Origin of the sequence: Sphingopyxis terrae subsp. terrae NBRC 15098, assembly GCF_001610975.1 — a bacterium.
In the GTDB taxonomy this organism is placed as follows: domain Bacteria; phylum Pseudomonadota; class Alphaproteobacteria; order Sphingomonadales; family Sphingomonadaceae; genus Sphingopyxis; species Sphingopyxis terrae_A.
In genome coordinates, this window is the sequence record NZ_CP013342.1 from 3,716,779 (window position 1) to 3,947,464 (window position 230,686).

The window sequence follows — 230,686 nt, forward strand, 5'->3', positions numbered from 1 at the left end:
CGCGCGGCGAGGATATCTGCTATGCCACGTCGAACCGGCAGGAAGCAGTGAAAGCAATCGCCGGCCAGTGCGACCGCGTCATCGTCATCGGCGCGCCCAACAGCTCGAACAGCCTGCGTCTCGTCGAAGTCGCGGAACGGCTTGGCACCCCTGCCCATCTCGTCCAGCGCGGCACCGACGTCGAACCCGCATGGCTGGCCGGGATCGCGACGCTTGGCATTACCGCCGGAGCCAGTGCGCCAGAAACGCTGGTGCGCGAGGTAATCGACGCGGTCGCGGCGCATCGCGCGATCGTCGAGGACGTTGTCGTCACGGCCGAGGAGCATATGACCTTCAAGCTCCCCCGCGGGCTCGAGCCGGCGGCCGCCTGATGGCCGTCTATACCGCGGTCGACCCCGACGATCTCGCCGCGCTGGTCGGCCGTTACGACATCGGCACGGTGCTGTCGTGCAAGGGCATTGCCGAGGGCGTCGAAAACAGCAACTTCCTGCTCGAAACGACCGGCGGGCGCTTCATCCTGACGCTGTACGAAAAGCGGGTGCAGGAGGGCGACCTGCCCTTCTTTGTCGATCTGCTCGGCCATCTCGCACGGCGAGGCTGCCCGGTGCCGGCGATGATCCGCGACCGCGACGGCCGCGCGATCCAGCAGATTTCGGGGCGCCCCGCCTGCATCATCCAGTTTCTCGCGGGCATTTCGCTGACGCATCCGACCCCCGCGCAATGCGCCGCTGCGGGTGCCGCGCTCGGCGCGATGCACAAGGCGGTCGAAGATTTTTCCGGCGCCCGTGAAAACAGCATGGGCCGCGCGCATTGGCGCGGCGTCGCCGCCGCTGCGGGCGATCTGGACACCGTGCTTGCCGGGCTGCAGGCAATCGTCGATGGCGAGCTTGCCTTCCTCGACGATCGCTGGCCGGCGGACCTGCCGCGCCACGTCATCCACGCCGACCTGTTCCCCGACAATGTGCTGATGCTCGGCGATCGCGTGACCGGCCTCATCGACTTTTATTTCGCGGCGACCGACTTTCGCGCCTTTGACCTCGCGGTCACCCATGCCTCTTGGACCTTTTCCGACGACGGCCGGACCTGCGACGGTGCCCGCGCGTCGGCGCTGATGCGCGGCTATGCCTCGGAAATCGATCTCAGCGCGGACGAAGTCGCCGTGCTGCCGCTGCTGGCACGCGGCGCTGCGCTGCGCTTTCTGCTCACCCGCGCGCACGATTGGATCCACACCCCCGCTGACGCGCTGGTCATACGCAAGGATCCCGCGCCCTTCCTCGAACGCCTGCGCCGCTACCAGGCCGCCGACGCCGCCGACCTGTTCCGCGCGGGATGAGCGCTGCAATGGGCAAAGGCCATACCGTAATTGTCGCGACCGACGGCGCCTGCAAGGGCAATCCCGGCCCCGGCGGCTGGGGCGCGGTGCTGCGCTGGGGCGATGTCGTCAAGACGCTGTCGGGCGGCGAGGCGGATACCACCAACAACCGCATGGAGTTGCTCGCCGCGATCGAGGCGCTCGCCGCGCTCAAGCGCCCGTGCAAGGTCGAACTGTCGACCGACAGTGTCTATGTCCGCGACGGCATCACCAAATGGGTCCATGGGTGGCAGCGCAACGGCTGGAAGACCGCCGCGAAAAAGCCTGTCGCCAACGCCGACCTGTGGCAACGCCTGGTGCGCGAGGCCGCACGGCACGAGATCGAATGGCTGTGGGTCAAGGGCCACGCCGGCCACGGTGACAACGAACTCGCCGACAAGCTCGCGAGCGACGCCGCGTTGGCGATCAAACGCTAGGCGGCACGGGCCGACGCGATGCGGCTAACCCTGTGCGGCAGTGGGGAGCAGCAGACGTTGCCGAAATCTCTTTTGCGTACCCCGGCCTTCGCCGGGGTAAACAATATCGATGCTGCCCCTCTATTCGTTCGCAAAGCGTTCTCAGGCCGGCTTCCAGCTCTTGCGGTCTTCGGCCTGCTTCAGCACCTCGAACGCCGCCTGCCCGGCCGCGAAGCGTTTGGCAGCGTCGGCGTCGCCGGGCTTGACGTCGGGGTGGCATTCCTTGGCATAGGCGCGCCAGGCCTTTTTGGCCGCGTCGAAGTCGGCGTCGCTGTCGAGCCCGAACACCTCCAGCGCGCGCATCTCGTCCGCGCTGCGACTGCCGTCGCCCGGGCCGCCCCAGCCATAATGCTGTGCGCGGGCGTAACTGCGTGCGCCCTGCGCCTCTTCGGCGGCGCGCGCCGCGGCGTCTTCGGCGCTCAGGCCTGCGAAATAGTCCCAGCCGCGATTATATTCAGCGGCATGGGCTTCGCAGAAATACCAGCGTTCAGGACTGTTGGGCGATTTGGGTGCGGGGCATCGTCCGGGGGCGTCGCAACCATGGCGGTCGCACAGACGAACCTTTTGCGCCTCGCGGCCCTGCCCATAGGCGCGCCAGCGGGGGAAACCCCAATCGTCGGATCTCTTGGCGCGGCTCATCGGGACCATGTAGCGGCTCACGGCAGCGATTGCTACCCGAGCCGGCCAAAATCCTAAGTCTTTGGTTTATATCCGAACGCCTTTTGCGCCAGCTTCACGACAGCGGGATCGCGGTCGGGCGGGGTCATCGGAACCGCCGCCTCCAGCGTGGCCGCAACATGCGACAGCGCCGCGATCCGCGCCGCCTTCTTGTTGTTGCCGTCGATAACCTTCCACGGCGCCCAGCGCGTATCGGTGTGCGCGAACATGTCGTGCATCGCGTCCAGATAGGCGCCCCGGTGCGCGCGGTTGCGATAATCCTCGGGCCCGGTTTTCCAACGCTTCCACGGATCGTCGAGGCGGTCGGCAAGGCGCTTGTCCTGCTCGGCCTGAGTCACATGGACGAACAGCTTGACCAGATTGGTGCGGCTGCCGGTCAGCTGCGCCTCGAACTCGTTGATCTCGTCAAAGCCCTTGCGCCATTCGGCCTCGGTCGCGAACCCCTCGACCCGCTCGACAAGGACGCGGCCGTACCAGCTCCTGTCAAAGATCGAGATGTCGCAATTGCCAGGCAGGCGGGTCCAGAAACGCCACAGGAAATGACGCGCCTTTTCCTCGTCGGTGGGGGCGCCGATCGGCCAGACCTCGAAATAGCGGGGATCGAGCTGCGCGGTCAGGCGCTGGATGATCCCGCCTTTCCCCGCCGCGTCCCAGCCTTCGAGCATGATGATGCTGCGCTGCCCATGGGTGATGTGCGCCGCCTGGACATTTTCGAGCCGCGCCTGCAGCGCCGCCAGATCCTTGGCGTAATCGCCGTCATATTTGGCGCCGGCTTCATAGTCGGCGAGGTCGATCGTCATCCATCCATCCCCTTGGTCCGCGACCGCTGCTAACACAGCAGCGCGGTCGATGCGACGGGGTTAACCCTGAATGGCGGCAAGATCGGCGAGCAGCGCGGCGACGCGCGCGGGGTCTTCCATCGGGATGAAATGACTATGCTCGTCCCAGCGCTCGTCGCGCACCGCGCCGATATGCGCGCCGAGCCCCGGCGAGGTGGGACTTTGGGAAAAGTCCATCGAATCGCCGCGTTCGCCGCTCGGCGCGCGGATCAGCGTCACCGCCGCCGCCAGCCCCGATAGCCAGCGATAGGGGTCGATGCGCAGCGCATTCTGATAGACCGACGCCTCGAGGCGCGGCGGACAGGCCAACTCCAGCCCCGTCCCTCCGGACGCGGGCAGCAGGCCATAGCGGCAATAATCATCCAGCACCGCCGGTTGCCAATGTGCATAGGGCGGACGATCGGCGAAGCGCGCGCGCATCTGTTCTGCGCTGTCCCAATTATCGCGCCGACGCGCCACGGGATGCTCGGCGGGATCGGGGATCGGTAGCGCATCCTGACCCGCATAAAGGTCGGGCGCCATGATGACCGGATCGATCAGGACAAGGTGACGAAAGGCATCGGGCCGCTGCGCCGACAGACGGGTCAGCGCATGCCCGCCCATGCTGTGCCCGCACCCGATCAGCGGCGTTCCGGCCAAGCGATCGATGAGCGGCAACAGCGCGTCGCCGGTCGCGCCCCAATCGGCGAGCGTCGCGGGGCGATAGCTGCGCCCATGCCCGCGATGATCGGGCGCGATGACATGCGTGCCTTGCGGCAAGGCGGCGACGACCTGGTCCCACAGCCGCGCATGAAATCCCGTCGCATGAAGCAGCAGCAGCGACGGCCCCGCCCCCGCGGTCCCCCATTCGAACCAGCAGATGTCGCCTTCCGGCGTAGCGAGCCGGTGTTCGCGCGGCCCGTTCATCGGGTCAGCTCTTCGGCCCGTCCACCAGACGGATATGCAATTCCTTGAGCTGCTTCTCGGAGACCGGTGCCGGTGCGCCCATCATCAGATCTTCGGCCTTTTGCGTCATCGGGAAGACAATCACCTCGCGAATGTTCGGCTCGTCGGCGAGCAGCATCACGATGCGGTCGACGCCCGGCGCCGAACCGCCATGCGGCGGCGCACCGAACTTGAAGGCGTTGATCATGCCCGCGAAATTGGTGTCGACATCCTGCTGGCTGTAGCCCGCAATCTCGAACGCCTTGTACATGATATCGGGGCGGTGGTTCCGGATCGCCCCCGACGACAGTTCGACGCCGTTGCAGACGATGTCATATTGATAGGCGAGGATGTCGAGCGGGTCCTTGGTTTCCAGCGCCTCCATCTCGCCCTGCGGCATCGAGAAGGGATTGTGGCTGAAATCGATCTTGCCGGTTTCCTCGTCGGCCTCGAACATCGGGAAATCGACGATCCAGCAGAATTCGAAGCGGCTCTTGTCGATAAGATCAAGCTGTTCGGCGACGCGGGTGCGTGCAAGACCGGCGAGCTTCGCCGCCTTGGCTTCCGGGCCCGCGGCGAAGAAGATGCCGTCGTTCGGGCCGAGACCCATCGCATCTGCGATTGCCTTCATGCCTTCCTGGCCGTGGTTGTTGGCGATCGGGCCGCCGAACACGCCGTCTTTCTGCGTCGCATAGCCCAGCCCCGGAAAACCCTCGGACTGCGCCCAGCTGTTCATTTCGTCGAAGAATTTGCGGCTCTTCTCGTGCGTTTCGGGCGCGGCAACGGCGCGGACGACCTGCCCTTCCTCGACCATCGAGGCGAAGCGGCCGAAGCCCGAGCCCTTGAAGAAATCGCCCACGTCATGGACGAGCAGCGGGTTGCGCAGGTCGGGCTTGTCGCTGCCATATTTCAGCATCGATTCGCGGTAGGGAATGCGCTGGAACGGCAGCGGCGACACGGTGCGGCCCTTGCCGTCGAAATCGGCGAACTCCTCGAACACGCCGTGCAAGACGGGTTCGATGGCGTTGAAGACGTCGTCCTGCGTGACGAAGCTCATCTCGAAATCGAGCTGGTAGAATTCGCCCGGCGAACGGTCGGCGCGTGCATCCTCGTCGCGGAAACAGGGTGCGATCTGGAAATAGCGATCGAAGCCCGCAACCATCAGCAGCTGCTTGAACATCTGCGGCGCCTGCGGCAGCGCATAGAATTTACCGGGGTGGACGCGGCTGGGCACCAGATAGTCGCGCGCGCCCTCGGGGCTGCTCGCGGTCAGGATCGGGGTCTGGAACTCGGTGAAGCCCTGGTCGATCATACGGCGGCGCAGCGACGAAATGACGTTCGAGCGCAGCACGATATTCTTGTGCAGCCGTTCGCGGCGGAGATCGAGGAAGCGGTTGGTGAGGCGGATTTCTTCGGGATATTCGGCCTCGCCGAACACCGGCAGCGGCAGGCGGTCGGCCGCCGACTGCACTGTCACCGCGCTCGGATAGATTTCGATCTCGCCGGTCGCAAGCTTGGGGTTCAGCGTCTCGGGCGACCGCGCGGCGACCTTGCCGGTGAAGGTCAGGACGGACTCGGGGCCGACGCCATTGACCGTCGGATACAGGTCCGAATCCGTCTCCACCACGATCTGGGTGATGCCATAATGGTCGCGAAGATCGACGAAGAGCACATTCGCATGCTCGCGCGTCCGGTGCACCCAGCCCGAAAGACGGACTTCCTCGCCGACGTTGGCGGCGCGAAGGTCGGCGCATGTGTGGGTGCGATAGGCGTGCATTATGTTCGTCTTTCAAATGTCCGGGGAGGCGCGCCGGAAAACGTGCCAATATGGCCGCGCCTAAGGCAGGTCGCGGGGCCTTTTGTCAAGGGTGGACCCGCGATTCGCCCCGAACGGCGCCGCCCATGTCCCTGCGATGAACAGCGGTAAATTTTCCTGACGATTATGCTGCGGGCGCTGTATAGGCTCCCCATGCAAATTCATCCGTTAATCGAGTCCAGCGAAGCGCTTCACCAGTTTGTCGACCTGATCAAGGGCAGCGACTTCATCGCCGTCGACACCGAATTCATGCGCGAAAACACCTTCTGGCCCGAACTCTGCCTGATCCAGGTGGCCGATGCACACCACGCCGCCGCCGTCGATCCGATGGCGCCGGGCATCGACCTCGCCCCGCTGCTCGACCTGCTCGTCGACAATGAAGATGTGCTCAAGGTCTTCCACGCGGGCGGGCAGGATGTCGAAATCATCTTCAACCTGACCGGCAAGACGCCGCACCCGATCTTCGACACCCAGATCGGCCAGATGGCGCTCGGTCAGGCCGAACAGGTCGGCTATTCGAATCTCGTCGAGGCCTGGCTCGGCCTGCAGCTCGACAAGGGCGCGCGCTTTACCGACTGGAGCCGCCGGCCGCTCGACAAGCGGCAGATCGACTACGCGATCGGCGACGTCACCCATCTGGCCAAAATTTTCCCGATGATGCTCAAAAAGCTCATCAAGACGGGCCGCGGCCACTGGCTCGACGAGGAAATGGAAAAGCTCGCCGATCCGTCCAACTATGCGATCGACCCCGAAAAGGCGTGGCAGCGGATCAAGGTGCCGTCGCGCAAGCTGGACGCGCTCGGCCGGCTCAAGGCTCTCGCCGCATGGCGCGAGCGCGAGGCGCGCAACAAGAATCTGCCGCGCGGACGCATCGTCAAGGACGAGACGCTCGCCGACCTTGCCGCGCATCCGCCGAAAAATCAGGACGGCCTCGGCAGCGTGCGCGGCCTGTCGGCGACATGGCGGTCGAACGACATCGGCGGGCGGCTGATGGACGCGCTCGCGAGCGCCAAGCCGTTGCCCAAGGACGACATGCCCGACCGCGCCCCGCGCGGTCCGGGGCTGGGCAAGGAAGGCGCGCTCGTCGCCGATCTGCTCAAGCTGCTGCTCAAGATCCGCTCGCGCGAACTCAATGCCGCGGCGCGGCTCATCGCGCGCAGCGACGATCTCGAAGCGCTCGCGGCCGGGCGCCGCGACGATATCCCGATGATGAAGGGCTGGCGCTACGACGTGTTCGGCCACGCCGCGCTCGACCTTGTCGAAGGCCGCGTCGGCTTTGCGGTCAAGAACGGCAAGCTGGTGATGAGCGAGATCGAAGCCCCCGCCCCGGCCGAAACCGACGCCTGAGGGCGCGCCTGCGCGCCCTCCCATTCTGCTCAGAGCAGCACTAGCTCCGGCTTGACCCCGAACGCCTGCGCCAGCGCGCGCAGGCGCCGGTCGACCGATTCGCCCGCCAGATGATGCCAGCCGGGATCGAGGCTGAGCCGTAGCTTGCCGTCGTCGAGCGCGATGGCGCTCGCCTTGAGCGGCGCCTCCACCCCGCCGGTGAGCCGCTGCGCCAGCCGGATGGCAAGCCCCCACTGCCGCGCCCGGTCGATGCGGTCCGCCGGAACGAGGCTGGTCATCGCGGGAAAATCGATGTCGGCGCCGCCGAACCCGGCGTGCAGGGCGCGCGCGAGCAGGATGCGGCCGGGAATGTCGATGCTGCGCCAGTTGCCGTGCAGCCCGATCTCGGTCCCGCGTTCGGCACGGAAATCGGGGTTTGCCGACCAGGCGACATCGCTGAGCAGGCTGGCGGCGAGCCGGATGCGGCTGTCGCTCGCCTCCTCATTGGCGAACAGCGGCGCGATCCACTCGGCGATCGCGCGGCCGTGCGGGGCGAAGCGAGCAAGTCGTCGTCCCTCGAACTCCGCCGCGACGATCAGCGGATCCTGCGCCCGGGTCGCGGGGTCGAGCGCCTGATAGAGCAACCCTTCGCGCAGCCCCGATGAGGAGACGGTCATCTCGGGCACGTCGATGATATTGACCAGCGCCGCGAGCAGCGCCGCGGCATCGGGGAGCGTTGCAGCGCGGTTCGACGCCATCCCCGGAATCGCGCGCAACTCCTCGAAACTCATCCGTTTTGTCGCGCGCAGCAGCCGGCGCAGCGCGGCGCGCGGCATCACATGATGGTCGAGCACCGGCAGCGGGTCCTGCGTCAGTTCGATGTCGAGACGCGACAGCGCGCGCCACGATCCGCCGACAAGATAGAGCGGCAGCCCGGTCATATTGTCCGGCCAGCCCGCGCCCTTGAGCATCTTGCGCACGGATCGCTCGAAAACCTGCTGCCCCTGCTTGCGCAGCGCGGGCAGGCGCAGCACGCCGAGCGGGAAGGACACGCGCCGCCCGACGGTGCCGCCCGACACTTCGGCCAGCTCAAGGCTACCGCCGCCTAGGTCGACCGCGATACCGTGCGCGTCGGGGATTGCCGAGATGACGCCGCAGCCCGCCGCTTCGGCTTCTTCTTCGCCCGACAGCAGGCGGATCTTCAATCCCGCCTCGGCAGCACCGGCGATGAAATCGGGGCCGTTCTCTGCATCGCGCACCGCCGCGGTCGCGACGCATTGCAGGTCCTTCACCTCCATGTGCCGCGCGAGCAGCGCATAGCGGCGCAGCGCGATCAGCCCGCGTTCGGCATCTTCGGGCGCGATGCGATTGTCGATCGCGAGCCCGCGGCCCAACCCGGCCGGCACCTTTTCGTTGAAGATCACCGCGGGCGCGCGCGGCGGCCCTTCATAGACGACGAGGCGGACCGAGTTGGACCCGATATCGATGACGGCGGAACGATGGGCGGTCAGTCTGGTGGATCGGGCGATCGGCAAGTGTCAGTCTTCGCGCATGTTGAAATCGAGGGTCGGAACATCCTGCCGCTTGTGCAGCGCGGTCCCGCGCCCCGAAAGCGAGGGGTTGTTCATGAAATAATGGTGCAGGTTAAACGGCTTGTCGCCCGGATCGACGCGCACATAGGTGCCGTCGGCCTGCAGCACCCAGCTTTGTTCATTGTCGATCAGATTGGCAACGAGCACCTGATCCAATATCTGGTCGTGGACGGTCGGGTTTTCGATCGGGATCATATATTCGACGCGGCGATCGAAGTTGCGCGGCATCCAGTCAGCGCTCGAGATATAAAGCTTGGCGCGCTGGTGCGGCAGGCGCGATCCGTTGGCGAAGGCCCAGATGCGGCTATGTTCGAGGAAACGGCCGACGACCGATTTGACGCGGATCGTCTCCGACAGGCCGGGAACGCCGGGACGCAGGCAACAGATGCCGCGCACGATCAACTCGATCGGCACCCCCGCCGCGCTCGCTTCGTAAAGCTTGTCGATGATGCCGGGATCGACAAGGCTGTTCATCTTCGCCCACAGCCCCGACGGCAATCCCGCCCGCGCCGCCGCAATCTCGGCATCGACAAGCTCGCAAAGATGCGCGCGCATGTTGAGCGGCGACATCGTCACCAGCTCGAGCCGCTCGGGCTCGACATAGCCGGTGATATAATTGAACAGTTGCGCCGCATCGCGCCCTGCGCGCGGATCGGCCGTGAAGAAGCTGAGGTCGGTATAGATGCGCGCGGTGATCGGGTGGTAATTGCCCGTACCGAAGTGGCAATAGGTCCGGTACCCCTGCCCCTCGCGGCGCACGACCATCGAGATTTTGGCGTGCGTCTTCCACTCGATGAAACCGTAGACGACCTGCACCCCGGCGCGTTCGAGCTGGTTCGCCCAGAGTAGATTCTGCTCCTCGTCGAAGCGCGCCTTGAGTTCGACAACCGCCGTCACCGACTTGCCCGCCTCGGCTGCCTCGATTAGCGCGCGGATGACGGGCGACTGGTTGCCGGCACGATAGAGCGTCTGCTTGATCGCGACGACATCTGGATCGGCGGCTGCCTGCCGGAGAAAGGACACGACGACGTCGAAGCTTTCATAGGGGTGATGGACGACGATGTCCTTGGACCGGATCGCCGCGAAACAATCGCCGCCATGTTCGCGGATGCGTTCCGGAAAACGCGGCGAATAGGCCGGGAATTTCAGGTCGGGGCGATCGACATCGACCAGCGCAGACAGCGCCGCGAGCCCTACGAAACCGCCGATCTTCGCCACGATCGCTTCATGCCCCTGAATATCGGCGTTGAGCACTGCGGCCAGTTCGGCCGGCATGTCGGCCTCGAGTTCGAGCAGGATCACCCGCCCGCGCCGGCGGCGGCGAATCGCGGTGCGGAACAGGCGCACCAGATCCTCGGCCTCTTCCTCGATTTCGATGTCGCTGTCGCGGATGATGCGGAACACGCCGATCGAGCGGCTCGTATAGCCGGGGAAAATCAGGTCGGCGAACAGTTCGACCAGATATTCGATCGGCACGAAGCTCGTCGCCTCGCCCGGTACCGGTACCAGTCGCGGCAGCGAAGCGGGGATCATCACCAGTTCGCGCACCGTGTCGCCCGTCGCCTGGCGCTGGAGATCGAAGATCACGCCAAGGCCGCGGTTGGGGATGAAGGGAAAGGGGTGCGCAGGATCGAGCACCTGCGGCGTCAGGATCGGGAATATCTGTTCGCTGAAATATTGGCGGAGCGAAGCGCGCAGTCGCTCGCGCTCCGACCCGGCGCCATGAACGATGACCCCTTGTTCGGCGAGCAGACCGTGCAGCTTCTGCCACTCGCTCTGCTGTTCGTCGACGAGCCGGTTCACCTCGGCCTCGATCTCGGCGAGCTGCTGCCCCGGCGAGCGGCCGTCGGCCGACGGATCGTCGATCCCCTGAAGCTGCTGCCCCTTCAGGCCGGCGACGCGGACCATGAAGAATTCGTCGAGATTGCTCCCCGAAATCGACAGGAAGCGCAGCCGCTCGAGCAAGGGATGCGCCGGATTGCGCGCCTCCTCCATCACCCGCCGGTTGAAGGCGAGCCACGACAGTTCGCGGTTGAAAAAGCGGTCGGGGTTCTTCTTGTCGAAGTCCGGAACCACCGGATCATTATCGGCGCGAAGGGGCTGACCGGTTATCGACATGTGCCTGTTTCCTGCCTTTCGAGCAAATCGGGATCGATGAGCCCCTGTGACAGTAATGTTTCACGCGTAAGACGAATGCTAATGGCGCGCCCTTTTTCGAGCGATGCCGCGTCGAGCGCCGCAACGACGCGGTGGATCATCGCATAGCTGCGCTCCATCCGCGGCACGACATAGGCGGCGACGTCGGGCGAAATCGCCATCCCGCGCTGGGCAAAAAGTGCGTCGATCAGGTCGCGTGCCAGGCAATCGTCGGGCTCGCCGATCGTCAGCACCGGCACTGCGCGCAACCGCGAAGCAAGGTCGGGAAGCGCGATCGCCCATTCGGACGGCGGCGCATCGGCAATGATGAGCAGAGGCGTTCCCGACGCCTGCGCCGCGTTCCAGGCGTGGAAAATCTCCTCTTCGGACACGCTGGCATGACCATCGATCACGCGCCCGCCCGATTCGCGTGCGAACAGCCGCCCCATCAGGCTGCGCCCCGATCCGCGCGGCCCGGTCAGCACCGCAGTGCGCACCGGCCAGGTCGCGACATGGCGCAGATAGCGCACCGCGTCGGCGTTGCTCGTCCCGACGATCAGCGGACCGTCATTGGCGCCGCCCGCGCTCCAGTCGAGCGGCAGCGCGATCTGTCCCGAACCACGAGGCATCAGCGACTGATCCTGAGCTGGCCGCCGCCTTCCTGCACCTTGAAACCGCGCGCCGCGAGCGCCGCCTTCAGTGCGCCGACGTCGCCGCGGAAGGTGACGCGCATCACCGACATGCCGCCGAGCGCGAGACTGCTCGTCGCGGCCGACTGGACTCCCGAAATGCCGCCCACGGCGCGTTCGGTCGCCGAAACCGATTCGACGTCGGGTGATGCATATTGGACCGTGAAGGTCTGCAGCCCCGCAGGCGCCGTCGTCGGCAGGCTGGTGTCGGTCTCGCCGGCCACCACAGTCTCGTCAGTCGCCACCTCTTCGGGCAGATCCTCCTTCTCGACCGGCTTTTCGAGCACGAGATAGGCGTCGGTGCGCAGCTGTCCGGCGGCGAGCGCCTGCGTGTAGAGCGCATCCATCCGTGCCACCGCCTTTTCCATCATGTCGGGAATCGCGGCGGCGTTGGGCGCGGTCATCGTGAAGGCGCCGATCAGGCGGTTGTCAGGACTGTAGCGCGCGGCGAAATGGCCCGTCACCGGTCCGCCGGGATAGCTGTATTCGACCCGCGCGATCGGAATCAGCACGTCGGCTGCGCCATATTGGTCGAGGATGACGCGCCACCAGACGCGGCCGCGCCGTCCGGTCTGCCCCGGATTGAGCAGCAGCGTGTCGGCGCCGGTGCCCGCGGTGCGGACATAGTCGATCGCGCTCTGCCCGGTATTATATTCGGCCCAGGCGCGCTGCCACGCGCTGCGCTGTTCGAATACCTGCTGAATGCCGTCGATCGAATAGACGGGAATCACCAGCAGCGGCGGCGAACGCAGGGTGCGGCCGCTGACGCCGAGGATCTGCCCGGCACGGACGCGGTCGAACTGGACGCCCAGCGTCGCGACATAGCGGCGCGGCCCGACCTGTTCCTTTTCCACCACGATCGCGGTGACGATGCCGTCGAGTACCGAATCGGACAGCGCCGGACCGTCGCTGCCGTTGGTCTTGCGATAGAGTTGCTGCCACCCCTTGCGCTGCGCCTCGCGCCATCCCTTTTCGCGCGCATCCTCCGGATTGTCGCCGGTGACGTCGATCGCGATGCCGCTCGCCAGAAAATCGCCGCTGCTGTTGATCGGCGTGATCCCGCGGTCGCCATGCGCGATCTGCCCCTGGACGACGCCGACGACAAGAATCAGCGTGAGGAAGCCGAGCAGGACGGCAAGCCGCCGGTCGCGGCCAAGAATTCCGCCAAGGTCGATGCGCGGAAGCGGGCGAAGGGATAGGGCGGAAATCATCTCTTCTCTGTTCTTTGCCCCGAAGTGCGGAGCCGGACAAGGAAATCATGGCATTTGTCGGCCGGAAGCGTTAGTCGCGCGGGCCATGGATTCCAAGCACAACCCGCCCGACGGCCAACCCGCCTCCTACACCTATGCGCAGGCCGGCGTCTCGATAGAGACCGGCAATGCGCTGGTCCGGGCCATCGCCCCGCTTGCCCGCGCAACACGCCGCCCCGGCGCCGATGCCGACCTCGGCGGCTTTGGCGGCTTTTTCGACCTGAAAGCGGCGGGGTTCAACGATCCGCTGCTCGTCGCCGCGAACGACGGCGTCGGCACCAAGCTCAAACTCGCGATCGACGCGGGCAAGCATAACGGCGTCGGCATCGACCTCGTTGCCATGTGCGCCAACGACCTGATCGTGCAGGGCGCCGAGCCGCTGTTCTTCCTCGACTATTATGCCACCGGCAAGCTCGACAATGCGATCGCGACCGAAGTGGTCGCCAGCATCGCGGAGGGCTGCAAGCAGGCGGGCTGCGCGCTGATCGGCGGCGAAACTGCCGAGATGCCGGGGATGTATTCGGACGGCGACTACGATCTTGCGGGCTTTTGCGTCGGCGCGGTCGAGCGCGACCAGGTACTCACCGCCGACAAGGTCGCGGCGGGCGACGTGATCCTCGGCCTCGCTTCGTCGGGGGTGCATTCGAACGGCTTTTCGCTCGTGCGCCGCCTCGCCGCCGACAAGGGCTGGAAGCTCGACCGCCCGGCGCTGTTCGATCAGACCGTCCTGCTGATCGACGCGCTGATGGCGCCGACGCGCATCTATGTGAAAAGCCTCCTGCCGCTCGTGAAGACCGGCAAGGTCCATGCGCTCGCGCACATCACCGGCGGCGGCCTGCTCGAAAATATCCCCCGCGTGCTGCCCAAAACGCTCCACGCGCATATCGATGCCGACGCCTGGGACCAGCCGCGGCTGATGGCGTTCCTGCAGGCGCAGGGCAATATCGAGCCCGAAGAAATGGCGCGCACTTTCAACTGCGGGATCGGCATGGCAGTCGTCGTCGCCGAACGCGACGTCGCGGCCGCGACCGAAACGCTCGAAGCAGCCGGCGAAACCGTCCACCGCATCGGCCACATCGCGGCGGGCGAAAAGGGCTGCACCGTGTCGGGCGGCGCGGAAACGTGGAGCGCGATGGGTGCGTGGAGCGCCACGCACCACGGCTGACGCACATTTCCGTTCGCCCTGAGCTTGTCGAAGGGCCGTCCTTCCCTTTGGACCTTGAAAGAGAAGAACAGTGCTTCGACAAGCTCAGCACGAACGGATTGAAAGGGTGGCGCCGTGATGAAAGCGAAAGTCGCGGTCCTCATCTCGGGCGCCGGGACAAATATGGCGGCGCTGCTCTATGCCGCAAAGGCCGCCGGCTGCCCTTATGAACTGGTGCTGGTCGCGAGCAACAACCCGGAAGCGCCGGGCCTCGCGCTCGCCGCTGCCGAAGGCATTGCGATCTGGGCGCAATCGCACAAGGAAATGTCGCGCGCCGCCTTCGACGCGCTGGTCGACGAACGGCTACGTGCCGCCGGCGCCGACTATGTCGCGCTTGCGGGCTATATGCGCATTCTCAGCGACGATTTCGTCGCCGGCTGGACCGACCGGATGCTCAACATCCATCCCAGTCTGTTGCCGCTCTACAAGGGGCTCGACACCCATCAGCGCGCGATCGACGCTGGCGACCGTTTCGGGGGGTGCAGCGTCCACATTGTCACGCCCGCACTCGACGATGGGCCGGTGCTGGCCCAGACCCCGGTCGCGATCGTGCCCGGCGACACCGCTGAAACATTGGCGGAACGCGTCCGTTTTGCCGAGCATCAGCTCTATCCCGCCGCGCTCGCCGCCTTCGTGACGCGCGAACGCGCACCCGACTGGCTGCTCGGCCGTGTCCGCACGCTGGCGATGGCGCTGCCCGAAGCCGACGAAGTGACGTCGCACGGCATGCCCTGTTTTGGCATCGTCAAGGGCAAGAAATTCGCCTATTTCACGCACGACCACCATGGCGACGGCAAGACCGCGCTGCTGGTCAAGATCAGCGGCGCCGACGAGCAGGCGCAGCTCATCGAACTCGACGAAGCGCGCTATTACCGCCCCGCCTATTTCGGCGACGGCTGGATCGGCATCCGCCTCGACCTCGGCGATACCGACTGGGATGCGATCGGCGACTGGCTCCGCAAGAGCTGGCTGGCGATCGCGCCTAAAAAGCTCGCGGGGCTGATGGGGGTGGCGGAGGAATTTTAGGCTCGGGCCGCAGTCAGCCAATTCGTCATCGCGAGCGGAGGGAAGCAACCCAGAGCAGATTACGCCCGCCCGGGATTGCCGCGTCGCTTCGCTCCTCGCAATGACGCCAAGGATTCCCCACCTTTCCCCTTCCCCAAAATTCGCACTGGCATTTTGCGCCAAAGCACGATGAACTGGCGGCGATGGAGTATGATTTCGCCCTGATCCTGTGGGCCGCGTACATCGCGGTCTTCATCGTCATCCTGGGCCGGATCATCCTGCGGCCGCAGCGCGAGCCCGCCTCACGGCTCGCGTGGTTGATCGCGACGATCGCGGTGCCGGTCGTCGGCATCCTCGCCTATCTGCTGCTCGGCGAGGCTCGGATCAGTGCTAAGCGCCGCGCGCGCTATGCCGCGATCGAGGCGCATCTGCCGCACCCCAGCGAGAAGGACGCCGTCCGCCGCGCGCTCGCCCGCAGCGCCTGGGCGGCGCCCTTCGTGCTCGCCGAAACGGTGAACGCGCTGCCGCCGACCGCGGGCAATCGCGCCCGTCTCGCCGCCGACAGCAACGCCGCGATCCGCGAGATGGTCGACGACATCGACAATGCGAAGTCGACCGTCCACCTCTGTTTCTATATCTGGCTCGCCGACAGTAACGGCTTCCGGATCAAGGACGCGCTGGTCCGCGCGGCCCGGCGCGGCGTGAAGGTCCGCGTCCTCGCCGACGCGCTGGGCTCGCGCGGTTTCATCCGGTCGGCCTATTGGATCGAGCTCGAAAATGCCGGGGTCGATGCGCGCATCGCGCTGCCGATCGGCGGGCTCATCTGGACGCTGATCCGCGGGCGCTTCGACCTGCGCAATCACCGCAAGCAACTCATCATCGACAATCGCATCGCCTGGTGCGGCAGCCAGAATCTCGCGGACCCCGAATTTCGCATCAAGTCGAAATATGCGCCATGGGTCGACATCATGACGCGCTGGGAAGGCCCGGTAGTGCGAGACTGCCAGTTTGTCTTTGCCGCCGACTGGGAAAGCGAGCGCGGCGACGACATCGGCGACCTTTTGCAGGACGATGCCGAGCCGCCTGCCGCCGCCGACCCGGGCATCGCGGCGCAGGTGATCGCGACCGGCCCCAATGTTCGTTATGCCGCGATGACCGCCTGTTTCACCGCGCTCATCCATTCGGCGCGGCACGAGCTGGTCGTCACCACCCCCTATTTCGTCCCCGACGAACAATTGCTCTTCGCGCTGCTCGACTGCGCGCGGCGCGGCGTCGCGACGGTGATGATCGTGCCGCACCGCAACGATAGCCGCGTCGTCGCGGGCGCGAGCCGCAGCTATTATGCCGACCTCGTCGACGCGGGGGTAAAGCTCTACGAATATCGTCCCGGCCTGCTCCACGCCAAGACGATGGTGGTCGACGGCGAAGTCGCACTGATCGGCTCCGCCAACCTCGATCGCCGCAGCTTCGAACTCAATTTCGAGAATAATATCCTGTTACGTGACAAGGCTTTCGCTACCGAACTTCGTACGCGGCAGGAAGTCTACCGCGCCGATTCGATACCCGTCGGCGCCGCCGATGTCGCATCCTTCGGCATCGTCCGGCGGCTGTGGCAAAACCTCGTCGCGACGGTCAGTCCGCTGCTCTAGCGCCAGCCGCTCCGCCACCGCCCGTTCCACCTGATTGCGGGCATGTTGACAGCGCTCCGCCCCTTCCCGAGAAGTGCGCTGCTAGATCTGGGGGATTTGACGATGGGCAAGGAATTCAATGCATTTTCGATCGTGGGCGTGGCGCTGCTGGCGACATCTGTGCCAGCCCATGCAGCGAGCGACCCTTTTATCGGCGAAGTAATGATGACAGCCGCGACCTTCTGTCCGCGCGGTTGGACCGAAGCCAATGGCCAACTCGTATCAATCAGCGAGAATATGGCGCTTTTTTCGTTGCTGGGAACGACTTATGGCGGGGATGGGAGCAAGACCTTTGCGCTCCCCGATCTGCGGGGACGCGCGCCGGTTCATGTAGGTAACGGCCGTGACGTACCGCCGCTGGTGCTCGGCCAAAAGGGCGGCAACAGCAGCGTCGCCCGCGACCCCGCGGCGTCGGGCGCAGTCAAAACGCAGCCGACACTAGCCATTCGCTACTGCGTCGCGATCCAAGGCATCTACCCGTCGCGCAACTGAAAAAGGCCGCCGGATCACTCCGGCGGCCTCTTTGGCCTTGCGGCTCGGCTGGTTCAGCCGACGATTTCTTCGGGCTTGAAGAAATAGGCGATTTCGATCGCCGCATTTTCGTCGCTGTCGCTGCCGTGCACCGTGTTCGCTTCGATGCTTTCGGCCAGCTCCTTGCGGATCGTGCCGGGGGCCGCATCCTTGGGGTTGGTAGCGCCCATCACGTCGCGGTTACGCTGCATCGCATTCTCGCCTTCGAGAACCTGGACGACGACCGGACCCGAGGTCATGAATTCGACGAGTTCGCCGAAGAAGGGGCGTTCCTTGTGGACCGCGTAAAAGCCCTCGGCCTGTTCCTTGGTCATGTGGATGCGCTTCGACGCGACGACGCGCAGGCCGGCGTCTTCCAGCATCTTGGTGACGGCGCCGGTGATGTTGCGGCGGGTCGCGTCGGGCTTGATGATCGAAAAGGTGCGGGTGACCGCCATTGGGAAAGCTCCTGCTTTATATCTTGTCGGAATGGGCGCGCCTCTAGCCGCGCTTTCGCCGCTCCGCAAGCAAAGAGCGCGGGGGCCTTTCCCGGCGCCGGATCAGCCGCCGTGGCCGTAGGTGATCGACCCGTTGACCATGTCGCCCGCCTGCGTCGCCGTGACCTGCACGCCCGACTTGCTGTCGCCAGGCCGTTCGGCGCCGAACATAGCGGTTTCGCCGGCCTTGACCTCGGTCGTGATCTTCATGCCCGCGGCCTCGGCCTGCTTGCGGAAATGCGCGATCACGTCAGCGGCCTGGCCCTTGACCTCAAAGCTCGCCATGCCGCCAGCGCCATCCTTGTTCGTCGCGGTGAAGCCGCCCGTAACCTTTGCACCCGGATAGGGCGAGAAACCGGCGGGGAATTTCGCATTGCCCGCGCCGCCGCCGAACTGCATCTTGCCATCCTCGGTCTTGATGCTGATCGTGCCATTTTCGCCGCTGGTGTCGGACGTCACCTTATAGTCGGCGGTCTTTCCGGTTTCGGGGTCGGTGTAAGTGCCGCTGGCGACTTCCTTTTCAGATTTCGACCCGCACGCCGAAAGCGTTATCGCCAGCGCGATCGCGGTGCCAAGCGTCAATGTCCTGAGTGTCGCCATAATCTACCTCCTGCTGCCCCGAATCTCTCGGCTGCTGTCCCTAGGGTGCGACCCGATTGCCGTCGGTGATCCCCCTCACAGAAGACGATCTGCCCCGGCTCGGCCAGCCTATCGCGTCACGGCCCTTCGGACCAGCGTCCGCGTTCATCCTGTTTCCAGAAGTGAATTTCTACGCCCTCGGCCGTGGTCAGCGCGCGCCAGGTCGCGCGCGCATCGTCGATGCGGCTGTTGTCGAACAACAGGAATGCGCGCTGGAACGCCAGCGCCTCTTCGCGCCATTCGCCATCGGCGAGCGCGACATGGGTGGCGCCGTTGATCGCCGGGGCGCTGAGCGTGCCCGCGAGCAGGATCGGCTCGATCGCCTCGTCCGGCGATCCCGCCGCGCCGTGCGGCAGGAAACTTGCCGGTTGCAGCGTCCACAGCGCCTCGTCAATCGCCTGCCGCTGCAACGCCGCGGCGGCGACGACGAGCAACCGGTTGCCGCCTTGCAATATGCGCGTGGCGATCGCGGGGAGCACCCGTTCGACCGGGTCGCGGGTCAGCCGATAGAAGTCGACGCGCGCCATGCTCCCCGAACCGGATCAGCCTTCGTGATTGTCGGCGATATAGCGGTCGAGCAGGCGGACGCCATAGCCCGTCGCGCCCTTCGCCCACACCGGGCCGTCCTTGTCACTCCAGGCCGTGCCGGCGATGTCGAGGTGCGCCCAGGCGACTCCGTCCTCGACGAAGCGCTTGAGGAACTGCGCCGCGGTGATCGAACCGCCTTCGCGCGGGCCGATATTCTTCATGTCGGCGATGGGACTATCGATCAGCTTGTCATAGGCCGGCGACAGCGGAAAGCGCCACAGCTTGTTGTTCGTCGCCTCACCCGCTGCGATCAGTTTTTCAGAAAGCCCGTCGTCATTGGCGAAAATGCCCGCATATTCGTGGCCGAGCGAGATCACCATCGCGCCGGTCAGCGTCGCCAGATCGACGATGACCTTGGGCTCATAGACCTTCTGCGCCCAGGTGATCGCGTCGCACAGCACCAGCCGCCCTTCGGCGTCGGTATTGAGCACCTCGACCGTCTGGCCCGACATGGTGGTGACGATGTCGCCGGGGCGCTGCGCATTGCCGTCGGGCATATTTTCGACAAGGCCGACGATGCCGACGACATTCGCCTTGGCCTTGCGGCCCGCGATCGCTTTCATCGCGCCCGCGACGGCGCCCGCGCCGCCCATGTCCCACTTCATCATGTCCATGCCCGGGCCGGGCTTCAGGCTGATCCCGCCGGTATCGAAGGTCACGCCCTTGCCGATGAATACGACCGGCTTGTCGTCGGCATTGCCGCCGTTCCAGCGCATCGCGAGCAGCCGCGGCGGCCGCACCGACCCTTGCGCGACGCCAAGCAGCGCGCCCATGCCGAGCGCCTTCATCTGCCGTTCGTCGAGCACCTCGATCTCGACGCCAAGGTCGGCCAGATGCTGGCAGCGCTCGACGAAGCTTTCGGGATAGAGGATGTTCGGCGGCTCGGCGACCAGCGTCTGGGTCAGCGCCACGCCGTCGGCAACCGCCGAATAGCTGCCCCAGCGCGCCGAAATATCGCCCGCGGGCGACGCGATCACGATGGTTTTCAGGCTGGGCTTGGCGGTGTCGGAAAGGCGGGTGCGATAGGTGTCGATGCGCCAATCGCGCAGCTTCGCACCCATCGCGAAGGCGAGCACATCATCCTCGTCGATCTGGCCCGCGCTCGCAAAATCGACGTGCAGCACCGCCACGCCGCTCGTCTGCAGCCGCGCGGTCAGCGCGCCGCCGCCGCGCTCGAGATCATGGACCGTCCCTTCGCCGATGCCCACCAGCAGCAGCCGCGTGGCCCGGTCGCCATCGAAAGCGGCGGTTTCGGCCACCGAACCCGCGGCGCCGTCGAACCGCGCCTGCTTCGCCAGCGCGCCGAGCAACGCGCCGAGGGCGCCAGCCTCGCCCTTGCGGACCGGAAAAGCGACAACGTCGGCAGACGCATCGATTTGCGCGACAAACTGAATGTCCATCTTTTAACTCTCTTATGCGATGATTGATTGGAACGTGCCGGACCGATAGGGGTTTCGCTCGCGAGTTGCAAAACTAAAGCAGCCAGCCCGCAAAGGGTGGACGCAAGATAAGGTGTGGGACAAAGAAATTAAATGAGTCGGACTTTGTTCCCCCACGCGGCGCGCGCGCGGCCCCTTTGGGTCGCCACCGCAAGCGGCATGCTGCTTGTCGCCGTGCCCGCCGCGGCACAGACCGACACGCCCGCGTCGGCTCCGGCCGCGCAGCCCGACCTCCAGAATCGCGACGTTTCGGCCGTCACGGTCGATGCACCGAAGCCCGGTGACGAAGAACAGATCGGCTTTGCCGCCGACAATCTGAATTACGACAGCGATGCCGACATCGTCGTTGCCGACGGCAATGTCGAAATGAACCGCGACACCATCTCGATGCGCGCCGACAAGGTGACGTGGAACCGCAAGACCGGCGAAGTGGTCGCCGAGGGCGATGTCGCGATCAAGAATCCCGAAGGCGACACCGCCTATGGCGACCGCATCGTGCTGACCGACACGCTGCGCGACGGCATCGTCCAAAATATGCTCGTCGTGTTCGATAATGGCGCGCGGCTCGCCGCGGTGAAGGGTAGGCGCTTCGACAACGGCAATATCGAGCTGGAAAACGCCGCCTACACCCCCTGCCCAGTCGAAGATGACGCGGGCTGCCCCAAGAACCCGAGCTGGCAGATCCGCGCCGTCCGCGTCGTTTACGACCAGGCGAAGAACAAGATCCGCTACAAGGGCGCGCGCGTCGAAGTCTTCGGCCTGCCGCTCATCCCGCTGCCGGGGCTCAGCCACCCCGCCAACAATGATGCGGGCAGCGGTATCCTCGTCCCCGACGTCCGCCTCGGCCGCACCAACGGGTTCGAAATTGCCCTTCCCTATTATCTGCGCCTCGCCCCCGACCGCGACCTGACGATCACACCGCACGTCTACACCAATACAGCGCCGATGATCGAAGGCGAGTTCCGCGCTCTCACCGATATCGGCGCTTTCCGAATCAACGGCTACGCGACCTACAGCTCGGTGGTGCCGCTGACCGGAACCGGCACCGCCGCCGATCAGCGCAACGATTTTCGCGGCTATCTGGAAAGCGCAGGCAAGTTCCAGTTCGATCCCAAGTGGAGCCTGACCTATTCGGGCCGGATCACCACCGACCGCACCTTCATGCGCCGCTACGATATCAGCCGCGACGACAGGTTGCGATCGATGTTCGAGCTCGAGCGGATCGGTGGGCAGAGCTATTTGTCGATCGCCGGCTGGGCGACGCAGACCCTGCGCGCGGGCGACAGCCAGGGACAGCAACCGATCGCGCTTCCGATCATCGACTATCGCCAACGCCTGCCCGATCCGTGGCTGGGCGGACAGTTTGAGCTTCAGCTCAACACGCTGTCGATCGCCCGCACCGCGGGACAGGATACGCAGCGCGCCTTCGCCGGCGCGCGCTGGGATCTGCGCGGGCTGACCGGGCTCGGCCAGGAAGTGACGCTGACCGCACTGGTGCGCGGCGATGTCTATCACAGTGACGAAAATCTGCTGACGCCGATCGCCGACTATCGCGGCAAGTCGGGCTGGCAGGCCCGCGGCATCGCCGCCATCGCCGCCGACATGCGCTGGCCCTTCATCGGCGAATTCCTCGGCGGCACCCAGACGCTGACCCCGCGGGTGCAGATCGTCGCGACGCCGCCGCTCAAGAATGTCGATATTCCGAACGAGGATTCGCGCGCCTTCGATCTTGAGGACGGCAATCTTTTCGCGATCAATCGCTTCAACGGCTACGACCGGTTCGAGGACGGCGCGCGCATCACCTATGGCGTCGAATGGAATTTCAGCCGCCCCGGCTTCAATATCAGCAGCGTCATCGGGCAAAGCTATCGCCTGTCGGACAAGCCGACGCTGTTCCCCGACGGGACGGGGCTCACCGACCGGCTCTCCGACATCGTCGGGCGGACGACCGTCGCCTACAAGGATTTCCTGCGCCTCACCCACCGCTTCCGGCTCGACAAGGATAATCTGGCGATCCGCCGCAACGAATTCGACGCGACGATCGGCAGCCGCTCGACCTATGCCGTGCTCGGCTATTCGCGCCTCAACCGCGACATCACCCTGCTCGGCGAAGATTTGCAGGATCGCGAAGAAGCGCGCGTCGGCGGCCGTGTGGCGGTCGCGAAAAACTGGTCGATCTTCGGCTCGGCGATCGTCGATCTGACCAGCAAGGCCGACGATCCGCTCAGCACATCGGACGGCTTCGACCCGATTCGCCACCGGCTCGGCGTCGCCTATGACGACGACTGCCTGTCGATCGCCTTCACCTGGCGCCGCGATTACATCGACACCGGCGACGCGCGGCGCGGCAACAGCTTCTCTTTCCGCGTCGCGTTCCGCAACCTCGGTTTCTGATCGCTCAGCCTGCGTTCAGCGTTTTCCTGCTATCTCCCGGCTTCAAAGGTCCGGATGGCGGATTGCGCTGGACCATCGGGCGCCTCGGCTGATACGGAGCGTCGCATTCTTACTCGAATAGGATGGCAATGACCAAAATTTCGACCATGTTCGGACTGATTGCCGCTGCGGCCGTGGGGTCCGTCCCGGTGTCGGCCCAGACCGTAGCCGACAGCGAAACCCCTGCGACCAACCTCGCCATTCCCGGCAATGTCCAGCTTTACGGCGACGGCAAGCCCAACGTCTATCGCCCCTCGGCGATCGTCAACGGCGAAGTCATCACCGCGACCGACATCGAGCAGCGCATGGCGCTGATCCGCATTGCTAACAACAATATGGAATTGCCCGCCGAGGAAATTCAGCGGCTGCGCCAGCAGGTGTTCAGCAACCTGATCGACGAAAAGCTCCAGATTCAGGAAGCCCGCGCGGCAAAGATCGACATCGACGAAAATGTCATCAACGAACAATTTGCCCGGCTGGCGGCGCGTTTCAAGCAGACGCCCGACGAATTCAGCAAATATCTCGCGTCCAAGGGGTCTTCGGCCGCCGCGGTAAAGCAGCAAATCCGCGGCGAATTCGCTTGGGACCGCCTTCTGTCGCGCAATATCCAGTCGACGACCAATGTGTCGACCGACGAGGTGGAAGCGGTGGTCAAGCGGCTGCAGGAGGCCAAGGGGCAGGACGAACTGCACCTCGGCGAAATCTATCTCGCGACGACGCCCGAAAATGCCGCCGCCGTGATGGCGAATGCGCAAAAGATCATTCAGGCGCTTCAGGCCGGCGGCAGCTTCGCTGCCTATGCACGCCAATTCTCCGAAGCCTCGACCGCGGTCGTTGGCGGCGATCTCGGCTGGGTCCGCCCCGCGACCCTTCCGCCGTCGATGGCGCAGGCGGCGCTCAGCATGCAGCCCGGCCAGCTCGTCGGCCCGGTCGAAGTCCCGGGCGGGATATCGATCCTGCTGATGATCGACCGGCGCCAGGTTCTGACGGCCGACCCGCGCGACGCGGTGCTCAGCCTCAAGCAGGTGTCGCTCGATTTCGCCCCCGGCACGACCGAAGCAAAGGCGAGCGAGCTCGCCAGCCAGTTCGCCGACGCGACGCGCAGCATCGCCGGTTGCGGCGCGGCCGACGATATCGCCGCCAAGCTCGGCGCGAATGTCGTGTCGCGCGACAATATCTCGATGCGCGCACTGCCACCGCAGCTGCAGAACACGCTGACCAACATGCAGATCGGCCAAGTCACTCAGCCGTTCGGCGCCGCCAATGAAGGGGTCAGCGTCTTGGTCCTTTGCGGCCGCGACCTGCCTGAATCGGCGACCGCTCCCGACGTTCAGGCGATCGAGCAGAAGCTGCTCGAGGACAAGGTCAACAAGCGCGCGCAACGCTATCTGCGCGACCTGCGCCGGGATGCGGTGATCGAATATAATTGATGACGGCTATGATTAAACGACGCCCGATCGCGGTCACCATGGGCGACCCGGCGGGCGTCGGTCCCGAAGTTGCGGCCCGCGCCTGGGCCGAACGCCACAAGCATGACCTTCCCCCCTTCGTCACCGTCGGCGACGCTGCGGTGATCGAAGCCGTCTGGGACGGCCCGATCGTTCGCGTCAACGACATGGAGGAGGCCGGACGGCTGTTCGACACGGCGCTGCCCGTCTGGCATCTCGAGGACAGCGGCCCCCTCACCCCCGGCGAACCGACTGCGGCCGGCGCGACTTGCGCCCTGCATGCGCTGGAAACCGGCATCGGCCTCACCCGCAACGGCGCCGCCGCGGCGCTGGTGACGGGTCCGGTGTCGAAACATGCGCTGCAAAGCATCGGCTATACCCATCCGGGGCAGACCGAATTCATCGCCGAACGCTGCGGCGTTACCGCGACCAATGCGGTGATGATGCTCGCCGGCCCCGGCCTGCGCGTCGTACCGCTGACCGTCCATATCCCGCTCGCCGAGGTGCCCGAACGCCTGACCGCCGAGCTTATCGTTGCCAAGGCGCGCATCGTCGTTCGCGGCCTGATCCGCGACTTCGGTATCGCCCAGCCGCGCCTCGCGATGGCCGGGCTCAACCCCCATGCCGGCGAAAGCGGCCGACTCGGCGACGAGGAAATCCGCATCATCGCCCCCGCGATCGAGCAGCTTGCCGCCGAGGGGATCGTCGTCGACGGCCCGCTCGCCGCCGATGCGCTGTTCGCGCCCGGCATCCGCGACCGCTATGACGCTCTGCTCTGCGGCTATCACGATCAGGCGCTGGCGCCGTTCAAGGCGCTGCATTTCCACGACGGCGTCAACCTGACGCTCGGGCTGCCGATCATCCGTACCTCGCCCGATCATGGCACCGCCTTCAACATCGCGGGTTCGGGAACCGCCGATCCCGGACCGACGATCGCCGCGATCGCAATGGCCGCGCGGATGGCCGGGGCGCGGGCGCGCGGCTGCGCCGCCGCCGCGTGACGACGCAGCCCAATCGTCCGCTGCCGCCGCTGCGCGATGTCGTGCGCGCGCACGGCCTCTCGGCCAGCAAGGCGCTTGGGCAGAATTTCCTTTTCGACGAACAATTGCTCGATCGCGTCGCGGCGATCCCCGGCAATCTCGACGGCGCGACGGTGTTCGAGGTCGGTCCCGGACCGGGCGGGCTGACGCGCGCGCTGCTGCGCGCCGGGGCGCGGGTGATCGCGGTCGAACGCGACGAACGCTGCCTGCCGCTGCTCGCCGACCTTGCCGATGCCTTCGACGGCCGGTTGACCGTCGTGTCAGACGACGCGATGGCGGTCGATGCGAACGCGCTGGCGGGCGGCCCCTATCATATCGTCGCCAACCTTCCCTATAATGTCGGTACCGCACTGTTCACGCGCTGGCTCGAACCCGCTGCCTGGCCGCCGCAATGGCTGTCGCTGACGCTGATGTTCCAGCTCGAGGTCGCCGAACGCATCGTCGCCCCCGTCGGCAACTCGGCTTACGGGCGGCTCGCGGTGCTGGCGCAGTGGCGCGCCCAGGCGAAGCTCGCGATGAGGGTCCACCGCTCGGCGTTCACCCCGCCGCCCAAGGTGATGTCGGCGATCGTCCATGTCACCCCGGGAGACGAACCGCCAGGCGTGTCGCCTGCGGTGCTGTCGAAGCTCACCGAAAAGGGGTTCGGACAGCGCCGCAAGATGCTGCGCCAGAGCCTCAAGGGGGTTCCCGGCGCGATCGAGGCGCTGGACGCGCTCGGTATCGATCCGACCCGGCGCGCTGAGACGGTCAGCGTCGCCGAATGGGTGGCGCTTGCACGGTCGCTGACGCCCGCCGCCTGACGCTGGTGGATTGAGGCCCGCGGACCCGGCGCGACGCGACGCCCCTTGGCACCGCCGCCCATCTGCGCTAGCCTCTAGTTAACGTTTACGTAAATGGGAGGGTGCCGTGGCAGAGGCCCGCGAATTCGACATCATCGTCTATGGTGCGACCGGCTTTACCGGCCGCCTCGTCGCCGAATATTTCGTGCAGCATTATGGCGGCCGCAAGGACGCGCCCAAATGGGCGATGGCGGGACGCAGTCTCGACAAGCTTGCCGAGGTGCGCGACCTGATCGGCGCGCCGGCCGACACGCCGCTCGTCGTCGCCGACGCCAGCGAGCCCGCCAGCCTCGACATGATGGCGCATCGCACGCGCGTCGTGCTGACCACCGTCGGCCCCTATCAGCTTTATGGCAGCGACCTCGTCAACGCCTGCGCCAAGGCCGGAACCGCCTATGCCGATCTGTGCGGCGAGCCCGGCTGGATGCGCGAGATGATCGACGCGCATCAGGATCAGGCGCAGGCATCGGGCGCGCGCATAACCTTTTCGTGCGGTTTCGATTCGATCCCCTTCGACCTCGGCGTGCTGTTTCTCCAGGCCGAGGCGGTGAAGCGCCACGGCAAACCCGCGCCGCGCGTCAAGGGCCGCGTACGCAAGATGCAGGGCGGCGCCTCGGGCGGCACCATCGCCAGCCTGACCGAAACACTGAAAGCCGTCGCCAAGAAGCCGTCGCTCGCGCTGTTGCTCAAATCCTCCTTCGCGCTGACCCCGGGGTTCGAAGGTCCGCACCAGCCGTCGGGACTGATCCCCGAATATGATCATGCGACCGGCACCTGGACCGCGCCCTTCGTGATGGCGCCGATCAACACCAAAAATGTCCACCGCACCAATTTCCTGCTCGGCCACCCATGGGGGTCCGACCTTGTCTATGACGAGATGGTGATGACGACGATCGGCGAGGCCGGAAAGGCGATGGCCGAAGCGATGGCGAAGGCGAACCCCTTCGGCGAATCCAAGCTCAAACCCGGCGAGGGACCGAGCAAGGAAGAGCGCGAAAACGGCTTCTACGACATCCTCTTCGTTGGCGAATATCCCGACGGCACCGCGATCCGCGCCAGCGTCCAGGGCGACCGCGACCCCGGCTATGGATCGACGTCGAAGATGCTCGCCGAAACCGGCATGACGCTGCTCGAAACCGATGGCGCGGGCGGCGTGTGGACCCCCGGCGCGCTGCTTGGTCAGGCGCTGATCGACCGGCTGACCGCCCATGCCGGACTGACCTTCCAGATCGAGGATTGAGTTTACCGATGACAAGCTCCCCCAGCGCGCTCGACGCGCTGCTATCCACCCTGCGCGTCGACGGCAATGTCGCGACGGCGCATATCGACGACGGCTGGATGCAGGGCCGCACGGCCTATGGCGGGATCAGCTCGGCGGTCGCGCTCGCCGGCACGATGGCGCTCCACCCGACCGAGGCGCCGCTTCGCTATGCGCAGATCAGCTTCGTCGGGCCGGTCAGCGGCGATTGCACCGTGCATACGCGCGTGCTGCGCCAATCGAAATCGAGCCTGTTCATCGACGCTGGCGTCACCAGCGATGCAGGCTTCGGCACCGCCGCGGTCTTCGCCTTCTCGCCCGACCGGCAAAGCCATCTCGATCACGACCGGCTCGCCATACCCGACGCGCCCGCCCCCGAAACGCTTCAGCCGGTGCCCGAGCACAAGGCGCGGCCCAGCTTCACCCGCCATTTCGACATGCGCCCGACGACCGGCCCGCGCTTCAACTGGAAAAGCGATGTCGGCGAATATCTGACCTGGGTGCGCTTTGTCGAAGAGCCCGCCTGTCATCCGGCGGTCGCGCTGCTCGCGATGGGCGATGCGCTGCCCCCCGCGGCGATGGCGCTGTTCACCGAATTCGGTCCGATCAGCTCGATGAACTGGACGGTCAACATGCTCACCGCAAAGCCCGAGACCGACGACGGCTGGTGGCTGCTCTCAGCCAAGACCGGCTTCGCCCGCAACGGGCTGTCGGTGCAGGACATGATGCTGTGGAACCGCGCCGGCGAACCGGTGCTGCACGGCAGCCAGGCGATTGCGATTTACGCCTGATAACGACCCCATCGCGGACTTAGGTGACCGAAGCCAAAAAAACAGATGGCTGGCCTGACTCAACTGGAACGCACTGCATTGCAGGCAATTTTTGCAGAAGCTGGTAATCTCGCAAGAGGTCTTGATCGTCTGCTCGATGCTGAGGTGTTGTCACGCGAAAACACCGGCGGAGGTTTCTTCACAACCCTAGCTGCACCGATTGCCCCTCGCCGGGAAAGTCTTCATTTAGGAGAGCATGTTTGGGTCGCGGTTGAAGGGCTGGATTTTGGGCTTGGCATCATCCTTCACCTTCACGAACAGCGGCTACCGTTCATTGAGGGTTACGCGGTTGCGCTGGAAGACACATTGCAGGTGAACTTCGCTGAGGTCCGATTTGCGATGGTCAGCGAACCCGGCGCGATGCCGGCGGACTTCGGCTAACCACCCGTCTTACGTCAGAACCGGTAGCACAATCGCCGCCTCGAGCCCGCCGCCCGGACGGTTCGCCAGTACCAGCTCGCCGCCCTCGCCCGCCGCAATCTCGCGCGCGATCGACAGGCCGAGGCCGGCGCCGCCCGTCGCGCGGTTCCGCGACTGCTCGCCGCGCGCAAAGGGTTCGACCAGCGTGAGGATTTGCTCGTCGGTCAGCCCCGGGCCGTCATCGGACACGATGATGCGCGCATGGTCGCCCTCGCGCACCACCGACAGCCGCGCGCGAACGCCATAGGCCAGCGCATTGTCGATCAGGTTGCGCAGCGCCCGGCGCAGCAGCATCGGGCGCGCCCGCGCCGCCGCCTCGGCGAGCGCGCCCGCCGCGACATCCTTGCCCTGCTCGCCATAGTCTTCCGTCAGTTCGCGCAGCAGCAGCGGCAGCGCGATCGCCTCGGGCGCCTCGGTTCCCGCCCCCGACCGCGCGAGCGCCAATATGTCGGCCAGCATCGCGGTCATTTCCTCGATCGAGGCGATCATCTTTTCGCGCAGCCGGTCGTCGTCGACCTGCTCGACGCGGACGCGCAGACTTGCGAGCGGGGTGCGCAGATCGTGGCCGACCGCACCCAGCATCCGATCCTTGTCGGCGAGCATCGTGCCGATGCGCGCGCGATAGGCGTTGAACGCCGCAATCAGGTCGCGCACGTCGGACGGCCCCGCCTCGTCGATCGGCGGCAGATCGCGCGCCGCCGGATTGGCCCGCACCGCGCGGGTCAACTCGCGCAGCGGCGCCGCGACGCGCCACGCGATCAGGATGATCGGCACGAGGAGCAGCAGATAGAGCGACAGCGTCTGCCATAGCAAAAAGCCTTGCAGCCGCCCGCCGGTCGCCGGAATGCGGCTCCGCACGGTGAAATAGCGCCCGTCGACGCGCGCGCTCACCACGACGACGCGGCCGGGATAGCTGGTCTTCTGCGCACGCGGCCGCAGCGGCATCGCCCACGCGGACACCTCGCTCGCCTTGACCCCGCCCTCGCTCAGCAGGTCGGCGACATAGGCTGACAGGTCGGCAAGCGGCACCGACCCCGGAATCAGCGGCGGCGGCCCGTCGGTAATCAGTAGTTTCTGGACCCGGTCGTGCCGGCCTCTCGCGGCGCCGTCGTCGATCCGGCCGCGTCGGTCGCGATCAATCGCATCGATGATCCGTGCGACCGCCATGCCGCCGCCATGCGCAAGCGTCTGCTGCTTCTGGCCGCGTGCGAGCATCACGAAATTGATCCCCTGCGCGACGAACAGCATCGCTGCGACGGCCAGCACCAACTGCCCGATCAGGCTGCGCGGCCACAGACGAATGCTCATGCGGCCGGCCCCAGCCGCTTGACCTCGCAGGCCAGCGTATAGCCGCCGCCCCACACCGTCTTGACGATCTGCGGGTGCGCGGGGTCTTCCTCGATCTTCTTGCGCAGGCGGCTGACCAGATTGTCGATCGCGCGGTCGAAGATGTCGGCCTCGCGCCCGCGCACCAGATCGAGCAGCCGGTCGCGGCTCATCACCTGTCGCGGATGGCGCACCAGCGCGTGAAGCAAGTGATATTCGCCCGACGACAGCGCGACTTCGGTGCCCGCCTCGTCGACCAGCACGCGTTCGACCTCGCGCAGCACCCACGGCCCGAAGGCATAGCTCGTCCCGCCCGGATCGACCGCGCGGCCGTTCGCCTGCGTCCGGCGCAGCACGGTGCGGATGCGCGCGACCAGTTCGCGCGGGTTGAAGGGTTTGACGACATAGTCATCGGCGCCGATCTCCAGCCCGATGATGCGCTCGGTATCTTCGGCGCGCGCGGTGAGCAGGATCACGGGGATGCTGCTCGTCTCGCGCAGATGGCGGGTCAGCGACAGGCCGTCTTCGCCGGGCATCATGATGTCGCTTACTACCAGGTCGACCGATTGCGCGCGCAGCACCGACCGCGCTTCGGCGGCATTGGCCGCGTCGGTCACGGCAAATCCCTGCGCCTCCAGATATTCGGAAAGCGGCTCGCGGATCGACGGTTCGTCGTCGATCAGCAGAATGCGGGGGGTGTCGCTATCGGTCATGGCTATCCGCTACAAATAACTAGTTCGCCCACCGGCCCGCAGGGGGCCGATGGGCGATAGCTGGCAGGACGCGGCGGCAAAGGCAATGCCAGCGTGGGGGGCCAGGGAGGGAGGATAGGCCCGCCCACGCCGCCCGCGTCGCTGCCAATCAGTTGGTGGCGGGCGGCGCCGGCGGCGCACCGCGCTTGTCGCGCATCCCTTGGCGCATGGCCTGCCGCTCTTCCGCTGTCACCTTGCCGTCCTTGTTGGTATCCATCCGGTCGAAGCGCGCCAGCGCGCCGGCGACAAATTCGGCCTGGCTGATTGCCTTGTCGCCATTGGCATCGGCCTTCATCCAGCCGCCCGGACCGCCATGTCCGCCGCGCTTGCCGCCGTGATGGCCGCGCATCGCGTGCCGCTCGCCGCCTTCGCCCGGCGCACCGGCGCGTTCGCCGCGCTTGGCTTTCCATTCGGCGCGCTTCGCCTGGCGCGCGGCATCGGCCTGGTCCCATTCGGCCTTGCTGATGCTGCCATCCTTGTTGGCGTCAAGGCGGTCGAACATCTGGGCGCGCTTTTCGGCATGGCGTGCGGCGCGATCGGCCTGGTCGAGCTTGCCGTCCTTGTTGATGTCAAGCTTGACGAACATCGCCTTGGCGTGCGCTTCGGCCTCAGCGCGGGTCAGCACGCCGTCCTTGTTGGCGTCGCCCATGTTGCGGTCGCCGCCGGGGGCAGCCAGCACCGGCACCGCGATCAGCGCGGCGCCCAGCGTCAAAAGGGTCATCTTTTTCTTCACGTCACGAACTCCTGTCCAAGGGACCAGATGAAAGGGGGAAGAGCCTTCGGTCCCGATGACACCCTTCTAGGCTCCGTTTGTCCCACAGCATTGCCGCATGGTCGGAATAGTGTCGCAAAATGTCGCAAAACGCCCCCCGCGTTCATCCCACTGCAAGTTCCGGCTGCGCCGCCAGGCGATGGCAATCCGGACGCAAAGGCGCTAAGCAGCGGCACGGGTCGGTGGCGATCGCAAGAGGGGCAAGGGATGGGCGGCAAGTCGAGCGAAGAGGTCGAGCTCAAGCTCGAACTCCCGCCGGACGCGCGCAGCACGGTCGATTGGCCGGCGCTGTTCGGCGCGCCGCCGACGATGATCGCCCAGCATGCGGTCTATTTCGACACTCCCGACCGCGCGCTCGCCGCCGCGGGCTTTTCGCTGCGTATCCGCACGAGCGGCACCAAGCGCCTCCAGACGGTGAAGGCGCGTGCCGCGGCCGCAGGCCTCTTCGCACGCGCCGAATGGGAATTTGCGGTGGAGGGCGACATCCCCGTGCTCGACGATCGCACCCCAGTCGCGGCGACGCTGGGCGCGCGCACGGCGAAGCTTGGCCCCGTCTTTACGATCGAAAACGAACGGATGCTCTGGGATTTGGGCGGGATCGAGGTCGCACTCGATCACGCCCGCGTCGCCACCCCCGACGCCGAAACCCCGATCGACGAGATCGAGCTCGAGGCAAAGGGCAGCGCAATCCCCGCGCTATTCGCCCTCGCCCGCCGGATCGATGCGGCAACCCCGGTTCAGATCGCTATACTCAGCAAGGCCGACCGCGGCTACCGGCTGCTCGCGCCGCCGGCTCCCGGCGAAAAAGCCCGGCCGGTGGCGCTGGCGGCCGGGATCACGGCGGCGGAGGCGTTTTGCGCCATCGCCCGCGCCTGCCTGCGCCAGTTCCGCCTCAACGCCGCAACGGTGATCGAGCGCTGCGATCCCGGCGCGCTGCATCAGGCGCGCGTCGCGCTGCGACGGCTGCGTTCGGCGCTCGCGGTTCACGCGCCGCTGTTTCCGCCCTCCGCTTCCGCGCGCTGGGACGGCGAGCTACGCTGGCTTGCCGGCGAATTGGGCGCGGCGCGCGATCTCGACGTTCTCGCCGCGCGCGCCGGACCGGGCGCCCTCGCCGACCGGCTGCGTCCCGCGCGCGAAGCCGCCTATGCGCGCGCCACCGCAGCGCTGCTTGCCCCGCGCGCGCGGCACCTGATGCTCGATTTCGTCGAGTGGCTCACCATCGGCGACTGGCGCACGGGTGATGAAGCCGCGGCGCCGTGCGCACGTCCGGTACGCGGCTTCGCGGCCGAGGCGCTGGACCGGCTGCACCGGAAGGTCCGCAAGCGCGGGCGCCACTTCGCGCGCCTCGACGATGCAGCCCGGCACCGCCTCCGCAAGACGGTCAAGAAGCTGCGCTACACCGCCGATTTCTTCGCACCGCTGTTTTCCGACGACGGGCGGTCTGCGGCCCTGCGCGATCATGCCAAGCTCACCGAGGCGCTGCAGGACCATCTCGGCGCGCTCAACGACATCGCCACCGCACCCCAGTTGCTGCGCAGCCTGTCGCTCGATGCGGTTCCCGAAGTGGTAGCACTTTTCGCCACTGGCGATCGCGAGCGCCTGCTCGGCGAAGCGCGCACCGCCTTTCGCGCGCTCCGCGATGCCGCCCCCTTCTGGCGCTGAGCCTATAGCGGCAGTTCGGTCGTCGACTTGATCTCGGACAGCGCGACCGTCGAATTGATTTCCTGGACGCCGGGCAGCTTGCTCAGCTGATCGAAGAAGAAGCGTTCATAGGCGTCGATGTCGCGCGCGACGATACGCAGCATGAAATCGGTCGTCCCCATCAGCACATAGGCATCGAGCACTTCGGGAAAGCCGCGGATCGTCGCGCTGAATTCATCAAGATTGGCGCGGCCGTGCGCGTTGAGCTTCACTTGCGCAAAGACATGCGCGTTCAGTCCGACCTTGCGCCGGTCGACGATCGCGACGCGTTTCCGAATAAATCCCTCGCGCTCCAGCCGGTCGATACGCCGCCAGCAGGGCGACACCGACAGCCCGACGCGATCGGCGATCTCGGCGGTCGTCTGGCTCGCGTCGCGCTGCAATTCGCGAAGGATTTTTATCTCGAACGGATCAAGGTCGGTCATTCATTTCCCATATCAGCAGATTTCCGGTTTCAAAATCCCCAAAATCACCAATGCGGACGAAAATGCGAACAAGTATGTCCGGCGACATGATGCGATAAGGCTGAGCGAATTTACACCGGCCATTCCGCCAATCATTTCAAGGAGAACCATGATGGTCAGCCGCCCCGCCCGTATGACCCCGCCGGTCGAATGCGTCCGCCTGTTCGATGCCGCCGCCGGCCTCGACGGCGTGATCGCAATTCACTCGACCGCGCTCGGGCCGGGCGCTGGCGGTTGCCGCCTGTGGCACTATGACGATGTCGATGGCGCGCTCGCCGATGCGCTGCGGCTGGCCGAGGGGATGAGCTACAAGAATGCGCTCGCGGGTCTGCCCTTCGGCGGCGCCAAGGCGGTGCTGCGCCGCCCCGCCGGCTCGTTCGACCGCACAGCGCTGTTCCGCGCTTTCGGCCGCGCGGTCGAGGCGCTCGGCGGGCTCTACGTAACCGCCGAGGACGTCGGCACCACCGTCGCCGACATGCAGGATATCGCGGGCGTCACGCGTCACGTCGCCGGCCTGCCCCCTGCGGGCGGCCGCGCGGGCGGCGACCCCTCGCCCTGGACCGCGCGCGGCGTCTTCGACGCGATGCAGGCAGCGGCGGCGCACACGCTGGGCCGCGACCTTACCGGCCTGACCGTCGCGGTGCAGGGCACGGGCAATGTCGGCGCCGACCTCTGCCGCCGCCTCGCCGACGCCGGAGCGCGGCTCGTCATCGCCGATCCGAACCCCGCGCGGCGCGACCGGCTCGCGGCGATCCACGGGGCAGAGGTCGTGCATGTCGACGACATCCTTCGCGTCGAAGCCGACATCCTCGCCCCCTGCGCCCTCGGCGGCGCCCTCAATGCCGAAAGCGTCGGCGGGCTGAAGGCGCGGCTGGTGTGCGGCGCCGCGAACAACCAGCTCGCCGAACCGGCGGTCGCCGACCTGCTGATGGCGCGCGGCATCGCCTATGTTCCCGATTATGTCGCCAACGCGGGCGGGATCATCAGCGTGTCGGCCGAATATCTGGGCGAAGACGAAGCCGAGGTTGCGGCGCGCGTGGCGAAGATCGCTCCGCGCGTGACCGCACTCCTCGACCGCGCCGCACAGGAAGGACGCTCGCCTGCCGTCGTCGCCGACGAAATGGCCGAGGAGGTCATCGCGGCCGGGGCACAGCGCGCGGCGGCCTGAATGCACCGCTTTCACATCGCCGCGCTCGCCGATCCGCAGTCGCTTCCCCGCATCACCGGCTTCTTCGGGCAGCGCGGCCTCGTCCCCGCGGCGGTTGCCATGCAGACCGGCGACGGCGCGATGCGACTGCGGATCGACGTACCTGGCCTCGACGATGGCGCGGCGGCCGTCATCGCATCGAAACTCGGCGCGCTCTTCGCCGTGACTGATGTCGCAATGATCGAAGCCGCCCTCGCCGAATAGGCTATTTCCCCTGCGCCGCGACGACGCGCAGGATGTTGCCGCTCCACATTTTTTCGATGTCAGCGTCCGAATAGCCTGCGGCCTTCAGCCGTTCAGTGACTTTCGGCAAGGCCGAAATATCCTCGATGCCCTTCAGGCCGCCGCCGCCGTCCCAGTCGGCGCCGAAGCAGATATGATCGACGCCGCCGACCTCGATCGCGCGTAGCACCATCTTCATATAATCCTCAAAATCCGCGGCCCACATCGCCTCGCTCTTGTCGAGTTCGCGCCACTGACGCGTCAGGTCCGCCTGCGCTTCGGGCGTAATCTCGCCGATATGCTCATATTCTCCGAACAGCTTGGCGCGCGCCGGCGACATGTTCATCTCGGACATGAAGATCGTCGAAATGCACATCGCCCCGCCCTTTTCGGCCAGCTTGCGCAAGCGTCCTTCGTCTAGGTTTCGTGGATGGTCATGCGCCGACCGCAGGCTCGAATGCGAGAGCAGGATCGGATATTTCGACAATTGCAGGATCTGGTCTAAGGTCGCGTCCGACGAATGGCTCGCGTCGATCACGATGCCCAGCCGGTTCATTTCGGCCACCCATTGCTTGCCGAGCGGGCTCAGCCCGTTCCAGCGCGGCTTGTCGGTCGCGCTGTCGGCAAATTCATTGTTCGCCGAATGGACCGGCCCCGCCAGCCGCACGCCCTTGTCATAGAACTCCTGCAACAGCGAGAGATCCTCGCCGAGCGGATAGCTGTTCTCCATCGACTTGAAGGCGACGAGCTTGCCTTCCTTGTTCAGCCGCCGCGCATCCTCGGCGGTGCGCGCCGCGCCGATGACACCGCTGTTGTCGGCGATCATCTTGTCGATCAGGTCGGACCGTTTGCGCGCATGGGCAAGCGCCGCGGCGTAGCCCGCCGGGGTCAACGGCCCCTGTTCGGTGTAGATGGCAAAGAAGCCGCCATCGAGATTGCCGTCGCGCATCCGCGGGATATCGAGCTGCGACAGGTCGGTCGCCAGATCGTGCCGGTCGGCAAAGTTCCATCCCTGCCTCTCGAAATGAAGCGGCGTGTCGAGATGGGTGTCGAGCACCAGCATCCGGCTGTGCAGCGGCGGCGGCGCCGCCTGCGGCTTGTCGCCCGCCGCCGAACAGGCGGACAGCGCGGCGGCGGCGAGCAGAATGGCAATGCGCTTCACTTCTTGTCCTCCACGGGCTTGAGGTCGAGATCCTGATAATCCCAGCTGAAATCGGCGATCATGCTGACGGGCTTCATCGTCACGCCGGTCACCTTGCCGTCGGCGTCGAGCGCGAAGGTCACATAGGCGGGCTCGATCGCGGGATCGTCGAATTCGGTGACGAAGCTGTCATACTGCCAATGCTTGAGCCGCCCCGCCATGCGCGGGGTCGAGGTGAAGTCGATCGTCAGCCCCTTCGCCCCGTCGGCGATCACGACATCGCCGTACCACGGATCGCGATAGCGCCCCGCATAGCCCGCGGGCTTCAGCGACGGGCCGACCTTCGCCGGCGATGCCTTCGCCTGTTTCAGATAATCGACGCCGCCCGCCAGCCGAGCCTCGAACCAGTCCTGCCATTTGGTCGTCCAGCCATAATCGGGTGCCCCGAGATAATGGTCGAGCAGCTCGTAGGTCAGCCCCAGGATCATCCCGCTGTCCTCGCTGTTCATCATGATCGCAAAGCCGACATTCTTGTCGGGAATCATCACGACGCGCGTGATCGAACCGAACACGCCGCCGCTGTGCTGGATGATGCGGTGGCCGCGATAATCCTGCACCTGCCAGCCGAGCGCATAGGCCTGCTGCATCGGCTGCGCGGGTTTCAGGCTGTCGGGCAGTTCGGTGATCGGCATCGGCGTTACCGGGGTCCACATCTGCTTCGCTTGTTCCTCGCTGAACAGCCGTCCGCCGCCCGGCAGCGCGCCATGCGCAAGCTGGATCTTCAGCCACGCCGCCATATCGTCGGCGCTCAGCGCCAGTCCGCCCGCGGGCGCCCCGTTGCGGCCGAGCTCGTCGCGTTCGTCGAGCGCCTGCTGCGGCCCCAGCCCGCGCAGCGCCCCCGACAGGCGCGCATGCGGCCACGAGCGGTTGGGGATACGGAAGCGGTCTTCGCTATCGCTCGTCGCATTCTTCATGCCGCCGGCGCGCAGCACATGCTCGCGGATGAAATCCTCCCAGCGCTGGCCGGTCACCTCCTCGATCAACTGCCCGGCAACGGCATAGAGGATATTGTCATAGGCATAGGCCGAGCGGAAACTCGTCTTGGGCTTGAGAAAGGCGACGCGCTCGACCGTCTGCTTGCGCGTCAGATAGGTGCGCGGCACGAACATCAGGTCGCCCTGCCCCAGCCCCAGCCCGCTCCGGTGGACGAGCAGATCGCGGATCGTGATCTCGCGCGTGACCCACGGGTCGTTCATGCGGAACCACGGCATATGCTTGATGACCGGATCGTCCCACGCGATCTTGCCCTGATCGACGAGCACCGCCAGCGCGGCGGCGGTCATCGCCTTGCCGGTCGATCCCGTCTGAAAGATGGTTTCGGCGTCGACCGGCGCGCTCTCGCCCAGCTTGCGCACGCCCCAGCCGCGCGCCAGCGTCGTCCGGCCGTCCTCGACGATCGCGATCGACACGCCGACCGCGCCGATCTTCTGGCGCAGCGCCTCGACGCTGTCGCCGATGTCGGCGGGCGGCTCGGCCCAGGCGGGCACCGAAAGGGCGAGCATCAGCGATGCCGCCAGCAGACGCGCGGATTTCATGGTCGAACCTCCTGCATGGACGAGGGGCCCCGCTTGACGAGGCGATAGGTGCCGATCCCAAGCAGCGGGACGACGTAAACGGCCAGGAACAGCCAGGCGAGGATGCGGTATCCGCTCGCGATCAGGTCGACGAGCCCGACGCGCGCCGCGACGAACATGCAACCCGCCAGGATGGCCGCGCCGATCAGCGCGCGTCCCGCGGTGCCGGGCGCCGCGCGACCGCGCGCCTCGAACGCACCCGCGATCCGTTCGTTGATCGCATGGATCGCCCCCACCCCGCTTTCGAGCAGCGCGGTGAAGATCATCAGCTGGAACAGCAGGTGAAAGCCCGGCACCGCCATCTGCCGCAAAAGAAAGTCGGAGGGCAGCGTCTCGTCGCCGATGCCGGGATAAAAGGCCATCATCGCCACGAAGAACAGGATCGCGGGCAGCATGGTCAGCGGCCCGGCGATCGCGCCCGCGATCAACGCGTCGCGGCGGCTCGTCAGGTGGCGCAGCACCGGCAGCACGACGACCGCCCCGACGATGTTATAGCTCGCATAGGTGATGCCGCCCGCCATCCACCCGTCCGCCGGCGGTCCGGCCGCGGCGAAACCCGCGCCGATGCGGTCGCCAAAGCGGGTCAGCGCAAAGAAGAGGAACAGCGCATAGACCGCATAGATCAGCATCGAGGCATATTTGAACAGGCGCTCGACCCCCGCTTCGCCGAACGCGGTCGCGAACAGGATCGCGGCGGCCAGCACGACCGCTCCCATCAGTTCGGGCCAGCCGAAGGTCGCCGCGCCGATCGCGCCGGCGGCGGCGCCGAACACCGCGAGGATCAGCACGACGAAGATCAGATAGGCCGCCTCGAACAGCACCCAGCCGGGGCCGAGCAATTGCTGAAAGAAGCTGCGATAGTCATAGGCGTGCAATTGCCGCGCGAGCGCGAAGGTCAGCGCCGCGACGACGCTCCAGATCAGCGTCGCGAGCAGCATCCCGGCAAGCCCGCCCCACGGTCCGGCCGGCACGAAATATTCGGCCAGTTCGCGGCCCGTCGCATAGCCGCCGCCGATGATGACCGCCTTCAGCGCGAAACCAGGCAGCAGAAAGCGCTGAAACCAGCTCCCTCCGCTGCCCGCCTCGCCCACCATCACGCGAGACAGTTTTCGACGAGCGCCGCGAACGCCGCGCCGCCGCGGATCGGATCGGCGACCGGCAGGCCCAGCCGTGCCGCCTCCGCCGCCATCAGCGCCGCGGCCGCATCGGCATCATAGCCCGAGGTGTTGAGGCTGACGCCGCCGCAGCGGATCGCGGGATTGGTCCGGCCGCCGAGCCGGATCGTCAGGTCGATCACCTCCTCGATGCTCGGCAGGGCGAAGCTTTCCATTCCCAGAATGACCGTGCGCGTCGGATCGTGGCAGACGACGAATACGTCTGGCTGGCTGCCGTGGAGCAGGCCGAGCGATACCGCGGCATAGGCGGGGTTGAAGATCGACCCCTGCCCCTCGATCAGATCCCAGTGATCGGCAGGCGCGTCGGGGCTCAGCATTTCGGCGGCGCCCGCTTCGAAATCCGACACCACCGCATCCATCGGCATCCCGCCGCCCGCGATCATGATCCCCGTCTGCCCGGTGGCACGGAAATCGGCGTCGATCCCGCGCTCGGCAAAGGCGCGGTGCAGCGCCAGCGCGGTATATTTCTTGCCCAAGGCACAATCGGTGCCGACGGTCAGCAGCCGCTTGCCGCTGCGCTTGCGGCCGTTGCCGATCGGAATCGAAGGCGGCGGGGTGCGAACGTCGATCAGCCGCTGGCCGGTGCGCCGCGCCGCATCGGCGAGCGCGGGGATGCTCGTCAGCCGGACGTGAAGCCCGCTCACGATGTCGAGCCCCGCCTCCATCGCCTCGACGAGCACCGCGACCCAGCTGTCGCCGATAATGCCCCCCTGATTGGCGACGCCGATGACCAGCGAACGCGCTCCCGCCGCCCGCGCCTCTGCCGGCGACAGGTGCGGCAGGCCGGTGGTGACGGTGCAGCCGCCGATCCCCCATTCGCCGACGCAGCGGTCGGCGGCCCAGTCGGCAAGGCCAAAGGCGGTCTTGGCATAGCCCGCCTCAGTCGTGTCGCCCAGAAAGAGCAGATAGGGCTGCGGGAGGGTGAGCTGGCTGTCCAGCCGGCCCGTCGGCGCGTTCATCGCTGTCACTCCGCTTTCGTTCAAAAGGCCATGTCGATCGCGACGCCGATCGTGCGCGGCTGCAACGGCGAGATCGACAGGAAGCTCGGCTGGTTCAGCCCGTCCGCCATCGTCGAGCGCGCCATCTCGCCCTTGTTGTCGAACAGGTTACGCGCGTAGGCGCGCAGCGTCCAATGGCCGTCCCACGTCACCGACGCATTGAGGTCGACCGAGGTATACGGCTCGGCGCGCGCGGTCAGAGGATCGCTTTCGACCAGCGACAAGCGGCTGCTCGCGTGGCGGATGCCGGCGCCGAGGCTGCCCTTGGCGCTGCCGCCCAGCTCAAAGTCGTAGTCGGCGCGGAGCGCGCCGCTGAACTTCGGCACCGCTGGCAAACGGTCGCCCTTCGCTCCGCTGATTTCGGGAACATCCTCGCTCAGCGAGGCGTCGGTGTAGCTGCCGGTCGCGCTGATCGTCAGGCCCGGCGCCGGGCGAAAGGCGATGCTGCCCTCGAAACCCTTGCTCGTCGCCTTGCCGCCGTTGGCCCCGCCATTGACCCCGCCGAACGAGCGGACGACCTGAATGTCGGTCCAGTCCATCCAGAAGGCGGCGACATCGACCGTCACCATCCGGTCGGCCAGATCGGCCTTCAGTCCGACCTCATAGTTGGTCATGCGGTCGGCGGATACCGTCGGGGGCACATTGGGAACGATGACGTTCGGGCCGCCCGGACGGTAGCCGGTGGCGACGCGGCCGTAGAGCATTGCGTCCTTGTTTATGTGAAATTGCGGGCTGACCGAAAAGGTCCAGACGCTCTCTGCAGAGCTTCCCGGATCGTCGGCCTGGGGCACGATCGCGCCCGAGCTAATCTGGCGGAACGTCTGCTTGTTGCGCGCCCAGCGTAGCCCGCCGGTCACGTCGAACTGCTCGGCGAGCTTCAGCGTCGCATTGCCGAAGATCGCATATTCCTTGTAGGTCGCGGGCAGCCCGACGATCGCCAGCGGATCGAGCCCGGCGATCGGATCGCCGTTCATGTCATAGGACCGCACAAGCTGCGCGTTGCTCGTCTTCTCGTCGGTGAAAAAGCCGCCGATCATCCATTCGAACCGCCCGCCGCTTGGCGAGGTCAGCCGGACTTCCTGCGTCCACTTCTTGAGCCCGAGGTCGAGGTAAAACGGCGTGATGCCCGGATCGACCGCGCCATCCGTAAGCAGCGGAAAGAGTACGCCGAAAGCATAGCTCGCATCCTGCACCTGACGGCTCTTCGTCTTGCTGTAGGTGGTCGCAGAGGTCAGCGTTGCCGCGCCGAAATCATAATCGACCGTCGCCGAATAATAATCGAGCGAAATATCATAGGATTCGGGGACATAATTGTTGAACGAATGGCCGTTGCCGAGCCGGTTGCCCGCAAGATCCGCGGCATAGAGGCCGTTGCCGTCCGAATTGAGCGACTGCCAAATGCCCGCCAGCTTGACGCTCAATTGCGGCGTTGGTTGCCAGAGCAACGCCGCGCGGCCGCCGCGCTGTTCGAAATCATTCTGATCGGTCAGCCCGGAATTATTGACGCTGTCGACCCAGCCCGGGCTCCTGCGCCAGGCGAAACTGCCGCTGATCGCCAGCGTGTCCTGCGCGATCGGGACGTTGACATAGGCTTGCGCGCCCCAGCCGAGACCACCTGCATCCTTGATCGAAAAGCCCTCGAGCCCGGCGCGCACGCGGAATTCATGCGTGTCGGGTTGCACCGTGACATATTTGACAAGGCCGCCGATCGAGCTCGCACCATACAGAGTGCCCTGCGGACCCTTCAGCACTTCGACGCGATCGAGGTCATAGGGCATCAGGTCGATCGTGAAGGCTCCCGCGCGATTGTAGATCGCGCTCGATCCGACCGGCGCATCGTCGAGATAGATGCCGACCGTCTGCGCGGCGCTCAGCGGTGCGACGCCGCGCAGCGTGATCGTCGTCTGCCCCGGCGTGCCGCCGTTGCTCACGTTCATGCCGGGAACATAGCCGGCATAATCGACGAGCGAGGCCGAACCCTGCTGCTGGATATCCTCACCGCCGACCACGCTGATCGAAATCGGCACGTCCTGCACGTTCTGCACGCGCTTCTGGGCGGTGACGACGATCTCGCCGCTATATTCCGCGCCGCCCGCTTCCTGCGCCTGCACCGGCATCGCCACCGCGAGCGCCGCGATGCTGCTTGCAATCCAAAGACCCTGTTTCATCGCCTTACCCCCACACTTGCGCGAGCAGGCGGCGGAAATTGCCCCCCAGCACCGCGCGGATGTTATCGTCCGAATAGCCGCGACGGATCAGTTCCTCGGTCAGGTCGAAGACCTTGAGCGGGTGGTCGAAACCGTCGATGTCGATCTTGTCGCGAAAGGCATAGCTGTCCTTGTAGCTTGCCTTCAGCGCCGCATATTCCGCCGGCGCCATGTCGTCATAGCCGTTGAGGTCGGCGTCGGACCCGATGCCGACATGCTCGATCCCGACCAGCTTGGCGACATGGTCGATATGATCGGCCATATGGCCGACATTGGTGGGGTCGCTCGCGCGGACGAACATCCGCACTCCGGTGATCCCCATAACCCCACCCTTGGCGGCGAGCGCCTTGATTGCCTCGTCGGTCTTGACCCGCGGATGGTCGACCAGCGCGCGCGCATTGCTGTGGGTGATCGCGATCGGCCCCTTGGCGAGCGCGATCGCGTCGAGCGTGGTGCGGTCGCCGCAATGAGACACGTCGATCAGCATCTTCGCCCGCTCCATCGCGTCGATGATCGCCGCGCCATAGTCGCTGATCCCGCCATCAACTCGGTCGGTGCTGCCCGACCCGATGCGGTTCTGGCTGTTATAGGTGAGTTGCGCGCAGCGCAGGCCCAGCCGGCGAAAGACCGCGACATCCTCGACGCCGTCGAACTGGTCGGCATTCTGGATGCCCATGATGACGGCGCATTTGCGCATCGCCTTTGCCCTGTCGAGGTCGTCCACCGTGTCGACGAGCGAAAAAACATGGCCGTTGCGCCCGACGAAGCCCTGCCACCCCGCCATATATTCCATCGCCTGCGCCCGCGCATCGGGGCCGCCCAGACCGAAGCTGTTGTGGAAGCCCGTGATCCCGCTCGCGCGAAACTCCCCCGCCTCGGCATCGGTGAGGCGGTGCGCGATATAATCGGCTGCCATCGTGATCTTGAGCGGCGCGAGCATGTCGATCACCAGCGAGGCGGCGACCAGATCGACGGCGCGCGTCGAATAGCTGCGCGCCGGCGTCGCCGCGAAGGCATAGGCACCGCGCCCGATCATCGGCGCTGCGATCGTCGCAGACAAGGCTGTCCCGACCGCGCCCGCCACAAAGGCGCGGCGCGTCGCCGGGAATGACGCGGTCATTCCACCCTCCACCTCAAGAAAATTTCACTTTCAAGACTATTGTCCTAATCAGAAAATTGTCAACCCATTTAGGACAGGATAATTCATATCAGCCGCCACCCCACAGGCTCGGCGGACAATGGATCTTGCCGTCGCGATAGGTGACGCCGGGCTCGCGGTCGCGCGCGAGGAACGTCGGCCCGTCGAGGTCGACGATGTCGCAGAGCTGCCCCACGAGGTAGGATGGCGCCATCGACAGGCTGGTGCCCATCATATTGCCCACCATCACGTCGAGCCCCAACCGCCGCGCCTGCCGCGCGATCGCCAGCCCCTCGGTCAGCCCGCCGCACTTGTCGAGCTTGATATTGACGACATCGAAGCGCCCGACGAGCGAGGCGGTGTCGGCGAGCGACAGCGCGCTTTCGTCGGCAACGAAGGGCAAGGGCCGCTTGATCCCGTCGAGGTCGGCCTCGCGCCCGCGCCGCAGCGGCTGTTCGAGCTGCGCGATGCGATGCGCGACGAGCAGCGGCAACAGATCGCCCAGCGTAGCGCGGTCATAACCCTGATTGGCATCGACGCCGATCCACGCATGCGGCCGCGCCGCGCGGATCGCGGCGATGCGCGCCGCGTCAAGGTCGACCTCGCCCGTCAGCTTTACCTTCACCGGCGCGTGCGGGTCGATCGCCAGCGCGGCGGCGGCCATCGCTTCGGGGCTGTCGGCGCCGAGCGTCAGCGTCGAGCGCAGCGCGCGCGGCGGGTCGAGCCCGGCCAATTCCCAGACGGGCTTGCCCGCACGCCGGGCCTCGAGATCCCAGAAGGCGCAGTCGATCGCGTTGCGCGCGCCGCCGGGGGGCAGCAGATGCTGCAGATCCTCGCGCGTCGCGCCCCCTTCGATCGCGGGCCGCACCCGCGTCGCTTCGGCGAGCATATGGTCGATATCGTCGCCGAGGTAATAAACCCCCGCCCCCTCGCCGCGGCCCTCATGGCGGCCGTCGGACAGGGTGGCGACGAGCAGCGCAGTCTCGGTGAACACATGGCCCGCGATGCGGAACGGCTGGTGATAGGGAAAACGCTCGACGCGAAGGTCGAGCGTCAGTCCGGTCATGACATCGGCCGTCATCAGTAGACCATGCCGAAGCCATAGAGGTGGAAGTGCAGCGTCAGCCAGACGAGCACCAGCGCCGACAGCAGCAACAGCACCGCCCCCAGCTTCATCGTCCAGCGGCGCTTGTCCTTGATGCACAGCCACAGGTGCCACGCGCTCGTCGCCAACAGGCCAAGGCTGGCGATCGGCGTCAGCACGCGCAGCAGGATGATCAGCCAGTCGAGCGGGCCGCCGACGCTCCCGATATCGCCCGAGAAGGTGACGATGAACATCGCCCATCCGGCGACCGCCGCGATGACGAGCCACGCGAACAGCCGCGACAGCCGCCACGCGCGCCGCGCCTGGCCTTCGAGCGCAAAGGTCGCGCCATAGCTGCGGCGGACCAGCGCGCGCACCGGCCACGCGAGCGCCGCAAGCAGCACGAGCAGCAGCGCTGCGATCAGCGCCGGGTTCAGCCAGGCGACATTTTCGCCCGCCGGGGCCGGCCAGAAGACCATGAAGGGCGACGCGGCATCCAGGCTGATGCGCACGACGCGTCCGTCCTTGACCTCGGCAGCGAGCCGTTCGCCGGTGCCGGTGTCGCGCCACACAAAGGGCTCGACTTCGACCCAGTCGCGCGGTCCGGCGCTCAGCCCGTCGAGCGCGGGCATCGCGATCTTGCCGTCGGTTCCGACCACGATCTGCGCCTGGCCGAGCAGGCCGAACAGGCTCATGAAATTGGTGAAGGACCCGCGGCTCGACACATAATGGCCGGCCAGCATCGCGGCATGGTCGCGCGCAGTCTTTTCATCGACCTGTCCGGGCTTGGGCGTGCCGGGCAGATAGCGGTCGGCGAACTGGTGGAACAGCGCGCTGCGGATCGCGCCCGCTGCGCCTTCCTTGCCGGGGCTGTTCATCGACACGAACAAGCCGATGTCCGAATCGGGGAACAGCCACAGATAGCTGTGGAACCATTCGGTATCGCCGCCGTGCGCGATCGCGCGATGCCCGTTGACCCATTGTTCGTAGAAGCCGAGCGCCATGCTGTTGAGCGGGCCGACGCCGGGCGCCTTGTAATCGTGCATCAGCTTCGCCGTCTCGGGCTTCAGCAGCACGCCGCCGTTGTTCAGATGCGCCATCATGAACTTGCCCATGTCGCCGCCCGACGCCGACAGGCTGCCCGCGGGGGCCGGCACGACGATTTCGAAGGGCTTGGCCTTGTCGGTCATCACGCGGTAGCCGCTCGACATGAAGGGCGCGAGCGCGGCCGGCAGCGGCTGGCGGAAGCTCGCATATTTCATGCCCAGCGGCGCAAAAATGTGCCGATCGATATAATCATCGAAGGATTCGCCGCTGGTGCGCTGAACGATGTATCCGGCCAGCGCGGTCGCATAGTTGGAATAGGCGGGCGTGCTTCCCGGCGCAAAAACCCGCGCGGGCAGCGCTTCGCGCGCATAATCCTTCAGCGGCATCACCGCCTTGGGATCGCTGCTGATCAGATAGCGGATCGATTCTTCAAAGCCCGCGGTGTGCGTCATGATATTGCGCAGCGTCACCGGCTTGCCCTCGAAGGGCGGAATCTTGAAATCGAGATAGGTGTTCACATCCTTATCGAGGTCGAGCTTACCGGCTTCGACAAGCTGCATCACCGCGGTCCAGGTAAACAGCTTCGACACCGAACCGGGGCGAAACAGCGTCGTCGCGGGATCGACGGGCTTGCGCGACGCGACATCGGCAAAGCCATAGCCCTTCTGCAGCACCGTGCCGCCGCCGCGCACCACGACGACGACCGCACCGGCAACCTCGCCGCGCGCGAGCGCATAGGGCATGAAACCGTCGAGCCACGCCTCGACATCGGCGGCGTCGAGCTTGGCCGCGCCCGCGGGCGGCGGCGGCACGGCCGGCGTCTGCTCCGCCGGCTTGGCGGCAATCTGCTGCACCGGCCCCTGCGCGGCCAGCGGGACGGCCGCCAGCACTCCCAATCCTATCATAAGCTTGCGAAGGAAACGCATCGCTTTATCCCCCTTATCCGGCGCGCCGCGCGACATGCTTGCAGCGAGCCGCGAGACGCCTTACCAAGGGTCAGCAATAAGTGACCCAATGCGGACATAATGATCCTGATTGGAAAATTGTCAAATGAGGAATGGACCGACCCGATGACATCCCGATCGAATCCCCCGACGCTCGGCGAGGTCATGCGGGGAATTCGCACCCGAAATGGCTGGACGCTCAAGGAAATGAGCGCGCGCTCGGGCATCCCGGTATCGACGCTGTCGAAGGTCGAACATGACCGGCTGACGCTCAGCTACGACAAGCTGCAACAGCTCAGCCAGCGGCTCAACATCCGCATGTCCGACCTGTTCGCCGAAGATGCGGGGGACAGCGCGCCGCGCGTCACCGGCCGGCGCAGCGTCGGCACCATCGACACCGCGGTTCGCGTCACCACCGACAATTACGACTATCATTATCTCTGCACCGACCTGCGGCAAAAGCGCATGATCCCTATCATCACGCGCATCCGCGCGCGCAGTGCGAGCGAATTCGGCGAGCTCGTCCACCACCAGGGCGAGGAGTTCATCTATGTCATCGAAGGACGGATCGAAGTGCACAGCGAATTTTACGATCCCGTGGTCCTCGACGCGGGTCAGGGCATCTATATCGATTCGTCGATGGGTCACGCTTATGTCGTCGCCGACGGCTGCGACGAGGCGCTGGTCCTCGGCGTCTGCTCGAGCGCCGACGAAGGGTTGATGGATTCGCTGATGAGCCTCCATGCATAGCCGCTCGCCCTTCGTCGCGGCGCTGCTCGCCAGCTCGCTGCTCCTTTCGGCCTCGGCCGGCGCGCGCGGCGCGGCCCCTGCCTATGACGTCGTCATCCGCGGCGGGACGCTCTACGACGGTTCGGGCGCCGCCCCCGTCGTTGGCGATATCGCGCTGAAGGGCGACCGCATCGTCGCGGTCGGCACGGTCGCGGGCCGCGGCCGGACCGAGATCGACGCAAAGGGCATGGCTGTCGCGCCCGGCTTCATCAACATGCTGAGCTGGGCAACCGAATCGCTGATCGCCGACCCGCGCAGCCTCAGCGACATCCGCCAGGGCGTGACGCTCGAAGTGATGGGCGAAGGCTGGTCGATGGGCCCGTTCAACGCGACGATGAAGGCGCAGGAGACCGAGCGTCAGGGCGATATCAAATATGACATCAGCTGGACGACGCTGGGCGATTATTTCGCCTATCTCGAAAAGCGCGGCATTGCGCCCAATGTCGCGAGCTTCGTCGGTGCGGCGACAGTGCGCGTGCACGAACTGGGCGAAGGCGATGTCGATCCCACCCCCGAACAGCTCGCGCGGATGCGCGCGCTCGTCCGTCAGGCGATGGACGAAGGCGCGCTGGGGGTCGGCAGTTCGCTGATCTATGCCCCCGGCTCCTATGCCGAGACCGACGAACTCGTCGCGCTGACCAGCGAGGCGGCGCGCTGCGGCGGCATGTATATCAGTCATATGCGCTCGGAAGGCGACCGGCTTGAGGAAGCGGTCGACGAACTGATCGCCATCGCGCGCCGGTCGGGCGCGCCGGCCGAAATCTATCACCTCAAGATGGCCGGCCGCGCGAACTGGGACAAATTCGCGCCCGTCGTAGCGAAGATCGAGGCGGCGCGCGCCGCGGGAACGCGGATCACCGCCGACATGTACACCTATACCGCGGGCGCCACCGGGCTCGACGCCGCCATGCCGACCTGGGTTCAGGCGGGCGGACTGGAAGCGTGGATCGAGCGGCTGAAGGATCCGGCGATCCGCGCCCGCGTCGCGGCCGAAATGAAAAGTCCGGGCAGCGACTGGGAGAATCTCTACATCGGCGCGGGTGCCGACAAGATGATCCTGACAGGCTTCAAGAATGACGCGCTCAAGCCGCTCACCGGCAAGACGCTGGCCGAAGTGGCGGCGATGCGCGGAAAATCGCCCGAGGAAACCGCGATGGACCTTGTCGTCGAGGATGGCTCGCGCGTCGGGACCGTCTATTTCCTGATGTCGGAAGACAATGTCCGGCGCCAAATCCAGCTTCCCTGGATGAGCTTCGGCTCGGACGCCGCATCGCAGGCGGCCGAGGGCGTGTTCCTGAAGTCGGGCGCCCACCCACGCACCTATGGCAATTTCGCGCGCCTGCTCGGCCGCTATGTTCGCGACGAAAAGCTGATCCCGCTCGAAGAGGCGGTGCGGCGGCTGACCTCGCTCCCCGCGGGTAACCTCAACCTTCAGGATCGCGGCGCGCTGCGCCCCGGCTATTTCGGCGATGTCGTGATCTTCGATCCGGCGACCGTCGGCGACCGCGCGACCTTCGAAAAGCCGCACCAATATGCGACCGGCGTGCGCGATGTGTTCGTCAACGGTACCGCGGTGCTGCGCGGCGGCGACCCGACCGGCGCGACGCCGGGCAAGGCGGTACGCGGATCGGGCTGGAAGCGCTGCTCCTGATCGCGCGCGCATTGATCGGCGGTGATTGACCGGCGGCGGCCGAAACCGCCGCCGGCCCCGTTCAATTCAGTCTTTTCAGTTGGATTCGCTCTGATCGGCGCCGTCGGCGGGCGCTTCGGCCGGCGGGGCGGCCGCGCGCGCCTTGCGCATCGCTTCCATTTCGGCCTTGTCGACGAAGCCGTCGCCATTGGTGTCGAGCCGCTTCATCAGCGCATCGACCCGCTCGGGCGTCGCCATCGATGGCTCGCCCATGCGCTCGGCGCGCATTTGCATCATCTTCGCGATCTCGTCCTTGTCGAGCTTGCCGTCGCCATTGGCGTCCATCATCGCGAACATGCGTTCGCCATTATGCGCCGGCGGCTGCGCGTGCGCGGCCGGTATTGCAAGCATCAGCGGCGCGGCAATCGTCAGAAATTTTCTCACATGTCGTCCTTCACTATGGGCGGCAAAGCGCCGGGCACCCCGCGGCTCAATGACCCATGGTTTGTCGCAAAACTATGCCAGTTGCGCCGTGGTGCCGCAGTCGCGGGCCAAAGCGCCGCCGCGCCCGCTCGTCAAGGCGTCAGCACGACCTTCCCCACCACCTCGCGCCGCTCGAGCATGGCAAACCCCGCGCGCCAATCGGCAAGATCGAGCACGGCGTGGACATGCGGGCGGATCGCCCCGCTCTCCGCCATTGCGTCGATTGCGACGATATTCTCGGCCCCGCGCTCGGGAAAGCGGCGGCCATATTCGCCCGCGCGCACCCCAACGACCGAAAAGCCTTTGATCAGCGGCATATTGACCGAAATATCGGGAATCCGCCCCGATGCAAAGCCGACGACAAGCAAGCGGCCGCCGAAGGCGATGCAGCGCGTCGATTCGTCGAACACATCGCCGCCGACCGGGTCGAAGATGACATCGGCGCCCCTCCCTTCCGTCAACGCCTTAACCGTCTCGCGAAAACCGGGCGCCGCCTCGATCACCGCGTCGGGTGTGTAAAGCGCGGCAATGGCATCGCGCTTCGCGGCGCTGCTTGCCGCCGCAATCACCCGCGCGCCCAGTCCGCGCGCCAGATCGACCGTCGCCAGGCCCACACCGCCCGCCGCGCCGTGGACCAGCACCCAGTCGCCGGGCGCGACCCGCGCGCAGCGGACGAGCGCGACATAGGCGGTCAGATAGGCGACCGGACACGCCGCCGCCGCCGCCCAGTCGAGCGCGGCGGGCTTGCGCCGCAGCGTCGCCGCCGGAACGATGCAATATTCGGCCATCGCACCGAAACGATTGCCGCCGATCACCGCATCGCCGGGCGCCCAGCCTTCGACGCCCGCGCCCACCGCATCGACCTCACCCGAAAACTCCAGCCCCGGCACGAAGGGCAGCTCGGGTTTGAGCTGGTAGGCGCCGCGCGTCATCAGCAGGTCGGGAAAATTCACTGCTGCTGCCCGCACCCGCACCCGCACCTCGCCCGGCCCGGGTTCGGGTCGCGGCAGGTCGGCGATCGCGCAACCCGCGTGATCGGGCGCCAATTGGCTCACTTGCAGCGCGCGCATGAAAATCCTTTCCTACAATATTCCAATATGGTTCGTTTCAATATCTCAGTGAACTAAAGAAGCGAATCATGTCACTTGCCGACCTGCCCCGCCTTGCGATTGACGCATTGATCGATGCCCTCATCGACCGCGAAGGCGGATATGTAAACCACCCCGCCGATTGCGGCGGCCCGACCCGCCGGGGGATCACCGATGCCGTAGCGCGGGCGCAGGGCTATACGGGGCCAATGCGCGATCTGCCCCGCGCCGAGGCGGCCACCATCTATTGCCGCATCTGTTGGCTGCGCCCCGCCTTCGATCGCATCGCCGCGCGCGCCGCGCATTGCGGCCGAACCGTTAGATACCGGCGTCATATGGGTACCGCGATCGCCTCTGGCGTTCTCCAGCGCGCACTCAACGCGCTCAACCGCACGGCGCGCGACTATCCCGATATCATGGTCGACCGCGCCATCGGCCCGCGCACGCTGTCAGCGCTCGACGGTTCTTCTGAAAGCGCGCGGCAAGGGCGGCGTAACCGTGCTGCTGCGAGCGATGGAGGCGCTGCAGGGCGAACGCTACATCGCGCTCGCCGAACGCCGCCCGAGCCAGGAGGCATTTCTCTACGGCTGGCTCGCAAACCGCATCGGCGGCGGCTGATGAGTATCATCATACCGGGACGTACCGTGAACTTTGACAACTTCCAGCAAAAGGATCCGCAAATATGAGCATCATCGAAGGCCTGATCGGCCCCGTCGCCAAGCTGATCGACAAGATCATCCCCGACCCCGAAGCGCGCGACCACGCCAAGCTCGAACTGCTGAAGCTCGAGGACAGCCAGGAAATGGAGGCGATCAAAACGCGGATGACCGCGATCGTCGCCGAAGCGAACAGCACCGACCCCTGGACCAGCCGCGCGCGGCCCAGCTTCCTCTACGTCATGTATACGCTGCTTCTGTGGGCGATCCCGATGGGCCTGATCGCCGCCACGCGCCCCGACATGGCAAAGGGCATCGCAGAGGGCATGAACGCCTATCTCGCCGGCATCCCCGAACCGCTCTACGCGCTCTTCGGCACCGGCTACCTCGGCTACACCGCCGCCCGCGCATGGGGGAAAGCGAAAGGGGGGGAGGACTGAACCTTTCCAAGCCCTACTCTCAATTGTGTGTCCCCGCGAAGGCGGGGACCCATCTCCCGCCGGCTCGTAATTGCACTGCCGGATGATGGATCCCCGCCTTCGCGGGGATACAGGTCGCTATTAACTGGCCGCTCTTTCTCCCACCACCGCCGCCAGCTTCGCCAGCGACGACGTCAGCCCCGCCTCATGATCCTTCGCCGAAATCCCCGGCGGCACATGATGCGCATCGACCGTGACCAGCGTCCCGCCGCCCTTGCGCGACAGATACCAGTGCATCGCCATCGTGCCCGAAAAGCGGGGATCATCCGACACGAATTCGACCTCCCACACGATCAGCCGCCCGTCATCGAGCACCGGGATGTGCACCGCGACCAGATCGCTGTCATCGTCGCTCTTGGTCTCGACATCGGAGTCGTCGAAGGTCAGGCGCAGGCGGAACCCGCCGCCCTCGCGCAGATCGCTATGCTCGAATGCGCCCGTCGCGCCCTCGGGCGGTAGCCAGCGCGCCAGTTTTTCGGCGCTGGTAAAGGCCGCGAACACATCGACCAGCGGCGCGGCGATCAGCCTCTCGGCATGATCGGTGCGCCGCGTCTTCTTTGTCGGTTTCACGTCCCACCGTTTCAGGCGAGCGCGGCCTTGACCGCCGCGACGGCGTCGTCCGCCGCGCCGCCGTTCGGGCCGCCGCCCTGCGCCATGTCGGGACGGCCGCCGCCGCCCTGCCCGCCGAGCGCCGCAACCGCGACCTTGACCAGATCGACCGCGCTATGGCTGCCCGTCTTGTCGTCGGTCACGCCAACCGCGACCGACGCGCGGCCATCATTGACCGCGACGAGCATCGCGACGCCGCTGCCGACCTGCTTCTTGAGGCCATCGACCGTGCCGCGAAGTTCCTTGGGATCGAGCCCCTCGACGACCTGCGCCAGAAAGGCGACATCGCCGACCTGTTCGATCGCCGGACCCGCCGCCGCTCCGCCGCCCGCACCGCCGCCACCAAGCGCCAGCGCCTTCTTCGCGTCGGCCAGCTCGCGTTCGGCTTTCTTCAGCGCCTCGGCCATCGCGGCAACGCGCGCCGGCACCTCGTCGGGCGAGGTCTTGAGCGCCGCCGCCGCCGACTTCAGCGCCTCGTCGCGGCCCAGCAGCCACTGGCGCGCCGCCTCGCCGGTCAGCGCCTCGATACGCCGGACGCCCGACGAAACCGCGCTTTCGCTGATGATCTTGAACAAGGCGATGTCGCCCAGCGCCCGCACGTGCGTACCGCCGCACAGTTCGACCGAATAGCTATGCTCGTCGCCCTTGCCCATGCTGAGCACGCGCACCTCGTCGCCATATTTCTCGCCGAACAGCGCCATCGCCCCCGCTGCGATCGCGTCCTCGGGGGTCATGAGCCGCGTCGAGACGGGTTCGTTCGCCCGGATCTGCGCGTTCACATCGGCTTCGATCTGGGCGATTTCCTCCGGCGTCAGCGCCTTGGGGTGCGAAAAGTCGAACCGGAAACGATCCTCGGCAACCAGGCTGCCCTTCTGCGTGACATGCGCACCCAGACGGTTGCGCAGCGCGGCGTGGACAAGGTGCGTCGCGCTGTGGTTGGCGCGGATGCGATCGCGGCGCGCGGCATCGACCGACAGATGCACAGTGTCGCCGACCTTCAGCTTGCCCGCCTCCAGCTTCGCCTGATGCGTGTGCAGCCGGCCGAGCGGCTTGCCGGTGTCCTCGACATTGGCCTTGGCGCCTTCCAGCGTTGTGATCGTTCCCGCGTCGCCCATCTGGCCGCCGCTTTCGCCATAAAAGGGCGTCTGATTGGTCAGCACGACCACCGTGTCGCCGGCTTCGGCGGTCTCGACCGGCTGGCCGTCCTTGACGATCGCGATCACCTCGCCCTCGCCCTCTGTCGAGGTGTAGCCGGTGAACTCGCTGCTGCCATTGGCTTCGGCAAGGTCGAACCAGATTTCATCCGACGCCTTTTCGCCGCTGCCCTTCCATGCCGCGCGCGCCGCTGCCTTCTGCTGCGCCATCGCCGCATCGAAGCCCGCGCGATCGACCGCGATACCCTGCGCCCGCAGCGCATCTTCGGTCAGGTCATAGGGAAAGCCGAAGGTGTCATAGAGCTTGAAGGCGACATCGCCGGGCAGCGTCGCGCCCTTGCCCATGCCCACGGTCGCCTCGTCGAGGAGCCGCAACCCCTTGTCGAGCGTCTGGCGGAACTTGACCTCCTCGCGCTCCAGCGTCTCGGCGATCAGCGCCTGCGCGCGGATCAGCTCGGGATAGGCCGCGCCCATCTCGGTCGTCAGCGCCGGGAGCAGTCGGTACATCAGCGGATCCTTGGCGCCGAGTAGATGCGCGTGCCGCATCGCGCGCCGCATGATCCGGCGCAGCACATAACCGCGCCCTTCGTTCGACGGCAGCACGCCGTCGGCGATCAGGAAGCTCGATGCGCGCAGATGGTCGGCGATGACACGGTGGCTCGCCTGGCTTCCGCCCTCGGCGGCAACGCCCGTCAGATCGACCGACGCTGCGATCAGCGCCTTGAACGTGTCGATGTCGTAATTGTCGTGGACGCCCTGCATCACCGCCGCGATGCGTTCCAGCCCCATGCCGGTATCGATGCTCGGGCGCGGCAGGTCGACCCGCTGCCCATCCGGCATCTGCTCATATTGCATGAACACCAGATTCCAGATCTCGATGAAGCGGTCGCCATCCTCTTCGGGCGATCCCGGCGGGCCGCCCCAGATATGGTCGCCATGGTCGTAAAAGATTTCGCTGCACGGCCCGCACGGACCGGTGTCGCCCATCGACCAGAAATTGTCGCTCGTCGGGATACGGATGATCCGCTCTTCGGGAAGACCCGCAATCTTGCGCCACAGGTCGAACGCCTCGTCGTCGGTGTGATAGACGGTCGCGGTCAGCTTGTCGGCGGGCAGGCCCCAGGTCTTGTGAACCAGCGTCCAGGCATGGTCGATCGCCTGTTCCTTGAAATAGTCGCCGAAGGAGAAATTCCCCAGCATTTCAAAGAATGTATGATGCCGCGCCGTATAGCCGACATTGTCGAGATCGTTGTGCTTGCCGCCGGCGCGAACGCATTTCTGCGACGACGCGGCCGTGCTGTACGGACGCTTCTCCAGCCCGGTGAAGACATTCTTGAACGGCACCATGCCCGCGTTGACGAACATCAGCGTCGGGTCATTGAACGGCACCAGCGGTGCCGACGGTTCGATATGGTGGCCGGCCCCGGCAAAATAGTCGAGGAACGAGCGGCGGATGTCGTTGGTCGATGTCATGCGCGCGATCTAGTGCCGGATCGTCCGTTACTCAAGCACAGACGCGCAGCATCAGCGCTGGCAGAGCCGGTCGAGCTGCTGCCCGGTCAACCCCTGCTGGTTCACCAGCGCCTGCGAGATGAACTGCACATCATATTGGGCGATGCGATATTCGCCTTCGCGAACGCGCTGCACCAATATCCCGCCGCACGTTCCGGCAATCCCCGGATGATCGTCGAGCACCGAAAACAGGACATAGGCGCCGGGATATGCGGCGCCATCTGGATTGTTGCTCCACGCGACGAATTGCGGCGTCATCGATCCGTCGCCGGTCTGGAACTGCGTGGCGCCGGCATGCAGGTTTGCCCAGTCCTTCGGCGTGATTTCCGCCAGCGGGTCCATCATCGCGATCCCGGCCTGATCGCCGCGATCGACCCGGTCGAGGAAGCGCGTCACAAAGCTGGTCGCCGCCGCCGTATCGGCGTCGCTCGCCTTCCAGTCCGCCGGAACGGGCTTGTAGGGATCGGTCGCGGGATCGTAGCAGAAGAATTTCTGCCGCAGATTTTCGATCATCATGACATTGCGGGTCGTATCGACGCGGCTGTCGAAATTATACCGGCCGAAACGCACCTTCATCTTGCCGCAGCGCTGCGCCGCAATCCGCTGGACCTCTTCCATCGTCGTCGTCAGCCGCGCCGCCTCGATATCGGCGACATCGGCGCTGAAACCACCCGCGGCCAGCTTCTCGACGCGAATTGCGGGCTCGCCCGCCGCCGCAAGCAACAGCGCCAATACCAGACCTGCCATAACCCCGAACTCCCCCCGCCTTCCGTCGATCGGATGACCGCAGGCCGATATTGCGGACAACGGGCGCGCGCCGCAAGTCCGATGAGGGCTGGCTCAGCGCCACTGCGCTCAAAAAGCGGTCGCGATGCCCTTGCCCAGATAGCAGGGAAGCTGATGCAGCACGTCGGCCTTGGGCACCCCGTCCTCGATCAGGGCAGGCGGCACTTCCGACGTATCGACGCGCACGACGGTGAAGGCGGCACGGGGCGCGCTGCGATGGACGACGACATAGCCGCAATCCATCGTGCCATCCTTGCGATCGCCGCGAAAATCGAACGCGGCATAAAGGCCGGGCGGCTGTCCCGCCGGGTCGGCATACCAGGTCAGGCGCAGGATGCGCAGCGTGCCATCGGCCCACAGCGCAGCCCGCTTGCGCAGGTTCATCTCCCATTCCAGCCGCGGGTTCGACGCCTGAAACGACAGGCGCAGCATCGCATAGGCCGCCTCATAGTCGCGCTTCGCCAACGCCATCGTGAACCCGGTGAAGCGGTCGATCGCGCCCTCCTCGTCGGCTGGGGCGGGCTCGAAGCTCTTACCCGCGGGTACCACGACGTCGCGCTCGACCCCGGGCCCCAGAACGGGCGGCGCGGCCGCCAACGGGGTCGCCGCTGTGAATAGTGCGGTCAGGAGCAGCACGCCAAACCGGCGATCAAAAGACAAAATAATCGCCCCCGCGTTCGCGCGCGCGCTGCCAGGCGGGGCGCGCGTGGCACGCCGCGACGAAGGCGGCGAGGCGCGGATAGCGATCGGCACCGTTCATCGCCGCAACCTCGGCCGGGAAGCTCAGCATGATGTCGGCAGCCGACAGGCGATCGCCGATGAAATGCCCGGCGTCGCCGATCTCGCTTTCGAGATAGGCGAAATGCGCGCCGAGCTGTTCGTCGATCCGCGGTCGCAGCGGCGCCGCAGCATCGCCGAGGCGGGCAACATAGAGATTGAGGAGAACAGGAGTCATGGCCGAACCTTCGGCAAAGTGCAGCAGCTCAAGGTGCCGGACATGATTGTCGGTGCCGCGCGGCGGGATCAGGGCGTCACCGCCATGGCGCTCGCACAAATATTCGACGATCGCGCCCGATTCCTGGATCACCCGCCCGTCGTCCTCGAGCAGCGGCGATTTGCCGAGCGGATGGACGGCTTTCAGCTCGGGCGGCGCGAGGTTGGTAACGGCGTCGCGCTGATAGTGGCGAATTTCGAATGGAGCGCCGATTTCCTCGAGCAGCCACAATATGCGCTGCGACCGGCTGTTGTTCAGATGGTGGACGATCAGGCTCACCGCATTCTCCTCTTATCCGCGCCAATATCCGTTGCGATCGATTAACGCCGCCAGCTCGCGCACCAGCTTGGCGCCGACAATAGCGGTCACGCCGCCGATGTCGCGGCCCGGATGATGTTCGACGATGTCCGCGCCGACGATCGGCGCGCACTGCCGGTGCAGCACCGCGAGCAGTTCGCGCACTGTCAGCCCGCCGGGCTCGGGATGCGCGACGCCGGGCGCCGCCGACGGATCGAGCCCGTCGAGGTCGATCGAGATATAGAGCGGGCCGCTCAGCACCGGCACCGCTTCGGGAACCAAGTCCGCCATCGGGACGATCTCGACGCCGAAGCGATCGGCTTGTGTGGCGCAATGGCGATTCAACGTGCGGATACCGACCTGGACCAACCGCGCGGCAAGGCCCGCTTCGCATATCCGGGCAAAGGGCGACGCATGGCTGCGCGGATTGCCGCCGAAGTCGTCGTACAAGTCGGGATGCGCGTCGATGTGCAGGATGTTGAGCGGACCGAAACAAGCGGCGGCGGCTTCGACGAGCGGAAATGTCACCGCATGATCGCCGCCGAGCGCGAGCGGAATTTCGCCATCCTCGTGCAGCATCGCGACATGGCGCCGGATCGCGGCATCGTCGTGTGCGACATGCTCGGTCAGCGGCAGGTCGCCATCGTCAGTGAAGGCGATATCCGTGCCGATTTCGGGACCGAGCTCGCTTGCCATATTGCCGCGATCGCTGCGCAGCGCCGCACGGATCGCCGCAGACCCGCCCGCCGCGCCGCGTTCGAAACTACTGTTGACGTCGGTCGGCAAACCGAAAAGGCGGATCGCGGGCATCGAGCCTGTGTAGTCCTTGCCCCTGAACACGCAAGCCGGGATGCGGTACACGCCCCCGCCAGCATGGTCAGCGGCGGCATGGTCAACGGCGGCCGGGCCGACCTGCCAAGAGAGGGGTCGGGCAGATCCAAGGAGGCGTGCCGGAGAGGCACGGACCCGCCGCCGTTCGCCGGCGAGCCGTATTGCGACGGCTCGCCGGATCCGGATTAGATATCGTCGTCGTCCGCGTCGGGGCCGGTCATCATCTCTTCGGCCACCGCATCGGTGCGGCTGCGGATCGCCTTTTCGAGCCGTTCCATCAGTTCGGGATTTTCGGTCAGGAAATTCTTCGCATTTTCGCGGCCCTGACCGATGCGGATCGAATCATAGCTGAACCAGGCGCCCGATTTTTCGACGAGACCGGCCTTGACCCCGAGGTCGAGAATTTCGCCGATCTTCGAAATGCCCTGCCCGTACATGATGTCGAATTCGACCTGCTTGAACGGGGGCGCGACCTTGTTCTTGACGACTTTGACACGCGTGGTGTTGCCGACGATTTCGTCGCGGTCCTTGATCTGGCCGGTGCGGCGGATATCGAGGCGGACCGAGGCGTAGAATTTGAGCGCATTGCCGCCCGTCGTCGTCTCGGGATTGCCGTACATCACGCCGATCTTCATGCGCAGCTGGTTGATGAAGATCACCATGCAGCGCGAACGGCTGATCGAGCCGGTGAGTTTGCGCAAGCTCTGCGACATCAGGCGCGCCTGAAGGCCGACATGGCTGTCGCCCATCTCGCCTTCGATTTCGGCGCGCGGGACGAGCGCGGCGACCGAGTCGACGACGAGCACGTCGATCGCATTCGAGCGCACCAGCGTATCGACGATTTCAAGCGCCTGTTCGCCCGTATCGGGCTGCGACACGATCAGCTCGTCAATGTTTACGCCCAGCTTCTTCGCATAGACGGGATCGAGCGCATGTTCGGCATCGACGAAAGCCGCGGTTCCGCCGGTCTTCTGCGCTTCGGCGATGCAATGCAGCGCGAGGGTGGTCTTGCCCGAGCTTTCGGGACCGTAGATTTCGATAACGCGGCCACGCGGCAGACCGCCGACGCCGAGCGCGATGTCGAGCCCGAGCGATCCGGTCGAGACCGCCTCGACCTGCATCGCTTCCTTCGATCCGAGCTTCATCACCGAGCCCTTGCCGAACGCGCGATCGATCTGCGCGAGTGCGGCGTCGAGCGCCTTCTGCCTGTCTGTGCTGTTCACTGATTTCCCCGATTCGACGAGTGATAATTGTCCGGCCATGACCGTTCCTTTCCAGCTCTAGAGCGAAGGCAGAACCACCGCAACGCCAGAGCTGTGTACGCTATTTGTTCTATAGGAACAAGTGGAGAACAAATATTTTTGCGCTATCGGCGAGGCGCGCGCTATTCCCCGAAAAAACCATCCAGAACGGCCTCGATTTCGGCGATACGGAACGGCTTCGTCACCAGCTTGCGGTTCGCATGCGGCGCGGGAATCACGTCGCCGCCGCCTGACGTGAAGGCAAAGGGAATCCCCCGCTCCGCCAGCGCATCGGCGACCGGCCATCCCTTTTCGTCGCCCAGGTTGATATCGACGAGTGCGCCCGCCACCGGCTGCGACGCGACTACCGCGAGCGCTTCCTCGTTGGTCGTCGCCTGCGCCGGTTCGGGATAGCCGAGCGCGTCGAACATATCGACGAGCATCATGCCGATCAGGACATCGTCTTCGACAAGCAGGATCAACCTGTCTTCAGCCATGACCCACCCTATGCGCCGCATCGTCGAGCGCCATCGATACTGCTTCTGCAAGCTGCGCAACCGAGAAGGGCTTGGGCAGGAAGGCGACATCATCGATGTTGATCGACTGGCGCAACTGCTCCTCGGCATAGCCCGACATGAACAGCACCGGCAGGTTCGCCCGCTTGGCGCGCATCGCGCGGACCATCGTCGGCCCGTCCATCGTCGGCATCACAACGTCGCTGATCACCAGGTCAATCTTGTCCATCGCGGCGAAGCGTTCAAGCCCCTCTTCGCCCTGCGAAGCGGTAACGACCGTATAACCCGCGCGGGTCAGCGCCCGTTCGGCGACGGCCCGCACCATATCCTCGTCCTCGACGAGAAGGATGGTACCGGTGCCCCACTGGCTTTTCTTCGCCTTCGCAGCCGGCGGCGGCGTTGCCGGCACGCCGCTTTCGGCTCGGTGGACCGGCAGGTAAATGGTGAAGCTGGTCCCCGCGCCCGGTTTGCTGTCGGCAAAGATAAAGCCCGCCGATTGTTTGATGATGCCATAGACCGTCGACAGTCCCAGCCCTGTCCCCTTGCCGACATCTTTGGTCGTGAAAAAGGGTTCGAAAATTTTAGGCAGCACTTCGGCCGGAATGCCGGTCCCCGTATCGCCGACCTTCAGCGCGCTGTAATCGGCGGGCGGCATGAATTCATTGCCCATCTGGCGAACTTCAGCGGCGGAAACGGGATAGGTTTCGATCGTCAACGTCCCGCCGCCGGGCATCGCGTCGCGCGCATTGACCGCAAGGTTGATGATGACCTGCTCTAGCTGCCCGGGGTCGGCGCGCACCGCACCCAGCCCGCGGCCATGATGCACCGACAATTGCACCGTATCGCCGATCAGCCGCTTGAGCAGATGCGACACTTCCGAAATCACGTCGGGAAGCTGCAATATCTGCGGCCGCAACGTCTGCTGGCGCGAAAAGGCGAGCAACTGCCGCGTCAGGCTCGCCGCGCGGTTGGCGTTGCTGCGGATTTGCTGAATATCGTCATAGTCGCTGTCGCCCGGCGTGTGCCGCATCAGCATCAGATCGCAGCTTCCGAGCACCGCGGTCAGGATATTGTTGAAATCATGCGCGACGCCGCCCGCAAGCTGGCCGACCGCCTGCATCTTCGATGCCTGCGCCACCTGCCGCTTGAGGCGCGACTCTTCGCTCGAATCCTTGAGGCTAAGCAGAACCGCCGCCTCGCCCAGCCCGCGCACGCCGACGACGCGCATCGACACCGGTTCGTCGCCTTGTCCGGCCAGCCGGATCGACAGATCGCCGCCGACCTGCTGCCCGCTGCTGTGACGGCGGATCATGTCGGCGAGTGGTCCCTTGTCCTCGCCGACCACAAGATCGCCGGGGTAGCGCGGCCTCTTGCCATCGGCGACGCCCGCGGCGCGCATGAAAGCGCGGTTCATGTACAGAAAGCGCCCGTCGCGATCGACGAGCGCAAGCCCGAAGGGCAGCAGTGACAGCAGCGTTTCGATATAGCTTTGCGCGGTGCCGCGATCGGCGGGTCCGATCTCCTCGTCGAGCATGGCGAGCAGCATCGGCCCGTGCGTATCGGCCGGCGTCAGCGGGATTTGCAGCATCCGCACCGGCGTTGCCCGATCGCCCTCACGCGCAAAATAGAGCGCGCCGGCATCATCGAGCCGCAACATTCCGGCGACATCGCGCCCCGCATAATGCAGCGCATCCTCTTCGCCGAGCGCGCGCAAAAGAAATGCCTGATTGGCAACGCGCAACCGGCCCTCGGCACTGACCAGCGCCGCCATCACCCCCGCCTGCGCCAACGTGCGCCCTGCGGGTCCGTCGAGGTGGCGGACGATCTCTCCTGCCAGATCGAGCCGTTCATGGGCCGAAAAGCGCCAGATGAGATAGTCTTCGGCCTGCCCCGATCGCAGCACTTGTGCACGAAGTTGCAAGGGCCCGACTGCGATTTCATCGACCCCGCCCTCACCTTCGCGCCACGCGGTCCGGCCCGCATTTTTGAGCAGCTCGGCGCCGCGCCCTTCGAGCGGCAGGCCCGGCGGCGTGACGAAGCCGCCCATCCATGTCGCGAACAGGTCGTTCGCACAGACGAGGCGTCCGGCCCGGTCGGTGATCGCAATCGCAATATCGTCATGATTGACCGCGGCGCGCAGCATCGACCAATCGGTCGGCGCCGCCTCGCCCACCGCGGCCGCCGGAAACAGACGCCGCGCGAGGATCATGCCGCCCGCCGCGAGCGCGAGTCCGGCAAGGAAACCGGCGGCAAGCACCGCGTCGCCGGTGGCCCAGAACAACAGCCCGACCGACACCAGCGCGAGGCCGCCGAGCAGCGCAAGGTCGATCCGGGAAAGCCCTTGAATTGCGGAAAGCGGACCGGCAGCGCCCACCCCCCTGCTGAAATCGGTATCAGCGGAAGGCAGGCTCTGCGCGGTCAATTCACACTTTCCCAGTCAGCGCATCACCAGATGCGAACACGATCCTTCGGATCCAGATAGAGCGTCTGGCCCGGCTTAACCTGATAGGCCTTATACCAAGGGTCAAGATTGCGCGAGACCCAAGTCCGCTGGATCGAGGGCGAATGCGGATCGGTCGAAATGCGCTGCGACAGATTCTGTTCGCGATAGTTGCGCCGCCATACCTGCGCCCAGCCGAGGAAAAAGCGCTGGTCGCCGGTCAGCCCGTCGATCACCGGCGCCTCCTTGCCGCCCAGCGACGCCTTGTAAGCGTCATAGGCGATGTTGAGGCCGGCGAGATCGCCGATATTCTCACCCAGCGTGAAGGTGCCGTCGAGATGCTCGCCCGGCAGCACTTCATAGGCGTCATATTGCGCGACGAGCGCCTTGCTCGCTGCTTCGAACGCCTTCACATCCTCGGGCGTCCACCAGTCGGCGAGTTTGCCGGTTTCGTCATATTTCGAACCCTGGTCGTCGAAATGGTGGCTGATCTCATGGCCGATCACCGCGCCGATGCCGCCATAGTTGATTGCGGGGTCGGCCTTCGGATCGAAGAAGGGCGGCTGCAGGATTGCGGCCGGGAAGACGATCTCGTTCATGCCGAAATTGGCGTAGGCATTGACCGTCATCGGGGTCATGCCCCATTCCCAGCGCCGGATCGGACCGCCGAGACGGCTGATATTGTCGTCATGCTGCCACTGGTTGGCGCGCAGCGCGTTACCAAACAGGTCGTCGGCCCGGATCTCCAGCGATCCATAATCCTTCCAGCGATCGGGATAGCCGATCTTGGTCGTGAAATTGGCCAGCTTCTTCTTCGCCTTCACCTTAGTTTCGGGCTGCATCCACGCAAGATTGTCGATGCGGTGGCCGAGCGCCGCGATGACATTCTTGACCAGCTTGTCCATTTCCGCCTTGGTTTCTGGCGGGAAATATTTCGCGACATAATCCTTGCCGACCGCTTCACCCAGATTGCCGGTCGTGAAATCGACCGCGCGCTTCCAGCGCTCCTGCATCTGCGGCGTTCCCGACAGCGCGGTGCCATAGAAGGAGAAGGCTTCCTTCGCGACCGCATCGGGCAGCACGTCCGAAAAGCCGTCGAGGCTGCGGACGAGCAGCGCGTCGCGCAGCACGCCGATCGGCGCGTCGGCAATCAGCTTCGCCTCGCCGGTGAAGGCGCTCGGCTGCGACACGAGCAGCGCGTCTTCCTTGACGCCGATGCCGCGAACAAAGGTCGTCCAGTCGAAGCCCGGCGCCGCCTTTTCCAGTTCGGCAAGCGTCATCTTGTTATAGACCTTGGTGGCGTCGCTGCTGTCATTCTTGTCCCAATGGACCGTCGCGATCTGCTTTTCGAAGGCATAGACTGCCTGCGCCCGCGCCGCGGCGTCCTGTTCGCCTGCCAGCGTCAGGACATTTTCCAGATGCTTGAGGTAAGCCGCCTGCAGCTTGGCGTTGCGCTCATTGTCCTTCAGGTAGAAGTCGCGATCGGGCATGCCGAGGCCGCCCTGGAACATCGTGTAGATGTAGACGTCGGGATTCTTGTCGTCCTGCCCGACATAGCCGCCGAAGAAGTGCGAGACGCCGTTGCGGTCGGCTTCGGCGAGCAACGCGGCAAGGCCCGGTTTGTCGACGGTGCGGATCTTCGCGAGCCACGGCTGGATCGGGGCAAGCCCCTTCGCCTCGACCGACGCCGAATCGAGATAGGAGGCATAGGCGCGTCCGATCATGCTGCTCGGATCGCCCTTCGCCGCTTCGAGAATCTCCTGCGTGCGCTTTTGCGACAGATCGGCAAGCGCGGTGAACATGCCATAGTTGGACTTGTCCGCCGGGATCGCGGTGTTCTTGGCCCAGGTGCCATTGGCATAGGCGTAGAAGTCGTTGCCGGGCAGCACGCTCTTGTCCATGCCGGTCGTGTCGAAGCCGAAATCGCCGATTTCGGGCTTGTCGGCCTTGGCCGAGGCGGCGGCCTGCTCCTTGGCCGAAACCGAAACCGCCGGCGCCATGCCGAACAGTATCGCGCCCAGCGCGGCGGTCGCCATCAGGCGCGAAGAATGCGTCATACGTGTCATGATTATCCCCAGGTTGACGGGCAGGACATGATTCTCCGCACCGTGAATGGCGCGGATCCTGCGATGGAGACAGCTATAAAAGCTGGCGGCCTGCGATCAACCGGCCGCCGTGTCGCTCGTCGATGACTCAAGTCGTTGGTCGCGCGCGCGGCGCAATTTGCGCCGCCAGCGCAGGCGGATCCAATTGTCCCAGATTACCGCCGCGAGCAGGAAGCCGACCACCGCGGTGACGACCGAGATTACGAACAGGCCCGCGATCAGAGCCGGCGCAGCGTCGGACAACAGCCACCGCGCCCATTCGCCGACCGATGCGCCATTGTCGATCATGATCGAGAAGGTCGCGACATTCGCATGCAGCCCGAACAGATCATTGCCGAGCCAAACCGCCGCGGCGATCAGCAGCGGCGTCGTCGCGGGGTTGGACAGGAAAGTCATCGCGACGCCGATCGGAATATTGGCACGGAAAGGCAGCGCGAGCATTGCCACGCCCAGTATCTGCGCGCCAGGGATCAGGAAAAAGATGCCGACGAACAGACCGAGCGCGGTGCCACGGCGCACCGAGGTGCGGGTGAAGCGCCATAAATGGCTATGCGCGACGCGATGGGCAAAGGGCTTGACGAACCGGCTTTCGAGCAGCTCCTCACGCGACGGCGAGTGGCGCTTGATCCAGTTCATCACCGCCGCCTTGTCGCGCGGCTTCCCCCCGCTCATCCCCGTTCCTTCATCAATCGCTGCTTGTCGCGCTTCCAGTCGCGTTCCTTGATCGACTCGCGTTTGTCGTGCGCCTTCTTGCCCTTGGCGAGCGCGAGTTCGACCTTCGCGCGCCCGCGTCCGTTGAAATATACGCTCAAGGGCACCAGCGTCATCCCTTGCCGGGCCACCGCCGCGTGCAATTTATTGATCTCGCGCGTGTTGAGCAGCAGCTTGCGGGGTCGGCGCGGTTCATGATTGAAACGGTTGCCATGGCTGAATTCGGGGATGTTGGCGTTGATCAGCCACACCTCGCCGCCCGCGACTTCCGCATAGCTTTCGGCGATCGTCCCCTCGCCGAAGCGCAACGATTTCACCTCGGTGCCCTGCAGCGCGATCCCCGCCTCGAACACCTCGTCGATGGCATAGTCGAAGCGCGCGCGCCGATTTTCGGCGACGACCTTCTTCTTGTCGAATTCGGGGGCGGATTGCGGACGGGCCATGAATGAAGAAAACCTAGAGAACGCCCGCCGAAACCAGTGCGGCATCGACGGCGGCGCGCGATGCAGCGGACGCCGGAATGATAGGTAGGCGCACATCGGGCGAAAACCAGTCGTGCACCCGCGCCAGCGCATATTTGACCGGCGCCGGTGACGCGTCGGTGAACATCGCCTTGTGCAGCGGAAACAGCCGGTCGTGCAGGACCAGCGCGCGCGCCCAGTCGCCTGCGGCGCAAGCGGCGGCGAAATCGGCGCACAGGCGCGGCGCGACATTGGCGGTGACCGAAATGCAGCCCACCCCGCCCAGAACGGCGTGCGGCAACCACAGGTCGTCGTTGCCGCTGAGCTGGCAGAAATCGGCGCCCGCCCCGGCCCGGTGCATCGTCACGCGCGCAAGGTCGCCGCTCGCATCCTTGGTCGCGACGACCGTCGGAATTTCGGCGAGTTTGCACATGGTTTCAGCGCTGATGTCGGCGACGGTACGGCCGGGGACATTGTAGACGACGATCGGCAGATCGCTCGCGTCGGCGAGCGCCCTGAAATGGGCGAGCATGCCTTCCTGTGTCGGGCGGTTGTAATAGGGCGCGACGATCAGCGCGGCGCTCGCCCCTGCGGCCTGCGCATGCCGCATGTGGCGGATCGCGGTGGCGGTGTCGTTCGACCCGCAGCCGGCGATCACCGGCACCCGTCCCGCCGCCGCCTCGATGCACGCGTCGATGATGCGATAATGTTCGTCGAAGCTCAGCGTCGGGCTCTCGCCGGTCGTACCGCACGGCACGAGCGCGCTCGTCCCCTCTTTGATCTGCCAGTCGACGAGGCGCGCAAAGGCCTGCATATCCAACGCACCGTCGCGAAATGGCGTCACCAAAGCGGGAATCGACCCCGAGAACATGCTCCGCTCCTTTACAAAAAGCCGCTTTCACCGATAGAATCCGGTCAGCGCGCCGCGTCATGAACGCCTATTCAGCGCCCTGCAAGGAGTTTGCCACTAACATGGCCGGCATGTTTTCGCTGCCCCCAATTTCCCGCCTCGCGCTCGCTGCGGCGCTGCTTGTCCCATCGGTCGCCACCGCGAGCGAACTGACGCCCGATCAGATGGCGTGGTATCGCGCTCAGATGGGGCTCGCGTCGGTCTCGACCTCGCCGCCGAGCGCGACCAACACCGTCGGCGACGCGGTGCTCGAATGGCGGCGGCTGACGCAGGACCAGACTGCGTCGTTCGACCGGCTTTCGCGGTTCCTGATGGCCAATCGCGACTGGCCCGATGCCGACAAGATGCGCGTCCGCGCCGAAAAGGCGATCGCGATCGACAGTTTCGATCCCGCGCGCACGCTCGCCTATTTCCAGGCCTTTCCGCCGCGCACCGCGAGCGGCGAGCTGCGTATGGCGCTAGCGCTCAACGCGTCGGGCCGCCGCGACGAAGCCTATGCCGCGGTGCGCCGGGCCTGGACCGGCGGCACGCTCGATGAAGCGGAGGTCAGCCGGGTGCTGAGTCTCTTCCCCGGCGCGATCTCGCTAGCCGATCATGATGCACGCATGGACAAGCTGTTGTGGCTGGGCGCGACCGGCCCCGCCTCGCGCCAACTCGCCTTCACCTCGCCCGACCGGCGGCCGATCTTCGCGGTGCGGCTCGCAATGCGCAGCGGCGCGGTCGACGCCGCGATGCAAGCGTCGGCGATCGAAGCGCAATATCCGTCGCTGACCCGCACCGACCCCGGCTATATCGCCGACAAGGCAACGTGGCTGCGCAAGGCGGGCCGCGTCGGCGAAGCGCGCGCGCTGCTCGCTGGGCCGCGCAATCTGGCCTCGGCACCCACTGATGCGGAGGAATGGCTCGAAACCCTGCTCACCAACGCGCGCCAGGCCGATGCCGCGGGCGACAAGGTGACTGCCTATAATATCGCGCGGCAGCTTGATGACGCGCTGCCGTCGGGGACGGTCGTGCGGGAACAGCCGCTCGGCGTGCGCGACGATTATACCTCGCTGGCATGGCTCGCAGGCCAGCTCGCTTACAAGAGCCTCGGCCGGCCAGGCGAAGCGGTACGGCTGTTCCGCGCTTATGGCGAAGCCGCGCGCTCGGCGCAGACGCGCACCAAGGGCTTTTACTGGGCGGGCCGCGCCGCGCTCGCAGCGGGCGACACGGCTGCGGCCAGTGCGCATTTCGCCGACGCGGCCGAACATTATGACCAGTTTTACGGCCAGCTCTCGCTCGAACGGCTTGGCCGCCGCCAGCCCAAGCCGGTGCCCGTCCCGACGATCCGGGTCAGCGCGTCAGAGCGCGAGGCATTCGATGACGACCGGCTGGTGCGCGCCGCGCGCGCGCTGGGCGAAATTGGCGCGTGGCGTGAACAGTCGCTGTTCCTCCGTGCGCTGGCGCAGCGCGCGACGACGCCGACCGATCATGTTCTGGCGGGCCAGCTCGCCGCGTCGATCGGCCGTCCCGACCTCGGCGTCATGATCGGCCGCAGCGCGCAGGCGAACAGCCTCGACGCGGTCGAGGTTTCGGGCTTCCCCACGGTGCGTGTCCCGGCGGGGCAGGAAAACAACTGGACCTTCATCCACGCGATCACCCGTCAGGAAAGCCAGTTCGACCGCCAGGCGATCAGTCACGCCGGCGCGCGCGGGATGATGCAGTTGATGCCGGGAACCGCGCGCGAAGTCGCAAGCAAGCTCGGCCTCGGCTATGACGCGAACTCGCTGACCAGCGACACCAATTATAATATGACATTGGGGTCGACCTATTTTCAGCAGATGCTCAGCTATTTCGGCGGCAGCTATCCGCTCGCGGTCGCGGCCTACAATGCCGGGCCGGGGAATGTGAACAAATGGCTGCGCGCCAATGGCGATCCGCGATCGGGCACGGTTGACATGATCGACTGGATCGAGGCTATTCCGATTTTCGAAACGCGCAACTATGTCCAGCGCGTGCTCGAAAATGCGGTCGTCTACGACACGCTGCGCGACGGCGACCGGTCGCTGCCCAATGCACCGCTGAGCTTCTATCTCGGCAAGCGCACACCCGGCTGACCGGTCGATGGCGGGGGACAAGACCAATATCATCAGCCCGTCGGGCTTCGCCGCGCTGCGCGCCGAATATGATCGGCTGTTCGTAACCGAACGCCCCAAGCTCGTCGAAACGATCAGTTGGGCGGCCGGCAATGGCGACCGCAGCGAGAATGGCGACTATATCTACGGCCGCAAACGGCTGCGCGAGATCGACCGGCGGCTGTCCTTCCTCGCGCGCCGGATGAAGGCCGCGCGGGTCGTCGATCCCGCGGAACAGCCCGACAAGCACCGTATCTGGTTCGGCGCCACGGTCGAACTCGCCGACGAGGAGGACGCGCGCCGCACCGTCACGCTGGTCGGCGACGATGAGGCGGATGCGGGCGCCGGCCGGATCGGCTGGAACAGTCCGCTGGCCCGGGCGCTGCGCGGCGCGGCGACCGGCGATTTGCGCACGGTCCAACTGCCCGCGGGGCCCAAGGAATGGGAAATCGTCGCCATCGCCTATCCCTGATCGCGGCACGTGCCGCCTGTGCGCGCGATCACAGCGACGCGCGAAAGATCGTGCGAAGCCATCCGATCGTCACGCAAGGAGAGGGTCGATGCGGGGAATCATCATCGTTGCATTGTCGCTGGCGGCAACCGATAGCCAGGCGATGCAGCCGCCGGGCGACGCGCAGATCAAGGCCGAACTGGGCCGCGGCGAAGAGATTGAAGCACGCATCGCGGGTGACCTGAATGGCGACGGCGTCGATGACATCGCCTATATCGTGCGCGGCGACGACAAGAGGATATTGCGCGTCCGCCTGGCCGACAAGGGCAAGGGTTTCGGCCGCGCGCCGCAGGGCATGCTCGACCTCGACGCCTACCCGCTCGGCGCAGCCGAGATGTCCGTCGCGAAAGGCGTATTGGTCGTCAAGGATCTGACCGGGGGAACGACCGCGACGGCGGCAACCTATCGCTTTCGGCTAGACCCGGAGGCTGGGCGCATGAAGCTCATCGGCCTTGATGCAACGATGTATAGCCGCACCTTCGCGCACGACGGCAGCGAACTGAGCTGGAACCTGCTGACCGGCGACGTCATCACCTCGACGCTCAAGCTAAGCGGGTCGGGCGAAAATGCATCCTATCAAAAGACGGGACTCAAGCGCTTCCGCCGCCCGATCCGCGTCTATTGGATGGAAGACGCCCCCAGCGGCGAGGATGCGTTCGGCGCTGCCGCCAAATAATTATTGCCCCTGCCCCATCAGCGCCGGGATGATCCAGACCACCGATAGCACGATGACTGCCAGAAACAGCGAAATCGCAAGGACATAGCGCACGCCGTTGCCTTTGACGCCGCTGCTGGCTTCTTCGTCGGTCACTTCGACATGGTCGTCGACGACTTTCATGGTTCGTCTCCCTTCAGACTGTCTGCATCCAACGCGGGGCTGGACAGCGCGGTTCCCGCGCGCGGGGCGCGCGGGGATGGGAGAGTGAAGCCAGAGGGTCTGTAAGCCGGGTTCTGTCCACCCCGTTGCCGGGGATGGGCGATCATTCCTCTAGGCGGCCGGTTGCCCGGACGCTCAAGCAGTCAACCCGGACGGCGGGGCCGGAACCAGCCCTGAGTCACCTCGTGCCATCCCTATTCGACCTTGCTCCCGGTGGGGTTTGCCGTGCCGCGTCCGTTGCCGTCCGCGCGGTGCGCTCTTACCGCACCCTTTCACCTTTCGCCGGGCCGAAGCCGTTGGCGGTCTGCTCTCTGTGGCACTTTCCCTTGCTCCGGTTGCCCGAAGCCGCCGGACGTTATCCGGCACCGTGGTTTCCGTGGAGCCCGGACTTTCCTCCCCCGCTTGCGCGGCGGCGATCGCCCGACCCTCTGGCCTCATGCGGTTATAACGCGAACGAACGCCGATTGCGAGCGATTGCGCGAACGACTGACATGGGTGGATCCCAGCCTTTTAACGCTCGTCATGCTGAATCAAGTTCAGGATGACGATGCTGCGATGTCTCGCTTCGGTCACTCCCGCTCGATCAATCACCTTCGGGCTGCGGCAGCAGCAGTGCGAGCAGGATCGCGCGGCATTCGCCGTCGATCGTTCCGTCGATCAGTTCGGGGCGGAAGCGGCGCTGAAAGGCGACGGTCGCGGCAAAGCCGTCGGTGACATCATAGCCGAAACGTTCAAGCGCGAGCAGGAAGCCGGCGTCGGTCCATAGCGGATCGGTCAGTTTCTTGGTCGGCCGCGGCAGCGCCAGGCGCCGGCGCGCCAGCTCACCCCACGGAAAAAGCTCGCCCGGATCCTGCTTGCGCGTCGGCGCGATGTCCGAATGACCGACGACATTGCCGCGCGTGATCGCGTGGCGGTCCTTGATCTGGTGCACGAGCCGCACGACCGAGGCGACTTGCGGGTCGGGAAAGGGGACATAGCCGAATTCATGCCCGGGATTGACGATTTCGATACCGACGCTCGCCGAATTGATGTCACTGATCCCGCGCCAGTGCGACTTGCCCGCGTGCCACGCGCGCCTGTCCTCGGGCACCATATGGGTGATCTGGCCGTCTTCGCTGACGACATAATGCGCCGACACCTTCGCCTCGGGATCAGCAAGCCGATCAAGGGCTTCGGCGCCGGTCTTCATGCCGGTATAATGCAGCACGATCATCGAGATGGGCAGCGCGCGCTCGTCGAAATTGGGTGACCAGCGTTCGATAAAGTCGCTCATGCGTGTCGCGGCCCGTTCCTGCCCTGCCTTGTGTTCGCTTGCGCCAGTCGAGCGCAAAATGCAAGGTCAGGCCGCGACCGGCGCGCGCACCTGCTGATCGGCCGGCTCATAAAGTCCGCGCAGACGGCGGCTCGCCACGAACTGGTCGGTCTGGCCGAGCACCGTCTCGCCCGCTCCCAAGACCAGAAAGCTTTGCGGCGCGGCCACAGAACGCAGCCGCGCGAAAGCCTTCTGGCGCATCGGCAGCGAGAAATAGAGCAACAGGTTGCGGCAGAAGATCAGATCGGCCGGGCTGGCAAGCGGCGGGCGGTCGACGAGCATATTCTGCACGGAAAAGTCGATCCGGCGCCTCAGGTCGGCCTTGGCAAGCCAACCGCCTTCGGTCTGGTCGAACCATCGCACCATGCGCTGCACTGGCAGGCCGCGCTGAATCTCGAACTGGCTGTACAGCCCGACGCGCGCGCGGCTGATCGCATGATAGCTGACGTCGGTGCCGACGACATCGACCTGCCACCCCGCCCATTGCTCGCCCTGTTCGGCGAGCAGCATCGCCATCGAATAGGCTTCCTGGCCGGTCGACACGCCGCAATGCCAGATGGTCACGCGCCGCTTGGCCGCATTGGTTTCGCGAATATGCTCAAGCGCTGTCTTCGCTATGTCATCGAACACACTGTGTTCGCGGTAGAAATAAGTTTCATTGTTGAGCATCGCATCGACCGTGTCGTCAAGCAGCTGCCGGCTGGTCGAGGTGACGAGCGCAGCGACGAGCGCGTCGAGATCCGCGATACCGTGACGCTGCATCACCGGCTTCAGCGACATTTCGATCCGCCATATCCGGTTCGGCGACAGCGTCTGGCCGGTGCGCGATTCGAGCACGCCCATCAGCACGCGATAGGCGGACTCGCTGGCACCGCCGCCCATCATGACTTTTTGCTGCCGCCAAGATAGGAGCCGAGCATCAGCGCGATCGCATCGGGGTTGAGCGTCGCCGCGGCAATCCCCGCCTTGGCAACGGCACCGGGCATCCCCCAGATAACGCAGCTTTCGGGCGCCTGCGCGAGGACGGTCCCGCCTGCATCCTTCAGCCGCGCCGCGCCGGTCGCCCCGTCACGGCCCATGCCGCTCAGCACGACGGCCACGCCCCCGGCGCCGTAGACATCGGCGACCGAAGCCAGCATCGGGTCGGCGGAGGGGCAACAGCCATTGTCGACCGGACGGCGATCGAGCGCGATCTCCTGCCGCCGCCCTGCGTTGACGACCATCAGATGGGCATCGCCGGGGGCGAGATAGATATGGTTCGGCAACACCGGCATGCCCGCCGCCGCGACGCGGACGGTGCGCACCGTCATCGTCGCAATCTGGCGCGCGTAAAATTCCATGAAGGCATCAGGCAGATGCTGGGTCAGCAGGATCGGCGCCGAAATTCGCGGGTCGAGATTGGCGAGGAAGTTGGTGAAGGCCGGAATGCCGCCGGTCGAGGCCGCGACTGCGATGCAGGCGAGCGGCGCCGCCGCATCGAATGCCACCGGGGCCGGGGGCGGAATTTCGCGGCGGGCGAGCCGCGCCTCGGGCGGGATCGGTTGCCGCTGGCCGAGCGACAGGATGCGGTCGGTCAGAATCTCGGCGAAGCGACCCGAAAAGCTGCCCCGCCCCGGCTTCGCCAGCGTATCGCTCGCGCCGAGCGAGAGCGCGTCGATCGCGGCCGGGCCGCCTTCGACGCAGTTCGACGAGAGGATCAGGACACGGGCGTTCACGGCGCTGCGCAGGATATGCGGCAGCGCGTCGATCCCGTTCATCCCCGGCATTTCGATATCGAGCACCACGACATCGACGGGCTCGCTCGCCAGAAAGGCAAGCGCATCATGCGCCGATGCGACCGAGGCACACACCGTCAGCCCCGGCGTTCCGTCGACGATGCGTTCAAGGATGCTGCGGACGACCAGGCTGTCGTCGACCAGCATCACGCGAACCGTGCGCGCCGCCGGTATGTCGGTTTCGACCCTGGGATCGGTCAGCGAAGATTGGGGCAGCGACACGTCCGGGCTCAGGCAACGCCGACGAGTTGCAATTTCCCTTCCAGCGTCTCGCGATCGAACGGCTTCATGACATATTCGTCGGCTCCGGCCTCGATCGCGGCGCGGATATGGTCGATGCTGTTTTCGGTCGTGCAAAAGACGACGCGCGGGCGCTCCTCGATCCCGAAATCGAGATCGTTGAAGGCGCCGAGAAATTCCATCCCGCTCATCACCGGCATATTCCAGTCGAGCAGGATCACGTCGGGCCGATTGGCGCGGCAGAAGGTCAGCGCCTCCTGCCCGTCGGCCGCTTCGTCGACCGAAAAGGACATGCTTTCAAGAATATGTCGCGCGACCTTGCGAATGACTTTGCTGTCATCGACGACCAGACAGGATTTCGACATTTATTCCTCCGACCCCCGGAATTTACGCCACGTTACGGCCAAGGGGTGTCCACTATGTTAATACGGCCCGCATCACGCTGCCTTAAGCGCGGGCGGTACGATAAAATGCGACGGGTCGACCACGAGCAGCGACGCGCCCTCATGCTCGATCATCGCTTCGGCGACACGCGCCCATCCCGGCATCAGCTTGCCGGCCAGGCGCGTCTCGGCCGCGTCGATGAAGCACACATCCTCGATTTCATCGGCGAGCAGCGCGTAGCCATGTTCCGCAACATCGACCACGATCACCCGCTGCCCGCTCGCCACCGCCACCGGCGGCAGGCCGACGACGACATGCGGGTCGATCAGCGTGAAGACGCGGCTGCGCAGCGCGAACAGGCCTGCGACGTGCGGCGGCGCGCCCGGCACCTCGACCGGTGCCCCGACCGTGACCACCGAATTGATCGAGCGCGAGCGCAGCGCGACGCGCGTGTCGGCGATACGCGCGATCAGATACAGTTTTTCCATCATGACCGCGCTCCTCCGACCTTACGGCGCAGCGCCGCGAGCAAGCCCGCTCGATCGTAGCGATAGACGCTCGCATCCTCGGGGCTTGCCGAAACCGCTGCCGATCGCAGGCAGATGACGGGAAGATCGCCCCCATCATGGGCGCAGCCCTGCCCGCTTTCGGTCAGGCACAGCATCACATCGGCCCCCTCGCCCGCGTCGGCGGCCGTGGCAACGCGGTAGCCCGCGCCGCGCAGCAGCGGCGCCAGAAAATTCTCGCCCCACCCGTCGGCATCGCCTGCGAGCCGGCACAGCGGCGCGCGGCCCGCGACGGCGGTGCGGCCGCCGGCGTGACACTCCATGATCCAGAAAGGATCGATGAGTTCGACGGGCTCGCCACCGACCAGCACCACGCCCGCGATCAGGCCCGGTGCCGACGCGGGTTCGACCACGTCGGGCAGGCGCACGATGTCGATCACCGCCGCGATCGGGTAACAGATCACCGTGTCGCCGTCGTACAGCCGAAGCAGCTTCACCGCCGCCTCGCCGGCAGGCACCGTTGCCGCATGGACCGGGAATATCCCGTCGCCAACCTGCACCCGAACGGCGCCGCCGCTTTCAAACAGTGCCGATTGCGGCACTTCTTCGACCCGTTCGATCACCGACAGGCGAACACCGCGCGTGCGGCCGTCGGCCTCGCGGAACAGCAGCAATTGCGTCGCGTTGCGCGCCCGCTCGGCCTGCGCCTCGCGTTCGTCGGCGCGGTCCTGACTGCGGCCAGCCTCACCGGCATCGACGCCCGACGCCGCGAGCAGCCCCTGAACATCGAGCAGCAGCACCGGCCGCCCGTTGTCGGGCAGCGTGGTGCCCGCATAAAGGCCGGTCGCCATGATCATCGGTGCGGCGGGCTTGATGACCAGTTCCTCATGGTCATGGATCGCCGCGACGCTGAGCGCATAGCTCTGCCCCTGCCCAGGCCGGATGATGACGAGAGCGCGGTCGTCCACATCGTCGTCGTCGCCGCGCTGACGCGCCAGCACATCCTCGAGCCGCAGCAAGGGGAATTGCTCGCCGCGCACCGTTGCGATTTCGCCGCCACCGAGCCGCTCGATACGAACGCTGTCGTTCGTCTCGAGCAGAATTTCGCGCACCGATCCGCGCGGAATGGCAAAATATTGCCCTGCAGCGCGCACCATCAGCCCCGAAATGATCGTCAGCGTCATCGGAACGCGCAGCAACACCGACAGGCCGCGTCCCTCTTCATTGCGCAGTTCGACGAGGCCGCCGATCTTTTCGACATTCGCCTTGACGATGTCCATGCCGACGCCGCGGCCGGAAATTTCCGTAATCTGCGCCGCGGTCGAAAAGCCCGGACGAAAGATCAGCTCCAGCTTTTCAGCCGGCGTCAGCGTCCGTGCGTCGGCCGCCGAGAGCAGCCGGTTGGCGATCGCCTTGGCAACCAGCGCGTCGGGCGAAAGGCCGCGCCCGTCGTCGCTCACCTCGATTTCGATCTGATTGCCCGACTGGCGCGCCGAAACCCTTATGGTGGCGGTAATATCCTTCCCCGCCGCGACCCGCTCGTCGAGCCCCTCGATCCCGTGATCGATGGCGTTGCGGACGATGTGGATCAACGGATCGCGGATATTCTCCATCATCTCGCGGTCGAGTTCGACCTCGCCGCCGCTCGTGTCGAAATGGATCTTCTTGCCGAGTTCCTGCGCCAGATCGCGCACAATGCGCGGCAACGGCGCAAACAGCTTGTCGATGCGCTGCATCCGCATCTGGCTCACCGATTGGCGCATCCCCGCGATCGAATCGGACAAACGGTCGAACGCGCCAATCAGCGCCGCATCGGCCCCCGATTCGCGCAGCATCCGCGCGAACTCGTTGCGCGCGAGCACGATGTCGGTAACCCCCGTCATCACGCTGTCGAGCAGCGGCAGCGGGACGCGGATCGACCGCCAGCCCTGCAATTCGGTGATGATATCATCTTCGCGCCGTATCCGGATCGCCTCCGGAACCGCGGGTGCCGCGTCCGCCTGCACCGGATCAGGCGCACCGGCTGACAGGGCGGCGATCACGTCGCCATCCTCACCCGCCGGCTCGGCGCCTTCGCTCGCCAACCGCTCGCACAGCATCGACAGTCGATCGACGATGGCGAGCACGCCCGTGACGAGCGCGGCGTCGGGCGCGCGATGACCGCGGCGAACCTGGTCGAGCGCCTCTTCGGCGGCATGCGAAAGCGCGGTCACGCGTGGCAACGCCAGAAAGCCCGAGCTTCCCTTGATTGTGTGCATCATCCGAAAGATGGAATCGAGCTGCGCCCGGTCGGCCGGATCGGCCTCCCACACGACCAGCGCCCCGCCGGCATCGGCAAGGATTTCCGACGTTTCAGCCAGAAAATCGTTCAGAAGATCGTCCATCGCGGTTCCGCAGCGCCCCAAAATCAAGGCGCAACCATGACCGACAATGGTTAAGGAGGGCTTTACCTGGCGGGCCGCAGCACCGCGCCGACGAGCAACGACGTCGGCGTTTCGCGCGCCAGCATCACGGTGCCGTTATTCTGCGCCGCCACCGCCTGGACGAGCACCGCGGGAGCGGTTCGTGAGGTCATCGCGGCGGCCGCCTCGCCTTCCGCAAGGATGCGTTCGACGTCGGCATCGACAAGGATGCGCTCGGCCTCGGCATGCAACGCGATCTCGATGTTTTCGCCCTGCCGCTCGCAGCCGATGTCGAGCCGTCCGCCGCGGACCAGGGCATCGACCAGGATCAGTGCGAGGTTGAGGATGATCTTGACCGCCGGCTTGGGCAGAGCGTCGTCGCCGATCATCCAGTTGAGCGTGATCGGGCGGTCGGCCATGATCCCTTCGATCGCGCCCTTCGCTTCGGTCGGCGGCACCGCTTCGCCGAAGCCGCCCGCCGATCCGAAAGCGAGCCGGAAGAATTTGAGCTTCGCCGCCGATGTCCGTGCGCTTTGTTCGAGCAGGTCGACCACCCGCGCCCGCATCTCAGGGTCTTTTTCATCGGCCAGCAGCTCGAGGCCGTTGGCAAAGGCCCCGACGGGGCTCAGCAGGTCGTGACACAGGCGCGAGGCCATCATCGAGGCGAAATCGACGCGATCGTCGGTCATGGATGCATTGGCTCCCCAAGCTCGGCAGTTTCCGGCACCGCCGCTCCTAGGGCAGCCGCCCCCTTCAGGGCAAGCGCCATCCCCTTGAATATTGACCGGACGGGGCCACATGACGACCAATGAAGGGGGACGACGACATTCTGACCGTGGCGTTGGGCGACAGCGCGGCCGGGTTGCGGCTCGACCGGGCGTTGGCCGAGGCTTTGCCCAGCCTGTCGCGCGAGCGCGTCAAGACGCTGATCAAGGGCGGCCGCGTCACCGATGCTGGCGGGCGCATCCTGTGGGATCCCGCCGCCAAGGCATCCGCACCGGCGAAGCTCGAACTGCGCCTGCCCGCCCCCGCCCCCGCGCATAATGTGGCGCAGGACATGAATCTCGTCATCGCCTATGAGGACGAGCATCTGATTGTGGTCGACAAGCCCGCGGGAATGGTCGTTCACCCTGCCGCCGGCAATCTCGACGGCACGATGGTCAACGCGCTGCTCCATCATTGCGCCGGGCAATTGTCGGGAATTGGCGGCGTCGCGCGCCCCGGCATCGTCCACCGTATCGACAAGGATACGAGCGGACTGATCGTCGCCGCCAAGCACGACAAGGCGCATGAGGGGCTGGCGAAGCAATTTGCGGCGCACAGCATCGACCGCCGCTATCTCGCGATCGCGACCGGCCGCCCGATGCCCGCCAACGGCACGGTAGAGGCCGCGCTCGGCCGGTCGAGCGTCAATCGCAAGAAGATGGCGGTGGTCGAGCCGGGCCGCGGCAAACATGCGATCACCCATTACCGGACGATCGAGCCGCTGCGGGACGCAACCTTGGTGGAATGCCGGCTGGAAACGGGCCGCACGCATCAGGTTCGCGTCCATATGGCGCATATCGGCCACCCGCTCGTCGGCGATCCGGTCTATGGGCGCGCCCGAAAGCCGCTTTCGGACCTGCTGAAAGCCCGCCATTTTGCGCGTCAGGCGTTGCATGCAGCCCATTTGGGCTTTATTCATCCGGTGACCGGTAACAGCATCGCGCTCGACAGCGAACTCCCAGCAGACATGCGGGAACTGATCGATGAATTGCGCGTTTAGGTTTCGAATGAAAATCTATTTTGACCGCGAAAGGCAATTGCGGCAGGATATTTTCAGGTTTTAGGGAAGACACTCTCCATGGCTAATAAAAGCAATGTTCCGGCAGTGGTGCCCGCGCTCGGCGGTGAGGCGAGCCTGAACCGCTATCTGGCCGAAATCCGTAAATTTCCGCTTCTGACGCCCGAGCAGGAATATATGCTCGCCAAGCGCTTTCAGGAGCATGGCGACAGTGAAGCTGCGGCGCAGCTCGTTACCTCGCACCTGCGTCTCGTCGCAAAGATCGCGATGGGCTATCGCGGCTATGGCCTGCCGGTCAGCGAACTGATCAGCGAAGGCAATATCGGCCTGATGCAGGGCGTGAAGAAATTCGATCCCGAACGCGGCTTCCGTCTCGCCACCTATGCGATGTGGTGGATCCGCGCCTCGATCCAGGAATTCATCCTGCGCTCGTGGAGCCTAGTGAAGATGGGCACCACCGCGGCCCAGAAGAAGCTGTTCTTCAACCTGCGCCGCATGAAGAATAATCTCGAAGCGTTCGAGGACGGCGATCTCAGCCCCGAAAACGTCGCCAAGATCGCAAAGGATCTGGGCGTCACCGAGGACGAGGTGGTCAGCATGAACCGCCGCATGGCGATGGGCGGCGACACGTCGCTCAACGTGCCCATGGGCGAGGATGGCGACAGCCAGTGGCAGGATCTGCTCGGCGACGAAGGCCCGCTTCAGGACGAACGCGTGGCCGAGGCCGAAGAACGCGACGTGCGGCACGAACTGCTCACCGAAGCGCTCGCGACACTCAACGAGCGCGAACGCCACATTCTGACCGAACGGCGTCTGACCGACGACCCGAAAACGCTCGAGGATCTGAGCCAGGTCTATGACGTCAGCCGCGAACGCGTCCGCCAGATCGAGGTCCGCGCCTTCGAAAAGCTGCAGAAGGCGATGCTCAAGCTTGCCGGCGAACGCCGACTTATCGGCGCCTGAACGCTAATCCTTGCTCCCGCCCCGGTTGGGGGCGCAGTTAGAGGTCTTGTTCCGATCGCGCGCTTGCCTCAGGCGCGCGAGCGGTTAATTTGCCCGCCATGGCATCCCGATCCCGCGCAAGAAAGCGCAAGCTCCCCTGGTATCTGCGCCCCTTCAAATGGCTGATATGGTTCGCCATAGGGACGGCGGCGTGGGTGCTTGTCTATGCGGTGGTGCCGCCGCCCATTACCTTCACCATGCTCGCCGACAGCAACGGCATCACCAAGGACTGGACGAGCCTTTCGGCGATCGACCGCAATATGGTCCGCGCCGCCATCGCCGCCGAAGACGGAAAATTCTGTACCCATAACGGCTTCGATACCGAAGCCATCGAAGCTGCGATCGAGCGCAACGCCAAGGGCAAGCGGCTGCGCGGCGGCTCGACAATCAGCCAGCAGACGGCAAAGAACGTCTTTCTGTGGCAGGGCAGCGGCTGGACCCGTTATCTGCGCAAGGTACCGGAAGTTTGGTTCACCTTCCTGATCGAAACCTTCTGGAGCAAGCGGCGGATCATGGAAGTCTATCTGAATGTTGCCGAGACCGGGATCGGCACTTATGGCGTCGAAGCGGGCGCCCGGCGTTATTTCAACCATGGTGCGAACCGCCTCAGCCCGGCCGAGGCCGCGCGCATTGCCGCGATCCTGCCGCTCCCCAAGAAGCGCGAGGCGATCAGTCCGTCGGGGTTCACACGCCGTTACGGCAATATGATCGCGGCGCGCATCGGTCAGGTCCGACGCGATGGTCTGGACGCGTGCATCTATAAATAGGACAGCACAAGCGGCGCGCCGCCTTCAGTCCTGGCTGCCTCAGTTTTGGCTGCCTCAGTTTTGGCTGCCTCAGTTTTGGCTGGGAGTCACGGTCGCGACGACGGGTTTGGGCGTGATCGCCTCTGCCGCGACGACGCGCTTCGTGTCGCCATTGGCGATTGCCTTTTCGAGCGCCGCGACCTGCGGGCATTTATCCTTGCACAGCCGCTGCACGTCGGCGAGCTTTTCGCGCGCCAGTTCGATCGCGCCCTTGTCGGCGAGCGCTTCGCCCTGCCCCGCCAGCGCGGCGATGTCGTTGGGTTCGAGCAGCAGCGCTTCGCGATAAAGACCGATGGCCTTGCCCGGCAGGCCCTGAGCGCGCGCGACCTGCGCCAGCGCGACGATCGCCGAACGGTTGCGCGGGTCGGCGGCGAGCGCCGATTCATAGGCGTCGATTGCGGCGTCGAGATCGCCCTTCGCTTGCGCCGCCTGGCCCTGGTTCATCAGCGCGACGGACTGGGGCAGGATATCATTGTCGGCACGCTGCGCATCGGAGGCTACAGGCAGGCTGGCCAGAACGAGACCGGCGCCAAGGGCCAGTAAACTGATGCGCATCGCATTCTCCCATCGCTTCATTTGCGGCGACGCTAACATGGCGCGGTCAGCCGTGCGAGGAAAAAGCCGTCGCATCGGTCGTGCGCCGGGGTGAACAGATAGCCCGCGCCCGCGGCGCGCGCGATGCCATCCGGCAAATACCCGCTGTCGGCGGTCCAGCCCCGACGTAGGTCCAGAAACGCTTGCACCTGTGCCCGCCCCTCGCGCGCGATGATTGAGCACACAGCATAAAGGAGTTTACCGCCCGGCGCCACCATATCGGCACCGATGGCGAGCAGGTTCGCCTGATCGGCCAGATGACGCTCGAGCCGCGCCGGCGTCAGCCGCCAGCGCAGTTCGGGACTGCGCCGCCAGGTGCCGCTGCCCGAACAGGGCGCGTCGACGAAAACATGCGTCGCCTTGCTGCGCCAGTCGGCGAGCATCGCCGATTCCTTCCCCGGATCGAGCAGGCGCGTCTCGATGCGCGTTGCCCCCGCCCGCTCCGCACGGGGCGGCAATTGCTGGAGCCGCGCGCGATTGACGTCGCACGCCAATATGTCGGCGGCATCGCCGGTCAGCGAGGCGATGGCGAGCGTCTTGCCGCCGCCCCCGGCGCACAGATCGACGATGCGCGCGCCCGCAGCGGCACCCAGCGCTGCGGCGGCATATTGGCTCGCGGCATCCTGCACCTCGAACGCGCCGTTTTCATGGGCGGGATGCTGGATCGCCGCGGTTTCAGGCGGCAGGCGCCAGCCGTCGGGCGCACCCTCGATCGCGCGCCCCTCGGGGAAAAGTTCGGCAAGCCCGTCGCGCGACGCCTTCAGGCGGTTGGCGCGCAAGTCGAGCGGTGCGCGCTCGAGCATCGCCCCCTCTTCGGCGCTCTCGATCAGCGGATCGAACAATTCGGCGAGCGCCGACGCGGAGACGCCGGTTTCGGCGCGCGGCTCGTCGCTGCCTATCGGCGCGGGCCCGTAAGGCGATCCGTCGAACAGCGCTGCGAGCGCCGGATCACGGTCGGCGAGCGCGAGCATTGCCGCGCGCCCCGACGCCGGCACCGACCGCACCGCGCGGATCGCGTCATAGACGTGACCGCGGATCGCGCGCCGGTCCTTCGATCCCGCGTAGCGCCGTGCCCGCATCGCCTCGGCGAACAAAGCGTCGGCGGGCGCCCCGCCCTCGCGCGCCGCAGCGGCGATGGTATCGAGAATCTCGATTGCGGTCTGGACGCGGGCGGCGGGGGTCATGCGATGGCCTCAGCCCGCCGGATAATTCGGTGCCTCGCGCGTGATCGACACGTCATGAACATGGCTTTCGCGCAGGCCCGCATTGGTGATGCGCACGAATTTGGCGCGCTCTCGGAAATCGGCCAGCGTGCGGCTGCCCGTATACCCCATCGCCGCCTTCACGCCGCCGACGAGCTGGTGGATGACATCTTTCGCCGCGCCCTTGAACGGTACCTGGCCCTCGATGCCTTCGGGAACCAGCTTCATCTGGTCCTTGATGTCCTGCTGGAAATAGCGATCGGCGCTGCCGCGTGCCATCGCCCCGACGCTGCCCATGCCGCGGTAGCTCTTGTAGGTGCGTCCTTGGTAAAGGAAGGTTTCGCCCGGCGCCTCGGCCGTTCCGGCGAGCAGCGATCCGACCATGACGCTCGACGCCCCGGCCGCCAGCGCCTTGGCGATGTCGCCCGAGGTACGCAGACCGCCATCGGCGATGACCGGAACGCCATGCTTGGCGGCAACTTCGACGCTGTCGAGGATCGCGGTGAGCTGCGGGACGCCGACCCCGGCGACGATCCGCGTCGTGCAGATCGATCCCGGTCCAATGCCGACCTTCACCCCGTCGGCGCCGGCGTCGATCAGCGCCCGCGTCGCTTCGCCGGTCGCGACATTGCCCGCCAGCACTTGGACCCGGTTCGACAGCTTCTTGATCTTCTCGACCGTCGCGCCAACCATCTTGCTGTGACCATGCGCGGTATCGACGACGATCAGATCGCATTCGGCGTCAAGTAGCGCCTCGGCCCGTTCGACCCCGGTGTCGCCGGTGTTAGTCGCGGCGGCAACGCGCAGCCGGCCGCTCTCGTCCTTCGTCGCGTCGGGAAAGTTGACCGCCTTTTCCATATCCTTGACGGTGATCAGGCCAATGCAGCGATAATCTTCATCGACCACGAGCAGTTTTTCGATGCGGCGCTGGTGGAGCAGCTTGCGCGCCTCTTCCTGGCTGACGCCCGCGCGGACCGTCGCCAGATTCTCCGCGGTCATCAATTCGCGCACCGGCTGGCCCGGATTATCGGCAAAGCGCACGTCGCGGTGGGTGAGGATGCCGACCAGCTTCCCGCCGGTCTCGACCACCGGAATCCCCGAAATGCGGTGCTGCGCCATCAGCGCGGTGGCGTAGGACAGCGGCGCGTCGGGCGTGATAGTGATCGGATTGACGATCATCCCGCTTTCAAAGCGCTTCACCTGGCGCACCGCCGCGGCCTGTTCTTCGATGGTGAGATTGCGGTGGAGGACGCCGATCCCGCCGATCTGCGCCATCAGGATGGCCATGTCGGCCTCGGTAACCGTGTCCATCGCCGACGACAGGATCGGAATGTTGAGGCTGATCTCGCTGGTCAGCCGGGTCGACAGATTGGCGTCGGAGGGCAGAATGTCCGAGGGGCCCGGCACCAGCAGCACATCGTCGAAGGTCAGGCCGGTGAAAATTTCCATGGGTGCCACTTTCTGGTGCGGGCGTCGCCTGACCCCGCGGCGGCGGGCGGCACACGCGATTCGTTCGGTGGCGGCCCATGTAACCAGTCAATTCCCGGCGCGCCAGTGGGCGGCGCAGGAATATTTGCGCCGGTTCGCGGCGCGAAAGGGCGGCGGGTTTGCGGCCAACTGTCCGCACTCCCGCCGCCCTGCCCCTACCAGCGCCCGAGCACGAGGAAGAGCCCGCCGATAAACAGCGTCACGCCGACCGCGAACTTCAGATAGTCGGCAACGCCCAATGTGAGCTTCGCACCGTGCCGGGCGCGAAAGGCCGCGACATTGGCGCGCAGATCGGGGGTTCCGGTGACGCGTCCGACCTCAAGATGACGTCCCGTCTTGAGAAAGGCGAGCGCGTGCGCGACTTCCTCTTCGGACACATCGGGATAACGGCGAAATATGTCCTCGGCGCGCAGCGCGTCGGCGCCGAGCGGAGGCCCGGCGGCAATTGGTTCGGTCATGTTCAAATTCCATCGATGATCGCCCTCCGCACAGGGGGCAAGGATCGGCCGGCGCACGGTCGCGCACGGCCCGTCGATCAGATGGCAATCATCGGCGGTGCGCGCGCCGAATAGGGCGTAGCAGCAGCACTGCGCGTCCAGCCGGCGGCGACCCGGCCGAAGTCGGGCCGGAATAGCCCGACGGCGGGCAATGCCGGCGGCGCGGCTGACAGCTTGGCGAGATCGCCGCCTACCGGATGCCGGTCGTCCTCGCCGGCGCGATAATGCGCGCTGAGCGTAAGGCCGCCGGCACGGACGAAAGGATGCCCGCCATCATAGGGCGCTCCCGCGATGGCGGCGGCGGTTTGATCGACCAGCCGCGCCGGCGCCGAGGCATCACGCACGAGGCCGCCCGCGCCGAGCGCAACGAGCGCCAGCCACGCCAGAAAGACGCCAACGCGGTGGCGCAGGTCGGAATCGAACATCCGCATCGCCTCCATATTGCGTCTCGCGGCCGCAAAAGCTAGCGCGGAGGGGTGAACGCGCCAACGACACCCCGGGCATCCTCTCCCTTCGCGCCTTTTCGCTATCCTGCGTTTCGCGCGATCTGGATCGCCAATCTGGCGTCCAATATCGGATCGATGATCCAGTCGGTCGGCGCCGCCTGGCTGATGACCGAGCTCACCGGCTCGCATCTGCTCATCGCGCTGGTGCAGGCGAGCGCGACGATCCCGATCATGCTGCTCGGCGTCTTTGCCGGGGCAATCGCGGACAATTTCGATCGCCGCCGGATCATGCTGGCGGCGCAAAGCGCGATGCTGATCGTGTCGGCGGCGCTGACCGTCACGGCCTGGATGGGGGCGCTGACGCCGCTGCTGCTGCTCGGCTTCACGCTCGCGGTCGGGTGCGGTACCGCGCTCAACGGCCCCGCGTGGCAGGCATCGGTGCGATTGCAGGTCGGGCCGAAGGATCTGCCGCAGGCGATCACGCTCAACAGCGTCGCCTTCAACCTCGCGCGCAGCGCCGGCCCGGCGCTTGGCGGCTTGCTCATCTCGCTGACCGGCCCCGCCACGGCCTTCGGGATCAATGCGCTCAGTTATCTGGCGCTGATCGTCGTCCTGCTGCGCTGGCACCCCGAAGTCACGCCGCCGCGGCGCACCCCCATATTGGGCGCGATCGCGATCGGCATCGGCTATTGCGCCCGCTCCAGCCCGCTGCGCCGCGTGCTGACGCGCGGCTTTGCCTTCGGCATCGCCGGCGCTGCCTTTTCGGCGCTGCTGCCCTCGCTCGTTCGCGATCGGCTGCACGGAACCGAGATCATCTACGGCCTCTGCCTCGCCGCGTTCGGCGCAGGATCGATCTTCGCGGCGCTCTGGGTCGGCGAAGCGCGGAAACGCTGGGGCAGCGACCGCGTCGTCAGCATTGCGTCATTGGTCTTTGCCGCCGCGATGATACCCGCCGCCACGGCGCTGACGCTGCCGCCGCTGCTGGCGACCGCCTTCGTCGCCGGCGCGGCCTGGGTTTCGACGCTGACCACGCTCAACGTCGCCATGCAGCTCCGCTCGCCCGAAGAGATTTTGGGCCGCTGCCTGTCGATCTATCAGGCGGTAACCTTCGGCGCGATGGCGCTCGGCGCCTGGCTGCTCGGGACGCTCGCCGATCTCACCGACCTGCCGACGGCACTTTTCACCGCTGCCGGATGGCTGACCGCCACCGGTCTTTTGCTCCCGCTCATCGCCCCGATGCCCCGCCGCGACGATGGCCGCGTGATCCCCTGAAATTTTTTGTCCGTACCGGTACAAAAGACGCGCCGCGCCACCTTAAAGGCCGAAGCGAGCGCCCGTTAAAGCGGGTATGACCACACATGCTACATCATCGAACGAGCCGGTAGGGCGGCTCCTTGGTTGGCTGGGGCTCCGCCACGGAAAAACCGGCGCCCAGGCAGGAGACGCCGCATCGCCCGGGGGGCGTACCCCGCGCGACATGGTGACCGAAGCCCGTCAGCAGCTCGTCGGCGCTATCGCTTCCTTCCTGCTCGACCATGATCTCGATGTATCGGCGGCCAATCTCCTGATCGCGCACAGTGCCTTTTCGGGGATCAATCCAAGGCTTGCGCGGCAGATCGCGACGCGATCGCAGACCGCCGACGGCATCACCCAGCAATGGCTCGACGAACTGGCGCAGCAGGAACCGATCCAGCCCGACCGCGCCGAACTCGATCGCCTCGTCACCCGCCTCGAAACCAACCTCGATACTTTCCAGACCAACACCAAGGCCGCGCGCAACGCGACGAGCGATTATGGCGTCAAACTCGAAAAACATGTGACCGACCTTCAGCAGGTGCAGGTCACCGGCGAACTCGTCACCCATCTCGCCGATCTCGCCAAGGCCATGCTCGACCGCACGCGCCATGCCGAAGAAGAAATGCGCCGCAGCGAGGATGAAGCCAAATCGCTGCGCCGCAGCCTCGCCCGCGCCAAGCGTGACGCCGAGGTCGACTATCTGACCGGCCTGCCCAACCGCCGCGCCTTCGAGGTGCTGCTCGAGCGCCATTATGAAGAAGCGCGCGCGAGCTGCGAGCCGCTGAGCGTTGCCTTTTGCGACATCGATAATTTCAAGCTGGTCAACGACACCCACGGCCATGAGGCGGGCGACCGCGTGATCAAGCTGATCGCCGATACGCTTGCGCATATCTCGAACGATCATTGCCACGTCGCACGCCACGGCGGCGAGGAATTCGTCATGCTGTTCCGCGGCCTGCCGCCCAGCGAAGCCGCCGCACGTCTCGACGAGGCACGCGAACAACTCGCGGGCCGCCGCCTTATCAACCGCAAGACCGACGAGCCTTTCGGCCAGATCACCTTCTCGGGCGGGGTCGCCGACGTTTTCGGTTACAATAATGCGCGCGACGCGCTGAAAGCCGCCGACGACGCGCTCTACCGCGCCAAGGAAAGCGGCCGCAACCGGATCGAGCTGGCGGGGATCTGAGGCCCCCTGCCCATCGATCACAAATCGAGAGTCAGCGACTCCAGCGCGCGAAAATCGCCGTAGGCAGCAGCAGCCCCCGCGCCTCTTCGCGCACCGCAAGCTCGCCGCATTCGACCTTGCCCGGCAAATCGGCAAAAATCTGCGCCAGCAGTTCGCCGATCGCCAGCGCCGACATGCGCACCGCATAAACGGTGAGGAACAGGGCGCGGCTGTCGGCATCGAGGAGTTGGCGGCAATCGGCGAGCAAGGGCGCCAGCCCATCCTCGATCTGCCAGCGTTCGCCGCCGGGGCCGCGTCCGAACTTCGGCGGGTCGAGCAGGATCGCATCATAGCGCCGCTCGCGCCGCACCTCCCGCGCGGTAAACTTGCCGGCATCGTCGACGATCCAGCGGATCGGCCGGTCGCTCATGCCCGCAAGTGCTGCATTGTCGCGCGCCTGCGCCACCGATTTCTTCGACGCATCGACATGCGTGACAGCCGCGCCCGCCGCGGCGAGCGCCTGGCTGCCGACACCGGTATAGCCGAACAGATTCAGGAACGCGGGATCGGCCTTGTCGGCGACGCAGCCGCGCAGCCAGTCCCACACCGGCGCCATGTCGGGAAAGAAACCGAGATGGCGGAACGGGGTGCAGGACGCGGTGAAGCGCGCTTCGCGCCATGCGAGCGGCCACCCTTCGGCCGGCACGGGGCGATGGAAATACCAGCGGCCGCCGCCATCTTCGTCGGATGCGGGGATGAATTCGCCGTCGGCGGCATCCCATTCGCTTTCGGCCAACGCAGGCTGCCACATTGCCTGCGGTTCGGGACGGATGAAACGATAGGGACCATAGCGTTCGAGCTTGCGCCCGCCGCCGCTGTCGACCAGCCCGTAATCGTCCCACCCCTCGCCGACGAGCGTCGCGAGCGGCAGCAGATCAGCCACGGGCCGCCTCGCGCAAGATATGGGCCTTTACCGCGTCATAGTCGCCGGGCAGCTTTTCATAGCGCTCCTCGCGGTCAAACAGATTGCCGAGGCGGGCCGGCAGCGCCGGACGAACGCCTGTCGCGCGTTCGACCGCATCGCGGAACTTGGCGGGATGCGCAGTCGCGAGCGTCACCACCGGCACGTCGGCATCGATATCGAGCGTGCGCGCCGCGGCCAGCCCGACGGCGCTATGCGGATCAATGATCTGCCCCCCATGTTCCTGCGCCCAGCGCAGCGCCAGCGTCATGCCATCGGCATCGATGCGCGCGCTCGAAAACAGGTCGCGGGCGCCGGCAAGCATATCCTCGGGAATCGTCATCGCTCGGCTGCGGTCAAATTCGGCCATCATCGCATCGATCGCAGCCCCGTCGCGACCCGCGAGGTCGAACAGCAGCCGCTCGAAATTGCTGCTCACCTGAATGTCCATCGACGGCGTCGCGGTCGCGGTCACGCTGCCCGCGCTGTAATCGCCACTCGACAGGGCGCGGTGCAAGATGTCGTTGACGTTGGTGGCGACGACCAGCCGCGCCACCGGCAGCCCCATGCGCGCCGCGACATAGCCTGCGAACACGTCACCGAAATTGCCCGTCGGCACGCTGAACGCGATCGCGCGGTCGGGGGCGCCGAGGCGGACCGCGGCATAGAAATAATAGACCACCTGCGCCATCAGCCGTGCCCAGTTGATGCTGTTGACCGCCGACAGCGTCAGCGCGCTGCGCGCCTCGGCATCGCCGAACAGCCGCTTCACCATCGCCTGCGCGTCGTCGAAGCTGCCGTCGATCGCGATGTTGTGGACGTTGGGCGCCAGCACGGTCGTCATCTGGCGGCGCTGCACGTCGCTGACCCGACCTTCGGGGTGGAGCATGAAGATACGGATATGCTCGCGCCCAGCGACCGCTTCGATCGCCGCCGATCCCGTATCGCCCGACGTTGCGCCGACGATGGTCAGATCGGTATCGCCGCCGCTCAGGAATTTTTCGAACAGCTGACCGAGCAGTTGCAGCGCGACATCCTTGAAAGCCAGGGTCGGACCGTGAAACAGCTCGAGCAGCCAGTGGCGATGGTCAAGCTGGACGAGCGGCGTCACCGCATCATGACTGAAGCGGCCGTAGGCGGCCTGGCACAATTCGCGCAGTTCGGCCTCGTCGAGCACGCCGGCGACGAAAGGCATCATCACGCGCACCGCGGTTTCGGCATAGTCGAGCCCCGCGAGCGCACGAATATCCTGCGCCGACATCTGCGGCCAGGCGGCGGGAACGTAGAGTCCCCCGTCGCTCGCAAGGCCGGCGAGGGTAGCGGCACGGAAGTCGAGGGTCGGCGCGGAGCCGCGGGTGCTGATATAGTCCATGACGGAAAAGCGCCTAGCGGCGCACCGTCACCGCTGCAAGCGGCGGCGCACTGCGATGATATAGATAATCAGCGCGATCGCCGCGAACAGGAACCATTGCACGGCGTAAGCGAGATGGTTGTTGGGCATGTCCGCCGCCGATGGCACCGCACTGGGCCGTAGTCCGACGGCGGGCTGGTCGGCGACCAGCATCGCGCGCGCCGGCCCCGCACGGCCGGTCAGCCGCTCGATAAGGCTCGGCTGCTCGGGGCCCGGTACGATCGTGCCCTGAACCGCGCCGCCCGCCCATTTGGGCGGCGTGAAATCGTCGGCGATACCGATGTCGACCAGCACCCCCGGCCCCTCGGCGCCGGTGCGACAATCCGCAATCATGCGAATACCGCCTCCGCCCTTGCGATCGGTGCCGCTGCGCGGATCCCAGCGCACCGGTTCGAGACAGATAACGCTGCTTTTGCGATAGAGCATCGCGTCGGGAACCGGCGGCAGCTTCGGATAAGTCACCGTCGCCGACATCGCCCCGTTGCGCTCGTAAAGCGCGATCAGCGCTTCCTTCTCTCCCTTGCGCTGCAACTGCCAGACGCCGAGCGCGATCATCGTCGCCACGGCGGCGAGAACCAGGATCGTCGGAATCACCGGCCAGCCGCGCGGCGGCGGCGCGGCGGCTTCGCCGGGCGAAGGAGCGTCAGGCGTCGTCGTCATGCCGGTCCACCAGGCGCCCTTCCGCCGCCTTGCGCTGATGCTCGCTCGCGAGCAGCGCGGCCTTGCCAACCCGCAGGCCGTAGATGACTGCGGCGGCCGTTATCGGCACCCACAATAGCACATGCGCCCACAGCGGCGGCTCGAATGCGAAATCGACGGCGATCGCCGCGGCAACGATCAGCGCACCGATGATCATGGTCAGAAACGCCGCCGGCCCGTCGCCGACATTATAGGTCGAATAGTCCAGTCCGCAGGCGCGGCAGCGCGGCGCAAATTTGGTCGGTCCGTCGAACAGCGTCGGCGCGCCGCATTCGGGGCAGAGACCGAAAAGGGCAGCGCGCCAGACCGGCGGCTGCCCCTTTTGATGCTGTTCGCTGTCCGGCAATTTAGTGCGCGGCGACCGGTGCGCCCCAGCCACCCCAGACATAAACGATGATGAAGAGGAACAGCCACACCACGTCGACGAAGTGCCAATACCAGGCAGCGGCTTCGAAACCGAAGTGCTGCGTCGGCGTGAAATGGCCCTTGTAGACGCGGACGAGGTTCACGATCAGGAAGATCGTGCCGACCAGAACGTGGAAACCGTGGAAGCCGGTCGCCATGAAAAAGGCCGAGGTATAGTTGATCGTTCCGAAGGGGAACGGCGCTTCGGCATATTCGTAAGCCTGAATGCAGCTGAAGGTCAGGCCGAGGATGATGGTCAGCCACAGACCCTTCTTGAGCCCTTCGCGATCGCCGTGGATCAGCGCATGGTGCGCCCAGGTGATCGTCGTGCCCGAGCAGAGCAGGATCAGCGTGTTGAGCAGCGGCAGCGAGAAGGCGTCGATGACATGGATGCCCTTCGGCGGCCAGATCGACGCCGCAACGGCGCCTTCCTGCCCGAACAACGAGGTCACCGCACCGTCGACGATCTCGACCGGCGCCGGGAACAGCGAGAAATCGAACCAGGCCCAGAACCAGCCGACGAAGAACATGACTTCCGATGCGATGAACAGGATCATGCCATAGCGCAGGTGCAGCTGAACGACCGGCGTATGATCGCCGGCATGCGCTTCCTTGATAACCTCGCCCCACCAGCTGAAGAAGGTGGCGATCACACCCATGAAACCGAGACCCAGCACCCATTTGCCGGCACCGCCGAAATGGTCGGCGTGCATCGCCATGACGAGGCCGAAGAACATCACCAGCGCGGCGACCGAGCCGAAAAGCGGCCAGACGCTGGGATTTACGAGGTGATAATCATGATGTTTGGCACCGGCCATGTCACAGTTCCCGTTTTTTGCCCCAGCGCGATGATCCCCATCATCTGCCGGTCCTTGGTAAGACTCTATTGGTTGCGGCCTTAGCTCGCCTTTTTGCCCTCGTCCACTGGGTAGAAGGTGTAGCTGAGGGTGATTTCCTGAATGTCGCGCGCGTCGGGATCGTCCTTGATCTTGGGATCGACGAAGAACAGCACCGGCATGCGGATCTGTTCGCCCGGCTTCAGCGTCTGCTGGGTGAAGCAGAAGCACTGGATCTTGGTAAAATATTTCCCCGCCTGGTCGGGCGTCACGTTGAAGGTCGCGGTGCCGGTGATCGGGTGCGGCGAATTATTCTGCGCGATGAAGATCGCCATGTCGCGCGCGCCGATGCTGACCGTATCGGTGGGATGTTCGGGATAGAATTTCCACGGCAGCTTGGGCGATACATTGGCATCGAAGCGCACCGAGACGGTGTCGCTCAGCACCTTCGGCGTCTCGGCCGCGGCGACCGGGTCGTAACGCTGCGTCGTGCCGCCAAAGCCGGTGACGCGGCAGAAAAGATTGTAGAGCGGCACCGCCGCGAAACCCAGCCCGACCATCGCTGCCGCGAGCAAGGCCGCGAGCGCCGCGGTGCGGCTATTTTTCCGGCGTGTCGCTTCGTCCGTCATGTCGGCACCACCATGCGCGCCATCGTAATGAAGAAAAAGAGGAAAGCGAGCCCGCCGAGGATCCAGCCCATCAGGTTGGCGCGCACGCGCTGGCGGCGGCGATATTCGGCTTCGTCGAACGGCTGTTGCGGATTTTCGTCGGTCATAGCGGCAACCAGTGATCGGCGACCACCGCGCCGAAGAGGATGAAGAGATAGGCGATGGAAAAGGCGAAGAGGCGCTTTTCGGGCTGCATCCGGTCGTCCGCGCCCGCACTGCGCAAGCCGACCTGCGCCGACAGCAGCACGAACAGCGCCGACAGGATCGTCGCGGTCCAGCCATAGAGCGCGCCCGTGTAGCCGAGCGGCCACGGCGCGATCGCCGCCGCTGCCATCACGATGGCATAGAACAGAATCTGGCGGCGCGTCGCGCGCTCGCCTGCGACCACCGGCATCATCGGAATTCCCGCTGCGGCATAGTCCGAGCGCACGAACAGCGCGAGCGCCCAGAAATGCGGCGGGGTCCAGAGGAAGATCAGCAGGAACAGCGCGATCGGCAGTGGTGCGACGCTGCCCGTCGCCGCGACCCAGCCGATCAGCGGCGGGAATGCCCCCGCCGCGCCGCCAATCACGATATTCTGCGGCGTCCGCGGCTTGAGCCACATGGTGTAGATGAAGACGTAGAATAGGATCGAGACGGTCAGCAGTACCGCCGCCTGCCAATTGGCGGCGAACAGCATGAGGAAGACCGAAAAGGCAGCGAGTCCGACGCCAAACTGCAACGCCGTCTGGCGGTCGAGACGACCGGCGGGCAGCGGGCGGTTCGCCGTCCGCTTCATTTTCGCGTCGATCGTCGCTTCATACCATTGGTTGAGCGCCCCCGATGCGCCTGCCCCGAGCGCGATCGCGAGGATCGACGAAAAGGCAAGCACCGGATGAACGCTGCCCGGCGCCGCGAGCAAACCGCACAGCGCGGTAAAGACGACGAGCGACATCACGCGCGGCTTGGTCAGCGCGAACAGGTCGCGCCAATCTGCGGGAAGCGACATCTCGCCGTGGGTCAGGCTCTGCGCCATGCTAACTCCAGGCCGGAAAGCGGGGCGCCCCCTGCCAAGGCTCTTAGCAGGGGGCGCAGCGCAATCAGGCGATACGCGGCAGTTCGTTGAACTGGTGGAACGGCGGCGGGCTCGACAGCGTCCATTCCAGCGTCGTCGCACCTTCGCCCCACGGGTTGTCGGCGGCCTTCTTGCCCGCGAACAGCGACCAGGCGATGTTCACGAAGAAGAAGATCATGCCCACGGCCATGATCACATAGCCGAACGACGAGATATAGTGCCAATAGGCGAAGGCTTCCGCATAGTCGGGATAGCGGCGCGGCATGCCCTGCTGGCCCAGGAAGTGCTGGGGGAAGAACAGGACGTTCACGCCGATGAAGAAGATCCAGAAGTGCAACTGTCCGAGGAACTCGTTGTACATCCGGCCCGACATCTTCGGGAACCAGTAATAGAAGCCCGCGAACAGCGAGAAGACCGCGCCGAGCGACAACACATAGTGGAAGTGCGCGACGACATAATAGGTGTCGTGCAGGTTGGTGTCGACGCCGCCATTGGCGAGCACGACGCCGGTCACGCCGCCCACGGTGAACATGAAGATGAAGCCGATCGCCCAGACCATCGGGGTCTTGAAGCTGATCGAACCGCCCCACATCGTCGCGATCCACGAAAAGATCTTGATGCCGGTCGGGACCGCGATGACCATCGTCGCGGCGGTGAAGTACATCTTCAGGTTCACGCTCATGCCGACGGTGAACATGTGGTGCGCCCACACGATGAAGCCGACGACACCGATCGCGACCATGGCGTAGGCCATGCCAAGATAGCCGAACACCGGCTTGCGGCTGAAGGTCGAGATGATCTGGCTGACGATGCCGAAGCCCGGCAGGATCATAATGTATACTTCGGGGTGGCCGAAGAACCAGAAGAGGTGCTGATAGAGCAGCGGATCGCCGCCGCCCGTGGCGTCATAGAAGGTGGTGCCGAAGTTACGGTCGGTCAGCAGCATGGTGATCGCGGCGGCGAGGACCGGAAGCGCGAGCAACAGCAGGAAGGCGGTGACGAGCACCGACCAGACGAACAGCGGCATCTTGTGCAGGGTCATGCCCGGTGCACGCATGTTGAAGATCGTGGTGATGAAGTTGATCGCACCGAGGATCGATGCCGCACCCGCAAGGTGGAGCGAGAAGATCGCCATGTCGACCGCCGGGCCGACCGACCCGCTGGTCGACAGCGGGGCATAGACGGTCCAGCCGGTGCCGGCGCCGAGGCCGCTGCCGCCGGGAACGAACATCGAGCCGCACAGCATGACGAACGCAACCGCCGTCAGCCAGAAGGACACGTTGTTCATGCGCGGGAAGGCCATGTCCGGCGCACCGATCATCAATGGCACGAACCAGTTGCCGAAGCCGCCGATCATCGCGGGCATGACCATGAAGAAGACCATGATCAGGCCGTGCGCGGTGATCATGACGTTCCAGAAATGCTTGCCCGCGGTCGCGTCCGCCGCGCCGCCGAGCATATGCGCCCAGCCCGGAAGATACTGGATGCCGGGTTCGGCGAGTTCGAGACGCATCATCCCCGAAAGCGCACCGCCGACGATGCCGGCGATGATCGCGAAGATCAGGTAGAGCGTGCCGATGTCCTTGTGGTTCGTCGACATGAACCAGCGGACAAAGAAGCTGGGCGTGTCATGGTCGTGGTCGTGCGCGTGGTCGTGGCCATGCGCCGGTGCAGTCGCTGCGATATCGGTCATCTGTCAGACCCCCTGATTAATTCTTGGCGGCCGGTGCGGCGGCGGGCGCCGCAGCCGGAGCCGCTGTGGTCGTGTCGGCGGCGGGGACAGTCGTCGCCGGAATCGGGCCGGTCGGGGCCGGAGCGGCGGCAGCGGGCGCTGCCGCAGCGGCGACCTGGGCGCCGTCGGGATTGCCGCCCTTCGAGCGGACCCACGCCTTCCACTTGTCCATCGGCAGCGCTTCGACCGCGATCGGCATGAAGCCGTGGTCAACACCGCACAGTTCCGAACACTGGCCGTAATAGACGCCGGGCTTGTCGACGGTGAACGTCGTTTCGTTGGCGCGGCCCGGAACCGCGTCCATCTTGGTCCACAGCGCGGGAACCGCGAAGCTGTGGATCACGTCCGCGCCGGTGATGATCAGCTTCACCTGCTTGCCGACGGGGACGACCATGCGATTGTCCACCGCGAGGTGATAAGGCTCGCCGGCGGCGACGGCCTTGTCCTCGGGCAGCATCTTCGAGACATATTCGCCGATACCCTGGTCGGGATAGGCATAGCCCCAATACCATTGATAGCCGGTGACCTTGATCGTCAGCGCATCCTTCTTCGGCGGCTCATATTGCGCCGCGAGCAGACGGATCGACGGAACCGCGATCACCGCAAGGATCAGGACCGGGATCGCGGTCCAGATGATTTCTATGAACGTGTTGTGCGTCGTCTTTGACGGCACCGGATTGGCCGACGCGCGGTAGCGCACGACGACCCACAGCAGCAGTCCGAGCACCAGCAGCGAGATGAAGGTGATGACGGGCAGCAGCATATAATGGTTGAACCAGTAAGCGCGCTTGCCGATCGGGCTTTCCTGTTCCTGGAAGTTCCATCCGCCCTCGACCGGCTGACCGATGCCTGCGGTCGGCTTCATCGGCACATAGGTCGCATCGCCGGCCGGTACCGCAGCCTTGTCGCCGGCGGGAGCCGCCGCATCGCTGGTCGCCGCGGCCGGAGTCGCGTTCGTCGTCGCGGCCGGCGCCGCAGCGGGAGCTGCCGCCGGGGCCTGCGCCTGCACCGCGCCCACGGTGCCGAGCGACAAAGCCGCCGCAATTACAAGGGTTTTCAAGCTCTTCATAAGGATAGTGCCGCCCGTTGCCTGTTGCTGTTCTCGATCCCCCAACCTCTCCGTCTCGGCAGCCGGGCGCAGGCCCGGACAGCCCGCGAACAGGCTGAAACTCGCCGGGGCTATAGACCCGCTTGCCGCTTGCCTCAAGCATCTCTAACACTATTTTGCAGCACGATAATCTTCGTGCCCGAAACCCGCTCATCCGACGCGGGCGACTTGATGGACAAAAGACCGAACCTCCCATGACCGACGACGAAATTCTGGCCGAGTTCCGTGCCGCAGACGCGCTGCTGCAGGGGCATTTCCTGCTCTCTTCGGGGCGCCACAGCGAATATTATCTGCAATGCGCACGGGTGTTGATGGACACCGAACGCGCCGGACGGCTGGCGATCGCCCTCGCCGCCAAGCTGCCGCGCGACCTGCGCGCGGCGATCGACATGGTCGTTTCGCCCGCAATGGGCGGCGTCATCATCGGCCATGAAATGGGCCGCGCGCTCGGCAAGCCCGCGATCTTCGTCGAACGGCCGACCGGCACCTTCGAATTGCGCCGCGGCTTCGCGATCCCGGCCGGCGCCAAAATCCTGATGGTCGAAGATGTCGTAACCACCGGCCTGTCGTCGCGCGAAGCGATGGAGGCGGTCCGTGCTGCGGGTGGCGACGTGATCGCCGAAGCCGCCCTCGTCGATCGTTCGGCGGGCAGCGTCGACCTCGGCGTTCCCTTCTACCCGCTCGTCGCGATCAATTTTCCGACCTATGCCGAAGACGAACTGCCGCCCGAACTCGCTGCGACTCCCGCAGTGAAGCCGGGGAGCCGCGCGAATTGAGCGCGTCCTCCCCTCGGCGGCTACGCCTGGGCGTCAACATCGACCATGTCGCGACGATCCGCAACGCGCGCGGCGGCGACCATCCCGATCCGGTGCGCGCGGCCGAAATCGTCGCGTCGGTCGGCGGCGACGGCATCACCGCGCATCTGCGCGAAGACCGCCGCCACATCCGCGATGACGACCTCGCCCGCATCCAGGCCGCGACCGACCTGCCGCTCAACCTCGAAATGGCGGCGACCGACGAGATGCTGGCGATTGCGCTGCGCCATGCGCCGCACGCCGCCTGCATCGTACCCGAAAAGCGCGAGGAGCGCACGACCGAGGGCGGGCTCGACGCCGCCGGCCAGCACAACCATCTTGCCCCGATCGTGGCGCGCCTGTCCGACGCGGGAATCCGCGTCAGCCTGTTCATCGAACCCGACGCGCGCCAGATCGAGGCGGCGATGCGGCTGAAGGCCCCCGTCGTCGAATTCCACACCGGCCGCTATGCGCATGTGGAGGGCGAGGAACGCGCCGCCGAACTCCGCCGCCTCGCCGACGCCGCCGCACTGGCGTGGAAGAACGGGATCGAGCCGCACGCCGGCCATGGCCTGACTTATGACAATGTCATCCCTGTCGCTGCCATCCCGCAACTCGCCGAGCTCAACATCGGCCATTATCTGATCGGCGAGGCTATCTTCACCGGGCTCGAAACCGCGGTGCGCCGCATGCGCGACCTGATGGACGAGGCGCGCGGATGAAGAATTTCGTCAATGCGAGCGAAGCGAAGCAATCTCCAGCCCTCCGCCTTGCGCGAGGCCGATGGCTGGAGATTGCGGCGTCGCCTTCGGCTCCACGCAATGACGGCCTTTTGGGGTCGTCATGATCATCGGCCTGGGCTCCGATCTCTGCAGCATCGAACGCATTCAGGCTTCGCTCGACCGTTTCGGCGAGCGTTTCGAACTGCGCGTTTTCACCGAAGTCGAGCGGGCCAAGGCGGCCCGGCGGCCCTTCACCCGCGCCGGCACCTATGCGAAGCGCTTCGCCGCTAAGGAGGCTTTCTCCAAGGCCGTCGGCACCGGCTTCAAACGCGGCGTGTTCATGAAGGACATCGGCGTCGTCAATGCCCCTTCGGGCGCACCGACACTGGCCCTCACCGGCGGCGCCGCCGAGCGGCTCGCCGCGATGCTGCCCGACGGCCATAGCGCGCGCATCCACCTCACGCTCACCGATGACCATCCTTGGGCGCAGGCCTTCGTAATCATCGAAGCCATCAAGGATTGACCATGGCAAAGAACAAGACGGCAAAGACCAAGGCCGCGGACGAAGGCAGCATGCTCAAACTGCTGCGCGACATCGTCGTGATCCTGATCCTGGTGCTCGGCATCCATAGCTGCGTTGCCAAGCCCTTTTACATCCCGTCCGATTCGATGATGCCGATCCTGCGCAACGGCGACCGGCTGATCGTCAGCAAATATCCCTATGGCTGGTCCTACGCCTCGGTCAGCTTTCACCTCGCACCCAAGAAGCCGGGGCGCTGGTTCGGCAAGCTGCCCGAACGCGGCGACATCGTCGTGCTCGAACATCCCGTGACGCGCGTCGATTATATCAAGCGCGTCATCGGCCTGCCCGGCGACACGATCGAACTGCGTGGCGGCGCGCTGATCATCAACGGCAAGCCGATCAAGCGCGAGGTGCAGCCGATGCTGTCGGTGCCTGTCGATGCCAATATGCCGGGTTCGGACAGCAGCCTCGGCCGCTTCGTCACCCGCGACGCGGCCGGCAAGGCGGTGCTCGAATTGCCGATCGTGCGCGAGACGCTGCCCGGCGGAGCGACCTTCGACACGATCGACATGGGGCCGGGCTATCTGACCGACGATTACGGGCCGATCACGGTGCCCGCCGACCACCTGTTCCTGATGGGCGACAATCGCGACGGCAGCGCCGACAGCCGCGTGCCGGTCGACCGCAAGGGGCTTGGCGGCCCGGTGCCTTTCGACGCGATTGCCGGCCGGGCCGAGATCATCAGCTTTTCGACCGATGGTACCGCCGAATGGTATAATCCGCTGAGCTGGTTCGAGGCGCTGCGCCCCGGCCGCGCCGGAACCAATCTCCGGCCGGAGCGTCAGGCCAGCAAGAACTGAGGCGCAACAGCGGGGAAGCGAAGCGATGGCCGACAAGGAAACGCGGATCGAAGCCCCCGGCCCGACCGAGATCCGCAGCCAGCTCGTTCGTACCGAACTGCTCAAGGCCGGCGTGTGGCTCGGCGTCGCGCTGCTCGTCGGCGTCTGCGTCATTCTGATCCAGCCCATTCTGCTGATCTTTGCCGGTATCGTGATGGCGGCGATGCTCGATGGCGGCACCCGCCTCCTTGGCCGCGTGCTGCCGATAGGACGCGGCTGGCGCCTGCTGATCATCTGCCTGTCGCTCGTCGCATTTCTTGCCTGGACCGCGATGTTCGCAGGCTCGCAGATCGCCGATCAGGCGGCGACACTGCAAAAGGTGATCATGAGCCAGGTCGAGCGCGCCGCCAATTGGGCGAGCGAGCATGGCATGGGCACGATCGACATCGACACCAAGACGATCACCGAGAATCTCGCAGGCACCGTCGGGCGCGTTACCGCAGCGGTCGGGTCGGTGCTCGGCGCACTCACCAGCCTCGTCATGGTCGTCGTACTCGGCATCTTCATTGCGATCGAACCGCGACTCTATGAACGCGGCATCGCCTGGCTGCTGCCGATGAAGAACCGCGACGATTTCTACGTGACGACCGCGCGCATGGCCTTCACGCTGCGCCGCCTGATGGCGGGACGGCTGCTCGGCATGGCGGTCGAGGGTGTCGGCACCTGGCTTGCTTGCATGGCGGTGGGGATACCGATGGCGGCGCTCATGGGGCTGCTCACCGGCCTGCTTGCCTTCATCCCCAACATCGGAGCGATCGTGTCGGGGGTGCTGCTCGTCCTCGTGGGCTTTTCGGCGGGCACCGACACCGGCCTGTGGGCGATCGGCATCTATTTCTTCGTGCAGACCGTCGACGGCTATCTCATCGTCCCGATGGTCGCGAAGCAGACCGTCGACCTCGCCCCGGCGCTCGTCCTCGGCGCGCAGATCCTGCTCGGCACCTTGCTCGGTATCATGGGGCTGTTCCTCGCCGACCCGATCGTCGCGATGATCAAGGTCGCACTGGAGCGCGAGGCCGAACGGAACGCGGGCGCCGCCCCCAAGAAAAAGGCGGCGGCGAGCGCCTAGCTCACCGCCGCGTCTTCAAAACGGAAAATCCCGATCAGGGCTGCGGCGCGGCGCCCGACGCTCCGGGTGCGCCGCCGGGGGCGCCCTGCATCATCTGTTGCTGCTGCATCATCTGCTGCATCGCGCGCACTTCGGCTTCGCTGCGGAAGTCGATCAGCTCGATGTCGAAGTGCAAGGTGCTGTTCGCGGGGATCGGCCCGGCGGCGCGGTCGCCATAGCCCAGCGCCGGCGGAATCACGACCTTGTACTTGCCGCCCTTTTTCATGCGGGTCAGCGCATCCGCAAAGCCGGGGACGACCTGCGATACCTGGAGCGGCGCCTGTTCGTTCGAATCGAACACGGTGCCGTCGTCGAGCTTGCCTTCATATTTGATGAGCACGATGTCGGCCTTGGTCGGGCTCGGGCCGCTGCCTTCCTTGACGACCTCGAAGCCGATCCGCGGCGTGTGCGTCAGGGCGAACGCGACGCCGATGCCCAGCAGCGCGATCAGGCCGATCCACAGCAGCCACAGCCCGCCCTTGCTCACCGGGCGCAATGGAACCGTCGTTACGCTCATGCTCTTGTCCTTCCCCTGCCCGTTCGGGCGAAAACATCGGCGAAGCCTATAGGCGGTGCGGTGCGCGAGGGTCCAGCGAGAAGTTGCGCCGCCCCGCTCAGCCGGTTCCATAGAAGCGCGCCAGCCGGTCGAGCGCCAGCGTCAAAACCAGCTTCCCCGATCGCGACGGCCACCCCAGCGCCTTTTCGGCGCCGCCGATCCCCTCGCCCGCACAAATCACGCCCCAGCAGATGTCGGCCAACCCCGACCGACATGCTCCACCGCGGCGTGGAAGCGCCGATGCGCGTCGATGCGCGGCAGCGAGGCATCGGTGGCCCGGGCACCTCCGCGGCTTTTCGACGGCGGCGCGGCGTACCAGCGCATCGTCACCCGTCCCGCCAGCCCTGCCCGCTCATAATCGGTCCGCAGCCGCTCGCGGGCGCGATACTGCGCGTCCGAGACCATCCCGCGCGCCGCGAGCCATGTCAGCGGACTTTCCGCGACACTGACGGTGACATGCCGCATCACCTGCGGCCCCGCCTTGCCGGGATCAACCCGATCGGGATGCAGGGGGTTACGAAATGGCGCGTCGTCATGCGATTCTCCTGCTGGGAGTGCCGGCTTGACATTGGAATATTTTGCAGGAAAGAAAAAACCGATTTGGTTATCGGAGGTTCGTCTTGATCAACAGCATCCGCGCCGTGCGCCGCGCCAAGGGACTCACGCTCGAAGAGGTTGCGCAGCGCTGCGACCCGCCGACGACCGCCCAGACGATCGGGCGCCTCGAAACGGGAACGCGCACCCTGTCGCTCGGCTGGATGAACCGCATCGCCAAGGCGCTCGGCGTCGATGCTGCCGATCTCGTCCAGCTGCCGCAGGATACCCAGCTTGCGATTACCGCGCTGCTCGGCGCCGATGGCGCCCACGCGCCGACGCGCGTCGAACAGGCGCTGACCGCGCGTCCGACCGAGGACATGATCGCGATGCGCGTCACCTCATCGATCGGCGACTATCGCGCGGGCGACGAGATATGGTGCCGCAAGGTCGAGGGCGACTGGACCAGCGCGCTCAACCGCGACCTGCTCGTGCCGCGCCCCGCGGGTCGTTTCATCTTTGCGCGGCTGCTCAACGTCGATCGCGAAAAGCTGCACCTGCTGCCGCTTGGAGCCGGTCAGCGCCAGCAGGTGGTGAGCAACCCGCCATGGGCCGCGGTCGCGGTCCGCCTCATCCGGACGCTTTGATGGCGCGATGAGGCGGACATGAAGCCCCTCCGCATTCTGTCGGTCGCCACGCTCTTTCCAGATGCGGCGCGCCCCAATTTCGGCCTTTTCGTCGAAAAGAGCCTGCTTGCGCTCGCCGCGCAGCCGGGCGTCATGCTGACCATCGTCGCCCCCATCGGCCTTCCGCCCTTCCCGCTTTCGCTTCATCCACGATATCGGGCGCTGCGCCGATTGCCGCAGCGCGAGGCGTGGCGGGGCCTCACCGTCCATCGGCCGCGCTTCACGCTGATTCCGAAATTCGGCGCAGCGCGCAATCCGGCGGCGATCGCGCACGCCGTGCTGCCGATTGCGCAGCAAGGCAGCTTCGACGTCGTCGATGCCCAATTCTTCTATCCCGACGGTCCCGCCGCAATGAATATCGCGGACGCCCTCGGCATTCCCTTTTCGGTAAAGGCACGCGGCGCCGACATCAGCCATTTCGGCCACGATCCGGCGACCCGCCCGCAACTGCTCGCCGCCGCCGAGCGCGCCGGAGGATTGCTTGCCGTGTCGGAGGCGATGCGCGGTGACATGGCGGCGATCGGCATCGATGCGGGCAAGACGATGGTCCACTATACCGGCATCGACACCATGCGCTTTCACCCCGGCGACCGCCCTGCCGCCCGGGCGGCGCTCGGCATGGGGGACGCGCCCGCCATCGCGACCGTCGGCGCGCTGATCCCCCGCAAGGGCCAGGCGCTCGTCATCGAAGCGCTGCCTGCCCTGCCGGGTGTCCATTACTGGCTGGCGGGTGCGGGCGAGGAGGACGCGCGATATCGCGCACTGGCGCAGCGGCTCGGCGTCGCCGACCGGGTTCACCTGATGGGGCCCGTCGCCAACGCCGACTTGCCGCAGCTCTATCGCGCGGTCGATGCCGTGGTGATGCCGTCGGTCAGCGAGGGGCTCGCCAATGCGTGGGTCGAGGCGCTCGCCTGCGGCACCCCGATCGTCATCAGCGATGCCGGCGGCGCGGCCGAACTCGTGACCTCGCCAGCGGCAGGGCAAATCGTCGAGCGCACACCAGCGGCGATCGCCGATGCGGTGCGAACGCTATTGGCGGCGCCCGCCGCGCCGGATGCGGTCGCGGCGAGCCTTGCCGGCCGCTTCGAATGGGACCGCAACGGCCGCGAGCTCGCGGAGCATCTCCGTCGCTGCGCGGGCCGCTGAGCGATCAGACGACCGCGCCGTCGTCGTCCTCTTTGCTGGTCACGCGTTCGGCGCCCTGCGTCGCGGCGCTGGTCCGCGGGACGAAACTGTCGGGACCGACCTTCAGCCACACCAGAATCGGCGCCGACATGTAGATCGACGAATAGGTGCCGACGAAAATGCCGAGCAGCATTGCAGCGGTAAAGCCGAAGATCACGTCCGGCCCGACCCACAGCAGCACCGCGAGCGCGATCAGCATCGTGAAGCTCGTCATCACCGTGCGCGCCAGCGTCTCGTTGATGCTGAGGTCGAGCAGCGGGATGATCTCCATCTTGCGATATTTCTTCAGATTTTCGCGGATGCGGTCATAGACCACGATCGTATCGTTGAGCGAATAGCCGATGATCGTCAGCAGCGCGGCCACGATGTTGAGGTCGAACTGCATCTGCGTCAGCGCGAAGAAACCGAAGGTCAGCATGACGTCGTGGAACAGCGCGAACAGCGCGCCCACCCCGAACTGCCATTCGAAGCGGATCCAGATATAGATCGAAATCGCGATCATCGCGAGCGCGAGACTGAGCACGCCGGTACGCAGCAGCTCGCCCGAAACCTTGCCCGACACCGTTTCGACCGATCCGGTCTTGGCGGTCGGGAAGGCCTTGTGAATGCCGTCAACAAGCTGCTTGCCGGCCCGGTCGGCGGCCGCCTTGTCGCCTTCGGGCAGCGCGGTACGGATCGCCACCGCCTGATCGGACCCGAATTGCTGGATCGTCGCTTCGCCGAGGCCGATGTCGTTAACTTTTTCGCGGATCTCGTCGATTTCGGGCATGGTGCCCGAAAATTCGACGCGCACCGACTGGCCGCCGACGAAATCGACGCCGAGGTTCAGCCCGCGCACCGCGACAAGCGCGATCGATGCGACGATCATCAGGAAGCTGATCCCCATGGCGATGTTGCGCCACTTGAGGAAATGGATGTTGGTGTCTTCGGGGACGAGTTTCAGCAGACGCATGGGATCGGTCCCTCTATCAAATATTCAGCGACGCCGGACGCGTCTTGTGCACCCAGTGCGCGGCGAACATGCGGGTCACGGTAACTGCGGTGAAGACGCTGGTCACGATGCCGATGGTCAGCACAACCGCGAAGCCCTTGATCGGCCCGGTGCCGAACCAGAACATCAGCGCGGCGGCAATGACGTTGGTGATATTGGCGTCGAAAATCGCGCGACTGGCCTCCTTGTAGCCCAGCTCGACCGCCTGAAAAACGCGTCGCCCGCGTTTCAATTCTTCGCGGATACGTTCGTTGATCAGCACGTTGGCATCGACCGCGGCGCCGATCGTGAGTACGAAACCCGCGATACCGGGCAACGTCAGCGTCGCGTTGAAGGCGGCCATGATCGCGACGATCAGGAAGATGTTAAAGAAGAGCGCGACGTTCGCGTAGATGCCGAAGCGGCCATAGACGACGATCATGAACGCCAGCACCGCGACCGTCGCGATGATCCCGGCGATCGCGCCCTTGCGGATCGAATCGGCGCCGAGTTCGGGCGTCACCGTCCGCTCTTCGACGACGGCCATCTTGACGGGCAGTGCGCCCGATCGCAGCGAAATCGCCAGCGCATTTGCGCTTGCGACGGTGAAATTGCCCGAAATCTGCGCGCTACCGCCCAGGATCGGCTCGTTGATCGACGGCGCCGACAGCACCCGGCCGTCGAGCACCATGGCAAAGCGCTTGCCCACATTCTGCGCCGTCACCTTGGCGAAGGTCGCCGACCCACCCGAATCGAAGCGGATGGTGACGACCGGCAGGCCGCTCTGCGGATCATAGCTCTGCTTGGCGTCGATAAGCTGGTCGCCGCTGATCATGACCTGGCGGCGCAATACTTCGAACGGCACGCCATTGCCGGCGTCAGGCGAATAGGGAACGACCTCGCTGCCGACCGGGACGCGCCCCGCGGCGACTTCGTTGGGATCGGCATTGGTATCGACCATGCGGAATTCGAGCCGCGCGGTCTTGCCGATCAGATCCTTCAATTGCTGCGGGTCCTGAAGGCCCGGCACCTGCACGACGATCCGGTCGTCGCCCTGACGGATGATCGTCGGCTCGCGCGTGCCGAGCGCGTTGACGCGCTTGTCGATAATGTCGCGGGCGGTATCCATCGCACGGCTGATCGCCTGCGCCTGCCCCGCCTTGGTCGGCGTCATCACGATGCGCGTCGTATCGACGACATCGATCGTCCAGTCGCGCTGGCCGGTCAGTCCCGCACCCTGCGTCTCGCGGAATAGCCGCTCGCGCGCTTCGTCGAGCTGCGCCTGATCGCGGACCAGAAAGCTGATCTTACCGCCCGCGGTCGACAATTCGCCGATTGCGATATCGTCATCGGGTCCCCGCTCGCCGCGCATCGCGGTGCGCACGGTCTTTTCCATATTGGCAAGCTGCGTCTTCTGGAGATCGCCAAGATCGGCCTCGAGCAGCAAGTGGCTGCCCCCTGCAAGGTCGAGGCCCAGATTGACCTTCATCTGCGCGAAGGACGGCAGGCTTTCGAACTGCTTTTGGGGAAGGAAGCTGGGAATGGAAAAGATGACACCAAGCGCCAGGATGACGCTGATGCCAATGACTTTCCAGCGCGGGAAATCGAGCATGACGGGGTTCCGATGGTCTGAGCGGCGCCGGTTCCCCGACGCCGGCGCGTCAGTCGTTGGCGGGCTTGGCGCCCGGCTGGAGGACGTCGGAGATCGTCGACTTCACGATCTTGATCTTCACGCCCTGGGCGATTTCGACATCGGCGAAATCATCGTCGACGCGCGTCACCTTGCCGACAATCCCGCCGCCGGTGACGACCTGATCGCGCGGCTTCACCGATGCGATCTTGGCGCGATGCTCCTTCATGCGCACCTGTTGCGGACGGATGAGGAAGAACCAGAATACGACGAAGATCAAAAGATAGGGCACCAGCATGATGAAGCCGGCTGCCCCGCCCCCCGATCCGGCCGCCTGGGTCAGAAGCAATTGGGTCGACATGAATGAAAGACTTTCCGTTACCATGGCGCGGCCTTTCCCAATGGAAGGACCGCGCAAAAATAAGCGCGGCGCCTATCACGCAGGGGCGTCCCGCGCAACCGTCGCTGCGCCCCTCCCCCACGGCAAGCTCCCCGCCAGATGGGGTCGACGGCGGCGCGATCAAGCCCGCCGAAAGAAACACCGGCAAATGCCCATCGCCGCTTGCATCGCCAGCAAAGCCGCGCTAGGGGCCTCGCCTGCCCGAAAGGGCCGGTCGGGACGTAGCGCAGCCTGGTAGCGCATCACACTGGGGGTGTGGGGGTCGGAGGTTCGAATCCTCTCGTCCCGACCAAATTTACTGCAAAACCATATCGCAAAGCGCTCGCTGCATCTGCGCGCCATTGCTCCGCCCACGGGAACCAGCGCGCGCGGCCGCGAGTATGCGACGGTTATGCACCCCTCGCTTCGCCTCGTCGGACTCTTGGTCAACCTCCGTTCGGCAGTCGCCTTCCCCATCAAGCGCCAACCGCTCAGGGCGATGGCGCGATGACCCGCGTGTCCGAGACTTCGGTCACCCGGCATCGCGATCTGCGAACGGGGCGCCCGATCTGGCTCCGCCACCGTCGCCTCCCGCTCGCAATCAAAGAGCTTGCGCGATCGCTGCGCTGCGACGTGGCGGTCGTCGGCGCCGGCATATCGGGCGCGCTGATTGCGGAGACGCTCAGCGACGCCGGGCTCGGCGTGGTGGTCTTGGATCGTCGCGGCCCCGCCGCAGGATCGACCGCCGCGTCGACCGCGATGCTGCAATATGAGATCGACCTCCCGCTCTCGCAAATGGCCCGGCGGATCGGCACGGAACGCGCAACGCGGATCTGGCGCCGCTCGCGGCTGGCGGTCGACGCCTTGCGCGAACGAACCGAACGCCTTGGTCTCGATGTCGGCGCTGCCACGCGCTCGACGCTGTATCTCGACGGCAATATTCTCGACCCGGCCGCGCTCGCCGTCGAAGCGGATGCCCGGCGTAATGCGGGTTTCGAGATCGAATATATCGGCCCTGCCGAGGTCGAGCGACGCTACGGGATCAGCAGGCGCCATGCGATCGTCGGGTACGGCAATTATTCGGCCGATCCGCGGCGCCTGGCCGCGGCCTATCTGCAGGTCGCGCAGGAGCGCGGGATGCGCCTATACGCGCCTGCCGAGGTGATCGGCGTGGATAGCGACGACAGCGGCGTCCAGCTTCAGATCGACGGCGGGGCCACGATCACCGCGGCGCACGCCGTCTTCGCAACCGGCTACGAGATGCTGAAAGGCATCTCGAAAAAGGGAAATTACATTATGTCGACCTGGTCGATCGCGACGCGTCCGCAACCGCAGCGGATCTGGCGCGACGCGGCCATGATATGGGAGGCGTCCGACCCCTATCTCTACATTCGCACAACCCCTGACGGCTGCGTCATCTGCGGCGGGGAAGACGAGGATATTTCCGATGCGACGGCGCGCGACGCGAAGATTGCGGACAAGGCGAAAACGCTCGCCCGCAAGCTCGGGGCGCTGCTTCCCGCTATCGACCCCACGCCCGCTTATGCCTGGGCCGGAAGCTTCGGCAACAGTCCGCTCGGTATCCCGACGGTGGGACGCATACCGCGCATGCCCAATTGCTATGCGGCGATGGGCTATGGCGGCAACGGAATCACTTTTTCGATGATGGCGGCTCAAATCCTGCGCAGCACCATCTGCGGCGATCGCGATCCCGACGCCGACCTGTTCAGCTTTCACCGATCTTTCTGAACGCCAACACCTGCACCGCTTCACCGCCAACGGAAATATAATTGCGCATCCTCGGACCTTGGGCAACAAGGTCCTTCGTTCAACAGGAGAATATGATGCGCCTTGCCGTTGCCCTGATGCTGCTGCCCGTCGTCCCGATCGCCGTCAACGCCCCGGCATTTGCCCAAACCGCGTCACAGACCCGAGCGCAGGATGCCGCGCTGTTGCAATTTCTCGATCAGGCTTTCGACGCGCGCCTGGCGCTCAGCCCGGAATCGCAAACGCAGCTTGGCCTCAAAACCAACTACGACCGGCTCGATGACTATAGCGATGCGGCGGCATTGCGGGAGCAGGCGCTGGCCGAAACGCAGCTCAAAGCCATGCACGCCCATTTCAAGCCCGACCAGCTCGGTGAAAGCGCGCGGGTGAGCTATCGACTGTTCGAGTATGAAGTCGAGCGCGGCCGCGAATCGCTTCGCTTCCGCAAACTGCGTTTTCCCGTGTCGACCAATGGCAGCCCCGCGGGCGACATCCCCGTTCTGCTGATCAACAATCACAAGATCGACAGCGTGGCAGACGCCGAAGCCTATATCGCACGACTGCGCGACACCGACCGCGTCATGCGCGAAGTCGCGGCGCGAATGCGCGACCAGGCGGCGGCGGGGATCATCCCCAACAAGGTCAATTTCGCTCCCGCCCGCGCTGATGCACTCAAAATCCTTGCCGGTGCCCCGTTCGACGGCGGCGGCGATTCAACGCTGATGGCCGACTTCCGCAAAAAAGTCAGCGCGCTCGATGCGCCGGTGGCGACGAAGGAAAAACTGCTCGCGGATGCCAGCGCGGCCCTCACCGGCCCCTTCAAGCATGGCTATGAGACATTGATCGCCGCGATCGACGAGATCGAACCCAAATCGACAGGCAATTTCGGTGCCTGGCACCTTCCCGATGGCGCGGCCTATTATGCGGACCGCCTCAAGAGCTCGACGACGACAAATCTTACCGCGGACGAGATTCACGCACTTGGCCTCGCACAAGTCGCGGCTATCCACAAAGAGATGGAAGCCGTGATGCGCGAGGTCGGCTTCAAGGGCACGCTCGCCGAATTTTTCGACAGCATCCGCACCGACCCCAAGTTCAAATATCCGAATACCGATGCGGGCCGCGAAACCTATCTGGCCGATGCGCGCGCCGTCATCTCCTCGGTAATGGAGGCCGCACCGCGCTATTTCCGCGTTCTGCCCAAGGCGCCGCTCGAAGTGCGGGCGGTCGAGAAATGGCGTGAGGGCACGGCGTCGACCGCCTTCTACAACCCGCCGTCGGCGGACGGGACGCGGCCTGGCATCTATTATGTCAATCTTGTCGACATGAACCAGACGCAGAAGGTGCAGGTCGCCGGGATCGCCGCGCATGAAGGGGCACCTGGCCATCATTTCCAGATCGCGCGCCAGCAAGAGCTGACCGGCATACCCAAATTCCGGAAATTCGGCGGTTATGGCGCCTATATGGAAGGCTGGGGCCTCTATTCGGAGCGGCTTGCGGACGAGATGGGCGTTTACAAGACGCCTTATGACCGCTTCGGCATGTTGTCGCTTCAGGTGTGGCGCGCGATCCGGCTGGTTCTGGACACCGGCATCCATTCGAAGCGCTGGACGCGCGAACAGGCCATCGCCTATTTCAAGGCCAACAGCTCGGTATCGGACACCGACATTGCGCGCGAAGTCGATCGCTATTTCAACTGGCCGGGCCAGGCGACGAGCTACATGGTCGGCCAGCTCAAGATCGCCGAACTTCGCAAACGCGCCGAAACCGAACTCGGCCCGCGTTTCGACATTCGCGACTTTCACGAGGCCGTTCTAAGCGAAGGCGCGCTGCCGCTCGACATCCTGGAGGAACAGGTCGAGCGCTACATCGCCGCGCACAAGCAATAGTCGCACCTCCCCGCGCGCCTCGCCTCACCGCGGCGCGTGGGGAACGGCGCCGGGGCCCGCGAACGACCATCAATGGCGCGCAAGGAACCTTGCGCTCGCTCCCGCATATCGAAGACGCATGTTTTCGATAACCTCCCCGACCGTTCGCGCTTGCGAGCGAACCGCGTGAACCGCCCCGCCCTGCCGCACCTGTCGCGCAATGCGCGCGTGGCCCTTGTCGTCGCCGCGGGAGTGGTTCTTCTCGCCGCTTTGCTGCTCGCGACCTTTCCGGTGGGAATGCTGCGCGGGACGGCCGAGGCGCGCCTGAGCGAAAAATTCGGCGCGCCCGTTCATATCGGGGCGCTGGAGAGAAGGGATGTTTTCTCCTTCTCGCCCGAGATTGAAGCCCGAAGCGTCCGCATCGGGCAGCCCGCCTGGGCGGGACGCGGCGACATGGCGACGATAGGACGCCTGCGCATCCGCTTGCCCATCCTGAAGCTTTTGACCGGCACGATCACGCCGCGCTCGATCGATATCGACGGGCTGTCGCTGGCGCTGGTGCGCGATGCCGACGGACGGAGCAATTGGGGTGGCCCTCGGCCCGGCGGTTCGGACAGTTCGCCGCCGCCTGCCATCGGCACCGTTCGGATAAATGAGGGCCGCTTTACGCTCAAGGATGCCAAGCGCCGCCTTGATATCGCCGGAACGATCGAAGCCAAGGATGCGAAGGGCCTCGCAATCGCCGCCGAAGGGCAATTCAACGGCGCGGCCGCGAAGCTCGGCGCGGCGGCAAGCTGGGCGCAGGACGCCAAGGGCCGTTGGCCGTTTTCTGCCGAGTTGACATCGGACCTGCTCCGGCTAAGCGCCTCGGGCACGATGGCCGCCCCCCTCGACACCGCGCATATGACGATGCGGATGACGGCGCATGGCACCAGTCTCAAGCAACTCGACTATATCATCGAGGCCGGGCTGTTCGGCACCCAGGCGATCGATCTTGACGGCGCGGTACGCCGCGACGGGACCGACTGGTTTATCGACAGGCTTGACGGGCGCATCGGTCGTTCGACGATTGCCGCCACGGCGAAGATACTGAAGCGCGGCGGTCGTACCAGGATCGACGCCAGCATCGATGCGCCCCGGCTGGACTTCGACGATCTGGCCGACGACGCCGGACTTGCGGCAGCACGCGCGCAGCAAGCGCGCATCGGCCCGCGCATCTTTCCCGACACGCGGATCAATCTTGCGAAAATGGGGCCGACCGACGGTGTCATCCGTATCACGATCCATCAGTTGCTCGTGAAGGGCGGGTCGGTGTTCAAAAGCCTCAAGGGCCAGCTGTCGCTCGACCATCGGATATTGACGCTCGACAAGGCCGTCGCACAGCTTGGGCGCGGCACTATGAGCGGCCGGGTAAAGGTCGATTCCCGCGGCAAGATTCCCCTGCTGACGACCGAATTGCGTATCGACGGAGCCAGCTTCGACGATTTTGTCGGTCAGCCCGACATGATCCGCGGCCCCGTGCGCGGGCTGGTTCGGATTTCGGGACGCGGCGACACCGTCCGCCAGGCCTTCGCTTCGGGGAACGGGAAGATCGCGTTCGTTGCCAGTGGCGGCGCAATGAACCGCGCTGCGGCTTATGTGATGGCGCAGGATCTTGGCGGAGCGATCGGACAGAAACTAGGCGACGACGAGGCAATGACACCGATCCGGTGCGCGATCCTCGCCTTCTCGGCCAAGGACGGGCTGCTGACGCCCGCCCCGCTGGTCATCGACACCACCATCGCCCGGGCGCGCGGGCGCGGCCAGATAAACCTCGATGGTGAGCGCATCGCGCTGGCCATGAATGGCGCGGGGAGCGAAAAGCCGGATCTCAAGCTCGTCGACCCGGTGAAGGTCGAGGGAACGCTGTCGCAGCCCACCATCGATTTCGCGCCGCCGGGAAAGAAATCGGGCGGCGGTCTATTCGGGGCTGTGACGCGGTCGATCGGCGCGGCGCTCGGCCTGCATAAGGACCCGCAGCGCGATGCGCCGCTTCCCAAGCCCGGAACGGTCAACTGCCGCGCACTTGCCGCCGAGGCGCTACGCTAGGGTCAGGACCCCGGGTTCGGAACGCAACCCAACGGCGTACCAAGACGGCGAAGGGGCCAGACCATTTTGACCCTGCTGAGCGACGCGGCCCATTCTCGAGCTTCGTCGATTGAAAATGCCGGGTGAGCTCCCAAGATCAGTTCGACGGTTTTCTTCGTTCCGGCCCCAAGGCGCTTGAAGCGCCGCTGCTTTCTTTCATGTGCAGCGACAACGACAGACAGGCTCGGGACTTCCCGGTCGGCTAGCGCGCCACCCTTGAGCCGCTCGATATGAGCGGAAGTCAGTTTCACGGGTTTGTCCATGATGACCTCGAAGGAATCGAGGCCATGGAACATTCGTAAGAATTCTCGCAAAAGATGTGTCCAAGCAGGTTCAAATCCGATGTGATTTGTCCAGGCAACGCGCTTTTGGACGAAGATGTGTCGCCATTGGCAGCACTTCGACGAATGGCAGAAAACTGCCGGAAATGCTAGGTTTGAAGATGATTTGGACTTGGTAGCGGAGGAGGGATCCACCAACCTCACTTAAGCAGCTGTTAAATTGGCAGTTCTCTATTAGCTTCGCCAAAAATACCCCCTGCAATACCCCCATCTTGGGACCTTTGCGATGAGCGGAAATTCGATCGCGGCAAACCGTTGGACTTATCCCGAGCAGTGGGCATTCACTGCGCAAGTTGGCGTATGTCGCAGGCAGCATAGCTCCCACTCACCACACCTGAGAACCAATCCAGATCACTCTGCCGACGACATTGATCGCCTTTCGCTGAACACCGTTCCAGCTTGGATAAGCGGGATGGTCGGTCAGGACAGAAATGCGATTTTTGGTCGGATCCAGAGCGATCCGCCTGACGAACGTCTCTGACGATCCCCGGACAGCGTAGAGCCCGTCTTGAAGGGCATCGTGAGAGCGCAGCCTTTGGATTATGACTTCGTCGCCATTCTGCAGGGTCGGCTGCATAGCCTCACCAGCAATGGGTAAGATCGCCAAACCTGCAGGCCTGTTGCATAGGCGTCTTAGCCAGGCTTCATCTACGATCCGAGATCGTTCCTGTGGGATTTCCAAGCCCTTGGCCTCAATTACCGGCACAGTGATGACCGAACGTCGCGGAGTTGAAGGGCTCTCTTTTCCCCCGAGCAATTTGGCAGGAACATCGAAATGCAGAGCCAGCTGAGCGATGTCGCTTTGATCGAGACGCGCGGGCGTGCCGCGCTTGATGTATTGCTGGATATAGGCGGAGTTTTGGTCTGCCCCCACCGAGTGGACCGATTGGTTTGTTAGTGCATTAAGCTCATCGCCGCCATATCCGGACGGAGGTGGAGCGAAGCGGAACCGGAGGCCGGATATGGCGGTGTCGCCGTTTCCGGTGCCGGTGGCCGGTAGCCCAAGCTGCTATGCGGGCGGACGGTGTTGTAATGCCGCCGCCATGCCTCGATCAGCACCCTGGCCTCGGCGAGGCTGTAGAAGATCTCGCCATTGAGCAGTTCGTCGCGAAGCGACCCGTTGAAGCTTTCGTTATAGCCATTTTCCCATGGTGATCCCGGCGCGATATAGAGGGTCTTTACGCCGATCTGCCCCAGCCATTTCTGGACGGCGGTCGCGATAAACTCGCTACCATTATCGGATCGTATATGCGCTGGCGGCCCACGCGAGATGAACAGGTCGGCCAGGGCCGCCAGAACATCCTCATGCTTGAGTTGCCGTGCAACGATGAGCGCCAGGCATTCCCTGCTGGCCTCGTCGATGATCGTGAGGATGCGGAACTTGCGACCGTCATGCGTCCGCCCCTCGACGAAATCGTAGGCCCAGACATGCCCCGGATATTCGGGGCGTAGCCGGATGCACGATCCGTCATTGAGCCATAGACGCCCGCGCTTTGGCTGGCGCTGCGGGACTTTCAGTCCTTCACGCCGCCATATCCGCTCGACACGTTTATGGTTCACCGTCCATCCCGCATGGCACAGCAACGCCGTGACCCGGCGGTAGCCGTAACGACCATATTGCTTCGCCAATGCAATGATGTCCTCGGTCAGTGCCTGTTCGTCATCCGCCCCGCGCGGCATCTTGCGCTGCGTCGATCGATGCTGACCCAGCACCCGGCATATCCGTCGCTCGGATACCCGGACTGGCAGATCCCGTCGTACCTGATCGATGCAGCGCCGCCGCCGCGCGGGGCTCAGAAGTTTCCCCGTGCAGCCTCCTGCAAGATCAGCTTGTCCAAGGTCAGGTCCGAGATCGCCCGGCGCAGCCGCTGGTTCTCCTTCTCCAGATCCTTCATCCGCCGCGCCTGGTCGGTCTTCAGGCCGCCATACTCCTTGCGCCACCGATAATAGGTCTGCTCGCTGACCGCGATCCGGCGACAGGCTTCAGCCGTGCTCGCTCCCTGCGCCAGCACAATCTCAACTTCACGCAGCTTGCCGATGATCTCTTCCGGCTTGTGCTTCTTGCTCGGCATTCAATGTCCCTTTCATGGTCCAGACTATCATAGTCTCTGGGCCACTCAGCGGGGGGCAGATCATGAGTGGCAGAACCTTATGGCCTGAAGCACTAAGCGGGCAAGGATAGTTGCGTCGGTCGGAGACGAGTTCGCGTTAGACTGACAACACCGACGAATGAATCTGTCAATAATTGATCGATTCTATCATATCGCTTCCAAAGCACGACAGGATAAGTTCACGAATAGGGAAAAGTGGAGGGAAGGGAGATAGAATTGTGGCAGGTGTGAGGAGGAAGGTGAAATCTAGTGTAGAATTGCCGCAGCTAGTTCGGCAGACTTCGCGGATTGCCTTTGTGGTTGCTACGGTCGGGTGTTTTGGACTGCCAAGTCAGGCTTTGGCGCTTCAGCAAGAAGGGGGAGCTGAAGTCGAGAAGGTGGAGCAAGGTGAACGGCATATCGTTGTCACCGCGACCAAGCGCGACCAGACGTTGGAGGAAGTGCCAATTGCTGTGACTGTTGTCGGTCAAGAAGAACTGATCTCAAAGGGTATTGAAGACATTACCAACCTTGAGCGCGCAGCGCCGAGTTACGCAGTCAGTACGTCTGATTCGGCGACAGGCGGTCTGGTCCTGCGTTTGCGTGGGGTAGGGACCACGGGCAACAACATCGGGCTAGAAAGCTCCGTAGGCGCATTCATCGATGGATTCTATCTACCGAGGCCGGGTGCAGCTCTCTCTGATCTTTACGATGTGCAGCAAATTGAGTTGTTAAAGGGGCCGCAAGGCACCCTGTTTGGCAGGAACACCTCAGCAGGCGCAATGGTGATCAAGACCAATCCGCCCAGAACAGACATAGTGGAGGGCTTCGTCAACGCCACCATTGGCAATTATGATCTTTATGGTGTGCAGGCTGGCTTCAATGTGCCTCTGGTTCAGGACAAGATTGGCTTGCGCATTGCTGGCGCATATAGAAACAGAGGCGGCTACATCACCAATGTCGTTGGTGATGAATCGCAAACAAGAGACAGGATTTCGATCCGCGGACAGTTGCTGTTCGACCTTGAGGATGCGGGCGAACTCCGGTTACTCGCGGGCTATAACAGAGGCAAAGATGATTGCTGTATGGCAATCTGGACGCAGCGCTCGCCATTCATCGAGGCGAACTCTGCGCCATTCTCTGCTTTCGCACCCACAGCCGGTGCTCCTAACGTAGGGGCAGATGCGGTCGATCCTTACCTCGCCAACGACAATACAAATTTTGTCAATCCGTTCCACGGTTGGAGTATTGCGGCTCACTATGATGTTTCATTGCCATTTGGTGAGCTGTCTTATCTTGGCTATTACGGGGACTCATTTGCCGACAGTTGTCGCGGTGACTATACCGCATTGAATGTCTATGCGGTCGGCGACTGCCCTGAAATCAGAGCCCTCAATCCTGGAATAGATTTGGATCCACTTAACGGGACCAGCATCAAGTCGACGTCACACGAATTGCGATTGCAAGGCGAGTCATTTGACGGCGCTTTGGATTGGATCATTGGCGCCTACTACTCGCATGAAAAAATCGACCAGAAATACACGTTTTTTTCTTAGATCAGATGCAGGAAGCGGTTAGCGTTGGGGCTTTTGGTCAGCCTGTATTCAATGAACTGAATTTCGCTGCGGGCGGAGCGAATTCCGTGCTCGATTACGCTGCGCCGCGTGCGCAGCAGAAGGGCGAATCGTTTTCGATTTTTACCCACAATGTCATCGAATTGAGCGATAGGCTAAGCCTTATTGTTGGCGCTCGATACGTGGATGAATCCAAGAATGCTAAACTTTCAGAGCAAGTGCCCGGTCAACACAATGCATGTTTCGGGACCTTCAACAGTCTGGCAGGCTATCTGGCGCCAGGCGGGGCATATCACCCAACTGATGGTTTCTTTGGTGCTGGTGGCCCGGGTCGGCTGGCAGCGGCTGTGCAGACCAATTGCTGGATTTTCACTTCACCATTCTTTGATCCAAGTGATCCAAATAGTTTCTTCCAGCAATTCGTTGGCGATCCGGTCACTAGTCCGTTTCTTCAATTCATCCCGCAACCATTTGACCAGAAGTTCGGTGATGACCGTCTAACCTATACTCTAAATGTCAGGTATGAAGTTGCCGATCGGACGTTTCTTTATGGTGGCTACTCTCAAGGCTTCAAATCAGGCGGTTTCAATCTTGATGTATCTTCAGCATCTGGCGGAGCTGACCCGACGTTCCGGTCTGAGAAAGTTGACGCGTTTGAGCTTGGCTTGAAGTCAAGGTTCCTGGGTGGCAGGGCCTGGGCAAATATTGCGTTGTTCCATACCAATCTGAAAGATTTTCAGGTGTTAGAATTTGATGGGACTCGGTTCAATACATTCAACACCGACAAGGCGTTAAGCACGGGGGTGGAAATTGAATCTGGCTTTGACCTTTCAGACGCAGTGACCTTGAACCTCGCAGGTTCCTATACGGACGCGCGCTATCCAAGCGATTGCGCAAGTTTTGACCCCACGGATCCCAATTTCACACCGGCGGCGACTTCGCTGTGCGGGACCAGGTTGACCAATGCGCCTGAACTGGTGCTGATCGGAGGACTTGATTTCAACACCGAGATTGGCAATGCAGGTATGTCAGTGTTTGGCGGCGCAACGGTGCGGTACGAGTCCAAGCGTCGTACCAGCACCCGCCCGACCGAATTGCCGGCCACGGCAGGGGCGTTGACAGAGGATGATGTGCGCGCTGCGGTAGCAGCAGCACTGCCTTTGCCGCAGGACATTCAGCCCGGTAACACGAAAGTCGATCTCAGATTCGGTTTCGGCGCTGCCGACGGGCAGTTCACAATCGAAGCTTGGGCGAGGAACGTTTTTGACACGCGCACCCGGTTTGTCACGTTCAATATCCCGCTAAGAGGATTTGGCGGCTCGCGAGCTCGTGGTGCGTTTGTTCAAGAACCGCGCACCTATGGCGTAACGGCCCGCGCGAAATTCTAGCCGATCCATTAATGAAGAGGAACGAGAGCCAGTTGATATTGGGCAATATCTGTCTGGCTCTCGCTTTATTACAACTGCTGGCTCAATCGAGTTTGCTCAAGAACAACTGGAATATTACGTGAAAGAGTATCCAAACCTCTACATTGGTGGACAATGGGTGTCGCCGCATTCCGACAATATGTCGACTGTCATAAATCCGTCGACGGAAGAAGTTTGTGCGAAGATCGCCAGCGGTGATAAAGCCGATGTAGATGCTGCGGTTAGGGCTGCGCGGGAGGCATTCGATTCATTTTCGCAATCAAGCAGGGAATCGCGCGTCAAGCTGTTGCGAGATGTTGTAGCGGGCATTCAGAGCCGCGCTGACGAATTTGCTGAGGCAATCAATCAGGAGATGGGCGCACCCTTATGGTGGGCGCAGCAGGCTCAGGTTCCAGCTGGAATTGCCCATTTCGCCACAGCGGCTGATGTTCTGGAAAAATTCAAATTTGTGGAAGCGAAGGGCACCACTCACCTCAGACGTGAGGCCATCGGTGTTTGCGGCATGATTACACCTTGGAACTGGCCGCTCAACCAGGTCGCATGCAAGATTGCCGCGGCATTGGCAGTGGGATGCACGGTTGTACTTAAGCCTGCCGAGCAAACACCGCTCGATTCTATTTTGCTGGCTGAGGTCATTGATGCCGCTGGTGCCCCCCCCGGCGTTTTCAATCTTGTCACGGGTTCAGGATCAGTCGTTGGTTCGGCGCTTTCGGACCATCCCGAAGTCGACATGGTCAGCTTCACCGGATCGACGCGGGCTGGGGCAATGGTCGCCAAGGCAGCCGCAGATTCGATCAAGCGCGTTTCGCAAGAGCTCGGCGGAAAATCAGTCAATCTGGTCTTGCCCGACGCTGACTTGCAAGAATCAGTCGTGCGGGCAGTGCGCAGTTTGATGTCAAATGCTGGGCAGACCTGCAGTGCCGGATCAAGGTTGCTTGTGCCAGCAGACAGGCAAGAAGAAGCGATTGCGATCGCCAAGCAAACGGCAGAGTCAATACCGGTCGCATTATCTGCTGATGCAGACGCTCCGGCAATTGGGCCTATTTCCACTCAGCGGCAATATGAGCAAGTCAAGAAGCTTATTGGCGTTGGCATTGACGAAGGAGCGACGCTCGTAACTGGCGGCGTCGAGAGCCCTTCGGGCGCAACCAAGGGCTTTTTTGTTAAGCCTACAATCTTTGCCAATGTAAACAATGCTATGGCTATCGCTCAAGAGGAGATCTTTGGCCCGGTTCTAGTCATCATCGCCTATGAAGATGTCGATCAAGCTGTTCAGATAGCAAATGACTCACCATATGGTCTTTCCGGCTACGTCCAGGGGCCGCATGAGCAGGCGGTTGAGGTCGCATCCAGGATCAGAACGGGGCAGGTTTTCATCAACAACGCACACGCTGATTTCAATGCTCCATTTGGCGGCTTCAAGCAGTCGGGCAACGGGCGAGAATGGGGCGAAGTTGGTTTTGACGAATTCTTGGAGTACAAGGCAGTTCTGGGTGCAGAAGTTGGTGCCTGAAGCTGGGGCGCAGGAATTGCCATCGAGAAATGACAATCCCTCGCTTGGGGGCAGCGTTGTAGGCAAACCAAAATTACCGTTTGGCACCCGTATCTCTTACGGTATCGGGCACATGGCATTTGGGATCAAATCCAATGGCTTTGATTACTATTTGCTTGCGTATTACAGTCAAGTTCTAGGTCTGGATGCAAGGCTGGTCGGCATGGCCTTGCTAATCTCACTAGTGTTTGATGCCGTCAGCGATCCGATCGTGGGTTATTGGTCAGATAACACCGAATCTCGCTGGGGGCGGCGCCACCCATTTCTTTTTGCCTCTGCAATCCCTGTCTCATTGAGCTTTCTTTTGGTCTGGTCGCCCCCAGAAGGTTGGTCGGAATTGGCAATGGTCGGTTACTTGTTGGTCCTGTCAATCATTATCCGCACTGCAATATCCTTTTTTGAAACGCCGAACGTCGCCTTGGCTCCGGAACTGACAGAAGACTACACAGAAAGAAGCAAGCTCATTAGCCTAGGGCACTTCTTCGCCTGGTCGGGCGGCAATCTCATGAATGTCGCAATGTTCTTTGTCGTATTTCCGATGTTTGCATCAGCAGCCATGTCCGAGGCTGTTAGCCTGCGAAAACCTTATGAGATCTATGGGATGCTCGCTTCGGCACTGATTCTGGTTGCCATCTTGATAGCCGCGTTCGGCACTCAATCGCGAATTCCCTACCTCAATCAGGCGCCGCCGAAGCGCAACATCACGCTGCGATTGATATCCAAGGAGATTTTCGAAACCCTGTCCAACCGCGCCTTCCTTGCAGTGTTTCTGGCGGCGATTTTGGGAGCGGTTGCATTGGGGCTGAAGGCTTCCTTGCACCTCTATTTCGTTTCCTATTTCTGGGAATTCACAGCGTCCGAGACAGGCTATCTGTCCCTGGGAATATTTGTATCGGCAGCGATTGGTTTTGCGCTTGCCCCCGTAGCGACAAGACATCTTGGCAAGAAGAGGGCTGCCATCATCTTGGGTATGGTGGCGTTTCTGGCGCACCCGATACCCATCTGTCTCAGGCTGCTTGATCTATTGCCGCCAAATGGCGATCCGTTCATTTTCTGGTTCAACCTGATATTTGGAATTGTCGATCTCGGCCTCATCATCTGCTTCAACATCCTTGTCGCTTCAATGCTTGCCGATCTCGCTGAACAAAGCGAGCTGGAAACTGGGCGTCGGTCAGAAGGGGTTTTGGCTGCGTCCATCACCTTTGCAAAAAAGAGTGTTCAGGGGCTTGGGATCTTGATCGCGTCTTTTGTGCTCTATCTGGCGAGCTTTCCAAGACAGGTCGACGCGAGCGCAGTCCCCGACGAAGCCATCTGGAGTTTGGGTGCGTATTATGTGCCCATAGTGACGGGTATTTATCTCGTCATGCTTGCTGTGCTGATGAACTACAATATCAGTAGGGAATCCCACGAGGAAAATTTGCGAGAACTGAAAATGAGAGCCGCTGCAAGTAGCCCTGAATCGCCGAAGTACGACGCTCATCCAGATGCTGGCAGTGATGGCAAGGGTGCAGCCGCAGGAAAGTGACTGGCGCTTGAGCGGCCAAGTTATGACCACACGGTTCTGCCAAGACTAGCGAACTGGCCGCAACTTGATTGGCAGGTTCGACGGGTCGTTTCTCAAGCCCAGGCGTTGCGAAGCGTGATACGAGACGAGGGCTGGATTTATATCAGTTACAGTCCTTGTGAACTGCCGCCCAACGTCCGCAATAGCAAGTGTGTAACCGTGGTGGATCCGTTTACCTACCGGCTGTCGAGGTGCCGGGAAAGTGGCAACACTGATCCGTGCACTTCTCAATCATTTCATCGCGCTTGAGCGAAATTGCACATAATTCGAAAAAGAATGTCAGTGACCATCTAGCTCACCTGCGACTATTTTGAGTTGTCAAAATGAAGTGCCAGATTAGCCCCAACATTGGGATTTTGGACTGCTGCGCAAGTGTGCCTAGTGACTTTGTATCGCTGCACACCAATATGGGTAAGGAACCGAGGGATGCACAAATTCGACTTTGTCGTGGTGGGAGCTGGATCTGCGGGATGCACAGTTGCCAGTAGATTGTCAGAGAATGGAAAGTATCAAGTTGCTCTCCTCGAAGCTGGAGGATCTCATAATAATCCGCTGATTTCGATTCCATTCAACTTCGCCTTCACGGTCCCCAAAGGCCCGCATAACTGGAGCTTCGAAACCGTGCCACAGGAGGGGCTGAATGGTCGGCGCGGATATCAACCGCGCGGCAAGGTGTTGGGTGGTTCTTCTTCAATAAATGCGATGGTATACATACGCGGCGCCAAGGAAGATTATGAGCACTGGGCGGCATTGGGGAATGAGGGTTGGTCATACGAAGAGGTGCTGCCATTCTTTAAGAAGGCGCAAAACAGGGTTAAGGGTGCGAACGAATATCACGCGCAGGGCGGCCCCCTAACCGTGTCCCCTCCGCGCAGCCCCAACCCGCTCAACGACATGTTCATTAAGGCTGGCATGGATTGCCAGCTGCCTTACAATGAGGATTTCAACGGCGAAACTCAGGAAGGCATTGGCTATTATGAGTTGACGCAGGATCGCGGCAAGCGCTGCTCAGCCGCGCTCGCCTATGTTACGCCAGCTGAAAAGCGCAAGAATCTAACCATCTTCAAACAAGCATTTGTCGAGAAGGTTCTGGTTGAAAACGGTCAGGCGACCGGCGTGATGGTCAAGTTAAACGGCAACTTGCAGCTAATCAAAGCCAGGCGGGAGGTCATTCTTTCTTGCGGCGCGTTCCAAAGCCCACAGTTGCTGTTGCTTTCGGGCATTGGCGCCAAGGACAAGTTGGATCCGCATAAAATCAAGGTGGTTCATGAACTTCCTGGTGTCGGAGAGAACCTCTACGACCATGTAGATTTCTGCTTAATGTACCAATCTGACAGCGAGCATGTTCTGGGCAAAAATGCGCGCTCGGTGTTTCGTGTTGCGTGGAACCAATTCAAATATTTTGCCGGAAGGCGCGGTATTTTGACGACGAACTTCAATGAATCTGGTGCCTTCTATTTCACCAATCCGGATGAGCGTTCGCCGGATATTCAGCTGCATTTTGCCTTCACATTGGTCGATCAACACGGACTAAAACGGCACGGCCGCGGCGGATTTAGCTGCCACGTTTGTGTCCTCAGACCCAAGAGTCATGGTAATTTGACTTTAGCCGACGCAAACCCGGCAACGCCGCCGCTCATCGATCCAGCATTTCTAAAGGATGAGCGTGACGTCGCAACGTTGCTTGCCGGAGTCAAACGCGCGCAACAAATCTTACAGGCTCCTGCATTCGATGAGATTAGAGGCAAGCCGGTATATGCGACCGCCAGCAATAATGATGATGAATTGATCGAGGACATTCGAAACCGTGCCGATACGATCTATCATCCGGTTGGCACCTGCAAGATGGGTCCGGACAGTGATCCGATGGCGGTTGTCGATTCATCACTTAGGGTGAGGGGCATCAGGAACCTACGCGTTATCGATGCCTCGATCATGCCTTCTATTGTATCGGGAAACACAAATGCGCCTACCATCATGATCGGCGAAAAAGGGGCGCAAATGATACTCGATGAAGCCGAATCTTACACCTAGCGCAATCGATCAACCAGGCGTCCATCCAGAATTGATGCAAGCTGAAGGAACGCCCCGGTGTGCAATGCGCGCCGCAGATCAGGCTTGAGGACAATGTGCAGACGCCGGGTGTGGAGTTGAACGCTGGAAGGTCGTGATCGTGTGGGCGCAATCACAGACACCAGGTTAGCGTATTAGTCTTGTGCCGATTTGAGCAAAAGTTGCAGCGAAGGATTAGAAAGGTTGGGATCGTGGATAGGGCAAGAGCTATTGCAAAACTTACGGCACCCGGAAGAAAGTATGAACTGCAAAATGTCTGTGTGAATGGAAACGAGGTAAAGTGGTTCGTAAACGCACCCACCTCGCTCAGACAGCTGATTAGCGAAGCGCGCTGCGAGAAGACATTTTTTGTCTATAATGATGAGCGCTACACGTTTGAGGAATTCTATCAGCGTGCGTCAAATCTGGGCAGACGCCTGATCGATGACTATGGAGTCAAACCTGGCGACCGGGTCGCAATTGGCCTTCGCAACTACCCTGAATGGGCGCTCGCATTTGCGGCGATAACTTCTATCGGAGGGATCGTCGCGGGGCTCAATGCATGGTGGGAATCGGACGAGCTTGAGTATGGCATTAGGCATATCGGGGCAAAGGTGGCCATAGTCGACCAGGAACGGCTTGACAGAGTCAAACTCCAAAGTGGTCTTGATTTTCTGACTCTTATTTCGGTCCGTTCAGAGCCATGTGACCGTGCCACACCCATCGATCAGCTTCTGCGTCAGCACGGCGAGCTTCCCGATATCCAAATCGAACCCGATGATGATGCGGTCATCTTGTTTACATCGGGATCGACTGGCCACCCCAAAGGGTCCGTCTCGACGCACCGCAACATCATTGCGGCGCTCTTGTCCCAGGAGCTTGATCTGGCAGTTTTGGCAACAATCCACGGTGGCGCGCCCAAAGGGCAATCGAAGCCGCATTATCCGGACGCAGCCTTGCTTGGCATGCCGCTTTTTCACGTCAACGGACTTCTTGCTGTATTGCTGACCAGTTTCCGCAGAAAGCGGAAGACTGTTGCGATGTACAAATGGGACCCGAATGTCGCTGTCGAGTTGGTTGAGGCAGAAAAAATTGTCAGCTTTGTTGGAACGCCCGCAATGACGGGAGACCTTATGCTGGCGGCGCAAAAGCAGGATAAAGATGTGAGCAGCTTGCTCGCCGTGGGTGGCGGCGGATCGGCGCGCGCTGAATCTCAAGTGAAGGGCATTGACGAGACATTCAAGAATGCAAAGCCGTACACCGGATGGGGGATGACTGAAACCAACTCGATCGGCACGTCGATCGGTGGCGAAGAATATCTAATGCGACCATCCAGTTCGGGCAGGGTGAGCGCGGTTCTTGAGCTCGGAATTGTTGACAGCGACGATAACTTTGTAAAGGCCGGAGAGCGCGGAGAATTGCTTGTTCGAGGAACCTCGGTGATTCACAAATATTGGGACCGACCAGATTCGAGCGGCGATTTTCTGGAAGGTGGTTGGTTCAGGACGGGAGATATCGCTTATCTCGACGAAGATGGATATCTCTACATCGTAGATCGGTTGAAACAGATCATCATTCGGGGTGGTGAAAATATCGGTTGCGCCGAGGTGGAATCGGCAATGTTAAACGATCCGGCAATTATTGAGGTCAGCGTTTACGGCGTAGCCGACCAAAGGCTGGGCGAGGATGTTGCGGCGACAATATATGTTGATCGGGAAGTAGACGTCGACGCCATAAGATCAAATCTGAAGCTCAAGATTGCCGGTTTCAAAATCCCAAAGCACATCCGGGTCACAACCGAGCCATTGGTTCGTATCGCGTCCGGTAAGATTGATAAGAAGACGATCCAAAAAGATCATCAAAAACTCCTAGATTTGGAGTGACGCAGATGAATATTCCAGGCTGTCACAATGTGACTGATTTTCATCGTCTCGCCCAGCGTCGAATTCCATTTCCAGTGTTCGATTATTTTGACGGCGCGGCCGAGTATGAAATCACGCGATGGCGCAACAGAGAGGCTTATGAGAGCTGCGACTGTTCCCCGTCAGCGTTCATGAGACAGATTAGCGGTTGAAGTTTAGGAGGGTTTTGGTTCTCGTCGTAGTGACGAAGGAACGAACATGAGAACCAAAAGTCGAGGTCGAAGCGCCCTGCCGAGTAGGTTGTAGCTTGAGCAGTGGAATCGCTAGGATGTATTCGCTTTGCGCCAACGACCGGGTGCCATTCCACCGACCCGTTTAAAAGCTCGACAAAAACTACCTGCTTCAGAGTATCCAAGCGTGTAAGCGATCTGCTCTAATGTCATGGTTGATGATAATAAGAGCTGGCAAGCACGTTCAAAAATAACTTCGGACTGGATTTGTCGAAAATTTGTTTCTTCTGTATGCAAACGACGCCTCAGAGTACTCATTGAGCACCCTAAAGCTCGACAAATTTCTGGCTCAGTGGACAGCTTTTCATTTGACATCTGCAGAAGCATTTCCTTGACTCTGTTTTTTGTACTTGAGTGGCGCCTTTCAAGGGTGTTGCTCAGCTTGTCCTCTAATCTCATGCGTGACCAACGGTCATCGAATTTCAATTGCATACGAAACAAGCTGCGATTGAATGAAATTGAATAGTTTTTCTGCCCAAATAGCGTTTCTGTTCCAAACGCCTTTCCAACCTCATCCATATTGTCCGGTCTATCGTTCTTGAATGAAGTTTGGCATGGATATACTTCGGAATTGGTTAACTCTTGGACCCAGGTAACCAGGGCAGCCATGCCTCTTGTAGCTAGAAAGTGTTGACTGAATGGTGGCAGCTTGTGCCCAAGAATCACGAATTTGATGGTGTCAGGATCTCGGACAACGGAAACTTCGTTGATCCACAAAGATATCTTGTAGAATTTGGCGCCAATCGTTAGCGCTTGTTCCAGCGTGCGGCTAGCCATCATGGCGAAACCTAGTGTTCCATAACAGGTCAGGTGTTGGCGCATTCCCAAAATCACGCCGTTGGCAGGATCATCGTCTATCTCCAGCAAGTTTTGAATTGCTCGGAGTTCTTGCCAGACCTGAATTTCGCAATATGGGTCTTCAATATCATCCAGATCTAATTCCGTTCCTTTCAGGATTTCGAGGGCTGGAATGTCGTGTTCGCGCGCGAAATAAACAAGGAGTCTCAACGATGTAACTTGTCGAATATCTGAAAATTCTTTTTTGTATGAGATGTGGGTCATTTTCGCGTCACCAAAGTTGAGACCACTTGTCTCCGATTGGAGCGGCAATGACAAGACTTCACCTGACTTCGGATCGATGAACTGGGCCATAGGCGCTGACGGGGAACATTGAGATTGAAGACATTGAAGTGAATAGCGCCTAGTGATCTAGACGCCTTCATTGTTTGTTTTTTGCTGTCGTTCGAAGTTCACAGGTGACAACATGGGGTTTGTGGCGTGTGACGTGACCCCCTGATTTTCCTCCAACAGTGATTAGAGTCCGGTCTTGAAGGAAGGACGGACAGATGAAGCGTTTGAGGTTTTCGGAAGAGCAGATCATCGGGGTGTTGAAGGAAGCGGAGGCGGGCGCGAAGACCGGCGAGCTGGCGCGGCGACACGGGGTGTCGGAAGCAACGATCTACAACTGGAAGGCCAAGTATGGCGGCCTTGAGGTGTCGGAGGCGAAGCGGCTACGCTCGCTCGAGGACGAGAACGCGAAGCTGAAGCGGTTGCTTGCGGACTCGATGCTGGACAATGCGGCGCTGAAGGATCTTCTCACAAAAAAATGGTGACGCCCGCCGTTCAGCGGGAAGCGGTCGCCCATCTCCAGGCTTGCCATGGGATGAGCGAGCGGCGGGCGTGCCGTGTCACAGGCGCCGATCGGAAGAGCATGCGCTACCGGTCGCAGCGTGGCGACGATGCCGAGGTTCGGGAGAAGCTGCGCGAGTTGGCGCAGCAGCGTCGCCGGTTCGGTTATCGGCGCCTGCATATCCTGCTGCGCCGGGAGGGCGTGATGATCAACAGGAAGAAGACCCAGCGCCTGTATCGAGAGGAGGGGCTGATGGTCCGACGAAGACGCAACCGGCGCCGGGCGATCGGTGCGCGGGCGCCCGCACCGGTGCTCGCGCTGCCGAACCAGCGGTGGAGCCTCGACTTTGTGCATGATCAGATGGCGTCAGGTCGGCGGTTCCGGGTGCTCAACATCGTGGACGATGTCACGCGGGAGTGCCTGCGCGCGGTGCCCGACACGTCGATCTCCGGGCGCCGGGTCGTGCGCGAGCTCAGCGATCTGATCGAGGAGCGCGGCAGACCGGGGATGATCGTCAGCGACAATGGGACCGAGCTGACATCGAACGCGGTGCTCGCATGGTGCGGTGAGGTCGGGGTCGAGTGGCATTATATCGCGCCGGGCAAGCCGATGCAGAACGGCTATGTCGAGAGCTTCAATGGCCGGATGCGCGATGAGCTTCTGAACGAGACGCTGTTCCTCGACCTCGATCATGCCCGCACAGTGATCGCGGCCTGGGCCGAAGATTACAACCAGGCGCGGCCACACTCGGCCCTTGGATATGAGACACCGGCGGCGTTCGCCGCCGAACTGCATAAGCAATGGCCTGTGCAGCTACGCCCTTCGGGCTCCGCTGCACAGGCCATTGCTTACACTGCGCTCATGCGCAACAAAGCTGCTGGGCTCTAATCCCCGCTGGTGGAAACCAGGGGGTCACGTCACGTGCTTTCGCACGGGGTTATAGAATTTCGATGTAGTCGAACTCATCCTGCCGAGCTTCTGCGCGGGTTTTTTATGTCCGCCTTCGGATCCGTTCGCGTTTGAGCAGGTTAAGGAAGCTCTCAGCGAACGCATTATCATGGCAGTTCCCGCGCCTGCCCATTGAGTGCTTGAGATTGTGGGCATGGAGGAGCCAGGTTCATTCGCGGGAGATAAACTGTGAGCCCTGATGGAGTGGATCAGAACTACGTTCTTCGGCTTTCTGCGCCACACCGCTATCAGCAGTGCCTGGCAGACCAGATCAGCGGTCTGCCGACTTTGTATCTGCCAACCAACCACCGCCGTGAATAGAGATCGATCACCACTGAGAGGTAAGCGAAGCCCTCATGCGTTCTGATGAAGGTGGTGTCTGTTACCCATGCTGCGTCGGACGCTGACACTGCAAACTGGCGATCCAACGTATTGTCGATCACAACTGATGGCGTGCCACAATAGCTGTCTGGACGCCGCTTATAGCCAACTTGAGCTTTGATCCCGGCTTGCCATGCAAGGCGAGCCACACGGTTGGGACAGCTCTGCTCACCCTGATCAAGCAGAACATCATGCAGATGCGGTTGCCGTACACCCTGCCACTCTTCCCGTGCCTCGTGGATGAGCTTGGTCTGTCGGGCATCTTCCTGCGCCCTCTGAATCAACTTATGAGACCTGACCCTGGCTGGGAAGTGTCTCGGGATCGACGCTGGAGCCAGACATGCAACGGTTCCTAACAACGAATCACTTCGCAGGCAGCGACCGCGAGCAGTTGAATTGGCTGATGGGCTTCTCGCGCCTGAACATGAGGCCTGTAGCAGCCCGCAATAGCCGAGGTTCTTGTCTGAATTTTCCAATCCAAGGGAGATCCCGGCCGCGCACGAAGTTGAATGAATCTGTCAAAAAACTGACTTCAATGGCAATAGAATAGGTTCGTCGACCCGTTAACTTCTGGTGCTCAAACTGATTTCTGAGGGCATTGAATCATGACTGAGCAAGCTGGCTACTATGGTAAGAGGCGCAAATGGCATAGCTGGGGATACGAAGACGAGGTCATTTCCCAGGCTGAGGTCAAGGAAATGGCCGTTCGCGTTGGCAAACGCCTGGGCATTGATGAGCCGGTGGTCTTGTCTGATCCAACGCTCGAGGAAATCGAGTTGAGGGAATCGCGGATCTCCATCCCTGCTTCCTTGTCGTCTTTTTGTAATTCAGACAAATGGGATCGCGTTTCTCATTCCTACGGCAAGAGCTTCAAGGACCTGACGCGCATTTTTCGGCGAGATTTTACCAATCCGCCTGATGTGGATGCCTCGATCATGCCTTCTATTGTATCGGGAAACACAAATGCGCCTACCATCATGATCGGCGAAAAAGGGGCGCAAATGATACTCGATGAAGCCGAATCTTACACCTAGCGCAATCGATCAACCAGGCGTCCATCCAGAATTGATGCAAGCTGAAGGAACGCCCCGGTGTGCAATGCGCGCCGCAGATCAGGCTTGAGGACAATGTGCAGACGCCGGGTGTGGAGTTGAACGCTGGAAGGTCGTGATCGTGTGGGCGCAATCACAGACACCAGGTTAGCGTATTAGTCTTGTGCCGATTTGAGCAAAAGTTGCAGCGAAGGATTAGAAAGGTTGGGATCGTGGATAGGGCAAGAGCTATTGCAAAACTTACGGCACCCGGAAGAAAGTATGAACTGCAAAATGTCTGTGTGAATGGAAACGAGGTAAAGTGGTTCGTAAACGCACCCACCTCGCTCAGACAGCTGATTAGCGAAGCGCGCTGCGAGAAGACATTTTTTGTCTATAATGATGAGCGCTACACGTTTGAGGAATTCTATCAGCGTGCGTCAAATCTGGGCAGACGCCTGATCGATGACTATGGAGTCAAACCTGGCGACCGGGTCGCAATTGGCCTTCGCAACTACCCTGAATGGGCGCTCGCATTTGCGGCGATAACTTCTATCGGAGGGATCGTCGCGGGGCTCAATGCATGGTGGGAATCGGACGAGCTTGAGTATGGCATTAGGCATATCGGGGCAAAGGTGGCCATAGTCGACCAGGAACGGCTTGACAGAGTCAAACTCCAAAGTGGTCTTGATTTTCTGACTCTTATTTCGGTCCGTTCAGAGCCATGTGACCGTGCCACACCCATCGATCAGCTTCTGCGTCAGCACGGCGAGCTTCCCGATATCCAAATCGAACCCGATGATGATGCGGTCATCTTGTTTACATCGGGATCGACTGGCCACCCCAAAGGGTCCGTCTCGACGCACCGCAACATCATTGCGGCGCTCTTGTCCTGGGAGCTTGATCTGGCAGTTTTGGCAACAATCCACGGTGGCGCGCCCAAAGGGCAATCGAAGCCGCATTATCCGGACGCAGCCTTGCTTGGCATGCCGCTTTTTCACGTCAACGGACTTCTTGCTGTATTGCTGACCAGTTTCCGCAGAAAGCGGAAGACTGTTGCGATGTACAAATGGGACCCGAATGTCGCTGTCGAGTTGGTTGAGGCAGAAAAAATTGTCAGCTTTGTTGGAACGCCCGCAATGACGGGAGACATTATGCTGGCGGCGCAAAAGCAGGATAAAGATGTGAGCAGCTTGCTCGCCGTGGGTGGCGGCGGATCGGCGCGCGCTGAATCTCAAGTGAAGGGCATTGACGAGACATTCAAGAATGCAAAGCCGTACACCGGATGGGGGATGACTGAAACCAACTCGATCGGCACGTCGATCGGTGGCGAAGAATATCTAATGCGACCATCCAGTTCGGGCAGGGTGAGCGCGGTTCTTGAGCTCGGAATTGTTGACAGCGACGATAACTTTGTAAAGGCCGGAGAGCGCGGAGAATTGCTTGTTCGAGGAACCTCGGTGATTCACAAATATTGGGACCGACCAGATTCGAGCGGCGATTTTCTGGAAGGTGGTTGGTTCAGGACGGGAGATATCGCTTATCTCGACGAAGATGGATATCTCTACATCGTAGATCGGTTGAAACAGATCATCATTCGGGGTGGTGAAAATATCGGTTGCGCCGAGGTGGAATCGGCAATGTTAAACGATCCGGCAATTATTGAGGTCAGCGTTTACGGCGTAGCCGACCAAAGGCTGGGCGAGGATGTTGCGGCGACAATATATGTTGATCGGGAAGTAGACGTCGACGCCATAAGATCAAATCTGAAGCTCAAGATTGCCGGTTTCAAAATCCCAAAGCACATCCGGGTCACAACCGAGCCATTGGTTCGTATCGCGTCCGGTAAGATTGATAAGAAGACGATCCAAAAAGATCATCAAAAACTCCTAGATTTGGAGTGACGCAGATGAATATTCCAGGCTGTCACAATGTGACTGATTTTCATCGTCTCGCCCAGCGTCGAATTCCATTTCCAGTGTTCGATTATTTTGACGGCGCGGCCGAGTATGAAATCACGCGATGGCGCAACAGAGAGGCTTATGAGAGCTGCGACTGTTCCCCGTCAGCGTTCATGAGACAGATTAGCGGTTGAAGTTTAGGAGGGTTTTGGTTCTCGTCGTAGTGACGAAGGAACGAACATGAGAACCAAAAGTCGAGGTCGAAGCGCCCTGCCGAGTAGGTTGTAGCTTGAGCAGTGGAATCGCTAGGATGTATTCGCTTTGCGCCAACGACCGGGTGCCATTCCACCGACCCGTTTAAAAGCTCGACAAAAACTACCTGCTTCAGAGTATCCAAGCGTGTAAGCGATCTGCTCTAATGTCATGGTTGATGATAATAAGAGCTGGCAAGCACGTTCAAAAATAACTTCGGACTGGATTTGTCGAAAATTTGTTTCTTCTGTATGCAAACGACGCCTCAGAGTACTCATTGAGCACCCTAAAGCTCGACAAATTTCTGGCTCAGTGGACAGCTTTTCATTTGACATCTGCAGAAGCATTTCCTTGACTCTGTTTTTTGTACTTGAGTGGCGCCTTTCAAGGGTGTTGCTCAGCTTGTCCTCTAATCTCATGCGTGACCAACGGTCATCGAATTTCAATTGCATACGAAACAAGCTGCGATTGAATGAAATTGAATAGTTTTTCTGCCCAAATAGCGTTTCTGTTCCAAACGCCTTTCCAACCTCATCCATATTGTCCGGTCTATCGTTCTTGAATGAAGTTTGGCATGGATATACTTCGGAATTGGTTAACTCTTGGACCCAGGTAACCAGGGCAGCCATGCCTCTTGTAGCTAGAAAGTGTTGACTGAATGGTGGCAGCTTGTGCCCAAGAATCACGAATTTGATGGTGTCAGGATCTCGGACAACGGAAACTTCGTTGATCCACAAAGATATCTTGTAGAATTTGGCGCCAATCGTTAGCGCTTGTTCCAGCGTGCGGCTAGCCATCATGGCGAAACCTAGTGTTCCATAACAGGTCAGGTGTTGGCGCATTCCCAAAATCACGCCGTTGGCAGGATCATCGTCTATCTCCAGCAAGTTTTGAATTGCTCGGAGTTCTTGCCAGACCTGAATTTCGCAATATGGGTCTTCAATATCATCCAGATCTAATTCCGTTCCTTTCAGGATTTCGAGGGCTGGAATGTCGTGTTCGCGCGCGAAATAAACAAGGAGTCTCAACGATGTAACTTGTCGAATATCTGAAAATTCTTTTTTGTATGAGATGTGGGTCATTTTCGCGTCACCAAAGTTGAGACCACTTGTCTCCGATTGGAGCGGCAATGACAAGACTTCACCTGACTTCGGATCGATGAACTGGGCCATAGGCGCTGACGGGGAACATTGAGATTGAAGACATTGAAGTGAATAGCGCCTAGTGATCTAGACGCCTTCATTGTTTGTTTTTTGCTGTCGTTCGAAGTTCACAGGTGACAACATGGGGTTTGTGGCGTGTGACGTGACCCCCTGATTTTCCTCCAACAGTGATTAGAGTCCGGTCTTGAAGGAAGGACGGACAGATGAAGCGTTTGAGGTTTTCGGAAGAGCAGATCATCGGGGTGTTGAAGGAAGCGGAGGCGGGCGCGAAGACCGGCGAGCTGGCGCGGCGACACGGGGTGTCGGAAGCAACGATCTACAACTGGAAGGCCAAGTATGGCGGCCTTGAGGTGTCGGAGGCGAAGCGGCTACGCTCGCTCGAGGACGAGAACGCGAAGCTGAAGCGGTTGCTTGCGGACTCGATGCTGGACAATGCGGCGCTGAAGGATCTTCTCACAAAAAAATGGTGACGCCCGCCGTTCAGCGGGAAGCGGTCGCCCATCTCCAGGCTTGCCATGGGATGAGCGAGCGGCGGGCGTGCCGTGTCACAGGCGCCGATCGGAAGAGCATGCGCTACCGGTCGCAGCGTGGCGACGATGCCGAGGTTCGGGAGAAGCTGCGCGAGTTGGCGCAGCAGCGTCGCCGGTTCGGTTATCGGCGCCTGCATATCCTGCTGCGCCGGGAGGGCGTGATGATCAACAGGAAGAAGACCCAGCGCCTGTATCGAGAGGAGGGGCTGATGGTCCGACGAAGACGCAACCGGCGCCGGGCGATCGGTGCGCGGGCGCCCGCACCGGTGCTCGCGCTGCCGAACCAGCGGTGGAGCCTCGACTTTGTGCATGATCAGATGGCGTCAGGTCGGCGGTTCCGGGTGCTCAACATCGTGGACGATGTCACGCGGGAGTGCCTGCGCGCGGTGCCCGACACGTCGATCTCCGGGCGCCGGGTCGTGCGCGAGCTCAGCGATCTGATCGAGGAGCGCGGCAGACCGGGGATGATCGTCAGCGACAATGGGACCGAGCTGACATCGAACGCGGTGCTCGCATGGTGCGGTGAGGTCGGGGTCGAGTGGCATTATATCGCGCCGGGCAAGCCGATGCAGAACGGCTATGTCGAGAGCTTCAATGGCCGGATGCGCGATGAGCTTCTGAACGAGACGCTGTTCCTCGACCTCGATCATGCCCGCACAGTGATCGCGGCCTGGGCCGAAGATTACAACCAGGCGCGGCCACACTCGGCCCTTGGATATGAGACACCGGCGGCGTTCGCCGCCGAACTGCATAAGCAATGGCCTGTGCAGCTACGCCCTTCGGGCTCCGCTGCACAGGCCATTGCTTACACTGCGCTCATGCGCAACAAAGCTGCTGGGCTCTAATCCCCGCTGGTGGAAACCAGGGGGTCACGTCACGTGCTTTCGCACGGGGTTATAGAATTTCGATGTAGTCGAACTCATCCTGCCGAGCTTCTGCGCGGGTTTTTTATGTCCGCCTTCGGATCCGTTCGCGTTTGAGCAGGTTAAGGAAGCTCTCAGCGAACGCATTATCATGGCAGTTCCCGCGCCTGCCCATTGAGTGCTTGAGATTGTGGGCATGGAGGAGCCAGGTTCATTCGCGGGAGATAAACTGTGAGCCCTGATGGAGTGGATCAGAACTACGTTCTTCGGCTTTCTGCGCCACACCGCTATCAGCAGTGCCTGGCAGACCAGATCAGCGGTCTGCCGACTTTGTATCTGCCAACCAACCACCGCCGTGAATAGAGATCGATCACCACTGAGAGGTAAGCGAAGCCCTCATGCGTTCTGATGAAGGTGGTGTCTGTTACCCATGCTGCGTCGGACGCTGACACTGCAAACTGGCGATCCAACGTATTGTCGATCACAACTGATGGCGTGCCACAATAGCTGTCTGGACGCCGCTTATAGCCAACTTGAGCTTTGATCCCGGCTTGCCATGCAAGGCGAGCCACACGGTTGGGACAGCTCTGCTCACCCTGATCAAGCAGAACATCATGCAGATGCGGTTGCCGTACACCCTGCCACTCTTCCCGTGCCTCGTGGATGAGCTTGGTCTGTCGGGCATCTTCCTGCGCCCTCTGAATCAACTTATGAGACCTGACCCTGGCTGGGAAGTGTCTCGGGATCGACGCTGGAGCCAGACATGCAACGGTTCCTAACAACGAATCACTTCGCAGGCAGCGACCGCGAGCAGTTGAATTGGCTGATGGGCTTCTCGCGCCTGAACATGAGGCCTGTAGCAGCCCGCAATAGCCGAGGTTCTTGTCTGAATTTTCCAATCCAAGGGAGATCCCGGCCGCGCACGAAGTTGAATGAATCTGTCAAAAAACTGACTTCAATGGCAATAGAATAGGTTCGTCGACCCGTTAACTTCTGGTGCTCAAACTGATTTCTGAGGGCATTGAATCATGACTGAGCAAGCTGGCTACTATGGTAAGAGGCGCAAATGGCATAGCTGGGGATACGAAGACGAGGTCATTTCCCAGGCTGAGGTCAAGGAAATGGCCGTTCGCGTTGGCAAACGCCTGGGCATTGATGAGCCGGTGGTCTTGTCTGATCCAACGCTCGAGGAAATCGAGTTGAGGGAATCGCGGATCTCCATCCCTGCTTCCTTGTCGTCTTTTTGTAATTCAGACAAATGGGATCGCGTTTCTCATTCCTACGGCAAGAGCTTCAAGGACCTGACGCGCATTTTTCGGCGAGATTTTACCAATCCGCCTGATGTGATTGCCTATCCTCGCAACGAGGCCGAGGTTGCCGCAGTTTTGGATTGGTGCGGTGATAATGGCTATGCGGCAATTCCATATGGCGGCGGATCAAGTGTCACGGACGGCTTTACTGCCCCGGAGGATTGCGACGGTTCGGTAATTATCGATTTGGGGAACATGAACCAGGTGCTGGAGGTTGACCCGGTCTCCCGCTGCGCACTTATCCAGGCAGGTACGCTTGGGCCTTCGCTTGAAGATCAGCTAAAGCCGCACGGCCTCACATTGAGACATATTCCGCAATCCTGGGAGTTTTCATCGCTTGGCGGCTGGATTGCGACGCGTTCTTCGGGCCACTATGCTACCCACCTTACCCATATTGACGATATGGTGCAGAGCCTCAGGGTCGTAACGCCGCGCGGAACGATAGAAAATCGCAGATTGCCGGGATCAGGTGCCGGCCCGGATCCCGACCGCCTCTTTATCGGTTCTGAAGGCTCGCTCGGGATTATCACACAGGCATGGATGAAGCTTCAGGGGCGAGTGGTCTTCCGGGCGAATGCGACCATCACCTTTGACACGTTCTATCAAGGTGCCGCAGCCATTCGGCAGATCACACAGGCAGGCCTGTTTCCTGCGAATTGTCGTTATCTGGACGCGCAAGATGCCCAGTTTTATGGCGCTGGTGATGGCACAAAATCTGTGCTGCTGCTTGGCTTTGAATCTGCGGATCATCCCGTGGATGTCTGGCTGGAGCGCGGCGTTGAAATTTGCCAGGACCACGGCGGTGAAGTCGTGACCAAGACCGGATCGGGCGGCGATGCCTTGAAGTCAAGCCGCAGCGGCGCGCAGGGGAATTGGCGCGAGCAATTCCGTTACCTGCCGCGATTGATGCATACGCGCGCTGCGATGGGCGTGGTCAGCTTTACCTTTGAAACGGCCTATACCTGGGACAAATTCGAAGCCGTGGACACGGAAATTATTCGCCGGGTCAGCGAGGCGCAAAAAGCGCTGACCGGCGGTGGCATTGTTTGCCGCAGATTCTCCTTCCTCTATCCCGATGGGCCGGCGCCCTATTATTCCGTCGTTGCGCCTTCCACGCACGAGACGAGCCTTGAACATTACCAGGCGCTTTCCGACGTGGCTTCTGATGCGATATCGGAGCTTGGCGCGACAATCACGCACCACCATGCGGTCGGACGCAGCTTCCGTCCGTGGTACGACAAGGAAGTGGACCCGCTTTTCCGGGATATGTTGGCTGGCGCAAAGAATGCTGTTGATCCAGATTGGATTATGAACCCGGGAATGCTTCTCGACCGTTCGAATCATCTCAAGATCGTCGGATAAGGGGAGCAGGTCGCACGCTATGATCGAACTGTTTTTCTGGCCTACTCCCAACGGATACAAGGCGACGATTGCTTTGGCGGAATTGGGATTGCTTGGCAAAGTTACGCCAATCAATATTCTGGCCGGTGAACAGTTCGATCCGGCATTTCTTAAGATCAGTCCAAACAACAAGGTTCCCGCCATCATCGATCACGATGGTCCAAATGGCGAGCCGGTTGCGATATTCGAATCTGGCGCCATATTGCTCTACCTGGCTGAAAAGACCGGAAAGCTTCTTCCCAAGTCTGAAGTGAAAAGGCTGGAAGCCCTGCAATGGCTTTTCTTCCAGGTGAGTAGCATGGGGCCGATGCTCGGGCAGGCACACCATTTTAGAACATACGCGCCCGAGAAGATCGAATATGCGGTAGACCGCTACACACAAGAGGCCGCTCGCCTTTACAAAGTGCTCGATAACCGGCTGGCGGATCATGAATATCTGGCGGACGAATTTTCGATAGCCGATATAGCTACGTTCACATGGGTCAGGCCCCGAAAAATGCAGGGCCAGGACCTTGAAGATTATCCAAATGTGAAACGTTGGTATGACCAGATCAAGGTTCGCCCGTCTGTCTCTGAGGGCCTGAGTGTTCTGTCCGACAAGATGAAATGGCAAGCTAAGCCCGGTTCCAAGGAATGGAAATCGATGTTCTCCGGCTCGGAGAAAAAGTCAGATTGATCGGTCGGGCTTGCAATGCCTGCAATGAATTGCCCGAGAATCGCCCCACCGACGAGTTCGGGATTGTGAAGCAGGCAAAGTTGCCGGTCACGGCGACATTGATGATTCATCGGCATTCGGACAGAAGCCCATGATTTCACATCATATTTTTGAACAGGATTTGCCGCGATGCCTTATATCAATGTCCAGTTTACCAAGGGCGCTACCAAGGAAGCCAAGCGAGAGATCGTAAAAGGTGTCACAGATTTAATGGTGGAGCACCTCGGTAAGAGGCCCGAGCACGTCCATGTCGTGATTCAAGAAGTTGAATTTGAAGATTGGGGGTTCGCCGGAAAACTCGTTGCGGAGCTGTCAGACTAACTGTACCTGATTGAAAATTGGACCCAATTGGGTGCTGTCAGACTTGCTACAGCTCGTCTCCGATTGACAGAGCCATGGCAAGGTCGCGCTGAGATTAGGCAGCAAGAAACTGCCACTCGCCAAAATCGGCCGTTACTCGCTAATCTAACTCAGCTTCACCAGCAGCAGCTACTGCGTTCGGTGTGCTCTTCCGTCCCCAGCTTAGAGGGTAGGTTCCAGTGTCATGACCTGCACGGGATCGACGGTTTTGAATTCCCAAGACCAAGGGACGAAGACGATGCCGCTCGATTGCCGATCGTGTTAAAGATCGATCGAGTCCGCCGGCAGGAAGAATGGTGTCGCGGGCATCCCACCGGGAGCATGGCTATGGCGGACGTAACACTGAGCGCGACACCCAAAGGCAATGGTTTCCAGGCAACCGTGACCTATTCGAGCGGCGTGTCGATCAGTTCAGCGGAAGCCTTTCCGACGAAGGCAGAGGCTATTTCAGCAGCGGCCATGAAGGTACTCGACATGCCCGATCGGCTGGAGGAATTCGATGCGTCTAACGCCGAGGACTGATGCTGCAGGGAATGCTCGCGCGATGCCTACGGGAGCGACAATACGGGACCCGAGCAAAAAGAAAGGAGGAAGTCCTGACGGACTTCCTCCTTGTGTGTAGCCTCAGAATTCATCGCTCAGCTTTCCAGGCACTGTGTCGATGACCCGGTCCAGCATGGCCTTGGGCAGTGCGCCGTAATCGCCCTCATCGACCGCGATGTAACCTGCCTCACCATCGGTCAGGACATATTGGGTAAAGTAGCTGTGAAGGGACCGGGCATGAGCCTTGTCGAGTGCGGCAACGAAGGCTGCCTGATCTGCCTGGAATGAACCCTGCGCGATATTCAGTGAAGCGTACATGATCTTTCCTCCTGATGTTCGATGCGTCGCATCAGGAGCTGCGAGGATGTGGGTGACGGGTCGGGTCAGGGACCGCGCATAGCGCGGCCGCGAAGCGGCGATGGGGGAAACGATTTTTGCCGGGCTTGCCCGGTAAAAATGGTGGGGCCCCGTCGTCCTTGACGCGGCCCCAAAGCCCGCATCACACTTGGACTTTCTGCGAGAGAGACCTCTCCAACGTCAGCGTGAAAAGCACTGGCATCGCGGCAAAAACCGTTTTCCTACATGGCCCCATGCTGGCACTGTCGCGCGTGGAGGGGACCAACGGCCAGCGAAAGGACAATCTGATGGCCAGGTCCAAACCGAGCGCGCGTAATGCGCTCAAAAAACTGCGCGAGCAGCGCGAAGAACTCGATGCACAGGAGGCCAGGCTCCGTGATGAAGCGGCCGCCGAACTGGGCAAGGTTCTTCTCGAATGCGGAGCCGAGACGATCGAACCGGCGCAACTGAAGCAGCTCATCCGCGAATCGCTCACCATCGGGATCGACGATGCCCTCAAGCGGCTCTCCCCCGCCTGACACTTCAACCGCGGCGGGGTGCGGGCTCGATGCCCCGCCCCGCCGTCCAAGCAGCGAGCACAAAAAAAGGCCCCGATGGCGCGAACCATCGGAGCCTTGTCATATGCGGGAGGAACTCAGTCCTCGTCGATGTCGGGCGCACCCTCATTGTTCGACGCCCGGCCTTTGGTGAGGAAGTCCACCTTGTCGGCGATGATCTCGCAGCCGTAGCGCTTGGTGCCGTCCTGGTCTTCCCACTGCGTATAGTGGATGCGCCCCTCGACCGTCACGAGCTGGCCCTTGGTGCAGTACTTGGCGACGTTCTGGCCGAGCCCGTTGAAGCAGGTCACGCGGTGGAATTCGCTGTCCTTGGCGGTGTAGCCGTTTTCGTCCTTGTAGGTCTTGCCGTCCTTGCGGGCGGGACGGTCGGTGACGACCGAGATCGAGGTGATGTTGGTGCCGCCTTGGGTCGTACGGGTTTCGGGATCGCGGGCGATGCGGCCAACGAGGATTACGAGATTGGTCATGGTCTTTCTCCTGATCGAGCATTCCGGGTCCATCCCGGCTGCAAACCCGACTAGGAAGCGGCCACGGCGAAGCGCACCGAAGGGAAACCTCGATCTGGTTCGGGTGGTGCGGGCAGCCGGGCGCAGCCCGGCAACTCGGCCGGACCAGATCGGGGTTGCGCGTCTCGACGGGGATGCTTCAGGAAAGGTTTGCTTACAGGCCGGGTTGGTCCCGAGTGCCTTGCACAGGCCAAGCCATGACTTTTCGTATTATCGGGATGCCACGTACCCCTGACCTCGCCTGCCTCGAAGGCGACATCATATCTCGACTACGGACGCTCCTCCCGAAGCGGACGAAAGACCCCCTGAAAACGCACCGCCAGCAGCAGTCTCCACAGTGCCAAGCGGCATAGGCTCTTCCAGACGATGACCCCGCAACATCCAGTCTTGGGGCGTGATTAGGCGCCCCCAATCCGCAAAGGAAGGAATCGTACCCAAGTCCTCGCGGACGTGCTGTTCGCCTACAAGGCGAACGGGCACAACACGGCTATCGGCGTTGACGATAGTAGGCCCGAACAGGGTTTCGAGCATGAAGATGCCTTCGGCATGGTGCCGAAGGGCCCGGTGCCGCGGATCAGCAAAGATCGCCTTTGACTGGTCAAACCATTGGTGGAGCGGGAGGTAATCGTCCACCACCCCTCCCCATTTCCGAACCGACGATAGGGCGTGATAATAGCAATGAGCCATCGCACTTCTCCTAGAGATCAGTCGAATGGTCGTCGGCCGCCGTGTAACGCAGCTGGCAGTCCAGAACGAAACTCGGCGTAGCCACGTCGATGACCAGTTCGCCGCAAGCACCATCATTGATTTCCCATCCGGGATGATGGCGTTCGAGAGCAAGGTAAGTCAGTTGCTCGAGGGCGGAATTGAGGCTCTGGTCGCCGCCTTCTCCAGCACAGTCGATCGTCACTTCGGGACACGGAACACTCGCCCCGTCGGCGTCAGAGAAGACGCATTCTTCGACCGCACCGCTGTCGCCGCACCCATCGAAACGGATTTCTACGCGGGCAATTTCGGCATTGCGCAGCGGGGCAATGATAGCTGCCTTGAGCCGTTGGATTTCACTTTGTGCCTGCGCCGCGCGCTCGGCCTGGCGGACAGCAAAATCCGCCATGATCGCCTGAAAATCAGTCATCAGATTTCTCCTGCAATGTGGGGGCAAGGACCGATCGTCTTGCCCACGATAGCAGGCGATCTCTTTCCTCTGACGGCCTGCGCCAGCGCCGATGGCGCTGGCGCGATGCCGGACGCATCAGTCGGCATCCTGAGCCGCGCGCTTGGGAAAAGTTCCAAGCGGACCGCGGCGATCAACGACGGTAATCCGACGGGATTTGGCTTCGATGACGAGGCGCTCCAGGACCCCGTTTCCGGGAAAGGCGACGACATAACGAGGGTCAAGCGAGAGCATGCGCTCGTTGCGCTTGAAGCCTGCGCGTGCCCCCAGGCGCATGTCAAGGGAGAAGCTGATTTGCGGGATGTTGCGTCGTTCCGCCCATGAAGATGCCAGACGGTCAACGCCCTTGGTATCACCGCCGTGGACAAGAACCATGTCAGGGACCCGGTCGTGAACCTTGTCCAGAGTAGCCCAGACGTTGTTGGCGAAAGTGAGCGCATCCTGCTCGTTTGGATGGCGTGTGCGGCCACCGGCAAAGATCACCGGCGTACCTTCTGGCATGGCGGCGCGGCGCTTGGCTTCGGACCGGGCTCGGACGAACTCGCGGCCCTCGACAAGCGCGGAAGTTAGCATGGCGCTGTGATTGAAGCGCGAACTCGACACGGGCTTCCACGAGGAGCCGAATTCGTTGAGATAGAGGGCAGCGGCCACTTCACGCATCTCTTCGAGAGCGATCATGGCCCCTTCGGCACACTGTGCCCGCTCAACCTGGGTCTCGAGTTCATGGGTGTGAATTTCGGATCCATCGGCAGTAGCGAGGAGCGCTCGGACTTCGTCGGTTGCGCGGTCGACTGCGGTCGATTTGCGGGTCGCGGAACGGTGAAACATGTTGACGAACGCCCAGCCGAGGTCCTCGGCATCGGCCTCCAGCGCAGTCCCCGTGACCATTGCAAAGAGATCGGACCAGACCGCTTCGAGAGTCTGGACGACCGCCTCGTGGACCGGAAAGTCATTGGTGAAAACAGGGGCAGGACCAATCGAAAAACCGGAAAGATCGAGGCCGGCAAGTTGGTCAGAAAATGATGAGTGCATGGGTATTGTCCTCCTGACTGGCGTGAGGCTGACGCACCCGCTCATGGCTGCGCCAGCGAGAGCCCGTCAGGGCCAGCTTGAGGCAGTCTCCGCACCCGACAGGGGAAACCCGCTTGGGCAGGCTGGCGCGGGCAGGCCAACGGCCCACAGGGCCGGGCCAACTCGGGCCTGCGCAAGCCGGGTTGCGGCAGACTGGCGGCTGGCCCAGGGCCTTTCTCGCATGGCTTCAGGCCATGAGTGCAAAAGCAAGTTTCGTCAGGGAGGACAGGCACCTCGCCACGATCAAAGTGACTGGCGCATTCAGGCCACCCGTTTTGCGTAGACGCCCTCACCGTTCGACATGTGACCGAGGCAGACGAAGTCGCCGAACAACGCTTCAAAGCGCGAGGCGATCTGGGACAGCCAGCGCTGTGCTCTGGGCGATCTGGCCGTGCGCCAATCGGCATCCCAATAGGCGCCATCGTCACGCTCGACAATCCACACCGCAACCAGGCCGGCGTAAACCGACACGCCGAAATCTGCATAGGCATTGCGCATGAGGATGCGGTCTTCGCGGCCCCGCCAACCGTCGTGGGCGATCAGGGAAGGGAATACCTGCCCTGCGCGCTCGCGCAGATCTTCGCGGAGCCACTCATATTCGAAGTCCCAGTCGTCGTCGTCTTCAACTTCGAGCACGGTGAAGGCGACAATGGCCCCGCTGGGGTAACTGACCGATCGGCCCATGACACCCTCCTTCAGGCGGCCAACGCAGCGTCGGCAGACGCTTCGTCGGTATCATCGGCAGAGATCCGTCCTCCGAGTCTGAGCAAAAGCCTTGATGCTTCCTCAGCCTTCGCGGCAGCGGTGAGAATGGCACGGTCATCCTGCTTCAGGAGCTTGAGCCAGTGCTCGATATAGCTCGCATGGCTATCGAGGTGGGTGACTGGCAGACCGAGTTCAGCGCCAAGCATAGCGCTCGAAAGTTCGGCAATGAGTTCCTCGGCAGCGTAAGCTGCAGAACCAAATCGATTCTTGAGATTGCGGTCGAGGCGACTGGCATGGCCGGTCCAATGCGACAGCTCGTGCGCGAGCGTCGCGTAATAGTGGTCGAAGCCCGAGAAGAGATGCGCAGGCGGCATTGTCACCCGGTCAGCCACTGACTCATAATAGGCTTCGTCGCCCTGATGCCGCAGTACGGCCGGAATACGGGCAAAGAATGAGTCGAGTTCAGCCTGACGGCCCTCGGGCTCCACCACCTCAAGCGTCGCGGCGGGATGGAAACGCTCGGGCAGACCTTCGACCTGATCAGCATTGAAAACCGGATAGGCCTTCAGCACACGACGACTTTCGTCGGTTTTTTCGCCGGTGTCGGGGGCTTCGACTTCCTTGGTGTAGCTCTTGTAGAAGATGGCGATGGTGGATTTTTCACCTTTGCGCACCTGCGCGCCCAGTTCTTTGGCCTGATTGTAGGTCATCCAGAACGGCGAGGCGTAACCGCACATGTCGGCAACCATCCAGAGCCAGAATACATTCATGCCGCGATAAGGGACGCCGCACGCCCGCAATGGGCGCGCGACCGGCACACCGCGCCACGGCTTGATCCACGGCTTCGTGCCGGACTCGAGGCGGGCGATGATTTCTTGGGTGATACGGGTAGCAGGCGACACTCCGCCGCTTTGTCCCTTGCGATAGGCCATGTTGGATCTCCTGAAATGGCCTGACGACAGTTCCGTCGGTCAGTGCCGGAGATCCCGGAGCCCCCTCCGCTCTCTTTCCATGAAGGAAGCGGCCCCCCGGCATGTGCCGGAGGACCGCTTCACGGTGGCGAGCAGCCGTTCCTGTCAGGAGGAGGTCAGGCGGCCAGCTCGCTCGGGGGCTGATTGTCGTCGTTGGCGACGAAATCCGCGTCGGGGCTTTGCGCTTCGTTATCGGCAGGAATTTCCGGCTGATCGGCAAAGCGCATGACTTCGGGCACCCAGGCGAGCGCCCTTTCCCGAACTTCGACCTCGGTGATGTAGGTCCCCGCGAAGACGCGCTCGGCGCTCATCGCAAGATCGCCCTTTTTCACCGATGCAAAGCGTGAGGACAGTTCCAAACCGCCAACATCGGTGAGCGCATCAAGGATGACCTGCTTCGAGACGCGGTCGAAGTAGTTTGCCGCGGTCGGACGCCACCATTGCGCCATGTCGATGCCGATCGTGCTGCCCAGATGATCCTGGAACGTGATCTGACGTTCGCCTGCCATGTTGAGGCTCGCCTCGAGCGTGCGAGCGACGACGAAGCCGAGCCATGCTGCGCGGCTTTCATCAGCGAGTGCCCGAAACATCTTGAAGCGCGACGAAGCGTCCTCGCCAGATCGCCAGCTCTCATCGAGACCAGAGCGCAGGTCCGCAAGGGATGCGCTTGCCGGCGCATCCTTCGCTTCGAACCCGACAATCGGACCCGCAGGGACGCCGCCACGCAGGGTCGTGGCCGCGCGCGACCGCCAGTCGTGGGTGTCGGCATCCGCGAGGGTGAAGACCATGATGTCAAGCGAAAGGCCGGGATCCGAGGCTACGTGGAGCGCGAGCACGTCACGACGTTGCATCGCAAGTTCGTCGACCAGGCGCTTGGAAAGCGCTGCACGGCGTTTGCCATCACTGCCGACACTCGCAACGACTTCGACGACATCTTCGTCACCAACGACTTCGATGTCGCGCTCGCCATAGAACACCGGCTGGAGAACCGGTGTGCCGTCGCGCGAGAGAACGAGGATCATTCCGGCATCGGCCTTCAGTTCGGGTGCCAGCTCCGGGGGCTTTGCCCGAATGTCCTGGCATTCGCGCTCGATCGCTTCGATCGTCGCCTCGGCCGCAGCAATTGCTTCTTCGGCGCTGTCTTCGTCTTCAAGAATGGCAGCATGCTCGTCGTACGAGGCATCGAGCTCATCAAGGCGGGCCAGTTCGGCGTCAGTCAACGGAGCCGGCTCGGCTGGAAGTCGAATGAGGCCTTCGACGAGATCGTGACTGGCATAGGCGTCAAGCGTCGGCTTGACCCAGGCAAGACCCTGCTCTGCTGCGAGCGCCTTGGCGCGCTTCTCCATCTCTTGCACGGCGAGCGTTTCGAGAAGCGCGACATCGACCCAGGACTCGCTGTCATCGTCGTCGAAGAGTTCGCGTTCGATCCGGCCACCTGCAGCGATATAGGCTTCGCGACCGACAAGACGGGCCCGAGCATCGCTGCCGCGAACCGTGCCGGAGAGCACCATGCGTCGGATACTGTCGACGCTGGGCGCATAATAGCCCGAAGACGCTTGCTCATAGACGCGAGCCTGAATTTCTTGATCGGAGGTCGCGCCGAAAGCTTTGGCGAGATCGAGAGTGATTTCACCGGATGCCAGAGCATCGAAGACGACAGGCGCGAGAATCGCGAGACGCAGACGGCCTTCGACGAAGCGGACCGTCAGCCCGAAGCGGCGCGCGACATCTTCCGTCGAGGCACCAGCATCAATAAGGGCAGCGAAAGCCTGCGCTTCATCGGCTGGGTTCATCGCGAGGCGATGGAAGTTTTCGGCCAGGCTCGTTTCGACTGCGATTTCCGCATCGTCCTCAAGCACGAGGCAGATGACCTCGTAGCCCTTCGGCAGGACTTTCTCCTCGGCAAGCGCCAGCAAGGCGCACCGGCGGCGCTCTCCGGCTTCGACCTCGAATTTGCCACGAGCCGCAGGCCGAACAATGAGGTTCTGCAACAACCCATGGGCTGCAATGCTCGCTTTCAGTTCGGAATCTGCGACTGGGTCGCCGTGACGGCGTACATTGCGAGGGGACTGGACCAACTTGGTCAGCGGGATCGTCTTGATCATGGGACTTACTCCTGATTGCGAGCTCAAGCATCGACCATCGACGCTCCTTCGGCTCAGTCAGAAGCAAGCTTCCTTTCCTCTTCTATGGGCGCAGTCGTTGATAAGGAAACCAGTCATTTACTGGTAAGATGGCATGTCACACCAGTATGATGCACGGCCCAACAGACATGTGGAACGAAGACAACGCCATTTACGATGATGGTGAATGGATTACCTGGACTGAGATCAACACACATCTGGCGCGTTTGGAGTTCGAAGCCCGGTTTCCGAACCTCGACGTCGATCTGGTTCCGATCTTTCAAGACTTGCTCGCTGTTGCGCAGAACTATTACGAGCTCACGGGTAGCCACCTTCAGGTGTATGGCGATCTCGGCGAACTCTATGGGGCAATCACTCACGGGCTCAAACTGCACCGGAATTACGCACAAGGATCAGATGGCAAAATTGGCAATCACTTCGTTGAAGTGAAGACGATTACGCCTTTCAAGAGCAACGACACAATTACGCTCAATCTCAGGCGCAACTTTAGCAAGGTCCTGATCGTGAAGATTGATTCTGACTTTGAGGTGCAGGGCAAGCTGCTCGACCGCAAAGCCCTGCCCAAGGTGAAGGGCACTACGTTGAAATTGAGTTGGGCGGATATCGTTTCATAGCTGGATTGCCTTTTGGCCTGCGCGCCGTAGATCTTTCGCTCAAGCAGAACCGACCACCCGAAACACTGCCCCTGTACCCGCATCTCGAACCAGATCGACACCCATTCCGTCCCAGTGGTAGTCGAGGTGACGTCCCTGAGTGGGGTCGGATGCACAGTCCGGGTAGAACAAGCCGACACATTCACCACCCGGATGCCGGATGCTCGGATAGACAAGACCTTCGGCCCCGCCCCCTTTAAGCTCAACAGCGAGGGCTTGCGATGCAGCATAGTTGTCGGGATCAAGTGCGGGATCGCCTGCGGCAAGGCTCCTGAGATCGTGAAGATTGGCGCTTACCGAAAGGATGATCTCACGGAACTGCGAGGTCCAACCTGGCGCTTCGGAAGTGCGAGCCATGAAGCGGACATGATGATGGATTGTCTCGAACAGCGCAGTTTCAAATGCATCCCCCGCGTATAAGACGCCGTAGGTCCCATCGGTGAATCGACTTGGTCGGTCAGTGCTGACATGCGTGAACGGGGCCATCAGATAGGATGCGCCGTTGCCCCCTACCCGGCGGTCAGCAGGTACCAGATCGAGATTGCCGATCGTCGCCATAATGCGGGGATTTGTTTTTTGCTCGGCGGAGATCAGCAGCGGCCAATCTGCAGGGTCTGCGATGTCTTCGAACAGGTCGATCGGTGGAAAGGCACTGCGGATAATCCGTACAGCGTCTTCCCACTCGACCTGGGCAACCGGAATCGCCTTGGGATCAATCACCAGGCACCACGTTCGGCATCAAGATAGCGACGCACCCGCATGATATCGGTCAGTTCGCCGCCAAGCATGACATCGAGCGCACTCGCTCCGGCAAAGGCGGCGTTACCTGCCTTAATCCAGGCGTAGCCACGCTGGGCTTCTGAAAAGATGATCCTCAGCGCCTTGTGGATACCCATCAGGTTGGAGAGCCGCGCCGCGCCATCGCGCGAGACACGGCCTGCACCCTCAGCCTTCCACCGCCGATAGGAGCGAACCGGCATGTCGAGCAAAGTCGCGGCTTGTTCGTCGGTTAGTTCCCATTTCCCAAACAGGTTCAGCACGGCGCGGAACATCGCCGCTGCTTCCTCTTGGGTTACAGGATCGGGCCGGAAGGCGTGGGGGACGGTATCAATTGGTTGCAGAGCCAGCATGACTATTCTCCATATGGCAGCATATACCACTTTGAATGCCATTTGGCAAGATGCATCAAATTTGGCCTGCAAGCCGCGCCAAGACCGCCACTGCGTTCGTCGTCGGGACGAAAAGCCGCGTCTGATAGCGTATGATCTCGGTGAAGCACCCATGTGCCTTGTACCAATCGAGGCGCGACGCCGACCAACCAGCCAGTTCGAGCCGCTGCGCGCCATTCACGAGGCTGCGCTTGAGCGTAAGCGCTTCGCGGCTTTTGATTTGCATCGGTCGCCCTGTCCCGAGCACCGCATCGACGGTCTGCTCTGCCGAAAAGGAATGTTCGTCTTCGAGCCCAAGCGCCTGGCACAGTTCGGGCACGCAATGAAGCGGAACCTCCCGACCTAACAGCGAGCGTCCGTCTCGCGCCGAGATCCGGCTGACCCGAACATAGTCGGAAGGTAGTTTGTCCCACACCGGAAGCAGCAGGCCGGTTGCAAGATGCAGTCGCTCGCGCTTGTGATTTGATGCGGCGTCATCGACCTCCGCCTGCCACAGGCGCTGAAATTCGGTTGGGTCCACCGGTTCCCAATTGCTCTCTTCGAGTTGATCGGCAGTGATGTGTCCGTGCTTCAAGGGGCGGACAAGTTCGAAACGGGCCACCCGTATACCTTCGTCTGTGAGCAGGCTGCGCGCTGGGACAAGCAGCCCGATCCGGCCTGAGCGCGTATTACGGAGAAGCTGCTGACGCGCACGTGAAAAGCCGTAGAGATCCTCGAGGCGTTCGAGACGCAAAGGCTTGAGCGCGCGGGCGATCTCGAGTTCCAGGAGATGCGTAGTCGCGCCCGACAGCGCATCGGTGCGCAGTAGCGTGTCGGTCAGCACCTCGTAATGCTCCACCGGAATGGTCTCGACCCCAATGTCGAGCGTGCCGGCCTGGCGTGCTGCATCGATCCGCGCTTCGACGAGGCCGAGAAACTCGTCAAATACGCCGTTTTGCAGAGCAATCGGCAATGCGAGGATGCGATTGAGCCAGCGCTGGATTGTTGGCAGGTCATCGACCATCCCGCCGTCGGGCCCTTCGACCCTGAGCCCGCTCAATTCCTCAAACCGAGAAAGCGTAACGGCTTCCAGCTTGCCTGCGAACAACAGGCCGAACCAGCGATGGAGCGCCTCCTTGGCGTAGGTGCTCTCGAGATTGTCGGCAGGATCGAAGAGGTTCTGCCCACCTGTCTGGCGCTGCCCTCGGGTCAGTGCCCCGAGACTGTCGAGCCGACGTGCAATGGTCGATATAAACCGACGTTCGCCACGCACGTCGGTGGTCACCGGGCGGAACAGCGGAGCCGACGCCTGATTGGTGCGGTTGGTACGGCCAAGGCCCTGAATTGCGGCATCGGCCCGCCAGCCCGGCTCAAGCAGGAAGTGGACCCGGCGCATCTGGTTCTTTGCCGCAAGGTCGGCATGATAACTGCGGCCGGTGCCACCGGCATCGGAGAAAACCAGAATCCGCTTTGTCCCGTCCATAAAATCTCGCGTTTCGGCCACATTGGCGCGCGGAGAGCGCGACTGGAGCACCTGGCGTCCATCGCGCCCGACGATCAGGCGGCGGGTACGGCCGGTGACTTCGGCGACCTGATCGACACCGAACCGTTCGATGATCGCATCGAGCGCCGTCGCGATCGGCGGCAAGGCACAGAGCTGCTCGATCATGCGGTCGCGCGCGGCAAGCGCCGAACGACAGAGAACAGGAGCACCATTCTCATCACTCATCGGTTCGGACCGGGCATTGCCATTCTCGTCCGTGAACACCGCCATCAACCGAACCGGGAAGCTTTTGGTGAGGTAATCGACCACGTATTCGCGAGGGGAGAGATCGATTTCGAGTGCTTCACGTTCCGCATCGGAGAGATCAGCGAGGCGGCGGTTGAGCATGGCTTCGGCGGTCGAGACAAGTTGCACTACAACAGCGTTGCCGTCGGCAAGTGCCGTATCAATCGCAGGCAGCAGGCTCGGCAGTTTCATGGATAGAAGGAGCTGCGCGAAGAAGCGCTGCTTGGTGCCTTCAAACACCGAAAGCGCAGCCGATTTGGCACCTGAATTGAGTGTCTCGCCACTGTCAGTGTCGACGATCCGCGTTGCCTCGAGAGCTTCGCGCAGGTTGGCATGAATGATTGCCCAGGCGTCTGCATAGGCGTCATAAACCGCTACCTGGTCGGGGGTCAGGCAATGCTCGAGAATCTCGTACTCAACTCCGGCGAATGAAAGTGCCCTCGCCGCGTACAGCCCCAGTGACTTCAGATCGCGCGCAACCAGTTCCATTGCAGCGATACCGCCATCGCGGATATCTGCGACGAAGGCTTCGCGATTGGCAAAAGCCGTCTCGGGACCCCAGAGGCCAAGACGGGTGGCATAGGCGAGATTATTGACGTCGGATGCCCCGGTCGCCGAAGCGTAGAGCACGCGGGCGCGCGGCAGCAGATTCTGGATGCGAACACCGGCAATGCCCTGCTCCGATCCCTTGACCTTACCACGTGAGCCCTCCCCGCCTGCGGCGTTGGCCATCGCATGGGCTTCGTCGAAGACGATGAGCCCGTCGAAGTCCTCCCCTGCCCATTCGAGAATCTGATCGAGCCGGGTCGCGTCGCTTCGACCCGAACGCAGTGTCGGATAAGTCACGAAGAGTATGCCCTCGCGCATCCCGATCGGGACACCGAGCTTCCATTGGCCAAGGGGCTGGACATCGATGGGAAGGCCGCCGAGCGCGCTCCAGTCGCGGCGGGCATCTTCGAGCAGAGCTTCGTTCTTGGAAATCCAGATGTGGCGCCGTTCATTCCTCACCCACCGGTCGAGGATGACAGATGCGACTTGTCTGCCTTTACCTGCGCCAGTTCCGTCACCAAGAAAGTAGCCCATGCGGTAGGCGTGCCCCTCAGCGCTCGCCTTCAAAGCGCAGCCCATGTCGTCGGGCTCGAACCGGCCCGGCAGATCGCGGGCATGCGCGCTTGCGGCATAGATCAGGGTCTCGGCCTGCGCAGCGGATAGGACGCCTCCAGCAATGATACTCGAAGGAAGCTGAGGCACCACTTCAGGCACGGGTGCGGTTATCGAACCCATCGCGACAGATTCGACCAGCGGGGTCGGGTGGGAGACCGCATCCGCAATTGAGATCCGGCTCGGCCGGTAGGGCAAATAATGCCCAACCTGGCTTTCGATCGGCGCAGGTGCTTCGAGCGGAGTAAAATCAAGCGGCAGGATCGACGGCACCGCAGCGGTTGGATGGACCTTAAGTGGAACTGGTTTCGCCCTGTTCGCCACCAGTCGAAGCGGCAATGCTGGCTTGATGCCGATGCTGGGTCCCGCGGGCAGGCTTACCCGGTCAGGGAGCATATCGATCAGCAGATGAAGCTCGGCAAAGTTTGCCGGCTGGGCGATGATCGGGCTGGTACCATCCTCAGCTTTGTCGAGAACCACGAGCCGGGTTGAGATTGAGGTGCCCTGCTTGATGAAACCGCGCTCAATCGTCGCGTTGAGGCGCAACGAGAGGGGACCAGCGATCCCGGCGAGGAACTTCGGAAGCTCGAACCATTCGGGCATCACAGCGACCAGGCGGCCACCGGGCATAAGGCGCTTCCAGGCAGAACGTAAGTGCCGGTCGCCAGTGCGGCTATCGTGGCCCCTCTCGATACCGTGTGAATAGGGCGGGTTCATCAGCACCACGCTCGGACCCACGTCGGGCGTGAGAAGTTCGTCGATCAGTTCCCCGTCAAATCCCGTGACTGTCGCCTCCGGAAACACAGTGCCCAAGCATTCGCGGCGCAGCGGCGATATCTCGTTGAGAGCGAGACGCGCAGCTGCCTTTGCTGCCCATACGCCCAGCATCCCGGTCCCGGCCGACGGTTCGAGAACCAGTTCAGCGGCAGAAATCGCGCATGCCTTTGCAGCCATCCAGGCCAGACGGGGCGGCGTCGCGAATTGTTGCCACTCGATCTGCTCGTCGCTCCGGTTGGACTGGGTCGGGACCAGACCTTCAAGGCGCGTGAAAGCCTCATCGGCAAAGCTGGATGACATTGCAGGTGAGAATTCAGTTGCCTGCGCCAGGAACAGCACCTGCGCCAATTCAAGTGCGGCATGGGCATCGCGTACGGACCAGCGTCCTTCGGCGTCGCTACCGCCGAAGTGATCGGCCATCATTGCATTCACAGTGACCCGTGAAATTGCTTGATCTGCAGCGAGCCGCGCGGCCAGCGCCCTCGCCGCAGCCAGCACTTGCGGCTCGGCGGGATCGGAGAATGCGAAAGCGGTATTTGCGTGTGACATGAGAGACCTCCTGAAGAGGCCCTGGGTTTGTCCGGGTGTCCGTTCGGATGGATCCGCCCGGGGGCCTCACAAGGCCCCAAGCCCGCTTTCCTCTAACCGACATTCAGACCGCAGCTCGGACTGAGCGCATGAGCACATCATTCCAGTCGTCGCCGGTTAGCTCCGGACGCCTGGTGACAATCAGCCGCCCTTCGCAAGCGTAGGCCTCTCGCGCACGCTCTTCAGCAAGGCGCCCGCCCGCATCATTGTCGACAAAGAGATATAGCTGGTGCACCGATTCCGGGATTGTGGCCAAGCCGAAGCGTTCGTTTCCTAGCGTCGCCCAGCAGGGAACCTTGAACATTTGCATCGCTGAGAGGGCCGTTTCGTTTCCTTCTGCGAGGCCAAGGCGTCCCTCATCCGGGTGCGCGAAACGCACCGCCCCAGAACCGGGGCTGCCTAACGCACGCCTGGGCTGATCGAAAGAAGCCAAACTAGTTTTGTCGAGGTCGAGGAAGGAGCGATGCAGCGCGAGAATTCCGGCATCATTGCGCACGGCCGCGACCATCGCGGGAAGAAACCGGACAGCACCCTTTGGCCCCAGAGGCATACGCGGGTGGAAACGCAGCTCCGGCGAAGCAATCGTGATGCCTCTGGACACGAGGTACTTTTCGGCGGGGCTGCCAGCGATGGTCGACGCCTCACGCCAGAGCCTCAGCGCATTGCGATTGGCGACTTCCTCGCGCGGTTCGGCCACGATCGGACCACTCGTGCCGTCGAACAGATCCGCAATTCGTATTCCGAGCCCGGCCATGGCTTCTATCACCGCCTCGTTCGTGCAGCCGGCAAAGCAATGAACAAGAATTGCGCGCTTTCCGAGCGTGATGCTTAGCGAAGGAGTGCGGTCGTCGTGGGCCGGGCAGCAGCACATTCCGCGCGAACGCGACCAGGCACCGCCCAGCTGCTCGACTATCTTGCGCGCGCGGGTTTCCAGTTGCAGACCTTGGAATTGGGATGATCGGTGTTGGTGCATGGGGGCATCTCCATTGTAACGTGCCTCCACCCGCGCAGCCTCCGCTCTGCGTCGCTGACGTTTCATTTTCCTACATCGCATGTTCTATATATGTTCTTTCCCGATTCGACCACCAAAGGATTCGGGAATGAGACTGAAATGGGCAGTAGTTGCAGCGGCAACGACAGGATTTGGGTCCGTCCTCCCCGCTCACGCGCAGGAACTTGAGCCCACTCAGATGACCGTTGCCTCGGAGTTGACGACCGATGGCTTCCGCGTTGCAGAAGGAACCGATGGCTTCCTTCTCGTCGAACACGGCATTTGGAGAATGCCTCCAGCGGGCTCGTCCGAGCCGCCGGCGACCGATGCGGGTCGAACCTATTTGCCCTATCGATATCCAAAGCCCCAAGGCAGCGCGCCATCCGGCTTCCGTCGGGCAAGCTACCTTCCTCATGTTTACGCTGCTGAGGCTCAATACTCGCTACCAAGTGGCCTTCTCGACGCTCTTGTATGGACGGAATCACGATATAATCCCATGGCCATCAGCAAGGCAGGCGCCGCAGGTTTGGGACAATTGATGCCAGGGACAGCGCGGGACCTTGGCGTTTCAAATCGCTTCGATCCCAAGGCGAACATCTTGGGTGCGGCCAGATATCTACGCCAGATGCTCGACAAATTCGGGGTAGTTCATCTCGCCCTCGCTGCCTACAATGCGGGCCCTGGCGCCGTCGAGCGGGCCGGCGGTATCCCACGTAATGGCGAGACACCGGCCTATGTGCGCGACGTGCTGCGTCATTGGCAATTTTGAGCAGGGGGTGGTTTGTGAGTTCCGGTCGAATACGCGTGTCGGGAATGCTGAGCCGCGGACGACGCGGAATGATCCTGACCACGAAATCGGACGAGGTTTGGATCGTCGAAAGCGAGGAAGTTACCGACGATCTCATCGGTTCGAACGTGATTGTCGAAGGCGTCGTTGCAGGCATGGATCGCCTACGCGCCGACTGGATTGGCGCGGGCAGTCATCTTTCTTGATTCTGGGGAGGATATTTCGCGACGAGCAGTAGAACCTCCCTACCCCACAGTGCGAGAGCTTCGCGTTTTTCATTCGTGTACTGATGCCGATGATAGACCCCGGCGACGCCAGCCATTGCCGAGCCGGACTGATGATTGAGAACGGCTTCTGAAACGACCAGCGGTATTCCAATCCTTTGCAGTCCGGTCGCCACCGTCCGGCGAATGTCATGCATGGTAAAATGAGCGGCTTCATAGCCGAGTTTCTCGTCCACGCTTGCCCTTATCCGCTTCCAGGCCTTTGACAGCCCACTGACACTGTTTGTGCTGGTGACCTTGGATGCCAATAGAATTTGGGATTGCTTGTGAGCATCTTCAGGCGCGATCCCGGCGGCCGTGAAGATGTCGGTGACGACCTCGAGAGCCTGTGCGGATAAAGGCACCACATTTGCCTTGCCGTTTTTCGCTCTATCTCCTGGTACAGTCCAGACTTTCCCCTTGAAGTCGAATTCGTCGCAAGTGGCGTCGAGCACCTCTCCCCGGCGCTGGGCCGTGAGAATCAACATCTGCACAAGATGACCAAACGGATAGCCATCCTCGACGGCGGCTTGCCACAGTGCAGCGACCTCTCGATCGCTGAGCACCCGGTCGCGAGGCTCGCTCCTTTTTGGGCGCCAGGCGTCCCGGCACGGATTGGCTGGCAAATGTTCAAGTCTGGTGAGCGCCCATGAGTAGAACGTCGAAAGGTGCCGATAAACGATGCGAGCCATCGTCAGGGTTTCCTTGCCCCGCTCAAATGCGATCTTCTCTACGAAGCGGCTGACGTCGCTTCGGGTGATCGAATCGGCGAGGCGGTCGCCTAGCTCAGGTTCAATGTACTTGCGGAAAACCCGGTCGAACTCATTCGCGCTCCGCTTTTTGCCGACGATCTGTTGAGCCAGGTATGTCTCGTATAGTTCAGCGACGGTGCCGACACCCTTCGATCCCTTCCTCTTAGCTCCCGGCTTTCTGGCGATGCTTTTGCCTTGCTCAACATCGACGAGTAGGTCCCGCGCCTTCCGACGGGCGTGTGCAAGAGTGAAATTCGGGCCATGCCGCCCGATAGTCACGTTCAACCATTTACCTTGGACGCGCTTACGCAAGATATAAGTCTTGGTGCCGCTCGCTCCCATTCGGAGCCGCAGACCGGTCACGATGCCATCCGCGACCTCAATCTGCCCGCTTGCAGGCGCTTTCAATCCTGCGATCCGAGCATCTGTCAAACCAACCTTGTTCGCCATATGATCCTGCTACCTTAGGTAGCTTTTTGTAGTGGATACTGGTGAACATTTCAAGAACAATGCGGACTATGAATCGCAGATTTCCGCCGTTTTTGGACGCATGCGGAAGCGTAAGGACCCTCTGATTTCAGCTCTTAATCAGCGGGTCCTAGGTTCGAGCCCTAGTGCGTCCACCATTTCTTTCCCTTACAAATCAAACGGTTACCCCGTCCCGGGCCACCAATCGCAGGCCGGCTCGTGCCATGCCTGGGGGTGATTTTGGGACATGGACTTCCGCAGTCTTCTGCGCCTCTCCGGCCAGGCCGGTTTGGGACCCGAAAGTCAGCTGGTCGGCGTACGGCTGGAGATGCTTCACCGAGAGATGCGCATAACGGCGCACCATCGATTCCGATTTCCATCCGCCCAGCTCCTGAAGCACCCAGGTGGGCACGTCATTCTGCCGGAGCCAGCTCGCCCAGGTATGCCGCAGATCGTGCCAACGAAAGTTGGTGATCTCGGCCCGCCGGAGCGCTTTGCGCCACGCCCGTGTGTTCGCCGAACGGAGCGGATTGCCCCGGAAGGTGAACACATGGCTTTCGTGCTTGCCCTGCTGCCGCATGAGGACGGCTGCCGCGAGATCGTTGAGCGGGACGCCCAGAGCCTCCCCGTTCTTCGTATCGCCATGCTCGATCGTCGCGATGCGCCGGGCGAGATTGACCCGGTCCCATGTCAGATCGAGCACATTGCCCTGGCGCAGGCCAGTCGCGAGCGCAAACACGACCACTTCACGCTGATGGGCCGGCAACTCCTTGAGCAGGGTTTCGGCCTGCTCTTCGGTGATCCAGCGAACGCGGACCTTTCCGCCGACGCTGTAGGTCTTGAACGCCGGCACGGCGTCGATCCATTCCCATTCGCGCATCGCCCTTCGAAAGATGGCGCGGATGAGCGCCACATAGAGATCCTTCGTGCGATCCGTGCCGTGGATATGGCGCGTCACCAGGCCATCGACGAGGCTCCGGTCGATCTGGTCGAGGGTCTTGCCCCGCAAATGACCAGTGAACCAACGGATCCGCTGCACATCGTCCCGGTAGGACTTCTTGTGCGCCTTCTCCTTGAGCCAGCGCAGCGCCGCTTCGTCCCATGAACGCTTCGGCTTCTGCTTCAGTCTCGCCAAGTCCCACAGCTGAGCCTTCAGCTTGTCGTGGTATTCCTTCGCTTTTTCCCGGTCGGCTGTGCCAGTAGTATGTTTAATTCGGCTTCCGTCCGGGCTTGTGATGTCGACATAGTAGGTTTCTGCACGTTTCCAGAGTGCCATAGGCTTACCTCCTTGGTTGAGGCACCTGGCTGCATTCGTGCGCGCACAGGATAGTGCTCACGAATCCACGCGACAAGATCGCTTTCGAGAAACCTCCAGAACCGACCAATCTTCGCTGCGGGGATCAGCCCGGCCTTCGCGTACGTCCGAATGGTATTGGGATGAACATCGAGCAGCGCCGCCGCCTCGTCGACGTCGAGCACACGCTGCGGGGGGCACGCATCTTCGAGTGCGTGTGAACCAGGTCCCGGCATCTCGATATTGGCGGCGGCCCGCACTGTCAGCCTTTCCTACGTTGCTTGCCGAACTCGCGATCACTCGCGATGAACCGCTCGATCATGGGTGGAATGAGACGCTCCGGGGGCAGAGCAGATTCCAGACCAGTCAACTTCGCGTGGACCCGGCTATAATCCTGAAGGTCGCGCATCAGCGCGCCCGGAAGCTCGAGCGTCAGTTTGACCGGCTTCTCTTCGGCGATCGGACCGAGGCGAAGCTTCGTCATAACGCCTCTCCCCGCCCCGGCTCCTCAAGGATCAGGTCGCGGATGACAATGACGCGAAAGGCGAAGCCGGGCCGAATGGTAAGCGTCGGCGGCACCGAAAGTTCGCGCTCGACCACGCGCCGCCCGGCCTCGTTCGTGCTGTCCTGCAGACCAGATCGCAGCGCGCGGACAAGATCATTTTCGCCACCTGCAGCGAGCTCGGTCCCGACGCCTAGGGTCAGGACCCATTGATTTGATGTGACGGCTGTGATTCAGGCTCGCGTTGAGGAGCCTGAAGGATGAGTGATTTGTATTGGCTGACGGACGAGCAGATGGCTCGGCTTCAGCCCTATTTTCCGAAGAGCCACGGCCGCAAGCGGGTTGATGACCGGCGGGTTTTGAGCGGCATCATCTTCGTCAACCGCAATGGGCTGAGGTGGCGGGATGCGCCGAGAGAGTATGGCCCGGCAAAGACGCTCTACAATCGCTGGAAGCGGTGGAGCGACAAGGGCATCTTTGTCCGCATGATGGAAGGCCTGGCGACACCTCAGGCTCCCGAGCGCAAGACGATCATGATCGACGCGACCTATCTCAAGGCTCACCGCACGGCGTCCAGCCTTGGGGTAAAAAAGGGGGTCCGGGACGCCTGATCGGCCGCACGAAGGGTGGTATGAACACCAAGCTTCATGCCGTAACCGATGCAAATGGCCGCCCGATCAGCTTCTTCATGACCGCCGGGCAGGTCAGCGATTACACGGGCGCGGCCGCTTTGCTCGACAGTTTGCCCAAAGCGCAATGGATGCTCGCCGACCGGGGCTATGACGCCGACTGGTTCCGCGACGCCTTGCAGGAAAAGGGCATCACCCCCTGCATCCCGGGCCGGAAAATACGGAACAAAACCGTCAAATACGACAAGCGCCGCTACAAACGCCGCAACCGCATCGAGATCATGTTCGGTCGCCTCAAAGACTGGCGGCGCGTCGCCACACGCTACGATCGGTGCCCGAAGGCCTTCTTCTCTGCCGTCGCCCTCGCCGCCACCATCATCTTCTGGCTCTGATCAATGAGTCCTGACCCTAATTTGCTCGACCTGGCCGGTTGCGGTCGGGCAGCTTTCGGGCGGAAGAATCAAAAAGCGGACATACTCGGCAGACCTCGGCTTCGCGACAGGAATGGACTATTGCGGACATGAGGGTCTGTGGCTCGTCCCGGCGTCACGCACGACAGCACGCCGAAACATTCAGTGCTTCTAATCGCGGGCGTAGCCGAACAGTCCCAGTTGGAGACAGTAACGGCGCACCGTCAAGCCCACGGTCGCTATTATGCGTCCAATCGGCGCAATTACACCTCGGCACCGATGCAACGCGTCGCGAGCGACCGTATTGAGGTAAGGAGAAAAATGGAGGCGTTGCCAACGATGCAGACGATATTGGTATGCGACGATGACGAGTTGTTGGTAGAACTCCTCACGCATCGGCTTGGAGCGCGCGGCTACCACGTCGTCGTAGCAGCAGACGGCGGCGCGGCCGTCAGGCAGGCATCGGAATGTGACCCGGATGCCATCGTACTCGACATGATGATGCCCGTACTCGACGGCCAACAGGTATTGCGACGATTGAAGGCGGATCCAGCCACAGCCGCCATTCCGGTCATCATGCTCACCGCCCGGCGCCAGGAACAGGACATCGTCGGCACGCTCGAGCTAGGCGCCGACGATTATCTGGTAAAGCCGTTTATTCCGGAAGAGTTGATGAGCCGTTTGGCCCGCCTTGTGACGGCGCGTCGATGACCCGAATCTATTTTTTCGCCTTGGCGCTTTGCTGCACCACCGCAGCGCAAGCGCAGGATGCGCGGTCCACTGACTATGACATGGCTGTCGAAGCCAGGCTTGCCGGGGACGCGGCCCGCGCCGCTGCCCTGCTCGAACCGTTGATCGCAGCCAATCCCCGCAACAGCGACGCACAGGTCCAATTGGGCCTCGCGCGCATGGCCTTGGGTGAGTTGGATGCGGCGGAGGCGGCATTCCGCGCCGCGCTAACCGTCGCGCCCGGCTATACCGACGCCCATGTCGGCCTCGCCCGGGTTGCTCAGCGGCGGGGTGACCGCGCCGCGGCGCTTCGCGCTCTGGACGCGGCGGGTGTGCAAAGTGCGGAGATAGCGGAGCTTCGTAACCAACTGGCCGACGCCTCTTCCGGTCCGCGCTGGCAAATCGATGTGGACGCCGCGTACAGCTGGCTTGACGGTCCCCAACCCGACTGGCGCGAGCTTGCCTTTCAGCTTCGCCGATCCGAGGGCCGAGCCGCAATCGGCGCACGGATTGAATATGCCCGCCGCTTCGCCCGCGCCGATGTCTATGGCGAAGCGCAGGTCGACTATCGCCTGTCAGAGGCAGCCCGGCTCTATGCGAGGCTGGGGGGCACGCCGAATGCCGATTTCCGTCCGGAATGGCAGCTCGGCCTTGGAGGATCGCTTCGCGTCAACGGCGGTCCCGACGCGACGATATTGACGCTGGATGGCCGGCAGGCCCGGTTCGCCGTAGGCGATGTCCAAAGCCTAACCCCCGGTATCGAACAATATCTCGGCGGGCGCGTCTGGCTTACGGGCCGATGGATCAACCTTTTCGACGAACGCGGAACGCATCGATCGGGGTTCCTCGTCCGCGGCGATGTTCAGGCCAGCGAACCGCTGCGCCTGTTCGCGGGCTACAGCGACGCTCCCGACACCGATGAGGGGGTGGTCGTCGATGTCCGGAGTCTGTTCGGCGGCGTCTCGCTCGACCTCGGCCGTGATTACGCGCTCCGGTTCGCGGTCGCGCACGATGATCGCGAGACGGGAGCGGATCGTACGCAGTTGACGGTGGGTTTCGGGCTGCGCTTCTGACGATGCTGCGGCTGATCTGGGATCTTTCATTACTCCTCGCCGGTGCGGCGCTCGCGGTGATGTCGTTACTTGTCCTGCTCCGCGCTTTGTCCACTCGGCGGAGAGACCGGCTGCTTGCAGCGCGGCGGCGGCTTGCGCCGCTCCTGCTCGCTACAGCAGACCCACCGCGCGAAGGCATAGAAGGCATGGCAGATTCTGTCGTGACGCAACTGACCCTCGACCTCATCCAGCTCGTCCGCGGCGCCGAGCGGATACAATTTATCGGGAAGGCGGCCGAACTCGGGGTGCCCGATCGGCTGAGGCGTCAACTGCGGTCGTTCTCGCGGCGGCGGCGCATGATCGCGGTCCAGGGCCTCGCCCTGTTCGACGATGACCTGTCCCGCGAAGCGCTGCTGGATACGCTCGGCGACCGCGACGACGAAATCCGGCTTGCGGCGGCCTTGGCTCTCGGACGCGGCGACAACCGCCCAGGGCTCGACGAGTTGGTCGCCCGCCTTGGGCTGCGGGACCATCGATCTTCGCTGCTGACGGTCACCCTGTTTCGTCATTATGCCAACGAAGCGCCCGACGAAGTACAAGCCCTGGTGCTCGACACCGACCTGCCGCTATCCGTCCGTCTTGCCGCGATCGAGGCTCAGGCTGTGTCCGGCGATTATCGCCTCGTCCCCGCTATCGTTGAGCTCGGCCTTCGCGCGCCGGACGATAGCGAGGAATTGCCCCGATACCTTCATGCGCTGGGGCGTATCGGCCATCCCGCCGCGCGCGACGCGGTGCTGGCGGGTCTCGCCAGCAATTCGATGCCCGCGCGCGTCGCCGCTGCAGGCGCGGCAGGCCGGATTGCGCTTCTTGAAAGCGCCGATCAGTTGGCGGGCCTGCTCGACGCGCCGGAATGGTGGGTACGTTTCCGCTCGGCAGAAGCATTGCTCCAGCTGGGCGACACCGGCATCGTCCGCCTGCGGGAAGCAGCGGCATCCGGCGGCGAACTAGCCCGCGAGGCGGCGGCAGCGATGCTGGCGGAACGGGGTCTTGCGCCGTGATCAGCGCTCCGGACTGGTTGTTTCGCGCTGCCGAGATCGTGACACTGTTCGTGATTGCGTGCGGACTGATCCAGATCCTATTCTACATCGTCCAGTTGCTCTTCGCCGCCCTCGCACTCCATCGCCGACCGGCCCACGCCTCGACCAGCGCGCTATGGGACCGCTTTGGCGATATCGCGCCCTCGATCGCCATCGTCGCCCCTGCCTATAATGAGGAAGTCACTATCATCGAGAGCGTCGAGGCGCTGCTCGCGCTCCATTATCCCGATTTTGAAGTCATCGTCGTCAACGATGGATCGAAGGATGCGACGCTCCAGACCCTGATCGACCATTATTCGATGCGGCCCGTCGCGCGCTATCACGATCGCGCGCTTGCGCATCAGCCGATCCGCGGCCTCTACGCCGCGCCCGATCGGCCGCGCCTGTTCCTCGTCGACAAGCAAAATGGCGGCAAGGCCGATGCGATGAATGCCGGCATCAACGTCGCCCGGACGCCGCTCGTATGCGTGATCGACGCTGATACGCTGCTCGAGCCTGACGCGCTGATGCGAGCCGTGCGCCCATTTATCGACGATCCGGCGCGCACGGTCGCCGTCGGGGGAACGATCCGCATCGCCAACGGCTGCCGCGTCGAAGGGGGACGCGTGGTCGAAGCGCGCCTGCCCCGCAACTTCTTCGCCCTGATGCAGGTTGTGGAATATCTGCGCGCCTTCCTGATGGCGCGGCTCGGACTGAGCGAGATGCAGACGCTTTTGATCATTTCCGGCGCATTCGGTCTCTTTCGCCGCAACAGCGTGATCGATGTCGGCGGCTTCAGCGCGGACACGGTGGGCGAGGATATGGAACTTGTGGTCAAGCTCCATCGCCGGATGCGCGACCTGAAGCGCCCGTACCGGATCGTTTATATTCCGGAGCCGGTCAGCTGGACCGAGGCGCCCGAGACGGCGGCCATACTCGGCAACCAGCGGGCGCGCTGGCAACGCGGATCGCTCGAAACCTTCCGGACACACAAGGACATGTTCCTCAATCCCCGCTACGGCCGGATCGGCGTGATCGGCTTCGGACAAGTGTGGATCGTCGATGTCATCGGACCGATCGTCGAGGTGGCGGGCTATCTGCTCGTGCCCCCGCTGTGGATGCTCGGGCTCATTTCGTTCGACTATCTGCTGGCGTTTCTTGCCGTCATTTTCACCTTCGGGGTCTTCATCAGCGTCGCGACGCTCATCCTTGAGGAAGTGCAACTGCGCCGCCTGCCGCGCGCGCGCGACCTGGTCATTCTCACCGCCGTCGCCGTGCTTGAAAATTTCGGCTACCGGCAGCTCAACAATTTCTGGCGGCTGCGTGGCTGGTGGCAGTTTCTGCGCAAGAAACAAGGCTGGGGCGACATGGTCCGCAAAGGCTTTCAGCGATCCTGACGCAATCGATTCAGACGATCGAGCAATTCCGCGGCGAGATGTTCGATTTCGCCACGTGAGGCCTGAGCATCGATCGCTTCCTCCACCGCGCGGGCCGCGTCGCCGATCGCGGTGTAGCCGAACATCCCGGCACGCCCTGCAAGACTATGGCACGGCGCTGCAAGTTCCACCCACGCTTGACGCGCAAGGCATGCTTCAATGGCATCGGCGATTTCGATCGCCTGTTCCACGAAACGCGCGCCGAGGGCGGCGAGGCGTTCATCCATTCCGTTCATCGAGCAAATCCCGCACCTGACCGGCCAGCGCCATCGGATCGAATGGTTTGGCGATCACCCCCGAGGCGCCGAGCGCGCGCAAATGGGCCACTTCCTGCGCCTGCGTCCGGGCGGTGATAAAAACGACAGGAATCCCGGCGGTCACGGGATCCTCTCTCAACAAGCCGAGCACGGTCGGTCCATCGAGTTCGGGCATCATCACATCGAGCAGAATGAGGGTGGGATTCCAGTCGCGCGCGGCGGCGATCCCCTCGCGGCCCGACCCACGGGTTTCGACCACGAAATCCGGATCGAGTTCCAGCGCCATCTGAGCGATTTCTCGAATGTCCGCTTCATCGTCGATGTAGAGGATCCGTATGCTCATCGACCTTTCTCCAGCTCACTTGCGCCTCCGATCCGTTCGAGCGTCTCGCGAACCAGAAGCTCGAGACTGGCCCTGGACTTTACCAGCACGAGGTCGATGCCTTCGACCGCCGCATCGACCTCTTGCGCGGTAAAGAGGATGATCGGGATGGCGCCCGATTGCTTGCGCAACGGGATGGCGAGATCGGTCCCGCAGCCGTCGAGCAACCCGACATCAAGGATTGCGCCGTCATAACGATGACGCCGCACGAGCCCGCGTGCTTGCGCCACACTGGGGGTCGAATGGACCTGGGCCCTGTCCTCGAACATGCTGGCGACGACGGTCAGCATGTCGGGATCGTCATCGACATGGAGGATGGTCGGCAGCGACGCATCGTGCGCGCTGGTCTGACCTTCCTCTTTCTTTGGCGCCGCGCCCGGGAGTCCAGCCGTCGGCAGATCAACGTGGAAGACCGTCCCCTTGCCCTCTTCACTTTCGAAGCTGACCGAACCGCCAAGCCGGACGACGATTTCGCGCACAATGCTGAGTCCCAGGCCCGTTCCGCCCTTTTGCCGCGAGTCAGAGGCGTCGGCCTGCGCAAACTTGCCGAAAATCCGGCTCCGGAAAGCCTCGGGAATACCGGCACCGCGGTCGATTATGCTGATGCGGCTGCGCCGGTCCAGCGCCGTCACCCGGACTTTCACTATTTCTCCGCGCGGCGAAAACTTGATCGCATTGGACAGAAGGTTGGACACCACCTGCATGAGCCGATCCTCGTCGGCGAGCACCGCCGTATCCGAAGCCAAGGGTTCGATGCGAATGGTCACGCCATACTCGCGCGCGAAGCCCGCCATCTGGTGCATCGCCTCGTCGAGGATCGGCGCGAGCGCCAGCGGCCGGATGTCGAACGGCATTCGCCCCGCCTCGATCTTCTCGATGTCGAGGATATCGTTGATCAGCCGTACCAGCCGCGCGGCATTGCTGTGCGCGATCTCGACGAGGCGGCCGACCTTCGGCGACACGTCGCCGGCCGCGCCGCCGCTGATCAGCCCGAGCGATCCGGCGATCGACGTCAGCGGGGTCCGCAGCTCGTGGCTTACGGTCGCCACGAATTCGCTTTTCATCTGCTCGACCTCCCGTCGCCCGCTGATGTCGCGGATCACCGCGAGAAACAATGTCGCATCCATGAGAGCAACCGGACTGACGGAAACTTCGAGCGGAAAGCTGGTTCCGTCGCTTCTGCGCCCGATGAATTCCTGAATTTGCCCGGGATTTGCTTTCCGGTTCGCGGAGAGGCGGCGAAGAAAGGTTTCGATCTGGCCACGGTCGGGCGCAATCTCGAACAGCGAGCCGATGTCGCGGCGCAGGAGCGACTCGTGTGTAACGCCGAACATGGCGGCCGCCGCAGGATTCAGGCTTTCGATGCTACCGCTCGGGTTGAGAACGATCATGCCGTCTTTTGCGCTGTCGAAAATCGCCTCCTGCCGGGCTGCAAGGTCCTGCGCGCGGCGATATGCCTTGTTTCGCGCCGCCTGGCTGCGCGCGATCAGAATCGCTGACAGCGCGAGCAGCAATATAAGCCCGACCAGCAAGACAAAGGTGCGCTGGCGAAGGGACTGGCGGGCGGCCTCTGCAATGGCGGTACGCTTCTCGAGCCGCGCGCGCTCGGTCTCTGAAATCCGCGCCACAAGTGCGCGAATTCGGTCCATTGAAGCCTTGCCTGCGCCGCCAGCGATCAAGCCTGCGGCTGCGGCGCGTCGTCCTTTTTCAACTTCGTCGATCGTCCGCGAAACGAAACGCCGCTTTTCGGCCGACTCCCGGCGAAGCTCGGCAACCAGTGCGGCTTGTCCCCGACCTGCCAGTTTCGCGAAGGAATCGAGGTTGGCGTCGATGCTTTCCTCGGCAGTGAGATAGGGCTGAAGAAACCCGGCATCACCGGTGATGACATACCCGCGCTGGCCGAGTTCGATATCGAGATGCCGGTTCAGGACTGCTTGCAACGCGGCTCTGGCATCATAGGAGTCCGAAACGTCCTGCCGCAGACGCGCATTCTCCTCAAAGCCCCGGTCGACATCGATTGCGAGGAAAAGGAGGATGAGGAGCGCTGCGACGCACGTGCCGGCAAGCAGACCGTTCGCGATAATGGCGCGATGCCAACCCGACATGGAAATCCGTTCTAAATCAAATTACCAGCTGCAATGCCGAATAGATACCATGGCCTTTCGCCGACTGCACCCCGTGATGATTCAAGACATATCGCCGGACGCCCCGATGGCAATTGGCCGGCTAGAGACGGTCCGCCTTTAGTTTGAAATCGGCAATAGCGGTCATCTCTGTCAGTCTGACCGGGCTTATCTACGAGGCGAAATCTACCGTAGAATGATCAACCTACTTCCGGTAGCTTAGCGCGATGGCCCTCCAGCTGAAGTTTTCGATTTTCAGCGTAAGCTATCGGATTGTAACAAAACCAAAGACGAGTTAGCATTCGTCTCGGGGAAACGACCGGTGCGAAATTTGGGCCCTATCGCCTCATCGATATCGTGCGATATTTCACATGCATCTTTCATAACTAGCTGGGGCTTTCCAATTGAGTTCAGCCAACGAAGTCCTCGGCCGATACCTGAACGAGATCGCGCGCATTCGCGGAACGGGTGCGGGTACTGGCGAAACCTCGTATTATGGCGCTCTACAAGGCGCGCTAAACGCCATAGGGGAACTAGCGCAACCCTCGATCTTCGCATTGCCGCAATTGTCGGGGGGGCCGGCCGGCTATCCTGACTTCGGTCTATTTGTCGAACATCGCTCTGCCCAGTCGGCTGCGTGGCCCGCCGGGGTAGCTCCCGAGCGAGGAGTGGTCGAGGCTGACGATGTGGATGCTGGTCTTGTCGTCAAACGCAGTTCAGCCCAAGTTACGAACTACCTCGCCGCTTATGGGCTGGTCCTGATAACCAACTATCGCGATTTCGAGTTGCTGGAGCGGGACCCCGATGGCGGCGCGCCGATAGTGGTTGAGCACTTTAGCTTCGATCTCTCGCCGGAGTTATTCTTCACCTGGGCTCGCGCGCCAAGACGCGAAACCGACACGGCGCTTGCCGTATCCTTCGCCGAATTTCTGTTGCGTGCACTTACTCGACGCGCGCCATTGGCAGAACCAGTCGATGTCGCGGCGCTGCTCGCATCTTACGCGCGCGAAGCGCTCGGCCGCGCTTCAGCGCCCGCGGCACTCCCGTCGCTGGCTCCCCTGCGTCAGGCTCTGGGAACATCGCTCGGCCTTCATTTCGCGGACGATGCGAAAGGCGAGCATTTCTTCCGCTCAACGCTGGTGCAGACGCTGTTCTACGGGCTGTTTTCGGCTTGGGCGACACACGCCCGCGGTTCGGCAGATCGATTCGATTGGCGAACCGCTGTGTGGACACTCAATGTGCCCGCGGTGCGTGCGCTATTCGAGCAGGTCGCGACCCCGGCGCGGCTCGGCGCGCTTAATATTGTCGAACTCTTGGGCTGGGCTTCCGAGGCACTCAATCGGGTCGATCGCACGGCGTTCTTCGCCCGCTTTGCTGAGGGCGAGGCGGTCCAGCATTTCTACGAACCTTTCCTAGCAGCCTACGACCCTTCGCTCCGCCGTTCACTAGGGGTCTGGTACACACCTAGCGAAGTCGTGCGCTACATGGTTGAGCGCGTCGACCGTGCGCTACGGGAAGAACTCGGCGTGGTCGATGGGCTTGCCGATCCAAACGTCTTTGTTTTGGATCCTTGTACTGGAACGGGTTCCTTCGTGCTTGAGGTGCTGCGCAAGATCGCCAGTACGCTGCGCGACAAGGGGGTCGGTGCCACACTCGGAGCCGAACTCAAGCAAGCCGCCCTGCGGCGAGTTGCTGGATTCGAAGTGCTGCCCGCGCCGTTTGTAATCGCGCATTGGCAGGTGGGCGAACTGCTGGCCGCGGAGGGTGCCCCCCTCGACACGGATGAAGAAGAGCGAGCAGCGATTTTCCTCACCAACGCGCTTACCGGATGGGAGGATTCGGCTGAAGCTCCCGCACTCCCATTTCCTGAGCTCGAGCGGGAGCGGGACCTAGCTGCCCAGATCAAGCGCAATGAACCAATACTAGTGGTGCTCGGCAATCCTCCGTATTCGGCGTTCGCTGGCACTACTACCGAGCAGGAAGGTGATCTTGTCGGGCCTTATAAGGAAGGTTTGCGCGAGCGCTGGCGTGTGCGCAAATTCAACCTCGACGAGCTCTACGTCCGCTTCTTCCGGGTCGCCGAACGAAAGATTGAAAATACCGGCCGTGGGGTTGTGTGCCTAATCTCGAACGCTTCCTATCTTGGATATCGGTCCTTCACAGTTATGCGCGAGCGGCTTGTCAACGCATTCGACACGATTACGATCGATGCTCTTAACGGCGATAGCCGCCAGACCGGCAAGCTCACTCCTGAAGGCCGCCCCGACCCGTCGATCTTCTCAACGCCGTTTAATCCCGAGGGCATTAGAGTTGGCACCGCAATTGCAACTCTAGGGTCAGGACCCATTGATTTGATGTGACGGCTGTGATTCAGGCTCGCGTTGAGGAGCCTGAAGGATGAGTGATTTGTATTGGCTGACGGACGAGCAGATGGCTCGGCTTCAGCCCTATTTTCCGAAGAGCCACGGCCGCAAGCGGGTTGATGACCGGCGGGTTTTGAGCGGCATCATCTTCGTCAACCGCAATGGGCTGAGGTGGCGGGATGCGCCGAGAGAGTATGGCCCGGCAAAGACGCTCTACAATCGCTGGAAGCGGTGGAGCGACAAGGGCATCTTTGTCCGCATGATGGAAGGCCTGGCGACACCTCAGGCTCCCGAGCGCAAGACGATCATGATCGACGCGACCTATCTCAAGGCTCACCGCACGGCGTCCAGCCTTGGGGTAAAAAAGGGGGTCCGGGACGCCTGATCGGCCGCACGAAGGGTGGTATGAACACCAAGCTTCATGCCGTAACCGATGCAAATGGCCGCCCGATCAGCTTCTTCATGACCGCCGGGCAGGTCAGCGATTACACGGGCGCGGCCGCTTTGCTCGACAGTTTGCCCAAAGCGCAATGGATGCTCGCCGACCGGGGCTATGACGCCGACTGGTTCCGCGACGCCTTGCAGGAAAAGGGCATCACCCCCTGCATCCCGGGCCGGAAAATACGGAACAAAACCGTCAAATACGACAAGCGCCGCTACAAACGCCGCAACCGCATCGAGATCATGTTCGGTCGCCTCAAAGACTGGCGGCGCGTCGCCACACGCTACGATCGGTGCCCGAAGGCCTTCTTCTCTGCCGTCGCCCTCGCCGCCACCATCATCTTCTGGCTCTGATCAATGAGTCCTGACCCTAGGGCTATCACGGTGTGAACTACCCTTTTTGATCTGCAGGGCACCCTCGCGCACTTCGCAGATGAAAGGCGGCCCGATAGGTGAATCTTCCGGAGCGACGACGCCCTCCGCCTTGCCTGTCCCGAATTGGATCGCGCAAAATCGTCAATCCAATTGACGTTCAAGTGCAAATGTCTATTTCTTCGTTCTATCTTCGGCGAATCGGGCGACCCAGAGGCGCCGAGGGCGAGCATGACAATGCCGGAAAGGCCGCGTTCCACTGACGCGGCCTTTTTTGCGTTCGAAGGGTGCTTAGGCCGGCGGTTCGACCCGCCCATTTTGTCGAACCGGACCGGTGTTCCGTCGCTTCAGCGTGCAGCCCGCCAGACCATCGGAACAAAGCGGTGACTGCGGCGTCTGGATTTTATGGCCCGACGCAGTGCTCCCGACCGTGCCAAAAGCGCCGCCGGAAACCCACCTGCCTTCCGGCCCGTTCAGCTCGCGCGGCTCGTGGATGTCGCCCCTGCAGGAAGCGGCTGGCTCCACGAGATGAAATATGACGGATATCGCCTCCTTGTCGCGGTCGGCGGCGGCGAGGCGCGCGCGTATACGCGATCGGGGCTCGACTGGTCCGGCCGCTTCGCGCCGCTGCTTACCGCTGTAGCGGCGCTCGATGTCGAAAGCGCGCTGATCGATGGCGAGGCGGTCGTTCTCGACGCCGATGGGCGTTCCAATTTCCAGGCGTTGCAGAATGCGCTCAGGAACGATGCAGGAAAGATCGCCTATTATGCTTTTGACCTGCTCGAGCTCGATGGCGAGGATCTTACGGACCGGCCGCTTACCGAGCGCAAGGCGCGCCTCGAAACGATTGTGCCCGGAAGGGGCCGTATCCGTTATTCGGACCATATCGAGGGCAGTGGCGAACGGCTTTTCGCACGTTTTTGCAAGGCTGGGCTCGAAGGCGTAATCTCGAAACGCGCCGACAGCCGCTATGTCGGCGCGCGCTCCGGGAGCTGGCTTAAAATCAAGTGCATCCGACGCCAGGAGTTTGTGATCGTCGGTTGGACGCCCTCGGACAAGGCGCGGGGCTTTCGTTCGCTGATGCTAGGAGCCCACGAGAGAGGCAGGCTACGCTATGCGGGCAAGGTCGGGACAGGATTCGACGCGGCCGAGCTGCGCCGTCTCGAGGCGTTGATGAAACCGCTCGCGCGCAGAAGTCCGACGGTACAAGCGCCGCCCGCAGAAGTACGCGATGCGCGCTGGATCGAACCCAGGCTTGTTGCCGAAATCGCCTATGCCGAACGCACACGCAAGGGAACGCTGCGCCATCCGAGCTATCTCGGCCTGCGCGAAGACAAGAAAGTGCAATCGATCGAGTTCGAAACCGAGGAGGACGTCACCATGGCAAGCGAACCGGCGGCGGTACCGATCAGCAGCCGCGACCGCGTCATCTTTCCCGAGGCAGGCGTCACCAAGGGCGACCTCGCGGACTATTACGCCGCGATGGCGCCGGTGATGCTCCCCTGGGCGGGCTCGCGCCCGATCAGCCTCGTGCGCTGTCCGCAGGGCCGTGCCAAAAAATGCTTCTTCCAGAAGCATGACACGGGAAGCTTCGGCGAAGCGGTCAAGCATGTCGCGATCGAGGAGAAGGACGGCGAGACCGAGCCCTATATCTATATCGACACGCCCGAAGGGCTGCTTAGCTGCGTCCAGATGGGAACGATCGAATTTCACGGCTGGGGCGCGCGCATCGAGGATATCGAAAAGCCCGACCGTCTCGTCTTCGATCTCGATCCCGACACCGGGCTCGACTTCGCGGCTGTGCGCGCTGCCGCCTTTCGCTTCCGCGCGATTCTGACGTCGCTCGGCCTGCAAAGCTTTCCGATGCTGACCGGCGGCAAGGGGGTGCACGTGATCGCGCCGCTCGTGCCGCGCGCCGATTGGGACGAGGTCAAGGATTTTGCCCGCCGCCTTGCGCTCGCTGCCGCGCAGGCCGACCCCGACAAATTTACCGCTGCGTTGCCCAAGGCGAAGCGCAAGGGAAAAATTTTCATCGACTATCTGCGCAACCAGCGCGGCGCGACCGCGGTCATGCCCTATTCGGCGCGCGCCCGCGAAGGCGCACCCGTCGCCGCGCCCCTCACATGGAAAGAAATGGCGACGATCGACAAACCCTCGCATTTTCACGTCACCGACACTGCGATCTTGCTCAAGCGCGCGCGCTCGAAGGCGCTCGCCGGTTGGGGACGCGCCGAGCAGGATCTGCCCGACCTGTGAAGATCGCCACTTATAATGTGAACGGGATCAACGGCCGCCTTCCCATTCTCCTAAGATGGCTGGAGCTGGCGAAGCCCGATATTGTCGTGCTCCAGGAATTGAAGGCACCGCACGCGAAATTTCCCGCGCAGGCGATCGAAGATGCCGGCTATGAAGCGATCTGGCGCGGCCAACCCCGCTGGAACGGCGTTGCCATACTGAGCCGCGGCGGCGCCATCCACGAAACGCGGCGCCACCTGCCGGGCGACGCGGCGGACGATCAGAGCCGCTATATCGAGGCGGCCATCGACGGTATCCTCGTCGCCGGCCTCTATCTGCCCAATGGCAATCCGCGCCCCGGGCCCAAGTTCGACTATAAGCTGCGCTGGTTCGATCGCCTTGAGGCACATCTCGCGACGCTCATCGAACTCGACGCACCCGTTGTCGTCGCGGGCGATTTCAACGTGATGCCGACCGACATCGACGTTTATGCGCCCGAACGCTGGCGGGGGGACGCGCTTTTCGCGCCCGAGGTTCGCGCCGCCTATCAGCGCCTCCTTGACCAGGGCTGGACCGACGCCATACGTTATCTTCATCCGGGGGAGACGATCTACAGCTTCTGGCATTATTGGCGCCGTTCCTTCGAGCGCGATGCGGGTCTGAGGATCGACCACCTTCTCCTCAACCGCCCTGCGGCAAAGCTGCTGGCCGCGGCTGATGTGGATCGGCGGCCGCGCGAATGGGAAAAGACGAGCGATCATGCGCCTGCGTGGGCCGAGCTTCGCGCGCGCCGCGCCAAGGGAACGTCGCGCGGCGCCGCGCATTGAGGGGACAGCCCACAAGGAGAGCAAGGATGGCGGCGCGCCCCTATTGGAAAGGCCAGATCCGACTGGCGCTCGTTTCGATTCCGGTCGAGGTCTATTCGGCGACGAAGAGCGGTGCGACCATTGCGTTCAACCAGATTCACGAACCGTCGGGCAAGCGCGTCCGTTATGAAAAGGTCGTGCCCGGGATCGGGCCGGTCGATGTCGACGAGATCGTCAAGGGCTTCCAATACGCCAAGGACAAATATGTGCTTCTCGACGAGGAGGAGATCGAGGGCGTGAGGCTCGAAAGCCGCAAGACGCTGGAACTCACTCAGTTCGTCGAGGCGAACGACATCGACATGATCTATTTCGAGAAGCCCTATTATGTCGTTCCCGCCGACGACTTGGCCGAAGAGGCGTTTGTGGTCCTGCGCGAGGCGCTGCGCCAGACGGGCAGAGTAGGCCTCGGCCAGCTCGCGATGCGTGGCCGCGAGCATATCGTGAGCCTCAAGCCGTGCGGGCGCGGGCTGGTCATGGAGACCCTGCGCTATGCCGACGAGGTTCACAAGGCGGCGAGCTATTTTCGCGACATTCCGGAAGGCAACCCCGACGAGGAACTGCTTGATCTCGCGACGACGCTGATCGACAAGAAGACGGGCAGCTTTGACGCGAGCGATTTTCACGATCGCTATGTGGACGCGCTGCGCGACCTCATCGAGCGCAAGAAAAAGGGCAAGACGCTCGACCTCGACGAGAGCGATGCGCAAGCAGGCGCGGACGGCTCGAACGTCATCGACCTCATGGCGGCCCTTAAGAAATCGATCGGCGACGGCAAGCGCAGCCCTGCGAAACGCACGGCAGGCAAGGCCCCCGCCACAAGAAGGAAACGCGGCAGAAAGACGCCCGCAAAGGCATCGGCGCGCAAACGGGCCTAGGGTCGTGAGTCATTCCATTTGAGGTAGCATTTAGGATTGAAGCGGTCGTAAAGGCGCCAGCCACGTCCTTCGCGACGCCTGCAATGTGAGCTCAGTTCTCCGCCAGGAAGGCATCCATGGCCGCGTTGACCGCATCGGGCGCGTCCCACGGCACGAAATGGCCGCAATCGGGCACCTTGACGATGGTGACGCCGGGGACGAGCTTTGCCATTCCTTCGAGATTGCACTGCGGCAGCGCGACATCGTCGAGCGCCCAGATTACCAGCGTCGGAATATTCAGCGTCGGAAAGGGCGCCGCGGGCGGCTCGGCATAGGGTTCTTCCATCGCGGGCACCACGAGCGGCGAGGCGCGATACCAGTTGATCATCGCGCGGCAGGCATCGCGATCCTCCCAGTCCTTAAGCAGGCGATCGATCTCGTCGGCGGGTTGCAGCCCGCCGCTCGGCACCTTTCCCGCAAAGGCGTGGGCGAGCAGCCCCGCGATCCCGTACTCGGCGATGAGTGCATCGCTCGCGGGGTCGCGAAAGGTGCGGATATATTGGCTCGCCGCGCGCTGCTCGGCATTGACCGCGAGCAGGCGCTGAAAGATCGCCGGATGCGGCGCGTTGGCGATCACCGCGCGCGTCACGCGCCCCGCCCACGCGGGATGCAGCCCCCCCGGCTGGCCGCCCAGCGCCACCCCCCAGGCGATCGCGCCGCCCCAGTCGTGCCCGACGATGGTGAAGCGATCGACGCCCAGCGCGTCGGCGAGCGCGAAGATGTCAGCGATCAGCTTGTCGGGCGTATAGGCCTCGACATCCTGCGGCTTCGACGACCCGCGATAGCCGCGCTGGTCGGGGGCGATGCAGCGAAAGCGGTCCGCAAAATGCGGCAGTTGATGGCGCCATGTGCGATGCGATTCGGGGAAGCCGTGGAGGAAGATCAGCGCGGGCGCATCCTTCGGCCCCATGTCGACGACGTCGAGTTCGACTCCGGTCGAAAGTATCACCCGCTGCTGCTCGAAATGGCCGATCATGGGCACCGCTCCTTTGGTTTCGTTTGAAAACCAATCTGGCGAGGATCGCGGCCGCTGGCAAGCCGCAACGGGTGAGGGTAGTGTCTCAGTTTGAATTTTGAATCCGCCGCCGGTGGAAATCCGGCCGCGATGGGCCTATATGCTTAGCGGAAAGCATAGGAGGCAATATGGCGTATCAGATTAGTGGACTCGACGAAGACAACCAGCTGTGGATTGTCAAATCTGACAGCAAGGCGACAGCTGAACATCTGGCCGAAATGTTTCGGAAAGAGGGGTACAGCAATGTTGCGGTTAAGGAACTGCCTGATGCCTAAAGGCCCCCGTGGAGAGAAGCGGCCCGCCGACGCAATCGGCCTTGCCGTGATGATCGGCAAGATCGCGACCGGCGAGATTGAGGACGTGAAAACCGCTGCTGCGCAACTTGGCAGCTTGGGAGGGCGGAAACGCGCCGAAAAACTGACACCGGAACGCCGGAAAGAGATCGCCAAGGCCGCCGCTGCCAAGCGATGGGATAAATAGCCACACAATTTGCCACGGGATGCTTGCGAAGCTTGGGCTTGTCATCTATATGGGACGCTCAATGATGGAGTGAGTCCCGTGGGAACAGATTTTGTGATGGCATTGCAGACCGAGGTAAGCGCCCTTGAAAAGGAGCTGTTCGGTGATCCTCGCTATCAAAAGATGGTTGAGGCGAAGCGATTGCTTGCGCTCTATACGGGGCGTGAGCCGGATATTGTCGCGACGCCTCGGATTGTTATTGCGAAGAAACCGGACGCGCCAGTAAAGCGCGCCGCGCCGCGATCCCCGGTAAATCAGGCGATACTGGACACGGCTGCGCAGTTTCTTGCGGGCCGTTCGGCGCCGACGTCAACCGCCGACGTGTTTGATTACGTCGCTGAGCGTCACGATGTCCCAGGAAAGAATCCCAAGAATAACTTGTCTGCAATGCTGTCCAATTCGTCCCGCTTCCAATCGCACGGACGGACGGGCTGGACGCTTGCCCTAGAAACGCCAGAGGCCCCAGAGGAACAGCTAGCCCTAGCACCCTCTGAGGCCTCTAATACGATCCCTGCTTCACCAGCAGGGGAACCCGACGTGAGGTCCGTGAACCCGTGGCCGGGGGGTGGCACATGATAATATAACACCCTAGTGGCGGTAGCGCGCGGGGTGGTGCCCGCGCGTTTTCCGTTCCCACTATTTCCATAAATCCAAAGCCTTGTCAACGAGAATCGACGGAATCCCGCGATTCTTGAAACATGTTCGCGTGGCAATTTAATTCAAAATGAACTTTTATGCTTGCAAATGCTTGGGGGTTGTGTGATTACAATGTGTATGAACAAGCTGCCCCAAGCCAAGCGCACCCAAATCCTCGCAATGCTCTGCGAAGGCTCGTCAATGCGGTCGATCAGCCGCATTGCTGACGTGTCTATCAATACGGTTTCAAAGCTGCTTATCGAAGCTGGCGAAGCCTGCCTTGCCCTTCATGACGAGCATGTCCGGAACGTGAAGGCGAGCCGCATCCAGTGCGACGAGATTTGGTCGTTCTGCTACGCAAAGCAGAAGAATGTCGCGGACGCGAAGTCTGCCCCGTCTGGTGCCGGTGACGTTTGGACGTGGACCGCAATCGACAGCGACACAAAATTGATGGTGTCCTATTTCGTCGGCGACCGTGGCGCGGAAAGCGCAATGATCCTGATGGATGATCTGCGCGACCGCCTCGCCAATCGCGTCCAGCTCACGACTGACGGCCACAAGGCATATCTTGAAGCGGTCGAAGGCGCGTTCGGCGCTGACGTCGATTATGCGCAGCTTGTGAAGCTCTATGGCGGCGAAGGCGGCAAGGGTCCGGAAGTTCGCTACAGCCCCGCAGAATGCACCGGGATCAAAAAGCGCCGGGTCGAAGGCAATCCCGATATTGCCCACGTTAGCACTTCGCACGTCGAACGCATGAACCTTTCGATCCGGATGCAAAACCGCCGGTTCACGCGACTGACCAACGCCTTTTCAAAGAAGCTCGACAATCACATTCACGCGCTGGCGCTGTATTTCGCGTTCTACAATTTCTGCCGTATCCACAAGACCCTTCGCGTCACCCCGGCGATGGCTGCTGGCATCACTGACCGCCTTTGGTCGCTCGATGATATTGTGGCGAAGATCGACGAGCTAGCGCCCGCTCCCGCGAAACGCGGTCCTTACAAAAAGAGGGTGAAATAACCGGCGCGTTATTTCCCATCGATTTGGAGACTCGGAATCCGTCTGCAAATAACGCTCGACTCAAGGGCAGTTATCTGGATTCCTCTAAGTTGATAGCCCCGAAAACAACGAAAGCCCGGTGTTGGCGCACCGGGCTTTCTGTTCGGGGCAAGTTGCGCGTGGTGTCTGGCCAGAGCGCGCAACCGGGTAAATCCCCTGTAGTGAGGGCCACGTCCCACATTTCAGCGGTGCCCGTCAAGACTGGTCGTATAAGCAAAAGGTAAAATTATATGAACCGACCAGCAAAGCGCGAGCGCGCACCACTGAATGACCAAACCATCCGCGAGATCAGGCGCCGACTTGCCTTAGGGCATTTCCAGCATGATATCGCTGCTGATTTGGGTATCAATCAAGGGCGGGTTTCCGAGGTGAAGACCGGGAAGCGCCGACCAGCGAACGATAATCATATCGGTAACGCGTAAGCAATTTGGACCGGCTGGCCTTCGCAAGGGGGTCAGCCGGTTTCACGATCTAAATTCAAACTGAGACACTACCGGAACTTGATTTAACTTGCATGGCGGTTTTGAAAGGCAGGACGAAATCTAAAAAAAATGGCAGCAAAGCGTATACCGATTCGACGCTATTAGGGATGCCGCTATTTCATGTGAATGGTTTATTGGCAGTCTTACTAGCCAGTTACCGTAAACAGCGAAAAGTGGTTGCCATGTACAAATGGGATCCCATGCGCGCGGTTGAGCTGGTTGAACGCGAGAAAATAATCAGCTTTGTCGGCACTCCGGCCATGACGGGAGATATCATGCTGGCTGCCCAAGACACTGGTCATGATGTCGGAAGTTTGTTGGCCGTTGGCGGGGGCGGTGCTGCGCGCGCTGAATCGCAGGTCAAGGGCCTTGATGACACATTCAAAAATGCTAAGCCTGGTACCGCCTGGGGTATGACCGAGACCAATTCCATCGGCACATCTATCGTAGGCGATGATTATCTGAGCAGGCCATCGAGTTCCGGTCGCGTCAGCGCGGTTCTTGAATTGGGGGTGGTTGATGATGGCGGAAATTTTCTTCCATCAGGAGAGCGCGGAGAATTATTGATCCGAGGCACTTCAGTTATTCACAAATATTGGGAACGCCCAGACTCCATTGATGATTTTCTAGAAGATGGTTGGTTCCGAACTGGAGATATCGCATATATTGATAAAGAGGGCTTCTTGTATGTCGTCGACCGACTGAAACAGATCATAATTCGCGGTGGCGAAAACATTGGTTGTAGCGAAGTAGAGTCAGCTTTGGCAGGTTATCCGTCTATCATTGAAGCGTGTGTTTATGGTGTGCCTGATGAGAGGCTCGGCGAAGAAGTTGCGGCCACGATATACGCTGACAATCAGGTAGATGTTGCGGCATTGCAAGAAAGTTTGAAAAGCAAGCTCGCCAATTTCAAGATCCCGAAATATGTCCGGATTTCGGAGACCCCTCTGGCCAGAATTGCATCTGGAAAAATCGACAAGAAATCGATCCAGAAAGAGCATGTTCTCGAATTGGATACCAAAAAGACTTAGGACAATACCAGAGCTCTCAACACGAAAGCGGAAATCTGGCACCATACTCTATTGCACTTGACAGCGCACTAAACCTTTCTGCGATAATGAGGCGTATGGCACCCAGTTATTATGGCTGCACAATATGCTGCCTATTGTCGGTGCTCGGTTATTGTTCTGTCTTGAAGTCTGCGCAAATTTTCTTCGAAGTCCTCTTTGCTCAATTTGTAACTAGTCAAGGCGCCAATCATAACAAGATAGATCGCGGTCACGATTGGAACGAAATACGCGCCAAGATCCCAAATCGCCTGGTCCGAGACATCATCAACGCTCACCCCTTTTGGGAATTGTGCAAGCGTCAGTACGAAGGATGCCATCAACACACCCAAGCCCTGAACGCTCTTTTTCGCAAAAGTTATGGCCGCGGCCAATATCCCTTCAGAGCGCCGCCCGGTTTCCAGTTCTGATTGCTCTGCCAAATCGGCAAGCATCGAGGCGACCAAAATATTGAAACAAATTATTAGGCCAAGATCAACGATCCCAAAAATCAGGTTAAACCAGAATATGATCGGATCGCCGTTAGCCGGGAGCATATCAAACAGGCGCATACAAATAGGAATTGGCGCCGCCACAAACGCCACAAGCCCCACAATGATCGCGCCGTTCTTTTTGCCCATACGCTCAGAAACGAATGGCGCAATCTTAAAGCCGATAAAGGCCGACAGGAAAATCCCGATAGAAAGATAGCCGGTTTCCGCGGGCGTGAATTCCCAGAAATAGGAAACAAAATACAGATGCAAAGAGGCTTTGAGACCCAAACCCATAGCGCCGAGCATCGAAGCGGCAAAAATCGATACGAACGAGCGATTGGCAAGCGTTTCAAAAATCTCTTTGAAGATTTTGGGCACTGTAAGTTTGCGTTGTTGGGGCGGGCTATAAAGCGTTGGAATTCTTGAATGCGTGCCCGCCGATGACACCATAATAGAGATAAAAATCAACACCGAAGCGATAACGCCATAGGCAGTGTAAGGCGCCCGCGAGCTTACTGCCTCGGACATGGAGCCGGTTACGAAAAGTGGAAAGACAATGAAGAACATGGCGATGTTCATGAAATTGCCGCCCGACCAGGCAAAGAAATGAGCGTAGCTGATGAGCCTGCTTCTATCGTTGTAATCCTGAGTCAATTCAGGCGCCAAAGCTATATTGGGCGTTTCAAAAAATGTGATGCAGGTCCGTGTCAAGACGGATAAACACAACAGATACCAAAAAGTCTCTGTGTCAGAGAAGCTTTCGGGGGGCATCCAAACTAAGAAAAAACACAGCGCAACCGGAATCGCAGCTCCATACATGAAAGGATGCCGGCGCCCCCATCTGGAGCGCAGATTATCCGACCAATAACCCACCAATGGATCGCTTACCGCATCAAAAAGCAGCGATATAAACAGAGCCAGCCCAACCAATCGGGGATCCAGGCCCACAACCTGGCTGTAAAACGCCAAGAGGTAATAATCGAAGCCGTTGGATTTGATACCAAAGGCCATAGCGCCCATCCCGTAAAAGACGCGCGTGTGCCAAGGAAGCGGTGGCGTAAACTTGGCTACAATTTGAATTGTCGATTGCATAATTTCCTACCAATCTTGCTATTGGGGTCCGATCGAACAATCTCCAGATCGAAGAATTGCGCCTTCTTTTTCGTCAGATTGACCCAGGCAATCTGCTCTGATCAGTGTGTTTCTTTCTGTTATTCAGCTGCAAATCCTTTTGATAAATGAACGGCGCGGGGTTGTATCGCCAGCATCAGCCCGCCCTATACCACTACGAAACTGAGCGAGCCCAGAGCGCCATAATCCGCTGTGTATTCGCCAATTTCCGCAGGGACAGCACGCCCGCAAGCCCCGGTTAAAAACAAGGTTTGATCGCCAAGTGGGAAACCTCGCATCCCAGCCTCCTGCCACATCCACCGCGCAGCCTCCTCAGGCCCATTCAACGCTTCTTCCAAAGCCGCATGATTGGCGCGCGCGCCATTGCAAACAAGCGTCACCCAAGCTGTGTTGAAACTTGCGCTCCATGGCTGCCAGGCGCCAACAATATAACTCTCGGCGCATAGATTGCAGGCAATCAGACCAGAGGCCGTCATTTCAGATTGCCGGGCAAATTTGGGAAGGACAAACTCAATCGCCGGGGCAATCGAAACCGGAGCGCCCTCCTCGTTGACGAGAAGCGCCGCCTCGCATTCAATAAGCCTGCCTTCAACGTAAGGCAGTTTGCAATTATTGGGCAGCTTTGCATCAGCATAAAGGCTCCCAATCAGGGCGTGATCTATCTGAAAATATTCCTGTGATTTGCGGTTGGTAACGCCAGCCTTGATGCCTCCGATTTCGGCATTTGCTCTGAACCTCGATACTTCGTGTTGAAGCCGATAGGCCTGAGGCAAATCCAATTCTCGATCGAATACGGGCAGTTGTGATTGTTCTGCGATTGCCGATGCCATTGCCTTGGCGAGCGTGATATCAACTAGCATCGCACACTCCGCCTGTCAGTAAACAGTTACTCTGTGGAGCTCTCGCCTATACCCCTCATAACCACCTGTCGCCTTGTGAACGACACTGCGATTGTCCCACATCACCAACATGTTCTTTTCCCATTTCTGTTTATGGACAAATACCTCTGTTGATTGCCAGGCATTCAGCTCAGCAAGAGTGCGCAAGGCTTCGGATTTGGCTACCCCTTCCAAGCCGATAATGTACGCGCCTCCGCCAAAGATTCCGAGCCGTCCTGTTTCAGGATGTTCGAGTATCAAAGGGTGAGTGTGCTGCAAAACACCGCCCTCGTTCGGACTTCTGATGTCCATTGCTCCATGGCTGCTTGTGTCGCCATAAATTCCTTGAGCCGAATAAGTGGCGGCGGAAGAATGTATAGACTTCATTCCTTGCAAACGTATCTTTGCCTCATCGGGAAGCGATTCAAACGAAATTTGCTGGTTAGAAAAATGAGTGTCCCCACCGACTGGAGGGATATCGACACCATACAGAACGGTACCTATTGGTGGGCTCTCCAGAAAGCTCCAATCTGAATGCCAGCCTTCCGCAAATATGCGGTTAGTATCAGTCGCTTCGCGTTTGACGGCCGCAGTATATTTTCGCGCCGGCAGAGGGTTAAAGAATGGGTCTTCACTGAGTTCGCCGAATTGGCGGCAAAATGCTTCTAGCTGGTCAATATCCAACTTCTGATCCGGAAATGCCAATACATGATGAGTGAGCCAAGCCTTGCGTACTTGATCAATTTCATCAGCCGCCAACGACTTGCTTAAATCAAGACCTCGGACAGTTGCCCCACAAGAGGCACCCGAAGGTGTTACTGCTATAGCCATCAAATTATTCCACGATATCTATTCAATTCTCAGGATCCGTGCCGCAAAAAGGGTGTCAGCTTGGAAAACGTGCTGCTGGAGCTCAGCCTGGCTGACTACTTCTTAGAGGCCGAAAACATGTTTTCCCATTCTTTGGAACCCGGCTTGGCATTCCATTTCATATTGTCCGAGAGCACGCTTAGGCCTTCAGAAATTGCCGGTCGCACTTTGATTGTATCGTACCACCGTTTCACATTGGGGTAGTCATCAAGGTTTTGCCCCTGCATCTTGCGCGGTCGGACCCAGGTAAATGTAGCAATATCTGCAATCGAATACTCGTCGGCCAAAAAATCATGGTCAGACAATCGATTGTCTAGGATTTTGTACAGGCGTTCTGCTTCTTTGGTGTAGCGATTGATCGCATATTCAATTTTTTCTGGCGCATAGGTTCTGAAATGATGGGTCTGGCCCAGCATCGGCCCCATACTGCTCACCTGAAAAAACAACCACTGGATAGCTTCTAAGCGCTTGAATTCAGATTTGGGTAGTAATTTCCCTGTTTTTTCCGCTAGATAGAGCAATATTGCTCCACTTTCGAATATCGTAACTGGCTTTCCGCCCGGACCATCGTGATCAATGATCGTAGGCACCTTATTATTGGGGTTGAGTTCAAGATATGCAGGATCAAACTGTTCTCCAGACAGAATATCAATTGGCGTAACTTTGTCCAACAACCCCAGCTCGGCCAGAGTAATAGTTGCTTTGTAGCCATTTGGTGTCGGCCAGAAGAACAGTTCAATCATTGTAACTTTCCAATACTCTAATCAGCCGACCATCTTGAAGTGCGCTGGTCGGTCAAGAATCATGCCAGGATTCATAATCCAATTTGGATCGATCGTGTTCTTCGCACCTGCGAGCATTGCGCGGTACAACGGATCCACTTCTTTGTCGTACCAAGGACGGAAGCTCCTACCCACCGCATGGTGATGCGTAATCGTTCCGCCAAGCTCGGTAAGCGCGTCAGAAGCTACATCTGAAAGTGCCTGATAATCTTCCAAACTCCTGCTGTGATCTGAAGGCGCAACAACTGTATAATATGGCGCCGGGCCATCCGGGTAGAGGAATGAGAAGCGCCGACAAACAATACCGCCGCCTGTGATCTCTTCCTGTGCCTTTTTGAGGCGGCGAATAACTTCGGTATCGATGGATTCGAACTTATCCCAAGTGTACGCGGTTTCGAAGGTAAAGCTAACCACGCCCATCGCTGCACGCGTATGCATCATTCGCGGCAAATAGCGAAACTGCTTGCGCCAGTTGCCTTGAGCCCCGGAACGGCTGGATTGAAGCGCATCGCCGCCCGAGCCAGTTTTGGTTTCAACGCTGCCGCCATGGTCCTTACAAATTTCAATGCCGCGCTCCAACCATGCGTCGACCGGATGATCGGCCGATTCAAAGCCCAACAGCAACACCGATTTAGAGCCATCGCCGGCGCCATAAAATTTGGCATCCTGTTCATCAAGATAGCGCGCATTGGCAGGAAAGAGGCCAGCCTGAGTGATTTCACGAACGGCACCAGCACCTTGATAGAAACTGTCAAAAGTAATGGTTGCATTGGCGCGGAATTTGACCCGCCCCTGAAGGCGCATCCAAGCCTCTGTAATAATTCCCAAAGAGCCCTCAGACCCTATAAACAGGCGGTCTGGATCTGGTCCAGCACCAGAACCAGGCAGGCGACGATTTTCAATTGTACCCTTTGGCGTGACTACACGCAGACTTTCAACCGATTCGTCAATATGGGTCAGGTGTGTGGCATAATGTCCAGAAGAGCGTGTTGCAATCCAACCACCAAGAGACGAGAATTCCCACGATTGCGGAATATGCCGCAAGGTAAGCCCCTTAGGCTTTAATTGTTCTTCCAGCGCTGGGCCTAATATGCCGGCTTGAATCAAGGCGCATCTAGAAACATCATCAACTTCAAGAATCTTGTTGAGATTGCCTAGATCAATAATCACTGCGCCCGGATAGTCTTCTGGACAACCAAATCCGTCGGTCACACTAGAGCCGCCACCAAAAGGAATAGCGGCGTAGCCCTTGTCGCCGCACCAATCCAACACAGCAGCAATGTCTGCCTCATCTTTTGGATAGGCCACAACGTCAGGAGCATTGTCAAAATCGCGGCGGTAAATCTTGGTTAGATCTTTAAAGCTCTTGCCATAGGTATGGAAAACGCGATCCCATTTGTCGGTTGTACAAAATGGCTGCAAAGAAGCCGGAATTTTGATCCGCGGCTCACGGAGCACAAGCTCTTCTAGTGTAGGATCTGGAAGAATAACCGGCTCATCGATATTGAGCCGTTGAGCCACCCTTTCCGCCATCTCTTTGACTTCTGCAGGCGTAATACCTTCATCCTCATAGCCCCAGCTGTGCCATTTCCGTCGCTTTCCGTAGTAACCTGATTCGCCGCTCATTGCGTTTTCCCTTGATTAGGTGATCCAAACTCCGAAGCAGTATTGACGATCCGTCAGCATTCTCCCATTGCCGCCAGCCTTCAATTATTGACATTTTCGATCAATTTGTTAGTCAGGAACCATGCAGAAGACCAATAACAATTTGATAATTAAGCATTTTTCTAGAAAAAGAGAAGCCACCGCCTTGAGGCTATTGCTTGACGTCGCCGACAAACGAGGGGTTTCGACACCACATATTCTTGAAGGCACTCAAGTGACTGAAGCTGACCTGAGCGACCCCTATTTTGAAATCGAGGCCTGGCAAGAGCTAGTGGCAATTCAGAATCTGGTAGAGAGAGATGGTGACGCATCCCTTGGTATAATGTCTGGATTGCAGCAGCATCTAACATGCTATGGCATTCTTGGTTTTGCCATGATGTCTTGTCGAAACCTTCTGCATGCGTTGGAGATTGCAGGGAAATTCAACAATATCTCTCTTTGGATAAATGACGTGGATGTAGCCAGGCACGGTGACACGATAAAATTTCTTATTCTGGGCCATAGATTGCCCGAGTATTCGCAGAATTTTCTTGCAACCAGAGGCATGGCAGCATTGGTGGTATGGGTGAACGAATTGATTGGACGGGCGGTCATGCCTGTCACTTGCACATTCAAGATACCCAAGCCTGTCGATGCTCAGGAATTTGAAAAATGTTTTGGGCAGGGAATTCAGTTTGGGGCCAAGCAATATTCGATATCTTTCGAAAGATCGGTGTTTGCCGAGCCATTGAAATTTAGGAATAGATGGACGCGAATGCGGTCGGAAAATGAACTTGAAACAACGTTGGAAAAAAGACGTTCCACCGTAAGCAACAAGGTCAGAGACTTATTGTTAAATCTGTCGGATCAGAAATTGTCCACTGAACCAGCTGTCTGTGCTGCCCTTGGACATTCGACCAGCACGCTGCGCCGCAGGTTGCACGAGGAAGATTGCACATTTCGGCAGATACAGTCGGAAGTGATACATGAACGCGCCAGTCAAATGCTGCTGTCATCAACCATGACAATTGATCAGATAGCATATGCGCTGGGCTATTCAGAATCGGGCAGCTTTGGTCGCGCATTTAAGCGTCAGGCTGGGTGCTCTCCTGGAGCATGGCGTAAGAAACACACGCGTAAATTTAGCTAATTCATTCGAACAATTTGACTTTGTCTAGTCGCTTCGATCGACAGTGTTATCGGTACAAATTTGAGCGAAAATGACGACAGAAACCCGCAAAATGTCAATGACCAAATCTACACAGACATTCTAGCCTATTTTTAAGTGATAGCCAGTTCAGCTGCTTTATATAGTGGCAGATGCCATGTTCTTTGTTGGACTGATGGCCTTGCCCTCGCGCTAAAATAGGAAACTTGGAATGAAGAGGTTTGACTATGTTGTGGTAGGCGGGGGTTCAGCGGGCTGCACAGTAGCAAGCCGACTCTCGGAAAATGGAGAGTACTCAGTTGCACTCCTTGAGGCAGGCGGAACTCATAATAATCCACTCATTTCGATTCCATTCAATTTTGCTTTTACCGTTCCCAAGGGCTCTCACAATTGGAGTTTTGAAACGGTACCGCAACCTGGATTGAATGGGCGAATTGGCTACCAACCTAGAGGAAAAGTTTTGGGCGGCTCCTCGTCCATCAACGCTATGGTCTATATCAGAGGGGCCAAAGAGGACTACGATAACTGGCAAGCATTAGGGAACAGGGGTTGGTCCTATGAAGACGTACTGCCCTTTTTTAGAAAAGCACAAAACAGGCAAAAAGGCGCTAATGAATTTCACGGCATTGGTGGACCGCTAAGCGTATCTCCACCTCGCAGTCCCAATCCACTGAACGATACCTTTATCCAAGCAGGCGTGGAGTGCCAGATCCCACGCAATGACGACTTCAATGGTGCGACGCAAGAAGGTATTGGATTTTATGAATTGACTCAGGACAATGGGCGGCGTTGCTCAACCGCTCATGCTTACTTAACGCCAGCGAAAAATCGAGAAAATCTCACCATTTTCAAACGCTCCATTGCGGAAAAAGTAATGATCGAAAATGGACGCGCAATAGCGGTTAGAGCAAAAATCGATGGGCGGGCTCAGATAATCAGGGCGAACAAAGAGGTTATCCTATCTTGCGGTGCGTTTCAGAGCCCGCAATTATTACTGCTTTCTGGTATTGGTCCAAAATCCAAACTGGAAGAGCACAAAATCGATCAGGTCCTCGAACTTCCTGGAGTCGGTGAAAATCTGACTGATCATTTAGACTACAGTTTAATCTATGAATCAGATAGCGAATATTGCTTAGGAAGAAATGCCCGCTCAGTATTTCGTGTTGCTATGAATCAACTTCAATATCTGATTTTCAAGCGCGGTGTGATGACCACAAATTTTAACGAATCTGGGGCCTTTTACTACACTAATCCTGAAGAACCCTCTCCTGACATTCAACTGCACTTTGCCTTTAGCATGGTCGACCAGCATGGTCTGAAGAAACATGGGCGTGGCGGCTTCACCTGTCACATTTGTGTCCTGCGTCCGAAGAGCGTTGGCAGTGTAAAACTGGCAGATGCGAATCCGAATTCTCCACCTTTGATTGACCCGGCATTTTTAAAGGATGAGCGCGATCTTGATACAATGTTAGCTGGGGTGAAACAGGCTCAACAAATCATGCAAGCTCCGTCATTTGATGCACATAGAGGAAAGGCGCTCTACGCTGGCGCAAGCAACGATGACGAGGAGCTAAAAGAAGACATCCGCAACCGAGCCGACACGATTTATCACCCCGTTGGTACATGTAAAATGGGCCCAGATAGCGATCCGAATGCTGTTGTCGATCAGAGGCTAAGGGTGCGAGGAATCAAGAGTTTGCGAGTTATTGATGCCTCGATCATGCCAAAAATAGTTTCCGGAAATACAAATGCCCCATCGATCATGATTGGCGAAAAAGGCGCCCATATGATCTTGGAAGATGCTTGATCCATTCGGGACAAGACTCTTCTCTATTTGCAAAACGCAGTTGAACGAAAACGCTCTATTTCGAAATATTTCGTTGGTTTTTCGTAGGATGGCGCAACATTTTTCGAGCCGCATATTGGAATTGATTATTTCTGATCCGAACAGGTTTGTGACCCTCAATGCGAATCTTGGATGAATTGGTCGAAGATTTGTTTCATTCGGCTCTGTCTATCAAGTGCCGAATTTGTGCAAAGTCGATGTCCAAAGCGATAGGATTTTTGGAAGGAAACCGAGATGGATCGGACTGATGCGATTTCGAAATTGACTGCTCGAGGTGAGCAATTCGAGCTTCAGGATATTACGATCAATGGGAATGTGTGCAAATGGTTTGTAAACGCCCCGAGCACTTTGCCGCAAATGATCAAAGAATCGATCAGCGACCAAACTTTTTACGTTTATAAAACAGAACGATACACATTCAATGAAATGTATCAGCGGGCCTCGAGCTTGGCTGCCGAATTGATCGAAAAATATGGTATTTCGCCTGGAGATAGGGTCGCCATTGGCATGCGCAATTATCCAGAATGGCCAATCGCATTTACAGCGATCACATCAATCGGGGGCATCGTAGTCGCGCTGAACGCCTGGTGGGAATCCGATGAGCTCGAATACGGACTGAATCACACCGGAACAAAAGTTGCAATTGTTGATCAAGAGCGGCTTGACCGTATAATTGGAAATGACCGCTTGAATGAAATGCACCTCATCTCGGTTCGATCCGAACCTGAAGAGAGAGCCCAACCGATCGAACCTCTGCTAAGTCGCAAAGTCGATATGCCAGAGGTTGAGCTGGGACCGGACGATGATGCCGTAATTCTGTTTACATCTGGATCAACAGGTCATCCTAAAGGTTCAGTGTCCACCCATCGAAATATCCTCGCCTCATTACTGTCATGGGAACTTGATTTAACTTGCATGGCGGTTTTGAAAGGCAGGACGAAATCTAAAAAAAATGGCAGCAAAGCGTATACCGATTCGACGCTATTAGGGATGCCGCTATTTCATGTGAATGGTTTATTGGCAGTCTTACTAGCCAGTTACCGTAAACAGCGAAAAGTGGTTGCCATGTACAAATGGGATCCCATGCGCGCGGTTGAGCTGGTTGAACGCGAGAAAATAATCAGCTTTGTCGGCACTCCGGCCATGACGGGAGATATCATGCTGGCTGCCCAAGACACTGGTCATGATGTCGGAAGTTTGTTGGCCGTTGGCGGGGGCGGTGCTGCGCGCGCTGAATCGCAGGTCAAGGGCCTTGATGACACATTCAAAAATGCTAAGCCTGGTACCGCCTGGGGTATGACCGAGACCAATTCCATCGGCACATCTATCGTAGGCGATGATTATCTGAGCAGGCCATCGAGTTCCGGTCGCGTCAGCGCGGTTCTTGAATTGGGGGTGGTTGATGATGGCGGAAATTTTCTTCCATCAGGAGAGCGCGGAGAATTATTGATCCGAGGCACTTCAGTTATTCACAAATATTGGGAACGCCCAGACTCCATTGATGATTTTCTAGAAGATGGTTGGTTCCGAACTGGAGATATCGCATATATTGATAAAGAGGGCTTCTTGTATGTCGTCGACCGACTGAAACAGATCATAATTCGCGGTGGCGAAAACATTGGTTGTAGCGAAGTAGAGTCAGCTTTGGCAGGTTATCCGTCTATCATTGAAGCGTGTGTTTATGGTGTGCCTGATGAGAGGCTCGGCGAAGAAGTTGCGGCCACGATATACGCTGACAATCAGGTAGATGTTGCGGCATTGCAAGAAAGTTTGAAAAGCAAGCTCGCCAATTTCAAGATCCCGAAATATGTCCGGATTTCGGAGACCCCTCTGGCCAGAATTGCATCTGGAAAAATCGACAAGAAATCGATCCAGAAAGAGCATGTTCTCGAATTGGATACCAAAAAGACTTAGGACAATACCAGAGCTCTCAACACGAAAGCGGAAATCTGGCACCATACTCTATTGCACTTGACAGCGCACTAAACCTTTCTGCGATAATGAGGCGTATGGCACCCAGTTATTATGGCTGCACAATATGCTGCCTATTGTCGGTGCTCGGTTATTGTTCTGTCTTGAAGTCTGCGCAAATTTTCTTCGAAGTCCTCTTTGCTCAATTTGTAACTAGTCAAGGCGCCAATCATAACAAGATAGATCGCGGTCACGATTGGAACGAAATACGCGCCAAGATCCCAAATCGCCTGGTCCGAGACATCATCAACGCTCACCCCTTTTGGGAATTGTGCAAGCGTCAGTACGAAGGATGCCATCAACACACCCAAGCCCTGAACGCTCTTTTTCGCAAAAGTTATGGCCGCGGCCAATATCCCTTCAGAGCGCCGCCCGGTTTCCAGTTCTGATTGCTCTGCCAAATCGGCAAGCATCGAGGCGACCAAAATATTGAAACAAATTATTAGGCCAAGATCAACGATCCCAAAAATCAGGTTAAACCAGAATATGATCGGATCGCCGTTAGCCGGGAGCATATCAAACAGGCGCATACAAATAGGAATTGGCGCCGCCACAAACGCCACAAGCCCCACAATGATCGCGCCGTTCTTTTTGCCCATACGCTCAGAAACGAATGGCGCAATCTTAAAGCCGATAAAGGCCGACAGGAAAATCCCGATAGAAAGATAGCCGGTTTCCGCGGGCGTGAATTCCCAGAAATAGGAAACAAAATACAGATGCAAAGAGGCTTTGAGACCCAAACCCATAGCGCCGAGCATCGAAGCGGCAAAAATCGATACGAACGAGCGATTGGCAAGCGTTTCAAAAATCTCTTTGAAGATTTTGGGCACTGTAAGTTTGCGTTGTTGGGGCGGGCTATAAAGCGTTGGAATTCTTGAATGCGTGCCCGCCGATGACACCATAATAGAGATAAAAATCAACACCGAAGCGATAACGCCATAGGCAGTGTAAGGCGCCCGCGAGCTTACTGCCTCGGACATGGAGCCGGTTACGAAAAGTGGAAAGACAATGAAGAACATGGCGATGTTCATGAAATTGCCGCCCGACCAGGCAAAGAAATGAGCGTAGCTGATGAGCCTGCTTCTATCGTTGTAATCCTGAGTCAATTCAGGCGCCAAAGCTATATTGGGCGTTTCAAAAAATGTGATGCCNGGTCCGTNTCAAGACGGATAAACACAACAGATACCAAAAAGTCTCTGTGTCAGAGAAGCTTTCGGGGGGCATCCAAACTAAGAAAAAACACAGCGCAACCGGAATCGCAGCTCCATACATGAAAGGATGCCGGCGCCCCCATCTGGAGCGCAGATTATCCGACCAATAACCCACCAATGGATCGCTTACCGCATCAAAAAGCAGCGATATAAACAGAGCCAGCCCAACCAATCGGGGATCCAGGCCCACAACCTGGCTGTAAAACGCCAAGAGGTAATAATCGAAGCCGTTGGATTTGATACCAAAGGCCATAGCGCCCATCCCGTAAAAGACGCGCGTGTGCCAAGGAAGCGGTGGCGTAGGAATTGGCGATTGCGAGATTGGTTCTAACGGTGGATTAACGGTCGCCATGCCAATCTAATTTTTGATTTCTGAGCCGAGGACAGATTTGTATTCCAGAAATTCATCAAATCCAATCTCGCCCCATTCACGGCCATTGCCTGACTGCTTATAGCCGCCAAATGGTGCGTTGAAATCCGCATGGGCCGCGTTCACGAAAACTTGGCCCGTGCGCATCTTTCGAGCCACTTCGACAGCTTCTTGATGTTCGCCCTGAACATAGCCGGACAAGCCATAGGGCGAATCATTGGCGATCTCGATCGCGTTATCAACCGTGTCGTATGCAATGATGCTCAGCACAGGTCCGAATATCTCTTCTCGTGCAATTGTCATATCATTGCTGACATTTGAAAAGATCGTTGGCGCAATAAAATAGCCGCTCCTAACACCATCGGGCCTGTCTGCGCCGCCGGTTTCCAGCTTGGCGCCTTCTTTGACACCTTCTGAAATCAGCCGCACAATTTCTGCATGCTGACGTTTCGTCGCAATCGGGCCGATAGCCGGCGCCGGCGCATCCCAACTTGTCGCCAGCGGGATGGATTCGGCGACCTCAACTGCAATTCTAGTGGCCTCTGCCACTTTGTCTGACGGAACCAGGAGGCGCGTGCCCGCTGTACAAGTCTGGCCCACATTACTCATAATCCCTTGAACAGCCCTGCCAACAGCATCCTTCAAATCGGCACTTGGCAAAACAATATTGGCTGACTTGCCGCCAAGCTCGAGCGATACTCTTTTGATCGTATCCGCCGCTGCCTTTGAGACGTTGGCTCCGGCCATCGTAGACCCAGTAAAGCTGACCATATCAACATCTGGATGCTCAGCTATGGACGCACCCACTACTCTACCAGGTCCATTGACAAGATTGAACACACCAGGAGGCACACCAGCTTCGTGGATAACCTCAGCCAGCAACAGTGAATCCAGGGATGTTTGTTCAGCCGGCTTCAGAACGATCGTACAGCCTGTTGCCAATGCCGGCGCAACTTTGCACGCAACCTGGTTCAACGGCCAATTCCACGGAGTGATCAACCCGCAAACGCCAATGGGTTCGCGTCGTATGGCTGTAGTGCCTTGAATCTTCTGAAACTCAAAACTCTCCAGAACTTTGGCCGCGGTTGAATAATGGGCAATGCCGGCCGGGACTTGCGCCCTGCTTGACCACCAAGTTGGTGCTCCCATTTCCATGCTAATTGCTTCTGAAAACTCGTCAGCTCGAGCTTTGATTCCAGCCGCAATCCGTTCCAACATGGCCCTGCGATCTTCAACGCTAGATTGGGAAAACTCCTTGAACGCCTCCCTGGCTGCTGCCACCGCACGAGCGACATCATCTTCTCCACCGCCAGCAACGGTTGCACAAACTGTTTCGGTGAGGGGATTCACAACCTCAAATATTGACGGATTCAATGGATCAACCCATTCGCCGCCGATATACAGTTTGCTGTGTATTTTCATTTGATATGCCTCTTCTATGTGCTGCTTGCTCAGTCAAAAAAGTTGCGATCAGACTTTCGCCTGATCGCTAGTCTTTGCTCACCAAATTCCCAGCATCTGGTAGAGCGGAGAGTTCTACTAAAACTTGCCGCGCAGGGTCAGTCCATAGGTCCGTGGCTCTTGGACAAATGCACCACGTGCTCGCTGGCCAGAGAATCCTCTAAGCGGAATATGGAATGTCAAAAACCTTGTCCGCACATCAAAAAAGTTGCGAGCCCAAGCCTCAATGGTGAACTTCTCATTTGCAGTTCTAAAACCAAGGCGAAGATCCAACTTCGCGTTCGATTTCTGGATATCAAATGGTGCCGCAATGGCGGCTGCCACCGCGTCCCGTACTTGAGCTTCGGTCGTCAGACCAAAGGTCGCAGGTCTTTCAGTAGGCAAAGTACTGGTGCGCCTTTTTGATTCATAACGAACCGAGAAACCTGCGAACATCGAGGCGCCGCTTGTGTTAATCTCGGTATCAACATTGGCACCACCAATCACAACCAATTTTGGCGCATTCGTGAATTGCTGACCGCACAATGCAGTGACAGAGCCGTTGAAATTCGCATCTGTCGGATCAAATGTGGTGCAATCATCGGGATATTTGGCGTCTGTATAAGTGGCAGCCAGGTTTAGGGATAATGCGTCAGACAACGCATAGGCTGATTCAAATTCCACACCCTTGGAGCGCGCTTTATCGACATTGAATGTGCTAAACCTTGTGCCATCAAATTCCAGCACCTGAAAATCCGAAAGATCAGAATAGAACAAGGCAATATTTGCCCAGGCCCGGTTGTTCAGGAATACGGATTTGAAACCCAATTCAAAGGCATCAATTTTCTCTGAGCGGAATCGCGGATCTGCACCGCCAACCGCAGCGGAAACATCAAGGTTAAATCCACCGGACTTAAATCCATGCGTAAATCCACCATAGACGAAGGTTTGATCTGCAACTTCGTAGCTTAAATTTGCAGTATAGGTGAGCTGGTCATCCTTGAAATCTCTGTCAAATGGTTGTGGGATTAGATTCAAGTATGAAGTCACAAATGTATTTGCCGCGTTCGTATTTGCAAATTGGGTGAAGAAATTATTTGGGTCGCTAGGATCATATAGACCGGAATTGAATATCCAACAGTTCGATTGAACAACTGATGCCAGTCGTGCGGGTCCCCCTGCGCCAAAGAAACCATTCGTCCCATTGCACAGACCAAAATTAGGTGAAGTTAAGCTTGTCAAATTGTTGAATGTTGCCTCGCAGGCGTTGTGCTGTCCGGGAACTTGGTGGCCGACTTGGGCATCTTTCTTTTCAGTGATGTATCGAGCACCAAGCGTCAGATTTAGCCCGTCAGTAAGCTCCAGCACATTGTGAGTGAAGACCGAAAAAGAACTGCCATCTTGCTGTGCCCTTGGCGCGGCATAGTCGCCAGCTGCATCTACGCCGTTAGAAGCAAAATTTAGCTCATTGAAATCTGCAAAACCAAACGAACCGACGCTAACGCCCGCCTGCATATCCCGCAAAAATACCAAAGCATAACGTTGATCGATCTTCTCATGCGAATAGTATGCCCCAATTAACCAATCCAAACTGTCTTCAAAGGCATTCCCTTGAAGCCTGAGCTCATGCGATGTCGACTTAATCGTGGTGCCGTTTAGCGCATCCAAGTCCACATTTGGTAAGATAGCTTCAGCTTCGGGGCAGGGACCAACAGCGTATATTTCAAGCGAAGTGTAATCGCCGCGACAAGAATCAGCATTCGATTCGCCATAATAACCTAGATAAGAGAGGTTTGCGAAAGGCAATTCCACATCATACGTGGCGCCAACATTCCAACCGTTATAAGGGTTGGTATAGTTGCTGTCGTTCGCCAACCCTTCTTTTAGGGCTCGGCGACCAACAAAGTCAGCCCCTGCTGTTCCGCCAAATGCAGAAAATGGTGCCGAGTTAGCCTGAATAAAGGGTGAGTGATTCAACCACACCGCCGAACAACATTGATCATCCCCTCGAGAATAACCAGCAAATAGACGCAAAACGCCTGCATCTTCTAAGTCAAATAGCAACTGTCCGCGAACGGAAGATCGGTCTATCGAGCTAGAATCATATCCGTCCGGGCCAATAACATATCCATCACGCACAGCATGCGAGCCAGAGACCCGAAGAGCTACTTTTCCTTCAGAAACCGGAACATTAAACCCGCCGCGAACCTTGAACAGATCGTAATTGCCGGCGGAAACATCGAAGAATGCTTCTGTATCATCAAGGTTTGGCTTGTTGGTCTTTATGACCAAAGCGCCTGCCGAAGTGTTGCGACCAAAAAGCGTACCCTGCGGGCCCCTTAGGACCTCAACTTGCTGAACATCATTCAATTCACCAAGGACCGCACCTGGGCGCGGGATGTAAAACCCATCCACAAATGCGCCGACCGAACTTTCAATACCAATATTGTCACCGGTGGTTCCAATCCCGCGCAAACGAAGCGTCAGCCCGCCAGTCGTACTACCCGAGGAGTTCATCTGGTAGCTAGCGGCGGCCCGCTCCAAATTTGTAATGTCTGAAACGCCGGTACGCACCAACATTTCGGCATCTACGACTGTAACGGCAATCGGCGTCTCAACAATGGACTGTTCGCGCTTTGTAGCGGTGACGATTATTAGATTTCGGTCGCTCTCTGGTTCGCTCTGCGCTTGCGCAGAAGGGGCCTCCTGCTGAATATCATCATTTGCCGATGCAATCCCAGGCGCGCCCATATAGCCAAGGGCGGATGCAATCAAAGCAAATCTTGAGGTTTTGCCCCAAAAATCAGATTGATCGCCCAAGTTTAGTTTGTTGTGATCGTTGTTGCTCAAGATACCCTCCTCAGGTGCCGCAAAATAATTTTGCTTATTTCTATAGCTATCAGAGCAGGTCGCGTCCGTCAAGGTGGTGTAATTTCGGCTGTGGCCGTGGGCCATCGTCAGGCGGCTTTGGCGGTGATGTGTAGGGGCTGATTTTCCTCCTCGATCATGGGTTGGTTGAGTTCGGCCATGCCTTCGATCTGCATGTATCGGTGCTGGAGCTGCCACTCGTCGTTCTGCTCCATCAGCACAGCCCCGACGAGGCGGATGATGCTGTCTTCGTTCGGGAAGATTCCGACGACGTCGGCGCGGCGCTTGACCTCCTTGTTGAGCCGCTCGAGCGGATTGGTTGAGTGTAACTTCGTGCGGTGCTGGGTGGGAAAGCCGGTGTAGGCGAGCACGTCGGTTTCGGCCTCGTCCATGCAGGCGCCGAGCTTGGGCCAACGGGTGCGCAACTGGTCGGCGACCTGTCGCCAGACCTGCGTTGCGCTTTTCTGATCGGGCTGCAGGAAGACCTGGCGGATCGCGGCGGCGACGACAGTGTTCTGGCCCTTGGGCACATAGGACAGGGCATTGCGCATGAAGTGCACCCGGCAGCGCTGCCAGGTGGCGCCCATGACGCGGGTGATCGCGCCCTTGAGGCCCTCGTGAGCATCGGAGATGACCAGCTTCACGCCGGTAAGACCGCGCCGAACAAGGTCCTTCAGGAAGTCGGACCAGAAGACCTCCGCTTCCGAGGGGCCGATATGCAGGCCGACGATCTCGCGCCGGCCCTCGGTGTTGACGGCCATGGCGATTATTGCGGCAACGCTGATGATCCGCCCGCCTTCGCGTACCTTGAGATAGGTGGCATCGAGCCAGAGATACGGCCATTCGCCGGTGAGCGGGCGTTTCAGAAAGGCATGGACGCGCTCGTCAATGTCCTTGCAAAGCTTGGAGACGGTGGACTTGGAGATGCCGGTCATGCCCATGGCCTGGACGAGTTCATCGACCCGCCGGGTGCTGACCCCGCCGATCCACGCTTCCTGGATCACCGCAACCAGCGCTTTCTCGACCATCTTGCGGGGCTCAAGGAAGCCCGGAAAGTAGGACCCAGCACGCAGCTTGGGGATTTTCAGGTTCAGCGTGCCTACCCGGGTATCCAGCGAACGGTCGCGATAGCCGTTGCGCCAGGTCGCGCGCTCGCTGCTGCGTTCGTGGCGACCCGCGCCGATCAGGCCATCAACGTCGGCCTCCATGATCAGCTGCAGCACGTTCTCGGCGATGGTGCGCAAAAAATCCGGTTGGCCGCCCTTCGCAGCAAGCTCTTCGATCAGTAATCTGTCCTCGGTCATCGGGAACTCCTCTTCGTCACGGTTGAAGTGTGCAAACTCCACCATAACGATGAACCCGGTGGCCACCAGCGACGCCGCATTCCGGGGTGGGGCATGCCCCACCCCGGAATACACCATCGCCTACACCGGAAATTACACCACGAGCGCGGACGCTAACAAATTACTGGGCACGTGAACTCAGTCGCGTTGGTCATACTGTAAAGCTGATCGCGCCGCATTATGTTCGCCCGTTCGTCAAAAGGCAGAAGAACGATGCCGCGGATGCCGAGGCCATTGTCATCGCCGCGCAGCGGCCGGAAATGCGCTTCGTCGCTGCCAAGTCAGAAGACCAACAAGGCCGGGCAATGCTGTTTCGTACCCGAACCCGGCTCGTCCATCAGCGTACTGAGTTGATCAACATGCTCCGCGCCTTCCTTTACGAATTCGGTCATGCAGTTCCCCAAGGGGTTCAGCAATGTCAGCGGATTGAAGCGATCGTCGAGGAGGTTAACAGCGACCTTCCGGAAATCGTTCGCTCGGAATGCCTTGAAATCCTCGATCAAATTACCGGGATGACGGCGCGGATCAAACGAAGCGACGAGCGGATCAGAGCCTTGGCGGCTCAAACCGACACCGCACGCCGGTTGCAGACGATGCCCGGTGTCGGCCCTATGACAGCTTTTGCTGTCGACGCCTTCGCTCCGCCAATGGAAAGCTTCAAGTCCGGCCGCGATTTTGCAGCCTGGCTGGGATTGGTGCCTCGTCAGCATTCAAGCGGTGGCAAGGCCCGCCATGGGCGCATTTCGAAAGCAGGGCAGGCTGATATTCGCCGCCTCCTGATAATTGGCGCAATGTCCCGACTGAACTGGATGGGTCGGAAATCTATCATAGCAGGCTCCTGGCTCGCGAACCTGAGTGCACGCAAACCGCGGATGTTGGTCGCGATTGCCTTGGCCAACAAGATGGCGCGGGCGATCTGGGCCATGCTCACCAGACAGGAGAACTTCCGGGATTCGATGGCAGCAACCGTGGCTTGATCAAACCGCGATAGGCTGACGTCGGTGAAGGGGAGCAGGAAGGCAATGATTTGAATGGGAAAAGGATCGAACAGATCGGATCAGGAAAACCAGCCCTAGCACGTGAGCTTCCATGCTCGGAAAGTAGTTTTGGACCTGATCCGCGGATCACCATACCGGCCAGCGGTCTCTGAAACGCCGCATACGAAGGCCTGACAGAAGACCGCACTCGATCATTTACTCATTCAAGCCGAAAGCCTCTTGCGCAACGGACGGCAACCACAGAAGTGCTAGTTGTCTGGTTGCGATACATCATTGGCATAATATAGGATGTCATCGACTTTTGCCATAAGTGTCCCCCGTCAGCACCTATGGCACAGATTTGAGGTTGTGATTTAAGGAGGGTTTGGGCTTCGTCGTAGTGACGAAGGAACGAAGATGAAGCCCAAATCCTCTAATGCAAAATCGCCTGCCAAGGCCTCGGCGGCACAGGTGGTCAAGGATATCCGCCGGCAGACCCGTCGGCACTTCTCAGCCGAGGACAAGATCCGGATCGTGCTGGAAGGCCTGCGTGGTGATGACTCCATCGCCGAGCTGTGCCGCAAGGAAGGCATTGCCCAGAGCCTGTATTACACATGGTCAAAGGAGTTCATGGAGGCCGGCAAGCGCCGCTTGGCGGGCGACACTGCTCGTGCTGCCACGACCGATGAGGTCAAGGATCTGCGCCGCGAGGCAAGCGCCCTGAAGGAGTGCGTGGCCGACCTGACGCTGGAAAACCGGTTGCTCAAAAAAAGCATGATCGCGGATGGGGAAGGCGACGCATGAGGTATCCCGCATCCGAGAAGCTCGAGATCATCCGGATCGTCGAACAGTCGCACTTGCCCGCCAAGCGCACGCTGGACAAGCTCGGCATCCCCCGCCGGACGTTTTATCGGTGGTATGATCGCTACCTCGAGGGCGGGCCGGAAGCGCTGGAGGATCGGCCATCGGCGCCGAGCCGGGTGTGGAACCGCATCCCGTCCGAGATCCATGACCAGATCATCGAGCTGGCGCTGGACCAGTCCGAGTTGAGCCCTCGCGAGTTGGCGGTGCGGTTCACCGACGAGAAGCGCTACTTCGTGTCGGAAGCCACGGTTTACCGGCTGCTCAAGGCCCATGATCTGATCACCAGCCCGGCCTACGTCGTGATCAAGGCGGCCGATCAGTTCCACACCAAGACCACACGGCCGAACGAGATGTGGCAGACCGACTTCACCTACTTCAAGATCATCGGGTGGGGCTGGATGTACCTGTCGACCGTGCTCGATGACTTCTCGCGCTACATCATCGCCTGGAAGCTTTGCACCAATATGCGGGCCGAGGACGTCACCGACACGCTGGACCTCGCCCTGGCGGCTTCCGGCTGCGACAGCGCCACGGTGCGGCACAAGCCCAGACTGCTCAGCGATAACGGCCCGAGCTACATCGCCGGCGAACTGGCAGACTATATCGAAGCCAACAAGATGAGCCATGTGCGTGGCGCCCCGTTGCATCCGCAAACACAGGGCAAGATCGAGCGCTGGCACCAGACCCTCAAGAACCGCATCCTATTGGAAAATTACTTCCTGCCCGGCGATCTCGAAATCCAGATCGAGGCGTTCGTCGAGCACTATAATCACCAGCGTTACCACGAGAGCCTGGCCAACGTGACGCCCGCTGACGCCTACTTCGGCAGGGCATCTGCCATCATCAAACAGCGCGAAAGGATCAAACGACAGACCATCGAACATCGGCGCTTGCTTCACCGCAAGCTCGCCGCTTAACATCAACCCCAAGACGAGGCCCGCACTCCGCTAATCTACGCCGCGAGTTGTGCCGAATGTTCTGACGACGGACAATTGAGAATGGATAACGTATCGACGCCGATGACACCGTCATCCCTGATGTCGTAGTCGTGCTGGAAGGCCTTCACGGCCCTTACGATACCTACGGTGTAAAGGGTGCCATCTACGGGCTGCGATGGCGAGGCCTCGGTCGTCACCGGCATAGCCAGGTAGCGATGTTCCACGAGCGCCGTCACGATCTGGGGGATCCGTGGATCCCGGTCGCCTGGATGGATCAGGTCTCCGCTGGCAATCTGCGCGACGTTCTCCTGGGACGCTGCCTTTTGCTGCTGCAGGTAGGTGTCCGCCAAAGCGCGATACTCAGGGGTATCCGGCGCGAGGCTATCCAGCCACGCATCCACCCGGCCAGCCCGAACCGCTGTGGCCAATCCTGATGCGAGATCTACCTCAGGGCGAGGATGGGTGTATATGGTGTGGAGCTTCGCTGGATCAGCGACACCGCGAGCCAGCGCGCCTGCGAACATCAGGGCAGCACTGGTCAGGGCAATCTCGCGCGCTGGGGCGGATAGCTTCGATAATTCCGGGTGAAAATGCACGCGGTCCAGGCCGTGGTCCGCCCGCTTTCCAAGCGCGGCCCTCAATGCCTGCTCTGCACGCGGCGACCAAATGGCCGCCCAGTCGGCCTTTTCGTAGAACTCGCGGACTTGTGTGTCCTGCGCCTCTGCCTGCAATTCCGCAGCTGGAATGCTCGGGGGGAGCTCAGAAAGTTCTGATTGAGCCTCAGGTTCCCTTGTTTTGCTTACCTCTGGACCGCTGCAACCGGCAGTCAGCACAAGGACCACCGGAAAAATATGTTTTAGTTTCAAAGGCACGGGCGGTCATCTTCCAAGCTTGATGGCGTAAGCGCCGATACATCCGTGCTCTACCTCGCCAGTTCAATTGATGCGCTTATTGGAACCTCACTGTCCCGAAAAGAATTGCATGGAGCCAGTCGCGATGAAGCGTTGGTGCCAGGATAGGGCTTCGCCCAGCAAGGCGGGCGAGTGCTTACCATAGGAATCGCGCAGTGCCCGCTCGTAATAATCGGCGAGCATTGCCCTATAGTCAGGGTGAACGCATTTCTCGATAACGAGCCGGGCACGCTGCTTTGGCGCAAGCCCGCGCAAATCGGCCAGGCCACGTTCAGTCACGATCACCTGCACATCCTGATTGATGTGATCGACATGGCTGACTTGCGGCACAATCGTCGAGATCGCCCCACCCTTGGCGGTCGAAGGCGCCATGAAGATCGAGATATAGGCATTGCGGGCAAAATCGCCCGAACCGCCGATACCGTTCTGGATCGCCGATCCCATGACATGGGTGGAATTGACGTTGCCGTATATATCCGCCTCGATCATGCCGTTCATGGCGATGCAGCCGAGCCGCCGGATCAGTTCTGGATGATTGCTCATTTCCTGCGGGCGCAGGATGATCCGCGTCCGGTAGCGGTCCATATCGCCATTCAGTGCGTGTGCGGCCTCCGGGCTGAGCGAAAACGCGGTCGACGATGCCATCCGCAGCTTGCCCGCAGTGAGCAGGTCGAGCATTCCGTCCTGCAAGACCTCGGTATAGGCAGTCATGTTCTCGAACGGACTGTCGATCAGGCCGGTCAGCACGGCGTTGGCGATGTTGCCGACGCCCGATTGCAGCGGCAGCAGGTTGGCCGGAAGCCGCCCCTTCGCCACTTCATGCGCGAAGAATTCCAACAGGTGCCCGGCGATCAGCAACGCGCTCTGGTCGGGCGCCTTGAACGCCTGATTGCGATCAGGCGTGTCGGTTTCGACAATGGCGACGACTTTGGCAGGATCGCAGCGGAAGGTGGGCTGACCGATCCGGTCATCGGGCCTGATCAGCGGGATCGGCACGCGGTGCGGTGGCAGCGCTGTGCCGTAATAGATGTCGTGCATCCCCTCCAGCGCAGGGTTCTGCCAGCGATTGACCTCAAGGATGATCTGGCCTGCGCGGTCCAGCCAGGTCTTGTTGTTGCCCACCGACGAGGCGGGAACCAGCGAGCCATCGGGCAGGATCGCCGTCACTTCGACAAGCGCGGTATCCAGGGGGCCAAGGAAGCCCTGCCATGCCATCGGCGCGACCTGGCTGAGGTGCATGTCGAAATAATTCATCTCGCCGCGGTTGATCTGTCCGCGGGCAATCGGATCGGAGTTGTAGGGCAGGCGGAAGTCGATGCCCTTGGCCTTGGCCAGCGCGCCATCGAGTTCCGGCCCGGTAGACGCGCCGGTCCACACGCTGATCGAGAACGGATCGCCGGCATCGTGCGCCGCCTCGATCCGATGGGCTAGGGCCAGCGGCACCGCCTTAGGGTATCCAGAGCCAGTAAAGCCGCTCATGCCGACCGTGGTGCCCGGCGCAATCAGCGCTGCGGCCGCCTCTGCATCCATGACCCGCGATCGGAGCTCGACATTCGCAATGCGTGAACTGGTCAATTCGCGATCTCCGTGGTTGCTGGCGAGGCCCAGCTGCGTAGGGGGCAGGTCATGGTCGATCAACGCTATTTACAGACGGCGCAGGTCAAGCCAGCGAAGATGGCAACCTGCGCGCGAGAGCTAATCGGACAACGTCTCAGCCGACCAAGAATTTCGCGATCAGGTTTCTGGATTCGAAGCCATGCAATGGCCCACTGAGCAGACTGATAATGCCTGGTGGTCGTTAATGGAAGGCGATGGCATAGCTTGCCAACGCAGCGCCTGCCTGAGATGCGGAATACGACAACTCGCCTCGTAAGATCGCCGATCCTTCCCATGCATGGATGCCCGGAGGCGCAACCTAGTTCCGATCATCATTGCCGCAATACTACTGGGCGCTTGTGACCGCCGCGAAGATGCTCAGGACGGCAGCAGCTCACCGGCAGTGGATGTCGTGCCTTCGGGCTCACCGACTGGTGTGCCCGCGAAGCGCACGGATGTTGGGCAGCCCGATCCTGTCGCTTTCCTGCCCCTCAGGGGAGAACCGGTTGCGGATCAATGTGCCCGGCTTCAAACCGATCGGCAGCGAAGAGCGCCTGTCATTCGGCAGTGGCGGGGAAGTGGAAGCGCTTGTGGCCGATGTCCGCGGCGATCGCCGGCTCGGCGGGGTCAGTGCGGTGGGAGCGGTCCCGGCCAACCTCGCGGCGCTGTTGGGCGGCCCGGTCTCGGCCAGCTATGGCGCCCAGACCAGCGGCCCCCACCCTCCTGTACCCGAAGCGCTTGTCGGGTCGTTCGTTGCTGCCTGTCGCGGCAAGGCACTTGCCGAGACGCCGCGCGCGGGATTGCCAGAGCGCCCGGTCAGTCCCTGCCGCGTTCAGGACGGCCGGGAACTTGCGGCGCAGCGCCTGCGCGCGGTCGGGACAGAACCCTTCTGGGGTGCGCGGATCGAAGGCCGCTGCGTCACCTATTCCCACCCGGAGGACCAGCAAGGCACGCGCGTCTGGACCCGGTTCACGCCAATACCGCATGGCGGGGTGTGGAGCGGCGCGCTTGGCGGGCGCCAGTTCGAACTGCGGACCCGTGCCGCGCCCGGCTGTTCCGACGGCATGTCAGACAAGACCTACCCAGTTGCCGTGGAGCTTCTGGTACATGGCGAAAGGCGGAACGGCTGCGCCGAGCCGATGTGAGGTCGGATTGCTGGTTCAAAAAGCATAATCGCGCAAAAAACGGTTCACCGGACCAGGTCCAGGAACCGCTTTGAAAGTCAGGAACACGCAGCGCTAACGCCACGAGCCCTTAGGGTCGCACTTTCCCGCTTACAACCTATTTCGATTCGCAATTGTATGGATTCGAGAAGTGCAGAAAGGTCGGATGATGTCCCACGGGGTGGTTTAGCTGGGGTTGAGGTGGTCACCGTGATTTCGGGATAGGTTTAGGTTGGCAGACTCGAACCTGAAGGAAGGAACCACCATGACCGATCAGCGTATTCCCTATCTACTCGATAGGGTGTTTAGTTGCAAACCATTTTGAGCACCGGAGCGCCGGATTGCACGGAGCCAGTGACAAAGCGTTTTCAGATCATGCCGGCGGCGTAGACAACCAGCCAGGCGGCCGGAAGCAGCAGCAGCTGGGCGAGAAGCGTGCCTGCCACCCGGCTAAGCGAAAGCCAGACGATGGTCCGGCGAAACCGGGCCTCATCGACAGATCCCGCGACGACATCGTCGGTCATGACCGAAAGCTGGGGATCGATGAGGACAAACAGAAGCAGTGTCGCGACACCATTCACGATCGCTGAGAGCTGAGAAGCGGTAACGCGGTATTCGGGATAGAGGTAGCCAGCGTAGAGGGAGGCGATCACTCCGACGGTCAGCAGGGGCTGGGCGAGGACGTTCAGCCCGATCACCTTCATCGGCAGCCCGCCGACCTTCCGCAGCCCCGAGACATTTTCCCGCGCGGGAACAGTGCTTGTCCGGCGGATATAGCCCAGTCCGCCTTTCGAAAAGGCGTGCAGCAGCAGACGCCCCATTGACCTGTGCTCCTGGAAGTGGCCGATTGCGCTGCAAAACCAGCGCTGGACAGTCGGGACCATGAGCGCACCAACAACGGCAGCGGCGGTCGCCGACAGCAAGATGATCCTGAATTCCCAGAGCAGGTGCTCGCCGGCCCCCGTTGCCAGCGCATTCTCGATTCGCTTGGCGAGAAACGGGCCAAGAAAGCTGTTGGACAATCGCGACACGAGGACGAGGACATTAAAAAGGGCGAACGATATCGCGATGCGCCTCGTCCTGACCCCCGCAATCCGGGCCGCGTAGGCAAGCGCGCCGATAAGATGGATGCTGAAGGTGAGCAGGCAGATCAATACCAGCTGGTTGTCCATGGCCGCACGCTCCGACTGCCGACAGGTTATTTCCTAGCGGCGCGATAGGTATTAAGAGGAGATCACGACATGTGGCAATTGCTGAGTTGGGACTGAGAACACTGTGAGGCGGTATAGTCAGCAGGAAATCGAATGAGCTTCGACCAGGGAGCAATTCTTGCCATCCTGCTGGTCATGCTCGTTGCTTATGCGACCGAGCGGTTCCGGGTCGAGGTCGTTGCACTGTGCGGCCTTGCTGCGGGGTTCGCGACCGGCGTGGTCCCGGTGCAATCGGTGTTCTCGGGCTTTGCGAGTCCGGCAGTCATCACCGTCGTCGAGATTCTGCTGGTGGTGGCCGCACTGTCACGAACGCGGATCATCGACGATTTCGCCCGCCGGATCGCCTCGCGGTGGGAAAGTGAAACGGGCGTGCTTCTCTTTCTGTGCGTGACGGGCGCGACGATCTCCATCTTCATGAACAACATCGGCGCGCTGGCGCTGCTTTTCCCGGTAGCGATTTCAGTCTGCTCGAGGCTCAACATCGCGCCGGCCAAGGTCTTGATGCCGTTGTCATTCGCAACTCTGCTCGGCGGCATGTGCTCGCTGACCGGAACGCCGGCCAATCTCGTCGTTAACGAATGGGTGGCGAACGAGACCGGGCGGAATCTAGGGTATTTCGAGCTGGGGCTGGTCGGGGGCCCGCTTGCGGTTATCGGCATCGTGTGGGTGGCTTTCGCGGGACCGCGCATCTTCGGCCGGTTCACCGACGGTGCAGCCCCTGTGCTCGACGGGGGGCCCAGCGACTTTCTTGCCGAACGCACTGTTCCGCGTACCAGTCCCCACATCGCAAAACGGGTGCCCGATCTCGAAGCGAGCCTCGGCATCCGGATCCACGGCGTGATGAGGAATGGCGCCCATGTATTCGCTCGCCGCCCGGACATCGTCCTCGCCTCAGGTGATACGATCCTCATCGAAGGAACCATCGCGCAGATGGAGGAGCTCGAGGAATCGGGCGCTTTCGATGTCGCGCTCGGCGCGAACCACGAAGCGCTGACTGAAGTCGTAGTCATGCCCGAGAGCCTGCTGCTCGGATCGCGGGTGGAGGATGTAGAAAGCTACGGGACGGGTGACGTTATCGTCAAGGCGATCGCCAGCCGGCGGGGCCGTGTCGAAGGCCGCTTCGCCGATCTCGCCGTGTCAATGGGCGATGTCATGGTTCTCGGCGGCGACCGGGACGCGGTGCGCCGCCTGGCAAGCGAATGCGGGCTGCTGGTTCTTTCGCCCCGCCGCCCGTCGCGTCAGATCCAGCGCGCAGCGGTGCCGGTCGCGATCTTTACTGCCGGTGTCCTTGCCACTGCCTTCGACTTGCTGCCGACGGAGGTCGCTTTCGGCGCCGTCGTCCTGGGACTGATCGTCACCGGAAGTCTGAATCTGCGCAATGCCCTGCAGGATCTCAACTGGGGCATTGTCCTGTTGCTCGCCGCGATGATCCCTTTGGGACTCGCCGTCGAGGAGACGGGTGCCGCGCGCCTCATCGCGAACGAGATCGCGGGATATTTGCCCACGGGGCAGCCGCTGGTCGTCGTCCTCGCTGTCCTGACGCTTGCTGTCGTTGTCACGCCCTTCATCGATAACGTGTCCACCGCGATCGTGCTCAGTCCGATCGCAGCGGGTCTAGCGACCCGCACGGGCACGCCGGTCGAACCGCTGCTCATCGCTGTAGCGATCGGCGCATCGCTCGATTTCCTTACTCCGTTCGGTCATCACAACAACGCGGTCGTGATGGGCGCCGGCGGCTATCGCTTCCTGGACTTCTCGAGATTGGGAGCGCCGCTGACCGGGCTTTGCCTGCTAACGGCTGCGCTAGCGTTTGCATGGCTGCTCGCGGCCTGACCCTTGCAAGAAATGCTGCTGCTCGCTAAATGCCTACTTATGCAATAGGGAACTTCGATGATCTCGAATAAGGCCAGATATGCCTTCAGGGCCTTGCTCACGATAGCAGCGGCACCCGAGGGCGAAGCCATGACCAGCTCCGAGATTTCGCGCCGCTACAACATTCCGCACAAGTTTCTCGAGCAGATCCTGCTCGACCTGAAAAAGGCAGGCATTCTCGAGAGCCGCCGGGGCAAGAGTGGCGGTTACGTGATGCTCCGTCCCGCAGATACGGTCAGTTTCGGCGAGGTTCTGAGGATCTTCGAGGGTCCGCTGGCGCCTCTCCCCTGCCTTTCGCGGCAATCCTACCGGCGCTGCGAGGATTGCGTCAGCGAAGCCCACTGCGAGATCCGGCGCGAGTTTGGACGGTCCTACGATGCCAGCCGGCGGGTGCTCGACGCACGGACTATCGGCGATGCGCTCGCGAACACGCCGTTTGGCTCGCCCGTGCCGCTCGAGGAGCGCCGCACCGCTTAGCACCTCTATTCAATTTTGTTGCATATCCCTAGTTACCCGGTAGGCTTTATCGGGAGTTGATTCGGACGGTGCGCTGGCGCCGGCCTCTGACAGGGAGAATGCAATGATGAAGACTTTCCCGAGATGGCGCTCAGGAGCGCTGGGGGTACTGCTCGGCGGCGCCGTTCTGGCGCTGGCTGCGTGTTCGCAGGACAGGGCAAGTGGGGATGGTGATGCCGCGACCGGGACTGTCGAACTCCTCAACGTCTCCTACGACCCTACCCGTGAACTTTACGAAGAGATCAATCCCAGGTTCGCCGCGCAGTGGAAAGAGCAGACGGGGCAGGATCTGAAGATCAACATGAGTCACGGCGGGGCGGGTAAGCAGGCGCGCGCGGTCATCGACGGTCTCGATGCCGACGTGGTGACCCTCGCGCTCGCCTATGACATCGACGAGATTGCCGCGAAGACCGACGCGCTGAGCGAAGGCTGGCAACAGCGCCTGCCGAACAACAGCGCGCCATATACCTCGACCATCGTCTTCCTGGTCCGCGACGGCAATCCCAAAGACATCAGGGATTGGGATGATCTCGTAAAGCCGGGTGTCAGTGTCATTACGCCGAACCCGAAAACGAGCGGGGGCGCGCGGTGGAATTTCCTCGCTGCCTGGGCCTACGCAGAGCAGAAATACGGGTCCGATGGGGCGGCGCAGGAATTCGTAACGAAGCTCTTCGGGAATGTGCCGGTCCTCGACAGCGGCGCGCGCGGATCGACCACGACCTTCGCGGAACGCGGGATCGGTGACGTTCTGCTGGCCTGGGAAAACGAAGCCTTCCTCGCCCAGAAGGAACTTGGCGAAGACAAGTTCGACATCGTCGTTCCGTCCGTTTCTATCCTCGCCGAACCGCCGGTTACTGTCCTCGACGGCAACGCCCGCCGACATGGCACTTCGGAAGTCGCAGAAGCCTACCTGCGCTATCTCTACACGCCCGAAGCCCAGGACATCATCGGCAGGAATTTCTACCGGCCGACGGGAGAGGCCGCGAAGAAGAAGTACGCCTCGGTCTTCCCGCAAGTGAACCTGGTCACCATCGACGGCGAATTCGGTGGCTGGCAGGCGGCACAGAAGCGCTTCTTCAACGATGGCGGCGTCTTCGACAAAATCTACGCGCCGAGATAAGCTCATGGAGATCGCATTGAGCAGTCCACTGCAGATGCCGGTCGCTCGCAACACGCGGCGAACCAGGCGCCCCAGATCCATCATCCCGGGCTTCGGCCTGACCATGGGGCTGACGCTCGTCTGGCTGTCGCTGATCGTGCTGATCCCGCTCAGCACGGTCTTCATCCGCGCGGCCGGAATGGGACTTTCCGACTTTCTGGCGGTTGGCTTTTCCGACCGCGCGATGGCGGCCTACAAAGTGAGCTTCGGAACTGCCTTTGCGGCGGCTCTCATCAACGCGGTGTTCGGCACGCTGGTCGCGTGGGTCTTCGTCCGCTACCAGTTTCCGGGTAAGCGCGTCTTCGATGCACTGATCGACCTCCCCTTTGCCCTGCCGACGGCCGTGGCCGGCATCGCACTCACCGCGATCTACGCCGGCAACGGCTGGGTCGGGCAGTTCCTCGAGCCGATCGGCATAAAGGTCGCCTACAACCCTGTCGGGATCACGATCGCGCTGATCTTTATCGGTCTGCCATTTATCGTCCGCTCCGTTGAGCCGGTCCTGGCCGACATCAGCTCCGAATCCGAAGAGGCGGCGCTGTCGCTCGGCGCAACCCCGGTTCAGGTCTTCGTGCGAGTCATCCTCCCGGCCATCCTGCCCGCGCTCCTGACCGGTTTTGCCCTCGCTCTGGCCCGCGGCGTGGGAGAATACGGCTCGGTGATCTTCATCGCCGGCAACATGCCGTTCAAATCCGAGATCGCGCCGCTGCTCATCGTCACCCAACTCGAACAATATGACTATGCCGGCGCGACGGCGATCGCCGTGGTTATGCTGCTCATCTCCTTTGCGATGCTGCTGTTCATCAACCTGGTCCAGGCGTGGAGCCGCAGGAAGGTGGAGACATGAACATCTTCCGCAACCGGGCCAAGAGCCCGCTCATCCTCACGGCCGTGGCGCTGGCGTTTCTTGCGGTGTTCGTCCTGCTTCCGCTTGTCACGGTCTTCGTCGAAGCGCTCTCCAAGGGCGTCGCGGCCTATGGCGATGCCCTCACCGAACCCGATGCGCTGTCCGCCATCCGGCTGACGCTGATCGTGGCCGCTATAAGCGTGCCCCTCAATATCGTGTTCGGGGTTGTTGCGGCCTGGGCGATCGCCAAGTTCGATTTTCCCGGCAAGAGCGTGCTCATCACCTTCATCGATCTGCCCTTCTCGGTGTCGCCTGTTGTGGCTGGTCTTGTGTATGTGCTGCTGTTCGGGATGCAGGGCTGGCTCGGGCCCTGGCTGCGAGAGCATGACATCCAGATCATCTTCGCGGTCCCGGGCATTGTCCTGGCAACCGTCTTCGTGACCTTCCCCTTCGTGGCTCGCGAACTGATCCCGTTGATGCAGGAACAGGGGCGCGACGACGAGGAGGCGGCGCTCTCGCTTGGAGCGAGCGGCTTCCAGACATTCCTTCGGGTGACGCTGCCCAATATCCGCTGGGGCCTGCTTTACGGCGTCCTGCTGTGCAACGCACGCGCGATGGGCGAGTTCGGCGCGGTCTCGGTGGTCTCAGGGCATTTGCGCGGACTGACCAACACCATGCCACTGCATGTCGAGATTCTCTACAACGAGTACAATTTCGTAGCCGCCTTTGCGGTTGCATCGCTGCTGGCCGCGCTAGCGCTGGTGACGCTGGTGCTCAAATCCATACTCGAATGGCGGTACGGCTATGCACATGGGAGTGCAGGACATTGATCACGCTTGGCAATATCTCCAAACGCTTCGGCACATTCGAAGCCCTGAAGGACATCAACCTCGAAGTCCGGGACGGCGAGTTCCTCGCTCTCCTCGGCCCCTCGGGATCGGGCAAGACGACATTGCTGCGCATCATCGCCGGTCTTGCCTTTCCCGATGCGGGCCGGGTCGCTTTCAATGGCGAAGATGTCACCGATCTCAAGGTTGCCGATCGTAAAGTCGGCTTCGTGTTTCAGCACTACGCATTGTTCAAGCATATGAGCATTGCCGATAACGTGGGCTTCGGCCTCTCGGTTAGGCCGCGGTCCGCGCGACCATCAAAGGCCGATATCCGTGCCCGGGCCGAAGAATTGCTCGATCTTGTCCAGCTCTCCGGGCTCGGCGATCGGTATCCCACCCAGCTTTCGGGCGGTCAGCGGCAGCGGGTTGCGCTGGCCCGGGCGCTAGCGGTCCAGCCCCAGTTGCTGCTGCTCGATGAGCCCTTCGGAGCGCTCGATGCCAAAGTCCGCAAGGAACTGCGGCGTTGGCTGCGCCAACTGCATGAACAGATGGGCCTTACCTCCATTTTCGTGACGCACGACCAGGAAGAGGCACTCGAACTCGCGGATCGCGTCGTCGTGATGGATCACGGGGTCATCGAACAGGTTGGCACACCCGAGGAAGTCTACATGACGCCCGGCAGTCGGTTTGTGTCCGGCTTCGTCGGGGACACCAACAGCCTCCCGGTCACGATCGCGGGGGGAACGGCCAAATTCCATGACCGGCCGCTCACACTCGAAACCGGGCTCGTCGCCGATGGACCCGCGAGGCTGGATTTCCGGCCGCACGATGTGACCATCGCCGAAGATCAGGCAGGCTGCCTGCCGCTCGTCGTGACCGACGTCTACCGCAGGGGCGGCGAGTGGCGGGTCGAAGGCAGCGTTAGCGGGTGTTCGCAGGTGCTCGAGGTAGATCTCGATGCGACCGGCCCAGCTCCCCAACCCGGGCAACGCCTTGCCTTGCGGATCACGCGGGGGCGCCTGTTTCCGACCGATGGAGTTCAGCCATGAATGGAATTTCGCCCAGCAGCGGCCTTGCGCCGGAGAAACTCCGGCATGTCGAGGACAGCCTCGCGAACATTCGCGAGGCCCTTCTCGCGCTGCGATACGGTTCGGTCGCGATCACGGTCCACGAGGACCGGATCGTGCAGATCGACGTGACCGAGAAAAAGCGGCTCAACGCCGGAAAATAGACAATTTCAGACGCTCACCGGTCCACCGGAGGTGTCGCGATCAACATGAAAGGACATCACGAATGATCGCACGCCATCTGCTAAGCACGGGAGCAATTGCCCTGGTTTTCTGGAGCGCTCCCGCTCTGGCCCAGGACAGCGACAAGGGCGAACCCTGGACCTTGCAGGAAGCTCTTGGAGACCCCGAGGGGCTGGAGGTATCCGGCAGCGTCAGGGTTCGTTACGAAGCGCTTGCAAACCAGTTTCGCCCCGGCCTGGACCAGAACGACGATCTGATCTCGATCCAGAGCCGGATCGCCGCCGAATACGACTCCGGACCGATCCGCATAGGCGGCGAGCTGATCGACTCCCGCGCCTACGATGCCGATGCCGGCAGCTCGGTGGGCACTGGTGAGGTCAATGCTCTGGAACTGGTCCAGGCCTATGTCGGCGCCGATTTCGGCGATGTGTTCGGCACGGGATCTTCTGCCAGTCTGGACGCCGGGCGCTTCGTGCTCAACCTCGGCTCGCGGCGCCTCGCGGGCCGCAACAATTTCCGCAACACCACCAACGCTTTCACCGGCGCCAAATTCGAGTTTATCGGACAGGACAAGGAGCAGCTGACGATGTTCTACACCTATCCTCAGCAACGGCTGCCGAGCGACAAGGCATCGATTCTCGACAACAAGGTCGAATGGGACCGCGAGGGCGACGATCTGGTCTTCTGGGGCGGATTTTTCAGCAAACCCAAGCTTGCCGGGTCAACCAACCTGGAGCTCTATTTCTTTGCGCTCGACGAAGATGACACCGTCGCGAGAAGCACCCGTGATCGCCACCTGTTCACACCGGGTCTGCGGGTCTTCCGCGATCCCTCGGCCGGCAAGCTCGACTACGAATTCGAGTACGCCTACCAGTTCGGCGACATCCGCTCGAGTTCCGCTGCAAATGCGTCGCGCCAGGACGTGGCGGCCCATTTCCTGCACGCCGAATTCGGCTACCAGTTCGCCGGACGGTGGCAGCCACGTGTGGCGCTCGAGTACGACCTCGCCACCGGTGACGATCCTGGCGGGAAATATGGCCGCTTCGACAGTCTCTACGGCCCCCGGCGCTTCGACTTCGGTCCCACCGGCATCTATGGCCCGCTCGGCCGGAACAATATCAGCTCGCCCGGCATCCGCCTTGAAGTAAAGCCATCCAAGCGCTGGGACGGGTTTCTGTTCTATCGTGCCGCATGGCTCGACAGCGCCACCGACAGCTTCGCCAGCACCGGAGTCCGCGATGCGACGGGAGCGTCGGGCAAGTTTGGCGGACACCAGATCGAGGCGCGCGCGCGGTACTGGATCGTGCCCAAGGCGCTCCGGCTCGATGCGGGAGCGGCAGCTCTCTTCCATGGGCGCTTCCTGGAAAGCGCGCCGAACAGCAATGGCTTCGGGGACACGCTCTACAGCTATGTCGATCTGACCGCGAGTTTCTGAAGCAAGGGCCGGGGGCGCCGTTCGGCGGTGTCCCCGGTTAAAGAGGACCCTGGACCATGTTCACGAGCCTTCTGCTACCGATCAAGCTCAACGAGCTTGACGCCTGGACGGACGCATTCGCCGCCGGTTGCCGGCTAGCGCGAGATCATGACGCGCGGCTGACGCTCGCAACGATCATTCCGCACTGGGTTACCGACCGGGATGCCGACTATTCTTGGGAAGCCAAGAAGTGGTTCGAGAGGCGTGCGACCGCGGGCCTCGAGGCCTTGCGCTCGAGGACGTCCTGCGAGCGGTGCGATACGCTCGTGCACTGGGGATCGGTGCCGGGGTCGTTTCTCGACATGGCTGAGGAGGTCGAAGCCGATCTGATTGTCATGCCCGCCCGAAAGCCCGGCATCGGTGACTACTTGCGCACGCAGGCGGCGCTGCGCCTTGCCGCGCGGGTCTCATGCTCGGTCCTTCTCGTCCGGGACGGCATGGCAGTCCCGTCTGAGCGCGAGCCTTGCGAACCAATGCTCAATAGAACCAGCTGATGGCAAGGCACACGGCAACGCCCACGACGATGTTCATCGGCACGCCGATCTTGACGAAATCCATGAACCGGTAGTTGGCGGCGCCGTATACAAGCGTGTTGGTCTGGTAGCCGATCGGTGTGGCGAAACTGGCACTTGCACCAAACATGACCGCCACCACCAGTGGCCGCGCATCGATCGACAAGGCAGTTGCTAGGCCGATGGCAATTGGCGTCATGATGACCGCGACTGCGTTGTTGGTGACCGTTTCGGTCAGCACGCTGGTGACGGCATAGACCGCGACGAGCAGAAATAGCGGCGACATCGTCGAGAGGAGCGGTTGCAGGCTTGTGACGATAAGGTTCACCGTCCCTGCGTTCTCAAGGCCGCGTCCGAAGGCCAGCATTCCGAAGATCAGCACGAGCGTGTTGCCATCGATCGAGCCCCAGGCTTCCTCGGGCTCCATACAGCGCAGGAGGAGCACCACACCGACACCTGCCAGGGCAAGAGCCTCGATCGGCCACCCGAGAACGGCGGCGAGAATGACCACCGCGGCGAGAGTGGCAATCGCGATCGGCGCCTTGGTGCGACGAAATGCCCGAACCGGCGCTTCGCTCACGTCGGCAAGCCCGACATTGCCCTGGAGTGCCTGTGCCGCGTCGCTTCCGGCGGCGATGAGGAGCCGGTCGCCCGCCCGCACGCGCACATTTGCCAGATCTGGTCCGGCAAGATGGCGGGGGCGCGCGAGGCCGAGCACACGCACTTTCAGGCGCGAGAGAAGCGGGATGTCAGCGAGCCTGCGGCCGATCACCGGGTGCGACGGCGAGATGACGGCCTGAACGAGACGAAGGTCCTCGGGCCGCGCTGTTCCCGATGTAGCGACGCCGCCGCCTACTCCCAGAAGGCCGGTTTTGAAGTCACGGGCTTCGGCCATTGACGCCAGTTCTGCGGGACTTGCCGCAACGATCAGCTGGTCGCCGGCCCTGAGGATCCATTGGTCCAAGCCGCGGCGCTCTATCTCCCGGCCGCGCTGGATACCGACAAGGCGCAAACCTGGTCGGCGGAAAAGAGCAATGTCGCCGATGTGGCGCCCCACGAGCACGCTCTCGGGCACCAAAGTCAGGTGTGAGAGGAATGCGTCGCTTTCCCCCTGCTCGTCAAGCGCGTGGGCGGCTCGATCAGGAAGCAGGAATTTTCCGGTTGCGGCCAGGTATAGGAGACCGGCTGCGGCAGCGCACAGGCCCACGGCGGTTATCTCGAAGATACCGAACGCCTCGAGACCCTGCTGCTGAGCCACACCATCCACGAGCAGATTGGTGGAAGTACCGATCAGCGTCAGTGTACCCCCGAGGATGGATATATAAGACAGCGGGATGAGCAGGCGAGTGGCCGCCATGCCAAGGACGCGGGCGAGACGCTGTACGATCGGAATCATAACGATCACGACCGGCGTGTTGTTCATGAACGCGGATGCGAGAATCGTCCCGCCGCCGATCTCGGCGATCGCCAGGCGGGGCTTGCGCAGCGTCCGTCTGATGACCCAGCCTGAAATTTCCTCGAGAGCCCCGGTGCGAAGGAGCGCACCGGTGAGCACGAACATGGCTGCGATCGTAATCGGGGCCGAGTTGCTGAAAACTCCCAGCAGCTCTCCGGGCGGCAGGAAGCCCAGAGCCATCATGAGCAGCCCCCCGACGACGGCGATGACCACGGGCGGCTGCCGCTCAAGCGCGAACGCCACGAAAATGCCGATCAGAAGGATCAGGCCGATGTATGGTCCGTAAGACGCGAGGAAGGTAACGAGAGCCGATTGCATTGGTTAGCTAGTGCAATCTTCACTTCAGTCGCGCCACCAATTTCTGAGCGGAGCTCAGGCAGTAAACAGGTTCGCGGAAAGTAGCACATGCCGTCATCTCAGCGTTAGGACCGTGAGACGGCAGAAATCCAAGCCTCGATTTCCGCCTCGACCCAAACTGCGCATTTGGGTCCGAGCGAGCGCGACTTGGGAAAGCGGCCTTCACTCATTCGCTGATAGATCGCCGAGCGGCGCAAACCGACCCGGTCGATGACTTCGGGCAGCCTGAGCAACCGCGCGGCTGGAGGGGCTGGCGGTAGCGCATCACTTTCTGGCGAGCGATCTTCGGTGGTCTGGGGTTGCTGCTTCATGATCAGTCCTGTCGGGTCAATTCTCGGTCCCCTCCGAGGTGAATTGGATCAGCGCGCCAGCGCCATCGAAATGTCGCGATTGGCAAAATCATCGATGTGCTTGGCGAGCATGCGGGCGACGAGCTGCGACGTCCCGTTAGCCCACCGGGGCCGCAAATCTTCGACGCGTCGCCCAAGCGTGCGTTCGAGCTGGCCTGGCAAGGCAGTGAAGAAGTCCTCAAGGAACTCCCCCATTTCGCTGCGCATCCATTCGCAGGCGAGGTCCTCTTGACCGGCGAGAGCCAGGATCATGCTTGCACGGGGAAAGGCGCCGCACACATCGAGAACGCGCGCGGCTTCATCAAGCCCGATCGGCCGATCGCCGCGCATCACACGAAGCAGGGTCTCGCGGTGGATACCCACTTCCCGGGCAATCTGGTGCTTGGGCTTGTCAGACGATTCGATTGCATGGGCAAGGATGTGCGCGAGGCTGGCGTTGGCTTCGCCTCGGAATGGCGCGGGCTGGTGCATCGACAAAAACTCCAACGATGAGGAACTGAGTCGTAGCCATATCGCGCGTGATCTATGTAGGAAAATGAAAAGAACATTTACGGAACATATCGTTTCTAGGCGAATCAGTCCCTAGGTCCGAGTCGCTGGCAATCACCGCCGCTCTTGTCGGGATTCGTCGACGCCGATTACGAGACAAACCGCTGTTTACGTGCATTATCTCCGACGTCGGCCAATTGATGCGTCCATATCCGTCCGCCACTTCAGCCCCAGGGGCAATCCGACTTTCCTACATCGATTTCCTAGATGCATGTGGAACACACAGCGAACGAAAGAACGCTGGGTTCACCCCTCCAGATGGAGCTCCGTATGCAGTCTCTCACCCTCTCCCGGCGTTCCGGCGCCATCAATCAGAACCCCTCGAAGTTCGGGCAGGCGATGACCTTCGCTGTACCGCTTGCGGTCGCAGCACTGGCCGCCAGCGCCGCCTACGCTGGCGCCGACACGACCTTCACCCCTGCCCTCACGAAATTCACCGATTTCCTCGAAGGCTCGGGCGGCAAGATCATCACCGTCCTCAGCCTTGCAGGCGGCCTCATCGGTCTCGCATCGGGCCGGTTCTCGCTCGGACAGGTCGCTGTTCCTGTCGGTGTCGGCATCGGCGTCGGCACGGGTGTTCCGATCGTCACCTCGGTCGTCACCGCGGTCATCTGACGCATCGGACGGGAAGGCGCGTCGCCATGGCAGACCCATATATCATCCCGCGTCGGCTCGACGATCCGGAGCTCATCGGCTTCTGGACCATCGACGAGTTCGGCGGGATGCTCATCCCCTTCACCTGGGGGATCCTCAGCCAGCATATCTTTATCGGCATCATCGTTGCCTTCGGCGCCTGGTTCGCGCTGCGAAAGGCAAAAGCAGGACGCGCCAGCTCCTGGGTAGCCCATGCCGCCTATTGGTATTTGCCGGCCGGATTGTTGGGCCTGAAATCGACGCCGCCTTCCCACTGCCGCCTGCTTGCCGGTTGAGGGGAGATATCCATGTTTGCCGACATTTCACACGAGCGTCAGCAATCGTTGCTACGCCAGCGCAACCTCTTTGCGCTCACCAGCGCCGGGCTCGGCATTGCGCTTGTCGTCGCTGTCAGCCTTGCTGCCACCCGCGACCGCGAAGTCGTGCTCCTGCCAACGCTCCCCAAGCAGCTCACTGTCAGCAGCGCGGGGGTCGAGGCCGACTATCTCGAACTCGTGACCCGCGATGCCGCACTCGTTCTCCTCAATCGCAGCCCCGAAGGCCTCGACTACTGGATGGACGAGATCCTGAAGCTCGCCGATCCGGCAAGCTACGGACGGCTGAAGGCCGATCTCGTCCGGATTGTCGAAGAGCAGCGGGGTTCGGATGTCACCCAGGCCTTCGTCATCCGCTCGATGACCGTCGACCCCAAGGGGCTGACTTCCGATGTGACGGGCACGCTCAAGACCTTTGTCGGCGCCCAGGTCATCGCGAGCGACGAACGCCGTTTCCGCTTCAACTGGACCTACCGGGGCCTGCGTCTCGCGCTGTCAGGCTTCAGCCAGTTGCCCCCCAAAGATCCATCGAAGGAGGCCCAGTGATGGCTTACCGACGCAAGACACGCGCGTGGAGCCTGGCTCTTTGCGCCAGCACCATGCTCGCATTTTCAGGGAGCGCCGCGCAGGCCGCCGACCAGTTCAAACAGGCGGCAGACGGAGCGAGCATCGAATGCGCCGTGTCGGCCCGCGAGCTGACGCGCTTCGCGCTGGTCGACGACCAGTTTGCCAGCGTTTCGAAGATCTCGACCGGCACGCCGTACAACGATTTTGCGGTCACCAACGAACCGCTGCGCGGCGACATCTACGTGTCGGTGCCCGAGACCTATGCGGCGCGGTCGATCAGCTTCTTCGCCACGACCAAGAAGGGCTTCGTCTACAAGGTTTCCTGCCAGGTCGAGCCTGTCCCGGCAGCGCAGGTCTTCATCACCAACCCGGCGATCGCGACAAGCAAGGCATCTGGCTGGGAAAGCGAAACGCCGCTGGAGACGAGCGCAGTGCGGCTCATCCAGGCCATGGCCAATGACCGGACGGTCGATGGCTTCGAGGTCAGGCAATCCTCCGCCCTTCCGGCACGGGTCGGCGATCTCGAAATCCAGCTCATCGCCGATTACCGCGGAAGCGCGCTTGCCGGAAAGGTCATCCGTCTGGCGAACCGTGGCCGCAAGCCGCTGACGCTTGCCGAAGCGGATCTCGCGTCCTCCCAGACACTCGCAATCTCGATCGCCCAGCCCACTCTCAAATCGGGAGAAAGCACGGTCGCCTTCATCGTCGGTTCGAACGGAGGGTTGGGCCATGACTGATGCTCCCTCGATCTCAACCCCGGTACAGGCCGATCCGGCAACGCCGTCGCCAGTAACCAGCCTCAACGCGAAGACCGCACGGCGGCAAAAGCTTCTGCTTGGCTCCTTGGGCGCACTCGCGCTTGTCGGCGGCAGCTGGTTCATCCTGGGCGGCGACGACGGCGCGAAGAGCGACGATCCCACCGCCGCCCAGACCATCGACACGGCAGGGCTCATCAATCGCGACCTTTCGCAGCGCGAGTTCGTCGCGACTTACGGCAATCGTCTCGATGCCGTCACCCGCGAGCAGAAGGCGATGAAGGACGCGAGCCTCCCGCGGGAGGAAATCGAATCCCAGCTGGCTGCACTCAAGGCTGAGAACCAGGCCATGCGGGTCGACGGCCAGGCCGCAATCGATGCGATCTCTGCCGAGAACGCGGATCTCAAGTCGCGCCTCGCCAGCCAGGCTGCCCCGGCAGCCGCAAGCTTGCCGCCACCGGCCTATGGCCCGCAGGCGGGTGGCTATGATGCGCGCGGTCGACCGGCTCAGCCCGGCTCTACGGGTGCTGCGCTGGGCGCAAGCGAAACTGGCCTGCCCGGTCCCGGCGAAGTGAAACTCATGAGCTTCACTTCTGACAAGGCTGGAGCCAGTGGCCTCAGGGCGGCCCGCCCGGAAGCGCCGCCGGTGGTAGTCGAGGACTCGCCCGACTATCTGCCGCCCAATTCCTATGCTCCTGCCAAGGTCATCGTCGGCGTCGATGCGTCGGCGGGTGTCGCAAGCCAAACCGATCCGCTTCCTGTGGTGCTGCGCATTACCGGTCCGGCGCGATCGGTCATGCAGAACGGCAAGGTTCTGACCACCCGGCTTCAGGGCTGCATCGTCAACGGCGCAGCGCGCGGCGATCTCTCGTCCGAGAAGGTTTACGTGAAGCTGGCGCGGATGACCTGCGACCAGCCCGGCGGGCGCGTCGCGGTGAGCGAGGTCAAAGGCTTCATCAGCTTTGCTGGAAAATCGGGCGTGCGTGGCCGTGTCGTCAGCCGCGAGGGCAGCCTTGTCAGCCAGGCTCTGCTTGCCGGGATTGTCGGCGGGTTCGGGCGCGGCTTTTCGGCGAACGCCAACAGCGTCTTCTCCGGCGTCACGACCAATGCCGATGGCACCCGCTCGAAGCTCTCTGGCGGCGACATCCTCGGCGGTGGGCTCGGCCAGGGCGCTGCCGATGCCGCCGATACGGTCAGCAAATATCTGATCGAGCGCGCCGAACAATACCAACCCGTCGTCGAGATGCCGACCGGCATCGATGTCGAGATCGTCTTCCTCGACGGCGTCTACGTGAGGAACTCCCAATGACCCCCGCCACAAATGATCCAACCCCCACCAAGCCGCGGCGCTGGCTGCGACCGGTGGCGACCCTTGCTGCCGTCGTCGCCCTGTCAGCCGCAACGGGTTGGGGCGTGGCCAGCCTCGCCTCCCCGGCCCAGGCTCCCGACACGGCAAAGGTGCGCGCCGCGCTCAAGCTGCGCCTCCCGAAGACGCCGATCGACGCCATCACCTGCGATGGCCTTGGCGGCCTGTGCGAAGTCGCCTCGAAATCGACGCTGTTCTACGTCGATCGCGCGGCCAAATATCTGGTGATCGGGCGCATCTACGACATGGAGGCGCGGCAAGACCTGACGGCAGCCCGTCTCCTCGCACTCAACCCAGACTTGCTGGCTGCTGGTGCTGCACGGCGGAGCAATGCCAACGAAGAAAGCCAGCCCGCCCCGCGCGCCACCCCGCAGAAGGTATCGCTCGCCGGCCTGCCCGCGAACGGCGCGATCACCTGGGGACCGGTGAACGGCCCCAAGGTCGTCGTCTTCTCCGATTTCCACTGCGGCTACTGCAAGAAGCTCGAAGCCGAACTGAAGGCGATCGGCGCGCGCGTCGAGGAGCGGCCCATTTCGATCTTCGGGGCCGACAGCCGCCGCGATGCCGAACGGGTGCTGTGCTCGCCGCGCCCTGAGGTGTCACTGCATATGGCCTATTCGGGTCTCGCCCTCGCCAATCCAAAGCCGTGTGACACGAGCGGGCTCGATGCCAACGAGGCCTTTGCCAAGGCCCATGGCTTCAACGGAACGCCGGTGATCGTACGCCCGTCCGACGGCGCGATCCTTGAAGGGTATCGCCCGGCTTCCGTGCTCCGCGAATTCCTCAAGCCCGCAAAAGCGGCCGCCCTCGCTCCGGCCAAGAAAGGATAACCGTCATGGGATTTTCCCACCGTATTCTCGCCTCTGCCTGCCTTGCCGTGCTGACCAGCGGCTGCGCCACCTTCGGCACCAATATCGAAGGCGATTTCACCTGCCGTGCCCCCAAGGGCGACTGCGCACCCAGCCAGGTGATCGATGCCCGCGCCACCAAGGATTTGTCCGCGAGCGGACCGGTCCATGACGGTCTGCGTCCCCCTGTTTCCGTCGCATCCGGCGATCAGGCCCGCACCTCCGAGCGTACGCTCAGGATCGTCTTTCCGGCGCACATCGATGAAACCGGGACGCTGCACGACGATGCGGTCGCCTGGGCGGTGGTCGAAAATCCGCGCTGGGCCGCAGAACTGCGCCGCAAGGCAGGTGAGGATACCGCCCCGCCGCTGATGCGGCAGCTCAGGCGCCAGCTGAAGGCCGCGCAGGCCAAGAGCGATCTCCTGAACGAAACCATGGCCCTTCCCCCGGCCGAACAGCCTGAAACCGAGACGTTCGATCTCGGACAGCCCTTTCAGCCTTTGTCCTCGCTTGAGGACATCCCCTCTGCCTCGCCGCTGGTCCTCCCCTCCACGGCGCGCGAGGCGGTTGCCGGTGCGAGCGCACCGGCGGTCGAGGGGTTCGACATGGCGCAGCCCCCGCATGATCGAACCCCTCGGCCATCTGCCGACAAGGCCCCGCTGATCTTCCCGACCATCGAGGCAATCGAGGCCGCCAAGAACGCCGCCAAGGCACAAAAGGAGCCCAAGTGATGGCCGAGAAACTCAAGACGATCGTTGACAGGCTCCTCACCGGTCTTCTGGGCGATGCCGAGCACGCTGAACATGACCGGCCTGCCCTGATGCTCGATCTACTGTCGGACTGGCTCCCCTACCGGGTCTATGATCCGACGAACCGGCTCTATTTCAACGCGCGCTCCAAAGGCTTCGTGCTCTCGGTCACTCCTCTGATCGGGGCGGACGAACGCACTGGCGAGATCCTCGGGTCATTCTTCTCCGAAGGGCTTCCGGCAGGCGCCTGTCTCCAGGTCCTGCATCTCGCCTCCCCGCGCATCAGCCGGATCGTCGCACCCTGGTTTGCGCCGCGCTATGTTCAGGGCGGCGTCTACGAGGCGATTGCCCGTCACCGCGCACATCGGCTCTACGGCCTCGTCTGGGAATCGGGTTCGCAGGACGCGCCCTTTCACGCCCGGCACCATCAGGTCATCGTTTCGGTCGGCGTGCCTGCGGCCAAGGCGGTCAGCAACGAAGATCTCAAGCAGACCCGCGACGGCCTCATCGCCATGCTGAAGTCGCTCAATCTGGGCGTTGCCGAAGTCGAGCCACAGCAACTGATCGCCATCATCGACGACCTGACTTCGCCGACCACCGCGCCGCAAGACGATGCCGTGCCCTATAATCCGAACGACGCGATCGCGGCCCAGGCGATCCGGCACGATATCGAGCTCGTCATCCACGAAGACCGGATGCGGCTCGTCACCGAGCGGTTTCGTGCGACGGGCAAGATCGAAGACGGCGTTCCCGAGATCGGCACAGTCTACCCCGATGCGTTCGACGTGCGGCATTTTTCCTCGCGCAACATGCCCCAGCGCTGGGCGCCGTGGGAATGCGCGCGACTCATCGGCGACATGTTCACCGACAAGCTGCGCTTCCCTTGCCCGGCGGCGACGATGCTGTGCCTCGTCTATCCCGATCAGGAAGCGGCTTCGGCTAAGGCCGGCTTCAAGTTCATGCGCACGACGAGCCTTGCCGGCACGCGCAGCGCGCGTTTTCTGCCCCGCATCGGCGAGCAGGCAGCCGAGTGGCAGCACGTGCAATCCGAGCTGCAGGAGGGCCGACGTTTGGTGCGGGTATTCTATGGTCTGACGACCTACTCCCCGCTCGGCCGCGGGGACCGCGACGAACGCGCGATCAAGTCGATCTACAAAGCGGCGGGCTGGGATCTTGCCGATGAGCGCTATCTGCAGATCCAGGGGCTGCTAGCGGCCATGCCGATGACGCTGGCCGATGGGCTTGGCGCGGACATGGAGCGCCTCAAGCGCTTCAAGACCGTACTGTCGACGACAGCGGCCAATATCGCTCCCATGCAGGGCGAGTATCTCGGCAGCGTCCATCCGCACCTGCTGTTCGTGGGCCGGCGCGGCCAGCCCTTCTTCTGGTCGCCGTTCGAGAACGATGCTGGCAACCACAATGTCGCGATCTGCGGCAAGTCGGGATCGGGCAAGTCTGTGCTGCTGCAGGAAATGTGCGCGGCGCTTCGAGGGGCTGGCGCGCAGGTCGTGGTCATCGACGACGGGCGCAGCTTCGAGCATTCGGTGAAGCTGCAAGGCGGCCGGTTCGTTGAGTTCACGATGAAGGCGGGCTTCTGCCTCAATCCTTTCTCGATGATCGATGGCGAACGCGCGGCCGAAGACGAGGATTACCGGCTCGACTGCTTCGGCATGGTGAAGGCCATTGTCGGCCAGATGGCGCGGCACAGCGCAAAGCTTAACGACACCGAGCGCGGCCTGATCGACCGGGCGGTCAACATGGTCTGGAGCGAACGGGGCGTCGATGCCTCGATCACCGGCGTCGGCGAAGCACTGGCCGGTCTCGGCAATGAAGCCGCGAGCGATCTTGCCACCGCGATTGCGCCATACATGGCCGGCGGCACCTATGGCGCCTTCTTCGAAGGCCAGGCGAGCCTCGATCTCGACACCGATTTCACCGTCTTCGAAATGTCGGACCTTGCCACACGCGAGGAACTGCGCAGCGTCGTTCTCTCGGCGATCATGTTCATGACCAGCCAAGCCATGACCCGCAGCCCGCGTTCGGTGAGGAAGCTGCTCTTGATCGATGAGGCGTGGTCGATGCTCAAGGGCGGCTCGATGGGCGAGTTCGTCGAAACCTATGCCCGCACCTGCCGCAAATATGGCGGGGCGCTGGCAACCGCGACGCAGTCACTCAACGACTATTACAAGTCCGATGGGGCGACCGCTGCGCTCGAAAACAGCGACTGGATGCTGATCCTCCAGCAGAAGCCCGAGACGATCGCCGATTTCAAGGCGTCGAAGCGCCTCGACATGGACGACCGCACCGAGACCCTGATCCGCAGCCTGAAGCGTTCGGGCAGCGACTATTCGGAAGTCTTCATCAAGGGCCCGGAGACCGAAGCCATCGGCCGGCTCGTGCTCGACGACTATTCGGCGACACTGTTCTCAAGCTCGCCCCAGACCTTTGCCGCGATCGATGCCGAAATCGCGCGCGGCCACCAGCTTGCCGACGCGATCGAACGGATCGCCTTTGCCAATCGAACCTGACTTCTCCCTCCATCCAAGGACACCCAAAACCGATGCCACTCCATCTCGTCACGCCGGTCGACCGGGCCCAGGATGCCCGTGCCGACAGCGACAGCCTCGATCTGCCGATCAAGGGCTGGCGGTCTCATGCCGCCGACCTTTGCTACATCGTGCTTCGCGGCAGCACCTTCCTCGCCTCGAGCTACCTCATGGCGCTCGGGCTCCCGCTGCTCTTCTTCCTTCTGATTTCCGGCGGCGATGCCGGGGTCTTCTTCGCCCATCTCGCCAATATTGCGGACCGTTTCCTGGGCGCCGAGCAGGGCCGCCAGGTCGGCTTCCTCGACGAGTTCAAGTTCGTCCTCATCGGTGTCGCAACGCTCGTCGTGGTCTGGCGCCTGCCGCGCTTCATCAACGATCTCGAGCGCGAGCTTTCGGGAGAAAAGCTGTGAAGAACATATTGGCAACACATTCCCTGCGCGGCCGCATGGGTGCGGTGAACTGGACCGCCGTCGCGCTCGGTTTGAGCATGGTCGGCTCGGCGCTCTGGGGCGTCTGGGCCACCGACAAGCTGCTCGCGCTCGACAAGCGCGAAGTGGTGACCGTGCAGCTGAGCCGCATCATGGGCGACTTCATCGAAGCCGAAGCGCGCGCAGGCCGACCGCCCGAAGAAACCAAGATGCGCGTCCAGGCCTATCTCCAGGCGGTCGAAGCCTCGGTCGGACATCTGGGCCGCGAGGGCCGCACGGTCCTTGTCGCTGAAGCGGTGGTGGCCGGCAGCACGCCTGATCTCACCGAAGCGGTGCGCGCCGATGTCGCGCGCCGCGTGGGAGCCATTCCCGATGCGCGCCGCTGATCTTGTCCTCCACTCGCCCACCGGGCGGCGCCTCGCGCTGTGGGCAGGGCTTGGCGCTGCCGCGCTCGGGCTCACCTCGCTCGCCGCCTTCTCGAAGGACCATGCGCTGATGATCAACGCCAGTCCGAGCCTGCCATACTGGGCGATCTGGCTCGATCGCGGCGCGCTGCCACAGCGCGGCGAGGTCATTCTGTTCGATCCGCCCGCCTCGCCGCTGCTCGAAAGGCACTTCGGCAAGAAGCCCAAGCCGTTCGGCAAGAAGGTGAGCGGCATGCCAGGCGATATCGTGACCGAAAAGGATCGCAGCTTCTTCGTCAATGGCCGCAAGGTTGCGGTAGCCAAGCAAGCAAGCCGTTTCGGCGAGCCGCTGGCGCTCGGTCCGACTGGCGTGGTGCCTCAAGGCTGCTATTTTGTCACCACCGCACACAAGGACGGCTTCGACAGCCGCTATGCGGCGATCGGGTGGATCTGCGCCAGGCGCATTCTCGGGGTCGGGAGGCCGATCCTGTGACACCGCTTCGCGCCGCCCCTTTCCTCGCAGCTGCTCTTCTGATGGCCGCGCCGGCAAGTGCCCGCGACTACGGCCAGCAAGGCACGGTCTGGTCCGTGATCGAGCCTGACCTGCTCGAGCAAATCCATGCGCGTCTCACCCATCTCGAGAAGACCGGCGAGACGGCCAAGCTCAACGAGGAGCTGAAGCGGCGCACGATCGCGCGCGTCAACCGCCCTGAGCCAGTCGCGGGGATCAATGCCGCGGCGGCGGCGCGTAGCTGGCGGTTTGATCCGACGATCAGCGTGGAGCGCGACATTGCCGACGACAAGGGCCGGGTGATCGTCGCCGCCGGAACTCGGGTTAATCCGCTCGACACCGTACCGCTGCGTGTGCCGCTGGTCTTCCTCGACGGGGATGACCCCGAGCAGCTTGCCTGGGCAACCCGGCGCTATGCCAGCACCAAGGCCAAACTCATCCTCGTACGCGGCGCGCCGCTTGAACTGATGAAGGCCCGCCAGCGCCGTTTCTATTTCGACCAGGGCGGCAGCCTCGTGAAGCATTTCGGCATCCGCGCCGTGCCCGCAACCGTCGAGCAGCAGGGCCGCGTCCTTATCATTACCGAGCAGCCGGTTCGACCCAAGGAGCGCGCATCATCATGAGCAGAAAAAATCGTCTTCTCACATGGATATGCTGCGCGCTCCTTGCCTGTAGTCTGAGCCTTGCTGCCGCTTCGCCAGCGCAGGCATCTGCCGGTCCGGGCCGCTGCACAGGCAAGTTCGTCAATCCGATCACGGACATCTGCTGGTCGTGCCTGTTTCCGATCTCGGTCGGCGGCCTGAAGATCTGGCCGTCGAGCCGTCCCGACACGAGCAACCCGGCGCTCCCCGTTTGCCTGTGCGGTTTGCGGCCGGGCATCGCCATGGGCTTCTGGGAACCGGTGCGGCTTGCCGACGTCAGCATGAAGCCCTGGTGTTTCGTCAATCTCGGCGGGATGAAACTCGATCCCGGTTTCGACATCGGGTTCAAGTCGATGGCGGGTCCTTCGGCCGTGGGCGGCGCGACGCAGTACAATTCGCAGTGGCATGTCCACTGGTATGCCTATCCGCTGATCTACTGGATGGAGATCGTTGCCGATTTCCTGTGCCTCGAACAGGGCTCGGTCGACATTCTCTACATCACCGAGATCGATCCGCTCTGGCAGGACAGCGAGCTCACCGCGATCATCAATCCCGAAGCGGTTCTCTTCGCTAATCCGCTCGCGCTTGCGGCCTGTGCGGCTGACTGCGTTGCTGCGACGGCCAAGCTCCCGACCGACGAGCTCTTCTGGTGTGCGGGATGCCAGGGCAGCATGTATCCCTTGAATGGCAATGTCTCGGCGACGATTGGGCACGTCCAGGCATCGCGGCTCGCCCTCGCCCGCTTCTCCTATAAGCTCCACCGCGAACTCGTCGCCTGGGGCACGATGGGCAGCAAGGGGCTCTGCGGCAAGTATCTGATGCCGGTGATGAGGAAGCAGCAATACCGCTTCCAGGCCACCAATCCCAATCCGCAGACCAAGGGCCGCTACGCCTGCGCGCCCATTGGCGCATCCACAACCTTCATGTCGGCAGGCCAGGTCTATCCCGCCATCGGCGAGGACATGGGCTATCTGGTCTGGCGCAAACGGAACTGCTGCGCGTTATGAAAATACTCCCTCATCTCCTTGTAATCGCGTCGATCACTGGCGCCGCCGCCATGGCGGGAGCCGCAGCGCAGACGAGCGAGCCCGAGCTCGATCTCGAAGCGATACGCGCCCGCGCCAAGGTCGAGGCGAGCGAAGCCGATGCGCTTGCCGCCAGTGCCCGCGCGCGCGCCGAAGCGGTCCTTAGCCAAGCCAATGCCAGCGCCGCCGAAGCCCAGGCGCACGGCAAGCGCTACACCGAGCAGGCGGCAAGAACCGCGCGGCCAGAAAGTGAGGACGTCTTCGACTTCGACAAGATGGTGGCCGACGCGGGCACCATGGCCAGCGAGGGCTTGGGTGAAGCACCCCGCTTCATCGCCTTCGCTTCGCTCTCGATGCCGCCGGCAGCCTTGCGCGCCATGGCGGACGACGTCGCCCGCGCAGGCGGTGTGGTCGTGCTTCGCGGGCTGCCAGGAGGCAGCGCCAAGACCCTGACTGCGGCGCTCGCGAAAGTCGCAGCGGACGGCGGCAAGCTCGACGCGGTCGGCATCGATCCGCGCCTGTTTCGCGCCTTCGGAATCGAGACGGTCCCCACTTATGTGGTGACCAGCAGCGACTTCGATCTCTGCGATGGCTTCGATTGCCGGACCCAGGTTCCGCCCCACGACCGGATGAGCGGTAATGTGAGCGTGTCCTATGCGCTCGAAACCTTCGCGCAGGGCGGCGGTCCCGGCGCCCTTCTCGCATCCCAGCATCTCGCCCGCCTGCAACGGAGTGTCCCATGAAACGGCTTCTCCTGCCCCTTCTCTATCTCGCCTGCGCCTGTCTGCCGACAAGCATCTCGGCCCAAACCACGACCGATGCCGCCAAGGCGGACGGCAAGGCGTTCGGGCGGGACCAGGCAGCCGCAGCGCAGAGCGCGGCGACGACCAACCCGGATGCAAACCGCATTCCCAATTTCGGGGGTGTACCGAACCAGTCGGGCTATTTCGATGATCCCGACCGGATGGCGCGTGAGGCCGCAAGCCAAGCAACGGCAAACACCGGATACCGGACCATGCGCGATTCCATGGATCGCCGTGCGCAGTTCGCGCCCCGGGACCTCGACGCTGTCGTCGCGCGCAGCAATGTCATCAACGACGATCCGCTCTCCTACACGAGCGGCATGAGCATTAGCGGGAGCCAGGGCCGCTGCGTCCCCCTGCCTCCGGGAACTGGCACTGCAGCGCGCTACATGGCGACCTGCAACGTCGGCTATACCGCGACCCAGGAGACCAGAACCTGCCCGGTGACGCTGAATGCCACGATCGAGCAGCGGCAGGTATATGGCTACTACTGCGTCGGCGGGAGCGGCGTCGATCCGGCATCGATCTACAATTGCAATCGCTACCCGGCGCCGCAGTGCACGGTCACGCAGTCCTATCCCATCAATCTGTGCGATCCCTATCTCGGCATCTACTGGGGCTGCAACTCGGGGGACCTGCGCGTCGATCTCGTAAGCTGCACTGCACCGGTCGATGGCGCGACGCCCTACACCGTAACCGGCGAGAACGTCGTCACGACGAGCCGCGATGAAAGCCAGTGCGCGGGTCTTGCCGCAGACAATTCATGTCAGCAGGACACCGAGACCTGCACCGACAGCGATCCTGTCACCAGGATCGTCGATGGCATCGCGGTCACCCAGCCCTGCTGGGCATGGTCGCGCAGCTATACCTGCGCCCAATTTACGCAAGCTCAGGACTGCCAGACGCTGGAAAGCACGCCCGGCTGCTCGCTGGTGCGCGAAGACTGCCTTTCGGGTGAGCCCTGCCGAACCTGGGAGCGGGTCTACGACTGCCCTGTCCCGGACCAGCCTGCTGATACCAGCCAGTTCATCTGCGACGGCGACGTCTATTGCATCGATGGCTCGTGCGAGACGATCGAGCGCGAGGCCAATGACGAGTTCAAGGATGCGGTTGTCGCGCTCAACGCGATGGACCAGGCACGGCGCGAGTTCGATCCCGACACGCTCACCCTGTTCAAGGGTACGCGCAACACCTGTTCGTCCAAGGTCTTCGGCGTGCTCAATTGCTGCAAGGGCAAGGGTTTCCCGCTCATTCCGGGTATCCAGCTGCTTGTCGCTCTCGGCTGCAGCCGCGAGGAAATGCTGCTTCACCAGCGTGATGTGCAGGGCCTATGCGCCTATGTCGGGACCTATTGCTCGGACAGCTTCCTGGGCGTCTGCCTCACCAAGAAGAAGGTCTATTGCTGCTTTGAATCCAAGCTTTCGCGGATCCTGCAGGAACAGGGCCGCCAGCAACTGAACAAGCCCTGGGGCAAGCCCAAGACCGAGCAGTGCCTTGGCTTTACCATCGACGAGTTCTCGCGGCTCGATCTTTCGAAGATGGATTTCAGCGAGGTCTACGCCGAATTCACCGATGCCGCGCGCCTGCCCGACGAGCTCCAGGCCGCCACCGAAATCCAGCAAAAAATCGAGGACTATTATGCCCGCGCCAGCCAATAAGGCCGCCCGGCGGCTGCTTGCCGCCTGCCTCTCGCTCACCGCCGTTGCGCCCGCGCTCAGTGCTCCGGCACACGGGCAGGAACCGCCGCTGGTCACGACCAGCGACAGCCAGGACAGCTTCTACTGCGAGGAGCGACGCCTTGGGTACTGGTTCTATTGCGCCAAGCCCAAGCCGCCCGAAGTGCAGGAGGAGACATCCGAGCCTGCTCCGAGTGCGACGAGCCAGCTCGATGCCATCACGGCAAATCTGCGCGAACTGAAAGCCAAGGCGATCCTAGAGCCAACGCCGGCCAATGTGACAGCCTATATCCGCTTCCAGCGCGCCCAGCTCGACCGGGCATCGCTGTTCAGCGATGTATGGCAGCGGGCAATCTGGCAGGATCCTGACCTCGACTATACGCTCCAGCGGCCGGTCTCGACGCTCGGCAAGCGCCAGTGGCAGGACTCGCGCAATGCCGAGCGCAATGCGGTGATGGCGCAGCTCTCTGAACGCTACGGGCTGTTCTACTTCTTCGCCCAGAGCTGCGGCGCCTGCGAAGTCATGTCGCCGATCGTCCAGAGCGTCGCTTCGACCTGGCACATCACGGTGCGCGCGATTTCGACCGACGGCGGTCCCTCACGCCATTTCCCGAACTACACGGTCGAGACCAACCAGCGCAGCCGTATGGGGCTCGAGCCCAAGGTCACGCCGGCGGTGGTGCTCTGGGATGCCGCCAAGGGCCAGCCCATCCCGATCGGCTACGGCGTGATGAGTGCCGACGAGCTTCAGGACCGCATTTACCTCCTCACATCGAAGGAAGCCGGACGTGACTACTAGGATGAAACGTGCCGTCGCCGCGATCCTCGCGGCTACCATCCCCCTTACCAGCGCATCGGCCGATGTCGGCAGTTCGATGGACTCGTTCCTCAACGATGTTGGCGGCGCCGCCAACGTCAATGGGCCGACCGCGTTCGAGGGTCAGTCGGCAGGCTATTACAGCCTCGGCAACGTCTGGACGCGCTTCCCGCAGAAGACGACCAACATCGCCAATCTGCAACTGCCGCGCGCCCGGGCGGGCTGCGGCGGCATCGACATCTTTGCCGGATCCTTCAGCTTCATCAACGCGAGTGAGATCGTCGCGATGCTGAAGGCTGTCGCCAACAATGCGGTGGGCTTCGCTTTCAGCCTGGCGATCGACACGGTCTGCCCGGAATGCTCGAAGATCATGCAGGAGTTCAGCCAGAAGGCTCAGCTCATGAACAACCTCAACATCAACTCCTGCGAAATGGCGCAGGGGCTGGTGGGCGGCATCTGGCCCAAGGGCGATCTGGCCGACAAGGCGATCTGCGAGGCGATCGGCAATTCGGAGGGCATCTTCACCGACTATGCAGCCGCCAAGCACGGGTGCGGCACCAAAGGCCAGCGGTCGAGTACGACAGCGCAGGGCTCGGGCAAATATGACGACGTAAATCCCGCCGTGGCGAGAAACTACACCTGGACGATCCTCAAGAAGTCCGCGTTCTTCTCGCCGAATGGCACATTTGATGAGGAACTCGCCGAATATGCAATGACGCTGCTGGGCACGATTATCTACGTCCCGCCCAAGGATGACGAGCCGGGCAAGTTCGTGCCGATCGTCGGGGAAGCGTCCTCAACGCTGGTCACCTCACTGCTCGATGGGACGAGCAACGGAAACGTCCTGATCTTCGACTGCGACGAGCCGGACAAGTGCCTCGATCCCGGCTTCAAGTCGCTCAGCCTTCCCGCATCGAAGGCGCTGCGCCCGCGCGTTGCGGCCCTGATTGCCGGTATGATCCAGGCAATCCATGACGACACCGCGATCACCGACGCTCAAAAGGAGTTGCTCCAAGTCGCTTCGATCCCGCTTTACAAGATCCTGACGGTCCAGGCGGCCTATGGCCGCGGTATGCCGACCGACGATCGCGAGACGCTGGCGGAGATTGCCAGCGTCGACCTGCTGTTCGCAGTCCTCGACCGGATCGTCAGCGAGGCGGGCCGCTCGATGTCGAGCTTCATCGGCGCGGACGAAGCCAAGATCGCGATGTGGCAGGGCCAGGTGAATGTCGTCCGGCAGGCGCTCGCCGACAGGCAGGCGAACACGCATCTGAAGGTCAACGCCATCATGCAGATCATCGAGAAAACCGCGTTCATCGAGAACGTGCTCGCCGCATCGATGTCGCCCGGCATGGCCGCCTCGCTCGACTGGTCGCGCGGCGTGCAGTCGCGCGCCCTTACCCACTGATCCCCTTCAGCGCGCCGAAAGCGGCGGGAGCCCAGCATCATGGTCGAGATTTTCACGGTTGGCGGCGGCGACTACCTGGTCAATGTCTTTCAGGCGGTCGCCGCCTGGACGGGCAATGGGGGCTACAAGAGCCTTCTGCAGGTCGTCATGGTCATGGGGCTCGGCCTCTCCGCAATTACGTTGGCCTTCAATCAGGACTGGCGGGCCTGGATCAACTGGTTCCTTGGTGCGACACTGATCTATTCGTGCCTGATGGTGCCGCGGCTCGACGTCCATGTGACCGACCGGCTTAACCCCAGTCTCGCCCCTGCCAATGTCAGCAATGTGCCGCTGGGGCTTGCACTGATGGCGAGCTTCACGAGCCAGGTCGGCGACTATCTGACTGGCTCTGCCGAGGTGGTGTTCGGGCTGCCGGGCGATCTCAACTACTCGAAGAATGGCATGATCTACGGCGCGCGGCTCTACGATGCCACGCGGTCCTTGCGTATTTCCGACCCGGAATTTGCCGCCAATCTCGACGAGCATTTCCGGCAATGCGTGTTCTACGACGTGCTGCTTGGCCGATATTCGATGAAGGAGCTCGCCGAGACCAGCGACATCTGGACGACCATCGCGCCCGGCAGTCAGGCGCGGGCCCAGCGCTTCCTGACCCGCGACACCGGGACCGGTCAGGTGACTTCGAATATCATCACCTGCCGCGAAGCCTATGATGCGCTGAACGGGCAGTGGGCCGGACTGATCGACGGCATGGGGACGGTCTTCGGACGCCAGCTCTATCCCAACCAGACCGCCGCCCTCGCCAAGGCCAAGCTTTTTGCTGACCTGCCGGTGGCTTACCAGTACCTCACCGGTGTCTCCGCCAATGCGACCGAGATCTTTAAGCAGACGCTGACGATAAACGCGATGAGCCAGGCCATGCATTCGATGGCGGCAACGAGCGGCGCAGGCAACGTCGACGTCTACGCCCAGACGCGCGCCGATATCCAGACCGAGCGGACCTATGGCTCAATTGCCAGCAACGCGATGAAGTGGGTGCCGCTTCTCAATGTCGTGCTGACCGTGCTTTTCTATGCCCTGTTTCCGGTCCTCTTCCCGCTGTTCCTGTTGCCTAAGACCGGTCCGCTGGCACTCAAAGGCTATGTGACAGGTTTCTTCTACCTGGCGGCATGGGGACCGCTGTTCGTGATCCTGCACATGATGCTGATGTACAAAGGCGCCGCGGACATGAGCGCGGTTGCCGGTGGCAATGGTCTCAGTCTTGCAAGCTTCACCGGCATGGCGGATGTGAACAGCGATATCGGGCTGCTCGCAGGCTATCTCATCGCGTCGGTGCCGTTTCTGGCAGGCGGCGTTGCCAAGGGCGCCATGGCGATTTCGCATCATGCGACCAGCTACCTCAATCCGAGCCAGAACGCGGCCGAGGAAGCGGCGCGCGAGGCGAGCACGGGCAACGTCTCGCTGGGCAATACCAGCTTCGAGAATTCGAGCGTTCTGACGCGCCAGTTCGCACAAGGGACAATCGCGCCAAGCTTCACCTATGGCGCGGCGCAGACCCGGACATTCAGCGATACGGGCTCGATGACGACGAGTTTCCCTGAAGCCAGCTACGACCAGCTTCCCAATTCGAGCTATCCCTTCACGCCCAGCCTCGGGCAGGAGTTCACCTCGCGCCTCTCGACGATGGCATCGCAGGCCCGCTCGAACAGCGAGAGCTATGCGAACATTGCGACGGAATCGACCACCAGCGCCGTCACGAAATTCCGCGAGCTGCGCAGCCAATTCAGTCGCGGATCGGCTTTCGAGAGCGCGACCGGCACATCGAACTCTGACAGCATCCAGACCGCCTTCAACGAGGTCGACCAAGCATCCACCAACCTACAGCGTCAGTTCGGCCTCTCACGAAGGGCTGCTGACGACATTTCGACCGCATGGTTCCTTGGGGGCGAAGCAGGCGCTAAAGCTGGTGTCACGAACGGTGTGGCGTCTGCCAGTGTCGGATTGAAAGGAGGCGGCACCCGCACCTGGACCGACAGTGATATCGGCATCGCATCCGAGGATCGCTCACGCATTTTCGGTAGCCTTGCACAGATGTCGGACAGTCGGAACTGGTCGAGCACACGCGATGGATTTGTGCGTAGCGTCAGCAGCTCGTCGAGTTCCTCGATTTCGTCGACCGCGAGCGGCATGAACGCTTCGCTAACCGAGGCCCAGAGTTACAGCCGTGAAGCACGGCGGGCTGAGGAACTGGCGAACCGCCTCGAAAGCCAGGCATCGTTCTTCGAAGGTAACAGCGCCGCAGGCAGCCTAAACCTGTCACAGGCCTTCCGCGAATGGGGCTTGGTCGAAATTGAACGCAATCGCGACTTCTACGGCAATGTCCGCTTTGACGACCTGACATTCCAGCTCAGC

The 230,686-nt window shown here is 61.8% G+C and carries 212 protein-coding genes, 2 tRNA genes, 1 other RNA gene and 5 pseudogenes (2 of these 220 running past the window's edge); 108 read left to right on the forward strand and 112 right to left on the reverse strand.

Annotated elements, in window-relative coordinates:
- The 3 genes in view from ispH to rnhA are tightly spaced (at most 8 nt apart) and all read left to right on the forward strand, a layout consistent with a single transcriptional unit that may run on beyond the window.
- Positions 1–371, forward strand: the end of a protein-coding gene (ispH, locus tag AOA14_RS17790; RefSeq protein WP_062902772.1) for a 4-hydroxy-3-methylbut-2-enyl diphosphate reductase. 604 nt of this gene lie to the left of the window's left edge; the window shows 371 of its 975 coding nt (coding positions 605–975); its start codon lies off the left edge, out of view; the stop codon is at positions 369–371.
- Entirely contained in the window at positions 371–1,333 is a 963-nt protein-coding gene (gene thrB, locus AOA14_RS17795; RefSeq protein WP_062902773.1) for a homoserine kinase, read from the forward strand. The genes ispH and thrB overlap by 1 nt, the downstream gene beginning before the upstream one ends.
- 8 nt (positions 1,334–1,341) lie before the next feature.
- Complete coding sequence (rnhA, locus tag AOA14_RS17800) at positions 1,342–1,788, forward strand: ribonuclease HI (RefSeq protein WP_003047820.1); 447 nt, start codon at positions 1,342–1,344, stop codon at positions 1,786–1,788.
- A gap of 141 nt (positions 1,789–1,929) precedes the next feature.
- On the opposite strand, the gene AOA14_RS17805 is transcribed toward rnhA, so the two are convergent.
- From AOA14_RS17805 to aspS, 4 genes are read right to left on the reverse strand one after another with little or no spacing between them, the layout of a single operon-like run.
- A complete protein-coding gene (locus tag AOA14_RS17805; RefSeq protein WP_062903249.1) occupies positions 1,930–2,466 on the reverse strand; it encodes a DnaJ domain-containing protein in 537 nt (178 codons plus the stop codon).
- Positions 2,467–2,519: 53 nt separating this feature from the next.
- Positions 2,520–3,305: a polyphosphate kinase 2 family protein gene (locus AOA14_RS17810; protein ID WP_062902774.1), complete on the reverse strand. Its 786-nt coding sequence runs from the start codon at positions 3,303–3,305 to the stop codon at positions 2,520–2,522.
- Positions 3,306–3,365: 60 nt separating this feature from the next.
- Entirely contained in the window at positions 3,366–4,250 is an 885-nt protein-coding gene (locus tag AOA14_RS17815; RefSeq protein ID WP_062902775.1) for an alpha/beta fold hydrolase, read from the reverse strand.
- Positions 4,251–4,254: 4 nt separating this feature from the next.
- Positions 4,255–6,045, reverse strand: a complete 1,791-nt coding sequence (gene aspS / locus AOA14_RS17820; RefSeq protein ID WP_062902776.1) for an aspartate--tRNA ligase — start codon at positions 6,043–6,045, stop codon at positions 4,255–4,257.
- A 192-nt stretch (positions 6,046–6,237) separates the two neighbouring features.
- Between aspS and rnd the strand changes: the two genes are divergently transcribed.
- Positions 6,238–7,431, forward strand: a complete 1,194-nt coding sequence (rnd, locus tag AOA14_RS17825; protein WP_062902777.1) for a ribonuclease D — start codon at positions 6,238–6,240, stop codon at positions 7,429–7,431.
- 29 nt (positions 7,432–7,460) lie between these two features.
- Here the strand turns inward: rnd and AOA14_RS17830 are convergent, their stop codons facing one another.
- From AOA14_RS17830 to AOA14_RS17845, 4 genes are read right to left on the reverse strand one after another with little or no spacing between them, the layout of a single operon-like run.
- Positions 7,461–8,945: a Ppx/GppA family phosphatase gene (locus tag AOA14_RS17830; protein ID WP_062902778.1), complete on the reverse strand. Its 1,485-nt coding sequence runs from the start codon at positions 8,943–8,945 to the stop codon at positions 7,461–7,463.
- Positions 8,946–8,948: 3 nt separating this feature from the next.
- Positions 8,949–11,120, reverse strand: coding sequence for an RNA degradosome polyphosphate kinase (locus AOA14_RS17835; RefSeq protein ID WP_234179883.1), 2,172 nt, complete (start codon positions 11,118–11,120; stop codon positions 8,949–8,951).
- Positions 11,111–11,767, reverse strand: a complete 657-nt coding sequence (locus tag AOA14_RS17840) for an HdaA/DnaA family protein (protein ID WP_003047844.1) — start codon at positions 11,765–11,767, stop codon at positions 11,111–11,113. Before AOA14_RS17840 ends, AOA14_RS17835 begins: the two co-directional genes overlap by 10 nt.
- Complete coding sequence (locus tag AOA14_RS17845; protein WP_062902779.1) at positions 11,767–13,038, reverse strand: hypothetical protein; 1,272 nt, start codon at positions 13,036–13,038, stop codon at positions 11,767–11,769. Before AOA14_RS17845 ends, AOA14_RS17840 begins: the two co-directional genes overlap by 1 nt.
- 85 nt (positions 13,039–13,123) lie before the next feature.
- Here AOA14_RS17845 and purM point away from each other — a divergent pair, with 85 nt between their 5' ends.
- The 4 genes from purM to AOA14_RS17865 all read left to right on the forward strand — a co-directional run bounded on the left by purM (position 13,124) and on the right by AOA14_RS17865 (position 17,466).
- Entirely contained in the window at positions 13,124–14,242 is a 1,119-nt protein-coding gene (purM, locus tag AOA14_RS17850; RefSeq protein ID WP_062902780.1) for a phosphoribosylformylglycinamidine cyclo-ligase, read from the forward strand.
- A gap of 114 nt (positions 14,243–14,356) precedes the next feature.
- Positions 14,357–15,307 carry a phosphoribosylglycinamide formyltransferase gene (gene purN / locus AOA14_RS17855; RefSeq protein ID WP_062902781.1) on the forward strand — a complete coding sequence of 317 codons (951 nt, stop codon included), beginning with the start codon at positions 14,357–14,359 and terminating at the stop codon, positions 15,305–15,307.
- A 182-nt stretch (positions 15,308–15,489) separates the two neighbouring features.
- Complete coding sequence (cls, locus tag AOA14_RS17860; RefSeq protein ID WP_062902782.1) at positions 15,490–16,935, forward strand: cardiolipin synthase; 1,446 nt, start codon at positions 15,490–15,492, stop codon at positions 16,933–16,935.
- 102 nt (positions 16,936–17,037) lie between these two features.
- Positions 17,038–17,466 carry a phage tail protein gene (locus tag AOA14_RS17865; protein ID WP_062902783.1) on the forward strand — a complete coding sequence of 143 codons (429 nt, stop codon included), beginning with the start codon at positions 17,038–17,040 and terminating at the stop codon, positions 17,464–17,466.
- A 53-nt stretch (positions 17,467–17,519) separates the two neighbouring features.
- Here AOA14_RS17865 and ndk read toward each other — a convergent pair whose 3' ends face one another.
- The 4 genes from ndk to AOA14_RS17885 form a co-directional block, all read right to left on the reverse strand.
- On the reverse strand, positions 17,520–17,942 hold the full coding sequence (gene ndk / locus AOA14_RS17870) for a nucleoside-diphosphate kinase (protein WP_003047863.1): 423 nt from the start codon (positions 17,940–17,942) through the stop codon (positions 17,520–17,522).
- A 102-nt stretch (positions 17,943–18,044) separates the two neighbouring features.
- Positions 18,045–18,581 (reverse strand): hypothetical protein, encoded by a 537-nt coding sequence (locus tag AOA14_RS17875; RefSeq protein ID WP_202988320.1) that lies wholly within the window; start codon positions 18,579–18,581, stop codon positions 18,045–18,047.
- Between the two features lie 116 nt (positions 18,582–18,697).
- Entirely contained in the window at positions 18,698–19,147 is a 450-nt protein-coding gene (locus AOA14_RS17880) for a DNA polymerase III subunit chi (protein WP_062902785.1), read from the reverse strand.
- Positions 19,148–19,162: 15 nt separating this feature from the next.
- Complete coding sequence (locus AOA14_RS17885; RefSeq protein ID WP_062902786.1) at positions 19,163–20,608, reverse strand: leucyl aminopeptidase; 1,446 nt, start codon at positions 20,606–20,608, stop codon at positions 19,163–19,165.
- A gap of 132 nt (positions 20,609–20,740) precedes the next feature.
- Between AOA14_RS17885 and AOA14_RS17890 the strand changes: the two genes are divergently transcribed.
- The 7 genes from AOA14_RS17890 to AOA14_RS17920 all read left to right on the forward strand — a co-directional run bounded on the left by AOA14_RS17890 (position 20,741) and on the right by AOA14_RS17920 (position 28,876).
- Positions 20,741–23,041, forward strand: coding sequence for an LPS-assembly protein LptD (locus AOA14_RS17890; protein ID WP_062902787.1), 2,301 nt, complete (start codon positions 20,741–20,743; stop codon positions 23,039–23,041).
- 128 nt (positions 23,042–23,169) lie between these two features.
- Entirely contained in the window at positions 23,170–24,510 is a 1,341-nt protein-coding gene (locus AOA14_RS17895) for a peptidylprolyl isomerase (RefSeq protein WP_062903251.1), read from the forward strand.
- The gene (gene pdxA / locus AOA14_RS17900) at positions 24,510–25,529 is read left to right on the forward strand and encodes a 4-hydroxythreonine-4-phosphate dehydrogenase PdxA (RefSeq protein ID WP_062902788.1); all 1,020 of its coding nucleotides are present in this window, start codon (positions 24,510–24,512) and stop codon (positions 25,527–25,529) included. The genes AOA14_RS17895 and pdxA overlap by 1 nt, the downstream gene beginning before the upstream one ends.
- Positions 25,526–26,368, forward strand: coding sequence for a 16S rRNA (adenine(1518)-N(6)/adenine(1519)-N(6))-dimethyltransferase RsmA (gene rsmA / locus AOA14_RS17905; protein ID WP_238929689.1), 843 nt, complete (start codon positions 25,526–25,528; stop codon positions 26,366–26,368). Before pdxA ends, rsmA begins: the two co-directional genes overlap by 4 nt.
- Positions 26,369–26,474: 106 nt before the next feature.
- Positions 26,475–27,647, forward strand: coding sequence for a saccharopine dehydrogenase family protein (locus AOA14_RS17910; protein ID WP_062902789.1), 1,173 nt, complete (start codon positions 26,475–26,477; stop codon positions 27,645–27,647).
- Positions 27,648–27,655: 8 nt separating this feature from the next.
- A complete protein-coding gene (locus tag AOA14_RS17915) occupies positions 27,656–28,456 on the forward strand; it encodes an acyl-CoA thioesterase (protein WP_062902790.1) in 801 nt (266 codons plus the stop codon).
- Between the two features lie 45 nt (positions 28,457–28,501).
- Positions 28,502–28,876, forward strand: coding sequence for a hypothetical protein (locus tag AOA14_RS17920; protein ID WP_202988322.1), 375 nt, complete (start codon positions 28,502–28,504; stop codon positions 28,874–28,876).
- A 9-nt stretch (positions 28,877–28,885) separates the two neighbouring features.
- Here the strand turns inward: AOA14_RS17920 and AOA14_RS17925 are convergent, their stop codons facing one another.
- The 3 genes from AOA14_RS17925 to AOA14_RS17935 form a co-directional block, all read right to left on the reverse strand.
- A complete protein-coding gene (locus AOA14_RS17925; protein ID WP_062902792.1) occupies positions 28,886–30,223 on the reverse strand; it encodes a sensor histidine kinase in 1,338 nt (445 codons plus the stop codon).
- Positions 30,220–30,954 (reverse strand): response regulator, encoded by a 735-nt coding sequence (locus AOA14_RS17930; RefSeq protein WP_062765469.1) that lies wholly within the window; start codon positions 30,952–30,954, stop codon positions 30,220–30,222. The genes AOA14_RS17925 and AOA14_RS17930 overlap by 4 nt, the downstream gene beginning before the upstream one ends.
- 148 nt (positions 30,955–31,102) lie before the next feature.
- Positions 31,103–31,726 carry a hypothetical protein gene (locus AOA14_RS17935; RefSeq protein WP_062902793.1) on the reverse strand — a complete coding sequence of 208 codons (624 nt, stop codon included), beginning with the start codon at positions 31,724–31,726 and terminating at the stop codon, positions 31,103–31,105.
- Between the two features lie 246 nt (positions 31,727–31,972).
- Here AOA14_RS17935 and AOA14_RS17940 point away from each other — a divergent pair, with 246 nt between their 5' ends.
- Positions 31,973–33,427 carry a CYTH and CHAD domain-containing protein gene (locus AOA14_RS17940; protein ID WP_062902794.1) on the forward strand — a complete coding sequence of 485 codons (1,455 nt, stop codon included), beginning with the start codon at positions 31,973–31,975 and terminating at the stop codon, positions 33,425–33,427.
- A gap of 2 nt (positions 33,428–33,429) precedes the next feature.
- Here the strand turns inward: AOA14_RS17940 and AOA14_RS17945 are convergent, their stop codons facing one another.
- Positions 33,430–33,891 carry an Lrp/AsnC family transcriptional regulator gene (locus AOA14_RS17945; protein ID WP_058813303.1) on the reverse strand — a complete coding sequence of 154 codons (462 nt, stop codon included), beginning with the start codon at positions 33,889–33,891 and terminating at the stop codon, positions 33,430–33,432.
- Between the two features lie 151 nt (positions 33,892–34,042).
- Here AOA14_RS17945 and AOA14_RS17950 point away from each other — a divergent pair, with 151 nt between their 5' ends.
- Positions 34,043–35,098 carry a Leu/Phe/Val dehydrogenase gene (locus AOA14_RS17950; RefSeq protein ID WP_062903253.1) on the forward strand — a complete coding sequence of 352 codons (1,056 nt, stop codon included), beginning with the start codon at positions 34,043–34,045 and terminating at the stop codon, positions 35,096–35,098.
- Positions 35,099–35,341 carry an ACT-like domain-containing protein gene (locus AOA14_RS17955; protein ID WP_062902795.1) on the forward strand — a complete coding sequence of 81 codons (243 nt, stop codon included), beginning with the start codon at positions 35,099–35,101 and terminating at the stop codon, positions 35,339–35,341.
- 1 nt (position 35,342) lies between these two features.
- Here the strand turns inward: AOA14_RS17955 and AOA14_RS17960 are convergent, their stop codons facing one another.
- The 8 genes from AOA14_RS17960 to AOA14_RS17995 all read right to left on the reverse strand — a co-directional run bounded on the left by AOA14_RS17960 (position 35,343) and on the right by AOA14_RS17995 (position 46,709).
- Positions 35,343–36,521, reverse strand: coding sequence for a dipeptidase (locus AOA14_RS17960; RefSeq protein WP_062902796.1), 1,179 nt, complete (start codon positions 36,519–36,521; stop codon positions 35,343–35,345).
- Positions 36,518–38,095 (reverse strand): serine hydrolase, encoded by a 1,578-nt coding sequence (locus AOA14_RS17965; protein WP_062902797.1) that lies wholly within the window; start codon positions 38,093–38,095, stop codon positions 36,518–36,520. Before AOA14_RS17965 ends, AOA14_RS17960 begins: the two co-directional genes overlap by 4 nt.
- Positions 38,092–39,228, reverse strand: a complete 1,137-nt coding sequence (locus AOA14_RS17970) for a YkvI family membrane protein (RefSeq protein WP_003050360.1) — start codon at positions 39,226–39,228, stop codon at positions 38,092–38,094. The genes AOA14_RS17965 and AOA14_RS17970 overlap by 4 nt, the downstream gene beginning before the upstream one ends.
- Positions 39,228–40,268, reverse strand: a complete 1,041-nt coding sequence (locus tag AOA14_RS17975) for an N-acetyltransferase DgcN family protein (RefSeq protein ID WP_062902798.1) — start codon at positions 40,266–40,268, stop codon at positions 39,228–39,230. The genes AOA14_RS17970 and AOA14_RS17975 overlap by 1 nt, the downstream gene beginning before the upstream one ends.
- 20 nt (positions 40,269–40,288) lie before the next feature.
- Positions 40,289–42,475 (reverse strand): TonB-dependent receptor, encoded by a 2,187-nt coding sequence (locus AOA14_RS17980; protein ID WP_062902799.1) that lies wholly within the window; start codon positions 42,473–42,475, stop codon positions 40,289–40,291.
- Between the two features lie 4 nt (positions 42,476–42,479).
- Positions 42,480–43,634 (reverse strand): dipeptidase, encoded by a 1,155-nt coding sequence (locus AOA14_RS17985; protein ID WP_062902800.1) that lies wholly within the window; start codon positions 43,632–43,634, stop codon positions 42,480–42,482.
- 88 nt (positions 43,635–43,722) lie between these two features.
- Positions 43,723–44,733: a dipeptide epimerase gene (locus AOA14_RS17990; RefSeq protein ID WP_062902801.1), complete on the reverse strand. Its 1,011-nt coding sequence runs from the start codon at positions 44,731–44,733 to the stop codon at positions 43,723–43,725.
- Complete coding sequence (locus AOA14_RS17995) at positions 44,733–46,709, reverse strand: serine hydrolase domain-containing protein (protein WP_062903254.1); 1,977 nt, start codon at positions 46,707–46,709, stop codon at positions 44,733–44,735. Before AOA14_RS17995 ends, AOA14_RS17990 begins: the two co-directional genes overlap by 1 nt.
- A 144-nt stretch (positions 46,710–46,853) precedes the next feature.
- Between AOA14_RS17995 and AOA14_RS18000 the strand changes: the two genes are divergently transcribed.
- Together AOA14_RS18000 and AOA14_RS18005 are read left to right on the forward strand one after the other, a co-directional pair.
- Entirely contained in the window at positions 46,854–47,477 is a 624-nt protein-coding gene (locus AOA14_RS18000) for a helix-turn-helix domain-containing protein (protein ID WP_062765817.1), read from the forward strand.
- A complete protein-coding gene (locus AOA14_RS18005) occupies positions 47,470–49,167 on the forward strand; it encodes an N-acyl-D-amino-acid deacylase family protein (protein ID WP_062902802.1) in 1,698 nt (565 codons plus the stop codon). Before AOA14_RS18000 ends, AOA14_RS18005 begins: the two co-directional genes overlap by 8 nt.
- 75 nt (positions 49,168–49,242) lie before the next feature.
- Here the strand turns inward: AOA14_RS18005 and AOA14_RS18010 are convergent, their stop codons facing one another.
- A complete protein-coding gene (locus AOA14_RS18010) occupies positions 49,243–49,590 on the reverse strand; it encodes an EF-hand domain-containing protein (protein ID WP_062902803.1) in 348 nt (115 codons plus the stop codon).
- A 131-nt stretch (positions 49,591–49,721) separates the two neighbouring features.
- Positions 49,722–50,699: an NADPH:quinone oxidoreductase family protein gene (locus tag AOA14_RS18015; RefSeq protein ID WP_062902804.1), complete on the reverse strand. Its 978-nt coding sequence runs from the start codon at positions 50,697–50,699 to the stop codon at positions 49,722–49,724.
- 68 nt (positions 50,700–50,767) lie between these two features.
- Between AOA14_RS18015 and AOA14_RS20395 the strand changes: the two are divergent.
- Positions 50,768–51,335: pseudogene (locus tag AOA14_RS20395) on the forward strand (glycoside hydrolase family 108 protein).
- A gap of 64 nt (positions 51,336–51,399) precedes the next feature.
- On the forward strand, positions 51,400–51,813 hold the full coding sequence (locus AOA14_RS18025; protein WP_062902805.1) for a holin family protein: 414 nt from the start codon (positions 51,400–51,402) through the stop codon (positions 51,811–51,813).
- A 120-nt stretch (positions 51,814–51,933) separates the two neighbouring features.
- Here the strand turns inward: AOA14_RS18025 and AOA14_RS18030 are convergent, their stop codons facing one another.
- The 13 genes from AOA14_RS18030 to dapA all read right to left on the reverse strand — a co-directional run bounded on the left by AOA14_RS18030 (position 51,934) and on the right by dapA (position 66,379).
- Positions 51,934–52,422 carry an SRPBCC family protein gene (locus AOA14_RS18030; protein WP_062902806.1) on the reverse strand — a complete coding sequence of 163 codons (489 nt, stop codon included), beginning with the start codon at positions 52,420–52,422 and terminating at the stop codon, positions 51,934–51,936.
- An 11-nt stretch (positions 52,423–52,433) separates the two neighbouring features.
- On the reverse strand, positions 52,434–55,088 hold the full coding sequence (gene alaS / locus AOA14_RS18035) for an alanine--tRNA ligase (protein WP_062902807.1): 2,655 nt from the start codon (positions 55,086–55,088) through the stop codon (positions 52,434–52,436).
- Between the two features lie 51 nt (positions 55,089–55,139).
- Positions 55,140–55,874 carry a hypothetical protein gene (locus tag AOA14_RS18040; protein ID WP_062902808.1) on the reverse strand — a complete coding sequence of 245 codons (735 nt, stop codon included), beginning with the start codon at positions 55,872–55,874 and terminating at the stop codon, positions 55,140–55,142.
- Positions 55,875–55,982: 108 nt separating this feature from the next.
- Entirely contained in the window at positions 55,983–56,549 is a 567-nt protein-coding gene (locus tag AOA14_RS18045; protein WP_238929690.1) for a hypothetical protein, read from the reverse strand.
- A 13-nt stretch (positions 56,550–56,562) separates the two neighbouring features.
- Positions 56,563–57,186 carry a glutathione S-transferase family protein gene (locus AOA14_RS18050; protein WP_062902810.1) on the reverse strand — a complete coding sequence of 208 codons (624 nt, stop codon included), beginning with the start codon at positions 57,184–57,186 and terminating at the stop codon, positions 56,563–56,565.
- A 12-nt stretch (positions 57,187–57,198) separates the two neighbouring features.
- The gene (locus AOA14_RS18055) at positions 57,199–58,014 is read right to left on the reverse strand and encodes an agmatinase family protein (protein ID WP_062902811.1); all 816 of its coding nucleotides are present in this window, start codon (positions 58,012–58,014) and stop codon (positions 57,199–57,201) included.
- Between the two features lie 206 nt (positions 58,015–58,220).
- Positions 58,221–59,297, reverse strand: coding sequence for a recombinase RecA (gene recA / locus AOA14_RS18060; RefSeq protein ID WP_003050311.1), 1,077 nt, complete (start codon positions 59,295–59,297; stop codon positions 58,221–58,223).
- A gap of 122 nt (positions 59,298–59,419) precedes the next feature.
- A complete protein-coding gene (locus tag AOA14_RS18065; RefSeq protein WP_062902812.1) occupies positions 59,420–59,773 on the reverse strand; it encodes a response regulator in 354 nt (117 codons plus the stop codon).
- The gene (locus AOA14_RS18070) at positions 59,766–62,165 is read right to left on the reverse strand and encodes a hybrid sensor histidine kinase/response regulator (protein ID WP_062902813.1); all 2,400 of its coding nucleotides are present in this window, start codon (positions 62,163–62,165) and stop codon (positions 59,766–59,768) included. The genes AOA14_RS18065 and AOA14_RS18070 overlap by 8 nt, the downstream gene beginning before the upstream one ends.
- Positions 62,166–62,236: 71 nt before the next feature.
- Positions 62,237–64,297, reverse strand: a complete 2,061-nt coding sequence (locus AOA14_RS18075; protein ID WP_202988323.1) for a M13 family metallopeptidase — start codon at positions 64,295–64,297, stop codon at positions 62,237–62,239.
- A 96-nt stretch (positions 64,298–64,393) separates the two neighbouring features.
- Positions 64,394–65,008 carry a DUF2062 domain-containing protein gene (locus AOA14_RS18080; protein WP_082819993.1) on the reverse strand — a complete coding sequence of 205 codons (615 nt, stop codon included), beginning with the start codon at positions 65,006–65,008 and terminating at the stop codon, positions 64,394–64,396.
- Complete coding sequence (smpB, locus tag AOA14_RS18085) at positions 65,005–65,490, reverse strand: SsrA-binding protein SmpB (RefSeq protein WP_062902814.1); 486 nt, start codon at positions 65,488–65,490, stop codon at positions 65,005–65,007. The genes AOA14_RS18080 and smpB overlap by 4 nt, the downstream gene beginning before the upstream one ends.
- Positions 65,491–65,503: 13 nt before the next feature.
- Positions 65,504–66,379, reverse strand: a complete 876-nt coding sequence (gene dapA, locus AOA14_RS18090; protein ID WP_062902815.1) for a 4-hydroxy-tetrahydrodipicolinate synthase — start codon at positions 66,377–66,379, stop codon at positions 65,504–65,506.
- Between the two features lie 101 nt (positions 66,380–66,480).
- Here dapA and AOA14_RS18095 point away from each other — a divergent pair, with 101 nt between their 5' ends.
- The 3 genes from AOA14_RS18095 to AOA14_RS18105 all read left to right on the forward strand — a co-directional run bounded on the left by AOA14_RS18095 (position 66,481) and on the right by AOA14_RS18105 (position 69,719).
- Positions 66,481–68,514: a lytic transglycosylase domain-containing protein gene (locus tag AOA14_RS18095; RefSeq protein ID WP_062903257.1), complete on the forward strand. Its 2,034-nt coding sequence runs from the start codon at positions 66,481–66,483 to the stop codon at positions 68,512–68,514.
- 7 nt (positions 68,515–68,521) lie between these two features.
- Positions 68,522–69,004 carry a transcription elongation factor GreB gene (greB, locus tag AOA14_RS18100; RefSeq protein WP_062902816.1) on the forward strand — a complete coding sequence of 161 codons (483 nt, stop codon included), beginning with the start codon at positions 68,522–68,524 and terminating at the stop codon, positions 69,002–69,004.
- An 88-nt stretch (positions 69,005–69,092) separates the two neighbouring features.
- A complete protein-coding gene (locus tag AOA14_RS18105) occupies positions 69,093–69,719 on the forward strand; it encodes a hypothetical protein (RefSeq protein WP_062902817.1) in 627 nt (208 codons plus the stop codon).
- Here the strand turns inward: AOA14_RS18105 and AOA14_RS19945 are convergent, their stop codons facing one another.
- From AOA14_RS19945 to AOA14_RS18145, 9 genes are all read right to left on the reverse strand, one after another.
- On the reverse strand, positions 69,720–69,881 hold the full coding sequence (locus tag AOA14_RS19945) for a hypothetical protein (RefSeq protein ID WP_186402361.1): 162 nt from the start codon (positions 69,879–69,881) through the stop codon (positions 69,720–69,722). It abuts the gene before it with no gap.
- A gap of 86 nt (positions 69,882–69,967) precedes the next feature.
- Positions 69,968–70,352: RNase P RNA component class A (gene rnpB / locus AOA14_RS18110), an RNA gene on the reverse strand.
- A 151-nt stretch (positions 70,353–70,503) separates the two neighbouring features.
- Positions 70,504–71,193, reverse strand: coding sequence for an N-acetylmuramoyl-L-alanine amidase (locus AOA14_RS18115; protein WP_062902818.1), 690 nt, complete (start codon positions 71,191–71,193; stop codon positions 70,504–70,506).
- A gap of 66 nt (positions 71,194–71,259) precedes the next feature.
- Positions 71,260–72,117 carry a CheR family methyltransferase gene (locus AOA14_RS18120; RefSeq protein WP_120649319.1) on the reverse strand — a complete coding sequence of 286 codons (858 nt, stop codon included), beginning with the start codon at positions 72,115–72,117 and terminating at the stop codon, positions 71,260–71,262.
- Positions 72,114–73,229, reverse strand: a complete 1,116-nt coding sequence (gene cheB / locus AOA14_RS18125; protein WP_062902819.1) for a chemotaxis-specific protein-glutamate methyltransferase CheB — start codon at positions 73,227–73,229, stop codon at positions 72,114–72,116. The genes AOA14_RS18120 and cheB overlap by 4 nt, the downstream gene beginning before the upstream one ends.
- 8 nt (positions 73,230–73,237) lie before the next feature.
- Complete coding sequence (locus AOA14_RS18130) at positions 73,238–73,612, reverse strand: response regulator (protein ID WP_003050271.1); 375 nt, start codon at positions 73,610–73,612, stop codon at positions 73,238–73,240.
- A 72-nt stretch (positions 73,613–73,684) separates the two neighbouring features.
- The gene (locus AOA14_RS18135; protein WP_120649320.1) at positions 73,685–74,122 is read right to left on the reverse strand and encodes a chemotaxis protein CheW; all 438 of its coding nucleotides are present in this window, start codon (positions 74,120–74,122) and stop codon (positions 73,685–73,687) included.
- Complete coding sequence (locus tag AOA14_RS18140; protein WP_062902820.1) at positions 74,119–76,521, reverse strand: chemotaxis protein CheA; 2,403 nt, start codon at positions 76,519–76,521, stop codon at positions 74,119–74,121. Before AOA14_RS18140 ends, AOA14_RS18135 begins: the two co-directional genes overlap by 4 nt.
- 62 nt (positions 76,522–76,583) lie before the next feature.
- Positions 76,584–77,228 (reverse strand): histidine phosphotransferase family protein, encoded by a 645-nt coding sequence (locus AOA14_RS18145; RefSeq protein ID WP_062902821.1) that lies wholly within the window; start codon positions 77,226–77,228, stop codon positions 76,584–76,586.
- A gap of 119 nt (positions 77,229–77,347) precedes the next feature.
- On the opposite strand from AOA14_RS18145, the gene AOA14_RS18150 reads away from it, so the two are divergent.
- The 3 genes from AOA14_RS18150 to mtgA all read left to right on the forward strand — a co-directional run bounded on the left by AOA14_RS18150 (position 77,348) and on the right by mtgA (position 80,091).
- Positions 77,348–78,304, forward strand: a complete 957-nt coding sequence (locus AOA14_RS18150) for an RluA family pseudouridine synthase (RefSeq protein ID WP_062767855.1) — start codon at positions 77,348–77,350, stop codon at positions 78,302–78,304.
- A 78-nt stretch (positions 78,305–78,382) separates the two neighbouring features.
- Positions 78,383–79,285, forward strand: a complete 903-nt coding sequence (gene rpoH / locus AOA14_RS18155; protein WP_003050258.1) for an RNA polymerase sigma factor RpoH — start codon at positions 78,383–78,385, stop codon at positions 79,283–79,285.
- A 98-nt stretch (positions 79,286–79,383) separates the two neighbouring features.
- Entirely contained in the window at positions 79,384–80,091 is a 708-nt protein-coding gene (gene mtgA / locus AOA14_RS18160) for a monofunctional biosynthetic peptidoglycan transglycosylase (protein ID WP_062902822.1), read from the forward strand.
- Positions 80,092–80,160: 69 nt separating this feature from the next.
- Here mtgA and AOA14_RS18165 read toward each other — a convergent pair whose 3' ends face one another.
- The 5 genes from AOA14_RS18165 to AOA14_RS18185 form a co-directional block, all read right to left on the reverse strand.
- A complete protein-coding gene (locus AOA14_RS18165) occupies positions 80,161–80,685 on the reverse strand; it encodes a tetratricopeptide repeat protein (RefSeq protein ID WP_062903258.1) in 525 nt (174 codons plus the stop codon).
- Positions 80,686–80,717: 32 nt separating this feature from the next.
- On the reverse strand, positions 80,718–81,908 hold the full coding sequence (locus AOA14_RS18170) for an RsmB/NOP family class I SAM-dependent RNA methyltransferase (RefSeq protein ID WP_062902823.1): 1,191 nt from the start codon (positions 81,906–81,908) through the stop codon (positions 80,718–80,720).
- Between the two features lie 9 nt (positions 81,909–81,917).
- Positions 81,918–83,375, reverse strand: a complete 1,458-nt coding sequence (gene guaB, locus AOA14_RS18175; protein WP_062902824.1) for an IMP dehydrogenase — start codon at positions 83,373–83,375, stop codon at positions 81,918–81,920.
- 194 nt (positions 83,376–83,569) lie between these two features.
- Complete coding sequence (locus AOA14_RS18180) at positions 83,570–83,872, reverse strand: hypothetical protein (RefSeq protein ID WP_062902825.1); 303 nt, start codon at positions 83,870–83,872, stop codon at positions 83,570–83,572.
- Positions 83,873–83,949: 77 nt separating this feature from the next.
- Positions 83,950–84,336, reverse strand: coding sequence for a hypothetical protein (locus AOA14_RS18185; protein ID WP_202988324.1), 387 nt, complete (start codon positions 84,334–84,336; stop codon positions 83,950–83,952).
- Positions 84,337–84,387: 51 nt separating this feature from the next.
- Between AOA14_RS18185 and AOA14_RS18190 the strand changes: the two genes are divergently transcribed.
- Positions 84,388–85,629, forward strand: coding sequence for an MFS transporter (locus AOA14_RS18190; RefSeq protein ID WP_062902827.1), 1,242 nt, complete (start codon positions 84,388–84,390; stop codon positions 85,627–85,629).
- A 205-nt stretch (positions 85,630–85,834) separates the two neighbouring features.
- Entirely contained in the window at positions 85,835–86,839 is a 1,005-nt protein-coding gene (locus tag AOA14_RS18195) for a GGDEF domain-containing protein (RefSeq protein ID WP_003050239.1), read from the forward strand.
- A gap of 31 nt (positions 86,840–86,870) precedes the next feature.
- Here the strand turns inward: AOA14_RS18195 and AOA14_RS18200 are convergent, their stop codons facing one another.
- The 10 genes from AOA14_RS18200 to coxB all read right to left on the reverse strand — a co-directional run bounded on the left by AOA14_RS18200 (position 86,871) and on the right by coxB (position 95,653).
- On the reverse strand, positions 86,871–87,749 hold the full coding sequence (locus tag AOA14_RS18200) for a class I SAM-dependent methyltransferase (RefSeq protein WP_062903259.1): 879 nt from the start codon (positions 87,747–87,749) through the stop codon (positions 86,871–86,873).
- A gap of 4 nt (positions 87,750–87,753) precedes the next feature.
- Positions 87,754–89,151: a threonine synthase gene (thrC, locus tag AOA14_RS18205; protein WP_062902828.1), complete on the reverse strand. Its 1,398-nt coding sequence runs from the start codon at positions 89,149–89,151 to the stop codon at positions 87,754–87,756.
- A 27-nt stretch (positions 89,152–89,178) separates the two neighbouring features.
- On the reverse strand, positions 89,179–89,850 hold the full coding sequence (locus AOA14_RS18210; RefSeq protein ID WP_322787185.1) for an SURF1 family cytochrome oxidase biogenesis protein: 672 nt from the start codon (positions 89,848–89,850) through the stop codon (positions 89,179–89,181).
- Positions 89,834–90,235: a DUF983 domain-containing protein gene (locus AOA14_RS18215; RefSeq protein WP_062902829.1), complete on the reverse strand. Its 402-nt coding sequence runs from the start codon at positions 90,233–90,235 to the stop codon at positions 89,834–89,836. Before AOA14_RS18215 ends, AOA14_RS18210 begins: the two co-directional genes overlap by 17 nt.
- A gap of 1 nt (position 90,236) precedes the next feature.
- The gene (locus AOA14_RS18220) at positions 90,237–91,112 is read right to left on the reverse strand and encodes a cytochrome c oxidase subunit 3 (RefSeq protein WP_003050228.1); all 876 of its coding nucleotides are present in this window, start codon (positions 91,110–91,112) and stop codon (positions 90,237–90,239) included.
- 80 nt (positions 91,113–91,192) lie between these two features.
- Positions 91,193–91,759, reverse strand: a complete 567-nt coding sequence (locus AOA14_RS18225; RefSeq protein ID WP_062902830.1) for a cytochrome c oxidase assembly protein — start codon at positions 91,757–91,759, stop codon at positions 91,193–91,195.
- The gene (locus AOA14_RS19950) at positions 91,756–91,905 is read right to left on the reverse strand and encodes a hypothetical protein (RefSeq protein ID WP_162928272.1); all 150 of its coding nucleotides are present in this window, start codon (positions 91,903–91,905) and stop codon (positions 91,756–91,758) included. Before AOA14_RS19950 ends, AOA14_RS18225 begins: the two co-directional genes overlap by 4 nt.
- Positions 91,902–92,813 carry a heme o synthase gene (locus tag AOA14_RS18230; RefSeq protein ID WP_062902831.1) on the reverse strand — a complete coding sequence of 304 codons (912 nt, stop codon included), beginning with the start codon at positions 92,811–92,813 and terminating at the stop codon, positions 91,902–91,904. Before AOA14_RS18230 ends, AOA14_RS19950 begins: the two co-directional genes overlap by 4 nt.
- Positions 92,814–92,877: 64 nt before the next feature.
- Positions 92,878–94,545 (reverse strand): cytochrome c oxidase subunit I, encoded by a 1,668-nt coding sequence (gene ctaD / locus AOA14_RS18235; protein WP_003050220.1) that lies wholly within the window; start codon positions 94,543–94,545, stop codon positions 92,878–92,880.
- Between the two features lie 16 nt (positions 94,546–94,561).
- Positions 94,562–95,653, reverse strand: coding sequence for a cytochrome c oxidase subunit II (gene coxB, locus AOA14_RS18240; protein WP_062902832.1), 1,092 nt, complete (start codon positions 95,651–95,653; stop codon positions 94,562–94,564).
- 233 nt (positions 95,654–95,886) lie between these two features.
- On the opposite strand from coxB, the gene pyrE reads away from it, so the two are divergent.
- From pyrE to AOA14_RS18265, 5 genes are all read left to right on the forward strand, one after another.
- Positions 95,887–96,468 carry an orotate phosphoribosyltransferase gene (gene pyrE, locus AOA14_RS18245; RefSeq protein ID WP_062902833.1) on the forward strand — a complete coding sequence of 194 codons (582 nt, stop codon included), beginning with the start codon at positions 95,887–95,889 and terminating at the stop codon, positions 96,466–96,468.
- Positions 96,465–97,208, forward strand: coding sequence for a pyridoxine 5'-phosphate synthase (locus AOA14_RS18250; RefSeq protein ID WP_062902834.1), 744 nt, complete (start codon positions 96,465–96,467; stop codon positions 97,206–97,208). The genes pyrE and AOA14_RS18250 overlap by 4 nt, the downstream gene beginning before the upstream one ends.
- Positions 97,209–97,329: 121 nt before the next feature.
- Positions 97,330–97,731 carry a holo-ACP synthase gene (gene acpS, locus AOA14_RS18255; RefSeq protein ID WP_003050214.1) on the forward strand — a complete coding sequence of 134 codons (402 nt, stop codon included), beginning with the start codon at positions 97,330–97,332 and terminating at the stop codon, positions 97,729–97,731.
- Between the two features lie 2 nt (positions 97,732–97,733).
- A complete protein-coding gene (gene lepB, locus AOA14_RS18260) occupies positions 97,734–98,591 on the forward strand; it encodes a signal peptidase I (RefSeq protein ID WP_062902835.1) in 858 nt (285 codons plus the stop codon).
- Between the two features lie 25 nt (positions 98,592–98,616).
- Positions 98,617–99,696 carry an AI-2E family transporter gene (locus AOA14_RS18265; RefSeq protein WP_062902836.1) on the forward strand — a complete coding sequence of 360 codons (1,080 nt, stop codon included), beginning with the start codon at positions 98,617–98,619 and terminating at the stop codon, positions 99,694–99,696.
- A 34-nt stretch (positions 99,697–99,730) separates the two neighbouring features.
- Here the strand turns inward: AOA14_RS18265 and AOA14_RS18270 are convergent, their stop codons facing one another.
- Positions 99,731–100,252, reverse strand: coding sequence for an FKBP-type peptidyl-prolyl cis-trans isomerase (locus tag AOA14_RS18270; RefSeq protein WP_062902837.1), 522 nt, complete (start codon positions 100,250–100,252; stop codon positions 99,731–99,733).
- Between the two features lie 97 nt (positions 100,253–100,349).
- Positions 100,350–100,756, reverse strand: a pseudogene (locus AOA14_RS20400) (DUF6456 domain-containing protein).
- A gap of 155 nt (positions 100,757–100,911) precedes the next feature.
- Here AOA14_RS20400 and AOA14_RS18280 point away from each other — a divergent pair.
- Together AOA14_RS18280 and AOA14_RS18285 are read left to right on the forward strand one after the other, a co-directional pair.
- The gene (locus AOA14_RS18280; RefSeq protein WP_062902838.1) at positions 100,912–101,472 is read left to right on the forward strand and encodes a helix-turn-helix domain-containing protein; all 561 of its coding nucleotides are present in this window, start codon (positions 100,912–100,914) and stop codon (positions 101,470–101,472) included.
- Between the two features lie 18 nt (positions 101,473–101,490).
- On the forward strand, positions 101,491–102,657 hold the full coding sequence (locus AOA14_RS18285) for a glycosyltransferase (protein WP_062902839.1): 1,167 nt from the start codon (positions 101,491–101,493) through the stop codon (positions 102,655–102,657).
- A gap of 4 nt (positions 102,658–102,661) precedes the next feature.
- Here the strand turns inward: AOA14_RS18285 and secF are convergent, their stop codons facing one another.
- The 3 genes from secF to yajC are packed head-to-tail and all read right to left on the reverse strand — an operon-like array spanning position 102,662 to position 105,657.
- Positions 102,662–103,648 (reverse strand): protein translocase subunit SecF, encoded by a 987-nt coding sequence (gene secF / locus AOA14_RS18290; RefSeq protein WP_062902840.1) that lies wholly within the window; start codon positions 103,646–103,648, stop codon positions 102,662–102,664.
- Positions 103,649–103,664: 16 nt separating this feature from the next.
- On the reverse strand, positions 103,665–105,278 hold the full coding sequence (gene secD, locus AOA14_RS18295) for a protein translocase subunit SecD (RefSeq protein ID WP_062902841.1): 1,614 nt from the start codon (positions 105,276–105,278) through the stop codon (positions 103,665–103,667).
- Positions 105,279–105,327: 49 nt separating this feature from the next.
- Positions 105,328–105,657, reverse strand: coding sequence for a preprotein translocase subunit YajC (yajC, locus tag AOA14_RS18300; protein ID WP_003050198.1), 330 nt, complete (start codon positions 105,655–105,657; stop codon positions 105,328–105,330).
- A gap of 254 nt (positions 105,658–105,911) precedes the next feature.
- Between yajC and AOA14_RS18305 the strand changes: the two genes are divergently transcribed.
- From AOA14_RS18305 to AOA14_RS18320, 4 genes are all read left to right on the forward strand, one after another.
- A tRNA-Pro gene (locus AOA14_RS18305) sits at positions 105,912–105,988 on the forward strand.
- Between the two features lie 194 nt (positions 105,989–106,182).
- Positions 106,183–107,424, forward strand: a complete 1,242-nt coding sequence (locus AOA14_RS18310) for an NAD(P)/FAD-dependent oxidoreductase (protein ID WP_062902842.1) — start codon at positions 106,183–106,185, stop codon at positions 107,422–107,424.
- A gap of 92 nt (positions 107,425–107,516) precedes the next feature.
- A complete protein-coding gene (locus AOA14_RS18315; protein ID WP_062902843.1) occupies positions 107,517–109,331 on the forward strand; it encodes a DUF885 domain-containing protein in 1,815 nt (604 codons plus the stop codon).
- Positions 109,332–109,496: 165 nt separating this feature from the next.
- Complete coding sequence (locus AOA14_RS18320; protein ID WP_062902844.1) at positions 109,497–111,398, forward strand: AsmA family protein; 1,902 nt, start codon at positions 109,497–109,499, stop codon at positions 111,396–111,398.
- A 2-nt stretch (positions 111,399–111,400) separates the two neighbouring features.
- Here the strand turns inward: AOA14_RS18320 and AOA14_RS18325 are convergent, their stop codons facing one another.
- From AOA14_RS18325 to AOA14_RS18335, 3 genes are all read right to left on the reverse strand, one after another.
- Positions 111,401–111,733 carry a DUF4102 domain-containing protein gene (locus AOA14_RS18325; protein WP_062902845.1) on the reverse strand — a complete coding sequence of 111 codons (333 nt, stop codon included), beginning with the start codon at positions 111,731–111,733 and terminating at the stop codon, positions 111,401–111,403.
- A 370-nt stretch (positions 111,734–112,103) separates the two neighbouring features.
- The gene (locus tag AOA14_RS19955; protein WP_145923367.1) at positions 112,104–112,652 is read right to left on the reverse strand and encodes a S24 family peptidase; all 549 of its coding nucleotides are present in this window, start codon (positions 112,650–112,652) and stop codon (positions 112,104–112,106) included.
- A gap of 20 nt (positions 112,653–112,672) precedes the next feature.
- Positions 112,673–113,850, reverse strand: a protein-coding gene (locus tag AOA14_RS18335; protein WP_145923348.1) for an IS3-like element ISSpma1 family transposase whose coding sequence is annotated in 2 segments (ribosomal slippage) — positions 112,673–113,586 and positions 113,586–113,850 — 1,179 coding nt in all. Because the reading frame shifts where the segments join, the coding sequence is not laid out codon by codon here.
- A 278-nt stretch (positions 113,851–114,128) separates the two neighbouring features.
- Here AOA14_RS18335 and AOA14_RS18345 point away from each other — a divergent pair.
- From AOA14_RS18345 to AOA14_RS18370, 6 genes are all read left to right on the forward strand, one after another.
- Entirely contained in the window at positions 114,129–115,424 is a 1,296-nt protein-coding gene (locus AOA14_RS18345) for a TonB-dependent receptor (RefSeq protein ID WP_202988325.1), read from the forward strand.
- A 5-nt stretch (positions 115,425–115,429) separates the two neighbouring features.
- A complete protein-coding gene (locus tag AOA14_RS19425; RefSeq protein ID WP_082819996.1) occupies positions 115,430–116,830 on the forward strand; it encodes a TonB-dependent receptor domain-containing protein in 1,401 nt (466 codons plus the stop codon).
- A gap of 118 nt (positions 116,831–116,948) precedes the next feature.
- Positions 116,949–118,382, forward strand: a complete 1,434-nt coding sequence (locus tag AOA14_RS18355; protein WP_054588536.1) for an aldehyde dehydrogenase family protein — start codon at positions 116,949–116,951, stop codon at positions 118,380–118,382.
- Positions 118,363–119,946, forward strand: a complete 1,584-nt coding sequence (locus AOA14_RS18360; RefSeq protein ID WP_238929691.1) for an MFS transporter — start codon at positions 118,363–118,365, stop codon at positions 119,944–119,946. The genes AOA14_RS18355 and AOA14_RS18360 overlap by 20 nt, the downstream gene beginning before the upstream one ends.
- A 465-nt stretch (positions 119,947–120,411) precedes the next feature.
- On the forward strand, positions 120,412–122,019 hold the full coding sequence (locus tag AOA14_RS18365) for a GMC family oxidoreductase (RefSeq protein WP_062902848.1): 1,608 nt from the start codon (positions 120,412–120,414) through the stop codon (positions 122,017–122,019).
- Positions 122,020–122,249: 230 nt separating this feature from the next.
- Positions 122,250–123,920, forward strand: coding sequence for a class I adenylate-forming enzyme family protein (locus tag AOA14_RS18370; RefSeq protein WP_202988326.1), 1,671 nt, complete (start codon positions 122,250–122,252; stop codon positions 123,918–123,920).
- A 302-nt stretch (positions 123,921–124,222) separates the two neighbouring features.
- Here the strand turns inward: AOA14_RS18370 and AOA14_RS19430 are convergent, their stop codons facing one another.
- Positions 124,223–125,341: an AraC family transcriptional regulator gene (locus AOA14_RS19430; RefSeq protein WP_082395699.1), complete on the reverse strand. Its 1,119-nt coding sequence runs from the start codon at positions 125,339–125,341 to the stop codon at positions 124,223–124,225.
- 194 nt (positions 125,342–125,535) lie between these two features.
- Between AOA14_RS19430 and AOA14_RS18380 the strand changes: the two genes are divergently transcribed.
- Positions 125,536–126,707 (forward strand): IS3-like element ISSpma3 family transposase gene (locus tag AOA14_RS18380; RefSeq protein ID WP_120218809.1). Its coding sequence is split into 2 segments (ribosomal slippage): positions 125,536–125,788 and positions 125,788–126,707, totalling 1,173 coding nucleotides; the frame shifts between segments, so codons are not numbered across the junction.
- Positions 126,708–126,740: 33 nt separating this feature from the next.
- On the opposite strand, the pseudogene AOA14_RS20210 reads toward AOA14_RS18380, so the two are convergent.
- A pseudogene (locus tag AOA14_RS20210) lies at positions 126,741–127,432 on the reverse strand (IS3 family transposase); the annotation flags it as partial.
- 321 nt (positions 127,433–127,753) lie between these two features.
- Here AOA14_RS20210 and AOA14_RS20405 point away from each other — a divergent pair.
- Positions 127,754–128,182 (forward strand): hypothetical protein, encoded by a 429-nt coding sequence (locus AOA14_RS20405; RefSeq protein ID WP_062902851.1) that lies wholly within the window; start codon positions 127,754–127,756, stop codon positions 128,180–128,182.
- 230 nt (positions 128,183–128,412) lie between these two features.
- Positions 128,413–130,083 carry a class I adenylate-forming enzyme family protein gene (locus tag AOA14_RS18395; protein ID WP_202988327.1) on the forward strand — a complete coding sequence of 557 codons (1,671 nt, stop codon included), beginning with the start codon at positions 128,413–128,415 and terminating at the stop codon, positions 130,081–130,083.
- A gap of 302 nt (positions 130,084–130,385) precedes the next feature.
- On the opposite strand, the gene AOA14_RS19435 is transcribed toward AOA14_RS18395, so the two are convergent.
- Positions 130,386–131,504, reverse strand: a complete 1,119-nt coding sequence (locus AOA14_RS19435) for an AraC family transcriptional regulator (protein WP_082395699.1) — start codon at positions 131,502–131,504, stop codon at positions 130,386–130,388.
- 194 nt (positions 131,505–131,698) lie between these two features.
- On the opposite strand from AOA14_RS19435, the gene AOA14_RS18405 reads away from it, so the two are divergent.
- Positions 131,699–132,870, forward strand: a protein-coding gene (locus AOA14_RS18405; protein WP_120218809.1) for an IS3-like element ISSpma3 family transposase whose coding sequence is annotated in 2 segments (ribosomal slippage) — positions 131,699–131,951 and positions 131,951–132,870 — 1,173 coding nt in all. Because the reading frame shifts where the segments join, the coding sequence is not laid out codon by codon here.
- Between the two features lie 33 nt (positions 132,871–132,903).
- On the opposite strand, the pseudogene AOA14_RS20220 reads toward AOA14_RS18405, so the two are convergent.
- Positions 132,904–133,595, reverse strand: a pseudogene (locus AOA14_RS20220) (IS3 family transposase); the annotation flags it as partial.
- 321 nt (positions 133,596–133,916) lie between these two features.
- Here AOA14_RS20220 and AOA14_RS18415 point away from each other — a divergent pair.
- The 4 genes from AOA14_RS18415 (at position 133,917) to AOA14_RS18430 (ending at position 137,196) form a co-directional block, all read left to right on the forward strand.
- A complete protein-coding gene (locus AOA14_RS18415; RefSeq protein ID WP_054588524.1) occupies positions 133,917–135,560 on the forward strand; it encodes an FAD-binding oxidoreductase in 1,644 nt (547 codons plus the stop codon).
- Between the two features lie 19 nt (positions 135,561–135,579).
- The gene (locus tag AOA14_RS18420) at positions 135,580–136,275 is read left to right on the forward strand and encodes a glutathione binding-like protein (RefSeq protein ID WP_054588525.1); all 696 of its coding nucleotides are present in this window, start codon (positions 135,580–135,582) and stop codon (positions 136,273–136,275) included.
- Positions 136,276–136,443: 168 nt separating this feature from the next.
- Complete coding sequence (locus AOA14_RS18425) at positions 136,444–136,635, forward strand: tautomerase family protein (RefSeq protein ID WP_054588526.1); 192 nt, start codon at positions 136,444–136,446, stop codon at positions 136,633–136,635.
- Positions 136,636–137,001: 366 nt separating this feature from the next.
- Positions 137,002–137,196 carry a hypothetical protein gene (locus AOA14_RS18430; RefSeq protein ID WP_054729007.1) on the forward strand — a complete coding sequence of 65 codons (195 nt, stop codon included), beginning with the start codon at positions 137,002–137,004 and terminating at the stop codon, positions 137,194–137,196.
- Between the two features lie 102 nt (positions 137,197–137,298).
- On the opposite strand, the gene AOA14_RS18435 is transcribed toward AOA14_RS18430, so the two are convergent.
- Positions 137,299–137,535, reverse strand: a complete 237-nt coding sequence (locus tag AOA14_RS18435; RefSeq protein ID WP_013832744.1) for a hypothetical protein — start codon at positions 137,533–137,535, stop codon at positions 137,299–137,301.
- A gap of 272 nt (positions 137,536–137,807) precedes the next feature.
- Here AOA14_RS18435 and AOA14_RS18440 point away from each other — a divergent pair, with 272 nt between their 5' ends.
- Positions 137,808–138,092 (forward strand): DUF6437 family protein, encoded by a 285-nt coding sequence (locus AOA14_RS18440; protein WP_234715932.1) that lies wholly within the window; start codon positions 137,808–137,810, stop codon positions 138,090–138,092.
- A 116-nt stretch (positions 138,093–138,208) separates the two neighbouring features.
- On the opposite strand, the gene AOA14_RS18445 is transcribed toward AOA14_RS18440, so the two are convergent.
- The 7 genes from AOA14_RS18445 to AOA14_RS18470 form a co-directional block, all read right to left on the reverse strand.
- A complete protein-coding gene (locus AOA14_RS18445; RefSeq protein ID WP_038575578.1) occupies positions 138,209–138,598 on the reverse strand; it encodes a single-stranded DNA-binding protein in 390 nt (129 codons plus the stop codon).
- A 297-nt stretch (positions 138,599–138,895) separates the two neighbouring features.
- Complete coding sequence (locus AOA14_RS20225) at positions 138,896–139,324, reverse strand: DUF6915 family protein (RefSeq protein ID WP_082819998.1); 429 nt, start codon at positions 139,322–139,324, stop codon at positions 138,896–138,898.
- Positions 139,325–139,334: 10 nt separating this feature from the next.
- Positions 139,335–139,772: a DUF6878 family protein gene (locus AOA14_RS18450; protein WP_062902853.1), complete on the reverse strand. Its 438-nt coding sequence runs from the start codon at positions 139,770–139,772 to the stop codon at positions 139,335–139,337.
- Positions 139,773–139,889: 117 nt separating this feature from the next.
- Positions 139,890–140,843, reverse strand: coding sequence for a DUF2493 domain-containing protein (locus AOA14_RS18455; protein ID WP_062902854.1), 954 nt, complete (start codon positions 140,841–140,843; stop codon positions 139,890–139,892).
- Positions 140,844–141,143: 300 nt separating this feature from the next.
- A complete protein-coding gene (locus tag AOA14_RS18460; RefSeq protein WP_062902855.1) occupies positions 141,144–141,566 on the reverse strand; it encodes a hypothetical protein in 423 nt (140 codons plus the stop codon).
- Between the two features lie 11 nt (positions 141,567–141,577).
- Entirely contained in the window at positions 141,578–142,519 is a 942-nt protein-coding gene (locus tag AOA14_RS18465; protein ID WP_062902856.1) for an ArdC family protein, read from the reverse strand.
- Positions 142,520–142,674: 155 nt separating this feature from the next.
- Positions 142,675–144,663: a ParB/RepB/Spo0J family partition protein gene (locus AOA14_RS18470; protein ID WP_062902857.1), complete on the reverse strand. Its 1,989-nt coding sequence runs from the start codon at positions 144,661–144,663 to the stop codon at positions 142,675–142,677.
- Positions 144,664–144,830: 167 nt separating this feature from the next.
- Between AOA14_RS18470 and AOA14_RS18475 the strand changes: the two genes are divergently transcribed.
- A complete protein-coding gene (locus AOA14_RS18475) occupies positions 144,831–145,316 on the forward strand; it encodes a hypothetical protein (protein WP_082395703.1) in 486 nt (161 codons plus the stop codon).
- Positions 145,317–145,355: 39 nt separating this feature from the next.
- Here AOA14_RS18475 and AOA14_RS18480 read toward each other — a convergent pair whose 3' ends face one another.
- The 4 genes from AOA14_RS18480 to AOA14_RS18495 all read right to left on the reverse strand — a co-directional run bounded on the left by AOA14_RS18480 (position 145,356) and on the right by AOA14_RS18495 (position 151,791).
- Positions 145,356–146,075 carry an RES family NAD+ phosphorylase gene (locus tag AOA14_RS18480; protein WP_054729020.1) on the reverse strand — a complete coding sequence of 240 codons (720 nt, stop codon included), beginning with the start codon at positions 146,073–146,075 and terminating at the stop codon, positions 145,356–145,358.
- Positions 146,072–146,485, reverse strand: coding sequence for an MbcA/ParS/Xre antitoxin family protein (locus AOA14_RS18485; protein ID WP_054733577.1), 414 nt, complete (start codon positions 146,483–146,485; stop codon positions 146,072–146,074). The genes AOA14_RS18480 and AOA14_RS18485 overlap by 4 nt, the downstream gene beginning before the upstream one ends.
- Positions 146,486–146,540: 55 nt before the next feature.
- Positions 146,541–150,779: a strawberry notch family protein gene (locus AOA14_RS18490; protein WP_062902858.1), complete on the reverse strand. Its 4,239-nt coding sequence runs from the start codon at positions 150,777–150,779 to the stop codon at positions 146,541–146,543.
- Positions 150,780–150,882: 103 nt separating this feature from the next.
- The gene (locus AOA14_RS18495; RefSeq protein ID WP_054729029.1) at positions 150,883–151,791 is read right to left on the reverse strand and encodes a DUF7146 domain-containing protein; all 909 of its coding nucleotides are present in this window, start codon (positions 151,789–151,791) and stop codon (positions 150,883–150,885) included.
- A 217-nt stretch (positions 151,792–152,008) separates the two neighbouring features.
- Between AOA14_RS18495 and AOA14_RS18500 the strand changes: the two genes are divergently transcribed.
- Positions 152,009–152,578 carry a lytic transglycosylase domain-containing protein gene (locus tag AOA14_RS18500; protein ID WP_234715934.1) on the forward strand — a complete coding sequence of 190 codons (570 nt, stop codon included), beginning with the start codon at positions 152,009–152,011 and terminating at the stop codon, positions 152,576–152,578.
- Between the two features lie 68 nt (positions 152,579–152,646).
- Positions 152,647–152,802 carry a DUF5818 domain-containing protein gene (locus tag AOA14_RS19965; protein WP_167346279.1) on the forward strand — a complete coding sequence of 52 codons (156 nt, stop codon included), beginning with the start codon at positions 152,647–152,649 and terminating at the stop codon, positions 152,800–152,802.
- On the opposite strand, the gene AOA14_RS18505 is transcribed toward AOA14_RS19965, so the two are convergent.
- Positions 152,790–154,061, reverse strand: a complete 1,272-nt coding sequence (locus tag AOA14_RS18505) for a tyrosine-type recombinase/integrase (RefSeq protein ID WP_062902860.1) — start codon at positions 154,059–154,061, stop codon at positions 152,790–152,792. The genes AOA14_RS19965 and AOA14_RS18505 overlap by 13 nt on opposite strands.
- Before the next feature lie 94 nt (positions 154,062–154,155).
- Here AOA14_RS18505 and AOA14_RS18510 point away from each other — a divergent pair.
- Positions 154,156–154,237, forward strand: a tRNA-OTHER gene (locus tag AOA14_RS18510).
- Positions 154,238–154,254: 17 nt separating this feature from the next.
- Here the strand turns inward: AOA14_RS18510 and AOA14_RS18515 are convergent.
- From AOA14_RS18515 to AOA14_RS19450, 4 genes and pseudogenes are all read right to left on the reverse strand, one after another.
- Complete coding sequence (locus AOA14_RS18515; RefSeq protein ID WP_062902861.1) at positions 154,255–155,355, reverse strand: site-specific integrase; 1,101 nt, start codon at positions 155,353–155,355, stop codon at positions 154,255–154,257.
- A gap of 113 nt (positions 155,356–155,468) precedes the next feature.
- Positions 155,469–155,609 (reverse strand): annotated as a pseudogene (locus AOA14_RS20410) (helix-turn-helix domain-containing protein); the annotation flags it as partial.
- Between the two features lie 26 nt (positions 155,610–155,635).
- On the reverse strand, positions 155,636–155,857 hold the full coding sequence (locus AOA14_RS18525; RefSeq protein ID WP_062902863.1) for a DUF2274 domain-containing protein: 222 nt from the start codon (positions 155,855–155,857) through the stop codon (positions 155,636–155,638).
- Complete coding sequence (locus AOA14_RS19450) at positions 155,854–156,108, reverse strand: TrbI/VirB10 family protein (protein ID WP_082820000.1); 255 nt, start codon at positions 156,106–156,108, stop codon at positions 155,854–155,856. Before AOA14_RS19450 ends, AOA14_RS18525 begins: the two co-directional genes overlap by 4 nt.
- Positions 156,109–156,135: 27 nt before the next feature.
- Here AOA14_RS19450 and AOA14_RS19455 point away from each other — a divergent pair.
- The 5 genes from AOA14_RS19455 (at position 156,136) to AOA14_RS18555 (ending at position 161,168) form a co-directional block, all read left to right on the forward strand.
- Positions 156,136–156,896, forward strand: a protein-coding gene (locus tag AOA14_RS19455; RefSeq protein ID WP_202988329.1) for an IS5 family transposase whose coding sequence is annotated in 2 segments (ribosomal slippage) — positions 156,136–156,460 and positions 156,460–156,896 — 762 coding nt in all. Because the reading frame shifts where the segments join, the coding sequence is not laid out codon by codon here.
- Positions 156,897–157,253: 357 nt separating this feature from the next.
- On the forward strand, positions 157,254–157,625 hold the full coding sequence (locus AOA14_RS18540; RefSeq protein ID WP_137869742.1) for a response regulator transcription factor: 372 nt from the start codon (positions 157,254–157,256) through the stop codon (positions 157,623–157,625).
- Positions 157,622–158,716 carry a YaiO family outer membrane beta-barrel protein gene (locus AOA14_RS18545; protein ID WP_062902866.1) on the forward strand — a complete coding sequence of 365 codons (1,095 nt, stop codon included), beginning with the start codon at positions 157,622–157,624 and terminating at the stop codon, positions 158,714–158,716. The genes AOA14_RS18540 and AOA14_RS18545 overlap by 4 nt, the downstream gene beginning before the upstream one ends.
- 2 nt (positions 158,717–158,718) lie before the next feature.
- The gene (locus AOA14_RS19970) at positions 158,719–159,753 is read left to right on the forward strand and encodes a HEAT repeat domain-containing protein (RefSeq protein WP_202988330.1); all 1,035 of its coding nucleotides are present in this window, start codon (positions 158,719–158,721) and stop codon (positions 159,751–159,753) included.
- Positions 159,750–161,168, forward strand: coding sequence for a glycosyltransferase family 2 protein (locus AOA14_RS18555; protein WP_062902868.1), 1,419 nt, complete (start codon positions 159,750–159,752; stop codon positions 161,166–161,168). Before AOA14_RS19970 ends, AOA14_RS18555 begins: the two co-directional genes overlap by 4 nt.
- Here the strand turns inward: AOA14_RS18555 and AOA14_RS18560 are convergent.
- The 3 genes from AOA14_RS18560 to AOA14_RS18570 are packed head-to-tail and all read right to left on the reverse strand — an operon-like array spanning position 161,156 to position 163,951.
- Complete coding sequence (locus AOA14_RS18560; protein ID WP_062902869.1) at positions 161,156–161,434, reverse strand: Hpt domain-containing protein; 279 nt, start codon at positions 161,432–161,434, stop codon at positions 161,156–161,158. The two genes, AOA14_RS18555 and AOA14_RS18560, sit on opposite strands and share 13 nt — an antisense overlap.
- Positions 161,427–161,750: a response regulator gene (locus AOA14_RS18565; RefSeq protein ID WP_238929692.1), complete on the reverse strand. Its 324-nt coding sequence runs from the start codon at positions 161,748–161,750 to the stop codon at positions 161,427–161,429. Before AOA14_RS18565 ends, AOA14_RS18560 begins: the two co-directional genes overlap by 8 nt.
- A 53-nt stretch (positions 161,751–161,803) precedes the next feature.
- A complete protein-coding gene (locus AOA14_RS18570; protein ID WP_062902871.1) occupies positions 161,804–163,951 on the reverse strand; it encodes an ATP-binding protein in 2,148 nt (715 codons plus the stop codon).
- A 422-nt stretch (positions 163,952–164,373) separates the two neighbouring features.
- Here AOA14_RS18570 and AOA14_RS18575 point away from each other — a divergent pair, with 422 nt between their 5' ends.
- The 5 genes from AOA14_RS18575 (at position 164,374) to ku (ending at position 171,121) form a co-directional block, all read left to right on the forward strand.
- Positions 164,374–166,329, forward strand: coding sequence for an N-6 DNA methylase (locus AOA14_RS18575; protein WP_062902872.1), 1,956 nt, complete (start codon positions 164,374–164,376; stop codon positions 166,327–166,329).
- 37 nt (positions 166,330–166,366) lie between these two features.
- Positions 166,367–167,127, forward strand: a protein-coding gene (locus AOA14_RS19465; protein WP_202988329.1) for an IS5 family transposase whose coding sequence is annotated in 2 segments (ribosomal slippage) — positions 166,367–166,691 and positions 166,691–167,127 — 762 coding nt in all. Because the reading frame shifts where the segments join, the coding sequence is not laid out codon by codon here.
- 423 nt (positions 167,128–167,550) lie between these two features.
- Positions 167,551–169,401, forward strand: coding sequence for a DNA ligase D (gene ligD / locus AOA14_RS18590; protein WP_062902873.1), 1,851 nt, complete (start codon positions 167,551–167,553; stop codon positions 169,399–169,401).
- On the forward strand, positions 169,398–170,207 hold the full coding sequence (gene xth / locus AOA14_RS18595; protein ID WP_062902874.1) for an exodeoxyribonuclease III: 810 nt from the start codon (positions 169,398–169,400) through the stop codon (positions 170,205–170,207). Before ligD ends, xth begins: the two co-directional genes overlap by 4 nt.
- Before the next feature lie 26 nt (positions 170,208–170,233).
- Positions 170,234–171,121, forward strand: a complete 888-nt coding sequence (gene ku / locus AOA14_RS18600; RefSeq protein ID WP_062902875.1) for a non-homologous end joining protein Ku — start codon at positions 170,234–170,236, stop codon at positions 171,119–171,121.
- A 91-nt stretch (positions 171,122–171,212) separates the two neighbouring features.
- Here the strand turns inward: ku and AOA14_RS18605 are convergent, their stop codons facing one another.
- Positions 171,213–172,136 (reverse strand): alpha/beta fold hydrolase, encoded by a 924-nt coding sequence (locus AOA14_RS18605; RefSeq protein ID WP_062902876.1) that lies wholly within the window; start codon positions 172,134–172,136, stop codon positions 171,213–171,215.
- A gap of 167 nt (positions 172,137–172,303) precedes the next feature.
- On the opposite strand from AOA14_RS18605, the gene AOA14_RS19975 reads away from it, so the two are divergent.
- The 5 genes from AOA14_RS19975 to AOA14_RS18620 all read left to right on the forward strand — a co-directional run bounded on the left by AOA14_RS19975 (position 172,304) and on the right by AOA14_RS18620 (position 175,902).
- On the forward strand, positions 172,304–172,450 hold the full coding sequence (locus AOA14_RS19975; RefSeq protein WP_202988331.1) for a hypothetical protein: 147 nt from the start codon (positions 172,304–172,306) through the stop codon (positions 172,448–172,450).
- A complete protein-coding gene (locus tag AOA14_RS18610) occupies positions 172,443–172,655 on the forward strand; it encodes a hypothetical protein (RefSeq protein ID WP_062902877.1) in 213 nt (70 codons plus the stop codon). Before AOA14_RS19975 ends, AOA14_RS18610 begins: the two co-directional genes overlap by 8 nt.
- Before the next feature lie 96 nt (positions 172,656–172,751).
- On the forward strand, positions 172,752–173,270 hold the full coding sequence (locus tag AOA14_RS19980; RefSeq protein WP_202988332.1) for a hypothetical protein: 519 nt from the start codon (positions 172,752–172,754) through the stop codon (positions 173,268–173,270).
- Positions 173,271–173,468: 198 nt separating this feature from the next.
- The gene (locus AOA14_RS18615) at positions 173,469–174,350 is read left to right on the forward strand and encodes a DDE-type integrase/transposase/recombinase (RefSeq protein WP_062902878.1); all 882 of its coding nucleotides are present in this window, start codon (positions 173,469–173,471) and stop codon (positions 174,348–174,350) included.
- Between the two features lie 553 nt (positions 174,351–174,903).
- The gene (locus tag AOA14_RS18620) at positions 174,904–175,902 is read left to right on the forward strand and encodes a class I adenylate-forming enzyme family protein (protein ID WP_082820004.1); all 999 of its coding nucleotides are present in this window, start codon (positions 174,904–174,906) and stop codon (positions 175,900–175,902) included.
- Positions 175,903–176,033: 131 nt separating this feature from the next.
- Here the strand turns inward: AOA14_RS18620 and AOA14_RS18625 are convergent, their stop codons facing one another.
- The 5 genes from AOA14_RS18625 to AOA14_RS18645 form a co-directional block, all read right to left on the reverse strand.
- Positions 176,034–177,503: an MFS transporter gene (locus AOA14_RS18625; protein ID WP_062902879.1), complete on the reverse strand. Its 1,470-nt coding sequence runs from the start codon at positions 177,501–177,503 to the stop codon at positions 176,034–176,036.
- 185 nt (positions 177,504–177,688) lie between these two features.
- Positions 177,689–178,402 (reverse strand): hypothetical protein, encoded by a 714-nt coding sequence (locus AOA14_RS19985; RefSeq protein WP_145923454.1) that lies wholly within the window; start codon positions 178,400–178,402, stop codon positions 177,689–177,691.
- A gap of 15 nt (positions 178,403–178,417) precedes the next feature.
- Positions 178,418–179,251, reverse strand: a complete 834-nt coding sequence (locus AOA14_RS18635; protein ID WP_062902880.1) for a TauD/TfdA dioxygenase family protein — start codon at positions 179,249–179,251, stop codon at positions 178,418–178,420.
- 95 nt (positions 179,252–179,346) lie between these two features.
- The gene (locus AOA14_RS18640) at positions 179,347–180,033 is read right to left on the reverse strand and encodes a glutathione S-transferase family protein (RefSeq protein ID WP_054588521.1); all 687 of its coding nucleotides are present in this window, start codon (positions 180,031–180,033) and stop codon (positions 179,347–179,349) included.
- 21 nt (positions 180,034–180,054) lie between these two features.
- On the reverse strand, positions 180,055–181,698 hold the full coding sequence (locus tag AOA14_RS18645; protein ID WP_054588522.1) for an FAD-binding oxidoreductase: 1,644 nt from the start codon (positions 181,696–181,698) through the stop codon (positions 180,055–180,057).
- Positions 181,699–181,819: 121 nt separating this feature from the next.
- On the opposite strand from AOA14_RS18645, the gene AOA14_RS19470 reads away from it, so the two are divergent.
- From AOA14_RS19470 to AOA14_RS19480, 3 genes are all read left to right on the forward strand, one after another.
- On the forward strand, positions 181,820–182,866 hold the full coding sequence (locus AOA14_RS19470; RefSeq protein WP_082820005.1) for an AraC family transcriptional regulator: 1,047 nt from the start codon (positions 181,820–181,822) through the stop codon (positions 182,864–182,866).
- 229 nt (positions 182,867–183,095) lie between these two features.
- Entirely contained in the window at positions 183,096–184,691 is a 1,596-nt protein-coding gene (locus AOA14_RS19475) for a GMC family oxidoreductase (protein ID WP_082820006.1), read from the forward strand.
- A gap of 273 nt (positions 184,692–184,964) precedes the next feature.
- Entirely contained in the window at positions 184,965–186,644 is a 1,680-nt protein-coding gene (locus AOA14_RS19480) for a class I adenylate-forming enzyme family protein (RefSeq protein WP_082820007.1), read from the forward strand.
- A 131-nt stretch (positions 186,645–186,775) separates the two neighbouring features.
- On the opposite strand, the gene AOA14_RS18655 is transcribed toward AOA14_RS19480, so the two are convergent.
- From AOA14_RS18655 to AOA14_RS18670, 5 genes are all read right to left on the reverse strand, one after another.
- Complete coding sequence (locus tag AOA14_RS18655) at positions 186,776–187,807, reverse strand: MFS transporter (protein WP_062902881.1); 1,032 nt, start codon at positions 187,805–187,807, stop codon at positions 186,776–186,778.
- Positions 187,808–187,835: 28 nt separating this feature from the next.
- A complete protein-coding gene (locus tag AOA14_RS20280) occupies positions 187,836–188,264 on the reverse strand; it encodes an MFS transporter (RefSeq protein WP_202988334.1) in 429 nt (142 codons plus the stop codon).
- Between the two features lie 6 nt (positions 188,265–188,270).
- The gene (locus AOA14_RS18665) at positions 188,271–189,704 is read right to left on the reverse strand and encodes an aldehyde dehydrogenase family protein (protein ID WP_054588540.1); all 1,434 of its coding nucleotides are present in this window, start codon (positions 189,702–189,704) and stop codon (positions 188,271–188,273) included.
- A gap of 117 nt (positions 189,705–189,821) precedes the next feature.
- Positions 189,822–192,572, reverse strand: coding sequence for a TonB-dependent receptor (locus tag AOA14_RS19485; RefSeq protein WP_202988335.1), 2,751 nt, complete (start codon positions 192,570–192,572; stop codon positions 189,822–189,824).
- A gap of 107 nt (positions 192,573–192,679) precedes the next feature.
- On the reverse strand, positions 192,680–193,894 hold the full coding sequence (locus AOA14_RS18670; RefSeq protein WP_006954973.1) for an IS256-like element ISSpma2 family transposase: 1,215 nt from the start codon (positions 193,892–193,894) through the stop codon (positions 192,680–192,682).
- 86 nt (positions 193,895–193,980) lie between these two features.
- On the opposite strand from AOA14_RS18670, the gene AOA14_RS18675 reads away from it, so the two are divergent.
- Positions 193,981–194,910: an IS110 family RNA-guided transposase gene (locus AOA14_RS18675; RefSeq protein ID WP_201258348.1), complete on the forward strand. Its 930-nt coding sequence runs from the start codon at positions 193,981–193,983 to the stop codon at positions 194,908–194,910.
- Between the two features lie 417 nt (positions 194,911–195,327).
- A protein-coding gene (locus tag AOA14_RS18685) for an IS3 family transposase (RefSeq protein WP_145923455.1) occupies positions 195,328–196,691 on the forward strand; the annotation gives its coding sequence in 2 pieces (ribosomal slippage) (positions 195,328–195,676 and positions 195,676–196,691; 1,365 coding nt in all).
- Between the two features lie 35 nt (positions 196,692–196,726).
- Here AOA14_RS18685 and AOA14_RS18690 read toward each other — a convergent pair.
- Both AOA14_RS18690 and AOA14_RS18695 read right to left on the reverse strand, forming a co-directional pair.
- A complete protein-coding gene (locus AOA14_RS18690) occupies positions 196,727–197,578 on the reverse strand; it encodes a L,D-transpeptidase scaffold domain-containing protein (protein WP_158514426.1) in 852 nt (283 codons plus the stop codon).
- 93 nt (positions 197,579–197,671) lie between these two features.
- Complete coding sequence (locus AOA14_RS18695) at positions 197,672–199,153, reverse strand: succinyl-CoA:acetate CoA-transferase ScpC (protein ID WP_409372274.1); 1,482 nt, start codon at positions 199,151–199,153, stop codon at positions 197,672–197,674.
- Positions 199,154–199,674: 521 nt separating this feature from the next.
- Here AOA14_RS18695 and AOA14_RS18700 point away from each other — a divergent pair.
- On the forward strand, positions 199,675–200,364 hold the full coding sequence (locus AOA14_RS18700) for a hypothetical protein (RefSeq protein WP_145923457.1): 690 nt from the start codon (positions 199,675–199,677) through the stop codon (positions 200,362–200,364).
- Between the two features lie 386 nt (positions 200,365–200,750).
- Here AOA14_RS18700 and AOA14_RS18705 read toward each other — a convergent pair whose 3' ends face one another.
- Positions 200,751–201,554 (reverse strand): lipid II flippase Amj family protein, encoded by an 804-nt coding sequence (locus tag AOA14_RS18705; RefSeq protein WP_062902887.1) that lies wholly within the window; start codon positions 201,552–201,554, stop codon positions 200,751–200,753.
- A 132-nt stretch (positions 201,555–201,686) separates the two neighbouring features.
- Between AOA14_RS18705 and AOA14_RS18710 the strand changes: the two genes are divergently transcribed.
- From AOA14_RS18710 to AOA14_RS18750, 9 genes are all read left to right on the forward strand, one after another.
- Positions 201,687–203,426, forward strand: a complete 1,740-nt coding sequence (locus tag AOA14_RS18710; RefSeq protein WP_062902888.1) for an SLC13 family permease — start codon at positions 201,687–201,689, stop codon at positions 203,424–203,426.
- 57 nt (positions 203,427–203,483) lie between these two features.
- The gene (locus AOA14_RS18715; protein ID WP_062902889.1) at positions 203,484–203,942 is read left to right on the forward strand and encodes an RrF2 family transcriptional regulator; all 459 of its coding nucleotides are present in this window, start codon (positions 203,484–203,486) and stop codon (positions 203,940–203,942) included.
- 103 nt (positions 203,943–204,045) lie between these two features.
- Positions 204,046–205,101, forward strand: coding sequence for a sulfate ABC transporter substrate-binding protein (locus AOA14_RS18720; RefSeq protein WP_322787187.1), 1,056 nt, complete (start codon positions 204,046–204,048; stop codon positions 205,099–205,101).
- 4 nt (positions 205,102–205,105) lie between these two features.
- Complete coding sequence (cysT, locus tag AOA14_RS18725) at positions 205,106–205,987, forward strand: sulfate ABC transporter permease subunit CysT (protein WP_062902890.1); 882 nt, start codon at positions 205,106–205,108, stop codon at positions 205,985–205,987.
- A complete protein-coding gene (cysW, locus tag AOA14_RS18730; protein ID WP_062902891.1) occupies positions 205,984–206,817 on the forward strand; it encodes a sulfate ABC transporter permease subunit CysW in 834 nt (277 codons plus the stop codon). The genes cysT and cysW overlap by 4 nt, the downstream gene beginning before the upstream one ends.
- The gene (locus AOA14_RS18735) at positions 206,814–207,866 is read left to right on the forward strand and encodes a sulfate/molybdate ABC transporter ATP-binding protein (protein ID WP_082820009.1); all 1,053 of its coding nucleotides are present in this window, start codon (positions 206,814–206,816) and stop codon (positions 207,864–207,866) included. Before cysW ends, AOA14_RS18735 begins: the two co-directional genes overlap by 4 nt.
- Complete coding sequence (locus AOA14_RS18740) at positions 207,863–208,048, forward strand: YezD family protein (protein WP_062902893.1); 186 nt, start codon at positions 207,863–207,865, stop codon at positions 208,046–208,048. Before AOA14_RS18735 ends, AOA14_RS18740 begins: the two co-directional genes overlap by 4 nt.
- A gap of 62 nt (positions 208,049–208,110) precedes the next feature.
- Entirely contained in the window at positions 208,111–209,502 is a 1,392-nt protein-coding gene (locus tag AOA14_RS18745; protein ID WP_082820010.1) for an alginate export family protein, read from the forward strand.
- A 56-nt stretch (positions 209,503–209,558) separates the two neighbouring features.
- A complete protein-coding gene (locus tag AOA14_RS18750; RefSeq protein ID WP_062902894.1) occupies positions 209,559–210,035 on the forward strand; it encodes a universal stress protein in 477 nt (158 codons plus the stop codon).
- Here the strand turns inward: AOA14_RS18750 and AOA14_RS18755 are convergent.
- The 3 genes from AOA14_RS18755 to AOA14_RS18765 form a co-directional block, all read right to left on the reverse strand.
- Positions 210,019–211,827 (reverse strand): SLC13 family permease, encoded by a 1,809-nt coding sequence (locus AOA14_RS18755; RefSeq protein ID WP_062902895.1) that lies wholly within the window; start codon positions 211,825–211,827, stop codon positions 210,019–210,021. The genes AOA14_RS18750 and AOA14_RS18755 overlap by 17 nt on opposite strands.
- Positions 211,828–211,931: 104 nt before the next feature.
- The gene (locus AOA14_RS18760) at positions 211,932–212,177 is read right to left on the reverse strand and encodes a helix-turn-helix transcriptional regulator (RefSeq protein WP_062902896.1); all 246 of its coding nucleotides are present in this window, start codon (positions 212,175–212,177) and stop codon (positions 211,932–211,934) included.
- 48 nt (positions 212,178–212,225) lie between these two features.
- Positions 212,226–212,687, reverse strand: coding sequence for a transcriptional regulator (locus AOA14_RS18765; protein WP_062903266.1), 462 nt, complete (start codon positions 212,685–212,687; stop codon positions 212,226–212,228).
- Between the two features lie 348 nt (positions 212,688–213,035).
- Between AOA14_RS18765 and AOA14_RS18770 the strand changes: the two genes are divergently transcribed.
- The 18 genes in view from AOA14_RS18770 to AOA14_RS18855 are tightly spaced (at most 41 nt apart) and all read left to right on the forward strand, a layout consistent with a single transcriptional unit that may run on beyond the window.
- Positions 213,036–213,380 carry a TrbC/VirB2 family protein gene (locus tag AOA14_RS18770; RefSeq protein WP_062903267.1) on the forward strand — a complete coding sequence of 115 codons (345 nt, stop codon included), beginning with the start codon at positions 213,036–213,038 and terminating at the stop codon, positions 213,378–213,380.
- A gap of 26 nt (positions 213,381–213,406) precedes the next feature.
- On the forward strand, positions 213,407–213,694 hold the full coding sequence (gene traL, locus AOA14_RS18775; RefSeq protein ID WP_062902897.1) for a type IV conjugative transfer system protein TraL: 288 nt from the start codon (positions 213,407–213,409) through the stop codon (positions 213,692–213,694).
- A gap of 12 nt (positions 213,695–213,706) precedes the next feature.
- Positions 213,707–214,279: a type IV conjugative transfer system protein TraE gene (locus tag AOA14_RS18780; RefSeq protein ID WP_062902898.1), complete on the forward strand. Its 573-nt coding sequence runs from the start codon at positions 213,707–213,709 to the stop codon at positions 214,277–214,279.
- Positions 214,279–215,037: a type-F conjugative transfer system secretin TraK gene (locus AOA14_RS18785; RefSeq protein WP_062902899.1), complete on the forward strand. Its 759-nt coding sequence runs from the start codon at positions 214,279–214,281 to the stop codon at positions 215,035–215,037. Before AOA14_RS18780 ends, AOA14_RS18785 begins: the two co-directional genes overlap by 1 nt.
- The gene (locus tag AOA14_RS18790; protein ID WP_062902900.1) at positions 215,030–216,364 is read left to right on the forward strand and encodes a TraB/TrbI/VirB10 family type IV secretion system protein; all 1,335 of its coding nucleotides are present in this window, start codon (positions 215,030–215,032) and stop codon (positions 216,362–216,364) included. The genes AOA14_RS18785 and AOA14_RS18790 overlap by 8 nt, the downstream gene beginning before the upstream one ends.
- Positions 216,361–217,251, forward strand: a complete 891-nt coding sequence (locus tag AOA14_RS18795; protein WP_062902901.1) for a DsbC family protein — start codon at positions 216,361–216,363, stop codon at positions 217,249–217,251. Before AOA14_RS18790 ends, AOA14_RS18795 begins: the two co-directional genes overlap by 4 nt.
- A 5-nt stretch (positions 217,252–217,256) precedes the next feature.
- The gene (locus AOA14_RS18800; RefSeq protein WP_062902902.1) at positions 217,257–218,000 is read left to right on the forward strand and encodes a conjugal transfer protein TraV; all 744 of its coding nucleotides are present in this window, start codon (positions 217,257–217,259) and stop codon (positions 217,998–218,000) included.
- Positions 218,000–220,546: a type IV secretion system protein TraC gene (gene traC, locus AOA14_RS18805; RefSeq protein WP_062902903.1), complete on the forward strand. Its 2,547-nt coding sequence runs from the start codon at positions 218,000–218,002 to the stop codon at positions 220,544–220,546. Before AOA14_RS18800 ends, traC begins: the two co-directional genes overlap by 1 nt.
- Positions 220,547–220,578: 32 nt before the next feature.
- Positions 220,579–220,974 carry a hypothetical protein gene (locus AOA14_RS18810; RefSeq protein WP_062902904.1) on the forward strand — a complete coding sequence of 132 codons (396 nt, stop codon included), beginning with the start codon at positions 220,579–220,581 and terminating at the stop codon, positions 220,972–220,974.
- 35 nt (positions 220,975–221,009) lie between these two features.
- Positions 221,010–221,378, forward strand: a complete 369-nt coding sequence (locus AOA14_RS18815; RefSeq protein ID WP_238929792.1) for a TrbI F-type domain-containing protein — start codon at positions 221,010–221,012, stop codon at positions 221,376–221,378.
- Positions 221,365–221,889 (forward strand): S26 family signal peptidase, encoded by a 525-nt coding sequence (locus AOA14_RS18820; protein ID WP_062902906.1) that lies wholly within the window; start codon positions 221,365–221,367, stop codon positions 221,887–221,889. Before AOA14_RS18815 ends, AOA14_RS18820 begins: the two co-directional genes overlap by 14 nt.
- Positions 221,890–221,930: 41 nt before the next feature.
- A complete protein-coding gene (traW, locus tag AOA14_RS18825) occupies positions 221,931–222,530 on the forward strand; it encodes a type-F conjugative transfer system protein TraW (RefSeq protein ID WP_062902907.1) in 600 nt (199 codons plus the stop codon).
- Positions 222,527–223,555 carry a conjugal transfer pilus assembly protein TraU gene (gene traU / locus AOA14_RS18830; protein ID WP_062902908.1) on the forward strand — a complete coding sequence of 343 codons (1,029 nt, stop codon included), beginning with the start codon at positions 222,527–222,529 and terminating at the stop codon, positions 223,553–223,555. The genes traW and traU overlap by 4 nt, the downstream gene beginning before the upstream one ends.
- Entirely contained in the window at positions 223,552–224,316 is a 765-nt protein-coding gene (gene trbC / locus AOA14_RS18835) for a type-F conjugative transfer system pilin assembly protein TrbC (RefSeq protein WP_062902909.1), read from the forward strand. The genes traU and trbC overlap by 4 nt, the downstream gene beginning before the upstream one ends.
- Positions 224,313–226,034, forward strand: a complete 1,722-nt coding sequence (locus tag AOA14_RS18840; protein WP_062902910.1) for a conjugal transfer protein TraN — start codon at positions 224,313–224,315, stop codon at positions 226,032–226,034. Before trbC ends, AOA14_RS18840 begins: the two co-directional genes overlap by 4 nt.
- Positions 226,015–226,851 (forward strand): conjugal transfer protein TraF, encoded by an 837-nt coding sequence (locus tag AOA14_RS18845; RefSeq protein ID WP_062902911.1) that lies wholly within the window; start codon positions 226,015–226,017, stop codon positions 226,849–226,851. Before AOA14_RS18840 ends, AOA14_RS18845 begins: the two co-directional genes overlap by 20 nt.
- A 1-nt stretch (position 226,852) precedes the next feature.
- The gene (locus AOA14_RS18850; protein WP_062902912.1) at positions 226,853–228,277 is read left to right on the forward strand and encodes a conjugal transfer protein TraH; all 1,425 of its coding nucleotides are present in this window, start codon (positions 226,853–226,855) and stop codon (positions 228,275–228,277) included.
- Between the two features lie 39 nt (positions 228,278–228,316).
- A protein-coding gene (locus tag AOA14_RS18855) for a conjugal transfer protein TraG N-terminal domain-containing protein (protein WP_062902913.1) crosses the window boundary here: on the forward strand, positions 228,317–230,686 show its 5' portion. It continues 333 nt past the right edge of the window; the window shows 2,370 of its 2,703 coding nt (coding positions 1–2,370); it begins with the start codon at positions 228,317–228,319; the stop codon falls past the right edge of the window.

Bases quoted from the DNA above. Each gene is read 5' to 3' on its own strand.
- AOA14_RS18325 (WP_062902845.1), bottom strand. From the start codon at position 111,733: ATGTTCCATGGCCTCGATTCCTTCGAGGTCATCATGGACAAACCCGTG.
- AOA14_RS18790 (WP_062902900.1), top strand. From the start codon at position 215,030: ATGACTGATGCTCCCTCGATCTCAACCCCGGTACAGGCCGATCCGGCA.
- recA (WP_003050311.1), bottom strand. From the start codon at position 59,297: ATGGCCGGACAATTATCACTCGTCGAATCGGGGAAATCAGTGAACAGC.
- AOA14_RS18080 (WP_082819993.1), bottom strand. From the start codon at position 65,008: ATGAGCGGGGGGAAGCCGCGCGACAAGGCGGCGGTGATGAACTGGATC.
- AOA14_RS18565 (WP_238929692.1), bottom strand. From the start codon at position 161,750: ATGGCGCTGGAACTCGATCCGGATTTCGTGGTCGAAACCCGTGGGTCG.
- AOA14_RS18435 (WP_013832744.1), bottom strand. From the start codon at position 137,535: ATGTACGCTTCACTGAATATCGCGCAGGGTTCATTCCAGGCAGATCAG.
- smpB (WP_062902814.1), bottom strand. From the start codon at position 65,490: ATGGCCCGTCCGCAATCCGCCCCCGAATTCGACAAGAAGAAGGTCGTC.
- AOA14_RS18420 (WP_054588525.1), top strand. From the start codon at position 135,580: ATGATCGAACTGTTTTTCTGGCCTACTCCCAACGGATACAAGGCGACG.
- AOA14_RS18705 (WP_062902887.1), bottom strand. From the start codon at position 201,554: ATGGACAACCAGCTGGTATTGATCTGCCTGCTCACCTTCAGCATCCAT.
- mtgA (WP_062902822.1), top strand. From the start codon at position 79,384: ATGGCATCCCGATCCCGCGCAAGAAAGCGCAAGCTCCCCTGGTATCTG.
- AOA14_RS17970 (WP_003050360.1), bottom strand. From the start codon at position 39,228: ATGGTGGGCGAGGCGGGCAGCGGAGGGAGCTGGTTTCAGCGCTTTCTG.
- AOA14_RS18795 (WP_062902901.1), top strand. From the start codon at position 216,361: ATGACCCCCGCCACAAATGATCCAACCCCCACCAAGCCGCGGCGCTGG.
- AOA14_RS17925 (WP_062902792.1), bottom strand. From the start codon at position 30,223: ATGAGCATTCGTCTGTGGCCGCGCAGCCTGATCGGGCAGTTGGTGCTG.
- AOA14_RS17915 (WP_062902790.1), top strand. From the start codon at position 27,656: ATGACAAGCTCCCCCAGCGCGCTCGACGCGCTGCTATCCACCCTGCGC.
- AOA14_RS18515 (WP_062902861.1), bottom strand. From the start codon at position 155,355: ATGGCACTCTGGAAACGTGCAGAAACCTACTATGTCGACATCACAAGC.
- AOA14_RS18740 (WP_062902893.1), top strand. From the start codon at position 207,863: ATGAATGGAATTTCGCCCAGCAGCGGCCTTGCGCCGGAGAAACTCCGG.
- AOA14_RS18760 (WP_062902896.1), bottom strand. From the start codon at position 212,177: ATGAAGCAGCAACCCCAGACCACCGAAGATCGCTCGCCAGAAAGTGAT.
- AOA14_RS19475 (WP_082820006.1), top strand. From the start codon at position 183,096: ATGAAGAGGTTTGACTATGTTGTGGTAGGCGGGGGTTCAGCGGGCTGC.
- aspS (WP_062902776.1), bottom strand. From the start codon at position 6,045: ATGCACGCCTATCGCACCCACACATGCGCCGACCTTCGCGCCGCCAAC.
- secD (WP_062902841.1), bottom strand. From the start codon at position 105,278: ATGCTCGATTTCCCGCGCTGGAAAGTCATTGGCATCAGCGTCATCCTG.
- AOA14_RS17840 (WP_003047844.1), bottom strand. From the start codon at position 11,767: ATGCCTCGTGGTTCGGGACAGATCGCGCTGCCGCTCGACTGGAGCGCG.
- AOA14_RS20405 (WP_062902851.1), top strand. From the start codon at position 127,754: ATGACTGAGCAAGCTGGCTACTATGGTAAGAGGCGCAAATGGCATAGC.
- AOA14_RS18220 (WP_003050228.1), bottom strand. From the start codon at position 91,112: ATGGCCGGTGCCAAACATCATGATTATCACCTCGTAAATCCCAGCGTC.
- AOA14_RS18130 (WP_003050271.1), bottom strand. From the start codon at position 73,612: ATGTCGAAATCCTGTCTGGTCGTCGATGACAGCAAAGTCATTCGCAAG.
- AOA14_RS17880 (WP_062902785.1), bottom strand. From the start codon at position 19,147: ATGGCGCGCGTCGACTTCTATCGGCTGACCCGCGACCCGGTCGAACGG.
- AOA14_RS19945 (WP_186402361.1), bottom strand. From the start codon at position 69,881: ATGAAAGTCGTCGACGACCATGTCGAAGTGACCGACGAAGAAGCCAGC.
- purM (WP_062902780.1), top strand. From the start codon at position 13,124: ATGGATTCCAAGCACAACCCGCCCGACGGCCAACCCGCCTCCTACACC.
- AOA14_RS17985 (WP_062902800.1), bottom strand. From the start codon at position 43,634: ATGACCGCGTCATTCCCGGCGACGCGCCGCGCCTTTGTGGCGGGCGCG.
- AOA14_RS18365 (WP_062902848.1), top strand. From the start codon at position 120,412: ATGCACAAATTCGACTTTGTCGTGGTGGGAGCTGGATCTGCGGGATGC.
- AOA14_RS18185 (WP_202988324.1), bottom strand. From the start codon at position 84,336: ATGTTCGATTCCGACCTGCGCCACCGCGTTGGCGTCTTTCTGGCGTGG.
- AOA14_RS18230 (WP_062902831.1), bottom strand. From the start codon at position 92,813: ATGGCGCAGAGCCTGACCCACGGCGAGATGTCGCTTCCCGCAGATTGG.
- AOA14_RS18000 (WP_062765817.1), top strand. From the start codon at position 46,854: ATGACATCCCGATCGAATCCCCCGACGCTCGGCGAGGTCATGCGGGGA.
- AOA14_RS18785 (WP_062902899.1), top strand. From the start codon at position 214,279: ATGGCTTACCGACGCAAGACACGCGCGTGGAGCCTGGCTCTTTGCGCC.
- AOA14_RS18745 (WP_082820010.1), top strand. From the start codon at position 208,111: ATGATCGCACGCCATCTGCTAAGCACGGGAGCAATTGCCCTGGTTTTC.
- AOA14_RS19975 (WP_202988331.1), top strand. From the start codon at position 172,304: ATGGCGTATCAGATTAGTGGACTCGACGAAGACAACCAGCTGTGGATT.
- AOA14_RS17815 (WP_062902775.1), bottom strand. From the start codon at position 4,250: ATGAACGGGCCGCGCGAACACCGGCTCGCTACGCCGGAAGGCGACATC.
- AOA14_RS18425 (WP_054588526.1), top strand. From the start codon at position 136,444: ATGCCTTATATCAATGTCCAGTTTACCAAGGGCGCTACCAAGGAAGCC.
- AOA14_RS17890 (WP_062902787.1), top strand. From the start codon at position 20,741: ATGAGTCGGACTTTGTTCCCCCACGCGGCGCGCGCGCGGCCCCTTTGG.
- AOA14_RS18640 (WP_054588521.1), bottom strand. From the start codon at position 180,033: ATGATTGAACTGTTCTTCTGGCCGACACCAAATGGCTACAAAGCAACT.
- cls (WP_062902782.1), top strand. From the start codon at position 15,490: ATGGAGTATGATTTCGCCCTGATCCTGTGGGCCGCGTACATCGCGGTC.
- AOA14_RS17955 (WP_062902795.1), top strand. From the start codon at position 35,099: ATGCACCGCTTTCACATCGCCGCGCTCGCCGATCCGCAGTCGCTTCCC.
- AOA14_RS19430 (WP_082395699.1), bottom strand. From the start codon at position 125,341: ATGGCCCAGTTCATCGATCCGAAGTCAGGTGAAGTCTTGTCATTGCCG.
- AOA14_RS18195 (WP_003050239.1), top strand. From the start codon at position 85,835: ATGGTGACCGAAGCCCGTCAGCAGCTCGTCGGCGCTATCGCTTCCTTC.
- traU (WP_062902908.1), top strand. From the start codon at position 222,527: ATGAGCAGAAAAAATCGTCTTCTCACATGGATATGCTGCGCGCTCCTT.
- AOA14_RS18115 (WP_062902818.1), bottom strand. From the start codon at position 71,193: ATGAGCGACTTTATCGAACGCTGGTCACCCAATTTCGACGAGCGCGCG.
- AOA14_RS18445 (WP_038575578.1), bottom strand. From the start codon at position 138,598: ATGACCAATCTCGTAATCCTCGTTGGCCGCATCGCCCGCGATCCCGAA.
- AOA14_RS18820 (WP_062902906.1), top strand. From the start codon at position 221,365: ATGCGCGCCGCTGATCTTGTCCTCCACTCGCCCACCGGGCGGCGCCTC.
- AOA14_RS19985 (WP_145923454.1), bottom strand. From the start codon at position 178,402: ATGCTAGTTGATATCACGCTCGCCAAGGCAATGGCATCGGCAATCGCA.
- AOA14_RS18225 (WP_062902830.1), bottom strand. From the start codon at position 91,759: ATGACGGACGAAGCGACACGCCGGAAAAATAGCCGCACCGCGGCGCTC.
- ndk (WP_003047863.1), bottom strand. From the start codon at position 17,942: ATGGCGGTCACCCGCACCTTTTCGATCATCAAGCCCGACGCGACCCGC.
- pdxA (WP_062902788.1), top strand. From the start codon at position 24,510: ATGACGGCTATGATTAAACGACGCCCGATCGCGGTCACCATGGGCGAC.
- AOA14_RS18135 (WP_120649320.1), bottom strand. From the start codon at position 74,122: ATGATGGAAAAACTGTATCTGATCGCGCGTATCGCCGACACGCGCGTC.
- lepB (WP_062902835.1), top strand. From the start codon at position 97,734: ATGGCAAAGAACAAGACGGCAAAGACCAAGGCCGCGGACGAAGGCAGC.
- AOA14_RS18780 (WP_062902898.1), top strand. From the start codon at position 213,707: ATGTTTGCCGACATTTCACACGAGCGTCAGCAATCGTTGCTACGCCAG.
- AOA14_RS18700 (WP_145923457.1), top strand. From the start codon at position 199,675: ATGTTGGGCAGCCCGATCCTGTCGCTTTCCTGCCCCTCAGGGGAGAAC.
- AOA14_RS18465 (WP_062902856.1), bottom strand. From the start codon at position 142,519: ATGGCCTATCGCAAGGGACAAAGCGGCGGAGTGTCGCCTGCTACCCGT.
- AOA14_RS18495 (WP_054729029.1), bottom strand. From the start codon at position 151,791: ATGCACCAACACCGATCATCCCAATTCCAAGGTCTGCAACTGGAAACC.
- AOA14_RS18620 (WP_082820004.1), top strand. From the start codon at position 174,904: ATGGCGGTTTTGAAAGGCAGGACGAAATCTAAAAAAAATGGCAGCAAA.
- AOA14_RS17945 (WP_058813303.1), bottom strand. From the start codon at position 33,891: ATGACCGACCTTGATCCGTTCGAGATAAAAATCCTTCGCGAATTGCAG.
- cysT (WP_062902890.1), top strand. From the start codon at position 205,106: ATGGAGATCGCATTGAGCAGTCCACTGCAGATGCCGGTCGCTCGCAAC.
- cysW (WP_062902891.1), top strand. From the start codon at position 205,984: ATGAACATCTTCCGCAACCGGGCCAAGAGCCCGCTCATCCTCACGGCC.
- AOA14_RS18840 (WP_062902910.1), top strand. From the start codon at position 224,313: ATGAAACGGCTTCTCCTGCCCCTTCTCTATCTCGCCTGCGCCTGTCTG.
- AOA14_RS18605 (WP_062902876.1), bottom strand. From the start codon at position 172,136: ATGATCGGCCATTTCGAGCAGCAGCGGGTGATACTTTCGACCGGAGTC.
- alaS (WP_062902807.1), bottom strand. From the start codon at position 55,088: ATGACATCGACCAACGACATCCGCCGCTCGTTCCTCGACTATTTTGCC.
- AOA14_RS19435 (WP_082395699.1), bottom strand. From the start codon at position 131,504: ATGGCCCAGTTCATCGATCCGAAGTCAGGTGAAGTCTTGTCATTGCCG.
- AOA14_RS17805 (WP_062903249.1), bottom strand. From the start codon at position 2,466: ATGAGCCGCGCCAAGAGATCCGACGATTGGGGTTTCCCCCGCTGGCGC.
- AOA14_RS18450 (WP_062902853.1), bottom strand. From the start codon at position 139,772: ATGACTGATTTTCAGGCGATCATGGCGGATTTTGCTGTCCGCCAGGCC.
- coxB (WP_062902832.1), bottom strand. From the start codon at position 95,653: ATGAAGAGCTTGAAAACCCTTGTAATTGCGGCGGCTTTGTCGCTCGGC.
- traL (WP_062902897.1), top strand. From the start codon at position 213,407: ATGGCAGACCCATATATCATCCCGCGTCGGCTCGACGATCCGGAGCTC.
- AOA14_RS18005 (WP_062902802.1), top strand. From the start codon at position 47,470: ATGCATAGCCGCTCGCCCTTCGTCGCGGCGCTGCTCGCCAGCTCGCTG.
- AOA14_RS17980 (WP_062902799.1), bottom strand. From the start codon at position 42,475: ATGAAACAGGGTCTTTGGATTGCAAGCAGCATCGCGGCGCTCGCGGTG.
- AOA14_RS18430 (WP_054729007.1), top strand. From the start codon at position 137,002: ATGGCGGACGTAACACTGAGCGCGACACCCAAAGGCAATGGTTTCCAG.
- ku (WP_062902875.1), top strand. From the start codon at position 170,234: ATGGCGGCGCGCCCCTATTGGAAAGGCCAGATCCGACTGGCGCTCGTT.
- rnhA (WP_003047820.1), top strand. From the start codon at position 1,342: ATGGGCAAAGGCCATACCGTAATTGTCGCGACCGACGGCGCCTGCAAG.
- AOA14_RS18770 (WP_062903267.1), top strand. From the start codon at position 213,036: ATGCAGTCTCTCACCCTCTCCCGGCGTTCCGGCGCCATCAATCAGAAC.
- AOA14_RS19980 (WP_202988332.1), top strand. From the start codon at position 172,752: ATGGCATTGCAGACCGAGGTAAGCGCCCTTGAAAAGGAGCTGTTCGGT.
- AOA14_RS18095 (WP_062903257.1), top strand. From the start codon at position 66,481: ATGGCCGGCATGTTTTCGCTGCCCCCAATTTCCCGCCTCGCGCTCGCT.
- AOA14_RS18440 (WP_234715932.1), top strand. From the start codon at position 137,808: ATGCTGGCACTGTCGCGCGTGGAGGGGACCAACGGCCAGCGAAAGGAC.
- rpoH (WP_003050258.1), top strand. From the start codon at position 78,383: ATGGCTAATAAAAGCAATGTTCCGGCAGTGGTGCCCGCGCTCGGCGGT.
- AOA14_RS18165 (WP_062903258.1), bottom strand. From the start codon at position 80,685: ATGCGCATCAGTTTACTGGCCCTTGGCGCCGGTCTCGTTCTGGCCAGC.
- traC (WP_062902903.1), top strand. From the start codon at position 218,000: ATGGCCGAGAAACTCAAGACGATCGTTGACAGGCTCCTCACCGGTCTT.
- AOA14_RS18710 (WP_062902888.1), top strand. From the start codon at position 201,687: ATGAGCTTCGACCAGGGAGCAATTCTTGCCATCCTGCTGGTCATGCTC.
- AOA14_RS18635 (WP_062902880.1), bottom strand. From the start codon at position 179,251: ATGGCTATAGCAGTAACACCTTCGGGTGCCTCTTGTGGGGCAACTGTC.
- AOA14_RS18815 (WP_238929792.1), top strand. From the start codon at position 221,010: ATGGGTGCGGTGAACTGGACCGCCGTCGCGCTCGGTTTGAGCATGGTC.
- AOA14_RS19950 (WP_162928272.1), bottom strand. From the start codon at position 91,905: ATGACCGACGAAAATCCGCAACAGCCGTTCGACGAAGCCGAATATCGC.
- AOA14_RS18665 (WP_054588540.1), bottom strand. From the start codon at position 189,704: ATGAAAATACACAGCAAACTGTATATCGGCGGCGAATGGGTTGATCCA.
- AOA14_RS17895 (WP_062903251.1), top strand. From the start codon at position 23,170: ATGACCAAAATTTCGACCATGTTCGGACTGATTGCCGCTGCGGCCGTG.
- AOA14_RS17975 (WP_062902798.1), bottom strand. From the start codon at position 40,268: ATGAACGCGCCGACGGGCCGGCTGGACAGCCAGCTCACCCTCCCGCAG.
- AOA14_RS18180 (WP_062902825.1), bottom strand. From the start codon at position 83,872: ATGACCGAACCAATTGCCGCCGGGCCTCCGCTCGGCGCCGACGCGCTG.
- AOA14_RS18105 (WP_062902817.1), top strand. From the start codon at position 69,093: ATGCGGGGAATCATCATCGTTGCATTGTCGCTGGCGGCAACCGATAGC.
- AOA14_RS17810 (WP_062902774.1), bottom strand. From the start codon at position 3,305: ATGACGATCGACCTCGCCGACTATGAAGCCGGCGCCAAATATGACGGC.
- AOA14_RS18025 (WP_062902805.1), top strand. From the start codon at position 51,400: ATGAGCATCATCGAAGGCCTGATCGGCCCCGTCGCCAAGCTGATCGAC.
- AOA14_RS19470 (WP_082820005.1), top strand. From the start codon at position 181,820: ATGCAGAAGACCAATAACAATTTGATAATTAAGCATTTTTCTAGAAAA.
- AOA14_RS18270 (WP_062902837.1), bottom strand. From the start codon at position 100,252: ATGAGCGTAACGACGGTTCCATTGCGCCCGGTGAGCAAGGGCGGGCTG.
- AOA14_RS17920 (WP_202988322.1), top strand. From the start codon at position 28,502: ATGGCTGGCCTGACTCAACTGGAACGCACTGCATTGCAGGCAATTTTT.
- AOA14_RS18560 (WP_062902869.1), bottom strand. From the start codon at position 161,434: ATGGATGAACGCCTCGCCGCCCTCGGCGCGCGTTTCGTGGAACAGGCG.
- AOA14_RS18460 (WP_062902855.1), bottom strand. From the start codon at position 141,566: ATGGGCCGATCGGTCAGTTACCCCAGCGGGGCCATTGTCGCCTTCACC.
- AOA14_RS17885 (WP_062902786.1), bottom strand. From the start codon at position 20,608: ATGGACATTCAGTTTGTCGCGCAAATCGATGCGTCTGCCGACGTTGTC.
- AOA14_RS18545 (WP_062902866.1), top strand. From the start codon at position 157,622: ATGACCCGAATCTATTTTTTCGCCTTGGCGCTTTGCTGCACCACCGCA.
- AOA14_RS17950 (WP_062903253.1), top strand. From the start codon at position 34,043: ATGGTCAGCCGCCCCGCCCGTATGACCCCGCCGGTCGAATGCGTCCGC.
- AOA14_RS17930 (WP_062765469.1), bottom strand. From the start codon at position 30,954: ATGACCGATAGCGACACCCCCCGCATTCTGCTGATCGACGACGAACCG.
- AOA14_RS18455 (WP_062902854.1), bottom strand. From the start codon at position 140,843: ATGCACTCATCATTTTCTGACCAACTTGCCGGCCTCGATCTTTCCGGT.
- acpS (WP_003050214.1), top strand. From the start codon at position 97,330: ATGATCATCGGCCTGGGCTCCGATCTCTGCAGCATCGAACGCATTCAG.
- AOA14_RS18500 (WP_234715934.1), top strand. From the start codon at position 152,009: ATGACCGTTGCCTCGGAGTTGACGACCGATGGCTTCCGCGTTGCAGAA.
- AOA14_RS18075 (WP_202988323.1), bottom strand. From the start codon at position 64,297: ATGACACGTATGACGCATTCTTCGCGCCTGATGGCGACCGCCGCGCTG.
- pyrE (WP_062902833.1), top strand. From the start codon at position 95,887: ATGACCGACGACGAAATTCTGGCCGAGTTCCGTGCCGCAGACGCGCTG.
- rnd (WP_062902777.1), top strand. From the start codon at position 6,238: ATGCAAATTCATCCGTTAATCGAGTCCAGCGAAGCGCTTCACCAGTTT.
- thrC (WP_062902828.1), bottom strand. From the start codon at position 89,151: ATGGACTATATCAGCACCCGCGGCTCCGCGCCGACCCTCGACTTCCGT.
- greB (WP_062902816.1), top strand. From the start codon at position 68,522: ATGGCGGGGGACAAGACCAATATCATCAGCCCGTCGGGCTTCGCCGCG.
- AOA14_RS18610 (WP_062902877.1), top strand. From the start codon at position 172,443: ATGCCTAAAGGCCCCCGTGGAGAGAAGCGGCCCGCCGACGCAATCGGC.
- dapA (WP_062902815.1), bottom strand. From the start codon at position 66,379: ATGTTCTCGGGGTCGATTCCCGCTTTGGTGACGCCATTTCGCGACGGT.
- AOA14_RS18065 (WP_062902812.1), bottom strand. From the start codon at position 59,773: ATGGCTGAAGACAGGTTGATCCTGCTTGTCGAAGACGATGTCCTGATC.
- AOA14_RS18475 (WP_082395703.1), top strand. From the start codon at position 144,831: ATGTGGAACGAAGACAACGCCATTTACGATGATGGTGAATGGATTACC.
- guaB (WP_062902824.1), bottom strand. From the start codon at position 83,375: ATGGAAATTTTCACCGGCCTGACCTTCGACGATGTGCTGCTGGTGCCG.
- yajC (WP_003050198.1), bottom strand. From the start codon at position 105,657: ATGTCGACCCAATTGCTTCTGACCCAGGCGGCCGGATCGGGGGGCGGG.
- AOA14_RS18670 (WP_006954973.1), bottom strand. From the start codon at position 193,894: ATGACCGAGGACAGATTACTGATCGAAGAGCTTGCTGCGAAGGGCGGC.
- AOA14_RS18315 (WP_062902843.1), top strand. From the start codon at position 107,517: ATGATGCGCCTTGCCGTTGCCCTGATGCTGCTGCCCGTCGTCCCGATC.
- AOA14_RS19970 (WP_202988330.1), top strand. From the start codon at position 158,719: ATGCTGCGGCTGATCTGGGATCTTTCATTACTCCTCGCCGGTGCGGCG.
- ligD (WP_062902873.1), top strand. From the start codon at position 167,551: ATGGCCCGACGCAGTGCTCCCGACCGTGCCAAAAGCGCCGCCGGAAAC.
- AOA14_RS18170 (WP_062902823.1), bottom strand. From the start codon at position 81,908: ATGACCCCCGCCGCCCGCGTCCAGACCGCAATCGAGATTCTCGATACC.
- AOA14_RS18525 (WP_062902863.1), bottom strand. From the start codon at position 155,857: ATGACGAAGCTTCGCCTCGGTCCGATCGCCGAAGAGAAGCCGGTCAAA.
- AOA14_RS18755 (WP_062902895.1), bottom strand. From the start codon at position 211,827: ATGCAATCGGCTCTCGTTACCTTCCTCGCGTCTTACGGACCATACATC.
- AOA14_RS18055 (WP_062902811.1), bottom strand. From the start codon at position 58,014: ATGCCCGCGATCCGCCTTTTCGGTTTGCCGACCGACGTCAACAGTAGT.
- AOA14_RS18810 (WP_062902904.1), top strand. From the start codon at position 220,579: ATGCCACTCCATCTCGTCACGCCGGTCGACCGGGCCCAGGATGCCCGT.
- AOA14_RS18415 (WP_054588524.1), top strand. From the start codon at position 133,917: ATGACTGAGCAAGCTGGCTACTATGGTAAGAGGCGCAAATGGCATAGC.
- AOA14_RS17995 (WP_062903254.1), bottom strand. From the start codon at position 46,709: ATGCGTTTCCTTCGCAAGCTTATGATAGGATTGGGAGTGCTGGCGGCC.
- AOA14_RS17835 (WP_234179883.1), bottom strand. From the start codon at position 11,120: ATGTCGATAACCGGTCAGCCCCTTCGCGCCGATAATGATCCGGTGGTT.
- AOA14_RS18645 (WP_054588522.1), bottom strand. From the start codon at position 181,698: ATGAGCGGCGAATCAGGTTACTACGGAAAGCGACGGAAATGGCACAGC.
- traW (WP_062902907.1), top strand. From the start codon at position 221,931: ATGGCCGCGCCGGCAAGTGCCCGCGACTACGGCCAGCAAGGCACGGTC.
- AOA14_RS18310 (WP_062902842.1), top strand. From the start codon at position 106,183: ATGACCCGCGTGTCCGAGACTTCGGTCACCCGGCATCGCGATCTGCGA.
- AOA14_RS19425 (WP_082819996.1), top strand. From the start codon at position 115,430: ATGCAGGAAGCGGTTAGCGTTGGGGCTTTTGGTCAGCCTGTATTCAAT.
- AOA14_RS17875 (WP_202988320.1), bottom strand. From the start codon at position 18,581: ATGGCGACACTCAGGACATTGACGCTTGGCACCGCGATCGCGCTGGCG.
- thrB (WP_062902773.1), top strand. From the start codon at position 371: ATGGCCGTCTATACCGCGGTCGACCCCGACGATCTCGCCGCGCTGGTC.
- AOA14_RS18695 (WP_409372274.1), bottom strand. From the start codon at position 199,153: ATGGATGCAGAGGCGGCCGCAGCGCTGATTGCGCCGGGCACCACGGTC.
- AOA14_RS18850 (WP_062902912.1), top strand. From the start codon at position 226,853: ATGAAACGTGCCGTCGCCGCGATCCTCGCGGCTACCATCCCCCTTACC.
- AOA14_RS18765 (WP_062903266.1), bottom strand. From the start codon at position 212,687: ATGCACCAGCCCGCGCCATTCCGAGGCGAAGCCAACGCCAGCCTCGCG.
- AOA14_RS18265 (WP_062902836.1), top strand. From the start codon at position 98,617: ATGGCCGACAAGGAAACGCGGATCGAAGCCCCCGGCCCGACCGAGATC.
- AOA14_RS20225 (WP_082819998.1), bottom strand. From the start codon at position 139,324: ATGGCTCATTGCTATTATCACGCCCTATCGTCGGTTCGGAAATGGGGA.
- AOA14_RS18615 (WP_062902878.1), top strand. From the start codon at position 173,469: ATGAACAAGCTGCCCCAAGCCAAGCGCACCCAAATCCTCGCAATGCTC.
- AOA14_RS18505 (WP_062902860.1), bottom strand. From the start codon at position 154,061: ATGGCGAACAAGGTTGGTTTGACAGATGCTCGGATCGCAGGATTGAAA.
- AOA14_RS18490 (WP_062902858.1), bottom strand. From the start codon at position 150,779: ATGTCACACGCAAATACCGCTTTCGCATTCTCCGATCCCGCCGAGCCG.
- AOA14_RS18625 (WP_062902879.1), bottom strand. From the start codon at position 177,503: ATGCAATCGACAATTCAAATTGTAGCCAAGTTTACGCCACCGCTTCCT.
- AOA14_RS18120 (WP_120649319.1), bottom strand. From the start codon at position 72,117: ATGATGGGCGGCGGTGCCAGCGAGTCCGCCTATCGCGTGCTGATGGGC.
- AOA14_RS17965 (WP_062902797.1), bottom strand. From the start codon at position 38,095: ATGAAATCCGCGCGTCTGCTGGCGGCATCGCTGATGCTCGCCCTTTCG.
- secF (WP_062902840.1), bottom strand. From the start codon at position 103,648: ATGCGTCTGCTGAAACTCGTCCCCGAAGACACCAACATCCATTTCCTC.
- AOA14_RS18040 (WP_062902808.1), bottom strand. From the start codon at position 55,874: ATGGCAGGTCTGGTATTGGCGCTGTTGCTTGCGGCGGCGGGCGAGCCC.
- AOA14_RS18150 (WP_062767855.1), top strand. From the start codon at position 77,348: ATGAAGGGGGACGACGACATTCTGACCGTGGCGTTGGGCGACAGCGCG.
- AOA14_RS17845 (WP_062902779.1), bottom strand. From the start codon at position 13,038: ATGATTTCCGCCCTATCCCTTCGCCCGCTTCCGCGCATCGACCTTGGC.
- AOA14_RS18570 (WP_062902871.1), bottom strand. From the start codon at position 163,951: ATGTCGGGTTGGCATCGCGCCATTATCGCGAACGGTCTGCTTGCCGGC.
- AOA14_RS18145 (WP_062902821.1), bottom strand. From the start codon at position 77,228: ATGACCGACGATCGCGTCGATTTCGCCTCGATGATGGCCTCGCGCCTG.
- AOA14_RS18540 (WP_137869742.1), top strand. From the start codon at position 157,254: ATGCAGACGATATTGGTATGCGACGATGACGAGTTGTTGGTAGAACTC.
- AOA14_RS17940 (WP_062902794.1), top strand. From the start codon at position 31,973: ATGGGCGGCAAGTCGAGCGAAGAGGTCGAGCTCAAGCTCGAACTCCCG.
- AOA14_RS18720 (WP_322787187.1), top strand. From the start codon at position 204,046: ATGATGAAGACTTTCCCGAGATGGCGCTCAGGAGCGCTGGGGGTACTG.
- AOA14_RS18140 (WP_062902820.1), bottom strand. From the start codon at position 76,521: ATGGACGATCTTCTGAACGATTTTCTGGCTGAAACGTCGGAAATCCTT.
- AOA14_RS17990 (WP_062902801.1), bottom strand. From the start codon at position 44,733: ATGACGGCCGATGTCATGACCGGACTGACGCTCGACCTTCGCGTCGAG.
- AOA14_RS18485 (WP_054733577.1), bottom strand. From the start codon at position 146,485: ATGCTGGCTCTGCAACCAATTGATACCGTCCCCCACGCCTTCCGGCCC.
- ctaD (WP_003050220.1), bottom strand. From the start codon at position 94,545: ATGACCGATATCGCAGCGACTGCACCGGCGCATGGCCACGACCACGCG.
- AOA14_RS18015 (WP_062902804.1), bottom strand. From the start codon at position 50,699: ATGCGCGCGCTGCAAGTGAGCCAATTGGCGCCCGATCACGCGGGTTGC.
- AOA14_RS18715 (WP_062902889.1), top strand. From the start codon at position 203,484: ATGATCTCGAATAAGGCCAGATATGCCTTCAGGGCCTTGCTCACGATA.
- AOA14_RS19480 (WP_082820007.1), top strand. From the start codon at position 184,965: ATGGATCGGACTGATGCGATTTCGAAATTGACTGCTCGAGGTGAGCAA.
- AOA14_RS18470 (WP_062902857.1), bottom strand. From the start codon at position 144,663: ATGATCAAGACGATCCCGCTGACCAAGTTGGTCCAGTCCCCTCGCAAT.
- trbC (WP_062902909.1), top strand. From the start codon at position 223,552: ATGAAAATACTCCCTCATCTCCTTGTAATCGCGTCGATCACTGGCGCC.
- AOA14_RS18750 (WP_062902894.1), top strand. From the start codon at position 209,559: ATGTTCACGAGCCTTCTGCTACCGATCAAGCTCAACGAGCTTGACGCC.
- AOA14_RS18210 (WP_322787185.1), bottom strand. From the start codon at position 89,850: ATGACGACGACGCCTGACGCTCCTTCGCCCGGCGAAGCCGCCGCGCCG.
- AOA14_RS18800 (WP_062902902.1), top strand. From the start codon at position 217,257: ATGGGATTTTCCCACCGTATTCTCGCCTCTGCCTGCCTTGCCGTGCTG.
- AOA14_RS17865 (WP_062902783.1), top strand. From the start codon at position 17,038: ATGGGCAAGGAATTCAATGCATTTTCGATCGTGGGCGTGGCGCTGCTG.
- AOA14_RS18285 (WP_062902839.1), top strand. From the start codon at position 101,491: ATGAAGCCCCTCCGCATTCTGTCGGTCGCCACGCTCTTTCCAGATGCG.
- AOA14_RS18845 (WP_062902911.1), top strand. From the start codon at position 226,015: ATGCCCGCGCCAGCCAATAAGGCCGCCCGGCGGCTGCTTGCCGCCTGC.
- AOA14_RS19965 (WP_167346279.1), top strand. From the start codon at position 152,647: ATGATCCTGACCACGAAATCGGACGAGGTTTGGATCGTCGAAAGCGAG.